Here is a 214,183-nt window from a genome sequence, read left to right as displayed (position 1 = left end):
GTCTTTTACGTGCTCCTGCTCGTGAGTCGTCATCGTACTCGCACTCGAAACTCGAAACGATCGAGTACGATGACGAGCATGAGCACGAGCACGCGGTGTGGCCTTCCGAGAGACGCTGCAGTGGACGTAAAATCCTTCGGTGCGGTGAGAAATGCTCACGAGTAAGCCCTTGAGCGCACAGTCTTTTACGTGTTCCTGCTCGTGAGTCCTCATCGTACTCGCACTCGAAACTCGAAACGATCGAGTACGATGACGACTCACGAGCACGAGCACGCGGTGTGGCCGTCCGAGAGACGCTGCAGTGGACGTAAAATCCTTCGGTGCGGTGAGAAATGCTCTCGAGTAAGCCCTTGAGCGCGTGGCGAGAGGATTTTTCACGCGAACAGCCTGTATAGTCGTGAACCTATGGAACTTCATGTGTCGCAACGTATAGCACACGTCGTTGCCGTTCGCGTGAAGAATCCGGGTTAGAAGTGGAGTTTTCATGAGCGTACTTACCCCACGGCAAATCGTCGAAGAACTCGACAAATACATCATCGGCCAGCACGAGGCGAAGCGGAAGGTCGCGATTGCATTGCGCAACCGGTGGCGCCGCCAACAACTCTCCGACGCGATGCGCGACGAAGTCACGCCGAAGAACATCATCATGATCGGGCCTACGGGCGTGGGCAAGACAGAGATCGCGCGGCGGTTGTCGAAACTTGCTGATGCGCCGTTTATCAAGGTCGAGGCGTCGAAGTTTACGGAGGTCGGCTACGTCGGCCGCGATTGTGAATCGATGATACGCGAACTCACCGAGGTCGCCGTCGGCATGGTGCGCGAGGAATTGACCCGGGAGGTCGAGACCGCGGCGAAGGCCGCTGCGGAACGTCGTCTGCTCGATTTGCTCTTGCCGCCGAAAGAACGGCCACAATACGTGTTCCGTCCGTCCGATCCCAACGCCGGCGACGAGGCCCCTGCCCCGGCGCACCCCACCGACGACGGCGAGGCGCGCACGCGCGAATTCCTGCTGAATAAAATGCGCGCGGGCGAGCTCGACGATCGCGAAATCGAACTTGACGTGCGCGAAACCGGCAAGACCTCGATGATGCAGGTCTTTTCAAACACCGGCCTCGAAGAGATGGGCCTCAACGTCCAGGAGATGTTCGGCCGCCTGATGCCGCAAAAAACCAAGCGCCGCAAAACCACCGTCGCCGAGGCGCGCCGTATCATCGAAGCGGAAGAAATCGAAAACCTGATCGACATGGACGTCGTCGTGAAGCGTGCCGTACAGCGCACGGAGAATTCCGGCATTGTCTTCCTCGACGAGATCGACAAGATTGCCGGGCGTGGCTCTAAGGGCGCCGGGCCCGATGTGTCACGAGAGGGTGTACAGCGTGACATTCTGCCGATCGTCGAAGGCAGCACCGTTATCACGAAGTACGGGCCGGTGAAGACGGATCATGTCCTGTTCATCGCCGCGGGCGCCTTCCACATGACGAAAGTCTCGGACTTGATTCCCGAGTTGCAGGGCCGCTTTCCAATCCGTGTTGAGTTACAGAGCCTGCAGGCGGAGGACTTCGTGCGCATCCTGCGCGAACCAAAAAATTCGCTCATCAAGCAATACGAAGCCATGCTTGCGACAGAGGGCGTCACAGTCGAATTCACAGATGCCGCCGTGAACTCAATGGCGCGCATTGCGCAGCAGGTCAACGAACAGACCGAGAACATCGGCGCCCGGCGTCTGCACACGGTTATGGAGTTTCTGCTCGAAGACATCTCCTTCGACGCGCCCGAAACCAAGGGCAAGACCGTCACGCTCGACGCGCATGAGGTGGAGCAACGCCTCCAGAAGATTATAGAGAGCCGCGACTTGAGCAAGTACATTCTGTAACCATGCGGCTCGCCGCTTATGTTAAGAGAGTTTCGCTTACCGAGTTCCGGGTAGCCCACGTCAAAAGGCACGCAAACGTTGATTAGGTTCGAGTCACTGGAGCGAAACGGCGCGCGCGTTGCCGCAATGTCCGATCTATTGGATGGCGACTGCCGCCTAAACGGCGACGAAGGCGCGAATTCGCGTCATGAGTTCTTCCGCGCATGCGGGATTGTCCCGGGGCATATAACTGCGGGCAAGCAGGTACATGGCGCCACCGTCGCCGTGGTCCGCGAATCCGATCGTGGACGCGGCGCAACGAGCACGCTCGACCCGTTCCCGGAGACCGACGCGCTCATAACCAACATCGCCGCCCTGCCGCTCGTGATCAGCATCGCGGATTGCGTGCCGGTATTCCTGTTCGATGCCACGAAGCGCGCGATCGGGTTGGTCCACGCCGGGCGCGTAGGCACGCAACACCGGATTGTGGCCAACGCCGTCGATGCGTTACGAACCGAATACGGTACGATTCCAGCGGACATTCATGCCGTCATTGGCCCGTCCGCAGGACCGGAAGCCTACGAGGTGTCGCACGAAATGGCGGCGGAATTCGCGAACCTCGGTCTCCCCGTTCGTGGGCGCTGCATCGACTTGTGGGAAGCGAACGCGCGTCAACTCGAATCCTGCGGCGTTCCCCGCGCGCAAATCGAGATCACCGGTATTTGCACCATTACCAGCGGGCGGTTTCACTCGCACCGCGCGCACAACAATGGCGCGCGTAACCTCGCGCTGTTTATGTTGTAGGGGGCGGTGTCGCGGCGATAAAATCCACGACCGCCTTCGCGAGTTCCTCGCCCTTGTCTTCCTGAAGGAAATGCCCTGCTCCGGTAATCGTCGTGTGCGATTGGCCCGCGCACCCGGGGACCAACTTCTGGAACGCCGTGTCACCGCCCGCCGTAATGGGATCGCCATCGCTGAACGCCGTCAGGAACGGTTTCTCCCACGATTTCAGAACGTCCCACGCCCGCCGATTGGCGGCCGCCGCGGGATCGTCCGGCGAAGCCGGCACCAACGTGGGAAACGCGCGCGCCCCCGCCTTGTACGATTCGTCAGGAAACGGCGCGTCGTACGCCGCGACGATTTCGTCCGCGACACCCTGCGCGCACCCCATTGTGATGATTCGCCCCACGTCGAACACCGGCACCGTCTGCGAGAATTCGCGCCACTGGAAGAACGCGTCCGGCAACTTCTGGTCGCCCGTGGGCAGGAACGTGTTTGCCGCGACGATACGAGCGAAACGATCAGGGTGTTCCGCCGCCACGCGCAATCCGATCAACCCGCCCCAGTCCTGGCACACCAGCGTAATGCTGGTTAAATTGAGCGTCTGAATCAGGTGCGTGACCGACTCGACGTGGAAGAGGTACGTGTACACCTCCCGCGCCATTGGTTTGTCCGATCGGCCGAAGCCGAACAAGTCCGGCGCGATGACGCGGTGCCCTACTCCTGCCACAATCGGAATCATCTTGCGGTACAGGAAGGACCACGTCGGCTCGCCGTGAAGCATCAGCACCGTGTCCGCGTTCGGGGGGCCTTCATCGACGTAGTGCATTCGCATCCTGCCGTACCGGGCATAGTGCGGTTGAAACGGATGTCCCGGCAGATTGACAAACCGTTCGTCCGGCGTGCGTAGGAATTCCATCGTTTTCCCCCTTCTCGAACCGCTCCACTACCCTCAGTATCCGACGGCGCGTTGTGCAGTGCAACTCGATGCATTCGGGGGCGGACAAGTGGCATGTCTCCAGGCGAAATGCTATAACCCGCGAAGGGCCGCTTGCCCGATCGCGGCAACGCGGCGCGGCGCATGTAAACCGATGACGAAGGAGAATAAAGTGAGAGGTTGTGTTGTATTTGGCTGGGCGCTGTTCGTCTTCGCCGGCGCGTTTTCGTGGGCGCAGGCGCCGGGCGTAACAGTCGGCGCCTATCAACAGGACGTTGCGGCGACGTACACCGGCAACGATGGTCTCCCGTCGAACAACATTTCCGCGCTCGCCGTCGCCACAAACGGCCATGTCTTTGCCGGAACGGACAAGGGCCTCGCCGAATACGACGGCAGCGCATGGAAACCGCTGACAAACGAGGCAGTATCCGCGGTAGCTGCGTACAAAGACGGAGTTGCTGTGGCATCGGGCGAGACAATCTCATTCCTGGCCCCCGGTGCGAATCCGGAAACGCTTGCGTCCTTCCCGGCTGTAAACATCAACGCCATGTCCACCGTCGGAACCGCGATCTACCTCGCGACAACGAGCGGCGTGAAATGGGTGGGCCGCGGAAACGTGTATTCGGAGGACGAACTCGACGGGATGGCCGGAAGCGCGAAAGCGTTCTATTGCGTCGCAGGCGGCACGGACTCGACGGTAGTGGCCGGGGGCGATGCGGGCCTCTTCGAAAAGGACCCTGCGAGCGGCAAGTGGAATCCGCTCTATCCAAGCGCAAGCGATGGCCGTAGTTGGGCGCCGCGGAACGTGAGGGGCGCCGCATTCGACGCGGCGGGCAAATTGTGGTTTGCCAGCACGCAGGGCGCTGCCTGCTATGACGGCGCGTGGACGTTGTACGAAGGCAAAGATGGCCTTCCGTTCAACGACTTCACCGGTATCGCCTGCGGGCCCGCGGGCGAGGTATGGTTTGCCACGACGATGGGCGCGATTCGCTTCGAGAACGGCACGTGGAACTATCGTCAGGGCCGCCGCTGGGCGCCCAGCGACACGATTCGTGCGGTAGCCGTAGATGCCAAGGGAAGCGCGTGGCTCGCTTCTCCGGAGGGCGTGGGTCTCATCGAACGTCGCCCCATGACGCTCGCCGAAAAAGCCAAGTGGTACGAGGACGAAATTGACAAGTACCACCGCCGCACCGAATACCAGTACGTGCTCGGGTGTTCGGTCGAGAAGCCCGGCGACAAGTCCGCGCACAAGAATACCGACAGCGACAACGACGGCCTCTGGACCGGCATGTATGGCGCGGGCGAATGCTTCGCGTACGCCGCTACGAAGGACCCGAAAGCCAAAGCGCGCGCGAAACAGGCGTTCGAGGCGCTGCGGTTCCTCAGCGTTGCGCCGGTCGATGGCGAAGTGAAGCAGCAGCCGGGGTTCGTCGCGCGCACGGTAATGCCAACAACCGAGCCCGATCCCAATCAGCGGCCAAACTACACGCTCGCAGGCCAACAGAAGGAACAAGAGGACGACACGCTGTGGAAGGCCTACGTGCCGCGATGGCCGCTCACCAAGGACAAGAAGTTTTGGTACAAGACCGATACAAGTTCCGACGAACTCGACGGCCACTACTTTTTCTACGCGGCGTACTACGATCTAGTCGCCGATACAGACGAAGAAAAGGAACGCGTGCGCAGGGTCGTCAAAGACATTACGGACCATTTGGTACGCAACGACTTCTGCCTTGTCGATCATGACGGGACCCCAACGCGCTGGGCGGTGTACAGTCCGAAGCAGGTCAACCGGAACCCGCTCTGGTCCGTCGAGCGCGGCTTGAACTCGCTCAGCATGCTCTCGTATCTCACGGTCGCGGAACACATGACCGGAGATGCCGCGTACACAAAGGCCATCGACACGCTGCGCAACGAGCATAGTTACGATACAAACGCGATCGTCGCCAAGCTGCAGCACGGCTTCGGCAGTGGCAACCATTCCGACGACGAAATGGCCATCATGTGTTACTACAACATCGTCAAGTACACAAAAGACGACGATCTCAAGAAGCGCATGACCTACGCGTTCTACCGCTACATGGCGACCGAATGGCCGGAGATGAATCCTTTTTTCAACTTCGCCTATGCCGCCGTCGGCCAGGGCGCGACGTTTACGAACGCGTACAACGAGTGGAGAATCGATCCGTGGGATGGCTGGCTCGAAGACGCCGTGGACACGCTAAAGCGGTTTCCGCTGGACCGGTTCAACTGGGAACACAAAAATGGACACCGGCTCGACATCATTCCGCTGCCTCGTGTGCAACGCGGCGACCCCGTCGAGCCCGCGGCGGACGTCATGCGCCAGGCGCAGGGCTACCGTGTGAACGGCAAAGTGCTGCCGGTTGATGAGCGGCATTTCGGTCACTGGAACACGAACCCGTGGTCGCTGAACTATGGGGGCGACGGTAGCCAACTGGCGGATGGCGCGGTGTTCTTGATGCCGTACTACATGGGCTTGTATCACGGGTTTATCAAGGAGTGATACACACCTGAAGGGTGAACCGAACCCCTCGAATTGGGTTTTGGCGCTCTTGCGCGTCATCGTACTCGTGGATCGATATATCGGCTTTCGACGTGTCGAATACGACGACGAACGCGCGAGGGTGAAATGCGTGCCTGGCGCTTGGTAGTGTAGATGGAGTGAAGTCCGATCGGGACAGACCACAAGGGCAGGGGGCCTGGACCTGTTATTCCCTTGCGGCGATGTGCCTGTCTGCCCCGATCGGGCTTCACTCACATTTTTTCCACGCTAACTTCCCATTAACGTCTCGTGTCTGGCGCGCCCTCTTCCCACATTCGCTTCCCAACGAAATATGTATGGAGGCGGGCGCGCGCACGGGGTTTACACGCGCCCGCTCCCCGCTCTAGCGCCTCACTGCTGGGCGGCCCACGCCTATCGGCGTTTGCCCGCCTGTCGAGCAACGGCCTATGGCCGTCGATCCCGGAGTCAGCTAGGTCTTCCGCACGCTCGCGGCGCGTCCCTTCCAGTCCAGGCCACTGTCCGGGCCGGTGTTACGCGGTCCCGGCAGCGCAGCGCGAAGCGCGTTGCGGCGGTAAAACGCCATGGGCGGGCACAAACGCATGGTCCTCCGGCACAGATGTTCCACACGCCCCGCCCACGGCGGTAAGCCAAATCACGGACACCCAACCGACGCACACAGTACAGCCCCAGGGAGAAGGCGTTACACGGGCAGCGACGGCGAAATGTGTTGAATGGCGAAGCTACGGCAAATCCAGCAATTACGTGGCTGCCGGAATTGATCTATCTATTGCTATTGCGAGAATGCGCAATTCGTCCCGCGCGCCAACGGCGCAACGCAACCCTGGCCAGGGGCATCGCCCCTGGAAAATGTCCACGCCCCTATCACCGCGCGCTGAAAGCGCACCGCTCAAGTTTTCATAATCTCAGGGGGAACTCAGTACATGACGACTCGTTCGCCGCGGCGAATCGGAATCGAGTATTTGCCTTTGTCACCCTGCAATGCCCGCGCCTGAAGCTACGCTATTTCTTGACTTGCTCTAACCAAAGCAACCTTGGAACTCTGATTCGTTTCTCGATTGGATCCGCCGTCGCTCGCCCGTGGCCGAACCCGGCCCGGCATTACGAAGTTCGTGCGTCGGTTTCGCCGGGTGCGCATGGAGCGCGATGAATACCGCCAAAAAACCGCAGGACTGCCTTCGCTCGCCTTCTTGGCCGTTTCTGTCCTTTTCGTCCTTTATCCAATCATGCTCGCGAAAGACACCTTTATGGATATGCGGCAAGCCATCGCCATTGCGGGCCAAGTCCAAAGTCCAAGATTTCTAGAATCCTGCCCGTTGCCTTGGTGGTGGCGCGTGCGTGTCGCCGACACGTTCCATCCAGGTGCGCATGTGTTCGCAAAGCGTCGAAAGGTCCGACGCATATCGCGGATCGGCGACGATATTGCTCAGCTCGTAGGGATCGGTTGCTTCATCGAACAGCGCTTCTTCGTTCGAATCGGTCATCACGTATTTCAAATCGCCCGACCGCACCATACGATGTCCCTGCCCGGCTTTGCCGCCCACACCCACGCACTCGCTGGCGACATAGCGGCAGTTCGATCGCTCCGGATACTTCAGCGCTTGCCGCAACGACGCGCCCATCAGGTGCTCCGGCAGGTTGATGCCCGCAAAGTCCAGCAAGGTCGGGTAAATGTCCAGGCTGGAAACAAGCGACCGAATCCGCGTGCCGGGCCTCCGCACCCCATACCCGTGCGCGAACATCGGCACGCGCACAGACTCCTCGTGCATCGTGATCTTGTTGCCGAGACCGTGGTTGCCAAGGTGGTAACCATTGTCCGCGAGATAGATAAATGTCGTCCGCCAGGACTCGTCCGATTTCTGCACGAAATCGAACAACTCGCCGATTTGCTCGTCGAGGTGCGAGATCGTCGCGTAGTAGGCGTGCATGAAATCGCGGACCTGCTCTTTCGTCCGCGGCGGTCCAGACGAAAGGCTCTTGTAGTTCTTTGTGAATGCCGTGTCGCGGTAATACCGTTCTCCAGGCACACCTTGGTTGTAGATGCTTTCCGCGGGCGGCGACTCGCGGAAGTTTGGATCGACGTGCAAGTTGTTTACGTCATACAAGTCCAGCCATTCCTGTGCCGGCAGCAGCGGAACGTGCGGCTGGTGCGGCGCGACCCACAATAGGTATGGTTCGTCACGACCGGTGCGTGACGCCAGAAACTCTTTCGCAAAATCGAAACTCTCGACGTCGTATACGTCGTTGTTCTCCTTGCCCTCGGTGAATCCATATGCCTTCGGGTCCCCGAGATGCGACTTGCCGCAAAACGCGGTCGCATATCCCGAATCGGCCAGGACCTGCGCAAACGTCTTGTACCGCTTCTCCTCGACGACACACTTCTGGAACCCGGTTGCGTCCAGCCCAACGGCCCCATGCTGCTGGGGGAAAAGTCCGCTCATGATGCTCGCCCGGCTCGCCACACAGATTGGGGACGCAACATAGCACTGATCGATAATTGCCCCGCCGCGCGCGATGCGATCCATGTTCGGCGTCTTTACCGAGGGATTGTTGTAGCCCACCGCGCGGTATGTGTGGTCATCGGAGAAGACGACGACGAAATTGGGCCGCCGCGATGCGCGCCCGCCCGTAGTGGCGCAGGACGCGCCTGCCGCAGCGGCAGCGCCGGTTAGCGCACGAAGCACTTCTCGCCGAGAAAGATTCTTGTTCGGCATAAATTAAGCCCCCGCAAGTTCGATCGTGATGTTTTAGTCCGGATATGCCCACGTATTCAAACCGAGACATTCGTGCAAAATGTCGCGATTTGCGCATATTTCGTGAAAATTTTCCTTTAACGATCCGGCTCCGAGTGGTACACTCTAGGTGGGAAGTGAAGCGTGACTGGGCGCGACGTACGGGCTGGGCAACCGAACGGGAGTGACGGGCCATGCACAAGATTCCCACTGCACGAGATTGCATGTCGACCTGGTTTGCGACGCTGCGGCCGGACATGGAAATCTACGAAGCCATCGACGTGCTCGAAAACAAGCGCGCAGCAGGCGCCCCGGTGCTCGACAGCGACGGCAACCTCCTTGGAATCCTGACGGAAAAGGACTGCCTGCGCGTCATCTCGAACGCCGCCTATCAAGGTCTTGCATCCGGGTGCGTGCGTGACTATATGTCCGAGCCCAAGGCCGTCGTCACAACGGATATGGACCTGTTTACCGTCGCCAAGCAGTTCCTGGACACCAACTTCGCGGTCTTGCCCGTGCTTGAAAATGGAAAGCCGGTCGGGCGCATCAGCCGTCAGGACATGCTGCGCGGCATTCAGCAATTGCAGCGCGACTTTGCGCGCGACCGTGCGCGCGAGGACGAGAAGCTGAAAATGCAGTCCAACCCCAATTCTATCGAGGAACGGCAGCGCCTCGTGGGGCGGTTCGACCCCAAGCACTTTGCCGCGGTGATGCGGGATCGGCTTCACAGCTAGACTGTGCAATCCGCCGAGGTTGCAGTTGACCCGTTAATCGGCTAGTCTGCCGAGAGGCGCCCCCTGCGGTGCGGAGTTCGTATGCGGGCGGCGCGAAATCTCTGCAAGGCAGTCACGTCATGAACGCCGATCTTTCGCAAACCATCGATTCTCTCGTGCCCGAAATCGCCTCGCTGCGGCACGAATTGCATGAACATCCCGAGATTCGATTCGAGGAAAAGTGGACCTCCGATCGCATCGCCAAATTCCTCGATACGACCGGCGTCCCCTACAAGCGCGGCTACGCAAAAGGCACCGGGATCGTCGCAACGCTCGAAGGCGCTTCGCCCGGCAAGACGGTCCTGCTCCGCGCGGACATGGACGCGCTCGAAATTCAGGAGGATACCGGCCTTCCCTACGCGTCGAAGATAACGAATCGTATGCACGCCTGCGGGCACGACGGCCACAGCGCATGCATGTGCGGCGTCGTGAAGACGCTGGCAACGCACCGCGACCGCATCAAGGGTACAGTGAAGTTCGTGTTCCAGCCGGGCGAAGAAGAAGCGGCGGGCGGGCGATTGATTGTCGAAGAGGGCGTGCTCGACGGCGTTGACGCCGCGTTTGCCTTGCACGGGTGGCCGACGCTGCCCGTGGGACACATCGGCATACGTTCCGGGCCCATGCTCGCGGGCGCCGGCGTCTTCAGGCTCGTGGTCCATGGAAAAGGGTGCCACGCGGCGGACCCCGCGGCGGGCATCGATCCCATTTCTGTCGGCGCGCACATCACGACGGCGTTCCAGACCATTGTCAGCCGCGAAACAAACCCGTGGGACGCCGGCGTTGTGAGCGTAGCAAAGTTCCACGCGGGCTCCGCGACGAACATCATTCCCGAGAGCGCCGTGCTGGAAGGCACATACCGCAGCCTGAACGACGCGCAGCACCTGCGCATCGAGGAATCGATCCGCCGCATCGCCGAACACACCGCGGCGTCGATGCGCGCGCGCGTCGACGTGCACTTCTCGGAGAACCGCTATCCGCCCTTGTACAACGATCCCGCGATGACGCAGTTCGTCATTGAAACGGGCCGCGATCTGTTTGGCGGCGAGAGCGTGACGCAATTTGATGCGCCATACATGGGCGCGGAAGACTTCGCGTATTACCTTCAGAAAACGCCCGGCGCGTTCGTGTGCGTCGGCGTGAATCCGCGCAACGACGCGCCATATCCGCCGTTGCACAGCCCTAAATACAATTTCGGCGATGGGCCGATTCCGGTAGCCATGCGGCTGATGTCGAACCTGGCCTTGCGCTTCCTCGCTGCGAAATAGCGCCCCGTGCAACTGCAGCGAAATTGGCGTGCCGACCACATCCCGGACAATACGCGCCATTGCTCCTATAGGTTGATTCAAAATGACTGACATCGCCACAACCTACCTCGATTCCGTACTCTTTCGCTTTCGCAACGCGAAATCGCTCGGCGACAAGGCCCTCGCGCAGCTCTCCGACGAGGACATCATTTGGACTCCCGGCCCCGAATCGAACAGCATCGCCGTCATCGTCCAGCATCTCCACGGCAATATGATGTCGCGCTGGACCGATTTCCTCACAAGCGACGGCGACAAACCGTGGCGCGATCGTGACGGCGAATTTGTCGAACCCGATACGGGAGATAAGCAGTCGCTGCTCCAGAAGTGGGAACAAGGCTGGGCGTGCCTGATCGGCGCAATAGAATCGCTTACGCCCGGCGATCTTATGCGCGATATCGTCATCCGCGGCGAAAAGCTCAATGCCCTCGACGCCATCAACCGCCAACTCGCGCACGTCCCGTACCACGTCGGCCAAATCGTCTATCTCGCCCGCATGCGAAAGGGCGACACATGGCAGACCCTCTCCATCGCGCGAGGGCAATCGAAGGACTATATACCGTCCAAACGCGACTGAGACTACACGCCATGCTAACCAACGAACTTCCGTACGAAAAGATCATCTTTGTTTGCACCAACCGCCGCGATCCGGGCGAACGCATCAGTTGCGCGTACGGCGGCGGATGCGATTTGCGCGACGCGCTGAAGGAAAGGGTCAAGGCGCGCGGACTAAAACCCGCCGTGCGCGTGAGCGCATCCGGTTGCATGGACAAGTGCGAGGATGGGCCTAACATCATGATCTTCCCCGACAACATTTGGCTGTCCGGCGTGGAGGAGGAGGACATCGAGCCCATCCTCGATGCAGTCGTCCGTTCGCTCGAATCCGGCAGGCCAATCGAGTCGATCGCACCGTCGGCGCGGCCGGAGACGCCCTAGGCGGTCGCGCCGCGCGCTCGCAACCGCTTGAGCACGGATGTGTAGAAGCGATGCACCGCGGCACGGCGCTCGTTCACAGCCGAAAGCAAATCACCGCTGATTCCCAACCGTTTTCCCAGCCGATTTCGTTCGTCTGCGTTTCCCGGAAGAATGCTCGTCGAGCGTCCGTGTTGGACGCGCAGACGGTTCTCGATGCGCCGAAACAGCAGATAGGTATCGCGTAGATAAGCCGCGTCCCCCGCATCGATCGCGCGCGCGTGCGATAGCGCCTCGAGCGCGTTCGACACGTCGCGCCGCGCCACCTCGGGATGCGTCGGGGCGTGCTCTAATTGCAGCAAGCGAATGCCGAATTCCAATTCGGCCATACCGCCGTCGCTCTTTTTCAAACTCAACGGCGACGACGACGCGGCCAGCCTCGTACGAATGTCTTCAATCTGGTCCAAATTCTCCCGCGTTACCGGAAGCGCATACGCGAGCGCCTTGGTCTCCGCTTCGATGCGCGCCGCAAACTCCGCATCGCCCCCGACCGCACGAACCTTCACGAGCGCCAGCCGCTCCCATGCTTGCGCGTCGTTCCGGTAGTACTCGCGCAGGCGCGCGTCGCTCACAACGAGGCTGCCTTTGCCCCCGTCCGGCCGCAGCCGCGCGTCAACGTCATACAAGTGCCCATACTTGGTCGGTTCTTTCAGCGTGCGGATGATGTGCGACGCCACTGCCGTAAAGTATTCGATCGGCGAAGCGCCGCACGCGATGGCCACACCGGACTCATATACGAAGACCAAATCGAGATCGCTGCCGTATCCCAATTCGCGGCCCGCAAACTTGCCCAATGCAAGCACGGCGAAACCCGCGCTGCATTCGCCAAACTTGTTCGCGGCCGATTCGCGTGCTCCGTCGATCGCGAAACCAAGGCACACCTCCGCAAGTTGCGTCAACTCCCGGCTGATTTCTATCACGTCCACGCCGAGCACCAAATCGCGCATGCCGATGCGAAGCGTTTCGCCGCTGTGCAAACGGTACGGCGCGGCATCGCCGTCCACCGCTCGGCGCAAACTCGCTAGTTCAGCCTCCAGCTCGTCGCGCGAAACGAAACGCTCCAACGCGCTTCTGCGGCCAACCGTATCGAACAGGCCCGGATCGCGCACCAACAGCTCCGAAAGATAGGGGCTGTCCTCGATCAATCTGACCATTTGCCCCGTCAATTCCGGGTTGAACGCAAGCATGTCGTAGATCACGCCCGGCGCGCGCAGTCCCGAGAATATCTGCGCAAGCCGCAGCAGTGTCGCATCGGGATCGTTTGCGCGTGACAATGCCTGAATCAGCATCGGCGCGACGTTCAGGAACCGTTGCCGCACGTGCAACGTGTGCGGCCGCTCGCGGCGGCCCGTGTACAGCGAAAGCAATTCTCGGCGCGCGGCCTCGACATCGCCGAAACCGAGCGCGCGCATGCCGTCTTTGCCCGCGGCGCCGTCCGAATGCGGATTCAGCAGGTCCGTCACCCACAGATTGCCGCCGCCTTCCGTCGCCAGAAATAGATCGAGAATCTCCCGCGTGGCGTTTGCGCGGTCCGAATAGTCGTTCATGAACGACGCGCCGTTCGCGTAGCCCAGCCGCCGCGCAAATGCGTCGCGCTCCACCGGATCGGAAGGCAGGCGATGGCGCTGCTGGCTGCCTTCGATCTGGAGGCGGTGTTCCACGTGACGCAAAAACACGTAGTTGCTCGATAAGGTCTGCGCATCCAACGGACTGAGCAGATGGTGCTCGCCGAGCGCGCGAATGGCGCGCAGCGTCGGCGCGACGCGCAACTCCGGTATGCGCCCCCCGTTCAGCAATTGCAGCATCTGTACCGTAAACTCGATGTCGCGGATACCGCCGCGCCCGAGCTTTACTTCGATGTCCGTCTCTCCGCGCTGCGCAATCTGCGCCTCCATCTGCTGCTTGCCGTTACGAATGTCCTCGAGTGTGTCGTCGTCGAAGAACTTGGGAAACACGAACGGCCGCGTGCGCTCGACGAAGCGCGCCCCTAACTCGAGATCGCCCGCAACCGGCCTCGCCTTGATCAACGCCTGCCGTTCCCACGCATGCCCGACGCCCTCGTAGTATCGAATCGCGCTATCCACGTCGACCACCAGCGGCCCCATGCGCCCATGCGGACGCAGCCGCATGTCCACGCGGAAGATGGCGCCTTCCGCCGTCTGTTCGGCGAGCACTTTGATCATGCGCTCGCCCAGCTTGTGGAAGTACTCGGAGTTTGCGATGGGCGGCGACGCGCCGCCTTGCGTCCTGCCGTCCTCGTCAAAGAGAAAAACAAGATCGATGTCCGAACTGAAATTGAGTTCGCGCGCCCCGAGCTTTCCCATGCCTAGCGCGACGAATGAAGCCTCGCGATCGGAATCGTCCGCCATCGGTTTTCCATATCGCGGTTCAAGTTCCAATTGCGCGCACCGAATCGCCGCCTCGCACGCGGCATCGGCAAAGTTCGAGAGATCGTCGGCGACCGCTGCTACATGACTGTGTGCCACAATGTCGCGCGCGGCAATGCGCAGGATTTCGCGCCGCCGAAACCGCCGCAACGCTTCGCACCGGGTCTCAAACGTATCGAAGGTTGAGACTATCTTTAGCGCCTCGCCGACGACGTCGGCGCGCTGCCGCGTTTGACCCAGGTCCGCTTCTTCCCAGAGCCACATCATGTATTCGGGATTACGGCATACGATGTCCGTTAGGAAATGACTTTGCCCCAGCACAATAACGACAAGACGCGCGTACGCGGGCGCGGCTTCCATAAGATCGAGATCGAGTTTGGGTGTGCGCGACGCATCGAGATAACGTCCGAGCCGTACCAGCGCGAGGTTTGCGTCGGGCGATTCCTCCAGCGCCGCGGCGAGGTTCTCGGCGAGCGGGTTGCGATTTTCACCGATCAATGCGTCCAACGTCTGCCCCGCGGCGCCCGGGTCCGTAAACGCGACGCGCGAAAACTCCGGTCTCACGCAAACCTCCGCATCGCCAGCCACAGATTCGCGATCGATTCGCCCGTCTCCGTCAGCAGTTCCTCAGCGCGTTGCATCGCTTCGCCAAGCGGCATGGGACCGTTGCATATACCAAACACGGCGTGGATGCCCTGTTCGTACACGGCGCGGTATCCCCGGCCGATCGTCCCCGCAACGGCGACAACCGGAACGCGGAACCGCCGCGCCACGCGCGCCACGCCCACCGGCGTTTTCCCCTGGGCGGTTTGCTCGTCTATGCGGCCCTCGCCGGTGATGACGAGATCGGCGTTCGATACCGCTACGTCAAGTCGCGCCGCGTCGGCGACAAGTTCGACGCCGGACTGCAATCGGCCGCCCGCGAACGCCATCAGCCCCGCGCCCAGCCCCCCCGCGGCGCCGGCGCCGGGATAGCGCGCGACGCCGTCGCGCACCTGCAATTCGACGACGCCGGCGTAGTGGCGCAATGCCGCCTCCAATTCCTCGACCATCTCCGGCGTCGCGCCCTTCTGCGGGCCGTATACATACGACGCGCCATTCGGGCCGCACAGCGGATTTGTCACGTCGCACGCGACCAACACCTCGCACTGCGCCAGGCGCGGATGCACATTCGCTTTGTCGATATGCTCCAGCCGCGCCAGCGCGGAACCGCCTGGCGGGAGTTCGTTACCCTGACCGTCGCGCAGCGAATAGCCGATTGCCTGCGCCATGCCCGCGCCCCCGTCATTCGTCGCGCTGCCCCCGATGCCGAGAATCATTCCCGTCACGCCGCGGTCGAGCGCCGCGCGCATCAGTTCGCCAGTACCCCGCGTGGATGCTACACGCGGATCGCGCTTGTCGCGCGGGACGAGCTCCAGCCCAGAGGCCGCGGCCATTTCAATCACCGCGGTGCGCCCATCGCCGAGAATGCCCCAGACGGCGTCAACCGCTTTGCCCATCGGGCCCGTCACACGCGTCGTTTGCAGCGTGCCCTTCGTCGCACTCACCAGCGCATCGACAGTCCCCTCGCCCCCATCGGCCATCGGCACGCATGTAATCTCCGCGTCCGGACAAGCCCGCCGCACGCCCGCGGCAATCGCGCTCGCCACGCGCGCGGCCGAAGCGCATTCCTTGAATGAATCGGGAGCTATCACGACACGCATCGCGCGATGATATCAAATCCGAACAGCCGACTCAGCGCACGCGTACCCCCACCTACGATCGCGGGATGCCCCAAACGTCAAACAATCCACGCAAACCTTCCCGTGCTCGTGCTCGTGCTCGTAATCGTGCTCGTAATCGTAATCGATCTTCTCGTTCTTCTCGTTACCAATCCGCCGAAGTCACGCGTTTCGCGTGATGAAAGAGGAAAAGCTCCGCTTTGCTTCCCACACATCCTCGAGCCTCCCCCGCATTCCAAAAACCCGATTCCCAACTCCCCAACCCTTCCGCAAGTTGACTTCACCCCGTCCTCCTCCCAAAATCTACACGCTTGGGTTAGCATTTTCAGCGGCCCTTCCGCGTAGCGGGCACTTAGTCTGGAGGGAATCTTCATGCGTCTTTCACGTCGTCAATTCGTTGGTCTAATTGGCGCCGCCGGCCTGTCGGGCTGCGCCCGCCTCGGGTTGGACAAGGTGGCCGACAAGGTCAAATCCGTCGACATGATGCCCGGTTCCCCGGGCAAGGTTACGTTTGCTGCGATCGGCGACATTCACGTGCTCGACGCGCGCAGCACCGGAATCGTCAATCAAGCCGCTGCGAAAATCAACGCCAATCCCGACGTTCGGTTTACCGTGGTATGCGGCGATCTGGCGACCGACGGAAACTGGCCCGAGCTGAAACTCGCGAAGAGTTCGCTCGATCGGCTGCAACGCCCGTATTTTGCCATTCCCGGCAACCACGACGTCTGTATGAAGACAAAAGACATCTACGCAAACTACCGCAAACAATTCGACGCGGCGGACTGGCGCCACGAAGACGAAGGCTGGCTCTTCATGGGCATCGACTCGACCAACGAAGATAAGTCCGATGTGGCGATCCGCCCCGACCAGATCGAGCGGATTCAGGAGCAACTCAAGCGCACGAACAACAAGCGGCCCATCGCACTGTTCTCGCATCACCCGTTCAACCCGAACACGAAAGCCTACCGCGTCCAAAATGCCGACGAGGTGATCGCCTTATTTTCCGGCCACAACCTTAAGCTTGTCGCCGCCGGCCACTTCCACGGCAACCAGGAAGAAACCCGCGACGGCATCCTCTTCACGACAACGGTCTGCTGCTCCACCACCCGCGACAACCACGACGGCACTATGTCAAAGGGCTACCGCCTCTTCCACATTGAAGGCGAAACGATTACGACGGAGTACGTCGAGGTGATGGCGTGAAGAGCGCAGGCGAATAACGTGCCCGCAAATTGCAGTCGATCCGAGCAACGAACGGATCTGCGTTTGCTCGTTCTTGTCGTGCTCGTAATCGTGCTCGTAATCGATTCCACTCGTTACGAAGTTTCCACTTCGTAACGCACTCTTGAAAAGCTCTGCTTTCGAATGGTCCCTTTTCGCCACCTCACGAGGAAATAGCCTTTTCATGAAGACTCGCAATCGCAGTCGAATCGTGTGCTTCGATGCCGCGTCAGTGCGCCACTCCGGCCAGGCTATTGCATGAACTGCATTTATGTTTCCGAATCCGAGGTTTATGCGAGTCGAGCGAGAGATTCTCGGTACGGCGTGATCTTCTTAATCGTGTGACTCAACTTTCTCTCGGCCACCTCGATACCGTGCGCCGCCTGCGCACGCAGCAAATATCCACTCGACAACCCGAAGAAGCGGCAAAGCCGCAAGTCAGTGTCCGCGGTAATCGCCCGCTTGCCCGCTACAATTTCGCCGATACGTTGCGCCGACACGCCAATTTCTTTCGCAAGACGATCTTGCGAGATGCTCATTGGAACCAAGAATTCCTCGTGGAGCAGTTCACCCGGAGTTACAGGTTTCCGTCGATGCATACTGCCATCCTCTTAATGGAAACGGAGAGGTGTTTCACTCCGTTTGTTGGCAGGCATTGCTCAAGCGCAGCCTACTCGAGATCGAAGTCCATCACAAGTGATTTCGCAGCAGGGATTTCGACGACCTCGGACCGGTAACGCATTCCGGCAAAGGCCGCGTCATCGCCGGCTGGACTCTCCGGGTAAGCCACGGCAAACGCCGTATAGGTGCCGTGCTCGACAAACATAACGTTGTACCCACCGTTCGGTTCCACTCCGTCTTGGTATGCAATCTTTTCTTTCAACTCGCGCATCCGGTCAATCGTGAGTTCACTTGCGTCAATTGCGCCCGGCACCAGCGCGACCATCGCCTTTTCGCCGGGATGAACGCCTTTCACTTTGCCGACCATGCCCCCTGCCGTAACGTCGAGCCTGACCTCGTTTTGCGGTTGATCCAAAACCTCGACCTTGAAATCCTGCGAGAACGATTCCGCGGGTGCGTCTGATCGAATGTACCGTATGACCTGCACGCCGTATATCCCAGGATGAATTCCGTCCACGACAAATCTACCGTCTCGATCCGTTTCGGCGCGGAGTTCCTCCGGCGCTGCGTCGGATCGTTGATCCCGCCGGATAAACAGTGACAAACCGGATAGCGGCACGTTGTCGGCCATGACCATGCCGGACAGGCAAGAAGTCCCGCTCGCCAGGTCAAAATCAAACCGAAGAGTTTCGCCTTCCGCAATTTCGAAGTGATGGTCAATCTCGCGCAAACCAACTTTCCCATAGCTGCTCGCGTGCCGGACCACACGCACGCCGTAGCGTCCCGGCTGGACTCCATCGAGCCGATATTCGCCCGACTCATTCGTCCACGCTGTGTAGGAACCGAAGGTTTTCGCGTCGAAATCGCGTTGAACCTCGACCTTCTGCCCGCGTAACGGCTCGCCTTTCATGGTCAGCTTTCCTTCAACGGAGCTTCCGCCATGCTGGGGCAGCCGAATCTCCAAATCTTTGATGTTCTCCTGCGGACCTACAGAAACTTTCACCGGTTGTGGATTGGGCGCGACTATCATGCCCATCGTGTACGCGTGGATCTCATATTCGCCCGCGGGCAGGCAAGGAAAATGGAACCGACCGGAGAAATTGGAACGCGTCTTAACGCCCGAGGTCATGCGCCCATCCAATTCGTGAACGCCGACCATACCTTCTGACCAGTTTGGCTCGGGAAATAAGACGGGGATCGCGGAGTTTGTTGGCACCGCGATTAGAATGGCCTGACGCATACCGTTTGGCGTTGGAGATACGACACGTCCCTCAATCGAACCAGACGGCGTCATTGTAAGCCTGATGGGTTGCGGCGAATTGGGCGCAAGAGGTCCAGCGATAGAACTGACCATATCGTTGGTGATCGCCTGAACCTGGACCGGCTCCCTATCGAAACGGTCGAGCAAAAAGTTCCCGTCGTTGTCACTTATCGATTTGGAACTGCCGCCGGGCATCCCCCAACGGTTTTGTTGTTGATACACATCGCCCTTTGTCTGCGCCACAACGCACGCACCTCGCACCGGATTGCCGGATTCATCGTTGATGTGACCCGCAACGCGCCATACCGGATCGATTGTAAAGTCTATGTCGTGGTAATCGTTTCCCGGCTCTACGCGAATCTCTTTTGCGGGCACAGCGGGAGATTGCGCAACGCCAAGCGAATAGGTACCTGCGGCAAGGCCGCGTATAGTATACGAGCCATCATCGCCGATGTGCGCGTATCGCTTGGCGAAGTTGTGTGTCTCCTTTGCGCTAACGCTGTATCTGTATATTCCAGGCGCCTGCGACACATGACCGGAGATTGACGCGCCGCGCACAACGACCACTTCAGCCGAAGAGACATCGCATGTAACAGGCACGGTTTGCGCAGGATCGCGTAGTGCAAAGTCCGATTTCTCCGGCTGTATCTTGTAGGTCCCAGCGGTGAGGTTTTGAAGTGTGAATACGCCATTGAGACCCGTAATGCTTTGCGTTTGAGCAGTCTGACCGTCAGACACGAGGGTTGCGGAAACTTGAATGCCGGCGACCCCTTGCCGCGTATCGTCCACGACTGTTCCGCTAACGGCAAAGCCTTCGCGTCGCTTCAAGATGATTTCTACGTTCTCTGTCTCGACCGGCACACCGGAGAACACCTGCTCTACAAAGTTGCTGGCCATGACGCGCAAGTCGTAGACCCCTCGCACCAGATTCTTGAATGCGAAGCGACCTGTTTCATCTGTTGTTGTGGTGTTAATTCCTCCCCAGAGGCCCCAGGACAATGGAATATCATATGTTTCACAACTGGGCATAACTTGTGCGTTTGGCAAGGGGTTTCCGCTTTCGTCGTGAACGGTTCCCGCTATCGAAAACAACTCGTATAGGGGAATTTCAATGAACTGATCGAACAGCCACGGAGAGTCATCAACTCGAAAGTTGCCGGCAAGATTGCCTTTTGACGCCGACACCTCATATGACCCGTAATACCCAGTGGCCTCTCCGCGCAGCGGAAAACCCCTGAACTCAAACTCACCGGCCGCGTTGGTGGTTGTCGTACGCGTGTAGGCGCCCTTGCTTGTGCCGGAATTGCCAGATTTCTTGTCTGTGCTCGTAAGCTCATTCGGCCATTCGCGCTGAGCAATCGTGACCGTGGCCCCCGCAAGGGCTTGACCTTGCGCATCGACCGCGATCCCACGAATGCGACCCTGCGGTATATCGCCCACCGTAGCCGAAACGTGTTCCTGCTTTGTTGACGCGGGACTCGTTTCAGAGGGCTCAGCACGGGCGTGGGCGGTGGTGTCTTCCGTGGATGGGCGCTTTCCGACGTCGGTGTTATCGCTCGGCGCTTGCGATTGTACGTTGCTGCTCCGCAACTTGCCTTTTGCGTGCAGCAGTCCCTGAAGGGTTGCGACAGCCACGAGCCCAACTATCGCGATGGATGCGAACTTCAGAATTGTCACCCCGCTAACGAGCGACGTGGCCGCCCCGGACGTCGAGTATCCAGGCACGCGCGCGCCCAGCATCCCCATCACGAGATTTGTCTCCTGCTTCCGATCGGATCTGACTCCCAGTTCGTCTCCGATAATATCGACCATGCGTTGTCCAAGAGCAACGCGTGCGCGTTGTAGACGCTTGGCTGCGGCGTCTGGAGTTACGCCGAGTAACTGTGCAATCGCGCGGGTCCGCTTACGCGAAAAGTAGTAAAGCATAAGCACTTCCCGCATCTCAGGATCGAGCTTCGAGATCTGTTCCCATAGCGTCTGATACAGTTCTTCACGCTCAAACGCAGGCGCGCTTGCCGGTTCAGTGTCCGATGCCGGCGTGCCGGACTCTCGCGTTCGCTTGCGCAGCAGGTCAAAGCAGCGGTTCTTTGCTACGGTGACGAGCCAAGCCCCCAGATTCGTCGCCACCGCCAGCTTGTCCCGCGCCTCGAATGCCCGTAGAAACGTGTCCTGCACAACGTCGTCCGCGTCGTGCGGGTTGGAAAGGTACGCCAGCGCAACGGCCCTGATGACGTGCACGTAGCGGTCGACAATGACGCGGAAACTCGCGTGGTCCCCCGCCCGCACCCGGCGAAGCACGGCGGCATCGGAATGGAATGGCCAAGAAGTAAGCATGGCGTTCTGCGCTCCTTTGCATAATAAACGCTGGAGCGCGGAAAAGTGGACAAATACCGACCTCTACAACCCGGAGTCTATTTGCGTTTCCGCCAGTAACCAGGGCGGCGGCTATGGTGAGCAACCGCAAAAATCTGAATCTGCTCGCCTGCTACCGTGTAAATGATTGAGTATGGGAAACGGCGCATATGGAGGCGACGTTTACCATAGCGCCAGGCTGAGCCGAGGTAAGGATGTCGCAGGAGCAAATCGACGGCATGCTCGAATTCCGACAGAAACCTTTGCGAGAACGCGGCGCCGGCGCGGTCCATACAAAAACTTGCCGCATCCCGAAGGTCTTCACGCGCCTCAGGATGCAGCCAGTATTTCATCGAAATTCGTTCTTTAGACTGGCAAGTGTTTCCGGACCGGAAACTAATGTTACGGAACCGCTCTCGAATTCCGCGTATCGCCGCTCCACTTCTGCGGCCCAAGCATCTTCAACCTCCGGATCCATATCCAAACTGCTTATCAGCCGCTCAATCAGGCGTGCCCGCTCTGCCGCGGGCAATCCGAGCGCTTCTGCTTCAATTGCTTCTACCGACAGAGACATCGTGTATTTCTCCTCGTGCGAAGGGCCTCTATATCGCCGAACACGATTCACAAGTTTACGTATAAATAGTATGCAATTAGCCGCCTTTTAACAAGAGGTGAACCAACGTCGCTCATTCTGATAGATTCCGGAACGCGCGAAACTTATCAAGGGAAATCGGAATGAAGCTACAACTTCCCGTGTGTGCCGGCGTACTGTTCGTAATCTGCCTGTTCTTGATGACTGGCGCACCCACGTTGGCTGACGAAGGCACTCCCACTCAAGGTGTCAACCTCTTCGACCGCTCCAATCTCGTTGCGTGGTGCATCGTCCCGTTCGACGCAAAGCAGCGCGGACCGGAGGCCCGCGCGGAAATGCTCGCGCGCATGAACCTCTTCAAATTTGCCTACGACTGGCGCGCGGAACACATCTCCACGTTCGACGAGGAACTTGAAACGCTCAAGCGCTGGAACATCGAACTCAGCGCGTTCTGGTTCCCCGGCGCGCTGAATGACGAAGCCAAAACTATCCTGGACGTGTTGAAGCGCCATGACGTCAAGACAGAACTGTGGGTATCGCAAGGTTTCGGCGACGTGCAATGCACGCCGGAGGAACACAAACAACGCATCGACGCCGCGGTGCTCGCCCTGCGTCCCATCGTCGACGCTGCCGCCGCCATCGGCTGCAAGGTCGGCCTCTACAATCACGGCGGGTGGTTTGGCGAACCGGAGAACCAAATCGAAATCATCAAGGCGCTCAACGCGCCGAACGTCGGCATCGTCTACAACCTGCACCATGGCCACGCGCACCTCGACCGCTTTCCGCAACTGCTCCAGGCGATGCTGCCGTACCTCTATTGTCTCAACCTCAACGGCATGTCGAAAGACGCCGAAGCGAAGGGCCTGAAAATCATGCCCATCGGCAACGGCGATCTCGACCTCGCGTTGCTGCGCACCATCCGCGACAGTGGCTACAAGGGTCCCATCGGCATTCTTGGCCACACGATGGACGACGCCGAACAAACGCTGCTCGACAATCTCGATGGACTCGAATGGCTCGTGCCGCAGCTCGACGGCGCGCCTCCGAAGGGGACCCGCCCGCACTTCCGCGTAGGCGCGAAAGAAGCGCGCGTCGAAATCGAAGACCCCACGCGCCGCACCGCACTACCTGAATTTCAGGTCATTCCTGCCGCCCATGCCGATTCGCTCACGCCCGCGCAACCGCTTCCCGCCAACTACTACGCGACGTGGAACCGATCGCACGGCGGCAATCACAACACGCGCTACGCGCCGCTTACGCAAATCACCAAAGCCAATGCGTCGCAACTAAAGAAAGTCTGGGAGTACCGCTCCGGCGACGGCCCGGCAAACGTCCAAAGCAACCCGATCATCGTCGATGGCGTCATGTACGCGCCGACCTCCGGACAACATGTCGCCGCCGTCGACGCCACGAACGGCAATGAGTTGTGGCGATTCAAACCCGACGGCCAACCCGCATTCCGAGGCCTTACCTTTTGGCCCGGCGCAGGCGATCTCGGCCCGCGACTGCTGTTCAGCGCCGGAAACTGGCTGTACGCGCTCGATCCGAAAACCGGCCAGCTCTGTGCGGACTTCGGCGATCACGGTAAAGTCGTGACCGGCGAAGTCCGCATCGCGCCCGCCGTTTTCAAGAACGCAATTGTCGTCGCAAACTACCTGCGCGACGTCTCGGCCTACGACCTCGCAACCGGCCAACCACTCTGGACCTTCCACACCATCCCGCACGACGGCGAATACGCGCGCGACACGTGGACCGATCCCGAGGACGGCGCGAACTGCTGGGGCGGCATCGCGCTCGACGATCAACGCGGCATCGCCTACGTCTCGACCGGTTCGCCGAAACCAAACTTCGCCGGCAACACGCATACCGGCCAGAATCTATTCGCAAACTGCGTCATCGCGCTCGACGCACTGACCGGCAAGCGCCTCTGGCATTTTCAGGAACTGCGCCACGATATCTGGGACCTTGACATCCCCGCGCCGCCGATGCTTGTCTCGTTCAATTGGCAGGGCAGGAAAGTCGACGCCGTCGCGCAGTTCACCAAGATCGGCAACACGCTCGTCCTCGATCGCGTCACGGGCGAGAGTCTCTTCCCCATTCGTTTGCGCCGCGCGCCCGTCTCCACCGTGCCCGGCGAACGCACCTGGCCTTACCAACCCGACATCGACCTTCCGCAACCCTTCGCGCGCCAACAGTTCACGCTCGACGACGTGACCGATCGCACCGAGAACGCGCACGCGCATGTTATGAAACAACTCGCCAACGCGAGCTACGGCTGGTATCAACCCATGATCGAAAACAAGCCCGTCGCGCTCTACGGGTTTCACGGCGGCGCCGAGTGGACCGGCGGCTGTTTCGATCCGAATACCGGCCGTGTGTACGTGTCGAGCAACCACGTCCCTTGGATCGTCACGCTCTTCCGCCCCGACGACGTAGTCCGCGATCCGAACGCCCCGCCGACCAAGGGCCAGCAACTTTACGAGGCGAACTGCCTGCGCTGCCACGGCCCCGATCGCTATGGCGTCGGCACGAACCCTCCCTTGCAGGGCCTCAACCGCCGCCTCAAGGACGACGACGTGCGCAACCAGATCAAGAATGGCAAGAACCTTATGCCGTCATTCGCGACACTCACCGACGAGGAAGTCAACGCGCTGATCGAGTTCCTGTTCCTCCGCGATGTACCCGAATCCGCGAAGCGTCCCGCCGCGACAGGCGGCGTCCCGCGCTTCACGCACAATGGCTATCCGCGCCTCAGCGACGACGAAGGCTACCCCGGCTGCAAACCGCCCTACGGCACGCTGAACTGCATCGACCTCGCGTCCGGCAAACTCGTGTGGCAGGTGCCTCTCGGCATCTATCCCGATCTCGCGTTCTGGGGCGACGACAACACCGGCGCGGAAAACTTTGGCGGTCCTTCCATCACCGCCGGCGGCGTGATTTTCTGCGCGGGCGCGGCCGATCTGAAATTGCGTGCGTTCGACGCCGACAACGGCGCCGTCCTGTGGGAACACGACCTTCCCTTCGGCGGATATGCGCCCCCAACCATCTATGAAGCCAACGGCAAAGAATACGTCGTTATCGCGGCCACCGGCGGCGGCAAGCTAGGCACAGAACTTGGCGACGCGTACGTCGCGTTTGCGCTGGATCAGAATTGATCCTGTCAAACTGCGTGCCGGGGGTTAGGGTGGGGCGAGGCTCCGTCCGAGCCGCCAGTCAAGTCACTTTTGTTTCGGCTCGGACGGAGCCTCGCCCCACCCCGGCGGCACGGTTCAAGCCTGTCCGTATGGCGTGACGCGATCCAGGCGCCGCTGCAATTCATTTGCATAGCGCCTGCCCAATGTTCCCTCGTGTTCGCTCGCCCATTTCGTCAACGTGATGCTACCGCGCGGTGGCGCATCGACATAGAGCAACCCCGCCATAATCGCCCCAATTTCCTCCCACGTCAGCACGATGTCGCCCGTAAGTAAACTCGCCGCACGACTCGCCGCGTATCCCATCGCAGCCGGCATAGACACAATTCGCCTGCGCACGCCAATCGCGGTTGCGACCGCTTCAACAAGTCCGCGATACGTGAACGTCTCAGGACCAATCCCATTTACAACACGGTTTTCTGTCTCCGACGCCAGCTCCACGGCAAGGTCCGCAAAATCCTCGACGTGAATCGGCTGAACCTTGTACTCCCCATCGCCAAATACACCAAAGATCGGAAAACGCCGCAGCGCCCATGCGATATTGTTAATCAGAATGTCCGCGCCGCCGAACAATACGGCAGGACGCAAGATCGCGTGCGAAAGCCCCGTTTCCCGCAACGCATCCTCCACCTGCGCCTTCCCGCGAAAATACTCGAACGGCGAGTCCCGCGAGGGATTCGTAATGCTCACGTGCACCACGCGCCCAACGCCCGCCCGTTTCGCCGCGTTGAACAAGACAGCACTGTTGTGGACCGCCTCCGCAAACGTGAAATGTTTACAGTTGAACCGCACCCAATACGTGTTGACCAACACATCCACGCCGAGCAATGACTTTTCCAACGCGCAGGTATTAGAGAAGTCGAGCGGCCACGCCGGAACGCGCCCCCCAAACGGGTTCCCTCGCGACCCCGAATTGGTCAGCGTCGCCACATCGCAACCTTTGTCCAAAAGCCGCTGCGCGATGTATCGCCCGCTATACCCGTACGCGCCCGTCACAACGCATCTACGAAATGTTCCGCCCATTGCGCGCAACCTCAACCCCCTGTAAACCGTGTCAACGCGCCGCCACGAATTTCAGAGCGCCGGTCGTTCCCGCGAGCGTGCATCGCGCTCCAGCCGCCGGATCCGGCCAGTCGCAGCCCAACCTGCTTTATGAAGGGAAAACGGTTAGAGGCGCGACCACACGACATCGAGCACCGCGAACGCTGCGTCGAGTTCAGCCTCGGTGATCGTCAGCGGCGGGCTCACGCGCAGCACTTTTCCCGCGAGCGGGCCGAGGAAGTGCACACCTTTGCCGTTTGCGCCGCGGTAGGCCTCGAGCACCGCGCTTTGCGCGGTGGCGTCGTCGGCCATTTCAATGCCGTAGACAAGGCCTTCGCCGCGCACGTCGTTGATAAACGAAAACCTATCCATTGCCTTGCGCAACTTCTCACCGATGACCTGCGCCATCGCGCGGCAATGCTCGACAACGCCTTCTTTCTCGAAGACATCGAGCGTCGCACACACCGCCGCGCACGCGTGTGGATTGCCGCTGAACGTGTCGGACGCTTCGCCGTATGTAAGCGAATCGATCAGATCGGCGCGCCCCACGACCGCCGCCGCAGGTTCGCCGTTCGCGAGTCCCTTGCCCAAGACGACAAGGTCAGGTTCGACGCAATAGCTTTGGTAGGCAAACATGTTTCCGGTTCGGCCGTGGCACGACTGCACCTCGTCGAAGATGACGGCGACATCATGCGCGCGGCACCAATCCTGCAACAGTTTGTGATACCACTGGGGCGGATGCCAGGAGCCTTTTGCGCCGAGGTAAGGTTCGGTAATCAACAGCGCGATGCGGCCGCCGCACTCGCGCGCGACCGTATCGAGTTCGTTCTCGTAGAACGACGCGGGCCGGTCGTCCTTCATCGGGAAGGAAATGAACCGGACGTTCGGATTCGGCGACGATTCGCCGCTCACGTCGCCGGCGAGGCCCTTCTTGCCGTGGAATCCGCCGCGAGTCGCCAGCATGATCGGGCAATCCGGCTTCTTGTGCAGCGCGCACCACATCGCCTTTTGGATGCCCTCGGAACCGCTTGCCGCCCACAACACCTTGCGCTGCCCGGGCATGTCCATGCAGCGCACGAGGCGTTCCGCGGCCTCGACCTCGATTTCAGTCACCATGTTGTACGACGTGCGCGGCAACTCCGCGCAATAATGGCGATAGCGCTCCTCGAACAGCGCGTGGCTATGCCCGAGGTTCGACACCAGTACGCCCGACGTGAAATCGATCAGTTCGTGGCCGTCGACCGTCCACAGGCGCGCGCCCTTCGCACTCGCGATCACCACCTGCGTCGGCGTGAAGGTACGCTGTCCGCGCCCATTTATCGCATCCAGCCGCGCGCGAATTGCATTGCCGCGCGGTTCATTTTCGTGTTCAATCGACTGCGCCATCGGCTTCCTACTGACTCCTGACTTCTATTCGCTCAAATGTAATACATACTCGATTGCGCGCGCGTCATCAGGTCTCGGACCGTGACGCGTTCGAGCACGTCCTCGATGCCTCCGGCCACTTCCTTCCACGCCCCGCGCAGATCGCGCCCGTGCGCGTCGTCCACCGGCAACGGATCGAGCACGGCGCCGTCGATCGCGCGCACGATGTTGAGCAGCGTAATGTCGTCCGGCGAACGGCCCAGCAGATATCCACCCTGTGACCCGCGCACGCTGCGCACAATGCCTGCCCGCTTGAGTTGCAGCAGAATGTGTACGAGGTACTTTTCGGGGATGCCGCGCTGCTCCGCGATGTGCTGCGACGTCACCGGCGCCGCGGTATGCTCGCGCAACGCAAGCTCCACCACGGCCCGGCACGCATATTCACAGCGAGACGAAATGTTCATTCCCGGATTCCAGCCCCAAGTTGGCGAATTATCGGCGCGGGATGCCGGGTATGTCAAAGCGGATTCGGGAATCGGGTCTTGGGTATCGCGAATTCAACCGCTCTCGACGCTGCCCTTTGTCAATTCATGCGGCTACGTTCGGAGCGGCAATTTGTATTCTTCTCATCCAAAATCCAGAATCTAACTCCAAAATCGAGGGAGGGCCAGTTCCCATGTCCTGTAATCCGTTCAATCGTGCCGCGCTGCTCATGCTCGCCGCGCTCATGGCAGTGCCGTCATACGCGAAAGTCACGTTCGAGTCGCTCCTGAAGGAGATGACCGATCTCGAAGCGCTGACGTATTTCCCCGATCCGGCGTACACGACGAAGCAGTTCTCGAGCTACGACCGGAATTCGACCGATCCCAGGGTGCTCACCGACGAGAATTGGTTCGCGAACGGTGACCGCGGAAAGTACCTGCGGGAAGAGGAACGCAATGGCGCGAAGGAATACGTCCTGATGGACGCCGACGGCCCCGGCGCCATCGTACGCTTCTGGTCCGCAAATCCGGTCGACGCCGGCATCGTGCGCATTTACCTTGACAAACAGGACAGGCCAGTTTTCGAAATGCCTCTCACGGACATGCTCGGCGGAGGCGGAATGCCGTTCATCAAACCGATCTCGATAGAAGTCTCGCGCGGCTGGAATTCGTATTTGCCGATCCCCTACGCAAAACACTGCAAGGTCACAACGAGCAAGCCGGACTTTTACTATCAGATCAATTATCGGACGTATAAGAAAGGTACCAAGATACCCACCGTTTCGATGAAGTTCCTGCAATCGCACCGAAACGAAATAGAAGAGGTGGGACGAGCACTGGCCAGTCCCGGTGAGCCGCCGTACTTTGAGTATCAGCACTCCGAACGATACAACTCCGAAATGTATCAGTCGACCCAAGTAGATATTCCGTTGCTAGTCAAGCCGGGCGAATCGGACGATCTTGTCAATACCCAAGGTCCGTCCGGTGAGCCGATACGTGGACCTCGGGCCGTTACTGGCCTGGAAATGACGCTCGATGGAAATGTCACCGACCAAACGCTCCGCAAAACGTTGATACAGATGATTGCGGACGGCCAGGAAACCGTCCTCGCTCCGTTGGGCGATTTTTTTGCCTCTGCCCCCGGATTGAATCCATATCAATCGGTATGCTGCGGCATTTTGGAAGACGGGACAATGTACAGCTACTGGGTAATTCCATTCCAAAACGAACTTGTCATACGTCTCCGAAACCTGGGTGACGCAGAAGTCCGTGGTAACGCGAAGCTCACAACCGGATCGTACAAATGGACCAAGAACTCCATGTACTTCCATGCCGGTTTCCGCTCGGAGTACCCGATCAAAACGCGCCCGCGGCAGGACTGGACATTTCTCGAAGCAACCGGCAAGGGCCGCTTTGTCGGCACGATGCTGCACGTGACGAACCCTGTGAAGGACTGGTGGGGCGAGGGAGACGAAAAAATCTATGTCGACGGCGAATCGTTTCCCAGCCACTTTGGCACGGGTAGCGAAGACTACTTCGGGTACGCGTGGTGCTGTCCTGAAAAGTTCGTGCATGCGTATCACAATCAGCCGCGCTGCGACGGACCCGGCAATTACGGCCACACCTGCGTAAACCGGTTTCACATCGTCGACAATATTCCGTTTACGAAGTCATTCAAGTTCGACATGGAAGTCTGGCATTGGGCGGAGACGGAAATCGCGATGGCGGAGACGGCGTACTGGTACGCGATGCCCGGCGGTTCCGATACCTTCGCCGAACTGACCGCCGACAATCTGAGCATCATCGCCCCGCCGCCGCCCCCCGCGCCCAAGAAGGTCCAGGGCGCGCTCGAGGGCGAGGACCTCAAAATCATCGATCGCACCGGCGGTGTGTCCGAGCGGCAAGACTTCAGCGACGCGATGAGCGGCGGCGCACACCTCTGGTGGCGCAATGGGAAGGTGGGCGACACATTGACGCTCGCCGTGCCGGTCGACCAAGCCGGCACGTACGAGGTTGTCGCGGTGTTCACCAAAGCCGTCGACTACGGCATCCACACGCTGACAATCAACGGCAAGGAAGCCGTCAAGGACATGGATTTGTTCAATAACGGTGTCATTCAAACGCCCGAACAAAACCTCGGCGCGTTCGACCTCAAACAGGGCGACAACACGATCATGGTCACTATCACCGGCGCAAACACGAAGGCCGAGAAAGGCTATATGTTCGGATTGGATTATCTACGTCTGGCGCCCGTGAAGTAATCGAGACGGTAAATGGAGCACCGGCGTCCCGCCCGTGCTCCCTTCACCGCCGGCTCCATCAATCAGTGCTTCCGTGAGAAGCCGATAAAGCTGGTCTCCGGCGGCTTCAATCCGCCCTGCGCCGCGTGCCGCGCCATTTGCCCGCGGTGGTGGGAACCGTGCGTCACAAGGTGATTGAGGATGTCGAGCACTACCGATTCCATCGCCTCGCCGTTCAGTCGCGTATAACGGAGCACCCGGTGTAGGTCGCTCTCCAACTGCTCCGCGTACCGTTCCTTCACGCGCGACGCAATCGCCTCGAGCTCCGGTTTCGTCAACGTGGAAAACACGTCGCCGCGCAGTTCCTCGCCGTAAATCCGCTGAAACCAAATCTGTTCGGCGAGGTAAATGTGCGAAATCGTCATCGTGAGGAAGTCGTCCTTCGCCGCGTGCGCGTGCACGAAGTCCAACCACGTGCGATTGGCCCAGCACGTGTACGCGACAAGCCGATCAAGATTATCCATGGTGCGCCTCCGCCGGTTTGGCCGGACAACATGCTACAGTATGCGCCCGATGTCCTCCATATACCTCATCGATGCGTACAACGTCATGTACCAATGCCCGCAGCTTCGGCCGTTGGCGCGGCGCGATTTCGAGGCGGCGCGCGACGCCCTCGTCGATCGCGTATCCCGCTACTGCGGCACCACGGGCGAACCCGCGAAGGTCATCTTCGATGGACGCGGCCGCACACCCGAACTGCACACGCCCTACCGTGGCGCACCCGGCCTCGAAGTGATTTACAGTCCCGGTCACCTCACGGCCGATGCCGTCATCGAGCGCGAAGTGTACTCCGCGCACAACCGCCGCGAGATCGTCGTGGTCTCCGGCGATCGCGGCATCCGCGATTTATGCCGCGGCCTGGGATCGCTCGTCATGGCTCCGGAACACTTCCTGAATATGATCGACGAGGTCTTGACGCGCTCGTCCGCCCACCTGCGCACATCGTACGAACGTTTCTCCACCAACCTCCTCGAAGACCGCCTGCCGGACCATGCCCGCGAGAAGCTTACGAAGCTGAAGAAAAAGTTGAAGGACAAATAGCACTGGGCTTTTGCGCAACGCGTCCGTCGCCGCCGCGGCGCCTTCCGTTCATGCGCGTCGGCCCGATGTATAACGTTAGCGTCGACTCGCATCCTGGTCCGATGCTCCGCGCGGCCGGTCCCGGAATCCGCATGCTATACTGGTGTAACCTGCAAGACACGGGAGCGCCAGCCATGACGAACGAAGACAAGCGCGGGTTTACCCGGGTCGTCACGCACATCGAGGCGGAGGTGACCGAAGATGGCGGCTCGGCGGTGGCCTGCAGCGTCGACAACGTCAGCCTGAGCGGCGTCATGATCGCCGGCGGCCACGGCATGACGGAAGGCGCGTCGTGCTCGGTGCGGCTGATTCTGCGCGGCGCGGAACCGCCGATCGCCATTGCGACGAAGGGGCTGATACTGCGCGTGCGCCCTGATCGCTGCGCAATCGAATTCCGCGAAATCGACGGCGAAAGCTTCGAGCACCTGCGCAGTCTCGTGCGACTGAATGCGGAGGACACCGGGCACGTCGAGGATGAGTTCGACGCGGGCTTCGGAATCAAAAGGCGGTAACGGACTGCGCGAGGCCGCACAATGTGGACGGTGAACAACACGCGCATCGAAGTTGTCCAGGGCGACATCACCAAGGAACATGTCGACGCGATCGTGAATGCCGCAAATTCCCGGCTTGCGGGCGGCGGAGGCGTAGACGGTGCGATTCATCGCGCGGGCGGCCCGGCGATCATGGCGGAATGCCGCAAGCTCGGTGGCTGCGACACGGGCGACGCGAAGATCACTACGGGCGGGGACCTTCCCGCGAAATACGTGATTCATGCCGTCGGCCCCGTATACCACGGCGGAGGCAAAGGCGAAGCGGAACTGCTCGCAAGCTGCTACCGTCGCAGCCTGGAAGTCGCCGCCGAGAATGGACTGAAATCGATCGCCTTTTCCGCGATCAGTTGCGGAGTCTACGGCTATCCCATTCCCGAAGCGGCGCGGATTGCGATGTCGGCAGTGAAGGGTTTTGTTGGATCATACACGCAGGTCGAGTTGGTTCGGTTTGTGCTCTTTAGCGAGGACGTGCTACAGATTTTCAAGCATGTGGCAAATGACATCCTGTAGCAGTTCGTACGGCAGTAGTCCAATTGTCTGGGCTGATCTGGAGTATAGGGCGGTGAGTGAAGCAGTCGATTCAAATGAGTTCTATTCTCCAACGTTTGGATTTAAGGTGACAAAACCCGGCCAGTGGCGTTTCATTTGCGCGGACGAGTACATGCGCCACGTTCAAACAGTTACGTCGAACGATGAAATGTTCTTAAGGTATGCAAACGTGCCACTGATGTCTGCAGCAAAGTACGAAGAACCTCACCCGGATCTGAATCCTTCCATAAAGGTCCAGGTCAAACCAAACCGCAGCGGGCCAATAAATGCAAAGGAAATGGCAGGAATTCTGCTGGATCTAATGCGTAGATTCGCGGATGATTTTGCTGCCGAAGGTCCGGACGATTGTACGGTTGGCGGCGCCGCTGCCGTGCGAACTGTTGCGACCTACACGATGGGCACAGTAGACGGTCAATCGTTTCCGGTGTACTCCGAATTATGGGTCGTACCCAGGGCTTCGCAATATTTTCTAATTGCCGTCAGTCGGCGTCAGGACGCACCTCAATCTGACGTTGAAGATTTGAGGCATCTGGTCGAATCCATCTGTTTCGAGTAAGTCAGCTTACGTCAATTCAGCGCGACGTCTTCTCGCCCGGTGCGCCGTCCCACGTGCCGCCCGGGCCAAACGAATAGCGATACGTTTCCTTCCCGGTCACGTCGGTGCGAATGTTCGCCGGCGCGGCCTCCGCTTCCGTGCGCGTCGAGAAGCGTTCACCCTGCTTGATGCGAAACGAGTACTGCACATACCCCACGTAGCCGCGTTCGCCCTGGCTGCCGCGCGAAACCGGCACCGCCTCGAGCGCCTGGTGCGACTCGTACTCCTTCACCTGCTTGTAATACTTCCCTTGCAGGCCCTGCTCGTCCTCGAACTGGATGTCGCCGTACCGGTTCTCGACATTCATCCGTTTCATCTCGGTCTTTCCGACCGCATCGAGCCGCGTCATCACGCGGTCCGAGAAGCTCTCGTACCCCTCCGGCTTTTCGCCGATGCCAAAGTCGTACTTCACCTTCTCGACCACGCTTCCGCCGCCGTCGCTCCGGCACGCGGAGGAAACCATAAGCAAAGCAACCAGGCCGGCAATTCCTGCAAAAACGCGCATAGTCATATCTATTACCCGCAATTTGAACGTGAAACCTACCGCAAGGATCGAATGATACCAAAAAACGCGGAAGCGCGGCGAATGTGCACACGCTGGATTAGCCCCACCCGGAATTGTAGTGGCCGTCGCGTTCACGTACCATCCCGCGCATGAAAACCAATCGATCGAGTGGCATTCTGTTACACCCAACCTCCTTCCCCAGTCCATACGGCATCGGCGATCTTGGCGATTCGGCCTATCGTTTCGTCGAGTGGCTCGAGCGCGCGGGGCAACGCGTCTGGCAGGTGTTGCCGTTGGGGCCGACGGGCTACGGCGATTCGCCGTACCAAAGTTTCAGCACCTTCGCGGGGAACTGGCTGCTGATCAGTCCCGAGCGCCTGGTGGCCGATGGCATCCTGCCGATGTCCGCGATCGCGGACGCGCCGGCGTTTCCAGCGGACAAGGTCGATTTCGGCTGGGTAATCGACTGGAAGCGGAAGTTGCTGCAGCAAGCGGCGGACGCCTTCTTCGACAACGTCAAGCATTCGGACCACGAAGCGTTCGATACGTTCTGCCGCGAGAACGACCGCTGGCTGAGCGATTACACGTTTTTCATGGCCGCGAAAGAAGCGCAGGGCGGTCTCCCGTGGAACCAGTGGGAAGAGGGCATTGCGAAACGCTACGGCCTTTCGCTGCACGAATGGGGCACGCGGCTGGCCGTGCCGATCCGCACGCTGAAGTTCGCGCAGTTCCAGTTTTTCAAACAATGGACCGCGCTCAAACATTTCGCGAACGAGCGCGGCGTGCGCATCCTCGGCGACATTCCCATCTACGTCGCACACGACAGCGCGGACGTGTGGGCGCACCCCGAGTTGTACGAACTCGACGACGCGGGCAACCCGACCGTCGTCGCGGGCGTGCCGCCGGATTATTTCAGCGCAACCGGCCAGCTCTGGGGCAACCCCATCTATCGCTGGGACCTGCACGCCGAGCATGGATACGACTGGTGGATCGAACGCATCCGCGCAACGCTGCGTCTCGTCGATTGGATTCGCATCGATCACTTCCGCGGCTTCGAGGCGTACTGGGAAGTCCCCGCCGGCGAGCCAACCGCCGTGAACGGGCGCTGGGTGGACGGCCCGCGCGATGCGCTGTTTCACGCCGTGCGCAACGCGCTGGGCGACGTGCCCGTCGTCGCGGAGAACCTCGGCGTGATTACGGACGAGGTCGAAGCGCTGCGCAAACGCTTCGGGTTTCCCGGCATGGCCGTGCTGCACTTCGCGTTCGGGAAAGACGCCGCGCACTCCGGCCTGCTCCCGCACAAATGGGAACGCGACACCGTCGCCTACACCGGCACCGCGGACAACGACACGACCATCGGCTGGTGGAAGGCCGAGGGCGGTTCGACACAGGACCGCAAAGCGGTGAAAGCCGCACGCGCCTACGCGAAACAGTATCTTGACACCACCGGCAAAGACATCCAATGGGTATGCATCCGCGCCGTCATGGCCTCCGTCGCGGATACGGCGATTTTCCCGTTGCAGGACGTGATGGGACTGGACACCGACGCGCGCATGAACCTGCCCGGCAGTTTCGGCGGGCATAACTGGACCTGGCGCTACACCGCCGAACAACTCACCGACGAATCGGCAGACAAACTGCGCGGCCTCGCGGAGATTTACGGTCGACTGCTGCCGGAACAATGAGCGCTTCATTGACGCTGCGGAGTTTCCGTTACCACCGCTCTTGAAAGAATTGATCGCGCGCCACCGGCTACATCGTCCGGCCTGTGAGCAGGATGCTTCCCAGCACGATGATCAATGGCGCCACAAACAACGACCACAATACGACAAGCAACACCGAAGCCGTTACAATTGCCCACCTCGGCGCGCGGAGTTTCGCGTACTTCTTGATCGCCGGCGGCAACGCGGCCATCGCCACCGCGCCGAGAATCGCAATCGTCCACACAATCGGCAGGTGCGAGCCCGACACACTCGGCTCCGCGCGCGCGCATGCGGCCGCCAAACCGAACACCACAGCGAACCGCAAACAACACTCCGGCCCCAACCGCCCCCAAATCGTACCGTGCCTCATGCGAAGTCCCTCCACCACGGAACGAACCAAGTGTAGGCCATCGACACGCAATCCCGCGACCGCGCCGCGTACGCGCCGTGTCAGGCCCCTTACGCGTTACGAAGTTTCCACTTCGTGATGCGTTCTTGAAATGGAATTACTCGTTTACTCGTTACGAAGTTTCCACTTCGTAACGCACTCTTGAAAAGCTCTGCTTTGCCTCATTCACGATTTCAGCGCACCCCACGGGGGCATGACAACGACTCGCACAACCAAGTGCCGCGGGCGCACAACGCGCCCTTCACCTCTTAGCCCAGGCCGTTGCACTCCGGACGTGAAGCCGTCTTGCAAGACGAGGGGTACACGGTTGACAAAAAGTGCGGTTGGAGAGTGATTCCTGCGAAACGACCTCTGTTTAGTTAACGAATAAATCTGCTTTCAGCAGATAGAAAGTCGATTAAATGGAAAAACAAAAATGGTTCCGTGCGCAGTCTTCTGTTAAATGGCGGAAGAGCAAAGCGGAGCTTTTCAAGAGTGCGTTCCCAACTGGAAAGTTGGGAACGAGTACGTAATGGTTCCGTGCGCAGTCTTCTGTTAAATGCCGGAAGAGCAAAGCGGAGCTTTTCAAGAGTGCGTTCCCAACTGGAAAGTTGGGAACGAGTACGTAATGGTTCCGTGCGCAGTCTTCTGTCAAGTGCCGGTAGAGCAAAGCGGAGCTTTTCAAGAGTGCGTTCCCAACTGGAAAGTTGGGAACGAGTACGTAATGGTTCCGTGCGCAGTCTTCTGCTAAATGCCGGAAGAGCAAAGCGGAGCTTTTCAAGAGTGCGTTCCCAACTGGAAAGTTGGGAACGAGTACGTAACGAGTACGTAACCATGTCTCAGGTTGGACAACTACTCGTTAGTAAGCTCTGCTTGGTACCCTCTCGAAAAGCTCCGCTTTGTCTTACCGCGCAACCCCCGGCTACCCGCGCGCATCAGCCCGGCGCATCGCTCGCCTCACCGGCGATCGCTGCGTGCGCCGCGACCCGGAACGCGAGGTCGTCGTAGTCGTTCCTCTCGACCGGCTCCTCCCGCCCGCCGTCGTCGATTCCGTTCCGGCCGATACTGTAAATGACGAACCCGCCGGCGCCGTCCGGAACGTAGCGAACAGGCCGGCCATGAGCGTAATAATCGGCTGGCGCGGCCTCCAGATACGTCGGGATCAGTTCGTCGAGTCCAATTGGCAAACGCCCCTCGGCACGCCGAAACTGCTCTACCGCGATCGCCGCCAATGCAATCTCGATCTGCATGCGTATCTGCGCGTCGGATATTTGGAAGCCGCGAAATGACGGCATCACAATGGCACTCATAGGCGCGAACAGGGACTCCACCTCCGGTGAGTCGCGGAGAATCCGCCGCCTAACGTACGTAGAAGGGGCCTCGCCCGAGTTCGAATACGCGTACAACACGGCCATGCATTCCGCAGTCGGCGAAATTGCAAGGCCCAGCGCGATCCGGGTCGGATCCACCCTACTGCGCATATATTTTTTCGTTTCCAAATCGTTTTCCCCTAGGAAATGTAATTCGTCCCAGACCGAGACCGCCATGGTACGCTCCCCACGCAGTGTGACATCCATAGCGGCACCTTCTTCCAGCGACTGAAGTGTGTGTGCAAATCCTTGCCGCAGATTATCGAGATGGTCGTCTGTCAGCGCGGCCCGATTCATCGCAATTTCGAGCGCGTCGATCGCGTTGCTCAAAATCCCGATACGAGTCCGTTGGGACATGGCCAGCGGCTCGTCTCTTAGCGAATCCTGCAGCGGGAAGAACGCAAGCACAGCGCGTTGCGCCTCCTGTGCATCGCCGTGCATGGCCCAGTGGAGGGTATCGAGCGACAGTTCACGGCCCAACCAGCGAAGTTCTCCCAGATGTTCGAGTTGCGCCCAGTAGCCATCGCTCAATTCTACTGGGTAGCGGCTAGGCTGTGGGCCGCTCTCGGCGATCGCCTTGAGCCTTGGCACGATATGAGTCGTCACGTCGTTCCAGTACGCCTCGCTCATCTGCCACACGTCGTCCGGGATCGGCCCCGAATCCGGGACTTTCGCCTTTCCAACAGCAACGATGCGGTCACTCAGTTCCTCGTGGGCATATTCGTAAAGCGCTGCGCCAGTCGGTGGATTGCGTTTACCACTTTCTCCGGTCCCATCGTCCCGGTAAATGGTGCGATAGTAGAACAAGCCACTTCTCTTCAACTGTTGGTCGTTGACCGCCAAGTACTTTAATGCGACGTTTTTGCTGTCCGGCACGGCAGCGTACGACGCGTCAAGTTCCGCCAACGTCGCAGGCCATCCCCTTCCGCGCAGATAGTCCAAGTACGTCGGTTCGCCGCGCCAGCCGAGCCATATCGCGAAGAGCGCAGTCATGCCGACCGCGATGCGCATGCGCGCAGGCCTTCGTCTCGGCCGCATGGCGTGCTGCGCCGCATCCTGCGCGTTCACCACGCCATGCCGGCGGCGCGCCACGTCGAGCGCGATCGCCGCGTACGGCAGCGGCACAAGCGACGCGTACCCAAGACACATCAACACGAGCAGCGCGTAATTGGAATATGTTTTTGCGTCGTCCGGCAGCGAATCCGGCAATGCCGCGTGCAACAGCCACGCCGCTAACACCCACGCGCAACCCCACCCGGCGACTGCGCGCAACGGTATCGTGCGCGTCCGCCACGCACGCCAGAACGCGCCGATGCACAAGAGAATGGCGCCCGAGAGCGCAATCCAAAGCGCGAAGTGGAATGTCACAGTACTTTGCCACGATTGGGGCAGATCGTGTGGGTACTCGATGATTTGCAGCTCGAGCAGCGCCACCATGATCAAAGGTGTGGACATTACGAGCGTCACCACGTAGAGGACCACGCGCGCGCCCACCGCCGCGAGTGGCCACGCGATCAGCCCGATCAGGATTCCCCTGCTCACGAGTACCCACGCGATTTCCCGCGCATTCGCCGCGCCGGAACTATACGCAAAGGGAATAACCTCGCTCAGAAAAGTTCCACCTGCGAGGGCCGCATGCAGTATTGTGATAACAATCACGGTCGGCAAGAGCATCGCGATATTTGCCAGCGTCTTCGCAGTCGCCATCTCCGCGCACGTGAGCGGCTGCACGTACTGAAACCCGGCAGTACGGTGCGTCTTCCGGAAGCCGAGCACTCTCGTTACGATGCCGTGCGCCGCCGCGGCCAGAAGCAGCGCCGGAAATGGCGCCAGCGAGGCCATCAAACGGAATTCTGACGCGCTACCGGTACCCGAAATCCAAACCGCCCCAATCGTCAAGATGATCAGTAGCGATACCACCGCCGTCCCCAACGGCAGCACCCACTTCGATTGACGTAACTCGAACCAGAACTGCGCCGCCACCGGCGACGAAAACACGCGCAGCGCGCGCGTCTTGCCAATCTCGATGCGCCGAGGCCATTCCCAGATTTCCGGCACACCCACGCGCCAACCCACTCGCGCCGCGTGTACCGCGAACACCGACACGCCGTATGCGGCGGCGAGGACCATGGCCACCAGGGCTAGGCTCGCGCCCCACGCAGGCGCCTGTACAGATCCGATGGCGTCCGCTACGTCACTCCCCCGCGCAATCAGAATCACAACCGCCGCCATCACGCCCACGACAATTGCGCTTGACAAGCCCGATATCGGGTCGCGCAGCCAATCCAACAGTTGCGCGGCGAGGTACAGGAACACGAAAAACAACACGAGCGTCGCCGTGGGCGCTCCCTCGAACACCGCGCCGGACACGACCATCAAAACAATCGCCGACAGAAATATGAACAGCGTCCGCAACGCCAGCGTGACCGCGACGGCCACGGACGTCGGAACCGGCAGCCACAGCACACGCTTCGAATATCCGCCAACCATGTGCCCCGATTGGTTTGGATTCAGAATCAGCAGCAACGCGATCAATACCGGCATGCCGAGGGAAAACGGCGCGACCATGATATCGTTCCACATCGTCCAGTTCGGCTTCGCCGCCTCCGGCCATTTGACACACGCCAAATAAACCGCGCTTAGGAATACACACCACCCCGCAATGGCCCCGCCCACGCGGCACTCTTCCCAGATCAGCGCTTTGACTTTTCTATTCATGGCGCGATGCTCCCGCTCTCAAAAGGCACCCGTGCCCGGTTCGCTCAACTCCGTCTCGACACTGCATCCCAATTCAAAAACCCAAAATCGAAAATCCAAAATCGCTACGCCACCGCCTCGGCCCGCCGTCCGCCGGTCACCCGCGCTACGAACACCGCGTCCAGCGATGGCACCGACTCCTCGACGATCTTCGCCCCCAGTGCCTCGAGCGCCCTTCGCGTGGCATCCGCGTCGCCGTGGCTGACGACCGCCCACTCGCGGCCTTCGCCCTCGACGTGGATTACGCCGAGTGCGTCCGGGAATGTGATGACTTCCTTCGCGAATTGCACCACGCGCCGCTGGTGTGTCGCCTTGATCTCGTCCATCGACATCAATACGGCGACCTTGCCTTCATGGATCATCGCGACGTCGTCCGCGACGCGCTCGACTTCGTCCAGCAAGTGCGACGAAAACACCACCGTGCGCCCCTCCTCCGCGACGGACCGCACCACGACCGCGAGAATCTCGCGCCGCGCCACGGCGTCAAGCCCCGACGACGGCTCGTCAAGAAGCAGTACCGGCGGGCGGTGCGCCAGCGCGACGAGCAGTCCCGCCTTGGCCAACTCCCCGCGCGAGAGATTGCGCACGCGCGCATTCGCATCGAGCCGGAACTGCTGCCGCATCCGTTCCGCGTACGCCTCGTCCCAGTCGTCGTAGAAGGACTGCGTGTAGCGCAGCAGTTCCTTCACGCGCATCCACCGCGGCAGGTCGCGGTCCTCGGACATGTAGCCGACCTTCGCCAGCAGCGCCGCGGGGTTCCGCGTAGGTTCGATGCCGAGCACGCGCACGCTGCCTTCCTGCGGCGTCAGCGAACCCAACAGGTGTTTCATCAGCGTGGTCTTGCCCGCGCCGTTTTCGCCGACGAGTCCGAACACGCGCCCCGGCCGTATCTCGAAACCGATCCGGTCGAGCGCGGTCTTCTTTCCAAACCGGCACGTCAGGTCCCTCACGGTGACGATCGGTTCCGTCCGTTCTTCCGTCATGGCTGCGCTCCCTCCTCGGCAAGTTGTCCCCCGCGCAAGTTCTGTTCGCACTCGCGCACCAGCTCGATGATCTGGTCTTCGTTGAATCCGAGGTGCCGGCCCTCGACCAGCAGCGCCTCGATCCGCTGCATCAGGATTCGCCGGCACTCGTCGTCCGTATACGGCGTTCCCCGCGACGACACGTAGGTCCCCTCGCCGCGCTTTTTGTAGAGCAGCCCGGCAAGCTCCAACTCCCGGTACGCGCGCACCACCGTGTTCGGATTGATGAGAAGCTGTTGCGCCAGCACGCGCACGGCAGGCAGCTCGCTGTCCGGAGTCAGCCGCCCCGTCGCGATCAGGTGCTTGATCTGCTGTACCAACTGAAGGTAGAGCGGCACCCCGTCGCCCTGATTGATGGAAAGGTGAAGCATGCCGAGTTACTCCGCGCACGCGGTGCGCCACATCATTGTATCGAAACTTTAACACAATGATACAGACTCTGTCAACCCGTCAATATAGATACGCCATAAAGTTAGATAAATAAATGATTTACATCCGTTTTCGCCAATCGCGCACCCCTCGTTTCCGGCGATTCTGCCCGGCCTGCACCCCTTGAATCGTCACGAGATCAAGCGCACCCCCCCCACCCGCCGCAGTGCAACACGCTGGCCATATGAAGTGAAGGCGCCGAACCCTCGGTGTACGGGGCGCTCCGCGTGTTATCGGCGGATGGTGAGTCCGGGACCCGAACCAGAGCCCACTCGCCGGTGAGCAGCAACGGCGCCTGTCGAAGGGTCAAATGGGAGGAAGAGCGGAATCGAGCGATTCAAAGATTTATGTAGCTGCAGGCGAGGGCGTAACTCGGTCTCGACGCGACCTACGCGATTACGATTCGCGGCGGCGAACGAGTCGTCATGAACCGAGTTCCCTGTGAGATTATGAACTCTTGATCGGTGCGCTTTCAGCGCGCGGTGATAGGGGCGTGGACATTTTCCAGGGGCGATGCCCCTGGCTAGGGTTGCGTTGCGCCTTTGGCGCGCGGGACGACTTGTGCATTTTCGGAGCAGCGCGATTACGAGATCGATTGTGGCGGCCACGTAACTGGTGTATTTGCCGTAATGGGGAGTACACCGGGGATTGTCCCCGCAACGGCCCGACCAACTACAGCAAGCGGCGCGGACCGCAAGTGTTATGAATCCCAAGTTCGTCCGAAAAGTCGAACGCCCATAGAAGTCGTGCAGGAGTTCGAACGCTCGATTACGAGCACGACAAATGGCGCGGATTTCAAACTCATGACACCGGAGCGTTTCAAGGTCGGTTGCATCGCGTGCTCGTGCTCATGCTCGTCATCGTACTCGATGTTATCGAGTATCGAGTCCGAGTACGACCCTCGTTTGCCATCCGAAGTAGCAGGGCCACGGAGGACGGGTGAAGACTCACGAGCGAGTGCAAGAAACAGACGGTGTGCTTAGCCCGGATTCTTCACGCGAGCAGCAAAGACGTGTACTATCCGTTGCGTCACATGAAGTTCCATAGGTTCCCGTCTTTACAGGGTGTTCGCGTGAAGAATCCTCCCGCCATGCGCTCAAGGGCTTACTCGTGAGCATTTCTCACCGCACCGAAGGATTCTACGTCCACTGCGACGTCGTGGGGCGGTGAGAAATGCGGGTTAGACTTGAATTGTTCTAGTGGCATACCGCCCGGCACGGAGACCGGGCGCTACAAACATCAACAAGATCGATTGACGGGAACCACTAGAAACGAATCTTCGTCCCCGGAATCCCGGTGACGCTGAGTTCGACGCCGAAGTCCCAGCCGGAGCCGCGCTCGTTGACGAGCAGCGCGCCTTCGAGGCAATTCATGACACGGCGCACCTCGTACTTCTGGCGGTACAATTCGCCGCGTTCGAGGTCGTAGCGATGTTCGAACGCGACGGACCATTTCTCGTTGATCTGGTAGCCGAGGCCGTACAGGATTTCGCGGTTGAACACTTGGTCCTGCGTCTTGGTGTACGCGTAGCCGATGCGGCCGTTGAGATTTCCGCCGAACTCCCGGTTGTCGTAGTAGAGATACGTGAGGATGCGATCGTAATCACCGTAGCGCGTGTTGTACTTGTCCGCGGTCTCCGCGTCGAACGGTTCGTCCACGACGCGCTCGTACAGTTCGATGAGCGTGCGCTGGAGCAGGTACGGTTCGTCGAGTCGAAGATCGTCTTCCTTGTCGATGCTGTGGTGTTCGCCGATGACCTCGAACCCCCACCACGACCGGGGGCGCAGGTCGAGTTCGATCTCGTAGTCGGTCGATTCGCGAATCTCGTTCCACAGATCGTTGCCCTGATACAGCGACAGCCGCGCGACCTGCCACGACTCGCCTGTCTCGGCGTCGCGGCCCATGAGGATGTTGTCGACCTTGGTCTCGATGCGGCTGCGGCCGTACACGTTGTCGTACGCGTCGAAGCGCGGCGTTTCCTCGACGCCCATGGTCGGCTCGTTGCGGTACGAGTACGTCACCGACGGCACGACAATGTGTTTGAACCCGCTGAAGCCCCACGCGCCGTCGTAGGCCTTCTGGAAGCGGGTCTGGACGGTCGTCCCGACCAACGACGAGAACCGCGCGTCGCTGTCGTCATCGTCGCTCACCCTGTCGCGCGTGTTCGAGTAATACGACGCTTCGAGTTCGAGGAACGGCGTAACGTTCAGCGCGCCGAGCTCGATGTCCGTCGATAGCCGCGCGACGTTGATGCTTCGGACCGCGTTGTCCTCCGTCGAGGCGCGCTCGTAGTATCCGTTCACGGTGTCAAACGTGAGGTAGACGTGGGGCAGCAGTTCGCGTTCGAGCAGGTGGAATGTCGCTTCCGGAAGCTTTTCGGAATCGCTCGTGAAATCGTGCGTGTCCTTGCTCGCCGTCGCCGTCGCGATGTAGCCGGGCTGCGTGTACGTTACGTTCACAAAATTGCGCGGCGCCGTGCGGTCCCTGTATTTCTCGTAATAGAAGTCCTTGTAGAAGTTTTCGTCGCCCCACTGCTCGAGGTTCAGCAGCATCACGGTGTTGGGCGAAAGCTCGTGGCGGTGGTACCACTCGTAATAGCCGCGGTCTTCCGTCGTGTACAGCGCGTGAAACTCGCCGGAACTGCGGAACAAGGGCGACGCCGGCGTCTCCATGTAGTTGTACGTTCCGTCGAATCCGAAGCCGACGCCTTCCTTGGTGGTGGGGAAGAGGCGGTACCCGAGTTGGAATTCCGGCGATATCGCGAACTGCTGGCCGACGTTGATGTAGTAACCCAACTCCGCTTTCTTTCCGCTGGTGAAATCGAAGCCTGCTGTCGGCGTTGGACCGCCACTGTAACCCCAGCGCGGCCAGAAAATGGGGGTCTTCGCGTTGCCGAGTTCAAGCTTTGCGCCCTTGCCCAGCATCGATCCGTCGCGATCGATGTTCAGCTCTTTCACGCGCACGCGGTAGTACTCGTGATCGCAGTCGCAGGTGGTCAGCCAGAGGTCCGCGCCGACGGCTTCGTTCTCGCCCTCGAGCGTCAATTCGTCGCCGCCAAAGCGGATTTGGCCGACCTGGCCCTCGAGGTCCGTCATTTGGCCAGTCCCGGAATTGAAATCGTAAATGAGGCGCTCCGCGCGCAGCCTCCGTGCAGGCTCGATGATGTCGATGTTCTTCGCATTGAGACTGCCGATCGACAGCAGTTTTTCCGTCAGTTCATCGTCCGTATCCGCCGCGCCAACCAACGGCGGCGGCGCGTCGAGCGTGGCAACCCCGGAGCGGAGCGTCGTCTCGATTTCGTCCGCGAACGCGGTCGACGGTCCTTGCACGATCTCGACGTTGCCGCTGGCAAACAATCGGCCCGTGTTGCGGTCCCACTCGATGTGGTCCGCGGCGAACTGCACGTCCGGCGCACCGACCAACGTGAAACGCACGTTGCCGTCGGCAGTCATAGCGCCATCCGCCGTTTCTTTCAACTCCTCGGCGGACACGTTCAGGAATTCGTCCGCGCTTGTCGGCGGTGTGAAACCGCCTTCCTGCGGCGGGGTACTGATGCCTTCGGCTACGGTCTGGCCGATAGACGACTCGCGCGTTACGCCGCTGTCGATCGGCGATACGTCCGGGCGCTTCGAGCGCGGCGTCACCGGCGCGGTCATATCGGGTTGAGGAACTTCACCGCCGGGGCGGATACGGCTCTTGCGCACCGGCCACGGACTCGATTTGGTTTTGCCGTTCGATTTGACCTTCGGCTTTGCTTCGCTGGTTTCTTGTTCGACTGCGGGCGCCTGCTCGGCCGGCGCCGGCGGTTGAGCATCCGTCGCAGGTGTTTCGGCGGGAGCTTCCGCTGCCGGTTCCGGCGCTGTCACGGGCTCCGGTGCGTTCTGCGCGACGATCACCGGAGCCGGTTGGGATGGCGCCGCGGCAGGCTCCTCTGACGTTACGGTTGCCGACGGTTCGGAATTCGGCGACTCGGCCGCCGGTTCCGCGCTAACCGGCGCAGGCTCTGGTTCGACTGCGGGAGCGACCGGCGATGCTTCAACGATGGCCGGTTGTTCTGCCGGTACCGCGGGCTCGGGTTCGGCAGCCGTCTCAACCGGTGGTGCGGTTGCGGGCGCCACCGGCGCCGGTTCGACCCGCGCGACGGCAGCGGGCAATTCCGGTACGCGCCCTTGCGCGGAATCGGGCAGCGAGTTGCACACCATCCACGACTTGGGATCGGAGGCCAGCAAAACGAATCCCTTCGCGGACGCGGCGACGGATCGCGCGCCGGATGCAACGGGGCTCGACGTTACGGAACCCAGAGAATCGTCATATACGTCAACCGAATTCTCATCCAGCACGAACAGCCTGTCGCCGAAACCCGCAATATCGCGCGCAACCATTTCCTTCCGCGCCGCGATTTGCGCCGATGCGGAATCCACAACCACGACGGATGACTTGGTCTGTACGGCGAACCGATTGCCGCTCAAGGCGACGACGCGCGACGGGCCATCTGGCACGGGAACGGCAGCGGTAGGGGATTGCGATCCGCCCGTGTAGAGCAACAGCGCCGCAGGCGAACGCGTCGTCACCGCGAGATACGACTCCGACGCGGCGATCCCACTGGGAACACTGGTAACGCCGCCGATCGTGACCGGTGCGTTCGCGCGGTCCGGATCGATAAGCGTGACGCTGTCCGCAAAGCTGTTCACGACGGCGAACCCGCCGCCGGGCAGCGCGGTGATATCGTTTGCGCGATCGGTCATGGCCGCCTCACCCGCGCCCGAAAAGTCGCTCAAGCGAATAAACGAGATTGTTCGGCCCGAATCGCAAATGCAGGCAAGCGTCGCGTTGTCCAACGCGATTGCACCAGGACTTTTCCCGACGGATGTACGCGCGATGACGGCGCCTGTCGCGGCGTCAATCTTCAGCACTTCGTTGGTGGAGCTTGCGGTTGCGTAGACCGTCGCGCCGGACGCGTCCATCACGGCATCGCGCAAGCTGGTGTCGGCGGTATGCTCCGCCAGTTGCGCGTAAGCGCACGGCGCGAAGGAAAGTGCAACGAGCGCGATATAAGAAGTGGTGCGCAAGACTATTTCCCTGGGATTACTGTCCAAAATGCCGCGACCGGCTTACCCTGCTGGCCCCGTTCGCGCTCTTCGGGCGCGGGCACGTGCTGCGTCGTACCCGCCGCGGCCCGCGGCGCTGGCGCCGGCTCCGGAGCAGGCTGTGTCTGCGGCTGTTCCGCCGGCGCGGTTTGCTGTGGCGCCGGTGTTGCCGGCTTTTGCTCCGGCGTCGACGGCTGGGCCGGTTGCGTTTGGCCCGGTTTCGGCAATTCTTCCTGCTGCACCTGCGGCTGCTGTGCCGCCGCGAAAATTCCCAGGAGCGCAATCATGGCCAGATGAATCATCAGAATGCCTCCACCGCTACGGGCACGCGCTCGATAAATGCGAGCGTGTCGTCCAGCGATTTGACCCCTTCGGGACCGCCCATCGTTTGCACGGTCAGCGCGCCGACCGCGTTTGCCAACTGCACGCTCCGGGACAGTTCCCAGCCCTGTGTGTAGCCGTATACGAACGCGCCGCACGCCGCGTCGCCGGCCCCTGTCGTGTCCACCACGTCGACCTTGTGCGCGGGCACGCGCATGCGCTCGATGGTGCTCTTCACGAACATACCGCCGTCGCCGAGCTTGATCACCGCAATGTCCGGCCCGCGATCGAGATAGAAATCGGCGATCGCCTCCGGCTCTTTTTTCCCCGTGTATTTGCGCGCCTCTTCGACGCTCGACATCACGACATCGAGAAACGGCAGCGCCGCCTCGATGCGCGGAAACCATACATCCAAGCCATCGTAGCACGTATCGACCGACGTAGTCAGTCCCATGCGCTTGGCCGTTTCGAGAATTCGCCCGATCGGCGGGCCATCCAGCCCCGGTGTAACCGCGGGGCCGCCCCAGTGCACGTGCTTGGCGCCGCGAAACCTTTCCGCGTCGATGTCGTTTTCCCGAAGCGTGCGGCTGCATCCGGGATGGTGAAGAAAGGTGCGTTCGCCGTCTTTGCTGACGAGGACAACCGTTGCGGGGGTGCCCTCCGTCGATGTGCGCTGCAGGAGGTCCAGATTGACGCCGAAATTCGACAGCGCCCCGGCGCAGTAGTCGCCGAATCCGTCGGTGCCAAGCTTGCCCATGAAGGCGACCGACCCGCCGAGTTTGGCAATGACGGCCGCTGCGACGGCCGCGAGCCCGCCGAGGTGAATTTCCAGCGTCGGGATCAGTTCGAGTTTGCCGCGTTCCGGGAAGGACTCGACGGGGCGGGCCATGACGTCCGCGCAGGCGAGCCCTAAACAGATGACGTCAGCGGCCATAACCCCTTTCACACGGTGCGCGCGGGCACCGCTTGAATCGTGCTAATACATTGCCTTGGAACGGGTTACGAGGAATCGCAACGCGCCCATCCTTCAATGCCACGGCCAGTATACCACCTTCACGCGTTCACCGCAACGCCGAACCGGCCAACCGGCGCTATATATTGTGGTCACAGCGGTGTCTAGCCGCACATAGCCGGTGTATCCGGGCATATCTTGTGGGCTGGAAACGCGAACCCCCGCGGCGGTACAGTCGTAGTCGGCTAACTCCAGTGCAACACGCCTTGGCCATACTGGTCTGTTTACGGCAATAAGGACTGTTTGTTATGACCGCTATTCAATCCGCCCCGGCGGTGGTCCTCGTCAGCGGGGGCCTCGATTCGTCCGTGCTTCTGCACCATGTCGTGCGGCAACTGCGCTGCGCGCCGGTTCATGCTGTCAGTTTCGATTACGGGCAGCGGCACGCGAAGGAACTTGACTGCGCGCATTGGCAGGCGGATGCGGCGGACGTCGCGGCGCAGCGCGTCATCGATGTGACGTTTCTCGGCGATCTCGTGAAAGGCGCGTCTGCGCTTGTGTCGGGTGGAAAAGTCGTGCCCGACTTGAGCGACTTGGAGACAGCGCAACTCGATCAACCTCCGACCTACGTGCCGAACCGCAACATGATCCTGTTATCGATTGCGGCGGCCTACGCTGAGACGCAGGGCATTCGCGATGTCTATTACGGCGCGCAGGCGCTCGATGAATACGGATATTGGGATTGCACGACCGAGTTCCTTGCGCGCGTAAACAACGTGTTGTCGCTGAATCGCCGCGAACCGGTTACAGTCCACGCGCCGTTCATTCACAAGAAGAAGGTCGAGTCGGTCCGTCTCGGCATCGAACTGGGCGTGAACTTTGGGTACACATGGTCGTGCTATCGCGGCGGGGAGAAGGCTTGCGGCACCTGCCCGACGTGCGTGGAGCGGTTGAAAGCCTTCGAGGAAGCGGGTGTGGCTGACCCGCTGCCGTATGCGAACAATCCCTAATCTCGTAGTCTCTTCAGTACCGGGATTCTAATCAAGCCTTGGTATGGAGTGCGGTAGCAGAGTGCGCCGCAGCCTTGCGAAGGCGGACGGCGCTACCGCTTTGGCTCACAACGCGCATTGTGCTCGAGTAAATCGACGCATCTCGTCGCACACCCGGCTCCGCCGCAAGTCAAAGCGGCAGCGCCGAAGACTCTGCTGCCGCACTCCATATTCGCACCGCGAAAAGTGATTGAAGAGGAAACAACGCAGCGCCCCTTCGTCTGCCGCGCCGTCTTTTGGTATTCTCCTCCTTTCCCGAGGGTTGTGCGATGCTTGCCAATCAAGTAGTGCTTATTACCGGGTGCTCGACCGGCATTGGCCGGGCGCTGGCGGTCGAATACGCCGCGCAGGGACATCGCGTGTTCGCGACTGCGCGTAAGCCGGAAACGTTGGGCGACATCGCGGGAACGAACATCGACACGCTTGCGCTCGATGTAACTGCCGTCGAGTCGATACGATCCGCGGTGGACGCCGTCGCTGCAAAGGCAGGCACAATCTCGATGCTCGTGAATAATGCCGGGTACGGGCAGATGGGGCCGATCCTCGATGTGACGGCGGATCAGGTGCGCGCGCAGTTCGAGACGAACATCGTGGGTGCGATCGAGATGATGAAGGCGGTCGCGCCACACATGATCGCCGCCAAACGCGGGCGCATTGTGAATATCGGCAGTGTGTCGGGAATTTTGACCACGCCGTTTGCGGGGGTGTATTGCGCGTCAAAAGCGGCTCTGCATTCGATCTCGGAAGCGGCGCGGATGGAACTGGCGCCGTTCGGAATCGACGTCGTGATTGTGCAACCGGGAGGTGTGAAGTCGCGGTTCGGCGATACGGCGGCGGAACACGTCGTCATGAAAGACGATTCGCCGTACCAGCGGTTTGCGAAAGGAATCGGCGCTCGGGCGCGCGCGTCGCAAAAGCATTCGGAGTCGGCGGAGTTCGTCGCCAAACGCATCGTGGAGAGGACCACGCGCGAGGTGGCGCCGGCGGTTATTCGCGTGGGACACGGCGGGAACCTGTACCCTGCCCTGAAGCGATTGATGCCGGCGCGGATGTTGGACAGGATGTTGATGAAGCGGTTTGGACTACTGGGAAGCTGACGGTTTGGGAGTCAAGTCATGCTTGTTGTGCATGTGCATGTCGATGTGAAGCCGGGCTGCGAAGACGCGTTCCGCGCCGCGACAGTCGAGAACGCGCGGAACAGCGTGAAAGAGCCGGGCATCGCGCGGTTCGACGTAATTCAGCAGCAGGACGATGCGTCGAAGTTTGTGCTGGTGGAGGTGTATCGCACCGCGGACGATCCGGCGCGGCATAAGGAGACGGACCACTACAAGAAGTGGCGCGACGCAGTCGAGCCGATGATGGCGGCGCCGCGGAAGAGCGTGAAGTATGGGAATTGCTATCCGGAAGATAGTGGGTGGTAAGGCATAACAGATTTTCATTTGTACGCGAGACTCCACTCGCATAGGCCGTATAGGACCTATACGACCTATTTCCCAAATAACGCGAGAGAACAGTAGAAAGGTCAGGTTTTTCCTTCATGGCGGAGCAGTTTATTTTCACGATGCTTGGGTTGAACAAGCATTACGGCCAGAAACACGTACTCAAGGACATCTATCTCAGCTTTTATCCCGGCGCGAAAATCGGCATTGTCGGCGAGAACGGGTCGGGTAAATCGACCGTATTGCGCATTATGGCGGGGATGGACGACGAGTTCATCGGGCGCGCTGAAATCACGAAGGGATTTCGCGCGGGGATCGTGCCGCAGGAGCCGGTGTTCGATCTCGAGCAGACCGTGCGCGACGTGCTCGAATCGGCGTTTGCGAACACGACGGCGCTGTTGCGCGAATACGAGGCGTTGACCGCGAAGATGGGCGAGGAGATGTCCGATGACGAGATGCAGGCGGCCATCGATCGCATGGGCGTGTTGCAGGACAAACTCGATGCGGCGGACGCGTGGAACCTCGAAACGCACATGGCCCACGCGAGCGAAGCGTTGTGCTTGCCGGACGACGACCGCGTCATTGGCACGCTGAGCGGCGGCGAGAAGCGGCGCGTGGCTCTGTGCAAGGCGCTGCTGGATAGGCCGGACCTGTTGCTGCTTGACGAGCCGACCAACCATCTCGATGCGGAAACGGTCGATTGGCTCGAACACCAACTCCGCGACTATCCGGGCACGGTGATCATCGTCACGCACGACCGCTATTTCCTCGACAACGTGACGAAGTGGATTCTCGAACTCGAGGGCGGGCACGGCATCCCCTGGGAAGGCAACTATTCGACGTGGCTCGAACAAAAATTGCTGAAGCTTTCCGCGGGCGAGAAGAAAGACTCGCGCGGGCGCGCGCTCGAGCACGAACTCGCGTGGATTCGCATGAGCAACAACGACCGGCAGGAATTGAGCCGATCGCGCCTCGCGCACTACGAACAACTGGTCGCGCGCGAGGCCGCCGCGAGCAAGCAGGACACGGCGGTGATCTCGGTCGCGCCCGGGCCGGAACTGGGCGACGACGTAATCGAATTCAAGAACGTGACGAAGCAGTTCGGCGATCAAGTGCTGTTCAAGGACGCGAGCTTCATCGTGCCGAAGGCGGCGGTGGTCGGTATTGTCGGCCCGAATGGGACCGGCAAAACAACCATGATGCGCATGATTGTCGGCAAGGAACAGGCGGACGCGGGCGAGGTGATGATCGGATCAACGGTATCGCTGTCGTACGTGGACCAGGAACGGTCTTCGTTCGAGGGCGGGAAGAGCCTGCTTGACGAAGTCAGCGGCGGCGCGGCGGAGGTCACGCTGGGCAAACAGAAGGTGCCGATCCGCCAATATCTCGCGCGATTCGGGTTCAAGGGCACGGACCAACAGAAGACGGTCGATGAGTTGTCCGGCGGCGAGCGCAACCGGTGCCACCTCGCGAAGCTGCTGAAAGAAGGCGGCAATGTCATCCTGCTCGACGAACCGACGAACGACCTTGACGTGAACACGCTTCGGCTGTTGGAAGAGGCAATCCAAAATTTCCGCGGCTGCGTGTTGCTGACGAGTCACGACCGCTTCTTTCTCGATCGCATATGCACGCACTTGATCGTCTTCGAGGGCGAGGGCAATGTGCGGTGGTTCACGGGGAATTTCAAAGAGTACGAGGACTGGCGCATGAAAGAGATGGGAACGAAGTTGTTTGAAAATCGAAGAAGCAGGTACCGGAAGCTGGTGAAGAAGTAGGTGGCCGGAACTAAGAGCAAAGCAGAGCTTTTCAAGAGTGCGTTCCCAAATGGAAATTTGGGAACGAGAAGGACAACTGCACCATGAAACGAATGATCGTGACGATATTGTTTGTGGGTTTATGTGCGCGAGCGGAGATTGACCTTTCTGGCGCAGCCGTTCGTGTTTCCGACCGCCCAGTTGGCAAACTGGAGGCCGTTTTCGCGCAGGTGCTAGTTGAAGAAATTGCGAAGCGAACCGGCCTCACACTGCCGATCGAAACTAAGGAATCCAACCGCCCAGCGATAAGGCTGCAAATTGTCTATAACGGTAAGTGGAATAGCTCAACAATTGGTTACGAAGGTTATCGAATCGAGACCTTCGCCAACAAAAACAGCGCGCCGGTAATTACGATAAGCAGTGTTTCGCAACGCGGGCTACTTTTCGGTATCGGACAGCTCCTTAGAAGTCTGGATTTCTCTGAAGGCAGCAAATTTGTTTCCGGCATCAACCTGACTTCGAAACCACGTTATTACATCCGCGGGCATCAGCTTGGCTATCGGCACGCGGCGAATTCGTGGGACGCGTGGAGCGTCGAGCAGTTCGACCAGTATATTCGCGAGTTGGCGCTGTTCGGCACGAACTGCATCGAGAACATTCCCTTCCAGGACGACCGCACGTCGCCGTTGATGAAAGTGCCGCGCGACGAGATGAACCTCGCGATGAGCGAGATTTGCGCGAAGTACGACCTAGATTATTGGGTGTGGACGCCCGCGGATTTCGATCTAAACGACGGAAAAATCCGCGCGGACCATTTGAAGAAGCATGAGGCGTTGTACAGGGCTTGTCCGCGTCTCGACGGCGTTTTTTTCCCGGGCGGCGATCCGGGCGACAACCACCCGAGCCTGGTGATGCCGTTCCTTGAGGATGTCGCGAAGCTGCTGCACAAGCACCATCCGAAAGCGGGACTGTGGATGTCGCTGCAGGGGTTCAACAAGGAGCAGGTCGATTACTTCTACGACTACATCAATCGCGAGCAGCCAAGGTGGTTCGCGGGCGTGGTTTCCGGCCCGAGCAGTCCTTCTATCGACGAGACGCGCCGCCGACTCGCACCGCAGTACAAACATCGCCACTATCCCGACATTACGCACAGCGTGCGCGCGCAGTATCCCGTGACGTGGTGGGACCCGGCGTTCGGCATGACGCTCGGGCGTGAGTGCATCAATCCGCGCCCGGTGTTCGAGGCGGCGCTGCACAATTATTACGCGCCGCACACCGACGGCTTTCTCACGTACTCCGACGGCGTGCATGACGACGTAAACAAAGCGATTTGGAGCCTGCGCGCGTGGGACCCGAATATGCCGGTGCGCGACGCGGTGCTCGAATACACTCGTCTGTTCTTCGGCGCGGACGTGGCAGAGCAGGCGGCGGACGGCATTCTCGCGCTGGAGAAGAATTGGGAAGGCCCGATCGGCGAAAACGGCGGCATAGACGCGACGCTTGCGTTGTGGGACGCGCTGGACGCAAAAGCGCCGGAGTTGCGCGACAACTGGCGCTGGCAGATGTGTCAACTGCGCGCGGTTTACGACGCGTACCAGCGGCACCGCAGCATGTATGAAGCGCAACTGGAGTCGAAAGCGAACGCGGCGATCTTGGCGCACCTCGACGACCCGGCGAAGGCGATGGAGGAGGCCACAGCGATTCTGACCCGCGCGGAGTCCAATCCGGTACGCGCCGACCTGCGCAAGCGAATCGACGCGTTGTGCGAGGCGCTCTTCCAAAGCGTCCAACTGCAAACGAGCGTGCCGAAGTACACAGCGAGCGGGACCGAACGGGGCGCCGTACTGGATATGGTGGACCGTCCGCTGAACAACCGCTGGTGGCTCGAAGACGAATTCAAGAAAGTACGCGAGCTTCCAACTGAAGAGGCGCAAGCCGCGCGGCTCAAGGAACTCGCAACCTGGGAAAACCCGGAGGGCTGCGTCTTTTACGATGACGTTGGCAACGTGAGCAAGTCGCAGCGCGTGTTACGCGGCGAGACGACCGACACCGACCCCACACGCATACGCAGTCTCAACCCCGATCATGTGTGGAAAGACAATGGCCTGTGCCGCGACCGCATTTCGTGGCTGACCTACATGGACTGGCCGGTGGGCGTGCGGTATCCGGTCGAACCGGGTGGGACATATGTCTTGCGCATGTCCGGCCAGGGCGAGGCGTTGACGAAAGTCGACGGCGAGCGCGTCGAGCCGACCAAGTACGGAAAACTGCCCGGCGAAATCAAAGAGTTTCCCGTACCCGCGAAGGCGACTGAGGATGGCGCTATTGTCGTGACGTGGGACGTGCCGAACGAGGAGCACCTCAACTGGCGTCAACGGTCGCGATTGAACGAGATTTGGCTGATCAAGAAGTAGCGCATGATTTCGATTCGCGACGAACAACCCGGCGATGCGGATGCGGTCCGCGCGGTGAACGATGCGGCGTTCGGGCAGACGACGGAAGGCTGCATTGTCGATGCGCTGCGCGTGAACTGTGATCGGCTTGTGTCGCTGGTGGCTGTCGATGGCGACGCGATTGTTGGGCATATACTGTTCAGTCCGGTGGAGCTGCGATCGGACGCTGCCGCCCCCGAAACAAGTTTCAGTACACGCTATCCGGTTGCCGGTATGGGCCTGGCGCCCTTGGCGGTAACGCCGGCGTATCAGCGTCGTGGAATTGGTTCGATGCTGGTGCGCGAAGGGCTGGCGCGGGTGCGGGCGATGGGTGCGCCGTACGTAGTCGTGTTGGGGCATGCGGACTATTACCCACGGTTCGGGTTCTGCAGCGCCTCCACTTTCGGCGTGAGGTGCCCGTGGGACGTGCGGGACGAATCGTTCATGCTGATGGAATCGCAGAAGGGCGCATTACAGCGACTGGGCGGGGTCGTCTATTACAGGCCGGAGTTCGACGCGGCGGTGTGAGGGAAATTGAATTGCCGCGACACATGCGGCACGAACGTGCAGCCGGTGTACGAGTGTTCGATTACGATTACGAGCACGAGCACGAGAATGTTTGCGCATTGGGCCGTAACCGGCGGAATTAGCCGCGGCATCTGCCGTGCTCCGCGCGGATACCTGTGGTGTCCGCGTGAATGGTACAATAGCTTCAAGTAGGTAAAGACCCATGCGCGAGCAGTTTGCAAGACTCTTGAAGCACATGCGCAAGCACATGCCGGGCGCGGACCTGGATATTGTGCGCAAGGCGTATCGCGTGGCGAATGATGCGCATTTGGGCATGGAGCGCGATTCCGGCGAACCGTACATTTCCCACCCGCTCGAGGTGGCGCGGATTCTCGCCAACCTCAATCTGGACCCGGTCACCGTTGCGGCGGGACTGTTGCATGACGTGCTCGAAGACACGCGCGTGTCGCGCACGGAACTGGTCCGCGAATTCGGCGAGGAAATCGCCGCGCTGGTCGACGGGGTCAGCAAGATCAAGTCGATGAAATGGACCGAGTCGCAGCCGACGCAGATGGAGAAGCAGGCGGAGAACCTGCGCAAGATGTTGGTCGCGACGGCGAAGGACGTGCGCGTCATTCTCATCAAGCTTGCGGACCGGCTGCACAACATGCGCACGATAGCGTATCTGCGCGATAAGAAGCGCGTCGAACGCATCTGCCGCGAGACGTTCGACATCTATGCGCCGCTTGCGCACCGTCTCGGTATCGCGGCATGGAAGTGGGAACTGGAGGACCACGCGTTCCACCACCTGAACCCGACGGAATACAAGCACATCGCCGCGCACGTGGCCATGAAACGGCACGAGCGCGAGGCGTGGCTCAAAGAGACGATCGCGTATCTCGAAGCGAGGCTGGCGGAGGCGGAAATCAGCGCGCGCGTAATTGGCCGGCCGAAGCACCTCTACAGTATCTACCGCAAGATGCTGCAACAGAACAAGCACTTTGACGAAGTGATGGACATCCTTGCCGTGCGCATCATCACGCAGACGGTCTCGGGGTGTTACAACGCGCTCGGGGTTGTACACCAATGGCCGCCCGTACCGGGCCGGTTCAAAGACTACATCGCCATGCCGAAGGCGAACATGTACCAGTCTATTCACACGGTCGTCATGCGCGAGAACGGGTTGCCGCTCGAAATCCAGATTCGCACGGAGGACATGGACCGTGTCGCGCGCGAAGGCATCGCGGCGCACTGGGTCTACAAGGACGGAAAGACCGACCCGAAATTCGATGGGCAATTGCGCTGGCTGCGGCAGATGTACGAATGGCTGCAGGACGTCCACGGGCCCGACGAAGTCATCGACACGATACGCCGCGACGTAGGCAGGCCCGACATCTATGTGTTCACGCCGAAGGGCGAAGTGAAGGAACTGGCGGAAGGCGCGACGCCACTCGACTTCGCGTACCACGTGCACTCGGATATCGGGCACCACTGCATTGGCGCGCGTGTGAACGGTAAGCTCGTGCCGTTGCGGTACAACCTGCAGACCGGCGACGTCGTCGAGATTTTGACATCACGCTCGCAGACGCCGCACCTCGACTGGCTGGATGTTGTCGTGACCGGCAAGGCGCGGACGCGCATCCGGCAGAAGCTGCGCGAACTCGGCGAACTCGAACCGCTCGAAGCGCAATTGCGGCGCGACGTAGTCCGCGTATTGCCGGAATCGCGGCCAAAGGTCAAGCACGTCGACGACGCGACCCGCGAGAAGCTCATTCGCGTCGACGGCAACAAGGGCATTCAGGTGCAGTTCGCAAAGTGCTGCACGCCGATGCCGGGCCACGCCGTGATCGGCTACGCGACGAAAACGCCGGGAATCACGATTCACCGCGCGGACTGCCCGAACTTCGCGAAGACCAAGCGCGATTCGTCGCGCATTATCGCGGCGTCGTGGGCGGGAGACGACCACATCGAGATCGGGATGCGCGTCACCACGGGGCAACGACCCAACATGCTCGCCGATATCACCAACGCCATTCGCCCGATGAATATCAGCATCACGCGCGCGCAGTTCCATCCCGGCGACAACGGCAAGAGTCTGTTCGAGTTTGTGTTCGAGGCGCCGGACCGCGATAGTGTCGCGCGCGTGGCCGCTACGCTGCGCCAGGTGCCTGGGGTCGTCGAAGTCCAGAGTGTGCCGATGTCCGCCTTCACCCTCATGAAGGTGTCATGACGCGGCGAAACGCTACCGTGGAAGCGTCATCGCGCTTCCAGCTCACCAGTGATTTCAACCCGGAGGGCGACCAGCCGCAGGCGATCGAAGAGTTGGTGCGCGGCCTCAAGGAAGGCTTGCGTCACCAGGTCCTGCTCGGCGTGACCGGTTCCGGCAAGACGTTCACGGTTGCGAACGTCGTCGCTCGGGTGAACCGGCCCGCGCTGGTCATCGCGCCGAACAAGATACTCGCCGCGCAACTTTACAGCGAGTTCAAGCAGCTCTTTCCCGAAAACGCCGTCGAGTATTTTGTGAGTTACTACGACTATTACCAGCCCGAGGCGTACGTGCCCACGACCGACACCTACATCGAAAAGGAATCGTCGATCAATGACGAGATCGACAAGATGCGCCACGCCGCTACGCGGTCGCTGATGACGCGGCGCGACGTGCTGATCGTCGCGAGCGTGTCGTGCATTTACGGCATTGGTTCTCCGGAAACGTACGGCGCGCTGCGCGTCGAAGTCGCGCCGGGCGACACCATGCCGCGCGAGGACCTCATCGCGGGCCTCATTGCGATGCAGTACGCGCGCAACGATACGGACTTTTATCGCGGGACCTTCCGTGTGCGCGGCGACACGGTGGACGTGTTTCCCGCGTACGAAGCGGAGATCGCGCTGCGCATCGAGTATTTCGGCGACGACATCGAGTCAGTATACGAGATCGATCCGTTGCGCGGGGTAGTTAAGCGCAAGTTGCGCCGCATCGCCATCTATCCCGGCTCGCATTACGCGACGACACAGGACACGTTGCAGCGCGCGATCAAAGGTATCGAGTTCGAGTTGGAAGAACGGCTCAAGGAACTAAATGCCGAGAAACGGCTGCTCGAAGCGCAGCGCCTCGCACAGCGCACGCGGTACGACATGGAGATGCTCTCGGAAGTCGGCTATTGCACCGGCATCGAGAACTATTCGCGGCATCTCGACGGGCGCATGCCCGGCGAGGCGCCCTACACATTGCTGAATTACTTTCCCGACGACTTCGTAGTGATTATCGATGAAAGCCACATCACCGTCCCGCAGTTGGAGGCGATGTTCAAGGGTGACCGTAGCCGCAAGGACAAACTCGTCGAGTATGGGTTTCGCCTGCCCTGCGCGCGCGACAACCGGCCGCTGAAGTTTGCCGAGTTCGCCGATCTCGCGGGGCAATGTATCTACGTCAGCGCGACGCCGGGCGACTACGAGCTCGAGAGAAGCGGCGGCCTGATTGTCGAGCAAGTCGTGCGCCCGACGGGCCTAATCGATCCCGAGGTCGAGGTGCGGCCCGCGTCGAACCAGGTGGACGATCTGCTTGACGAACTGCGCAACGTCGCGCAGCGCGGCGACCGAGCACTTGTGACAACGCTTACGAAGCGCATGGCGGAAGACCTGACGGATTACCTGCGCGACTTGAACGTGCGCGTCAAGTACATGCATTCCGACGTCGAGACGTTGGAGCGAATCGAACTCGTCCGCGGACTGCGCGCGGGCGACTACGACGTGCTCGTCGGAATCAACCTCTTGCGCGAAGGTCTCGACATGCCCGAAGTCACACTGGTCGCGATCCTTGACGCGGACAAGGAAGGCTATCTGCGGTCGGAAACGAGTCTGATTCAAACGTGCGGGCGCGCCGCGCGCAATGTGAACGGGCGCGTTATCATGTACGCGGACACTGTGACAGGATCGATGCGGCGCGCGCTCGACGAGATGGCCCGCCGCCGCGTGAAGCAGCTTGCGTACAACAAGCGGCATGCTATCACGCCCCGTACGGTGCAAAAGGCGATCGCGGACATTCTCGGCAGCATCCACGAACGCGACTACGTGACCGTGTCAAAAGCGGCGGAGGAGCAGGACCTGTACCTTCCGTCGTTTAATTTGAAGAAGACCATTCAAGAGCTGAAGCGCAAAATGAAAGAGGCGGCCGACCGGATGGAGTTCGAGAAGGCCGTCGAATACCGTGACCGCCTGTTGGCGCTCGAACGCAGGCAGATCGAAGAGGGACTGTGAGATTCTGGATTTTGGATTTTGGATTTTGGATTTTGGCGTGCTTCCGCGCGTCGTGGCGCGAGGCCGAAGTTGCTGTTCGCAATGCGGCGAAGTACGTCAAGGCCGATGACGAACGGCATCGAGTCAATCCAAAATCCGAAATCCGAAATCCGAAATTCCTCGCCACGTTCTACGCTGCGTCGTTTTTGCTCGCCGTATGCGGCGCGGCGCCGTGCGCGGACGCGCAACAACCCAATATCGGGCTGGCGCCGAAAGAGGCGGCGAAGGAGAAGCCCGCGGACGAAACGAAGACGGATGAGGCTGGCGCCGAGCGGTCGTTGGTGGACCGCCTGCAGGCGCTAGACGTACGCGAGCGCCTGGCGCAATTGATGCTCGTCACGTTGGAGGGGTCGCCGGGTCCGAACTCGAGCGATCGGGATTTTCTGCTGCGGTACACGCCCGGCGGTGTGATCATTCCGCGCGTACTCAAGCCGGTGACCGCGGTGGACTACATCACGCGGTTGCGCGGCATGCCACTCGAAGCGGCGACGGGAATTCCGCTGTTGATCGGCACCAATCTCTACAGCCTGCCCAAGCCAACCAACGACCTCATGCCGACCACGTTCGTGCCCATGCCGACGCTGATGGCGGTCGCGGCGGCGAACGACCCGGACGTGACGCAACGTCTTTCGGTGTTGGTGGCGGGGCACCTCAAGGCGATGGGATTCAATTTCCATCTCGGTCCCGCGCTCACGCTTGCGCCGTCGCTTCCCGAGATCAAGGGTTCGCTCGAATGTCTGGGGAGCGATCCGCGGTTCGTCGCGGAAAGTGGGACCGCGATTCTGAAGACGCTCGAGGACAATGGCATTCTCGCGCTGCCAATGGGTTTTCCAGGCGGCGGCGCCAACAAACAGGGCCAAGGCCCGCCGGTGTTGCTGACGCCTTCCGCGCAATTGGACGCGCAAGACCTGCTTCCGTACAAACGGGCGATTGAACAAGGGACGTCTATCATCCACGTCGGCAACATTCTCGTGCCGACGCTCGGCGGCGACGACGTGCCCGCGAGCATGTCGGCGGTGGTGATGCGCGATTTGCTACGCGAGCGGCTGGGGTTCGAAGGTGTCATTGTCGCCGGCCCGATGGATGCGCAGGAAATCGCGTTGAAATACGATCCGTCGGTCGCCGCTGAAACGGCGCTCGCCGCAGGCGCGGATATGCTGCTGTGGAACCAGGCGGGCCGCCGCGTGATGCGCACCGTGGACGTTATTGCGGCAGCCATTGCGGACCGCCGGATACCGCAGGAGACCGTGGATGCGGCGCTTGGCCGTGTCATGCGACTCAAGCAAGACGAAAACCTCGCAGGCCGGCCAATGCCCGTCGTGAAGGAGGCCGAAGCGCTGTCAAAGAAGCGCGACTACCCCGACGAAGTGTACGAACTGGAGCGGCGTTCGATAACGCTCGTGCAAAATCGGAACAATGTTCTCCCGCTGAACAAGGCCAAATCCATGCCCGTCGGCGTCACGGGCGTGGCGGGCGTCGATGCGCTCAAGGCCGCACTCGAGAAATACCTGAAACATGTGTCGAGCCAGGAAATCGCCACAGCCAAGCACGGTGGCGAAATATTCGACTTCGAGATCGATCGAATTACGAAGCACATCATGGGCATGCGCACGGTAGTCGTGGTGCTTACACCAAACATGCGCGTGAGCAGCCAGACGCGATTGATTTCCGCGCTGCAGGGGCGCGGCATTGCGGTTGTCGTCGTGTTGCTGGGATATCCCGACACGTTGCCAAAACTCAGCGGCGCCGAGGCGATCGTATTGTCGTACTGCAAACCGGAACAAACGGAGATCAGCATGCGGGCGGTCGCGGACGTGTTGGTCGGGCAGGCGCCGGTCGGTGTGCTGCCGATGCTGTACGAAATCAAGGCGACGGCGGGAACGCCCGCCACGTTTAGCGTGCTCGATATTGTCCGCGCGCCCGCGGGTATGTTGCCGGTGACGGTCGAGCCGCCGTACGTTGCCGGCTTGGCCGTGCCCTACGATCCGACATTTTCGCTCACGAAAACGTTTTGGGATTTCGGCGACGGCGCGAAGTCGAAAGAGTTGCGCGCGGAGCACACGTTTAACTCGCCGGGGCGTTATCCGGTTACTTTGACCGTGCAGGACAAGAAAAAACACTCGACCACACGTACGTTCTATGCGGTGGTCGAGTAACGATAGCAGTGTGCGAATCCGCTAGCAGCGCGTGGCAACAGTCCAAATACCGCAATTTGTAGCGTCCCGCTCTCTGTGGCGGGCGCGAATTTGGGCCGAACTTGGCCTCTCCGCGATTCGCCCGGCGCGGAGACCGGGCGCTACAGGATTTTTGCCACGGGCTGCTAGCCCGCGGCTCGAGTGCCCTCGAAGTATATCTCGCCGTTCGAGTGGATTTCCTCGCCCTCGAACCCGTCGCCGCTGAAGATTAGCTCGAACGTCTGTGGCTTCTCGCCGAGACTGGGAATGACAATGCTCAAGCGCAGGCGGCCCATCGAATCTCCAACTTTCCTGTAATCTACTTCGCTCGACTCGAACTTCCCGTCGGACGTTTCCACGATACCCTTCAGGCGTTCGCCGTCCGGTTCGATCGCGAGCTTTACTTTGCTTTCTTCGCCGCGCACGCTGGCCGTGACGTCCCAAGCTCCCAGTATCGGCTTTGGATCGTCGTACGGTGCGAGCACCAGCTTTGCCGTATCGATCAACTCGCCACGGATCGGAATATCTCCTAGCGGCGAGGAGATGACCCCTTCGCACTTTAGGTCAGCTATCTTCATCTGCCCGCGCACGGGTTCGCCCCCGATAAACGGCATATTGGTCGAGAACGAGAGGTTTGTCCCGTCGAACCGAACGCGGCGCACGTCGAGGGTGGCGCCCGGCATGAGAATCGCCAATCGCAGATCCTGCTCCTCATCCAGGAACAATCGCATGGTGGACTCGGTGTCTTGCCCTTCGTACGTCGTAATAATGTCCCAATCGCCGAGCATTGCCTTGATGGTCTCGGTCAATTGCCGCTCGGCCTCGGCGGTCCACTTCTTACCGGTCACTTTTCCTTCGCCAAACGGGATGGTGATAGAGCCCTCGAACGATTCGCCGGTCACCTTTACTGTGGTGCGCAGTGGCGTGTTTCCGGCCTGGCGCATGATGATTCCCCAACTCAGCGTGTCGCCTTCGAGCTGGACATCCAGCAGTTCGCGCGCCCCCGGGCCGCGCCCGCCGCCACCGCCTTGACCACGTCCGCCTCCCTGCGACCGCGCCACGCCGACCAGCGCCCCGTCCTTCAATTCGAATACCACGTCCGATTCGAGATCGCGGCCGTTGACATTGGTCACCATTTTCCACGTGCCGACGATGTCCTCGGGCCCCACCGCGTTCGCTGGCAACGGAAATGCGGCGAGCAACGCGACAATCACGGCGCCCTCGAGCGCCATGCGCGAGAAGTACTTCATGACGGAATCCCCATGTTTTGTTACACCGAAGCCAGCATCGATACTGTACCGCGCACATTGATCCGCCTTCAAGGCATCGACGGGATGCCGCGAAATTGACACGGCGGTCCTCGTCCCCTATTGTATCGGCTCTCCACCTTGGGCGGTGCAATGGACGCGGGAACGCGGGGGGATTATGGCGAAACCTTTCATCCGCAGAGCAGGTCAAAACCTGCGGACTAGAGTGGGTGCTCCACGCGCCAGCGTGGTGTGGCTGGATTGAACCCGGGCATCGCACGTTTTCAATGTTTCGCGACTTTCAAATTCGTTGGGCGCACGAGAACCTCAAGGTGCGCAAGACCCACAAACTGTCTTTCGTGCGCCAATGTGTCGCATTTCTGTTATCCAAGTCGGCACGGGAAATCCCCCACGCCGCTGGGAACGTCGAGTTCGACGTTACCCCCGTCATCGAGTACGGGGAACGCGTTATCCGGGAAATAAAATCGAGCGGCGGCAAGCTGACCCCGGAACAAATCACCAAGATGGCGGTACACAAGAACCTTTCCGCTTTCTATCTCAAGACCATCGCGCACGTCACGCATCACTTCCCGATCATCAACGGCTACCTCGAGTGGACGCCGATCCGCGACGGCGGACGTTTCCACGAGATGGAAGACATCGTCCCGCTGTTTACCGTGCATACCAAGCGCGGCGTGATGGGGCCGGTGATTCGGAACCCGCACAAGCGCACGCTGATTGACGTGGCAAACGAAATGCGGACGTTGACCCGCAAAGCCCGCCGCACCGACATGAACCAACTGTACCGTCAGATCGCCGCCGAACTGTTGAGCACCGCCGTGCGCGAATTGGACCTTTCGGGACTGCCGATGATGTGGCTCTGGCTGAAATCGATGTTGTGGCCCGCGCCCATTGACGAAGAAGTGAAAAACACGCCGGAAGAGGAAAGGCTCCAACCGAAAGACGTCATCGGTTCAACGATTACCATCGCGAATATCGGCATGTCGATCGACGGCTGGCAAACCGTGACCGTAATTCCGTCCCCGCACGTGTTCATGTGGGGCGTCGGGCTGACGCGCCTGATGCCGCGCGTCGTCAATGGCGAAATTGTCCCACGGCACGTAATGACGATTTGCGTGACGTTCGACCATCGCGCGATGGACGGCGGCCACATCTTCGATTTCGAGCGCGTGATGAACGGGTATTTCCAGCACCCCGAACGCATCTTCGAGTGGAAACCCGGGGACCCGGTTTAGCGCGCCGTTTTGGGGCTAGGCCTTTTTGACGCGCGGCCCGTCGGGCGTATCTTCCAACACCCATCCGGACGAGAGCAATTGGTCCCGAATTTCGTCCGCGCGCTTGAAATCCTTTGCGCGGCGCGCCTGCTGACGTTCGGCCACAAGCGCCGTGACGTCCGGGGGAACCTCTCCTTTCTCTTCCGCACCGAACAGCCCTGTCACGGCGTCCAACCGGTCGAGCAGTGTCAGGGCGCGGCGCGCGCCGTCCTTGCCGATGATATCGCTGTCGACCAGTTTGTTCGTCTCGCGAATGAAATCGAATACTGTGCCGATCGCGCCGGAGATATTCAGGTCGTCGTCGAGCGCCTCCCCGAATTGTTTTTCGCACGATGTATCCAGCTCGCCGAGGCCGTCGCCGGGCATGCGGACGTCCTCGAGGCGCCGCCGGAAATCGCGCACGCGCCGCAGTGATTCCGTCGCGGCCTCGAGTGCGTCGAACGTAAAATTACTCGGCTGCCTGTAATGCGTGGAAATAAGCGTCCAACGAATCGCCTTCGGGTCGTGCCCCTTCGCAAGAAGATCGCGCAACGTGTAGAAGTTGCCGAACGATTTGGACATCTTGCGCCCGTCCACAAACAGGTGCGCGCTGTGCAGCCAATACTTCACGAACGGTTTGCCCGTAGCGGCCTCCGACTGTGCAATCTCGTTTTCGTGGTGCGGAAACATGTTGTCGATGCCGCCGCAGTGAATGTCGAAGGACTCGCCAAGGTATTTCATGCTCATGCACGAACATTCGATGTGCCAGCCGGGTCTGCCCTTGCCGAGTTCGGTTTCCCAAAAGATCGCGCCGTCTTCGTCGTCGTACGCCTTCCACAACGCAAAATCGCGCGCATCCTCGGTTTCGTATTCGTCGGAGTCAACGCGGCCGCTTGCGCCCGTCTTGAGTTCGTCGAGCTTGAACTTGCTCAGTTGGCCGTACTTGGAGAACGTGCTCAGCTTGAAATAGATGCTGCCGTTGGCTTCGTAGGTGTGGCCATTGTCGCGCAGCTTCTTGATGATGTCAACCATCTCCGCGATGTGGTCCGTCGCGGCGGGATACACCTCCGCGCGTTCGACGCCAAGCGTATCGAGGTCCTCGAAGAACGCTTGCGCGAAGCGGCCCGTTAACGACTTGAGCGATTCGCCGGTTTCTCGGCACGTGCGGATGATCTTGTCTTCGACGTCGGTGAGGTTCATGACGTGGGTGAGCGCATAACCGCGGTACTTCAGGTGCCGTCGAAGCAAGTCCTCGAAGAGAAAGGTGCGCAGATTACCAATGTGCGCGAAGTTGTAGACCGTCGGCCCGCAGGTGTACAGCCCAACGCGGGGCGGGGCCAGCGGTTCGAATACTTCCTTGTTGCGCGTCATTGTGTTGAAAAAGCGGATTGGCATTACGGCGTGTCCCGTGGAATTCGCGGAATTGTATCGGTCGCGGGCGTCCGCTTCAATTGCCGGATCTGCGCTCCGTTTGCGCGGGTTTCGTCCGGCATGCATGATTCGGGAAGAAACCATAGACGGGTAGTTGCAGCGATGAATGTTATCCGGATGATTTTGCTCGTGCTGTTCTTTGGCCTTTCCGCGGCGGCCGCGCCCAAGGTCCGGGTCGAACCGGAATCGTTGGACTTCGGTACCCTTCAAGCGGGGACGAAATCGGAGAAATCGGTCACGATCCATAACGACGGGGACGCGCCGCTCATCGTACTGCGCGCCAAGGGAACGTGCACGTGCGCGACCATCGAGCCCCCAGAGGGCGAAGATGGAAGCATTCAGCCAGGCGCATCAGCGCAGGCGCCCGTACGATTCGACGCCACGGACCGTACCGGAAAGCAGTCGGCCGTTGTTGCCGTTACGACGAACGACCCGGGCCGGCCCGCGGTCACGATAAACGTCACGGCGGTTGTCGAGACCTTGGCCGTGCTGCGGCCGCCCAACGGCCTGCTGTGGCAGCAAGCCCCGCGTGGCGAAACGATTCGCCGCACGGTGGTTATCATTCCAGGCGATGCGGCACAAGACATCGAACTTGTAGACATCGCGTCAGACAACAAGCTGCTGACGCCCACGGCGGCCAAAGTGACGCGAAACGGTCACCACGCGATCGACGTGAAGTGCGCGCTTGCAAAGGACACGCCCCTCGGCGACTTTGCCGCAACCGTGACCGCACGCGTTCGGGTTGCCGGCCAAGAGACGACCATCGCCATTCCCGCGCGCGGCCTCGTCGTTGGCGACGTTATCGTCATGCCCCTCGAATTGCACTCGCCGCACAAGACGGTCAAACGCGGCGAAGCCATAGGCGAGATTCTCGTGCGCGCAAGCCGGGGAGGAGAGGCGCCGGCCATCGCTGCGCTGCAAACCGCCGGCCCCGTGACCGCGGAGTTGGAGCCCGTGCGCGGACAGGACCAGCATCGCGTCGTCGTGAGTGTCATGAAGGACGCGCCTTCAGGGCCGAACAGCGCCACGGTGTACATCATGACGTCGGGCAACGACCAGCCCGTCGCGGAGGTGCCGGTCTTCTTCAACGTAGCGCGCGGCGTTTTGATCGCCCCCGAACGCGTCGCGCTCGAATCCGGCCACGCGACGCAACGCATCGAGCTGCGCAACGACGCGGGCGCGCCGATGAAAATCTTGGGCCTGCAATTCGACACCGGAACGCTGCACGCAAAGGTTCTCGTCGATTCGCAACAGGGTGCGGACCAGCCGGCCTCAATCGAAGTATCGATTTTGAATCCCGCGTCGATTTCACTGAGCGGCACGTTATTGACGGTTGAAACCGACGTGCCCGGCGACGAGTCGATAGTAATTCCGGTGTTGATTCGACCGTAGGGGAATTGGCGGATAACGAACAGCGAATACAAGTACGATGAGTCATTCATCCCGCCGCCGATAGCCGCTCGATTTGAAACCTCCCGCGTCCGCCCCTCGGTCAGACCAGTGCAGGGGTTGAGACAATCAACCGGCGCCTGGACCAGTTTGGGAGGATGCAATGGTCCAACGAAAACCAACCGCAATGTTGATGGCTGTCGTGTTCGCGATTGCGATGACCGGATGCCCGGGCACATTCCCGCCGCCGCCGTACGACGCGACTGGTACGTACACGGGCACGTGGAAAGGAAAGAGCAACGAAGACAATCCCCAACGCGTGAAAGAATGTCCGCTACAGATTGTGTTGACGCATAACCCCGCGGCGGATTTCCCCGAAGACCATCTCGTGCAGGGTATCGTCACCATCGACTACTCGTGCATCGAATTCCCGGAATGGGCCGAAACGCCGCCATCGAGCGTCGTCGAAGTGGGCGGCGTGCTTCAGGACAACGGCACGTTGTCGCTGATATCGGGCGGCTGCACCACGGCGCTGTGCGTTGTGCTCACCCTGACGGGCGCAGGCGTTGACGAGGATGGCGACGGTCTGCTGGATTCCTACTCGGGCGCTTGGGCGTACACGATTCTTCTTGCGGGCGTGGAACCGTTCGGGTTCACTGGGAAGTTTCAGGTAAGCGTTGCCGAGTAATCGTTGGTCCGGGACAAAATAAACGGCCCCATCCCGCCTCGAGCGGAATGGGGCCGCGGAATTGTTTATGGCTACTCGAAGAGCGAGTTCAATTGCGCATGTTCCGCGGTCGCGGGGAATTCCCCGCCGAGTTTGACGAATTCCACGTGCCCGTCCATGTACAGCGTGTTGCACCCGCCGGGCACATGGTTGAAGCCCACGCCGCCATTCACGTTTGTGCTCAGTTTGTCCCACATGATCGGTAATTCGCTTTGCGCCATGGCCGATCCCGCGGGATTGTTGATGTCCGTGATCAAGAAGCGCTCGACGCCTTCCCGCAGGCGGTGAATGGTGTCGCCGCCGCCGTTGCCGTAACCAAGTCCTCCAAATCCCACGGTGCTGAGGTTGATGTCGTTATCGAGGATTCCGTCGTCGGCCGGATTTTCGTTAAACAGCACGCCGCCGTACACGAGCGCGGCGCCCACAAGTTGGGCCGGTCCCGGGAACGGCGTCGACACAAACGGGTCGCTTTGGTCGCAGCGATCCATCACGTAACCGAGGTAGTTGTAGCTTTGATCGCCGTAGGTTACGTATCCGACGTACGCACACGTGTTGCTGCCATCGTCGATCACCTGTAACGTCGGATTGTCGTCCGGTGCGTCAAGCGCATCGGACGGGCACACCAGCACGTTCACGTCTGTCAGGTATTCCGGATATATGGCCGGCATGTGCGGACTGAACGACGGCTGCGCCTGCAGCGAATCCGGGTCACAACCCGTCGCATTCGCGGCCGGGCCGAAAGCCTGGTCCCCGTGCGTGCGCGGCAGCCGTTCACCGCGGCTCTCGCCCGAGTACATTTTGTAGATGATACCCATCTGCTTGAGATTGTTCTGACACGACGCGCGCCGGGCAGCCTCTCGGGCGCGCGACAGCGCGGGCAGCAGAATGGCGGCGAGTATCGCGATAATTGCGATGACAACAAGCAACTCGATGAGCGTAAATCCGGCGCGTTTCATGAATAACACCTCGCAGTAATGACGAACTCATCAATTAAACCATCCAACCGGGAATGGCGTCAAGCGGCGGACTTCGGTATTCTGGTTCGAGGTCGTCGAGCTGTTGGGTGATAATCTGCGTTTCTGCAAGGGCTTACCGGGAGGGCCGGGATCATGGCTGCCTGTCCAGTGTGCGGAGTTGCGTTACCGGGCAACGCAAGGCAATGCCCGACGTGTAACGCGGACCTCGCCAACGCGAGCGCATTGATGAACGACATACTCGGCGCACCGCCGCCGCCTCGCGCCGCCCCGCAACAGAAGCCTGTCGAGAAGAAACCCATCCCGTATGGAAAGGTCATCGTCACCGCGCTCCTGTGGGGATGGGCCTGCGCGGCGGCGCTGGGCCTCGCGCTCGGCGCCGTGATGCAGTTTTTTGTCGGGGGAGGTCCCGGCTCCGCATCGTTCATCGCAGGATTGAATTCCGGCGGCATGTTGGGATTTCTCATTGGATCGGTGTACGGCGCGGTGACCGTCCTCAATTTGGAGATGGGAAAGGCCGCAATCGTCGGTTTGTTCATTGGCGCGGCGGACACGACGATCCACTATTTTGGCGAATCGATTCTCCTCGCGGAGCCCGATTTCGCAGCCTATCTTTACACGTTGATGGGTTGCGGCGCCGGCGCGGCGGCGGGGGCGTTGAGCGTCGTGCTGCGGAATTACCGTGAAGGCGGATGAAGGTCGGATTGCGCATGCTGTCGAATGACGAAATCGAATTCTACCGGGACGCCGGCTATCTGCGAATCCCGGCAGTGTTTACTTCAAGTGAGATGGACGAACTCGAACGCGAGCTGGACTTCATGATGGAACAGTGGGCCGTTACCGAAATCGGATGGACCGGCCCCTGGCGCAAGGAGTATATGGACGAGGAGACCGAAAAGAGGTCCCGGCTGACGTCGCTGCATGATCTCCATTTCTACTCGGAGGCATGGATGCGCGCGGTGGCGAAACCGGAACTTGTCGAGTCGATCGCCGAACTCATCGGAAGTCCAAATATCGAACTGCATCACACGACACTGCATGCCAAGCCGCCGGAGTCCGGCCATCCGTTTCCGATGCACCAGGACAATGCGTTTTACGAACACGCGGACAACCGCTATCTCGATGTGCTCGTCCATCTCGACGACACCTGCCATGCGAACGGAGAAATTCGGTTTCTGCGCGGATCGCACAAGCCGGGCGCGTTGCCGCATATTACCGTCACGCCCGAGGGCGAGCCGTGTACACCGCACCTGAACACGCGCGCGTATCGACTTGTCGATACGGAACCCGTCCCCGCGAAGCGCGGCGACGTCGTCTGCTTCAACATTTTTACGGTCCACGGCAGTTACATAAACACGACGAACAAGGTCCGCCGCCTCGTACGCGGCGGTTACCGCGATCCGTTGAACCGCCAACTGTCCGGCCAGAGCATCGGGCGGCCTAACATCATGGTGAAGGGCCGCCGTCCACGGGTTTCGGAGATCGCGCCACTCACGAACGAAGCGGTTGTGTAAGCGCCCGCACGGTCGCGTAGTTTTGACGGCCATTGCCGCGCGTCTTACAATTCGAGTCGCGCTTCCACGGCGGTCCAGGTAACGTTTATGCAACTCTATCGTCGCGCGATCACGCTTATTGAAGGGCGCGAGCCGTTCGCGCTCGCGATCGTCGTTCGCGCGTCTGGTTCAACGCCCCAGAAGGCGGGCGCCAAGGCGCTGTTCGAACGCGATGGCGCGGTGCATGGCACATTGGGCGGCGGATGCCTCGAAGCGGAGGCGCGCAAGCGCGCGCTGGATGCGCTCGACACCGGCGCGTCGTTCGTATTCGATCTGAATCTGAACGACGACCACGGTTGGGACGACGGCCTCATCTGCGGCGGAAACGTTCGCGTCTTCGTCGAGCCCGATCCCGCTCGGCACAGACACGCGATCGCCGCTGCGACAGACGCGGAAGGCCGCGGCGCGCTGCTGTTTCAAATTTATCCCGATGGTCATGCCGACGCGCACTGGGTACCGGACGCCGAGATCGAGTCGTTTTGTCCCTATCCGGGATCGGCCGCGTTATGCGACGCGCTTCGGTCCGCCGCGCCCGCCTGGCATGAGGAGAAAGACGCCACGGGCACAACCGTCGCGGAGGTATACATCGAACCGGTCGAGCCCGCGCCCGTCCTGTTGGTCGCGGGAGGGGGACATGTGGGGCAGGCGGTGGCGAAACTTGGATCGTGGCTGGGATTCCGCGTAACGGTGATCGACGACCGTGCGCCGTTCGCCGACGCGGGCCGGTATCCCGAAGGTGTGCGCACCATTTGCGGTGACATCGCAACGGAGGTCGCGGCATTCCCCATCCACGAGTCGACCTACGTCGTCATTGCCACGCGCGGCCATCGTCACGACGGCGTCGTACTGAAGCGTTGCATTCGTTCGTCCGCACCATACATCGGCATGATCGGCAGCAAGCGAAAGGCCCTTATGATTCGTAAGGGCCTGATCGACGACGGACTCGCGGACGAAGACGACTTTACGCGCGTACGCAGCCCCGTCGGCCTGAATATTGGCGCGGTCACAGTCGAGGAAATCGCGGTGAGTATCCTCTCGGAGATAATCCGCGTCCGCCGAAACCACGAGGGTGCGGCCACATCGCTCAACGTGTGCGGTCCGGCATGATTGCGGCGGTAGTGTTGGCCGCAGGCGCGTCGCTCCGCATGGGCGAACAAAAACTGCTGCTGCCGTTCGGCGACAGCACTGTGATCGGACATGTGGTCGATCAAGTCATTGCGAGCGAGATTGACCGGACCGTCGTTGTGACCGGCCATAATCGCGCGCGAATCGAGTCCGCGCTCGCCGGGCGACCGGTCGCATTGGTGCACAATGAAAACCACGCGGAGGGAATGTTGTCGTCCGTACGCTGCGGACTGGCTGCCATACCCGAAGACGTCCACGCATTCCTTATCGTCCTCGGCGATCAGCCGAATGTCACTTCCAGCACGGTCGATGCGCTGATCGAGGCGTTCCGCTCGGGGCAGCACGGCATTGTGGTTCCCGCCTGCGGTGACCGGACGGGCCATCCGCTTGTAGTTGCATCCCGCTTTCGCAATGCTATTATGTCGCGGTTCGACGCAGTTGGGCTGCGCGGACTGCTGCGCGAACATCCCGGTGAAGTGCAGCGCCTCGATGTGCCGGACAGCGGTGTGATGTTTGACATGGATACGCCCGAAGATTACGAACGAGAACGCGCGCGCAGAAATCAGAGTTGCGGGATGGCTGGCGCCAGTGAGGAGTAACGAAATGCTGCGAGTTGCTGGGTTGATGGTTTTGGCGTCGATGGTGTCCGTGGTAGCGCAGGTCGATCCGCCGCGCATACCCGAGCGAGACAACATCGAAACGTATCGCGTCTTCGGCCCCGAGCATCCCGGGTTGTACAAGCATCCCGCGTCCATTACCGAGTTGGCGAACGGCGACTTGTACATTGCGTACTATGGGGGTTCTGACGAGTACATGACCGATACGGCCGTCTACGGATCGCGGCAAAAAAAAGGCGATACGCAATGGACCGAACCGCAGGTGATCGCTGACACGCCCGATCACGCGGACGGCAATCCCGTTGTGTGGCAGGCGCCGGATGGAGTCGTCTGGCTCTTTTACAACAACATCTACGGCAAGACGTGGTCCGACGGGCGCGTTATGGCGAAGCAGTCGAAGGACGGCGCGGTGACCTGGTCCGATCCGATCGTCATCGCCTTTGAACCGGGCTCGATGGTGCGCGGCCAACCAATCGTGTTGCACGATGGCAACTATCTCGTTCCCTTGTATCACGAGACCGGATCCGATACCGAGAAGACCGCATCCGATACGTCGTCGTACTTCCTGCGTTACGACCCGAAAGAAAAGACATGGAAGGAAACAAACCGCATTATATCGCCGACCGGCAACCTTCAGGCCCAGGTCGTGCAAATCGACCCGAACTACCTGATCGCGTACATGCGCCGCGGCGGCGACTTCCTGCCGACGGACTCCGGTTATGCAATCCGCTCCGAGTCGCGCGATGGCGGGTACACGTGGAGCGAGGGGACCGTCACGCAGTTCAAAAACCCGAATTCCGCCCTCGACCTCATTAAATTGAAGAACGGCCACCTGCTGATGGTGTACAACGACAACATGAACGAGCGCACGCCGCTGACAGTCGTCATCTCGGAAGATAACGACAAGACGTGGCCGCACCGGCGCGACATCGGCGGCGGCGACAACACGTTCGCGTACCCCTACGCCATTCAGACCGGTGACGAGAAGATTCACATCATCTACACGCAAAACCGCCGCACAACCATCATGCAGGCCGTGTTTAACGAGTCCGCGATCACCGGCTGGGGAAAGTAGCCTCGGGACTATCCGCGTCCGGCCAGCGGCGGCACCGCGTGCGCCGCTGGTCCGACGTACTTGCTGAGCGGCCGGTAGATGCGGTTGTTCGCCGACTGCTCGATGAAGTGCGCGCTCCATCCGGTCACGCGCGACGCCACAAACAACGGCGTGTACAGGTCAAGCGGCAGGCCGAGCAGATAGTACGTCAACCCGCACGGATAGTCGACGTTGGGAAAAATCCGTTTCTCGTTCACCATCGGGTCCTTGATGGCGTCGTAGATATCCATCCAGACCTGCTGGTTCTTGCTCGCGGCCAGTTTTCGCAGCTCGCGCTCGAGAATCCGCGCACGATGATCGCCGTTCTTGTAGACGCGATGGCCGAACCCCATCACCTTCTTTTTGTTCGCCAGCGCGTCCTTGATCCACGCCTTTGCCTCGTCCCCGGATTTGAATTGTTTCAGCATGTCCATCGCTGCCTCGTTCGCGCCACCGTGCAGCGGTCCCTTCAGCGCGCCGATCGCGCCGACAATCGCGGACACGAGATCGGACATAGTCGAGCAGATCACACGCGCCGTAAATGTGCTCGCGTTGAATTCGTGTTCCGCGTAGAGAACGAGCGTGAGATCGAGCAGTTTGGCCGACAACGCGTCCGGTTCCGTCCCTTGCGCCTGGTACAGAATTTGCGCGGCGTGCGAAAGCCCCGGCTTTGCGGCGACCGGTTCCTGTCCGTTCAACAAACGGTAGCGCGCAGCAATGATCCCGCCGATCTGGGCGGTCAACCAAATCGCGCGCGACCTGTTGTCCTCGGGATCGGACACGGGATCGAAGTGCCCCGTCATCGAGACCGTGCTGCGGAGCACGTCCATCATTGGCACATGTTTCGGGACCAAGCGCAACGCGCTGACCACCTCCGCGGGCAGCGCACGAAACGAATCGAGTTCCTTCTTGAACGCATCCAACTGCGCGCCGTCTGGCAGGTCGTTGTTCAACAGGAGAAACGCGACTTCCTCGAACGTCGCCTTCTCCGCGAGTTCCTCGATTGGATAGCCCCGGTACAAGAGCACGCCCTGGTCCACGCACGCGATCGCGGTATCGCCGGCGATGACACCCTCGAGGCCTGGCCTGTAATTCTCCGACATTCGAAACTCCTCCTACCCCGGTCGATACTTCAGTAAATCGTACAGCGCTTCGCGCGTTTGCATCTCATTCAACAGGTCCTCTTGCGACCCACTCTCGCGAATCGCCAACAGCGCATCGTCCATTGCTTTCATGGCCACACGCTGCAGCGTCACGGGAAAAATCACAATGTTGTAACCCAACTCGCCGAACAGGTCGACGCTCAAATACGGCGTCTTACCAAACTCCGTCATGTTTGCGAGCAGGATGGTGTCCACGTCGTCCGCGAACCGCCTGAGTTCCTCCTCCGTGCTCAACGCCTCCGGAAAGATGGCGTCTGCCCCGGCCTCGAGATACGCGTGCGCGCGCCCCACGGCATCGTCGTAGCCGGTCACGCCCCGGGCGTCGGTGCGCGCGATGAGCAAAAAGTCCTCGCTCGCTTTCGCCTCCGCCGCGGCGGCAATCTTCTCGCAAAACTCTTCGACGCTGACCAGCGACTTTCCTTCGAGGTGGCCGCACCGTTTCGGGAATTCCTGGTCCTCGAGATGGATTCCGCTCACGCCTACCAGTTCCAGTGCGCGCACGGTTTGAAACGCACATTCTGCTCCACCGTACCCGGTGTCCGCGTCCGCGATAATCGGCAGAGTCGTCACCCGGGCGATGGACGCACAGTGCGCCGCGGATTCCGTCAACGTCATTAAGCCGATGTCCGGCACGCCGCCGACGCTGTTCGCAAGCACCGCGCCGGAAACATAGATGGCCTCGAACCCCCGCTGTTCGATCAGCCGCGCGCTAAGCGCGTTGATGGCGCCGGGCATGGCCACGGTGCGCGCTTCGAGCGACGCGCGCAGCCGATCAGACCTCTCCGCCGACGAGGGCGGTACCGGCGATTTCCACATGGCAGTCCCCGTTTCGCGATCCGATTTCACCGGCGCGGTTACTCGGCAGCCTCACACGAATTCCGCTCCGGACAGACTGACAGGAGATCGCGTGGGGTTTCAACTTTGGCTGTGCGCCTATTGGTTCCCGTCAATCGATTTTGTTGAAGTTTGTAGCGCCCGGTCTCCGCGCCGGGCGGTATTCCACGTGACTGGGACCGCCAAATTCAAATGACGCAGACCACTAGCTCCGGTCGTTCGACAAATCGTTGCGCTTGAGATAGTACGCCAACTCCGCCAGCCCAACGGAGATGTGCTCGTGGCGCACGAAGATGTTGGATGGCAATACGAGGCTCGTCGGCGCGAAATTCCAGATCGCGCGAATGCCCGCCTCCACGAGCCGGTCCGCTAGCGGTTGCGCCGCTTCCGCGGGCACGGTCAGCACGGCAAGATGGACGCCGTGCTCGCGCACGGTCGATTCGAGCGAGTCAATGGGCAGCACGCTCGCGCCGCCCAAATCAGTCCCCACGCGCAGCGGATCCGCATCAAACAAGGCGACGATGTCTAGGCCGTACTTGCCAAATCCGCCGTACGATGCGATCGCGCCGCCAAGCCGGCCCGCCCCCACGATAACCGACCGGTAGCGTTCGTTGAACCCCAGCGTTTCGCGGATCGAATTCATGAGCACCTGCGTGCTGAAACCCACGCGCGGCCGTCCGCGCACACCGATCGCAGCGAGGTCCTTGCGCACAAGCGTGTCGTCCATGTCGAGCAGTTCCGCGATCTGCGCGCTTGAAACGTAGCCGGATGTCTGTGTCTCGATCTGTTCGGCGACAAGGTGATAGTAATGCATGAGCCGCTCGACGACCAGTTGGTTCAGCGTATGTGACTTTGTCCGCCGTGTCATCCAACATCCTCCCCAGACACATAGTACCAGCTTGAAGGCCGGAATAGAACGCGGCCCTACGTTCTACCGTTGCGGCGCCGGCACTCCCCGCAATTTGTAGTGGCATTACACGCGCGGCTTGACTATGCTCGTCGGCAGGGAGCGCAACGCGCTAACCCCCGCGAGGCTACCGGTGACTGACGCAACGGCACAACGCGATAAGTCCACGCCATCTACTCCAACACTATCGGGCGCGTGGAACGACCGCGTTCTGCGCGCGCTCGTTATCGGCGCACCTTTTGCGATCGTCTTTTTCGCGCTCGACCTTGGCGCGTCGATGGCCCGCGGGCTTTCCGGCAGCGGTATTTCGCTTTGGTACGCCCCTGTCGGGGTCGCAATCGCCGTGCTGCTGCGCTTCGGTATTGGCTACGCCCCGATCTACTTTCTCGTGTGCGTTATCGGGAATTACTTCATCTGGCACCAGCACATGCCGTCGGTACCGCTACTCCCGGTGCTGGTCGCGGCGTTGCCGGTTATTGTGTATTCCTTTTGCGTTTGGGTCCTTCGGACCAAACTCCGTATCGACACCCAACTCACCGAGCTACGCAGCGCCGCGATGTTCGTTATCGGCGTCGCGGCCGCCAGCGCGCTTGTGGCCTTCGGATACGCCGGGCTTCTCGTCGCCGCGGACAGAGTACAGGAATCGATTTGGCATTCCGCCCTCGATTTCTGGATTGGCGACGTCGTTGCGATCCTTTCGATTGCGCCGTTCCTCCTTGCACTGATATTTCCCTGGGGCGCGGGCGTTCTGAGGTTTGTGCGCGGGGAATCGCCACACGCGGTGGCGGGCCGGGCGGTGCGGGCATTGTTGCCGCGATTCGCGTCCACCGCGGTCTGGTTCGCCGTGCTCATACCCACGATCGTCTTCTGCATCACGGAATCGGAAAGCGAAGGCCGCGCGATCTTGTATCCGTGCTTCTTACCGCTCGTTTTCGCCGCATATTGGCGCGGTATCAAGGGCGCGTCAACCGGCGTCTTCTTCGTATCCGCGTCCTTCGCCATTTTCGTCGTCCAATCAGGCGAACACGCCGGCATGCACGACATTCAACTGTTTCTCATTACGCTGTGTCTTACGACCCTCCTCCTCGGATCGGCAATTACGTCCGTGACGGCAACGTCGGAGAACCTGCGTCAACTCCACGGGTACTATCGCCAGGCCATCACGGCCGCGGACGCCGTCCCCTACGTACTCGATTATGAGCAGGGCCGGTACACGTACGTCGGCGAAAACATCGAACGAATAACGGGGTACACTTCGCGCGAATTTACGCCCAGGCTCTGGGAGGAGCGCACCAATATCGTGACGCTACACGGCGAGGCCGCCGGTATTCCCGAAGCGGACGCCATCCGCCGCACCCGCGCGGGCGAATTCCAGACGTGGTCGAGCGAAGGCAATTTCCTCACCAGGGACGGCAAAGTCCGTTGGGTCGCGGACGCGTCGGTCGAGGTCCACGGCGAGGACGGAAAGTCCATTCGCTCTATCGGCCTCATCCAGGACATTTCCCGATTGAAAGAGGCGGAGGAAGCGTTGCGGGCGAGCCGCGCGGTCCTCTACCTGTTCGTCGAGCACACGCCCGCCGCCGTCGCAATGCTGGACCGCGAACTGCGCTATCTGGTCGCCAGCAAGCGGTGGCTTCTCGATTATCGCCTGACCGAACAAGACATCATCGGAAAATGCCATTACGACGTGTTCCCGGAAATACGGAGCAACCAGGACTGGTTGGACGTTCACCAGCGCTGTCTCCGCGGGGCGATCGAGAAACGCGATGAAGACCGTTTTGTGCGGGCGGACGGCACGGAAGATTGGCTCCGGTGGGAAGTCCGCCCGTGGTACGAGGACTCCGGCGCGATCGGCGGCATCATCATGTTCACGGAGGTGATTACGGAGCGCAAGAAAGCCGAGGAGGCGCTTCGCAAAGGCGAAGAACGGCTCGAATTGGCGCTCAATGGCGCAGACCTCGGGCTGTGGGACCTCGACATCGCGGGTGCGCGCGCCACCGTCAACCAACGGTGTGCCGAGATTTTCGGCTACTCGATGGAGACCGTTCCCCAGGACGTTATGATATGGCGGTCACACGTTCATCCCGACGACTTGCCCGCCGTTTCCGACCATATGTGGGCGCACGTCGGCAGACATTGTCCCAATCTGGACATCGAGTTCAGAATTCATACCCGTATCGGACGGCCCGTGTGGATTCAAGTCCGCGGCAAGGTCGTCGAATGGGAGGCTGGCGGCACGCCTGTCCGTATTGCGGGCACAGTCATGGACATCACGGCGCGCAAAGCAGCCGATGAGGAACGGCGCGCGTTCGAGGAACAAATGCAACAGACCCAAAAGCTGGAAAGTCTCGGCGTTCTCGCGGGTGGCATCGCGCACGACTTCAACAATTTACTGGTCGGCATCCTCGGCAACGCCGACTTGGCGCTGGCTGAAACGCCGTCGAATTCCTCGCTCCATGACAGTCTCGACGCAATCGTCCGTTCTTCCGAACGCGCCGCCGAACTGTGCCGCCAGATGCTCGCCTACTCCGGTCGCGGCCGGTTTGTCGTTGTGCCCGTGTCGCTCAACGATATGGTCGAAGAGATGGGCCATCTGCTTACCGTGACGGTGTCGAGGCGCGTCACACTCACGTTCGACCCCGATCCGAATCTGCCCTTGGTCCAGGCGGATGCGACCCAACTCCGGCAGATCATCATGAACCTAATCACGAACGCATCCGAAGCCATAGGCGATTCCGAAGGCGCCATTCGTATGTCGACCGGTAGGCTCGTTTGGGGCGGCGATGACGGCGGCCAGCACATTCTCGGCGGCGAACTGCGGGAAAGCCAGGCCTATGCATACGTGCGCGTGACCGACAACGGAGTCGGGATGGACAACGCGACGCTTCAGCGCATCTTCGACCCGTTCTTCACAACAAAGTTTACCGGCCGCGGACTTGGGCTCGCGGCCGTGCTCGGCATCGTGCGCGGCCACCGCGGCGCAATCCGCGTCGAGTCCGCCGTAGGGCGTGGCACGACGTTCACCGTCTACCTGCCCGCGCTCGGGGACGCAAACGCCGGAACGTCGGACGAAGAGCAAACCGTCCCGGCCACGCGAGGCGAAGGCGTAGTCCTTGTTGTCGACGACGAAGAATCGGTGCTGGGAATCGCTAAGATGATGCTCGAGCGGCGGGGTTTTGAAGTACTGACCGCGCTGGACGGGGCCGCCGCGTTGCGCCTGTTCGACGAGCGGAAGGACGCGATTATCCTCGCGATCGTGGACCTTACGATGCCGCGCATGGCGGGCGGGGAACTCATCCACGCCCTTCACGAAATCAAACCGGGCCTTCGCGTTGTCCTCTCGAGCGGATACAACGAACAGGAAGCGATTGCGCAGTCGCACGGCGAGACCATGGCGGGCTTTATCCAGAAGCCGTACCGCACGCGCGAGTTCTACCGCGTGATCGAATCCGCGCTGAACCGTGGCGGCCGCACGGTTTAACGGTGGCTGCTTCCCTTCTGCTTGTAGGACTCGTACTGCGGCTTCTCCCCGAAGGGCTTCGTGCGCGCGAGTAGCGCCGTAACCTCGGACGCGTCCAGTTGCCGAAACGATCTCGCCACCGCAAGGTTCTGCTCGAACTTCGCGTATGAATTCATACCCGACACCACGACCGATACCGGCATGCTCATCGCATACAGCAGCGCCTCTTGTGCATTTACTGCGCCGGTCTTCAGCACGCCACCACCCGCAAGCGACTTCATTCCGATTACACCCAGGTTATACTGCTGCGCGACCGGGATCACGGTCTTGACGAAACTTGCGCGGTGCGGATCGAGGCAGTTTACCGGCATCTGAACGGTATCCCATTCGAACCCGCCCTCGATTACGGCGACGTGAATTTCGGGGCTGACGTGACCCGAAAACCCGACATACCGGACCTTGCCTTCGTCCTTCGCTTTCATCGCCACATCGAGCACGCCCTTCGAGTACACCTTGTCCTTGTCGCCCGGCTCAAACGTGCCCACGGAATGCACCTGCCATAGATCGATGTGGTCCACGCTCAACCGCCGCAGGCTCGCCTCCAGTTGTTTCCGCGCATTCTCGGCGTCGCGCGCAATGACTTTGGTCATCAGGAACACCTTCTCCCGATATCCATCCTGCAATGCGCGGCCCATACGCTCTTCGCTCCGCCCGCCGTTGTATTCCCACGCGTTGTCGAAAAAATTGATGCCCTCGTCCACCGCGGTCCGCATAATCTTAATGGCCTCGCCATCGGACAATTCCTTGTTGCCAATGTGGCTTCCGCCCACGCCCAACAGCGATACGTCCTCGTGCGTTCTGCCAAGGCCGCGGTACGGAATGCCGTTCACGATCTTGGCCGTCGCCGGCACGGGCAGTGCGGCCGTTGCTGCCGCAAGCGCAGCACATCTCAAGAATTCGCGTCGGCCAACCTGCATGATAGTCTCCATGTTTTCGTTTTCCCGGATACGACCGTCTCACGATACGACCCGGCGCGTTGGCCCGCAACTTGTCCGGTTAGGCCCACGCCGTTTGCGCGGTGTCCACATACAGGCGTATAGTGTTTTCTTTCCGCTTGGGCGGGTCAACGTACGGGGCCGCACGGCGCGGGGTGCGCGCGTGCTTCTATCCTGATCGGGAGGAGTCTGAATCATGAGTGAAATGTCGCTGAGCCGGCGGGCGTTCCTTGCCGCCACGACGACGAGTGCCGTCATGACGTTTACCGGGGCCGCCGCCGCGCCAAACACGGCGAAGGTCGTGCCGCGGAGATTGTCGCCAAACGAAAAGCTGAACGTGGCCGCCATCGGCGCGGGCGGCAAGGGTGCAGGCGATATCATGGGTTTCCAAAACCTTGGCGAAAACGTCGTCGCGCTGTGCGATGTCGACTGGGACCGGGCGGCAAAACTCTTCGCGCAAGAGTCCATGAAGAACGTGCCGAAGTACAAAGACTTCCGGAACATGCTCGAAAAGCACCCGGAGATCGATGCCGTCAACGTCTCGACGCCGGACCACATGCACGCGCCCGCCGCGTATTACGCAATGAAGATGGGCAAGCACGTATACGTGCAGAAACCGCTCACGCACACCGTCGCCGAGGCGCGCTTGCTCACCCTCACCGCGCGCGATGCCGGCGTCGTCACGCAGATGGGCAATCAGGGCCACTCGGGCAACGGCTGCCGCGAACTCTGCGAAATGATTTGGGGCGGCGCAATCGGCAAGGTGAAAGAAGCCCACGTGTGGACGCACCGCCCCGTGTGGAAAAACCAGGGCCGCGGCGAACCGTTCGAGCCGCAGATCACGCCGGAGAACCTCGACTGGGACCGCTGGCTCGGTCCCGCGCCGTGGCGTCCCTACAACAAAGCTTACGTGCCGCATGACTGGCGCGCGTGGCAGGACTTCGGCGCGGGTTCGCTCGGCGACATGGCGTGCCACATTATGGACCCGGTGTACATGTGCCTGAAGCTGAACGAGCGTCCGTGGTTCACGGTTGAAGTCGTCATGCAAAAGGGCCGCAACGAACAAACCTTCCCGCTGACCTCGACGATCAAGTACCACTTCGCCGAAGGTGCGGACATGCCCGCGGTCGACGTGTATTGGTATGACGGTCACTGGCCCGACCCCAAAGACCCAAGCAAGGAAATCTACAACCGTCCCGAGCGGCCCGAAGGCATCCCGGACAGTTGCGTGCTCGGCGACGACAACGCAAACGGTTCGTTCCTTATCGGAGAATCCGGCATCGTCACGCAGGGCGAATACGGCGGCAACCCCCGCCTCGTACCCGACGAGAAGATGAAGGATTACAAGAAGCCCGTTCCGACGCTGCCGCGTATTCCGAACGAAGACCACTTCTTGAACTTCCTGTCGTCGTGCAAATCCGGCGAGCAGGCCTGCTCGAACTTCGATTACGCGGGACCGTTCACGGAAATGGTGCAATTCGGCAACCTCGTCGTAAAATCCGGCAAAAAGCTCCGCTGGGACAACGTCAAGGGCGAGGTCACCAACGTGCGCAACGCGAAAGAAATCGTAAGCAAGGAATACCGCAAGGGCTGGGAATTGCCCTGCTAAAAGCGACACTTCTTACGCGAATCGTTTGGAAAGGCCCGCGCGCGCGGGCCTTTCCGTTTTCGCCGCGTAAGACTGCCGATCGCGCCTCGGTCGATAAACCAATTCCGCGTTGGCATAATCGAACTGAGTGGGGAAAGGTGCACATTGCGGCCGAAACCTCATGATCGTGCACGCCCTGAGAGGGGGACACCTCATGGCAACGCAAAGGAAAGCCAAGCGAAGCGCATGGCGGATACTCTTGCGCCTTCTCGTATTCGTCGCTGTCGCCTACCTGGCCTGGTATTTCTGGCCTGTTCATGTACGGATTGCGATGGACGGCCCGACCGCGACGTGGCCGGACTATGGCAACGACAAGGGCGGTTCGCGCTATTCGCCGTTGACGCAGATTACACCCGCGAACGTAAAATACCTGCAAAAGGCCTGGGAATATCACACCGGCGACGTCTCGGATGGCAAGGGAGCCATCAAAGCGACGTCCGCGTTCGAAGCGACACCCATTCTCAATGACGGCCGCCTCTATTTTCCAAGTCCGTTCAACAAAATTATTGCGCTCGATCCGGAAACCGGCAAGGAGATTTGGAAGTACGATCCGAAGATCGATTTGAGCGTCCGTTACAGCAATCAACTCACGAGCCGCGGTGTCACCTATTGGGAGGACGCATCGGGCGTGGACCCGCATCCGAAACGTATCTTCGCCGCGACGTGCGACGGAAGGCTTATCGCGTTGGACGCTGTCGATGGCACGCCCTGCAAGGACTTCGGCTCACATGGCGCAGTCGATCTCAAGCGTGGCGTTGGCGAGGAACGTTGGATCGGCGAGTACCAGATGACCTCGCCACCCGCGGTTGCCGGCGACCATGTCATTTTGGGCTCCGCGGTTTCCGACAATCAGCGCGTGGACGCGCCCAGCGGCGTCGTGCGTGCGTACAACGCGCGTACCGGCGCACTCGCCTGGACATGGGACCTCGCGCCTCCGCCCGACAAATACACCGGTCCCGCACAACCCAAAACGGAAGAAGGATACACGCTGGGAACGCCAAACGTCTGGGCGCAGTTTTCGGTCGATGAAGAACGCGATCTGGTATTTATGCCGACCGGAAATCCCGCGCCGGATTTTTACGGCGGGGAGCGATACGGTTCCGACTACTACGGCAGTTCCGTTGTCGCGGTCAGAGCATCAACCGGCGAAGTGGTCTGGCATTTTCAAACCGTGCATCACGACCTGTGGGACTACGACGTGCCATGCCAGCCGACGTTGGCTACGATCATGCGTGATGGCAGAGAAGTCCCTGTCGTAATTCAGGCCACAAAAATGGGCCTCATCTTCGTGTTGAACCGCGAGACTGGCGAGCCCGTCTTCCCCGTCGAAGAACGGCCTGTTCCGCAGTCCAACGTGTCCGGCGAGCAGACTTCGCCAACACAGCCGTTCCCCGTGAAGCCGGCGCCGCTCATCCCGCATACGTTGTCGCCGGACGAAGGGTGGGGGCTCACCAGTTCGGGCAAGAAAGAGTCGCACGACAGAATCGCCGCGCTGCATTATGAAGGCATCTACACGCCGCCGCGCGTGAACGAACCGATCCTGATGTTCCCCGGCAATGCGGGCGGCACGAACTGGGGCGGCGTAGCGGTCGACCCCGTGCGCCAAACACTTGTTGTGAACGCGTCGGTGCTGGGTTTCATTGTGACGCTGATTCCGCGCGCGGAATTTGACGAGATCAAGAAGAACAACCCGGACGCGGAAATCCAGCGGCAGGACGGCACGCCGTATGGCATGCGCCGGGACTATCTCCTCGGCTCGTCGGGTTTGCCCTGTAACCCGCCGCCGTGGGGCACGCTCGCGGCGATCGATTTGAACACAGGTGATATCGCGTGGCAAGTGCCGTTCGGCACCGTCCGCGACATCGCGCCCGTGCCGATTCCGATCAACTATGGCGTACCAAACCTCGGCGGGCCGCTCGTCACCGCAAGCGGTCTAATCTTCATCGGCGCCGCAATGGACGACTACATCCGCGCATACGACATCGAAACGGGCAAGGAACTGTGGAAGGGCCGCCTACCCGCGGGCGGACAGGCCACGCCGATGACCTATCGCCTGCGCAAGGACAGCAAACAGTACGTTGTGATCGCGGCCGGCGGACATGGCCGCGCGGGGACCAAACTCGGCGACTCGGTTATCGCATACGCATTGCCGTAACAGTAACTGACGCCCTTTGATTTCGGCGCCGCCGGTATTCACAATCCCCGCGGTGCCGCAATCATTCCAAAGGAGTCGCCGCATGCGCGCATGGTTGGTTCACGAGTTCGGCCACTACAAGACGGCGCTGCGATTCAGCGTTGCCGACCCGCCGATGGCTGAAGCCGAGTCCGCCGTCATTAACGTGAGGGCCGCGGGCGTGATGTATGCGGACCTGCTGAACATCTCGGGTCAGTATCAGATGAGAGCGCCACTGCCGTTTGTGCCGGGTAGCGAAGCCGCGGGCGAAGTCGTCGAAGCGGGGACCGGCAGCAAGTTCTCGGCCGGCGATCGCGTTGTTACCGTCAATCTCATGGGCGCCTTCGCGGAAAAAATGCTCGCGCTCGATCAAGTCTCGTTTGCCATACCGGACGAGATGTCGTTTGCGGACGCGGCGGCGTTCACAATCAACTACCAGACCTCGTACTTCGGCCTCGTATATCGTGGGCGGGTACAACCCGGCGAGTGGGTGCTCGTTCACGGCGGCGCCGGCGGTGTGGGCACGGCGTCCATTCAGCTCGCAAAGGCGCTCGGCGCGAAAGTCATCGCCACCGCGGGTGGCCCCGAAAAAGTCGCGCTGTGCAAACAGTGTGGCGCGGACCATGCTATCGACTACCGCGCCGGCGGCTTCCTGAACGCCGTCAAGGACATCACGGAAGGCAACGGCGCGGACGTCGTAATCGATCCCGTCGGCGGCGATGTGTTCGACGCGACGACCAAATGCGTCGCATTTGGAGGACGCATCGTCATCGTCGGCTTTGCCGCCGGACGTATCCCGACCATCGCCGCGAACCGGCTCCTGTTGAAAAACTGCAGTGCGGTCGGCCTCTTCTGGGGCGCATACCAAACGCGCGATCCCGAACTCGTCGCAAAGACACAACAACTGCTGTACGACATGTACGGAGACGGAAAGATTAAGCCGGTTATCCACCGCGAATACGCGATCGAATCCCTGCCTGACGCACTCGAATCGATCGAATTACGCACGTGTCTCGGAAAGCCGGTGTTGATCCTTTAGAAGCCTGCTGACATCCGCTTGCGCCTCAAGCGCCGACCACCGCGGAATCGACGTACCACACGGGATCGCACACTTTGGCGGAAGGAAGCTCGCCGGTCTGCACACATTTGAAGGCATTCGCCTTGTCGGCGCCGGACGCCAAAAACCACCGTTCGCGCGCCGCGTTGATCAACGGAAATGTCATCGTCACGCGCGTGGTATTCAGTTGAGGCACGGCATTGCGAACGACGAGCCGCTCGCGCTCTTCAAGCGCCGCAGTACCAGGAAAGAGCGACGCGGTATGCCCGTCCGCGCCCATACCCAACAAAATCAAATCAAGTTGTGGAATTGACAACATCGGTCGAACTTCAATTTGTTCGGCCCCTCCCGCATTGCGTGTTGTCTGCGAAGCGCGTTGGGCCGCCTCTCGCACATGCCGACGAATCAGCGACTCGTAATCATCCGCCGCGCCGTCGCGTTCCGCTTCCATCCTGTTGGATTTCAAATCTGGAATTTGAGATAGAAGTTCCTCCGCGAGCATCCTCCAATTCGACTGCGGATCGTCCGGCGGCACGCAGCGCTCGTCCACCTGCCAAATCGTGACACGGTCCCACCGCACCGCCCCGCGATACTCGGCCGCAAGAATTCGAAACAGCGCCCTCGGCGTCGATCCCCCCGAAACTGCAATGTGCGCATCAGGCACGCAGTTCAGAAATTCGACCAAGTCTTTCGCAAGCCGGCGTGCAGGACTCGAATCTACAATCGCCCTCATAACTCGTTATGCCACCCCATGAAAATGAAGCCCTTCGTATTCAATCCAAAGTTGCATGCACCTTCCCACGATTATCCGATGATCCACAACCACGCCCCCGCGATCCCCAACGTCGCAGCCGTCACCGGCAGGCCGATCCGTGCATGTTCCTGCCACGAAATCTTGATTCCGAATTGCGCGGCCTGCTCCACTACAATAATATTCGCGATGCTCCCGACGATAAACAGATTGCCTGCCAGCGTGCTTGACAGCGCGAGGACCGCGCCAGCACTTGGGTGCGTCGCCGAAGGGAGGAGCAGCATCGTCGCAGGGACGTTTGACACCAGGTTGGACAGCACGACCGTGACACCGAACAACCACGCGGGTTGCGCAATGTCGATCCGCTGCTCGCGAAGCCATGCCGCGATCGCATCCAACGCGCCGGTCGATTGAAACGCGTGGTTCACAATAAACAATCCCATGAACAGGAGCAGCAAATGCCAGTCAACCAAACCCATAATTGCGCGCGACGCCATCTTGCGGCTCATCAGCAGGAGTCCCGCCGCGGCGAGCGCCACGATATCGCGCGGCCATGGCAGGAATAGGAACACGGTGATGAGCGCCACGACCGCCGCGATGCCTTTTCCGGATTGCCACGGATTGAACATGGGCGCGCCGTATTCGGGTAGCGGCGTCTCCGCGCGCCATCGCCCGCGCGTGTGTACGACGATTACGCCCCACGCCACAGCCAAACCGAGTACACTCGGAACGAGTGCGTCCGCAAGATAGCCTGCAAACGACAAATTCAGCGCCTGGCCGATCAGCATGTTCTGCGGATTTCCGATCAGCGTCGCCGCCGACCCGATGTTCGCAGCGCAAGCAAGCCCGAGCAGGTAGGGGATTGGATTCAGGCTTCGCCGCGCGCAGCCCTCGATCAGCACGGGCGTAACCGCAAGACATATCACGTCATTCGTCAGCACAGCGGACAATCCGGCCATACTCGCAATGACCAATCCCAGCAGCATCGGCGGCGAAACCGACGCGGCCGCAATCCTGCGCGTGGCGAACGTGTAAAACCCGCCAAGACGCAACTGCGACGAGACCACCATCATTCCAAGCAACAGCACGATAGTGGGAACGTCGATCGCGTCCCACGCTTCGCGTTCGCCCACGCGCCCCGCCACGATGAGCACTATCGCGCCCAGCAGCGCCATGCCAGTGCGGTCCATGGCAAGACCCGGATACTTCCCGAAGATCATCCCCACATAAACGAGGGCAAAAACGACGATGGCGAGACGGTCCATGCGCGCGGATGGTACACGACCGCGCCGCCACGCGCCAGCCGAGCTATGAACCTAAAAACGGCAGTTGAACGGGACTGACACCGTCTTTCGCGCAGGCTTTGCGGCTTGTCCTCCATAGCTCTAGCGAAGGAGGAAGCGAAACACGGTGTCCCTCACTCAGATGGTGACGGTCACGTTTAACGCAATCCACAGGTTGGCGGTTCAACTGCCGTTTTTAGGATGAATCGCGAACGCGCGCAAAGAGAAACTGGTCGATGACCTCGCCGTCCTTCATGACCGCCTTGCGCATGCGCGCTTCGAGCGCAAATCCGCATTTCTCGAGCACACGCATGGATGCCGGGTTCCACTCGAATACCGTAGCCTCGATTCGGTGAATGTCCGGAAAGCTCGCGAAGGCGTAGTCACGTAGCAGCGAAAACGCTTCCGTCGCGATACCGCGGCCCCAGAACGGCTCGCCGAGCCAGTACCCCGCGCGTGCGACTATCCGATGAATGTCGGAGAGTACGTCGAATCCTGTCGCGCCGATTGCCTCGTCGCCAACCGTAATGCAGAAGTTGGCGTACGGCGGTGTGTCGTTCGCGCGCAATTCGATCCACTCACGTGCCACGTCGAGCGTATAGGGGTGCGGAAACCGGTCGCTTAGGTTCCGCCAAATTTTGCGATTGCTCGCGTAGCGCACCAGCGCATCTTCGTCGCCCCGCCGCCACCGGCGTAGCGCGCACCGACTGCCCTGCAATTTCATAGTTGTGTGCCCCCCTTTATCTCCATCGGGGCCATGCGCACCCGCGTTAGGTCAACAGCCGCTGCGCGTTGCCTGACGCAATGGCGTCGCGCAGTTCGGCGTCAAGTGTCGATTCGTCTAGTTTCAGTACCGCACTCTCGGGGTAAAACAGGGGCGCGTGCGAGCCGAACAAGACCCGATTCGAAGGTACCCGTTCGATTAGATTCGAGATTCCCGCCACGCCTTCCAGCGACGCGATATCGACATACACCTCGCCCGCGCCAACGATTTTGGGAAGCAGCGGAAACGGTACCGTTCGCGTCGCGTTCAGCAGCACGATGCGCGCGCCGGGGACCTCTGGCAACACGGTTTCTAGAGGCGTGACATCGACGGCTTTCACCTGCATGAGTGGGTGCATCATGCGCTCGTCTTCCATCGCGGTGACGAGTTGGACAACGAGGGTGCGTTCCGTCGCAAGCGTGAGTAAGCGCGCGAACACCGGGTCGTCCAATGTGTACCCGTGGTAATTCGGATAAAGCCGGACGCCCTTCATCCCGAACGATTCGGCGCACCGGCGCACGTCTTCCTCCCAGTCAGGAAGTTTGGGATTTACGACGCCAAACGGCAGCAAAACCCCGTTGCCATGGCGCGCACACTCTTCGGCAAGGCGGCCGTTCGCGCCCGCGATGTCCTTGTGCAGCAGCCCATCGAACGTGCCTGACCACGCCTGCGTAACACCGCGCGCCTGCAATGCGTCCACAAGCGCGGACGTTTCATCGAGCGGAAGACGTCGAAACGGCCACCGCGACAGCGTCACATGGACGTCCGTAATCGGCGCACTCACAATTTCACGCCCTTCGATTCGAGGATCGGCGTGAGCAACCGTTTCAAGTTGCCGCCGAGGATCAGGCGTTTGTCCTCGTCGGAAATGCGCGCGCCGTAGACCTTCGCAAGCTGCGACGCGAAACTGCGCCCACCCGCGTCGCTCCCGTAGAGCACACGCTCCACGCCCAGCTCGCGCACGGCCATCTCCGTGAACCCCGCCGTCGGATCGCCCCCCGCGAGATCGGCGTAAATGTTCTTGTGCGGACGGATCGCGCGGATACCCTGTTCCCAATCGCCGCCGCTGTGCCCGCATACAAGGATCGCGTCGGGATGCCGCGCGGCGAGTTCGGCGAGTTCCATGGGCGTTGATTCACCCGGCAGATTGCCCGTGATCTTGATCCACGTGTGTTGAAATACGATCGCCTTGTGCTCTGCCGCGCGCGCGACTATCGGGTCAAGACTCGCTGCATTACAGTGTTCCGCCACCCACAGCTTGATCCCCACCATCGGCCCATCAACAGCACACCGGTCGAACTCGTCCAACGACTCCTGCGTGAACTTGGGGTTCAGATACACAAACCCCATCGCGCGATCATGGTAATGACTCAGCGCCTGCAGGACTTCATCATTGTCCTTGCGAGACTTTTCCGGCGTGGGTTCATACGCGAATTCCATCCCCATGAACACGATGAATCGGCTAATCCCCATCCGATCGGCAAACTCTTTCAACCGCGCCATTCGCTCGTCTGGCGTCCGCCCCGGCACGCCATTGAGGTGCGTATGCAGGTCCCAGATTTCCGCCGGTGGGTTTAACATCACATTGATTCAACCACAAAATGCTCAGACAATCGTTGGAGAACTCGACTGGCGTTTCTTAACATTTGTGTCATTCGTACGACTCATATTCGGAGTTGTGAAAGCTTGTCGCAATTTCCGAGCGCCAAGACGGCGAAACGATAGACCCGACAGACCCGACAGACCCGATATACCCGACTCCCTGTTCTCCGCGGAACCCGGTACCCGGTACCCGTTGATTTTTGGTCGTAGCTCCGCCGTATTGTGCAATCCGCGGTTGGTCTCGCAGACTATCTCCCCTCCAACACCGGCCGGTTATGCGGCAATTCCGCGCGGAAGTCGCCGAGACTCGACCAATACAGGCGTTCGTTCAGATCGACTTCGGCGACACAAATCGTGCCCCACTCCTCCGCCCGGGCGATGACCTGTCCCTCGCGATCGTACACGCCCGTGATCATCCAGTTCGCTTTCTTGTCGGTGTAGCTGCTGCTCACGACGTACACGTGGTTCTCGCAGGCCCGCGCCGCCGCGAGCATCGGGTTGCATCCTGCGACGGGAAACGCAATGACCTCCGCGCCGTTGTTGCTCAACTTCCGCGCAACTTCGGGGAAAAAACCGTCGTAACAGATCATCATCCCCACCTTGCCGAATCGCGTGTCGAACACCGGATACTCGTCCCCGGGAACCACGCCCCAATCCACTTCCGGCCGCGGCAACGTCACCTTGCGATACTTGCCCACGACTTCACCATCCGGTCCAATCAAGGCGGACGTGTTGTACACCAGATGTCCATCACGTTCGACAAGCCCCGCGACGATGTACAAGTTGTGCTTCTTCGCGAATTCGCCAAAATACTGCGTCGACGGACCGGGAATCGGCTCCGCGGCGGCGGCGTATTCAAGCCCGTTGCCCGTGGCAGTGATTGCCTCCGGCAGTACAACAAGGTCAGCCTTCTGCTGCGCCGCTTGCTCGATGAACGGCGCGAGCTGTCTGCAACTGTCCTCGGCGGTCTTTCCCCCGTTTGGCACATAATGCACCGCCGCGAGCCGCGCGATGCGCCGCTTTGGCGGCTCGCACTCGTCGAACGCAACATCGCTCCACTCACACCGCGCCTTCGCCGCCCAGCGAAAATGCAGTTCGATTTGCGCTTTCACCGCCTTCTCCGGCGCGCGGTACACGCCCGACACTTCGGTCCATCCCTCGGCGCTCGTCCCGTGCGACTCGGGATACTCCGGCTCCGATACCGGCGGCTTGCCACCCGCGTACGTGTCCGCCCCCGGCGCATCGCGCAGCGCGTGATTACCCGCTTCGTCCTTCCAAATGAACCGCGCGCTCACGGCGCGGCGCGGCACGTCCACGTTGTGCACGCGATACAACGCATGGAAGCGATACCACTTGCCACCGCTCACCGGCACCGTCGTCACCCAGCGCCCATCCTGGCCTTCGCGTGCGTCCGTCGTGACAGTAAGCGCACCGTTCCCGTCCGCGCCGCCCTTCGCGTCGAATGCGAACGCCGGGCGCACCTCGTCCCGCGTGGACTCCTGTGTCCACCCTTCCGCAAGCGAAAGCGCCGCGTGCGCCGCGTACGAGAACAGCGCGAGTGTGCCGACGAGAAACGTCCGCTTCATGTCAATTCCTCCGGTCACGTTTTTGACAGGCCCCGTGAAGTGGCTGCAAAAAGCGTCTTCAAGGCAAAATCGTTCTTGCACGCCGCGTTTGACGCTGCAATCACGCCGCGCACGGCCCGCCGCGAAATCTTCACCTCGTCACCCGAGGCAAAAAACGGATTCGCGTGGATCTTTCGCAGCGTAAGCACCGCCATGCCAATCGCCCACAGGCAGAACTTCCGTATGCCCGGTTCGCTCTTGGGAATCAATAATGTGTAGGCCAACGCGTTCTCGAGATGGCCGCGCGCCACGCCAATCAACTCAATCAGCCCGTCGCGAAATCCCGGATCGTTTTTGCGCGTGCCCAATTCCCGCAGATCAAACCCGTGCGCATCAAACACGCTTCGCGGCAGCCACACGACGTTGCGTGCCTTGTCGTCCCAGATGTCCTTCAGGATGTTCGTCATCTGCAAACCCTGCCCGAACGACACCGCCAGAGCCGCGAGTTTCTCGCGGTTCTTCGCAACCTCCGGCGAATACGCGCAGAACAGGTCGCACAACATCTCGCCGACCACGCCCGCCACGTGATAGCAATACGCGTCCAGATGCGGGATATCGCGCAGGCCGTCGGTGAACTTTCCTTCCTGAAACTCTTCCATCCCGCCCGTCATGATGCGCACGCAGCGCGACAAGGCCGCGCGCTCCGGCGGCGAGAAGCTGTGCGTCAGCCGGATCACGCGCTCGGTGTTCCGGACGAGATCGCGTTCCGCATCCAGGCTCCCGTGCGTCATGCATTCCGCCAATTCGACGCCGAAGCGGTCCACCGCCCGGGCGCCCTCGACGATTGCCGCGAACGCCTCGCTGAACGCCAGCTTCTGCTCAATCGAAAGCGCCGGCGAATCCTCGATCGTATCCGCGATCCGGCACAGGAGGTACGCATTGCCCACGACCGTCCGCAACCGCTCCGGCAACTGCGGTATCGTCAGCGCAAACGTGCGCGACACGTCGCGGAGCATCTCCTCCTGGAACTCGATGTCATCGGAGAACGGCTCACGCAAGTGCGCATTTGCAGTAGGTTCTTCGGTTGTCGCCTGAACGTTCACGGTAATCACTCTAGCCCGTGGCGAAGCATAGCACCGGAGCGGCGTGTCCCTGAAATGCGCTATCATGGACACTTTCCTTAGCGCCTATCGACGGAGGGCAACCTATGTTCACTCGCCGCGGATTCCTGAAAGGGCTCGGCTTTTTTGCTGTCGGCTCTGTGCTCGACACCGCCCTCCGTACCCAACGCGTCCTCGCATCCCAGCACGACATCAAGATCACCGCCGTCGAACCCTATGTCCTCAAAGGCGGCAAATGCTGGGTTATCGTCCGCACCTCCGAAGGCGTCACCGGAATCGGCGAAGTGAGCCCGATGAACGCGGCCGCGGCGGCCTTGCTGATTCGCGACGCGTTCGCGCCCCTGCTCACCGGCATGAACCCGCTCGACATCGACCGCTGCTGGGACCGCGTCTTCTACCGCACCTACAAACAGGGCGTGATGGGCCTGCAAACCGAAGCGCTCGCCGGCGTGGACATCGCGCTCTGGGATATCCTTGGCAGGGTCGCCGGCATGCCCATCCACCGCCTGCTCGGCGGCAAGCGGCGCGACTCCGTGCGCGTGTACGCGAGCATCGGCGGCGCGGCGGAGGCCTCGCCGGAATCCGTGGCAAAGCGCGCGGAAGCGGCCGTGAAGGACGGCTTCACCGCGGTCAAAATCCGGCAGGACTACGGCCCTCTCGTTCCCGATCGCAACGTGAAAAAAGACCTCGCCGTGCTCGACGCCGTGCGTAGAGCCATCGGCGACGACGTCGAACTCAAGTACGACGTAAACAACGGCTATTCTTTACAAACCGCAATCAACGTCGGCAAAGAATTCGAGCGCTTCAACGTAATCCACTACGAAGAACCGCTCGCGCAAACCAACTACGCGGGCTATGCGAAATTGGTCGACGCTATCGACGTGCCCGTCGCCGCCGGCGAACACGAATACACGCGCTGGCAGTTCCGCGACCTTATCGAACAGGCGAATGTCGATATCGTCCAGCCCGACCTCGTCAAGTGCGCGGGCATCTCCGAAGCCGTCAAGATCGCCGCCCTCGCCTCCGCGCGCCACAAGTCACTTTGCCCCCACCAGACCCAACCCACCATCGGCCAGGCCGCGACACTCCATTACACCAGCGTATTCGTCGACAACGACATGGCCCAGGAACTCACGGAGAACGGACACAAGAGCCCCCTCCACGACCTCTTCATAACTCCCCTCGAATGCAAAGACGGCCGCCTCACCGTCCCCGACACCCCCGGCCTCGGACTCGAACTGGACGAAAGCAAACTCAAGAACGTCATCGCATAGACCCCATTATTCCTGCAATCACAAGCGCGTCGTTCCCCGTCCATTTCGTCCATGCGTGTCCATTCCGTCCGTTCCGTCCATCCACGTCGCCCATCAAAACCAAACGACCCTCCTCGCCGCCGACTGCCAAGGCGGTATCGCTGCTGGCCAGTTCTGGCAGCGCCCTCCATCTGGACAGCAGGTAATGAACCCATTATTCAATTGCTCCAATCACAGTTGTCGGCATTTTGCCACTGCTGACGGGTATGGACAGACCGATTCGCCCAGGCGATAGTGCGAACGATAACTACAAGTACGTATGATATTGAAACTAATTATGTTACAAATATTTAGTCAATTGTTAACCCCTCGTTTCGAAAAATCGCCTCTCGCCCACATGAACACCAAAGACTGCAACACCGTGGGCAATTGGTATGAGAGACGATATACATTGACGTGAGCTTGGGGTGTTTGGAGCAAACATTGACAAGCGTCGATCGAAAATACCTGCAACTGCTCGACGAGAATCCAGGTCTCGCTTCCGAACAGTGTCGCGGGTTCCTCATCGCCGTATGGGACAACCTTGCCGTCCGGGTGCAGCGCGAACACCCGGAACTCGGCGGACGGCGGCTCGCGCTTGCTGTTGCGCGGCGTTTGTATGCCTCGGATCTGTGCACGCAAGCGTTATTGGACAAGGTAAACCTTGACGATGCCCGCTGACTTGCGCGAGACGGACTTGCGCCTGACGTCCGCGTTGCACGAATCGCCAGCGTGGATTGCGTGCCGGACCGCTGCGCGAGTTCGCCAAGTAACTCAACTTGTCCGATGAACTGGATCGGTTGTTTCGCCGTGTGGATAAGGGTTGACTCACTCTTCCAGCGCGGCCGGCCACGGCAGCGACAGTGCGCCGGCGCGGGGTTCAATGGGGCCCTTGGGCAAGGACTCGTGCCACGCGAGGAGTTTCCTGGACATTTCCTCGACGATGGCAGGGTTATCGCTCGCGGTGTTGTCCACTTCAACGGGGTCGTTGGGGATGTCGTAGAGCTCGATGCGCGACCGGTCGGGGTTCATGAGCAGCTTCCACCTGCCCTCGCGAATCGCCATCATCGGGCTCATGTGCATCGGATCGCCGATGACGATGAAGCGCCTCTCCCAATAGAGCGCCTTCGACCGGTCGCGCGGCGAGCCGGTGAGCGCGGCGGACATGTCCTCGCCGGCGAACGGCACATTGTCCGGCGCCTTCGCGCCGCATAGCGTGGCGATGGACTGGAGGAAATCCACGCCGCTGAGAACGGTCCTTTCGTCGACGACGTTCGCGGGGGTGCGCGCCGGCCAGCGCACGATGAACGGAGTGCGGACGCCGCCTTCGTAGAGGCTGCGCTTGCGCCCGCGGAACGGCCCCGCGCTGCCGATGCCGCTGTGCGCAGTGGTGAGTACGTGTATGTCTTCGGGGCCGTTGTCGCTGGAGAATACGACGATGGTGTTGTCCGCGATGCCAAGTTCGTCCAGTTTCTGGAGAATGCGGCCGATATTGCGATCAAGTTCGGCGAGGGCCGCGTGATAGACCTCGTGCGGGGTGGTGAACTTACCCGTAAGGCGGTCCGAGCGTCGCGCATCGTGGAACGGCGCCATTTGTTCCTCGCTCGGGTCGAGCGGCGCGTGCGTCGCGTGGCTCCACACGTTTATGTAGAACGGCCCCTCGCGGTGCTTCTCGATGAACCGGATCGCCTCGTCGGCGATGAGTTCGCTGGAGCGCCGCCAAAACGACCTGTCTTCGCCCCAATCGGATTTGCCGCCGAGGTTGTACACCCTGCGCTCGTCGAACCCATACTCCGACGGCGGCACATCGCCAAGGTGCCATTTGCCAAAATGGCCCGTGGCATACCCCGTGGCCTTCAGCGTGTCCGCGAGCGTCGGTGTGGCGGGATCGAGCGCCTGCGGCATGCCGCGCTTCTCGTTCTGTTCGGCTGTCGCGAAATGCGCGTGAATCCCCAACTCGGACGGAAACCGGCCGGTCATGAACGCGGCGCGCGTCGGCGAACATACCGGGTTGTTCACGTAGAAGTTGGCGAAGCGTATTCCTCCGCGCGCGACCCCGTCGAGGTTCGGCGTCTGTGACACCGTACTGCCGTAACACCGCAAGTCGCCCCAGCCCAGATCGTCCGCGAGAATGAAGATGACGTTGGGCGGCCTGGCGGACGCCGCGTACGTGTGGTTCGACGCGGCCATCGCGAGCCCAGCCGCGGATGCACTGCGAAGAAATTGACGGCGTGTCAGCACGGGATGGGTTCTCCTGTGTGTTAGTCGATAAACATGAACTCGTTGCTGTTGAAAAGGATGCGGCAGGCGCTGGCGAGCCCGTTCACATCCGCGTGAGACGCCAGCGCTTGTCGTTCCCTTTCCGACGGTTCGCGGCCAAGCGCGGCACGGAACGCTGCAACAACCTGGGCATTAGGATCGGAAGTTGCCGCTTGTACGCGCTCGGCCAAGTACTCGGATTGTTTGACGACAAACGGATTATTGAATACGGCCAGAGCCTGCAACGCGGTGATGGTCGTATTGCGCGCCGGGACGTTCTGCGACGGGTCGGCGCAGTCGAGCGTTTCCATGAATGGATCGGGGACACTGCGCACAACGAACCGATACACCGATCGCCGGAACGATTTCGGATCGGCAACGTCAAATTTGTCGTAGTAGTACCCGGGGGAGTGATCGTCCTTGAACGCGAATAAATCGTAGCCGGGCCCTCCCATGGTCAGGTCGAGCTTGCCGCTGACGGCGAGGACGGCGTCGCGCAACGATTCGGCGTCGAGTTGTCGGCGGTTCATGCGCCAGAGGAGTTGGTTGCCGGCGTCGGCGCGTTCGCCCGCGTCGTTAGTATCCGACACTTGGCGGTAGGTTGCACTGGTGACGATCAGTTTATGCAGCCACTTGAGCGACTGGCCGTGCGAGAGGAATTCGTCGGCCAGCCAGTCGAGCAGTTCGGGGTGCGTGGGGTACGCGCCCATGTGTCCGAAGTCACTCGGCGTTTCGACGATGCCGCGCCCGAAATGATAGTGCCACACGCGGTTCACAATACTGCGCCACGTAAGCGTGTTCTTGGGGTCCGCGAGCCAATTTGCGAGCGCGGCGCGGCGCTGGCCCTCGTTGTCCGGGTCTGAAATCGCTAACTGCGCGTCCAGTGGCTTCACGACTGCCAGCGCCGAGGGAGTCGCGAGTTCGCCCTCCAACTTCACGTCGCCGCGCTGAAGTATGTGAACGGGACGCGGCTTGCCCGCGGGTGTGAACGTGCCCTCGGGTCGAAAGTCGTTTGCCGCGGCGTAGGTCATCTGCGGCTCGGGCAACGCATCGAGCGCAGTAACGATCTCCTTCAACCGCGCGCGGACGGCGTCGCGCTCGTCGCTCAACGCGGAATCAACGAGTGCGTTCACACGTTCATCGCGCCGCGATTGAAGTTCGCCAATTCGCGCGTCCAGCGCCTGCGTGCCTTCATTTGCGCCAACGGACTTGACGATGGCCCGGCGGCTGCTGAATCCATCGACCAGCCCCTTCTTGCTCCAGCGTCCGCCTTCGATTGAATCGAGCGCGGTAACATTCGCGTCAAGCGCGATGTCTTTTCCACCCGACTGCACGCGCAACTCCGCGAGCGCGAACGCGAAGTCGGAAGTGCGCTCCCACAGCTTCGTCGCGGTCACGCGCACGTACCTTGCCGTCCCACCGACACTATCGACACGATACGGCGTGTCCGCGGCATTCGGAAAATCGGCCTTGGTTTCGTCTACAACGATGTGCGCGGATTGAAACGCCGCGTCGTCGGACGTTTCGATCTTGAAGCGCACGGGAAAACCAAAGCCCGGTGTATCGGGAAAGTCCGTCGGCATGGCGGGAATGAGATGGATCGAGTCGATCTTCTGCGACGATCCCAGATCGACCTGGACCCATTTCGTGACGTCTCGCATGCGTTCGATGGCGCTGTGATATCCATTGGTAGGACTTTCGCCCAGCTTCTTCAGTTCTGCGCGCGCGCCTGCAAGTTGTTCGTCAATCTTCGCCAATTCGTCGTCCGTGACGGCGGCGAAAGCCGTCTCAATCTCCTTTGCGCGCGCATCGAGCTTACGCCGCTCCGCAGTCAATGCAATACGTTGAGCGTAAATGGCCGGGTCCTTGTCGACAGGCCGATCCGCACGATCGACGCCCGCGAATACCGCCTGCAGGCCGTAGTATTCGCGCTGCGAAATGGGATCGAACTTGTGATCGTGGCAGCGCGCGCAGTGTACGGTCATGCTGGCGAACGTCGCCATCGTGTTCACGACCATGTCGTCGCGATCGAGCGCGCGGGTGATGTTCTTGTCGACCGTGCCCTCGCGAAGCTCCGCGTGGCCGACGAAGTCCCACGGTCCCGCGGCGATGAAACCGGTAGCGATGACACCGTTTGAGTCGTTTGGGGAAAGCACATCGCCCGCAATTTGTTGCTTGATGAATTGGCCATACGGTTTGTCGTCGTTCAGCGACTGAATGACGTAGTCGCGGTAGGGCCAGGCGTTAGGCCGGCGCTTGTCTTTGTCGTAACCGTGCGTGTCGCCGTAGTGGACCACGTCAAGCCAGTGGCGTCCCCAGCGTTCGCCATAACGCGGCGACGCGAGCAACCGATCGACGAGATTCTCGTACGCGTTCGGATTGGAATCGTTGATAAACTCGTCCACTTCCTCCGGCGACGGCGGCAACCCGATGAGGTCGAACGACAGCCGACGTATCAGTGTTCGCCGGTTCGCTTCCGGCGACGGCGCCAATCCTTCCCGTTCGAGACGCGCAAGGACAAATCGATCGATCACGTTTCGCGCCCATGCTGCATCGTGTACCTCGGGCGGCGCAGCCTTGCGTAACGGCTGGAACGCCCAATGTTCCTCGTAGGCCGCGCCGGAATCGATCCAGCGGCCGATTGTCCCGATTTCCTCCGGAGTCAGTGACTTGCCGGAATCGGCGGGCGGCATGTGATCGTCTGCGAACGGGCTTGCGGCGATGACGTTCCACAGCCGGCTCGCAGAACGGTCGCCGCGAACCACGGGGGTAGCGCCCGAAGCGATCGGTCTGTAGAGTGCAGAATCGTTGTCGAGGCGGAAATCCGCCTTGCGCTTCGCGGCGTCCGCGCCGTGGCATGCGAAACAGTTCTTTACGAAGATCGGTAGTACGTCGCGATTGAACCGCACGGCGGCCGGCTCGGCTGAGGCAGCGACGGCGAGAACGCAAGCCGCGACAAGGGAGGCCGCCCGGAATTTTGATTGCCTGCGCATACTCGGCATTATAGTCACCGGGCTGCATTGGTGAAACTGCACGGGGAGACGTTCGCATGCTCCGCACTGTCGCGCGTTTATCGGTATGGGTAGCGCTCCTTGTCGCGAGTAGCGCGCTTGTCGTTGGGGCGGATTCGCAGAGTATGACCATCGAGGTGGACGCGCGCGACCTGCCTCGAAAACTGCTTCACGCGCGGATCACCGTGCCAGTGCCCCCCGGCGAACAGCGGTTCGCCTATCCCAAGTGGATGCCGGGGACCCACGCGGGCTCAGGCCCGGTGCAAAACGTGGGCGGCCTGCGCTTTCTGACGAAAGACGGCAAGGCCCTCGATTGGAAGAGGGACGACGTCGAATTTTGGCAGTTCGTGTGTGTTGTTCCGCCGGGCATTTCCGAGTTGACGATCGAAGTCGATTACATCTGCAGCCAGCCCGACGCCAATAGCCGAGGCGTGGACAGTTTCGGCAACTCCCTGATTGGCGTCATTAACTGGAATACGTGCCTCGTATATCCGTTCGCGTGGAAGCCCACCGATGTTTCGCCAACGCTGTCCCTTCAATTGCCGGAGGGATGGAAGTATGCGACAGCGTTGGAGGCACACGAAGAACACGGCGGTATTGTGTCGTTCAAGCCGGAGCCGTTGGACGAACTGATTGACAGTCCCCTGATCTGCGGCGAACACCTGCGCACGATTCCTTTGGAGCAGGATTTCGCGCCCGCGTTGCTGCATCTCGTTTCAGAATCCGAAAGCGCGACAAACCTGAAACCGGAATTGATCGCGAAGTACGCGAACGTTGTCGCGGAAGCCGGAGATATCTTCAAGTCCGCGCCATACGACACATATCACTTCCTCGTCACGTGCAGCAACGACATACCCGCGAACGGATTGGAGCACCGGCGGTCAAGCCTCAATGGCGTCGGCGAGCGCGACCTAATCGAGGAGGAGCCGATCAAGGGCTGGGTCGGTTATCTATTGCCGCATGAGTTCGTTCACGCGTGGTGCGGCAAATATCGGCGTCCCGCAGCGATGGTCACCGGCGACTTCCACACGCCGCAGCACACCGAGCTGCTGTGGGTTTACGAAGGGCTGACGCAATACCTCGGCGAAGTGCTCAACGTGCGCGCCAGCATTTGGGAGCTCGACCATTACAGGCGGCACCTCGCAAACGACATCAGCTTTCTCAAGAGCCAAACCGGGCGCCAATGGCGCCCGCTTGAAGACACCGCGGTGGCGTCGGGCCAACTGCGCGAACGCAGCACCTACTGGGGCGGCCTGCGGCGGAACCAGGACTATTACGTCGAGGGAAAGCTGCTGTGGCTGGAGATCGACGGAAAGATTCGCGAGGCGACAAGCGGGTCAAAGTCGCTTGACGATTTTCTGGGCGCGTTCTTCGCGGTAGACAACTCTAAGCTGCCGGTTTCACCGTTCACATTCGACGAACTCTGCGGTGCGCTCGAGGCGGTTGCGCCGCTCGGCTGGAAGCAGTTCATCGAATCGCGCGTCGCCGAGACGCAGGAAAGCCTTCCGCTCGATGTCGTCGGCCTCCTCGGCTACCGCTTGCAGTATGCGACGGAAGCGCCGGAGTACGTGAAGGACCGCGAGAAGGAGCGCAAGTACGTAGCAACACTCGATGCGATCGGTGCGGACGTCGGCGACGGAGGCGAAGTCCGCTCGAACATCGTTCCCGGATCGCCGATCGATGTGGCCAATCTTGGGCCCGGCACAACGATTATCGGCGTGAACGGCCGCAAGTTCTCGAATGACCGCCTCAAGGACGCCGTCAAGGACAGCGTCATGCGCGGAAACATCGAGTTGCTGGTGCTGACCGGCGACACCTACCGGACCGTAACGTTGGACTACAAGGACGGCGCCAAGTATCTCGAGCTTGTGCGCGATGACGCCAAGCCCGATTATCTTACGGCAATCTGCGCGCCGCGGAAGAGGTCATAGCTGTGCAGCCGGATTCTGCACGACGCTTGACGAAGATCGTTTTCGTAGCGCCGGCGCTCCTCTTGTTTTCGACTGCCGTGGAGAGCGAAATCCTTGCGGAACGGTTTCGCGCATCGCTTACCGTGCACACTCCGGTAAATGTCGTCGCGGGAATCGTCGATGGGCAGACGGTGTTTTGTGTGCAAGGCGATGCTGTTCGTGGCGGCAAGCGTATTGCCGCAGTGGACGTTGTAGGCGCGAACGGCGTATTGATCCGAACACTTGACGAACCAGGGACTACGGGCGGCTCGCAGTCCGGCGCTTACCTGCACTGGATCGACGACAATGCGGGGCCAATGGTGCTGTTCTCCTGGGTGCCGGACCGGGATGACATACCCGGCGGCGCGAATCTTGTGCGCGTAACAGATGGAACCGTAGTTGCGCGGATTCGGAACAGGACACGCTTTGGAAACAACAACTCGATTGTCGCGGACATCGATGGCAATGGCCGCGTCGACGTGCTGTATGCGGACCAGCAATCGTTGTCGCTGCTTACGCTGCCGAACCTGGAAGCACAATGGCGTGTCGACACGGGCATCAATTTTTGCTGGAGTCTTCCCGCGTTTGTGGACGTGACCGGCGACGGCCGCCCGGAGGCGGTCTACGGCAGCGAGTACAACAATCCCGACGGAACGTCGTCGTTCATTGCGCTCGACAATTCAGGCAAACCGGTGTGGCGCACAGACGGTCATGCCGAAGACCTCGGATCGACGCCGGTGTTTGTCGTGGATGTGGACGGTGACGGCACGGACGAACTGGTCAAAGTGGGGCTCGATCTGGAACACCGAAACAAGCAGGAATGGAACCACGCCCACGTCTTCGATCGCAGCGGCAGGCTGGTGTCTCGCGCCGCGCTGGGCTTTACCGGCATTGCGATCGCGAATCTCGACGACGACCCCGCGCTTGAGGGCGTTGGGATCACCAATACGCGCGACGGCGGATCGAACGGTGTGCGCGCAATTCGCTGCGTCGAGTTGTCCACGGGCAAGACCGAATGGACGACACCCGTCGAACGCACGTATCTTGACGACAACTCGCCCGTAGCCGGAGATTTTGACGGTGATGACAACTTGGAGATTGTCGTTGGTACGGGCAATCCGTGGGGCTATGCCCGCTTGCCGAACAGCGAGCCGTGGGGCGACCAATACGTGGTGTCGGCGAAGGGCGAGATTCTTCAGCGAATGACGCTACCGGGCCGGCCGACGAATTCACTTTTGATCGATCTAGATGGTGACGGCGCTGGAGAGGTTGTGACGGTGCTGGACGGCCAGCCGGGGTGGCTTGCCGTGTACGACACGCGCGCGAAGACATCGCGCCGGGAATGGCACACCCCATTCGGCTCGCCGTTACGCGATGGGACTATGGCGCCGTAGCTCTTCGGCCGTGGAAAGGGCGAGGATGAATTTCACTGTTCGTACCATTGGCATGGTCTACAATTCGAGGAAGGACGTTGTGGACGATGGTTGGGCGATGATTCCTTCGCAGATACGGCTTAACGACGAACTGCCTGATGAAAGCCTGAACGGTATCGAGGAATTCTCGCACATCGAGATCGTCTACATTTTCCACAAGGCGCTGGAATCGAACCCTGTCCTGGGCGCGGAGCATCCGCGTGAAAACGCGAACTGGCCGAAAGTGGGCATTTACGCGCAGCGAAAGAAGGCACGGCCCAATTTTATCGGGTGCACCATCGCGAAATTGATTCGGCGCGAGGGACGAAACTTGTTTGTTGAGCGCTTGGACGCGATCGATGGAACGCCGGTACTCGACATCAAGCCTGTCATGCGGGAGTTTCTACCGGATGGCGAGGTGCGTCAGCCGCAGTGGGCAGAAGAACTGATGCGGAATTATTGGTAAGCCGATGGAAAGGTTCGTCCGGATAAGCGCGGCACTGGGTATTGCGGGTGCGCTTCTTCTTTCCGCCGCCAACGCCGAACTGACACGTGAGGATGGGGCGAAAAGCGTGCGGCAAAAACGCATGCACTGCGGTGTCGCGGCGATGGAAACGATTTTGCGATTCTGCGGCGAAACCAGTTCCGATTTTGCGCAAGACCGCCTTGGTCTTCGGCATAATGCGCGCATTGCGGAGTACAAGCTGCGGTATCCGCAACAGAACTTCGTCGAGCAGAACTATCCCGCATACGAAAGTTCGGAACAGCCGATCATGATGGAGATGCTAATCGACGACGGGTTCTGCGTGATTTCGACGCGAAGCTCGCTCAACAAAGACGGGTCGGAAGTGTTGCCGCAGGTAGCGGCGCTGATGGAAGACCAGCTTCGCGCACAGCATTGGATGGTCATTCATGTGGAAGCGCATTACGTGGCAATATCCGCGTTTGACGAAAAGACGCGGGAAGTGATGGTGAACGATCCGAACAATCCGGTATTTCGAAACACGCTTCCGCTGGAGACCGTGGCCGACCCCAACGGTAAGTGGATTGTCAACTCCCGATTGCAGGTGCGCAAGGGATGGAACGGCCGGTTTCTTGCGTTCTGGCGCCCGAAGGACGATGCGGAGAAACAGTGGAACGCGGTGGACACGTGTCCCGTGTGCCGCGAGGTCACAGCCGGGCAAACGCACCAGGTGTGCGCGAAGTGCCGCGTGTACATCGACCGGAGAAAGGACCGCAGTGTGCAGCGCGGCTTGGACGCGATCGCGCGCGCCGCTGGGCCGAAGTATCAGTGGGACGTTAGCCTCGGTCTGCTGCGGCGATTCCGGGTGGGCGATCCGGAGGTCAAAGACATATCGGAAGACGCGTGGCGCCAGGCGCTGGTTTGTTACCCGCTCTACACCAAAGAAAAAGAAAAGATCGAAACGCTCGCGCGTTATGCGAGCCGCGCCGGCTTGGACTTGTCTGCGTTGAAGACCAAGGAACTTGAGCAAGTCGTCACATCCGGAAACCGATGGTACGGGATGCTGATGCGTTACATGGAGCAGTATTGACGGGCCGAGATTGCACGAGAAAATCGAAGGGAGAAGAAAACGATGACCGCATGTAGACGCTGGGGAGCAGTCGTATCCGTACTGGTGTGGGCCGCGCTCGCAAGCCAGGCAGAGCCACTGCACGTGTATCTGACGTACTCGGGCGCGCCGGAGACGTCGATCGACATCAACGTGCTGGAGCGCGAAAAGGTCGCCGCGCCGGTGGACGTGTATTACGACACGGAACCGCGCGGCGGCGACGCGAAGGCGTATACGAACAAGATCACGGCGGGGTATGTCCAATCGACGATGGAGTTGAGCGATCGCCGCGCGTTGTATGTCGCGCCGTTGAAGGACCTGAAGCCCGGCACGACGTATTACTTCGTCGGCGGCGAGGCCAAGTACGGCATGTCGACGGAACGGAAGTTCCGTACCTTACCGGGTGGGGACGCGCCGTTCCGGTTTGTAAACGGCGGGGACATGGGCGCAGACGGGTTGGTGATTCCGCTGTTGACCCTTGCGGGAAAAGAGAATCCCGACTTCGGGATCGTCGGGGGCGACATTGCGTACGTGAACGGGTTGCTGGGCGGGTTCGCGACGTGGGACAAGTGGCTCGACAACTGGGACCAGTTGATGGTGACGACGGACGGGCGGATGATCCCGATTGTAACGGCGATCGGGAACCATGAGGTGAACCGGTACGAATCGACCGAGTTCTCGATGACGTCGCCGTGGTACATGGGGCTGTTCGGGCGTCAGGGCCGGAACGTGTTTCACACAAAAAAGGTGGGCGACAACGCGGTGTTTTTCCTGCTCGACTCGGGCCACCTCGAACCGCACGATGGCAAGCAGACGGCGTGGTTGAAGCAGGAACTCGAGCAACACAAGGACGTGAAATACAAGTTCGCGGCGTACCACGTGCCGCTGTATCCCGCGCACCGGCCGTACGATGGCGGAGGGTCGAAATTGGGTCGTGAACATTGGGGACCGCTGTTCGACGAATACAATCTTACGCTGGGGATGGAGCACCACGATCACGTATTCAAGCGCAGCAAGCCGCTCAAAGACGGCAAGGTGGTCAAGAAAGGTACGGTCTACATCGGCGACGGGTGCTTCGGACGGGAAGCGCGCGTGATCGACCCGCAGGTACGGTGGTACAACAGGGTCGAGAAGTCCGCTGCGCATTTCTGGGTGGTGGATGTGTCGAAGAGGGGGCTGAAGCTCAGGGCGATTGACGATAAGGGCGCGGAGATCGACCGGTTTTCGTTGCCGTAAACAGGCCTTGAGTTCCGGTATAACTTGAGTTATACTGGGGGTATGAAAACAGCAGTTTCGCTACCCGATGATTTGTTCGAAAACGCCGAACGCTTGTCAAAAACGCTCGGCGTGAGCCGGAGCGAGCTGTATCGACGCGCGCTTTCTCGATACATCGAACAGTACGACGAGCAGGCGCTGATCGATGCGATCAATGCCGTCTGTGACGCAGATCCTGAAGCGACGAAACCCGACTCAGCGCTTGAACGAATGCAATTCTCAAGGTTGCCAAGAGAAGAATGGTAGTTCGTCGAGCGGAGATTTGGTGGGCGGATCTCCCCGAACCGCGCGGGTCGGAACCAGGCTACCGCCGCCCCGTCCTCATTGTTCAGTGCAACGTTCTCAATTCCAGCCGGATCGCCACAGTCTTAGTCGCAGCAATTACATCGAATTTGCGACTCGCCAACTTGCCTGGCAATGTGCGGGTGTCACGCAAAGATAGTGGCCTCGCTCACGAATCCGTCGTGAATGTCTCGCAACTGTATACCCTCGATCGCGATTACCTTATCGATCGCATCGAAACCTTGTCTCCAAAAACAATGGAGATCATTGATAACGGCTTGAGATTCGTGTTGGGTTTACAAACACCTCGCCGCGAATGGGCAGGTGGAGAATCTCGTTAGGACTCCTAGACCTAGCGACTCGCGAGGAGCGACGATACACCGCAGTCGTTGGCCCTGCTGTGTTACACTGAACCAGCTGTAAGGCGCAATGCCTTTTTTATCTTTAGGGCGTGAGGTACAGGGCAATGAACCGAGTTCTGCTTGGTGCGCTGGTGTGTGGCTTGGGCGCCTGGGTTTCCCCCGTCGTTATGGCGCAGGGGACGCTGGATTTCGAGCGGCCCTGGCAGACGGGTCTGGCGCCGGGGCAAAGCGTGACGCTTTCCACTCCACCGTGTGAGTCCAGTTCGACCTACTCGTTTGACGCGGGCTTGTTGACGTCGGGCCTTGCGGCGGGCGAGCGCGTCCGGGTAGAGGTGACGGCACCCGGGACGGAGGCGATCGCGAAAGACCTCCACGCGGGAGACCCGGGCTTCTATTTGCCGTTTCGCGCGGGTTCGGCAGAACAATCCGGCGCCGCGACGATAACAATCAGCCGGAACGATCAGGGCGCGGCGCGCCCGCTGGATGTTTTGGCGCGGTTGGTGAAGTTGGGCGGGCCGGAGGCGGAGACCGCTTTCGAAGCGGAACCAAACGATTCGCCCGCACAAGCGAACCGATTGGAAATCGGGCGGACTGTCGAGGGCAGCGCGGACGACGTTGATTATCTCGACAATGTGGACGAGAGCAAGCGCGGGCTTGATTGGTTCCGCATCGACATCGCGGACGAACGGCCGGTGCTCGTCATTTTCGAGTTGGACATTCCGGATCGCGACGTGTCGGTGAACATGCGGTGTTACACGATCGATCCCGCCGACTCGTCGAAAGCCGTGCCGTATCTCGAGGGCAAGGACCCGATGGAGATCGTCCACGATCGCGAGCGCGAACGGTATTCGAAATCGATCTCGCGCGTGTTCACGAAGGGCACGTATTACCTCGAAGTAAATGCGAACCATCCGCGCTACCAGCTTCGCTCGTACAAGTATCCCGTGCCGCCCTACGACGATCCGAAGCTCGCCGTCGAAGTGGGGCTGCGGTACATCATGGACGTCGGCGACGCATGGTTCGCGCAGATTCCGCGCGAGGGCAACATCTACAAGCGCGTTCAGAACATGCACGAAACGGCGATGCGCTGCACGGCGTGCCATCCGTCGGTGTTTTCGACGGAGCCGCAGTTTGTCGCGCACCAAAACGGGTACCCAATCCAGTCGAAATCGAATTTCCGCTACGTGGTTGAGCGCATTTACAACTCGATCACGCCGTTCTACGGCGAGGACGGGTTGTGGTGGCAGCGGTTCATCGCGATTCCGCTGCAATCGCAGGGCATGCAGGGGAACGTGCTGATCAATTTCGAGAGACAGATCAGCGGGCGCGAAACGCCAATCGTCGAACGGTTTGGGCCCTTGATGCGGTCGGCGTGGTCGGGACGGAACGTCATGCCGGAAGACGAACAGAACGGCGTGGTGCCACTGGACAGCGAATTCGGCTATGCGTGGCGCAACTGGCTGGTGATGCGCGAACTGTACCGGCGGACGGGCGTCGAGTCGTATGCGCGGGCGGCGGACAATTTACAGGCAATCTACGTCGCGCCGGAGACCGAGGCGCGGGTGGCGTCGCTGCACGATCGGATTCATTTTGTGCAGGGCCTTTCGCAAATGGATCGGGAGAAGTACCGCGCGACGATCGACAAGCACGCTCAGCAGATACTCGCGGTCCACAACACCGACGGGGGCTGGGACGAGGAAGGGCGGGTAGACGGAACGAGCGCGGTGTACGCGACGGGGCACGTCGTGCAGGCGCTGATGCAGGCGGGCATTCGTCCGGAACAGGAGCCGAAATTGCAGGCGGCCCTGAAGTTCCTGATGTCGCAGCAGCAACCGTTCGGCGGATGGTTTCAGACGGACACGCACGAGAATTTCAAAACGCCGATGCGCGAGTCGCGTTATGCGTTGATCGCGCTGGCGATGGCGTATCCAAAAGGCGAAGCGCTGAAGGGCATGGGTAACTACGACGGCGGACCCGCAGTCGTGCCCGCGACGGATGCGCCCGCAGTGGACGCCATCGCGGCGCTGGAGAACATCTGGGAGATTACGCCGGAGCAGCAGGCGACGATTGGCGAACTGGTGTTTCCGTTGTTGAAGCGGCCCGAAGCGCCGGTGCGCGCGGCGGCAGCGGCGGTGTTGGGCCGCGTGGGTGGCGCGGAAAGCACGGCGCCGCTCCTGTCGATGCTGGACGATTCGTCGAAGATGGTGTGGCGCGAGGCGGCGTGGGCGTTGCGTCAACTGGGCAATCGAGGGTACGCAGCGGACGCGTTGAAGTTCGCGTTGCAGAGCGCGGACCCCTTGACCCGCCGGAGCGCGGCGCGCGCATTTGCATACCAGTTCCAGGAGATGGATGCCCGGCAGGACATTGCACGTGAATTCGTGAAGCTCATCGACGATCCGGATGAACTGATCCGATTGCAGGCCCTGCGAACCCTGCGGCAGTGGTTCTATCGAAGCAACGATCCGGAATTCAAGAAGCTTGTGATTCAAACCGTCATCGATCGCATGGGCGTCGAGGGCGAGACGCCGGCGATGCGCGTAAACCTCGCGCAAAACATGTACATCCTGCTCGACGAAAACCAGAGCGGCGGCGTGAGCATGCAACGCAACATTCGCGACGTGCCGAAGGACGTGGCGGACCGTGTGCTCGGCGGGCGCGTGAAGGTTGAGCAGAGCATCCTGCTCGAGCCCGTGTTAACGGCGATGGCGAACGGCAACGCGCTGCAACGCGAGGCGCTGCTCGAGAGTTTTGACGGTTCGTTCTTCAAGGGGCGCTACTACGCGCAAATCCCGAGGAACATGATTGACGTGGGCAACGACCGCGAATTCAGTTTCATGTTCACTCCGGCGCAGTCATATCTTGACGAAACGCTCGGCAAAACGCTGCTGACGGAAACGCGCCCGGCGCAGCAGTCCCGCGCGATCCAGTTGGCGACGTTTTTCGAGATGCCGCAGCAGGGCACAAGCGCGCCGTTCCAACTCGCGCTGCTTTCCGCGACACAGGCGGACGACGCGACGCTCCGCGCGACGGCGCGCGATTCGGTGAAGCGGTTCTTGCAGGTGCGCCAGGACGCGGAGAACGCCGCGTCGTCGAAGGTGGCGGAGTTGTTGATGGAGGGCGACGCCGAATTGCAGGCGGTGCTGGTCGCATCGGTCGCGCGAAGTCCGGAAGCATTGGCGAACGATTCAGTCAAGGCGGCCGTCCGCGAACTTGCGGAGGCGCGCATCACCGCCGACGAACCCAATTCGGACCTGCTGCCCCTTCTGTTGACGGCGATGCTTGACGACCGTCAAGCGATGGCCGTGCTCGAGATGTCGTGGAAGGCGGTGCAGGACAAACCGGCGGCCGAGCGCATACCCGTCATTCAGGCGCTGGCGAACCGTCCCGCGTTGGTGGGCGCGCAGGCCGCGGGCGACGCATCGGCGGGACCGAGCCGGCGCGCGGTGCGCATCCTGAAACAGGCGGCGACCGACCGCGACGTCGCGGTGCGCGAAAGGGTGTTCGAGTTGATGGGCTCGCTCGAATTGCTGCGCAAGAGCAGCCAGGCGGCGCCGATTCTGTACGCTGGTCTATCGGACGACAGCCCCGCGATTCGCGTGAAATCGCTGGCGCTTGCGCGTGAAAACGAAAACGTGTGGAAGGAAGAAGACGTTCACGAGTACATGTTGAAGCTGCTCGTGTCGTCCGATCCCAAAATCCGCAAGGCGGCCTTGGAGACTGTCCAGCAGCGCAACTTGGTCGCCGGCGTCCCGCGCTACGCGCCGCGCGTGCGCGCGGTCATGGACGGCGACGCGGAGTTGAAGGGCGCCGCCGAGCAGGTGCTGCTCACGGCAAACGTCGATCTCGCCGCCGTAACGGCCGACGCCAAGATTGCAGCGGAGCGCACGCCGGACGTTCTGTTCTTCCGAGACCACGTCAACCCGTATTTCTACGAGAAAGGCGCGGACAAGAATGCCTGCGCGGACTGTCACGCAACGCACACCATTCTTGGGTTGGCGGAGCCGAAGAAAGACGGCTCGGAACTGACGGACAGCGACGTAATTAACAACTACCGATCGCTCCTGAAAGTAATTAACATTTCCGATCCGGAGCAGAGCCTCGTGTTGAGGAAGCCGCGCAGTCCGTTTGGAACGGGCGCGTCGAGCGAGGAAAGCCCGACAGGGGTGACGCACGTCGGCGGCACGCGCTGGGACGACGGGACGGCGAACGAGGCGTACCAGGCGATCCTCGCGTTTGTGCGGTCCGCGCGCGACGAAACCGCGCCGCAAACGCTCACGGCCTCGGCGGACAGCTATTCGCCGGAGTATCCGCCGTCCGCTGCCGTGGACGGCAACCCGGCGACGTCGTGGCATACGGAATTCGTCGGGGCGATGCCCGGGTATCCGCATGAAATCGTCATTGCGCTGGAATCGCCGAGGGAAATCGCGGGGCTGACCTATTATCCGCGGCAGGACAGCGCGAACGGGCGCGTGAAAGAGTTCGAGATATATGTGAGCGCCGATGGCAAGGATTGGGGCAACGCGGTCGGAAAAGGCGTTTGGGAAAACGACGCGCTGCCGAAGACGGCGTTTGTGCCGCGCACAACGGCGGCATTTGTCAAACTGCGCGGTTTAAGCGAGGTGACCGGCCAGCCCTTCATGAGCGCGGCGGAGGTAGAAGTGTTGGTGCCTCAGCACGGCACGAAAGTGGCGCAAGCGAAATAAGGAACGAGCGGCCGTCGCAGCAACGAGCAGATTCGATTCACATGCGCCCGTTGCGGGAGCAGTCCAAGTGGCGGCGATGCCGTCAGCGTGTCTTCAAATTGATTCGCGGTGTCAGTGTTTAATTCAGGAGTAAGCAACGTGCGCTCTACGACATTTTTCAATTGCGTATTCCTTGCGTCGTCGTTGTGCGGATACGCGGCCGAACCGGCTCTGGCGAAGAAGGCTGAAGTGTTCCACGCGGACATGCATCGGCGCTTCGTCATTGACGGCCAGCTCGCGCCGAAATTGCGGCTCGTCAATCCGGTGGACGGCGTGCGTTCGTACAACATGCCGGACAACGCGTACATGACGGGCATTTATACCGGCATTCTCGCGATGAAATACGCGGTCACAAAGGACGCGGAAACGCGAAAGCAGGGAGGACAGGCGCTCGACGCCTTGCACCTGCTTTGCACGGCAAGCGGGATACCGGGCTTGCTTGCTCGTGCGGTCGTGCCCCCGGAGATGGCGAAGCTGGACGATGGCGACTGGCAGCCGGCGGCGGACGGGAAGCGCGTATGGCGCACGGACGTGAGCAGCGACCAGATGGACGGCGTATTCTATGGGTTCTCGATCGCGTTCGACACCTTCGCGGACGATGCGCAGAAGAAAGCGATTGCAAAGGACGCCGCCGCGCTGATGGATCGGTTGATGGCGGACGGGTACCGGATCATCGATTACAGCGGCAAACCGACGGAATGGGGCAACTACACGGAAGAGTACGTCACAAAGACGGAACCACTCAACGCGCTCATTCTGCTGCAGCATTTGAAAGTGGCGCATCACGTGACGGGCGATGAGAAGTACGCGCGCGAATATGAGCGGTTTGCGCGCGAGAAGAAGTACGCAGACGTGGCCGTTCACGCGTATCAATGGCGTGGCGAACGTCACAATTTCTCGGACGACGTGCTCATTTGGCTGGCGCTCGAACCGCTGTTGCGTCTCGAAAAGAACAAGTCGTTGCGCGATCAATACAAGGCAAGCCTCGCGCGCGCGTGGATTGGCGTGGGGACCGGGACGGGGATTAAGGACCAGGCCAATCCGCTGTTCGCGTTTCTCGCCGCAGAATACCTGGATGACAAGCGCGGAGTCCCGGATGCGATACAGACGCTGGAATGGTTTCCCTTGGAAATGAAGTGGAACCAGGCGACCGTCGATTCGTACGCGCGGGAGTTCGGATTCGCGTACGATCCGGCGCCGCGCAGCCCCGAACCGCGGCCCGGGACCGCGGTCCCGATCGACCGCCGGGAGAAGCTGTGGTCGGCCTGGGTGCATACCCCGTTCAAGGCGGGAAATAATGACGCGGAAATTCCCGGGGAGTTCAACGGCCACGATTACCTTTTCGCGTATTGGTTGGGCAGGCATTATGGATTCATAGGCGGGGAGTAGTTTGACGCGGCGCGTACGGGTCGCGGGAGGCTGCATTCATGCGAATCTTTTCGGCCATGTTGCTGGCTTTTGTTTGTTCGGTCACGGCATGCGCCGGCGCGTTGGGCGACAACGGCCCAAGCCCATTTACACGAGAGCAAATCGAACGGTTGCCATTTCGAATTCCTTCCGCTGCGGAGGATGCGCAGGCAGTACTTGCGGGCGCAAACACAACCTGGGAAGACATTCGCGCGTACGTCGAGTATCAGCGCGATACCGCACCACGCTATCACGTTCGCAACGAAACGTTTCGATTCTTCGTTCCCGCCGTCGATGGCTCCGGCTACGTGTCAAACGGCGATGTGGAGTTGCGCGACAAGACCCTTGTCGTGGCCATACTTGGATCGTGGAGCCAGCGATCCATCGAGTTTGTCCCGATACTCAACGACATCGCGGCCCGGGCGTTTCGGGACAAGGTGCGCGTGTTGGGGATCGCCATCGAACCCGGGCCGCCGGAATCGCACATGCAACTCCTCCAACAGTTCCAGGCCGACCGCGGCGTGACGTTCCCCCTGTTGTACGGCGGGCCCGTTGACGATGTGGAGAAAACGTTTCCGGACTTGCTCAACTTCACGACGCTACCCAAGACGTTCGTTATTGCGCCAAACGGTCGCGTCGCCTGGGTCGAGAACGGTGTGCGCCCCGATTCAGCGAACAGCCTTGCCAACGCGATCGGCAGAGCGGGCGAGATGACAGGCGTTCCGGAGCCCCACCCAAGTCAGCGTTCGAAGCGCGGTATTGGCGTGCTGATAGGCCGCGTCGAACCTGGCGGCCTCATGGTCATCATCGAAGTTCTGCCCCAAACACCCGCGGAGGAAGTCGGGCTGACGGCCGGAGACGTCATCGTCGAAGTGGATGGCACGAAGGTGGCCGGAAAAGAGTTGGGCGACGTCGCCAGTCTTATTCGAGGCGATACCCTTCGAGCGATTGACTTGAAGGTGGCGCGCGAAGGCGTCGCGACACTTACCGCATACACCATCGTGCGGCGCGAACTATCGTTGGAGTGATGAGTAATACTATTCTCGGCGCAGGGGAACTCAGTCGGTTTGCGCCGCAGCCAGCTTGTACCACTGCCGGTTCGCCTTGAACACGACAGGCCCCGCCAGGCCAAACACGCCGCTCAGTTGCTTGTCTTGTTCCAACAGGGTCTTCGCAGAAGCCGAATTCCGGTCGATCGCATTTGTAGGTTCGGCATTGTAACCGTCTTCGAACCAGACGCCATCGCGAAATGTGAACGCGCGCGCGCCAATCTGCCGCTTGCCCGAATCGTCCTTTCCTACTTTTGCCATCTTGCCGGACGGGGCCGATGGTGCAACCATGGCTTTGCGGCCTGTTGTCTCGCTCCGATTCTCCAAAGAACCCTCGAGCGGTGGCGACGCGGGCGCAGGCGCGGGCGCGGCCACAGCGGTTTCCTCGGACGTTGCGGCGGGCGGCGCGAGCTGAACCTCGGTTCCGGCGGCGATCATTTCGTCTGCAACGATGCCGTTGTCAGAATCGAGTTCGGCAGGCATGTCTTTCGCCGGTGGTGGCGCCGGTGCAGGCGCCGACTCCAATTTCATCGCCCGCCGCGGTTGCTCTTCTCGCGTGTCCGAGACGCCGTTGTTTGCGGCGTCCAATTCCTGACGAAGCGAGGCGATCCGATCTACGTCTTCAGCTTTCTCCTCTGCTTCACGCTGCCGGACGCCTGCCGCCGCGTCGGCAGGCATGGCTTGTTGTGCCGCCACGGGATCGGGCGCAGCGGTCGCAGGCGCAGCGGTCGCAGGCGCCGCAGCGCTGGTGTAACCCAGCGCCTCCAAGCGTTCCTCTTCCGGCATAGCGGGCGCGGACGCCGCCGCGGGCGCATCGCGAAACGAGGGCGACGGCTTAGCAGTTTCCTTGACTGCCATGTCGTAGTTCGCGGCAAGCTGGCTGGGCGCGGCGTGCCGGGACACGTTGAACAAGACTGTACCCGCGGCAACGACAAGCACCGCAGCCGCGGCCAGGCCGGCTGTCCAATACCGGCGCGGCTTCGCACGATGCGGCGGTGCTGCTGCCGCCGCGGCGACCATGCGCGGGTGAGTCCGTTCGCGCACGGCATCTTCGAAGCCGTCCGGCGCGTTCTCTGCCGGCAATGCGCGGAACAAGTCGTCTACGCGCTTGAACGAATCCAACTCGCGCAGCAACTCTGCGTCGTCGGACAGCGCGGCCTCGACCGCCGCACGTTCTTCCGGCGAGAGTTCGCCATCGAGCAGTGGCGAAAACTGGTCGCGTATGTCGTCCCTGTTTTTCATTTCGTGTCAATTCGACTGACGCGCCCGACAAGCCTGCCTCGGCGGGATTTGCGTTCAACGCTAAAGTACAGACAATTCCTTCAACCGATCGCGGAGCATTTGCCGCGCCTGATTGAGGCGCGATTTGACGGTGCCGACGGGGCACCCCATGATCTCGGCGATCTCTTCGTAGCTCAAGTCCTCGACGGTACGCAGCACGAACGCAATGCGATAGTGCTCGGGCAATTCGCCGAGGCTCTGCTGTAAGAGCGCCTGCGTTTCGTCCGTAATCGCATTATCGCGCGGCGTAATCTGCTGCCCCATCGAGTCCGCCAACCCCGGCGCGGATTCGTTCAGCAGTTCGAGCGACGTACCCATGTTTCTACCCAACCGGCCCGAATCGCGCAGGCGGTTCCGGGCCAGGTTCGCGGCAATACTGTACAGCCACGTGTAGACTTTGGCGTTTCCGCGAAACCCTTCGATACCGCGGTAGGCGCGCACAAACACTTCCTGGCTCACATCGAGCGCGTCCTCGCGGTTGCCGAGGAACCGGTACACCACGTTGTAGACGCGGTCCTTGTAACGGCGCACCAACTCGTCGAACGCGGCCGAGTCGCCTTTGCGGCATTCCTCGACCAGTCCGACATCGGAATGGGCGCGCGCTTCTCGAAGCAGTACCACGGCGGTGTTGCGTCCACCTTGCTTTGTTTGACACCAGATGCCCGGCCAGGTTCACGGGGCAGGGCGAATGCATTTTACCATGTGTCGCGTCCAGATGGTGCGAAAGGCGAGCGCCCAGGGCCGTACGGGTGCGCCCGGACTATGGTAAAATTGGGGGGCGGATCGGTCAATGCGTGTGTTCGAGTAGCGTTACAGCTCGGTAGCAGTAGGTGATTCGAGTTGGATCGAACGATGCGACATCTCCCTCCGATTCTTGTGCTCGGTATTCTCCCAGCCGTCGCCGGGTGCGCCACAACCCTCGAACGTGAAAAACCGTTTTCCAAGGCATGGGCCGGCGAAGTGCGCCACAACGAAGAGCTTCGCCAGCGCATCGAACGGATGAAGCAGGGCGAACTCGTGCTCTTCGGGCGCAGCGGGGCTTCGCGCGCGGCGATCGTTATGGACGACCGAGGCAAAGCCAAACTCAATGTTGGAAAACTGGACGGGCTTAGCATGGACGTGAAACTGGACACCGACGAAGCGTCGTTCCTCCTGAAGTACAAGCATGGCTGGAAACCGGGCGAGAAGAGCGACAACCCGATTGAACCGAACGCGCCGATATTCACCCGTCACCATGATTCCGCACCGCGCAGAATGGAGGCGGCGGAGAGCCAGCCACGCAAGTCGAGCCGCGCGCGGGACGCGGGCGGGTGATTGACTGACGCCTTCTGGGCACGATACGCGCTGCCGGCAACGATCGGATTGCGCCGCATCGCGAATCTCGCCGCCGCGCTACACCGCCACAGCAGAAGCAGATGCACCGGCGAGTGCGCCTTTGATAGGGTAACGTGGCATTGTTCGTGAAGGGGCCACGCGGCCCGCAGGGGATCGACGCAAACGTGGAGTATTCGTGTGGCGCTGCAGGTAGACGATAGCGAGGTGCCAACCATCCGGCGGCGGACCGGCCCGGGCGCCATGCCAGGCACAATCGAGATCGATCCGGACGCGCCCAAGTCCAGAATCAGCGTGATGGCGTTCGGCCCCGAGGGCCTTGTCGAACAGCAGCTCGGTGCCCCCTACGAGGTCGCCGCGTTCATTCAGCAGTGGCCAGTCGTCTGGATCAACGTCGACGGACTTGGAGACAAAGACGTCATCCAACAACTTGGCACGATGTTCGAGCTGCACCGGCTCGCGCTCGAAGACGTCGTCAACGTACATCAGCGGCCGAAAGTCGAGGAATACGACGAACACGTCTTCTTTGTCGCGCGAATGGTGTATCAAAACGAGACCATCGAGACGGAACAACTGAGTCTCTTTCTCGGCGACAGTTTTGTGTTGACGTTTCAGGAACGCCCGGGCGGCGATTGCTTCTCGCCCGTGCGCGACCGCATCCGCAAGTCCGCGGGGCGAATCCGGACGCACGGCGCCGATTTCCTGGCGTACTGCCTCATCGATGCGCTGGTCGATGCATACTTCCCCGTGCTCGAGGTTTACAGCGATCAGTTGGAGGAATTGGAGGACGAAGTCCTCGAAAAACCGTCGCCGCGCACCGTGCACCAAATCCACCAGGTACGGCGCGACCTGCTGCTGCTACGGCGCGCGGTATGGCCGTTGCGCGAGGCCATCAATGGGATGATGCGCAACGAGTGCCCGGTGTTCACGGGCGATACGCGCCTTTACATGCGGGACTGCTACGATCACACGATCCAAATTCTCGATCTTGTCGAAGCATACCGCGAATTGGTGTCCGACCTGATGGACGTGTATCTGTCTTCCATCAGCACAAAGCTGAATGAGGTGATGCGGGTGCTCACGGTGTTTTCGACGATCTTCATGCCTATGACGTTTGTAGCCAGTATTTATGGGATGAATTTTCACAACATGCCGGAGTTGGACTGGAAGTTTGGGTATTATCTTGTATTGCTCGTCATGGCTGGAATTTTTGTCGGGCAGCTTGTGTACTTCCGGCGGAAGGGCTGGCTGGGCAGTTCGCTCGACGATAAGGCGGAGCCGCGCGACTCCGATAAGAAGCGCCGCTAGCGATCCGTCAGCAGGCCGTAGCGCACGACGAGCGCCTCGACAAACCGCTGAAGATCGTCGCGCGTGTCCAGCGGCATTCCCATCTCCGCGGCCAGCGGGCCTGCAACCCTGTTCATAATTGCAAGTTCGTGCGGGGCCGAATCGTACCCCTCGAATGGCCCCGCCAACGGTTCCGCGCACACAGCGGCGACGATTTCGACCAGGTATTCGGACATGCGCTTCATCTTCTCGTAATTGAGTTTCTCGGGAGTATCGCTGGGGAGATGCAGGTGCTCCCATTGTCCGCACGAAAAGAACAGGTAGGGACGTTGATGGATGCGAAACACGTGGTGATCGCTCATGTCGCCGATGTAATGGTTCGGCACGGCGGCCACGCGCAATGAATCAGGCGGCTGGGTCTTTTGGATAACGTTGGCGAGGTCCCTGTCGCTCTCCATGCCGAGTGCGAACAATGCGTCTTCATACCCGGGAATCGGCACATCGTGGCCCATCAGGTCCAACACGACTGCGCAGTGAATCGGTTCGTCGCGCTGGTGCTCGTAGTAGTACGTCGAACCCATCGTGGGCGTGAGAAAGTGCGGCGGCTCCTCCGCGTCGAAGAACGCGAAGATGACGTCTCGATGTAGCGCCCGCTCACGCAACGGCCCGACCATGGCGAACGCGATCGCGATCGCGCTCGCGTTGTCATCGGCCCCGGGCAGCGGGCCGCAGGTGTCGTAGTGCGCGGCAAGGAGTACGGGCGGCAGACTGCGCCGGACGCCCGGCAACCGCGCCAGCACGTTGATTAGTTTTATCTCGCCCGCGGCGTATGCGAACTCGAAGCTGCCGCGGGCATAGGGTTCCAACGCAAGTTCCTGGATGCGCCGCAGCACGTAGGCGCGCGCCTCTGCGTGGCCGCGGCTTCCCACCATGCGACCGTGCGGCAATGCCAGACTGTCCACGTCAGCGCGCATCTGCTTGGTCATGTAGTTCCCTCCGCGCGAACCAAGTACAAATTGTAGGCAGGTCGCAGGCACGCGGTAAAGTTTGCATTCAGAGCGTTTTACCGCTCAATCCAATCTCGACGCCCGATATCCGATAATTCGCACTAATTCGACGCGTTACGGCATGATTCCCAAGTATGTGGGAACGTTTTACCAAGCAGGCGCGGAATGTAATTGATTCCGCGAGAGAAACTGCGTCGCGGCTGGGCAGCAAATATGTCCAAACTGAGCACATTTTATTGGGGTTGTGCCAGGAACCGGATGGAATTGGCGGCCGCGTTCTGAAGAATCTGGGAGTTAATGTTGGGACGATGTCGGCAAATCTTGAGCGCTCGATTCGCAAAGGCGGCGATAAACCCAAGATTTTGATACCACCATCGGATATTGCATTCACGCCACGCGCCAAGAATGCTTTGGGAATGGCCGTCGAATCTGCCCGCGAATTGAATCATAATTATATTGGCACCGAGCATATCTTGCTGGGCTTGTTAAAAGAAGGTGGAGGTTATGCGGCGATAGTTCTTGACTACCTAGAGATTAGTTTAGAGAATACTCGAGCCGAGGTAGTCCGCGTACTTGGCGATCAGGACAACCCACGCGCGTAGAGAATACGTAACACTCGCCCAACCGATTTCATAGAATGTCACACCGTCGCAGCACGAATTGAGGAATTTCTCTGTGTCTATTGACTTGCCCCCGGTTCCGCCCCCGCCAATGCCCCGGCCCAAGCTGAATAAGCCCACTACCTTGCTGATTGGATGCGGGTTGGGGATCGGCGCGATAATGGTTATTGTTGTCGCAATAGGTGTGCTGGCGCTCGTCGTGTTGCCGAAACGTATTTTGCCAAAGGCGCGTGTCTTTGTGGACGGCGTCTACGCAAAAGCGGAGGAAAACAAGAACTTGACGAAAGAACAGCTTGCCGTGTACGGGGAGTTGGCGACGTTTGTCAGCGCGCCTGAGTCATCGGTGTTTGCCGTGAACATCGGTGGAGCTACGCTGTATGACCACCTTAAAGACGGCACTTTGTCCGAAGAGGAAATCAAGGAAGCGGAGGCGGTGCGGGATATACTGGCTAAGGACCCCGCCGGGGGCGTGATTTCGATGCTGACGTACGTGCAAGCGCACCCGGAGATGCAGAAACGGATCAACACGTTCACGCGCGATCTGACACTCGCGATGGCGGAGACGAAGTAGATGATGCGACTATCCCTGTGCCATCGCCCGGACCAACGCGGGCAGCGTCTCGCCCGACAGCCCCTCGACAAACGCGTCAGTTATCTCGTCAGTGAAGTCTGTGCGTTCGGTGTTGCACTCAATAATGAATGCGCCGTTCGATTTCGCGGTGAACGGCAGTTGCGCAGCGGGGTAGACCTGCGCTGACGTGCCAACGACGAGCATCGCGTCGCATTTCTCCGATAGCGCGTGCGCCTCGAACATGGCATGGCGCGGGATGTCCTCTCCAAACATCACTACGTCCGGCTTCATCAGACCAGTGCAGATCGGGCAATGCGGCGCAAGGTCGCCGAGGTTATTGACGTCGATCCCCATGCGTTTGCGGCACTCGAGGCAGACCAGTCGCCGCGCGTTTCCGTGAAACTCGATCACGCGGGTGTTGCCCGCGGCCTGGTGCAGATTGTCTACGTTCTGCGTGATGACCGCACGGAGCAGCCCCATACGTTCCAGCTCGGCGAGCGCGTTGTGGCCCGCATTCGGCGCGCACCCCTTGACGAGATCGGCTAGTTCGCGCCAGAATCGCCACACCTTGTTCGGATCGCGGCGGTACGCGGCAATCGAGGCATATTCGTCCGGCGGATATCTCTCCCATATCCCGCCCTCACCGCGAAACGTCGGGATGCCGCTTTCCGCGGAGACTCCCGCGCCCGTCACTGCCACGGCGAATTTTGCGTTGCGCAGCGCCGCTGCTGCCAGGGCGATTGCTTCGCTCATGGCGCAGGAACGATGCGTTCCAGATCGTCCATATAGGAGCGCAGCGCGGTGGGTATGACCACCGAACCATCGGCCTGCTGCCCATTTTCGAGAATGGCTACGACGGTTCGCCCAACGGCAAGCCCTGAACCATTCAGCGTATGGACGAATTCGGGCTTCTTGCCGCGGCGGAAGCGGATGTTCGCGCGGCGCGCCTGGAAGTCCGTGAAGTTCGAGCACGAGCTGATCTCGCGATAGGCGTTTTGCCCAGGCAGCCACACCTCGATGTCGTAGGTCTTTGCCGCGCTAAATCCCATGTCGCCCGTGCACAGTGTCACAACGCGGTATGGCAGTTCGAGCAATTGAAGCATCCGCTCGGCGTTCGCTGTAAGCGACTCTAACTCGTCGAACGATGTCTCCGGCGTCGTAAACTTCACCAGCTCGACTTTATTGAACTGGTGTTGCCGGATCATGCCGCGCGTGTCTTTTCCGTACGAACCGGCTTCGCTGCGAAAGCACGGAGTGTACGCCGTGTACCGAATCGGCAGGTCGTCCTCGTTGAGAATCTCGTCGCGGTGAATGTTTGTGACCGGCACTTCCGCCGTCGGTATCAGGTACAGGTCCTTTCCTTCATTGCCAATAACGAACTGATCGTCTTTGAATTTAGGCAGTTGCCCGGTGCCGACGAACGAGGCGCTGTTTGCCATGAACGGAGGTAGCACTTCGGTGTACCCGTGCTCGCGCGTGTGAATGTCGAGAAAGAAATTGATCAGCGCGCGTTCAAGGCGCGCGCCCGCGCCGCGCGAGAGGCAGAACCGGGCGCCGGCGATCTTCGCGGCCCGTTCGAAATCGAGAATGCCGAGCGCGGCGCCTAAATCGACGTGGTCCTTCGGTTCGAAATCGAACTTGCGCGGTGTCCCCCAGCGCCGCTCTTCGCGGTTCGATTTCTCGTCCGCGCCGACCGGCACTGACGCGTCGGGCATGTTCGGAATGACCAGCATGCGCTGCTGTAAGTCCCCGTCGAGCGCGCGCACCTTCTCGTCCAGTTCCTTCACGCGCGCGCTGAGCGACTTCATCGCGTCGAGCTGTAGCGACGCATCCTGTTTCTCACGCTTGAGTTTGGCGATCTCTTCGCTGGCGCGGTTCTGCTCCGCGCGGAGTTGTTCCATCTCGTGCAGGGTCGAGCGGCGCACGGCGTCAACTTCAAGAATCGAGTCTAAATCCAGCAGCGCACCCCGGTTCGCGAGCGCGGCTTTCAAAACGTCGATATTCTCGCGCAAAAACTTGATGTCGATCATGAAAAAGGCTTTCTATCGGTTGCTTTTGAGGCGGTCAAGAATGCGGTCAAAATCGTCGAGCGAGTAGTAATCGATGACGATCTTGCCTTTCGACACGTCTTTGCCCGCGGTCGTCACGCTCACGCGCGTGCCGAGCGCGCGGCGCAGATCGTCTTCGATCGCCGCGATGTTGGGGTTCTTCGGCGCGGCGTGTCTCGCCTGTTTGGGCTCGGCGGGCGACGTCATGCGCTCGACCTGGCGAACGGACAGTCCCTTCTCGACAATCGCCTTGCACGCCGCTGACTGCGATTTTGGGCTCGGCAGTGCGAGTAGCGCTCGGGCGTGACCCATCGTGATCGCGCCGTCGATGACCGCTTGCTGCACGTCTTCGGGGAGATTGAGCAATCGCAGCGTGTTCGTTATGGTGACGCGTTTCTTGCCCACTTCCTCGGCGCACTGTTCCTGCGTCCACCCGAACTCACGCATGAGCATTTCGTATCCGCGCGCCAGTTCGATGGCGTTGAGGTCTTCGCGCTGAATGTTTTCGATCAGCCCAAACTTGAGCATGTCCGCGTCGTTGACATCGCGCACGATCGCGGGCACGCTCGCGACGCCCGCGAGAATACTGGCGCGCACGCGCCGTTCGCCGCTGACAAGCTGATACTCGCCATTGACGCGCCGCACGATGATTGGCTCGACTACGCCGTCACGCGCGATCGAGTCGGCGAGCTCCCGCAACGCCTCCTCGTTGAAATGTGAACGCGGCTGCCTGGGGTTGGGCTTGATGGTGTGCGGGTCAAGTTCGAGCACGCGGTCGCCCAAACCGTGCGATTCGGCGAGCGGCGCCGTTGGCGTCTGGGCCATGGGCGTCTCGATCGGATCGTCCGCGACATCGCGGCCGGGAATTAGCGCGCCAAGGCCCCTGCCCAATCCGCCTTTCTTGAACTTAGACACGCGCGAGCACCTCTTTGGCCAGCGCCTCGTAAGCCTGCGCGCCCGCCGATCGCGCATCGTACAGCATGGCGGGCTTGCCAAAACTGGGCGCTTCGCTCAATGTTACATTGCGCGGGATGACGGTTTGAAAAACCTTCGGGCCAAGGTGCTCGCGCACGTCGTCGACGACTTGCCTCGACAGGTTGGTGTGCGTGTGCATGGTCAACAGCACCCCTTCGACGCGCAACGCCGCGTTCAAATTGTCGCGCACGAGTTTGATCGTCTGAAGCAGTTCGCTAAGGCCTTCAAGGGCGTAGTACTCGCACTGTAACGTGACCAACACGCCGCTCGCGGCAACGAGCCCGTTCACTGTGAGCAGGCTGAGCGACGGCGGGCAATCGATGATGACGAAGTCATACGCGTCAGCCAAGTGCCCCAGGGCGCGTTTCAACCGGTATTCGCGCGCGTCAATCGAAACGAACTCGATCTCCGCGCCAACAAGCTGACGGTTCGACGGAACGAGGTGCAGCCTCTCGATCGCCGTCTGCTGCGCCACCGCGCTCATGGAGACCGCGTCAGTCAGCACGTCGTACAGCGTGTGGGCAAGCTGGTTCTTGTTCACGCCCAGTCCGCTCGTCGCATTTCCTTGCGGATCGAGATCGATGAGCAGGACCTTTTGGCCTTCCAACGCAAGCGCCGTGGACAGGTTCACGGCAGTGGTCGTTTTGCCCACGCCGCCCTTTTGGTTCGCTATCGCTATGATTCGGCCCATTGCGCAGAATTCGCCCCGTGACTGGCCCCTGGAAACGCGTATGATACGGAGCGTTTTGCAGGCAAGTCAAAGGATGGCCAGGAACAATCAGCCATGCCGATCGCGGTGCGAGGCAAGTGCGAATTTCACTTTCGACTGGGCGCGGTTTCGTCGATCAAGCTCCCGGCGTACCGCGCGCGCGGACCGTATGCGGCAAGCAGTTCCGGCCACTGGACGTAAAAGCGATCGGCGACTCGATACGCGATGCGGCCCGTGACCGACGGCGTTGTAAACTGCGCTCCGCATTCGATGTAGATGAATGGTACGCGACGCATCTTCGCGACCAGCATAACCGGAATGGCAATCTCGGCGCCGGTGGATACGACGAGACCGGGGCGTTCCCAATTGAAGTGCCGCCACACACGGACGACGTTCGCGGCAAACGCAAGCGGGCTGTACGGCTTGTTGGGGACGAGCTCTGCATTCGGCAGTCGCCGTGTCGTGTCCGCGTCATAACAGAAGTAAGAAATATCGTGACCGTCGAACGCTTCGTGAAGCTGAAACATTTCCGAAAGATGTCCACCGTGGGAACAAACGAGAAGGATGCGAAGACGGGACTCGGGTTTCGCGTTTCGCGTCTCGGGACGATTCGGTAACGGGCGATGAGCGCCTGCCGGAACCGTACTGAGGAGTCCCTCGAGAATTCCGTACGCGTACGGCCAGATGAGAATCCACCGCGCCAGCCATCGCGGCAGCGCCACGGTCAGGCTGCGGAACCGCGCGGCCAGAAAACACAACGTGATGGCGAGCGGCAGCGCGGCCACCGCGATCCCGAGCCGTGCGTTGACCAGGCATAAGAGAATTCCCAGCAGGAACATTGCCGCGATCGCGGGAATCGCGAGCGTGTAGCGCCATAGCCCGCCGCGAAAATCGCACGCGCGCATCATGACGGTGATGTCCTTCCCCATCATCCGCGCTTTGCGCATGAGTCCGTAGAACCGCGTTTCATAATTGTGTTGGACGGCCGCGCCTTCCTCGAACCAGATGCGTTGTCCCGCTCGTTGCAGCGCGAGCGCGATATACACGTCTTCCGCGGCGCTGTGTCGCGGCAGGTTGAGCCAACCGCCGGCGGCGCGCAGCGCCTCCGTGCGAAAATAGCTGTTTCCGCCTATGATGCCCTGTGTGTAACCCGTGCGCTCGGTCTCCACGATGAACCACATGTGGTGCAGCCACGCGGCGAAATTGCGTACGCCCACGGGCGGGTGCCGTCCCGTGCCCGCGGCCACGTCCGGCTTCTCGTCTAGCACGCGCTTGGCCCGTTCGACCCACTCCGGGACGAGTATGCAGTCCGCGTCAGTAAACGCGAGGTAGTCGGTGGTACACGCGTCGAGCACGGCGTTGCGCGCTTCGTAAAGGCCGGTTGCATTGCTCGCGATGACCCGCGCGCCGTACGCGCGCGCAACCTCCGCAGTCGGATCGGACAAATCGTCGAGCGCGACGATGACCTCGTCGGGCGCAACGGTCTGCCGCCGAACGCTGTCCAGGCACGCGCCGATAATGTGTTGCGCGTTGCGTGCGCATATCGCGACGGTAATCGTTGGCATGAGGGACGCAGTATACCGGCGTGAATTCAAAGACAAAAACGGCGCGGGCCGGAACTGCGATCCGGCACGCGCCGCGTCTACCCAGTCTCGCTACGATTAGCCGCCGAGCAACTGTAGCGCGGTTTGCGGAATGACATTGGACTGCGCCAGGACCGACGTGCCTGCGCTGACCAGAATTTGATTGCGCGTGAACGCGATTGTTTCGCGGGCGATGTCCGCGTCGCGCAAGGCGCTGTCCGACGCCGTCGAGTTCTCTTCCTGAATCGTTAGCGTCGTAATCGTGAATTCGAGCCGGTTTTGGAATGCGCCGAGCGAACTGCGCAGCGACGTCACGCTGCGCAACGCGCGGTCGATGGTGCTCAACGCGGAGACGGCCGTCGCGACCGACGAGATGTTCAGCGTGTTCACGCTGATGTCATTTGTCTTGGCGCCGTTTACGGCGATCACCAAGGTCTGTCCGGGTTGCGCGCCCGCTTGCAGCGTAACGCTTTGGGCCGAACTCAGCACGCGCAGACCGTTGAACTCGGTGTCCGTCGCGATGTCGTCAATTTGCTGGAGCAACTGCTGCACTTCCGCGTCAAGCGACAGGCGATTTTCCGTGCTGTAGGTGCCGTTCGCCGCCTGTACGGCAAGTTCGCGGATGCGTTGCAGCATGTTGGTCGTGGTCTCGAGCGCGCCTTCCGCGGTTTGTAGAAGGCTGATGCCGTCCTGCGCGTTGCGCTGGGCGACTTGGCTGCCGCGAATCACCGTTCGGAAGTTCTCCGAAATGGCGAGACCCGCCGCGTCATCGGCCGCTCGATTGATGCGCAGACCGCTGGCGAGCCGTTCGAGACTACCGTTGAGGGAGTTTGTGGATCGCCGCAGAATTCGGCTGGTGGTGAGCGCGGCGACGTTGGTATTGATACGCAGACCCATGACAAGAATCCTCCGTGATGACTACTGACCTCGGCATCCGTGCGTCGGTCGAGGCCGCCGCGTTTCTGCGGCCCTCGAAGAAGATTATCGGCATGCGGGAGAAATTCTTTAGGGCGCCAGCGTGAGGTGCGGCCGGACCTTTTGCAGATTGCTGATCGCACCGGGATGTGTTGGATCGCCGGCAAGGCATTGCTCAAACGCTTCCTTCGCCTCAACGAACCGCCGCTGCTTGTACAGCACGACGCCAAGGTTGTTGTATGCGGCGGGCAGTCCGGCTTGCGCGGCGAGCAAGAAGTACTTCTTGGAGTCCTCGAACAGGTTGTCGTAGAAGAACAGTTCCGCCAGCGCGTTGAACACGTCGGCACTTTTCGCGCCGCGGTCAATCAGGCCGAGCAGCACGGTTCGCGCCGCCGGCCGAAGTCCCAGGCGCAGCATTTGGTGAATATAAAGTTTCAGGCTCTCACCGTCGGTTGGGTTCTGCTCGAGGCCCGCGCGCGATTCGGCCGCCGCCTCCTCCAACCGGCCCGCACCCTCTATCGCCACACTGAGATATCGGTGCGCGTCAGGCCACTTGGGATCGAGCGCGAGCGCCTTGCGGAAACAGTCGATTGCCGCATCCCATTGTTTTTCTTCTGCGAGCACAACGCCCAGATTGCGCCACGCGGCAGGCTGTTTCGGGTCGATCTCGATCGAGAGGCGCAATGCCTGCTTGGCTTCGTCCGGCCGCTTGAGCATGTGCAACGCGCCGCCCAAGTCGCGTAGCGCCACCGCGTTCCTGCCGTCGAGCTTCAGCGCCTGACGATACGAGGCCGCCGCGTTCGACCAGTCTCCTACGTCGGCGTACTGTGCGCCAAGCTCGATAAACGCATTCGGATCGTTCGGGTTCGCCGCGGCCTTTTGATGCCCAAGCTTAAGGTAATGTTCCTGCTTTTCGCGAAGGCGGTCCGCTTTTTTCAACAGATTGTAGTGGTGTATCGGAACCGGGCAATCGAGCACGCGGATGCCCTGCTGCTCGAGTGACTGATTGACGAGTTCGTGGACCTTGCCCTGAAACTTCGCGTTGCGACGGTTCGGAAAGAAGCGGACCTTCACGCTCGGAAACCAGCCGGTAAACCCCTTCGCGTTCGGATCACCCGGCTCGCAGGGCTGAAAATCCGCGACGGCGGTGTTGTTCGTATAGTTCCGCGTCGTAAACCGGTAACAGCAATCGTGCGCGCCCTTGGCAAGCGCTTTTAACCGCGGCAGGTCGTCCTTCGCCACCCGCTCGTCGGCGTCAAGGACGAATATCCAGTCCGACGTACAGATGCGCAGCGATTCGTTGCGCATCGCGGAGAAATCGTCCGACCAAAGAAACAGGCCAATTTTGGCATTAAACGATCGGGCGACTTCGAGGGTGTAATCGGTGGAGCCGGTATCGACGATGCAGATTTCGTTAACAATATCTTTGACGCTGGCGAGACAATCCGCGAGTTGATCTTCCTCGTTCTTTACGATCATCGCCAGCGCGATGCTTGACGCCACGCGCTAGGACTCCATGCCGCCATCCAATACCGAGAGTACTCGCACTTTTGGGCCCTCCTTCGGGGCCTCCGGGACATAGTCGGGATCGGGCTCGATGGCCCCGGCGGCAATAAGGGCATCGTAGGTCTCGCGATCCACCATTTCCCCGCTGGTGACCAAGCGGACCACGCCGTCGACGTAAACGCCGAACTGCCGAATCGGAACACCACCCCGCTCGGAAACGGTGCCCTTGAGCATCCGCTCGAACGGGACAGTAAACTGTTTCTTGAAAATCGCGTACCGAGGGGGCGCGGTGGGGTCGCAGTCCTCGAACTGCCGACGATTGAACGATTTTCGGAAGAGCACGGTCGCTGTCCTCACCACATCGCGTCAATAGTTATTCCTAAGTCTACCATACCCCCCGGTTTTCCACAATTGCGGCGTCCCCACACGGGGCAGGCGGCTACGATGCGCCCGCCGCGGCCGGGGTCGACGCGAGCTTCTCCTCCACTTTCTTGACCGCGTAGGCGGCTTCTTCCTTCAACGGGGCCGGATTATCGCCGTTGGCGCATTGCCGGAGCGGCTCCAGACATCCCGGCTCGGCAATCCTGCCCAGTCCACCTGTCGCAACGCGTCGTGTGAACTCCGGCAGCGACGCGTCGTTCGCCGCCGCCCCGAAGACCCGAATATCGCTCGAAACCGGTGTTATCGCCAAAGACTGGACGATGCGGTCCCGATGCTCCGGCGGCAACCCGTCTGTAAAGTAATAATCCTGAAGTGCGGCGCGCATCTCGGCGTCGCCGTTCTCGGAGAACATCATGATTGCCGCCATCCTCACGCGCCTCTCGGGGTCGTTGGTCAGTTCGCGCAATCGGGCGATGACGGCCGGATCCGTGGCGGTCTTGAGCATGACGACGGTCCCGGTCCGAATTACGGGGTCAACATCGGATTTGGTCAGATCGAGGAGGCGCGGGTATACCTCGGGAGTCTGCGCCACCTCCAAGCTGATGAAAATCAGGTTGCGCGTCTGCGCGTTGGTCGCGGGATCGACCAGGAGATCGATCATTTTCCCGACGTATTCCGGGGCGCGGTCTCGCAGCGCGAGCGCCAGTTCGACGTGCGTCATGCTGGCGCCCAGCGCTTCGGGTTTCGATACGACCTGCTTCCATTGCTCGAACATCGCCGCGGGGTCCGTGGGCATCGCCGCCGGAAACGCGGGCATTACCGGCGCGGGCGCTTGGCTCGTTTCGGGAGGATTGCAGCCCGCAACCAGAACCGCGGTCGTTACGAACACTAATGCTATGGAACACTTCGGCATAAACTCCGCACCTTTCTATCGCCGCGGCCTTGCGCGCAATCGCCCCAATTGTACGTGCCAACCGGCCAGGCAGGCAAGGAAAGATGCCGTAGTGCTGGGCGGAGAAACGCGGGTGCGGCGCGACCCGAGGAGGGCCGCGCCGCGCGGGGTAAGGGTGCAAAGCTTGGACCATCGGGCCTATTCGCCGGAGAATTCGTGCCAATACTTATCCGCCGCGGCGATGTTCTTGGGCTCGTCCTTATTCCAGTCGCTTATCGCGTTGGAAATGAAGTTCTTGTAGAACAGAAACAAACGGCCATCGGTGATCTTGTAGTTTTCCGGGCTGATCTCGACCTTCTTGCCCAAGGCCATCGCGGTTGCGCACCAGCCGCCGTAGGCCGGGAGGTACTTCCGCGGCGCCGCAAGGAATGCGTCGCGGTTCTTGGCGTCAGCGAAGTAATAGGTCACGCCCGCGTGCGAAGTCGCGATGTCCTTCTTGCCCGGCGCCGGTTTACCGCTGAAGTAAGAGACGGGATCGTACCCCTGCAAGGCTAGGCCGCCGCTGCCGAGATTGTACTGGCCGGCTGCCGCTGGGCGCGTGAGTTCAGCCATCTTTTCGGCGAATTTCTCGAAGGGGAACCGATCCATCGTGCCTTTACCTACGTACCGAAATACCTCTTTGCCGTCCGGACCGAGCAGCACCAACGCGGGATAGTGGACCGTTTCGCCGTGAAACGCGTAGCCGTTCGGGATATTGAACTCGTCCGCAAGCTTCGCATCCGGATCGCGGTAGATGGTAGGCGCCTTCGCTCTTTCCTCGGGCGATAGTTTTTTCGCCCACTCGATTGTTGCTTCGTCTGAATCGGGCTTGATGAACACCTGAACCACGTTGGGAAACGCCGTCGTCTTCGATGCATAGGTCTGCGTGTGGCGCAGGCAGATCGGACATTCCGTTTTCAGCAGAAAATGCAGCGCCACGTACTTGCCCTTCGCGTCCGCGAGCGAGAATGTCTTGCCGCCGCCCGCCTCCTTCAGCGTGAAGTCCGTTGTCGAGGCTATCGCCGCGAACGGAACGGCGGCGTTCAACGCGACGAGCGCGGCGATTTCCAGCGTAAACCGATTTCTCAAAATCCATTTCATTTCGTCAACCTCCAATACTGCATTTCGTGTCGAACTATGCGCCGAGAATGTCATGGTGAATCCTCAATGCTTCACCGACGGACCATGCCTGGAACGGACACCCGCGCGGCATATGCGGGGGTTCGGCGTCGGCGATTTCGCAAATATGTCCGAGACCCGCGGCGTTTAGGTGACTCAGCAGCGGCGCGAGAAACTTCGTGCGCGCCTCCTGCTTCGCCATGTCCGTGCCGCCCCGCACGCCCACCCACGCGTCCACAAACGCGCCCATCAGCCACGGCCATACGGTGCCCTGGTGGTACGCCCCGTCGCGATCGCCAACGCCGCCTTCGTAGCGTCCGCGGTAGTCCGCGTCGTCTCGATCGAGAGTGCGAAGGCCGATGGGCGTCCACAGTTTCGCCTCGATGGCGTCGACAATCCGCCACGCTCGTTCACCCTCGATCAATCGAAACGGCAAACCGCCCACGGCGAAAACTTGGTTCGGACGAAACGATTCGTCCATCGCGCCATCCCGGTGGTCGCAATCGATCACGTCGTAGAGAAAACCATGACTCTCGTTCCAGAAGCGCGACTCGAACGATGCGAGCGCGTGTTTGTAGACCGCGTCCCACTTGTCCGCGAACTGACTGGCGATGCGCAGCGCATTAATCCACAGCGCCTGAATCTCGACGGGCTTTCCGATGCGCGGCGTAACGACCCAGTCGCCGACTTTCGCGTCCATCCACGTGAGCTGCACGCCCGGTTCGCCGGCGGCGAGCAGTCCGTCCGCGTCCATCTGGATGCGATAGCGCGTGCCCTTTGCGTATCCCGTGACAATCGCGTCGATTGCTTCCCGCAACGTCGCGGCGTCGACGGCCGCGGTGTTCTTGCCTGTCGTCCGTTGCAGGTAGTCGTGAACGGCGATAACGTACCAGAGCGGGGCGTCGACGGTGTTGTACTCCGGAGCGGCGCCGCTGTCGGTGAAGAAGTTCGGCAACATGCCTTCGGAAACAGCGCCCGCCCATTCAATAAGAATGTTATGCGCCTCTTCGATACGCCCGGTCGACAGGCAAAGTCCGCGCAGCGCGATAAAGGTGTCCCGGCCCCAATCGGTAAACCACGGGTAGCCCGCGACGATCGTGTTTCCTTCGCCGCGCTTGACGATATACGCGTCCGCGGCTCTGTGTAGCGGATGCGCAAACTTCGCCCGCCGGTTCGATTCCGCATGGCGAAGGCCTTCGGCGATGGATTCCGCCGGCGCATGCGGCGCGCCGAGGACGTGTTCGTAGCCTTGTGCCGCGAAAATCAGTGCAGCGGGGCCCTCGGCGAGGTTCCACCGAAACGCGCCGGGCGATGCAAGGTCCTCGACGTAGTTCAGCCCACGCGCGCGCTCTTCTTCGTAGATGAAATTCCGGTACCACTGCGGCTCGTGAATGTACTCCCCATTGCTCAACGCGTGAATACCCGGAAGGTCCGCGTAGGGGCGCCACGACACCTTGCCGCCGTTCAATGTGGGGTCGAAATGAAACGCCGCGGACTCGGCGTGCATGCTGTGGTAGTCGCGGCCGGAGAAAAACGGCCGAACGGACAACGAACATTCCGCAGCGTCGCCTATGGCGCGCCACGTCAACACGACGGCGGAACTGCCGTGCGGCACGAACAATTCGTGTTCGATTTGCAGGCCATCGGCGACGGTATAGCGCCATTTCGGCCACGGCTCGGACGTGAACGACTCGATCCGTTCCCACCCGTTGGGCGAGACGACACCAGGTTCGTAGACCTGCGACGTAAGCGGATAATTGCCGCGCGGCGTCGTGATCCACGCATCGAATCCGTTAATCAGCACGACCCGGCCGGTTGGCGGCGTGCGCGCTGTCAACAGCAGCGCGTGGTAGCGTCGCGTGCGGATGGCGCTCACGGTGCCCGAGGCGAAACCGCCAAGTCCATCGGGTTCGAGCCATTCGTCGTGCGTGTTCAGCCGGACCGCCATGTCGCCGCTCCTTCGCGTTTGGGTATGCGCGGTCATGCTACAGCTTTGCCCCGATCACGGGGATTTCCCTGCGCCGGATGAACAACACCACCGCGCTTCCCACGAACACGAGGAGTGCAAGCCCGAACAGCAGACCGCCGTCGTCTTGCACCACTATACCAAGTTTGGTCACGTGGCTGAGGATGGCGCCGGTGATTACGCCCAACGAAAGCAGCGCGCCAATTGTGCTGGTTGCCGGAACAAGCAAGAGCACGCACGCGATCAACTCAGCGACGCCGGAGCCAATGCGGCCCCACGGTTCCATGCCAAGTTTGGTGAAGATGTAGACGGATTCCTCCGAGCCGGTAAACTTGAAGAACAGCGTCTGAAACAAGATCGCCGCGACCGCGACTTGCAGAACCCAGCTCGTGACAAGTTGTTTCTGTGTGAGACCCATTTCTACACCCTTGCGCGGCGTCTGCCGCCGTTCGTCGTGTACATTCGCGGAATGCCCAGGTTCATGTCAGCCACGTCAGTGCCCTCCCACGCCACCAACAAATCGGATACGCCTGACCTTTCTTTACAGCCCCACCGAATATACGTGCGTCAAAACGACCACCTTGAGGGAACGAACCATGGCCGACTTACAGTGGATTCAATCGCAATGGCCCGAGGCCGTGCTGCCGGCGTGTCCGGTCCAAAAGTTGCTCAAAGGACAAAAGGCGTTGGTGACCGGTGCGTCGTCGGGAATCGGTAAAGCCGTGGCCATCGCGCTGGGCCACGCGGGCGCCGACGTCGTCGTCAACTATGTCACCGGCGACGACAAGGCACAGGCCGTCGCGGACGAGATCACGCGCTGCGGGAGCAATTCCTACGTTCACAAGGCAGACGTCTCGAAAGAAGACCAAGTCGTTGAGATGTTCCGCAAGATGATCGCCGACTGGGGCACGATCGATATTCTCGTCAATAACGCGGGCCTGCAAAAGGATGCGCCATTCGATCAAATGACGCTTGATCAATGGAACCTTGTGCTCGGCGTAAACCTGACGGGCCAATTCCTCTGCGCGCGCGAAGCGGTGCGCGAATTCAAGCGCCGCGGGGTGCGCAAGGAGGTGTCTTGCGCGGCCGGCAAGATCATCTGCATCAGTTCCGTGCATGAGGTTATCCCGTGGGCGGGCCACGTAAACTATGCAACGTCCAAGGGTGGCGTCATGCTGATGATGAAAAGTATCGCGCAGGAGGTCGCACCGTACCGCATTCGCGTGAACAGCATCGGCCCCGGCGCCGTCCGTACGCCGATCAACATGGAAGCGTGGGACACACCGCAGGCATACCACGACCTGTTAAAACTAATTCCCTACAAACGCATCGGCGAACCCGAGGACATCGGCCAAGCCGCGGTATGGCTCGCCTCCGATCATTCCGACTACGTCCACGGCGTGACCCTTTTCGTCGACGGCGGAATGACACTCTACCCGGGCTTCGAAACCGGTGGGTGAACCAAGACGTGGACTGCGCCGGACCGGACTATCGCCGCTCGACAAGGAACCGGTGGGAAGAATCAGACCGATGTCGAACGGCGGCCGTCTCGGGCACGGCATTTGAGCCACATGTCGCCCTGCGGGTATTTCGGGAAGACTCGCTAGTTTCGCGCGCCGACAGCGGCGGGTTTCTTGTCGAGTTGTTTCAGGAAGACAATCTCGGACTCGTCGGCTTCCAGATTATCGAAGCTGCTGACGCGCACAAAGCCGAGCGACTCACACAGACGTTGCATGTCCGTATTGCCCGTGCTTGTGGACGTGAACAGCTTGTCGGTTGGCGCGTGCGCTTCGGCGTAGTCCACCAGTGCTGACGCGACTCCCGCGCGACGGTGGCCTGGGTGGGTGATCATGAATGAAATGAACGAGTGACCGTAAAGCCCGGTTTCGAGGACCATAAAGCCTACGGGTTCGCCGCCCAACACCGCCTTGTAGCACCGGCGGGCGGCAATTGCGCTGGAAAGGAAACTGCGCCGTTCGCTACTGCCTATCACGAGCCGGTCGATGGCGCAGAGGTCATTTAGGTCTGCCTCGACCGCTTCCTCAACTTGTACCATAGCTCCATTCTAAACCGAAGTGCGAAAACTTTCCAGATCAATTGTCAGAGCCTTCGTGTTCTCGGACGAAGGCGTCCAAGGCGGTTTCGCCCGCCCTTGGACTGTCCACCCAATCCAGCAGGTTTCGCCGGATGAGCGCCCCGGCCAGCCCGGCCAGCGGCAGAAGAACAGCCACCGTCACCCACTTCGATTCCGGCCCGAACAGGGTAACCGACCGTGACGCGCTGACCGCTGTCAGCACCGCGGCGAAAAGCGCCGCCCCACCTACAACGTGGCCGAAACGCCGGGACCGAAGTCCGTAGACGGTCAGCAGCGTCGCCGCCACGCCACATAGCGCCGTCAGCGCAAGCACTGCCGGTTCGGCCAACGGAAGAATCGGTGTGACAGCCATGTCGTACGCCTGAAGGAACCGCGCCTTGCCACTCTTGGAGCCGCTGCCAAACATGATCGCCAGCCCGAACAGGGAGAGCACGCCGATGGCAATCATCTCCAGCGCTCCCGAACCGATTCCCGCGGCAATCACCCGTGAAGGGGGCTCACATATGGACTTGGCTAGGCGCGTAACAAGCACCACGCCGATCGTCGCCGCAATGCCCTGCCACAGACCGAGGACGGCGCTCTGCACCCAGAGAAACGCCAGGTAGGGCATGGCATCTTCAAGCGCGAACCGCGCGGCGATATCGATCGCAATTGCACCGATGAACCACACGACCCGCGCAGCCAGGAACATGGCCGCGCCCAACGCGACGAACCGGAACCCGCTTCCCCGGCGGACCGCAATTCCCACCGCAACCAGCGGCAACATGATGAGCAACGCCGCGGACACGTACATCCACTTCAACGCGGACGTAGCCGGGAGCGCTACAACGCGCGCGCGCCAATCGCCCCGCGCATCCTCGACGCTCACGACCATCGAGTATGTGCCCGGGGCCGTAACGGCAAGCGGCGCCCGCTCTTGACTCAGCATCGTTCCCCAAAGGTGCTGGTATATCTGCGTTCCAGCAGGGTCTAACACACGCAGTAACCCGTCTCCCGATTCGAGGATCGCCGTTACACTAATACCGTATTCGCGTTGCACGTCCTTGATTACGAACGGAAACGTTTCAGTGGTCTCGGTTGACTCGGTGTGCCCGCCGCTGTACTCCGCGACAACGCTCGCATGCACGGCCCTCGGGAATACGTGCGACGCGGAGAAAACCAAAATGACCCAGAGACTAACGCGCGCAAGTGGGGCGAGGCGCCTTTCGAGCCGATCGAATGATTGATTGCGAGCGCGAGCATTGCCGCCGCAAAGCCATTCAACCATTTCTGTCAACGCTCGAAGTCGCATGTGCGCAATCCTACCAGACCCCATTCATTGCGCGTGCACGCTCCGCACCGTATACTCTCTCCGGCGCACTAGGAACCGTCTTTGGGGTACGCGACGAGACTCAGGGTCTCCGCCGCCTTAGTCGTCGTGACTTGATGCGAAACAGGCTGCGACGCGCCTTGCGGAGCTACCTTGGGCAATTGGCCAACCGTACCATCGCCCAACCCCGAACAGGTTGCGGCACGAATGGTTATGACACCGATCGGAAGGAGTACTTGTTCATGAAATCGTCAAAAATCGGCGGCATTTTCCCGGCCCTGTTGACGCCGTTCACGAAGGGTGGCGAAAAAGTCGACTATGACCGCGCATGTGGCCTCGCTGATTTCCTCGCGAAGAAGGGCGTGCACGGCCTCTTCGTCTGCGGCACGACCGGCGAAGGTCCGCTCATGACGCTCAACGAGCGCAAGAAAGTGCTCGAGGAAGTGGTCGCCGCGGTCGGCAAGAAAGTGACCGTCATCGCCCACACCGGCTGCTTTGACACCGCCTCCACCATCGAACTCACGCGCCATGCACAAAAGGCCGGCGCCGCCGCGGCTGGCGTCGTCACTCCCGGCTTCTACACCTTCGACGACGAATGCCTGTACCGCCACTTCAAATCCGTCGCGGATTCGGCCAAAGGATTTCCGATTCTTCTCTACAACATCCCCGGTTGCGTGAAAAATGTCATCAAACCGTCACTCGTGCACCGCCTCGCGAAAGACGTGAAGAACATTATCGGAATGAAGGATAGCGGAGGGAGCATAACCGCGTTCAACGAGATGATTATGGGTGTGCCCAAGGGCTTCGTTGCGATCAACGGTGTTGATGAATATTCGATGCAGGCGCTTGCCGTTGGCGGCGCCGGCTGCGTGTCCAGCACGGCCAACGTGGTCCCCGAGCTGTTCATCGCCATTTACAGGAGCATGAAGAAGGGCAACCTCGATAAAGCGTGGGACAGCCAACAAAAGCTCTGCAAGGCCTGCGCCACCTTCCACTACGGCGCACTCGTCGCGCGCTACAAGGAAGGCGTCCGCCTGCGCGGGTTCGATCCCGGCTACGTCCGCGCACCCCAACGCGAACTCACCAAGGACGAGCGCAAAGAACTTGCCAAAAACATGAAAACAGCGGGCCTTCTCTAGGCGGCAGCAGGCCGAGAATTTGCATCGTCTCGCCGTCGTTTTGTAGACTATTCGGCGCACAATTCCGCGATAGCTCAGTCGGTAGAGCGGGTGGCTGTTAACCACTAGGTCGTAGGTTCGAGTCCTACTCGCGGAGCCAGTTACCGATCTCCAGCGAAATATCGCTTTCGCGGTTAACGCTGGGGTTACTAGATAGTCGCCCTGTCTCGGTCGGACGATCGTACAGGGCGATCTTTATTTCCTCGGGCGTCCAGATGATCCGGGCTATCATCAACTGGAGCAGGAACTTCTTCTCCTCCTCCTGAGCCTCGTCAAAAAGGTCTCGAAACCTAGCTAGGGAGTCCCGCATAATCTCGGCGTCAAGAATCTTCTTCTTGAGTTCCCCTTCCTGGAGACCCAGCTCCATCAATCCTTGTTCAAGTTCCTTCCGCCGCTTCTCGCCCTCTCCAATCCGCTCCAGCAACGTCGTGACTGCGCCAGTTTTCTTGGCCGTGCCGTTGCCGATTAGGTCTAACCAATTGTTGATCGTCTGCTTCACTTCGGCGAGTTGCCTGCTCAGCAGCTTTCGTTTCCTCGCGATTTCGTCTCGCTCGGTTTTCGACGTTTCGTTTGCCTCTTGGACAATTTCATCGAGCAAGTTGTCGTCGGTTGCGATTTCCTTTATACGCTCAGACACGAGGCGTTCAAGTGGTTCTGCAGGCACGTACTTCATCTTGCATCCATCTTTCCCCCGATGGTCATTTCGAGAGCATTGGTAGTAGAAATAACGCTTCTTATTCTGACCATGGGCGAATTTTGGAGTCATTGCGGCGCCACACCAACCACATTCGACAAGCCCCTCCAAGAGGAAGACGTGCATTCGGTGTCGCCGGCTGCCATTCCGCTTAGGACCGTACAGCCTAATGCATTCTTGCACCTCTTCCCACAAAGGAAGTGGAATTATTCCTTCGTGTTTTCCCTCATAGATCACACCGTTGTGTGTGACCTTGCCAACGTACACTGGATTTCGAAGGACATGTCCGATAGTGGTGTCCTGGAAATTATTCCCACCACGAAGGTTTCCCCGCCGTGAGTGAAATTGCTTTGAGCGAATTCCCTTCTCGTTGATGACCTTTGCCGTCTTTAAGTATGAGTGAGTCTCTAGATACGTGTTGAAAATGAGCTGTACAATCTGGGATTCTTCCGCGTTTACTTTCAGAGTGCCGTGATCATCAGGGTCGACGTCGTAACCCAGTACCTGGCCACCGTTCCAGAGTCCTTGTTGGGCACGCCACTCCATTTTGTCTTTTGTGCGCTTTGATGTCTGCTCTCGCTCGAGTTCGGCGAAAACGAGTGCGATCTTTAGCATCGCACGACCGGCAGGCGTCGAAGTGTCGAAGTTCTCTTCAAGCGTGACAAAATCTACGTCCTTCGCTTGAAATTGCTCGTATGCCTTGTAGAAATCCAAAAGCGAGCGAGAAAACCGGTCTAGTTTTGTACACAGGACGACGTTTATTCGGCCGCTCTGAGCGTCGTGAAGTAGCCGCGTGTACTGTGGTCGAGTATCATCCGCTCCGGAGCGGCCCTCTTCACGATACACCTCGGTGACCTGCCAGCTCTCCTTCGACGAATCCCGGAGCTTGACATAAGCGCGAAGTTTGTCTTCTTGTGTGTCGAGTGAGCCATCTCTTACCTGCGCCTGCATGTCTGTGGAGACACGCACATACAAGCCGCACGATTTCACGATTCATCCCTCCGTTGCTCCCGGGCGAGCAGGGTTCGCACTCGGGAGTATAATTCGCGACTCACAATTGGCTGGAAGACTGCACGCCTGAAATCTAACTTGGTCGCAAGTTCCTTACGTTTGGTTTTGGGAAGCCAGCCCCTGTAAATCGGGTTTGAAAGCACAGAGTAAAGGAGTTCTCTGTTCCATGGAGAGTGTTCCGCAGGAAACATGGATCGAGTGTTTAGGAATTGCAGAACCGTGTGTATGTCGCCCGACAAGGCGTAAACGTCGTAGACGAAGCGGACCAGCCTCGCCTCATCCGGAACCAAATGAATTTGGTTTTTAACGATTGCATACCCGAGAGGGCCGCGTCGACAGGGATTCACGACGTTTACAGGTTCGCCTCGTCTAATTCGTGGACGTGGAGCAGAATGTGATCGCGCGAAATCGTCAAGATCGGAATCGGTGAAGAGGATTCGCCTCGACTTCCGTTTATGTCCCAACATCCCGTTGGCAACCCAGTAATATACTGTGGGTTCTGCCACGCCGAGGCGCTCGGCTACTTCCCGAACGGTGAAGGTCTGGAGTTCCATACGTTTTATGATAACCAAGGTCAGATAAATTAAGCAACATTCTGGTCGCGTATGGTACCAGCCCAAGCAACAGATAGACCTTTTGGGCAGACAGAGTTCTCGCATAGAGTCACACACGGCTCCCTATCCCGACCATATGCGAGAACTGGACAAGTTCATTCGTCTTCCTCAGCAAGCCCAAAGAAGATAGTGACTTACAAACCGATTCTGAACCAGCATTTCATCCAATCCATCTCGCCATAGAGTTCAAAAAACTCATCGAGCAAGAACTGGTGAACAACTACGCCGACATCGCCAAACGGTACGCCATGAGCCGCGCACGTGTCACCCAAATCATGAATCTGCTCGCGTTGCCGGTCGAAGTACAAACCTACCTTTTGGGTTTAGAAGACAAGAAATCAATCAGGCGGTTGTCTGAGCGTAGGCTACGAGAACTCTCCCAATTGCGGACGACTCAGCGATGCGCGGATGTGTTCTGGAGATTGGCGGGGCGCCCAAATGTGGCGTGTAAGTCCGAAGATCAGCAGTAGCGGGTGGGTCAGGCTCTGACGAAGAAGGCGTCACGTACGCCAGAGTCACGTACGCCGGTCCTTGCGGAAGTCTTCTATCGGGCGCACATTTTAGGTTGTTGCGTCCTTCCATTCTTGAGCTTTTGGGATTCGAGCCCCCATCACGCCGACTTGAGTCTATTGAAGATACACCAAGGGAAAGCAGCCAAATTAGGCTGGCGGAAATGCGTCACCAGGGCCAGGCGAGAATCGATCGCGCGGATCCGAAAGAAAAGCGTCGCCCCGGGACGGCCGAAAAGCATCGCCAGGGCCACGAATAAACCCATCATGTGGATCTGGGGCAAAACCGTCATGCGGGTCCGGTAGAAAACCATCGCCGGAATTCGGCTGGAAAGCGTCGCACAGTCCGGCCCGGAATTGGTCGCCAAGCCCCGGCATAAATTCATCACGGGAAGACAGTAGGAAACGGTCACCTGAATCCGGATGAAATCTGGTGTCTAGGCTTGGGTCGAAACGTCTGCCGACCTCGTCAAGGAATCCGTCATCCAAGACGGCGCCACGAGTCAACCTAAGCGGAGGCTCGGACTCTCCTACATGCTCTGGCGGCGTTCGATCATCAAGCATCTTATTCGACTCCGGTAGATTCGACCTCCGCGCTGAATGAGCGGCGGAAGACGACAATAGGTTTCAGGGATTACAAACCCTCGGCGATTGGCTCGACGCCATTTGAGGATGGGATGATTTCGGCACCATTCTGGGTAGCGTGGGCTTAACCGATGACAGCCTGCTTTGGGCCGTTGATTTGTCTTCGATCCGGCATGCGCGCGGAAATGAGTAAATGCGAACAAAGGAAGAGACGGGCGGAAACAGAGCTATCTGGAGCGCCGAGCCGTCCTTGGCACTGTTCGCGATTGTTCAAACTGCTCAACTTCTTCGACAAGAAAGCGGACGATGCCGTTCTTTCCTTCGCCGAGGCACACTCGAGTGAATTCGTGTCGTGCCGTAACACGATCGACTGTGGAGCGAGAACAACACCACCGCGCGGCCAATTGCTTGGGGGAAATATATGGCGAGTCGGAACTCGAAGGGGCTTTCTTCGTGTGTGTCAATTCAAGTATCAGCAGCAGGTCGTTGGCTTGTGTAAATTACCGTGATCGAAGAGGTTAAGGTTGGCGCAACCTTTGGGTTATGAGAGTCTTAACCCAAGTCTCCGCAAGTACTTACAAAATCTATAACTTACGACAACTGAGCGAGATACGCTCGCTCCTCACCACCTTCCCATCTTAACCATTTTCACCATGGTCGTCAATTCGTAAGTATCAAATTAAGTATCACCTCTGGGGGCAGGAAATCTTGTTCACTACGTCGTTCTTGACACCTACACAGACTCAGGTGGCATTGTGTAATCACCACCACGAGTCCACCTTCTCGTCAAGCACGGAGTAAGGGCTCACGCAGAGTGGGTCAAGGCGATCAGCCTGCTGAAGCGCCCAGTCTATCCATTCCGTCACCGGAAGGTCTCCGTATGCAAACGTCTCTTTGTCGGCCCGCTCCTGGACGGCGGCAACATACGCTCTAATCACTTGGCTATGCTTCCACAATTCGGCGTGCTTCTCCAGGTTCTCGAGTCGTGTACGTTCAATCTGCTGCAGTCGCCGCAACTCTTCATTCCGCCGCTGTCTCTCAAGTCGCTTCGCTTCGTCAATTTCCCGCTGTATCCGGTCCGAACGAGTGGTGACCGCAGAATTATACAACGCACAGACGAACTTGTTTAGAAGGTTTTCGATCCGCTGCACCTTTCCATCTGACCAGTTCTGGCGTCCGTAGCCCGTCCGCCCTTCCTTAATGCTGAGAACAAATAGACCGTTCGGATGATACGTGTATTCTTGCCTGCTATACATCCACGGACGTCGCTCCTTCTCTTTCTTCTGCTGGGGCGTTAGTTCCTTTTCCCGCCGATCCGCCTTTTCCTCAAGGCCTATCCCAAATGTCTCTCCTAAGACGACGACCCGCGTCGGAATGTCTTGCTCTCCTGTAAGCTCGACGGAAATTCCTCGGGCTTCAAGCGCTTTGATCAGTGCATCCACAATCCGTAATGCACGAGGCAAGGCTTCCTTCGACACACGAATATCAAGGCAATTCTGTGCGGACGGAATTAAAAGTTGTCGCTCGTTCGTACTCGCATTTCGAAGGCTCCGTTCCGCCCTCACAACCAATGGATGAGCGTCCGTCAATTCATTGGGCACGACGATGCGTTTTTCTGGACTCGATTCATTTGCGAGCAAGTCCTCGGCTTGCTGCTTTTGCTGCTCGTCGTACGGACGTTCATCCGGCACGTAAAGATTCAGTACGATTTCCTCTTTGCCGGGAAGTGGTTCCAATGGCGGCTTGCGAACTGACTTTCCATGTTGGACCTTCATCCAGTATCCCATCGGCGGTTGAGGAATCTTGTAGTCCCCAATTATGTCCAGCATCTGGCCGTGCCAGATCCCAAGCTCTTTTTCCAGGACCTTCAATGGCTTGCTCCATAGCTGCGCGTAGAATTCTTGACGAGTCATTCGCCATTCTCTGGTTTTCATTTACCGAGTTCCTCCAGTCAGATTCTTTCAAGTGTATTGGGCCGAAGCGAGAGCTTAGGCCACTTCATATAGCTGCTGACAGTCATGAGTCCAGCCCCAATTCGCCACTTGTCCATTCAAAGACCTGTCCAAACCTTGGCTGGCTCGGGCACTCCTTGCGATCTCTTGGAATCTCCATCCTTTACAGCACTATCGAGAGGTGTATGTCGTGAGGAGCACTGGACCCGATTGCTCGGAAGGAAAATGAACCATGGCCCAGCGAGGGGCTCAATCTCGTCACGATACTAGGACGGAAATTTTTGCCGATGCGCGCCGAATCGGTGTAAAGTGATGAAACCGCCTAGGTAGAAGCAATATGGAGAAGGTCAAGTCAAGAAGGAAGGAGACGCTGGTGCGGGCGCCACTGCCTTTCCTCCGGATCTCCACCGGATAGTATGGCGCTCTGTCGGAAGAAAAAGGTATCTCTAGCATGGGTAATGAGGGAGACGGCGGGAAGGCACGTGCAGATTGAAAGGCGCTAAGATCATTCTCGGTATTCACGGCTTTGGCAATTTGTACGACCCCATTCGCGTTACCGAGCAGACTTGATATCTGTGGGGAACTAAGCGGCAACGATTACATGTGTTCCAGATTCTGCCCTACACGCGGTTGAGAGCGATAATTTCTGCTGTCAAGATCTCGGTAGCCGCGTGTTAGCCGAAGGTGGAGCATTGTAACAATGCGTAGCTCATGGGCCTTGCGCTCCGTACGCAGATGAAAATGGGCGGCGCGCGCTTGAATATCTTCGCGAGTGAGTATTCCAGAGCCTTAGCAGTCTTCTGATAAGCGGAGCTCGAAAGGAGTTGGTATGTCCACTGACATGCCCAAATTGTTAGGAGAGACGACTGTGGCAGTTTGCGCTGCACTGCAGAGAATCCTGCCTCCACTCGAGCAAAACTGGTGGCAGCGTTGCGTTGTGAGCAAACTGTCGTTTCAGCAGCAACAACAAGTGCAAAGGCGAGGTATCACTCAACTGGATCAACTTGACCTCGCTGCTCTTCTCCGAATCATTGACCAGAATTGGTTCGAGTTATCGAATGCCCATAACTGGCCGAAAGAAGGTCGAAACTTCGTCAAGGAAATGCAAACGGTCAGGAACCGGTGGGCCCACGCCCAGGCGGCCAGCCCGCTGCGAGAAGATGTTTACCGCGATCTGGATACGTTGCATCGTTTTCTCCAATTACTGTGCCCGAATTCCCAACTCGTAGATTCCGTAGCTCGGGAGCTAGCGACGTTTTTGGAAAATCCGAATCGAAATGTAGCAGATTCCAATGCGGCAGGAGCTACGCCACCGACTATACCCAGTTCAAAGTTTCAAGTTGGCGACGTAGTACGGCTCCAAGCGAATCCCTCAATTTCTGGTGCTGTGGTGGCGGTCCATGTCAGTGATCGCGAAACCCGATATCAAGTTTTCCATGACGGGAAAAGAGCGTCATATTACGAAAGCCAACTCGTTCCAATGGAGGCATCCGAGGACGGCGTCTGTGCGGTATCCCTAGCTGAGTTCCATGCCCGCCTCACCGCCCTGCAACTCTTGCACCCCGGCATGTCAAACCTGTATTCGCTCCATGCCGCTCGTATCGAGCTGATTCCTTACCAGTTTCGCCCCGTGCTGAAGTTCATCCGCTCCGACCGGCCACGTTTGCTTATTGCGGATAGCGTCGGCGTCGGGAAAACGATCGAGGCCGGGTTGATTCTTCGCGAACTCCAGGCGCGCCGCGATATCAGGCGTGTGCTAATTGTGTGTCCCCGACCTCTCGTTACTGAGGAGAAATGGCGTAGGGAAATGAAACGCTTCGATGAGCGCTTCGAACATCTAGACGGCCCCAAACTTCGGCATTGTATTTCCGAAATGGACCTCGACGGCGAATGGCCCCAGCGATATGAAAAGGCCATCATCCCATTCTCGCTCCTTACCGATGAAATTCTGCACGGGAACGGTAGACGTCAGAAGGGTCTGCTCCAACTTGATCCGCCACCTCAATTCGACCTTGTGATTGTCGACGAGGCCCATCACATCCGGAATACAAACACCCAGCGCCATCAAGCCATTCGATTCTTCTGCGAGAACGCTGAGGCTGTTGTCTTTCTCACAGCCACGCCGATTCAAATGAGTGATCGCGACCTGTTTGTGCTGCTCAACACGCTGCGACCGGACATTATAATCGACGAGGCCAGTTACGGAGCCATTACTGAACCGAACGTCTTCATAAACAGCGCAGCCCTCTCCGCACGCAGGGGCGATCCCGACTGGGCAGACGAAGCGCGTAAGGCCCTGATGGAGGCTGCCGGAACGCTCTGGGGGCAATCGGTGCTCCGGAATGATCCCCGTTTCCAGGAAGTCTTCGATTTTCTCGCTGGCGCCGGGGATGATAGAGCCGACCGCATCCAGGCCATCCGCGGCATCGAGCAGTTGCATACCTTGTCCGGCCTAATGAACCGCACCCTGCGCCGAGATATCGGCGAATTCACGCAACGCAAGCCCCAAACAGTGACGGTTGAGTTCACCCCCGAGCAGAAGGGCCTGCACGATGCTGTAATTGCCGCCCAGGCCGCCGTTTATGCGGCTCTGCATGGCAATCAGTCGGTCCGATTTCTACTCACGACCATCCGTCGCCAGACAGCGAGTTGCATTCACGCCCTAGCGCCGTTCCTCAAGGAGATTCTCTCACGCCGATATGACGAACTCGATTTTCTGGGCGTCGAGGAGGGTGAGGACGAGGGGTTTGAACTCGACATTGATCACGCAGCACCCACGGTTCGTCAACTCATTGAAGACGCTCTGCGGCGGGCCGAAGCTCTGCCATGCGATCCAAGCACCGATCCCAAGCTTCTCGCATTGGAACACATCCTGAAAGAGAAGCAGTCGCTGCCAAACAACAAAGTCATGCTGTTCAGCAGCTTCCGCCATACGCTTGCCTATCTCCACAAGGCGCTACTGAACAGCGGTTTCCGGGTCGGTCTGATTCACGGCGGGGTAGGCGACGACGACCGTATTGCTCTTCGGGCGCGCTTCGAGAAGCATCGCGACGACGGCGAAGCCCTCGATGTGCTCCTCTTTTCCGAAGTCGGTTGCGAGGGTCTGGATTATCAGTTCTGCGACTGCATGGTGAACTATGATCTTCCCTGGAACCCTATGCGCATCGATCAGCGCATCGGCCGAATTGACCGCTGGGGGCAGACCAGCGAGGCTGTGGCGATCTACAACCTGATTACCCCGGACACTATCGACGCCGAAATCTACGAACGCTGCCTCCTGCGTATCGGCGTCTTCGAACGTGCCCTCGGCGCCAACGAGGCGATCCTTGGCGAAGTGACCCGCGAAATCACCGGTGTTGCCGAGAACCTCTCTCTCTCGCCAGCTGAACGCCAGGCAAAACTGGAACAACTCGCCGACAACAGCATCCGGCTCTTCAAGGAGCAGCAGGACTTGGAGTCTCGCCAGACCGAACTGTTCGGGCTGCGTATGCCCGGCGACCAATTCAAGCAGGATGTTAAAGATGCCTCGAGCTACTGGCTGTCCGGCCCCTCGCTTGAGCGCTTGGTCGTGGAATACCTACGCGCTCGCGCCGGGAAAGAGGAATCCCCCCTGACCGGCGACGGAGCAAAGAAGCGCCTGCTCCTCGCCCGTGATGCCCGCGAATCGCTGCTGAAAGACTTCGTTTCCATTGAGAACAGAACCTCACCCATCGCCCGTGAATGGGAAAACTGGCTTAAGGGTAACGACCCAAATCTGGCCGTCACCTTCGATTCCGCCTGCGCCGTCGAAGATCGAACAATCTGCCTGATAACGCCCATTCACCCGCTGGCGGTGCAAGCTGCCCGAGCCATTGGTGGCGCGAGCGAAGGCACGCCTATTGTCGGTATACGGGTCAAAACTGATGCGGTCGCCCCCGGCGACTACCCCTTCGCCATCTATCAGTGGCAGTACCACGGCATCCGTAACGACGTTGAATTCCGCCCCGTCACGACCGAACCCGCCCTTACCAGTGCTTTCCTAAGGCTGATGGCCGACGCGGAAGGTTTTGCGGTCGCGCCGGACGCCATCACCGAAGAAGTGAGAAAGACGCTAGAGAATCATCACTATGCAGCTTGGTCCGATGCCCGAGCAGGACATATCGAGAATACACAGCGCATCGCTGAATTCCGCCGTTCGAGTCTCGAAACCAGCCACTCGGCCCGCATGGCGCTCCTTGACGCCCAACTTGCCGATGCTGACAACGACAAAATTCGCACCATGAAGGCTCGGCAAAAAGAAAACGCTCAGGCTGACTTCGATCGGCACGTCCGCGAGATTGAGGAGGCCAGCCAGAAAGTGGACATCACGACTCAGTCGGTGGGCTGGGGGATACTGCGGGTCATGGAGTAGGCAATGCCAAGCGACTATGAGAAAATCACAAACGACAACATCCGCCGAAGAGGCGAGGACTTTGCAGACATTGGACATTTCCTGGCAGAGCGGCTCTATGGCGACAGATCACATTTCATTTATGAGTTACTTCAGAATGCTGAGGATGCATTGGCACGGCGCCGTCAGGAGGAGCCTCACGGCGACTTTCGAGGCGAGATTGAGTTTAGGCTCCACGCGGATCGCTTAGAGGTTAGTCACTTCGGCAAGTTGTTTGATGAAGAAGACGTGCGAGCGATCTGTGACGTTCTCCATGGTACCAAGAATGAGCGTCTTGACCAGATTGGAACGTTCGGTATCGGGTTCAAGTCAGTCTATGCTCTTACTACCTCACCAGAAATTCACTCCGGCGATGAGCATTTCGTCATTGAGCAGTTCATCCGGCCTCGTGCTGTCGCGCCACGCGCTCTTATCGACAATTTACAGACGCTTTTCTACTTCCCATTCAATCATCCAGAGTTCGGCGCTGAAGAAGCGTTTAATCTTATCCAAGGTAAGTTGCTCTCCCTCGGGCCTCGTTCCTTACTTTTCCTTAATCACATTCAATGCCTGCAATGGTTCATTGCGGGAGTTGGCGAAGGCTGCTACCTGCGTGACGCTCATCCTTCTGACAAGGGGGGATCCATCGTTCAGATCATTGGGGAAGGTGCTGGACAGGAAAGCAGTGAGGAGGATTGGCTCGTCATGCAGAAAGAGGTGCTGCACCCGACACGAGCTGAGAATCTGCCTGTCAAAATAGCCTACAGTCTCAAGAGCGTCGGAGAAGGCCGCTCCGTCCAGCCTTTACCACGGTCACCGCTTACGGCGTACTTTCCTACGGCAAGGGGAACAGGGCTCGCGTTTCTGATTCACGGGCCATTCGCGTCAACGCCGGCGCGCGACAATATTGAGAGCGACAGCCCATGGAACGACAGATTGCTCTCCGAGATCGCATCATTGATCGCCGAGAGTCTTGAAGTCTGCAAGAAACACGGATTTCTGACAGCAGATTTCCTATCGCTTCTTCCCATCGACAACGAGACTTTCCCGACTGGCTCTACATTTCGGCCCATCTACGATGCAGTATTGACTGCTCTTACGGAACGCCCCCTGATTCCTACAGCCGATGGAGGCCACGCACCAGCCACTGCCGTCGTGCTGGGCCGTTCGCAGGAGTTGCGCGATTTACTCCCAGAGGAAATCCTCCAAGAGCTACTCGGGATCGATTCCGGGAAGTATGCCTGGGTCGACGGGGGAATAACAGAGAATCGACTTCCTAAAGTTTGGCAGTATTTACGCGATGAGTGCGAAATTAGTGTCATCGACGGCGAGACGTTTGCGCGTCATGTGTCATCGAGTTTCCTTGACGCTCGCACCAAAGAGTGGATGGTGAGGTTCTATTCGTTCCTTACCGGGCAGGAATCCCTATGGAGGGCTAAAGGAACGTACAACTACCCACCCGAAGGACCTCTCCGGAAGAAAGCCATCATTCGCTGTGACGACAGTGTCCACCGAACACCCTTCGACGACTTCGGTCGCCCGTCGGTCTTCCTCCCGGTCACCTCGGATATGGACTGCCATATGGTCAGCCGTGAGATCTACCGTGATGAAAAGGCCGCTGGATTCTTCCAGCGGCTCGGTCTAGTGGTTCCCGACATCTGTACACGGGTGATAAACAGCATTCTGCCACTCTACACAGACGACACGGTGATTGAGGACGACGACCACAACAGACACCTCGCCATGATCTGCGACGCAATGCATCTCAAAGATTCGCCCCGATACACGGAAATGGTCCATGCCCTGAGGCGCACGACATGGGTTCTGGCTCGAAATGCGGACAGTGGAGAAGAATTCTATACTGAGCCAACGAAACTGTTCATTCCATCATCCAACCTGCAACTGTTTTTTCATGGAAACGCGGAAGCTTGGTTTCTCGCGGAAGAATGCGAAGATATTGACTGGCAGGCGCTTGGTGTTCGTAATCAGCCGGTCGTGAACTGTCGAGGCCTGAATGCCAAGAACCTCGGTTACGTAACGCTGTATTCGAGCCACGGTTGGCACAAGCGAGGCTTCGACGGTTTTGATCCCAACACCAGTATTGACGGGCTGAAACACGCTCTTGAGACTATCACGCTGGAGAAGGCTACCTTCATTTGGAATGAGTTGTTGCCACCGCTTGTTCGTTTCCTTCACGGCCGCTACCAGACTGCCACCCACCAGAACTACGACAATGCCACCACGCTCGAAGAAGACTCGGACCTGTGCAAGATGTTAAGGTCTCACCCATGGATTCCCATAGGCGAGGACGACTACAAGCGACCTAGCGAATGCACGGTTGCCGACATGGCGGGCGAACTGCGCCGCAACAGCACTCTGATCCGTGTTTTAGGCATCCAACCTGACCCGCAAGAAGTTGCCCAAGGTAAAGCTGAGGATCAGGAAACACTAATCGCCCAGGCTGGTTTTCCTCCCGAGGTCGCGGCACTCCTCGTGAGAAACCGTGACGCCTTTACAGCAGAAAGCATCGCCGAATTCGTGGCTACACACGCCCAGGTAGCAGCATCAGCGCCTGAGTTCCCGGAACGACGGGTTCCCAACTTGGAGCGGCGCACGACTGGAGTAAGGAATCGAACTCGCCGGGCCGACCCAAAGACATACGACGAGAAGAGACGTTCCGTACGGGTGTCGCGCCCCCAAGTCTCACCTAAGGTCTGGCTCCGAGAGATGTACACAAATGAACAGAATGTCATGGTCTGCCAGATCTGCTGCAGGGCGATGCCCTTCAAAATCCCGACAACGGGGGAGTATTACTTCGAGGCTGTGCAGGTAGCCGACAACTTTTCTAAAGAAGATCACAGTCTCTACTTAGCCCTCTGTCCTCTTTGCTCGGCCAAGTATAGCGTCTTGGTGAAGGGAAACGAGAAGCTACTGTCCGATTTTATCTGGGCAGTAGAGCAGGCGGATACCGACAGTCTTGCCGTTCCGGCTCAGATTGGCGACACATCTGGCCAAGTACGATTCGTCGAATCTCATCTCCACGATTTGCGGATCGCCCTTGATGAATGTCTCTCAACCGGGGAAGCTGATGACTCACGTAATGTCTGTTAGTGCATGTTAAGGACGAGATGGATTAGGGCCTTCGAGATCTTATAAACAGCGACTGCTAATTGATTTGCCGGATCTGCGATGACAAGATGACCTTCCGCAAGTAATAAGTAACGCGGGGAACGCTATTTTGAGAAAAGTCGATGTCTTCGAATTGCCACGCGAAGTCAACGCCAATTACTTTGCGCTCTGCCCCGTGTGCGCGGCTAAGTGCCACGAGTTCGTATTCCACCGTCCCGACAATGCGCGAGACAAACTACGGCAACTATTCGAGAAGATTGGCGATGCCTCGGAATTGCCCGTCACTCTCGGGAAGGAGGCCGCCACGATTCGCTTCGTCGAAATCGACGCCTTCGACCTGCGCGAGGCAATCAAAGCTACAACATAGGAAAAGCGCAATACAAAGGACGTCACCTGAAGATAGGAATCAAGCTCGAGAAGGGGCAAACCCATGCCAAGCGACTATAAGGTGATCACACGTCAGAATGTCTCTGAACTGGGCACCAAGACGTCGACTCGGAAGACACAGATATGCATGTACTCCGATCTGACCCACTTCGTTTACGAGCTTCTCCAGAACGCGGACGACTATGGGGCTACGGAGGTGCAATTCAAGCTGACGGCTACTGATGTGACAGTTGAGCACAATGGCACACCCTTTACGCCCGAAAACGTCTTCGCAATCACATCATTCGGTGAAAGCACGAGTCGGGACGACATGTTGAAGACCGGACGTTTCGGGGTCGGTTTCAAGTCAGTCTTCGCCTTTACCGCAACACCGATCATCGTGTCTGGCGACGAGCACTTTATGATTCATGGGCTCTACAGGGTCTCCGAGTATCCATATCCGGAAGACTTCCCGCGCGGGCGAACTCGAATCGTTTTGCCGTTCAACCACCAAATCGAGAAGCCAGACTACGTTGAAGACCTTATGTCGGCGGAGGAAGCATACGAGAAGATATCTGCCCGCCTGACTGGACTCAACATGCATACACTTCTCTTCACAAAGAGTATTCGCGAAATCCGCTGGGAAATCGATGGCGCTTCAGGACACTACCTTCGTGAGGACATGGTGAAGGGCGGCTCTCGGCACACCACGATTACTGACGGCCAGATGCTCAACAAGTACCTCGTCTTCTCCCGTACACCGACATGGCGAGGGCAAGCTTTCAAGGATGTTGAGATTGCCTTCGGTCTTGATCGCAAAGACCAAATCACATCGATCCAAGACTTCCTTTACGTTCTTTTCTGCACTACACAGGAAACACATCTGCAATTCATTCTCAACGGTCCGTACAAAACTAATCCTTCTCGGGAAACCATTTCGGAGGAGGACTCCTTCAATCGCCATCTGATGAAAGAGACTTGTCAGCTGCTGGCTGATATACTCCCGCATCTTCGTGACAAAGGTCTTCTCAATACTCAGTTTCTTGGAGTGCTCCCAAACGAAACGGATGGCCTAAGACCTTTCTATGCCCCGTTGCTTGCAACAGTAGTTGAGCGTTTTCAGGTAGACGAGCTTGTCCCGACAGACGATGACCGTTACGCAGCCGCACGACAGGTCTTCCAGGGACCCGCGGCGCTAAGGGAAATCATCACACCGACAGAACTCGCGTTCCTTGGCCAGGCAAAGATGGCTTCGTGGGCGAAGGGAGTTGTCCAGTATACCCGCCCGGACAACTTCCTAAAGGCTCTAAGTATCAAACAGTGGGGGTACCAGGAACTTCAGAATGCTCTTGAAGCCAAGTACGGGGGTCGCAACTACTATCTGTCCTACATACCGGATGCCGCGGATGTAAAGTGGCTTGAGGACCGCCCCGATGACTGGCTCCAAAAGCTCTATATGCTTCTTGGCGACGCATTGGGAAAAGAGGAATGTGACGAGTGGACCATCCAACATTGCCGGATCGTCCGTGTGGTTGAGAATAAGGCCGTTAACCACGTCGCCGGGTCTAAAGCATACTTCCCAAAGGGCAAATCCTACCGGGACCTGCCACAGATCAAGTCCGCCATTCTTCGCGGGAAGACGAAGCAGCAGAACAAAAAAATTGAAGACAGTCTCATTGCCTTGGGCGTAAAGCAGATCGGCGAAGAAGAACGTATCGATCTTGTTCTGGAGACCTACTACGGCGAAGACAGTGCACAGGTTTCACGCCAGCAACATCTTGACCATATGCGCCTCTTCATCAAGTGGTGGAAGAAAGAGCGATCCACAACTAAATTCCGGGGGAAACCAATCTTCCGCATTGCAGGAAGTGAAGAAATGCAGTCCCCGGATTCCTGTTATCTAGACACGCCCCTGAAGTCAACGGGGCTGGGAGTAATCTATCGGCAAGCTCGCCAAGGGATATCTCAGAAACACAAACTCTGGAGTCGCTATCGCGAAATCAACAGCGAAGGGCTTTGCGATTTCGCTGTAGCCTGCGGTGTTGCTGCAAGTTTGCAGATCGAGCGGCAATCTTGTTACCACCACCCAAAGCAAGACGTCCTACGCCAAGACTACAACCGTTACGGCACTCGTTTCACGAATACTGGAATCGACGTCGACTTCAACATCCCCGGACTAAAGGCATTGCTTCGCCTTCAGGAAATCGAAATCAATGCACTTGTATGGGATACGCTGCGAAAAGCAGATCCGAAGGTTTTGGAGGCGCAATACCGCCCCAACAGGACCTATGCTACACAAAACGCGAAGTCATCGCTCGTCCTCACTCTTGCGGCCGCGGCATGGATTCCGGACGTCGGCAATGTGTTCCGCAAACCTGCTGACATTACACGCGAGTCACTACACCCGTCATTCTCCTACGACGATCGGAACGGATGGCTAACTGCGATAGGCTTCGCCGAGAAGGCACGAAGAGCCACAGCGGAGTACCGTCAGAAACAGGAGTTCGCGAGATCTCTGGGTCTTGATATGGAGCTTGTGGATCTTCTGAACGGTCTACCGCCCGAAGAACAGAATGAATCTCTCGCTCAGATCACGGCCATGCTCAGGCGCCGCGCACGGGCAAAAGCACAGGCCCTCAGCAATCAACAGACATCAATTCCATTTCACGAAGCCCTCAGTGATACCTTCACGCAAGGCAACGGTCACATGTCATCCGGTTCGATGACAGAAACCAGCGGAACAGCCCGAAATCCAGATCGCCGTCAGGCCAAACTGGAAGCAGAAGTCTCCCAAGACATCGAGAACGAACCATCTCCCGATACGCGATTTACCTTCGGTGTCTGCAAGAAGTGGAAAGGAAAGAATGATGTTGTTCGGCATAATCTCATTCACTGGTATGAGGGGAAATGCCAGATCTGCGAGAGGACTTTCTTGCAGCGAAACAGCGAACCCTACGTCGAGGGTCTTTATCTCGTCCCTTACACAAAGGCGGAATGGATAGATCGCCCCGGGAACGTCCTGTGCCTCTGCCCTTGGCACAGCGCTATGCTTCAATTTGGGACGAAAGCGGTTGACACGGACATCCTGTCCAACATCGAGGCATATGTCCCTAGTTCCAAAGGCGGTTCAGCAAGGCCTGCCATCACTCTAACTCTTTGCGGCGAAAGCGCAACCATCGTCTTCCATGAAGATCACTTCCTTGAACTTCAGGTTATGATTCGAGAATCTCGGAAGGCTAGCCGACGCTGATTGGAGCGCGTTCACATTCAATCAAGCACGTTCCGGCGCGGACAGCAACCACTCGTACGCAGGTTGCGCGTTCACATTTGTGTCGCGGAGATGCACGAGCGCGTCTCGATCTAGGACGAGGAGCCGTGCGGTGGCATGCCGATGCACTTTCGCCGCCGCTTGAAGCGAACGCAACTCGCGAGCACGAGTCTCCGGCGCCGACAAATCGGTACAGACCTGTATCAATTCCTGTCCACCCGTGGGGTAGCGCGCAAGAAAATCGACCTCAAAGCCTTCCTCGGTCTTCACGTAGGCAAACTCAGCGCTGCGGCGCTCCAACTCGTTTAACACGGCGGTTTCAAGCGCGTGGCCTATGTTGGCACGACCGCTCGAATCGAAAGCACGAATGAACCCCGGATCCGCCGGGTAAAGCTTACGAGGGTTCGAGTTGCGTTTTCGCTCGGATTCGGTGGCTAGGGAAACGGCGGTAAACAGGAACGCGTCCATCAAATAGCCGAGCAGTGCATGAACGACGTCTTTGGAGACTCCGTGCCCCTGCGACTTCAGATCTTGGTGCAATCGATGCGCGCTGAAACTCCCAGCGGGATTTCGAAGGCAGAATCGCATGAGCCAGCGTAGTGCTGCCGCCTGCGAAACTTCGTAACGTTCAATGACATCGCGGAACAGGACGGTGTCCACATATCCCTGCAACAATTCGATGCGCGAGACTGGCAGCAGCTCTTGTGTTTCTGGAAAGCCGCCTTCGACGAGAAACTCGCGGAACCGTTTCTCCAAGAGGGAACGCTCCGGCGCGGTCCAACGCTGCGGCTCCTTGACAGGTTCCTCTCCCCGATGGCGTAGGAACTCCCGATAGCTAAACGGGCGGATGACGGTCGCCATGCCGCGCCCACGTAACGAAGTGTGGACTTCCCGCGAAAGCATGCGCGCGGACGATCCCGAAACCACGATCTCGGACTTCTCGGTATCCATGACGCGGCGGACAAACCGCTCCCATCCGGGCACGAGCTGGATTTCATCGAGGTACCAGTGAATGGTCTTGTCGCCGCGCAGAGCCGGATAGCGCCGATAGTATTCCTCGAGGAGGAAATCCAATTGGTTGAGTTCGATTCCTGCGAGACGGTCGTCATCGAAGCTCAAGTATATCGCTCGTTCTGGCGGCGCAGATTTACGCTGTTCGGCCTGCAACTGCCGTAGAAACGTCGTCTTGCCCGCTCTACGCATACCGATAACCGCGTGGACTTTCCCGGGTACCGAGGGAAGTGCCGCGTCCCGAAGGGTTAAAGTTGGTGGGATATCCTCCGCACACGCGCCACTCAGTTTCTCGGCAAGTATCGGATGAAGGTTCATGGATACATGATTACACAAAGGTGTCCTTTTTTCAAGGACGCCTAACGGGGCATCTGTCCGACAGCCAGAACCACATCAGGAAGATTCGTTGGGTTCGTCACCCAACAAGTCACTTGCTTGCATCGGCAAGACAGGTCCAAACAAGATAGCAGTAAGTGTCAGACGCGACTATCTGTGAGCTACGAATGCAGTGTCGAAATGATTGTGTCGGCGACGAAGTCCACATTATCTTCTGTATGAAACGGATTGAAGACGACCCGGGCGGTGTCCAACCCCAGAGGCATTGTAGGAAAGCTGGAAACTCGAAGAAAAATACCGCTTCGCTGAAGTAGATCTTCGAACTGTGCTGGGCGAGCGCGCTTTCCTATGCGCACCCCAGAAACATGTCGCTCCCCCAAGACAACTATCTCTGACGCTCGAAATCTACTCCTAAAACGATCTCCCAAAGCTTGAATTCTTTCACGCTCGGCCTGCATAGCGGTTACAATGGGCCACAAGGCATTGTTGACTTGCCATACGATTGGGGGGAGGGGAGTCGAAAAGATCCACGGTGATGCGTGAGCAATAATTGCATTGATGATCTCGGAACTGCCTACGACAGCGGCCCCCACAGTTCCATAAGCCTTACTCAACCCAAGAATCCGAATGTCCGGCCGAACATCAATCGGCAGTTCATAGCCGTGAACTCCACAAGCGCCAAATGTGTGGCACTCATCTTGAATTAATAACAGCCTCTTTCTGGGAATAGATGAGAGACTAGGGCACACCACTTCTCCCGATATTCCTTCAAGTGCAGGGTAGAATACAGCCACTTTTGATTCTTCATCATTTACTATCCTGTGCGTCGCGTCACGATTCGTAATATCGCTGACAGCAACAGGAGTCGACTTTCGAAGTCCTCGAATTGTGGAATTGTGGGAGCGAATGTCCGAGAGTACTTGGAAACCCATACGCGAAATAGCCTCTGCAACCCCATAGCAGGCGGCCCAGCCGCTATTGAAAGCTAGGCATGCTTCTTGACCACACGCGCTTCGCAGAGTCTCTTCAAAACTTAGCCGCGAAGGATGAGTGCCACCGATATATTGACTTCCAAGGGATCCGAAATTTATCGGGTCCAAGTCTAGAACGCATTCTCGAATCGCTGATCGAGCGTCGTCTCGCCAAAGTAGCCCCAGATATTGTGTACCACAACATTGAAGCAACATCCGACCACTCAAATCTTCTACTTGGGTTGCGGATATTTGTCTCAGTGGAGCAAATGTCCTCTCTTGCCACCTCGCGGAACTATGCACAGTGATCTTCCCTCAGGTAGCCTTCGCATCCAAACACACAACCCGTCCCCCCATAATCTCATAAATGGTGTCGAACGACTCCCGCATCGACCAGAAGTCATGGTCGACCCAGATAACCGTAGATGGATTGTTTCCACTCTTGCGGTACTCGCCAAGATAGTAAAGAAGCTGCTCCCTTCTGACGCGATCAATTCCACGTGAGGGCTCGTCAAGCAAAAGAATATCCGGTCCTGCAACAAGCGCCTGCGCAATGGCCACACGCTGGCGCTCTCCACCACTCAGGCGCGAATCGGCCTTCCTTCTAAGTAACTTGGCATCCAAACCAAGAATCGTACATACTCGGGCAAGATCACTCATCGCATTAGAGAAGAGTTCGATATTTTGACCGACGGTAAGTTGCGACAAAAGTTCCACATCCTGTGGCAAGAGATAAATCTTCTTATCGGACAGGTTCACCCTACAAACGCCCCGACACTTCGCTGTTCCGGCCAGCAAGTTCAGTAAAGTGGTTTTGCCGGCACCGGACCTTCCAATTATCAACGACCAAGACTTCCAGGGAAGCAGCACGCTTCCAGGCCGCAATGCACCGTTAATCTCTCGCTCTAATTCAATCCCAATATGCTCACGATCCTCTAGAACAGCGTTCGGGGCTGTTTTAACGAAAATGGATTGAATGTACGGCACACTTGAGCATTGTGCAACCTCATCATAGGCTGCAAATGTCGCCAACTTTGAGTACACCTCAACTGTTTTCTCGTCGCCGCGAAACTGAGATGCAGCTTCTCTATAACTGTCACCCACAGCGAATTCGTCAATCTTAACATCCCCATTCAATTCGAATCCCACTTTACGCGCAAGTGAAATGTGTGAAAAAGACCGATGTTTGCCGGATTCATGGTTCCATATTATCGGCTGCCCACCGTGTTGCCGCCTTACTAACAGTGCCTCCGCTGTTCCTTCCATCCCACGTCTTACGGATAGATCTGCTATAAACACAGCACCGCCATCACCTAACAGCGAAAACGCAGTCTTCCAGAAAGTGCACTGCTCGTCGGCACTCAGCAGATAGTAGGCATCGCGGCAAAGCAGCAGGTCAAAGCTAGGCACTTTAGAGCTGCTCAACAGACCCGAAAGACCTTCGAGACCTGCAGCAATCCAATTCAGTTTTGTACCGATTTTATGCGTACCCTCTAACTGTCTTGTACGTTTTTCGCACGCTTCGATGGCGCTAGGCGCGATGTCGATTCCGACTCCGACTTCCAGGCTCGGTAAGCGCTTTGCTAGGTGCAATAAGAGGTCTCCTTTGCCGCAGGCAAAATCGATCACACGAAGCCCTCGAGTCAAATGGAGAATTGAGCACCTTTCCAGCAGAAACTCTACCGTCTCATGCGTATTCTGCTCAACCGCTGATGCAAAATCGTGACTTGACTGCTTCCAAATTCCAAAGTGAATATCTGGAGTCCAGTTTGGCTGGTTATGTTTCCGCGTCCAATACTCAATCCGCGGTGAGTCTGACACAAGATTGTCCCTCAGTGATGGGCTTTCTGTCCTCATAATACCGTGTTGCCCCAATAAAGACACAAGACAGTGATCTGTACAAACAAAGTAAAGCGAAATGCTGTCTCAAACACGTGTGGATATGGATAGAGGTTCGCATCCAGCTTAGTGAATCGTTCACCGGTCAGTATGGAAATCAACACATGTCTAAAGCTTGTAAAAGGACCGCTCGGTTCCTTAACCTTTTTCAAACATAAGGAAACGCAAACACAATTGACGACTAAATAAATAGCCGTATACGCAACCATCAATCCAAGAGGTTTCCTGTAATTAACGCCGAAGCCTGTGAACCAGTCCATTATGAATCCGAGTATTGGCGACCGAGCGTTTAGCTCGTTCTTTTTCAATTCGTACGAAATCTCGTTCCTCAGTGGCTCGCCGGATGGGTTCATATAGCCTTTGCCACCCAACAACTGCAGAAAGTCGCGTGTTCTGTTCGGATCTTGTTTTGATAACTGTACAATCTTAAAAACAAGCGTAGCTGGCACGTTAATACGATTTGCAATCTCAACCCCCTGTAGTTCATTGAATTCCCATTGTGATGTTATTCCGTTTGGAACGCGCTCCGCTAGTGAAAGGTTGTAAAGTCCGATATTGTGCAAGAAAAGTCTGTCGAACGCTGCTGCCTCCAACTCTATTTCGCCACGGGCAAGACTCCCGTTCGATGTTGTTGTAGAGACAGATATAGCGAGGCGTTCGGCGCTCACATGCAATCTGTCAGTTAAGGCCAAGTTTTCGAGTCTCAAGTCAGCATTCATGTTTGACGGAAACTTTATTGATGATCTACCAGATATAACGCAATCCCTGACCGAGCACACGGCCAGCGCTCCTGACTGTGCGGGAACAGTGACATCAAGCTCGAGTTGGCGCATATCGAGGTTATGAAACTCAATGCTTGGCGCCCCTCTAGTAGGGATTGGGCTCTCAAGACAAAAGTCACGGATCTGAACACGCACAGGCGGTACGGGATTCGCCGAATTGCCGTCGACGTCGAGGCGTTCAGCTTTTGCGCCCATTATGGCAATGTCGCAATCCCCCTGACCTGGAAGTTGGCGCAAATTAATACACGCTTCTCCAAATTGTACATCGCGGGCAGAAAAGCGATGCACAGAAGCCGCTCCCCCAAACAAAAGCTGGACTCGCACCTTGGCCGATGCGCCATCGATTTCAAGTTCATCGATAGCCAGATTCTCAATACTGAGTGTGAGTTGCGTTGGAACATCATATGCAAGTTTAACTGAGCCTATCTTAAGGAGCCCAATGCTCATTGGACTATCTGCCGCAAGAACTAATTCTGCCGATCCTGAAACGTTGAGGTCTATCGCGGTTAGGGCCAGGACAGGTGAGGATTTCTTTAGGGTCAGTCGTGATGACATCTTTGAATTCAGGACGATTCGATATGCAGCATTTGAACCTTCTGGCGTTAGGTTTATAGATCGGGTTCCCTCGCTAAATGAAATGTCCTTTGCAGCAGAAACCGTGCCAATATCGGCCGTCGTTGCGATTAGAGTACTCGAAGTCGCCGCAGCGAAGGCGTTGCAGGAAAGAGTAACAGCAAAGAACGCTGTCGCAGACATTAGGACTAGTAGGCGGAGTAAGGAGCGTAATCTCCCCCATCCCACAAAGGCGCTGATAGGCCAACGAACACGAAGTTGCTGCGTTCTCATTAAGACAATCTTACGGATTGCCCAAAAAAGGAAGAGCCATACTATTGCGCTCAAGACAAGTCCGACAAACGTCGATGTCGGCCATGTTGTATCGTGGGTGTACATGAAAGAACTTAGCGACTTGTAGTTCGCATCAAAGCCTTTTTGCAGTCCTTCTTCCGACCAAATGATGTAAGCGACTACTATCGCCATGGGAAATAGACTCATAAGTTCAGACTTCAAAAAAACACTAAAATAAGGACCTGGGGATAAGCGCAGCAATCGCGCATTGAGGAGAGCTTGATGGCGTCTTACGAAAATCGTGTTATATCCTAGGAATAGAAAGGTCGAAAGTGAAAGCACACCTATCGAAAACATCAGCAAAATTGTTTTGGTCCCTGAATTCAAGAAGGGAAGAAATAGCGAGGCATAGACTCCTGGAGGTGTTAACGCGAAGAGGGTAATAATGTATATGGGGTATTTTTTCCGCCGGATGTTGCGGGCACTGCGAATCGTGGCTGCTAAAATTGCCAAAAGACACACTACGAATGCAGTGCTTGTTCCGGGAGAGAATATGGAAGATGGTATGTCGACTAGTTGAGATGCCTTGATTGCATGAAAGCCAGTGACCAATCCGTATATGATTATAATTAGCACGGTAGCCATCGCCGTAATTAGGAAGACTGTGGACGCGGACAAACAGCAACATTGTATGTAGTGGACAACATTTCCGATAGACGTCTTGATGACGCGAGAACTCTTCGTTGCACCATGTAATGTGCGTGGTTTGAGTGTGGCAAGATGTCCAAACAAGTACGTTATGAACGCAGAAAGGAAATATAGAGTACCAATATACAATGCTATAGAAATAAAGACGATTGCTCCTGTGTATTGCCGCTCAAAAGCGGTTGTGGTCTTCTTCATCAATGCCAAGATGTCGCTGAGGGGGGTATCGTGTTTCACGAAGAACGGGCTCGCGAGCATGAGGTTTTGCAGGAGGTACACTAGCCCAATCGTGACAAGAATGGGTTGACAGAGTTTAATTGCTGAGACTGCTATGCGAATATGGCGTGGTGAGGACGCGAGGTTGAATAGCAGATTCCGGAGGCCGGCTCTTCGTGTAGTCCAACCGAAGACCCGTTCTAGAATGCATACGGCTATCGCTGTGTGAAACAGATAACCAAAGATAGCTAGCACCACGGGTGATTGTTGGTAGTCCCGGAACCATAAAGGGGCCGATTCTACGAGTCGATAAAGAAATGCTGCTACAACGACTGGAGCAACTATTAGTGGCAAGAAGTGTATTAGCCATACCAACACCCACACCCACCTGTGTAATGCGGTCAGATGAGCGCGATTGAGGCCAATGACATCCAACATAGCAGTAGCGGTTACGGTTGCAATTATTGATGAAATCGCAAGCGCTGGAGCGCAGGATAGCAAGTAGTTCCATGTTGGACCAAGAGTATCCATGCTTCACGATCTTATTGTTTGCTTCGCCAAAGTCTCCATCGGTCGGCGATCCATGTGTAGTTCTCACTCCAGAAGCGGTCATCAAGCGAGATTGCTTCCGGGTTCTTCTGGCTTCCTGCTGTCAAATAATGAGATGCGGCCCTATCGTTGTTCGGCAATGCGTCGACTACAGGGACCAAATAACCTTGTTTCTTGGAAAAGTTGGCGGCGCTTGGTACGCGATCTTTTTGAAACAGGCTAACAAGAATTTTTTCGGCTGCAGCGGCATGTGGTGCATTCTTAGGGATTACCCACCAGTCCGTACTGACGAGTGCTTCTGCTGAAGAAAGACGAAGTACACAATCCTCTGGGTCTTTACTTGGATCAGGACAAAGTTCCGTATGGGCGGAGTACACTCTGCCAGACCATGCGCCTGCTAACGCCATACGCCCGCTCGTCAACCCGCGTTGCAGTTCGTCTCCTTGCTTCCACCAGACAATATTTCTAATGGTCAGCAATTGATCTAGACGTGCAAACGCCTCCTCGACTGCCGATTGAACGTCAGCCGGGCGAAGATCGGACTGATACAATGAGCTTTCTGGTGACTTACCCAAAGACAAAAGTGCCACCTCAATGTTTCCAATCGGGAAATCCCTCAGGCCACACGATCCTGGGTACTTTTCCGAATCCCAGAGGGCTGGCCATGCGAGCTTCGCACCTTTGCTAGCTGGTATTTGGTCTTCTCGATAGGCGAGTACGTATCCATATTGAAGCACGGGTATTGCGTAGCCATCTTGAAGCGTAGCTTTGACTGCGCCAGATAATTCTGGCTCAATGCTCTCGAGTCTTTGATATGCGAAATTCAGTTTATGGAAGAGCTTGGAGCGGTCTATATCCACGACGAACTGGGACTCTACGTGTACAATGTCCCAAGAATTCACTCCTTGTTCAATCCTAGCCTTTAGGGCACCGTAATCGCCGTCCCAAGACTCCGATTCGACGTCGACCTTAACGGCTTTTGCTGACGGTAGAACCCACGATTCCATCAAGTCTTGCTGAAATTGTCCTCCCCATGAGACCACTCGAACCGGCCCCGCGGCTTCCGTACTGTGACCGCCCTCATTGCCACACCCAGACGCAAAAACGATCGCTGTGCAAACGAAAGCGATGATAATCTTTAGATTGTGAAGTAGTTTGGGCAACTCGGAAGGAAATCCTGTCGGGGGTCTAGCTTGTGCGCACATAATAGAAACCTCCATCCTCGGATCACCATGCCGCTACTGGAGCATACCAACTCATCATTTTTAGCATTTTAGTCCTTGCTCTTTCAAACTGTGTTCGAGGCCGAGTGAAATTGGAGTCCTTTATGCGCCTTTGAAGAAGTGTGGTACATGGGACGCGATTGCTCATCTGTTGGGACGTATGATTGGGTTATGACCCCAACGAGCGAAGCAAGCTGAGGCGTTGTGTGGAAGGAGCGTTCAACGCTCCCGTGGTCCCCCTGTTACTCAAGTTGATACTCGCCGTCTTCGCCTTCGGGCCACTTTGCGCGACCTGTTGGGTGCTACCAAAAGTCGTGGTCCGAAAAGGAAACTGGCTTAAAGGATGGACAATCGAGCCGTCCGCAGGAGCGTATCTTAGCTGCCCGGCCTGAGCAAGCGCTGTGCCTTCGCAAGACGATCTCTCAGGCTGTCTTGAAACGCCGACTCCTTCGTCTTGCTCTCAATATGCTCGTTGATCGCTGTCCGGATCACTTCCGACAGGGGCAAGGACTCCACGCTGGCCACAATTTCCAACGCCTCGGCCTGCTCCACGGAGAGCCGGATGCTCATGGTTTTCACTGGCTTCATAATCAGATTATGCACCAAGTAACCGCGCTTGTCAAGAGCGGAGGTTCTGTGGTATATTGGTATCAAGAAACCAAAGGAGGCTTGCCAATGAGCAACGCAGAAGGTACCAAACCAGGCCATCCCGGGGGTCCGCCGCCAGGTCACGAGTACCACATCCAGATTGATCGAGTGCACTACAAGGTGACGGACGAGACCATGACCGGTTTGCAGCTCCGGCAGGTGCCACCGGCACAGATCGGCCCCGACCGCGACTTGTTCGAGGTCGTGCCTGGAGGCACAGACCGAAAGATCGGTGACGCTGACGTGGTAGAGATTCGAGATGGAAAGCGATTCTTTACCGCACCGGCGCAGATCAACCCGGGGAAGTAGGCGTGCTGCCGGCGAATGATGCGACAGGCCTGACTGAGCGGGGAATCACGTACACTGTCTCGACGGAGGCGAATATGACGTGTGTCGTATTGTCGGGGTACCGGCTGCCTCCGGGCTATGACCGCGAGCAGGCAGACCTACTTCTTCGGTTGAACCCCGGCTTCCCGGATGTCCAACCGGACATGTGGTGGTTCGATCCGGCAATCCGACTCAAGGATGGTCGCGCAGTGAAAGCCACCGATGTGACGGAGCACCATCTCGGTCGAACTTGGCAGCGATGGTCGCGGCATTTCGACGCCGGACAATGGCGCAGTGGGACAGACTCGCTGGAGAGTTACTTGGCACTAATCGGCAGGGAGCTTGAGCGTTGCGTGCAGCATCCCAACTAGCCACTCTAGTTTTACCTCAATCGCTCGCGTACGAGCTGGACACGGCGGCGCGCCTACCAGTCGAAACGGCGGGTCTCCTGTTCGCGAGCGTCGTGTGCTCCAAAACTGGTGCCGTGCGAGTGTTGGGACGTGGCATCCGTTGGATTGACGAGTCGTACTACGCCCGACGTGGCGTGGACCACATGACGATCGCATCAGAGGGCTACGTGCGCTTTCTTGGGGAGGCCGAAAGACTCGGGGCAGTGCCGATCTGGGTGCACACACATCCGGGCGAAGACTCGTGGCCCAAAGCGAGTCGATGGGATAATGAAGTGGACAAGCAAATAGCCGATCTGTTCAGGCTTCGATCAGGCACCGAATACTACAGCATGCTAATCGTGTCGCCGCGGCCACGATGCTTCACATTCACGGGCTATTTGCAATCGGAGAGCGGAAACCCGGTTCCATTCGGGCGGGCGTGGATTGTCGGTGATCGAATTGCGTCCGTTCGTGCTTTCGATTTTCCGGCTCCCCCTCTACACGCGGCGTTCGATCGAAACGTCCGTGCCTTCGGCGGTGGCATTCAACAAACTCTTGCAGACCTCTGCGTGGGTATCGTCGGCTGCGGGGGAACCGGCTCTGCTGTCGCGGAGCAGCTCGTACGCCTCGGAGTTAGGGATTTCGTGCTCTGCGATCCGGACCAACTCTCCGCAAGTAACGTGACACGTGTCTTCGGATCATTTCCGACCGATATCGGCAGGGACAAGGTCGACGTCGTGGCAGCACAGCTCGCACGGATCGCACCGGAAGCAGAAATCCGGGCGAACAAATCGATGATTACTTCAGAAGAAACGGCCCGAGAATTGTGCGAGTGCGACATCGTCTTTGGCTGTACAGATGATAACGCAGGCCGTCTGGTGTTATCTCGGCTGGCAACATATTTCCTGACACCGGTTATCGATTGCGGAGTGCTACTGTCGAGTGGTGCCGGTGGGCAATTGTTAGGAATCGATGGGCGCGTGACAACGCTAGTGCCCGGGCAGGCTTGCCTCGTATGTCGCGGCAGGATTGACACCAAGAGGGCTGGCACGGAATTGATGACGCCGGGAGAACGGAAACGGCTGGAGGAGGAGGGCTACGCGCCAGCGCTGGGCAGAGTTGAACCGGCCGTAGTGACATTCACTACCTTGGTGGCAGCAACGGCGGTCAGCGAGCTCTTGGAGCGATTAGTGGGATACGGGCCGGAGCCACGTCCGAGCGAGATACTGTTGCGATGCCATGACCGCGAGATTTCAACGAACCTACAGGAGCCGGGACCTCGACACTACTGTCACCCCGACTCGGGGAAGCTCGGGCTGGGCGTAACCACACCATTCCTGGAGCAAACATGGCCGCAGTGAACCGAATCCGATGGTGGGAATGGTGGATTCCCTTTCGCCCCTGGCGGATCGTGGCTGTTGTGGAAGCCGCGGACGAGATTCCCTCAAAATTGCCCACCAGAGGAGCCATTTTTGTGGGAACAAGCGAACGGCCAAAATGGATCGCTTTTGATTGTCCCTGCAAGAGCGGTCATCGGATTATGATTACACTCGATCCCGGTCACCGACCGCATTGGAGTATCGTACCAGGCGACCGGTTGACGCTTTCGCCGAGCGTGGACTACCACGGTAACGGGCGGCGATGTCACTATTTCGTTCGTCACGGGTCGGTGGAATGGGTGAAAGACAGTTACGGAGGCCATCATGGAAAATGGCGTTGAACATGAAGGCGACACTATGGCAATTCAAACGGAGGATGTAACTCTGTCGCCGCTCAAGACACCGATGTACAAGGCGATGCACGCCGAACGCTATCAGCGGCAGGCTCAGATCGGCCAACTTCAGAAGGAATCCGGAAGTCACCTTATCTGCTACGTTTCTAGCGGTGCACGCATTACACGTGATGACACGCTGGGAGTAGTGGAGCTTCTCCACAACATCAAACCGAACAGCGATATTGATTTCCTGTTGCACACTGGTGGTGGCGACATCGATGCCGCCGAAAAGCTGATGTCTATTGTGCGAAACACGGTGGGCACCGGGCGACTCCGCGTCATTGTTCCGGACTTCGCGAAGAGTGCCGGGACACTGATGGCGTTGGCGGCTGACACTATCGTGATGAGCGACTCCTCGGAACTCGGTCCCATAGATCCACAAATCACGCTCGGGGATGGGCGTGGGAACGCGATTCAACACTCAGTGATGAGCTACCTGGACGCATACGAGGCGCATTCGGACGCACTGCGCAAAGATCCAAACGATGTCGTGGCCCAGGTCATGTTGAACAAGCTAGATCCTGCAACGGTCAAAGTGTTCCAGGCTGCACGGAATCGGGCACAGAAACTTGCCAATGAGCATCTTAATCGGTGGATGTTCCACGAGAAAAAAGCCGACTATACGAAGATTGCTTCCGCACTGATGGACAACACTCGATGGCTTGCCCACGGGCAAATGATTGGATACCAAACGGCGCAAGAACTGGAATTGGTTGTGGAGTACTTGCCCCCGGACAATCCGACTTGGCGCGGCTACTGGCAGCTCTATTGCCACCAACGCTTGGCGATCAAAGACGGGCAAAAGCTCTTTGAGTCTGACTACGCCAGCCTATGTATGTGAGAACGATCGCGGCCTGAAGCTCACGGTCATCAGGTCTTGCCCAGCTGGGCGTCGGCGAAGAAAACGCACATATGGTCTGATCCGAAAAACCTAGCGGAAGGGTTACTTACAATGTCCTTCACAAACAAGCTCTTGTGAGTTCGCTTTTGAGTTTACTTGTGCTGAGGTTCACGGTGATGTTTCGTCGCAATGCGCTGGCACCACGTGTCGAACATATGAACAAATAGAGGGTTCTTGCAGCTTCGCATTATGGCTTCGGCTATCTCGATTCTCGCACGCCTCCGTGCTCCTTCCGCGCAGAGGACGCAAAGCAGGTTCCTATAGGCGGTAGGAAGCCCAGAAGATTCCGCTACTTTCAGTAGATTGTCCACGGATGCTTCGCTTGAAGTCACGAGGTCCATTTGTGAGGACAATTCTTGGAATACGCGATCGGATTCATTTTTGGGCAGTCGTAAGTCGTCAGTATTCTTTTCGTTAGTACCTGCAGGGACCGACTGAATGGAATTCGCATCGTGTTCGTAAACGTGCAGACTGTCACTAATCTGGTGATAGGAGGCTACGTCAATTCCCAGCCATCCAGCGACAACCTCTTGCAGGGAAGTAAACTGGATTAGGTTGTGCGGCAATCCGAGAAACATGTCGTTGCTTCGAATAATCTGGGTCCACTCCAACCGACCGGAACGAATTTTTAGCAGAGATACAATGTTGCACGGAATATCCATATCCGCAGGCTCACCGGAGTCCTGCGGTAGGTCTATGGCACCATCCCAGACTTCAAGGACTACCTGTCGGTTCTCTGGGTTTGCCTGCAATGCGCGATAAGCTCGGTCCAATTGATCGATCCCTTTATGTTTTCTCAGGCGATGTCCATACGCCCCGTGATACGTCTGACCACAACCCGCGTACTTCGCGTACTGGGAGTTGAAGTAGTTTATCGGTGCGGAATCATTTCTTCCCGATAGAATCCAAATGACCTCCGCAATGGCAAAAGCAGGGTTGAGTGCGGGTAGTCTTGACGACATCCAGCGCTGCCGTGGGGCGGAAAGGGATATGGCCGCGTGCAAAATCTCCTGCGTATTGCCGTAGCGGCTTGCTTGTGTTTGAGACTCGCCACGTTGAAAAGTTTCGACTAACTGTCCCCAAAGATCATTGGCCGTCTCGGCGTTAAATGTCGTGAACATCATGCCCCCCGCGCTGAACCTTTTCATTCAATTCCCATTTTGGGGGGTACCAAAACTGAAGTGGCTCCGTGTTCTCGCGATACACTTGCTTAATTCTTGTGCGCCCGGAGATCCCGTGAATGTCCGGATGTTTCACCCGGGCGTATTTATCCACTTCGCAAAACAGGTTCTGACAGTCAATGAGCTGAAGTGGACGTCCCCAAAGGGACTGAAATCCAAGTCCAAGCCGCTCAAATTCTTGCTGCTGCCGGTCGGCGACGGCCCGTATGATTTCATTTTCTGTGAGTCCGCCAAGGCTGCTGAAACACTTCCTTATGCCGTCTCGCGCTCCTGGGCCGGCGACGACGAATTCCATTTCGCTGAAGTTAGTGACGGTACTGTAATTGACATCGGTTACGAATTGATAGGCGAGAAAGTCTCCAATGCTTGGATAGCTGCGAAGAAGGTCGAACGCTTTACCCATCGAGGGTGCATCCCGCAATTGCGTGGGAAGTTCGTCTGCAATCATTTTTTCGATCAACCGTAAGTGCATGCGATGTTTTTTGCTCTCCCGATTCGTGCTTGTACCTGATGGCATTATGTACGCTGCGGAATAGATTCTCTGGCCTCGAGACATCGCGGCGGTCAAGAGCTCTTCAAGTCGATCGTAAGCGTACGTCTCAAGGGAGACTGTGCCGAGATTCTTAGTGAGTAGTTCCCAGGTTTCAATCTTGTTAAATATCTTGAAGAGCAGAATCCGGAAGACGACATCGTCTGGTGCGGGGTCACCTTCATAGATGACGTGTCTTATCAAATATTGGCTAACACGGTCGGACGCACGATATGCGTTTGTAAATTTGTGCTGCTGAAGGATGGTGTCATCGGTCCAAGGACGCGAGGCTCCACGGAGTCGGCGGAAGAAGATTGCTTGCCTTTCGCACGCGAACTTCCAGTATGTATCGTACACAGGCGTTGGTTTCGCTGGCGCCAGAGGCAAGTAAACGTGCGGCACCCTCAAGATCTTACCGTCTGGTACAGGAGCATCATTGGAGCGGGTTCTTTGCCGATGCCTCTGACAGAATCCGTGGTCTGTTAATATCCCTGTCAATTGAAGCTGGGGATGCTCGATCGTGTCGTCATTACGGACCATATGTACTGGGTACTCAGAAGCCTCTTGCGCAGCTAGCGACTGGTACTCGCGCACAAGACCCTCCCAGAAAGACGATTTCTCATCTCGAAGCGGACTCGAGCGTTGAATCAGAAATGTAGCATTTGGCTTCAGTTTTTCCAGATAAAGCTTCTCAAGGGAAATCATCAATTCAAGAGCTTCGGCAGAAACGCCATTCGCCCGACCATATACCCAAGTTGACCACCAGAAACGGTCCAAGATCACTACGCGACCCTGTGAGAGTGCAGGACGAATGCGTGTCTCAATGGCGTCAATGTGTGCAGCTATGTGCAGGGTCTGGAGGCTGACCGGATTAATCTGCGCGATTCCAAATGATGATGGCGTGTAGTGGAGTTCGTAAACGTGTTTTCCAAGGGTACCCGCTTCGCGACCAGGAAAGGACAGAAGGTCACACTGTTCGCCTCTAGCTCGTAGATGCTCCGCAGCCCAAGCTGCAAGGGTACTCTTTCCAACGCCATCTGGCCCTTCGAAGACCAGCAGAGCACCGCGCGATCTCGACCTATTCATGAGATCTGCCCTCGCACCACATCGGATTGAGCGGCAACCTCCGGCAATGGCTCAAGTGTGCAATCCTTGACGACGGCGGCCAGATTGCGAAGACCGTGCTTCGTAATGTCGCTACCGATTTCGGGCTGTCCGACATAACAAGTCAGACGACGCAGCTTCAGTCCCATTTCATGGGCCATGAATTTACCCAAGTGACACAGCCCCAGGTAGTTTCCGTACGCCCTGTCGAATATATACTGGGTGGGGTAGTAGGCATTGACGGCGAGGCCATCTTCGTCGTCGTAAGAAAAACTAACCTGTTGTAGACACGGGAAACCTGCGAGCGCGGATCCAGTAAGATCCTTTATTGGGTCCCAGCAGGCAATTTGAAGTGCGGAACGTCGCGTTCGACGGTTCTTCGAACGATCCCTCATCCATACCTGGATAATGTGCTCCAACTGGTTCTTGGGTTTCGGCACGTAGCCATTACCTTCTTTCTTGGAGCCTTGATAGGCGATCATTCTCTCAAAATACGTTCCGTGGCTGTTTCGAGAATCACGTGCCTTGAGCCGAGGGAGGACCTGGGTCATGTACGCTTTGTAGAAACTGTCCCGGTCCGTGAATTTGTTCATTGCCCATAGTCGATGGGGAAAAATCGTGAATGCCGTGACATCACAGGCGAATTTTCCATGTGACTTCAGGGTATGATCGAGCTCTTCGCGAATGCGAGTAGTCTCTACGGGTGTACCTTCATTGAATTCGCTTATGGAGACGATGAGCGGCGCTAATTGTCTCGGGCTCCTGCTCATGACGTGGAGGAATGCGCGCCCCCAGGCAGTCGAGAGATTGGCTGCTTCAATCACGATCGGAACATCAGTCGACATCGGAATCCTCCAAATGTCGGTAAATGCTTCGGCCGCAGAACTCTCGGCGTGAAATCCGCACAAACGCGGACCATGTGCCATCAGCCGTCGCAATGCGCGTAATCCCTGGATTCAGTGCCTCCAAAAGGACCTCGGAATCCAGTGCAGTCACCACCGCAAGTTGTGCGCAATCGGAAGTGATTGGACCTGGCACTAGCACCTTCTCTCCGACTTGAAGGTCAATCGGGACTGTATTCCATGCTCTATCTGCAATGATCAGGTGGTCGGGGGTATCCGTTCCGATGGTCGCTCGTCGAATCTGTTTTGGCGTCTTCTTCATCAGCGCTTCGGCTTGCGCCTTGGAGATCAAATGCAATGTCCGCCACATGTGGCGAAGGATGGTCTCATAACCTACGCCCAATTGGCATGCGAGGATATAGGCTTGGTGCACGGCCAGGTGGTGAGCATCCCATTCTCGCTGACTGAGAGCTGCAATCACTGCCCACTTCGGCATGAGCAAATGCGACGCGAAGAGATCCGCTAATTGCTCTTCGCGAGGGCTATTGCAGTCGGCTTCTCCAACGGTCAATTCATCGATCCTGTCGCCATGCCCGAAATACCAGTGACCGAGCTCGTGGGCGCATGTAAATGCGCGGCGTCCTGGTGGCCTCAACGACGGAACCAAAATGGTGTTTGACGTCTTGGCAAACATGCCCCCAAGGGAATTCACCGCGACAAACTTGACCTCGACACCCAAGGATTCGGCCAAGTCGTAGACACATACCGGATTTGAGACGGCGACATCGCCCTTCCGGCGCACGTCGAGGGCAGCCCGAAGCGCTTCTCTTCCTAGAGCTATCGTCTCGTTCATCATGTGCCTCGGTCTGACTTCCGCAAGGTGCGTAGAAGTTGGAGAACTCGATCCAAGTCCTCTTTCTTAAGCTTCGTGAGTTCGCGGGCGGCGAGTTCAACGGCCGGGTCGGGTACCTCGGATTCGTTCTTCGCCAGCCAAGAAACGCTCACGTCGTAGATCGTGGAGAACTGAGCCAGCTCGTCTACCGAGACCTTACGTCGTCCGGCTTCGATTTCGGAGATTGACGGTCTCTGTAGACCGAGGATTTTTGCGACCTGGCCTTGCGATAAACCAGCTTGCTCGCGGGCAAGCCGAAGTCGCTGGGCGAGCGTGGATTGCGTTGATTCCTCATTAGGCATGTGATTTTTCCTGCTGCCTCACTAATATCTGGAAAAGGCAGGTTACGATCTCACCGACGCACCGCACTCGAGGCGGTGGACCGTCGTCAACGAACGGATTCAGATTCGTTGGGATGTTGAATTTGAGTTTGTCGCAGATGGTCGCTGCGATCAGTACGCCGTCTAGGCTATCCAGGCCTAAATGAACAACGGGGTCGGTTTGGTCCGTAATCGGCGTATTGGCATTGTCAGTCAGCATCTCGCGAACCGATTCAACGACGCAGTCACGAATATCTTGCTTAGTTAGGCTCATCTTTCCGATCTCCATCTTACTTCCGGTAAGAAAAACTTACCATATCCAAGGCTGTCTGTCAAGGGGGCAGCGCAGTAAGTCGCGCGCACGCCAGCAAGAACTATTCTGTCGGCCAACTTGCCGACAGAAGTGAGAGGCTCTTGACAGCCTTCGTCAAATGTAGTAGACTTTTGTGTCGGCAAACTTGCCGACGAATATTTGGAGATATTAAGTCAATGTCAGTAACTACTCTGATCCCACCCGGCGTGGACGTTGCCGCAGCGACGGCGGCCGGTTTCCGTTTTGGAGAAAAAGGAACGCACGCTACGCGCACGATGATGTTGGAGGAACTCCAACTCGTATTGTCTGCAGTTCCCGCTTCCGCAGATCGCAACGAATACGCGAGCGCGATCATCGATGACAATTACGCTGCGAAGCAGACAGTCTCTACTCGAAGGCACACAAACCAGCGCCTCGGCGAGCTCTACGCGCTTGACCCGGCTGTCGCACTTTTCCGTGTCCTGCGGCGGCTATGGGAGCAGGATGCGAGCGCTAGGCCATTGTTGGCGCTCCTCTCTTCTCTGGCCCGTGACCCGCTCTTCGCCGCAACGGTCGAGGCAATCGTTCCATTGGATCCGGGAGCCGAATTCCTCCGGGAGCCGATGCGCGCGGCTATTCGCGCGCTAGCCGGCGATCGGCTTAATGACAGCACGCTCGACAAGGTCGTTCGTAACGCCGCCAGTTCCTGGACGCAGAGCGGGCATCTTGAAGGCAGGGCGTTGAAGCGGCGCCGCCGGGTGAATGCTACCCCCGCTAGTGTGGTATTTGCCCTGTATCTTGCCTATAAGATCGGATTCCGAGGAATGGATCTATTCTCATCGGGTTGGGTAGCAACGCTCGATTGCAGTGCCGCATTGGCCCAAAAGCTTGCACTCGAAGCTAAACGCTTCGGGCTTATCGATATTCGCATGGCGGCGGACGTAGTCGAAATCAGTTTCGACAGGCTTGAGCAGCCTCTGTAGGGAGATAGCTAATGTCGCGCATCGAGGAATTGGCTGAGCATTACGCGAAGCACATTGCCACGCCGTGGCAACGGACCGTGGCCGGCGCCCAACGCGTCATCATGATTGTCTACGACAAGGAACTCGAACGGACACTTCGTGCGAGGAAGATGGCCTTCGAGACGGCGACTCGTCAGGCCGGCCACGAATGGATTGAGATCGACGTATCCAACGCCTTCTCCCAATGGATGGCCGATGATGATTACCGCGATGCGTATTTCGAGTCCCCAGACGATTTACAGATCAAGCTCGATGCAGAGTTTCCTGAATTCCTTGCCAAATCTCTACGTAAGACACTTTCGCGACCTGAAGCGAACGAGCGCTCCGTAGTCGCGGTCTTCGGCCTCGGCGCGCTCTTCGGGTTCACGCGCGTCTCCGAAGTACTCAAGCTCATCGAAGGCGATATCCGTGGTCGTCTCGTCCTGTTCTTCCCTGGCCAACTGGACGGCAACAACTACCGCCTACTCGATGCTCGCGACGGATGGAACTACCTGGCCGTGCCGATTAGCCAGCATGGAGAAGGAGCATGGATATGAAGATTAAGGATGTCCTGCAGCGCGACCCGGCGGCACATGGACTGGTCAACCAAGGTCAGGCTCGCATTGTCGATGCCCGCAACGAACGCGCTATGGACGAACTGCGGGGTGAGCTTTCGACATTTGTCTGCGAGGGGCAATACGCCGACGGCATCCAACGGATTATCCGCTCCTACTTAGACGATCTCACCCGCACTAGCCAAAAAGGCGCGTGGGTCAGCGGCTTCTTCGGCAGCGGCAAATCGCACGTTCTAAAGATGCTCTGTCATCTCTGGCAGGACACCGTGTTTTCGGATGGCGCCACGGCGCGAAGTCTGGTACCCGTTATGCCGGACGATTTGAAAGCGCTGCTCCGAGAACTCGACACGGCCGGTAAGCGCGCGGGCGGCCTACTTGCAGCTGCTGGCGCTCTTCCGAGTGGCACAACAGAGAACGTGAGATTGACCATTCTCGGAATTCTGCTCCAGGCAATCGGTCTTCCCGCGCAGTATCCCCAGGCCCAGTTCTGCCTTTGGCTTCACGCACAGGGCTACTACAAGCGCGTCAAAGCCGACGTCGAAGCCGCCGGGAAAGTCTTCGAAAGCGAACTCAACAATCTCTACGTGAGCCCATTTATCGCGAAGGCGGTCGTCGCCTGCGACGCGAACTTCGCCAGCAATGAGGCCGAGGCGCGCAAGACACTGAGGGCCCAGTTCCCGCCACAGCCCACGGATATCAGTACAGAAGAGTTCTTGCGCGTCGCGAAAGCTGCATTATTGCTTGCCGGCCGCGATGGACGCATGCCGTGCACTGTCCTTGTCCTCGACGAGGTACAACAATTCATCGGCGACTCCACCGACCGGTCCGTGCTGGTCACGGAAATGGCCGAGGCCGTGTCGAAACAACTCGACAGTCACGTGATGGTTGTGGCCGCGGGTCAGAGCGCACTCACGGACCAGGTCCTGCTCCAAAAAATGTTAGATCGTTTCACTATCCGGGTCCCGCTTTCTGACGCCGAAGTCGAGACGGTTACGCGCAAGGTGTTGCTTCAGAAGAAGCCTTCCGCCTTGACGGATGTCCGAAAAGTGCTCGACGACCATGCTGGCGAGGTGTCGCGCCAGCTCCAGGGAACACGCATCGCCGAACGTACTGAGGACCACAAAGTCATCGTCGAAGACTACCCGCTGCTCCCCGTTCGTCGCCGTTTCTGGGAACAGTGCTTCCGGCAAATCGACGCTGCAGGTACGCACAGCCAACTTCGCTCACAGCTTCGCATCATCCACGACGCCGTTGCGAAGTTGTCGGACAAACCTCTCGGTTCCGTGGTACCAGCAGATGAGCTCTATGAAGCCCTCGCGCCAGAAATGATCAACACCGGCGTGCTTCTGCGCGAAATAAACGAGCGCATCATCCAATTGGGCGAGACCGATGGCAAACTGGCGCGGCGGGTATGTGGCCTTGTCTTTCTAGTCGGTAAAGTGCGCCGTGAAGACGCGGCGGACATTGGCGTGCGCGCATCGAAAGAGCACATTGCGGACTTGCTCGTCGAGGACCTTACTGCGGATAACGGAAAGCTGCGCGCGGACGTTGAACACATTCTTGAGAAGCTGGCTGCTGACGGCGCGCTGCTTAAGGTCGGCGACGAATTTCGCCTCCAAACACGCGAAGGCAGCGAATGGGACCAGGAATTCCGCAATCGGCAGACCAAACTGCGCAATGACACGGCATCGATTCAGTTCAAGCACGATCAATTGCTTTATGCCGAACTCGACAAGGCCGTTCGTTCCATCAAACTGCTCCAGGGTGACGCCAAGGAAGCGCGCACACTAGCCGTGCATCGCGATCAGACCCCGCCCCCTGGCGACGGCCAGACTATCCCAGTCTGGATTCGCGATGGGTGGTCCGCGAAAGAGAAGGAACACGTGGACGCCGCCCGGACCGCGGGCGCGGACAGCCCAACCATATTCGTCTTCGTGCCGAGACAGTCCGCAGACGACCTGCGGCGCCTTATCGTCGAGGCGGCCACCGCACAGGAAACACTCGACGCCAAAGGCAGTCCCACTTCCGATGAGGGCCAGGAAGCACGCCAGAGCATGGAGAGCCGCCGGGCCCGCGCTGTTGCGGAGCGCGACCGGCTCATTCAAGCAGTGGTTGCTAACGCGAAAGTGTTCCAAGGCGGCGGCAACGAAGTCTTCAGCGTCGAACTGGTGGATAAACTGCGCGATGCTGCCAATTCTAGCTTGATTCGTCTCTTTCCCCGCTTCAAGGAGGCCGACTCAAAAGCGTGGGCCTCGGTCATTAAGCGTGCGCGAGACGGCGCGGAGCACCCGTTCCAGCCGACCGGCCACACCGATGCCACGGAAAAACATCCGGTCTGTCAGCAAGTCCTCGCAGCGATCGGATCGGGGAGCATTGGAAGTGACATTCGCAAGCAGTTGAGGTGCAGTCCTTATGGCTGGCCGCAGGACGCCATCGACGCGGCACTCATCGCGCTCCACCGCGCCCAACATCTCAATGCCGTGTTGAACGGCGCGCCCGTACCGCCGGGGCAGTTGGATCAGAACAAAATCTCAAAGGCAGAGTTCCGCGTCGAGCAAGCGACCTTGTCCGTGCAGGATCGCCTAGTACTGCGCAAGCTTTATCAGTTGGCCGGTATCGCATGCAAGAGCGGTGAGGAGGCCGCAAAGGCGTCGGAGTTCTTGAAGCAGCTCATCAAACTCGCCGCGGACGCCGGAGGCGAACCGCCTCTCCCACCGATAACTGGCCTGGCAGAGCTAGAGGATTTGGAGCGCCTCGTCGGCAACGAGCAGCTCGTCGCAATTAAGGACAAGCACGCTCACTTCGAACAACGCATCAAAGAGTGGACAGCGTTGCGCAACCTGGCGGAGCAGCGACTACCATCCTGGCGGCTTACGGTAGCTCTTACTGCTCATGCCATTTCTGTGGAGGGTGCAAAGCCTGTACTGGACCAACTGGAAGCGTTTTTGTTGCAGCGTTTGTTACTCGACAGCACAGATCATCTCTCCCCGATAAGGAAACAACTGGCCGATCTATTGCGCGCCGAAGTGAATCGTCTTTTCGAGATCAATGCCAAATCGTATGAGCAAGGTATTGCCTCCCTGAATTCAAGCGCAACGTGGACACAGCTCGCAGAATCCGAGCGCGACTCCATCCTCTCCGATGTCGGCTTGACAGCACCCATTCAACCGACGGTAGGCACGGACGAAGACCTAAGTAAAGACCTGATGTCTTCAATACTCCCGGCAAGGCGAGCCGCGATCGATGCCATACCCGGGCGAGTGAGTCAGGCCTTACAGCGCGCGGCCAAACTTGTGGAGCCCCAGGTTCAAACGGTCCGCGTTGATCGAATCACACTGCGCACTGAGGAAGACGTAGATGGCTGGTGCAAAAAGCAAAAGCATCGAATAATCGAGGCTCTGACAAAAGGTCCGGTATTGATCGACTGAGGAATTCGGAATGTTCGGCTTCATGAATAGCAATCTTGCGCGATTCGCAGACTGGGCTTTCCCTCTTGTCATGCGCGGTGACGTGCTTGTCCGGATTGTCGAAGCGGATATTCAGATTCCCAAGTCGGTCAAGGATGCTTTCAAGACTTGGGCGGTATCATCACGCACGTGCTACGAAGAAATCCGCCATCAAGTCCAGACCGAGTATGGACTCCCCGAATTGGAGGCGCTTCGCGTCGAATCGTGCGCCAACATCATTCAGGGGCACTGGCAGAGTGCCGTATGCCTTACCAACATCTTGCTCGAAGCGTTTCTCAAGCTCGCGCTCATCTATTCGAACACCGATGACCCAGACGAAAAGGCGCAGCCCTTAAGCCGTCTCGTCGGCAGCTTATCAGCCCCTGTCGAGAAGTACATGCAGATGGACCTTAACGGCACCATCAATGCAGCGAGAAAAGTAGGCCTTATCGACAAGCGCACCAAGAAGGATTTGCACACATTTCGTGAAAGGTTTCGCAACGCCTTCTTTCACGCCGATATGCAGGCAATGTTCGGCGATGAAACAACGCCCGTAACGGGTCTTGATTTCGGGACACAGGACATCGAGCACAGTGATGTGGCAATCCGTGCCCTCCCGCTGTTACTGGGTGAGGCGCTTTGGCAGACTGCGGAAGCAAATGCGATCACCTATTTCAAAATCGTAGACGCGCTCATTCGCGAGACCTTGCCAAAAGTCTTTCCGCATCTGAACGCTGAGCAACCGGAAGCCCCGGGCGTAGAAGGAGAGTAAGGGCCCCTATGGCAAGTTTGGACAGAACACTTCGGCGGCAACTGGAAAACACAGTGAAGCAGGCACGTCGCGTGGCCGAGGCGGGGGCCCGGAAGGCCATCGAGTCGCTCGCGGTGCATCATCATGAGCCGCATTCGAGCATGACATCCACGCAGCGGACGTTGCGAAACCGCTTGCGCGCGCACGGCCGGCAACTGGGCGACCACCGGGATGAGCGACGGGGTACGCAGTCCATCGACCGATCGGTCGGCGAGTGCGCGTATGAACATTGGCACCGCATGCTGTTCGCCCGCTTTCTTGCGGAGAACGATTTGCTCATCGAGCCTGAGCATGGTGTGCCCATTTCGTTGGACGATTGCCGGGAACTTGCGCGCGAACAAAGACGAGACTGGCTTGAACTGGCCAGCGCCTATGCGGTCCGAATGCTGCCGCAAATTTTCCGGCCCGACGATCCAGTGCTCGAAGTCAACTTGCCGCCTGAGACTCGATCGGAACTCGAGGATCTGCTGAAGGCATTGCCGCGAGATGTCTTTCTCGCCGATGACAGTCTCGGATGGGTCTATCAATTTTGGCAGGCGGAACAGAAGGACGCGGTCAACAAATCGGAAAAGAAAATTGGTGCCGACGAATTGCCTGCCGTTACGCAACTCTTCACCGAAGACTATATGGTCGAGTTTCTGCTGCACAACACGCTTGGCGCGTGGTGGGCAGGCAAGGTGCTAGCGGCGAATCCGGACCTGGCGAAAACCGCCAAGGATGAAGACGAACTTCGTGCTGCCTGTGCCGTCGGCGATATCACGTGGACGTATCTCCGCTTCGTTCGTGAGGATGGAAAGCCCTGGCGACCAGCCGCGGGTGTGTTTCCTCACTGGCCCAAGACGGCGGCGGAACTTCGCGTTCTCGATCCCTGCTGCGGTTCGGGCCATTTCCTTGTCTTCGCCCTTCCGATTCTTGTCGCGATGCGCATGGAGGAAGGGAACCTCTCACTGCGCGACGCCTGCGACGCTGTGCTTCGCGTGAACCTCTTCGGACTGGAACTGGATTCCCGCTGTACGCAGATTGCCGCATTCAATCTGGCCCTTGCTGCATGGAAGGCTACTGGATATCACTCTTTGCCGCCGCTCCAAATTGCCTGTTCAGGTCTCTCCGTCGGCGCGAGCAAGGAGGCCTGGCTGAAGCTTGCCAAGGGATCGCCCAAAGCTGAAGGAGGACTCAGTCGCCTCTATGAAACCTTTCGGCAGGCGCCCGCTCTCGGGAGCCTCATTGAACCACGCGCAGGGGACGTAGAGGCGGGTTTGTTCGAAGCAACCTATGATGAGTTACGGCCGTTGCTCGACGAGGCGCTGGCCAACGCAGGAATGAATGATGAAATACGAGAGGCGGGCGTGGCAGCGCAAGGACTCATGGATGCCGTTCGGCTCTTGGCGACCTCTTACACTCTCGTTATAACTAATGTCCCATTCCTTGGATTTCGGGAGATGGCGATCCGACTGGTCGAGTTTGTAAGCAAGTTCTACCCATCAGAAAAGGGCGATCTTGGATACTGCCTGTGGGCTCGGTCACTCCAGTTCCCGTCGCCCGGTGGCAGCGTAGCTGTGATTACACTCCAGCATTGGCTATCTCTCAAGTCATATTCTCGGTTCAGGCTTAGGCTCTTATCCGAAAACTCGCTCCCTCTAGTTGCGCACCTCGGTACAGGAGCTTTTGAAACGATCTCCGGGGCAAAAGTGAATGTCACGCTATCTGTGACGTCAACAACGGGGGACGGTTCGGAATCCGTGATGACACTGATCGATGCGGCAAACGCCGCATCAATTGAAGAAAAACGAGCGCACCTGATATCTGCGAAGGGCTTACAAATAAACCAGGCTGATCAATTAGCCAATCCAGACCATGTGATCTCCTTTGCAATAACGGAAGCGAATCGGCGCCTGTCCGAATACGCAAAAACTCTCGCCGGAATCATGAACGGAGATTCCCCTCGCTTTATCCGCAATTGGTGGGAAATCTGCATTGAAAGTTCAGACTGGGTATATCTTCAGTCGACTGGCTCCGCAAGCTCCCCAATTAGCGGGCTACATAGTGCAATATTCTTCGATGAGAAGAACGGTCACCTTCGTGAGGAAAAGGATATACGGCGGATCAAACTGCACAACGCGGACGAGCGAGGCAATCTGGTGTGGGGAAGGGAAGGCGTTGCGGTCAGTCAAATGGACGCTATCTTCCCGACGCGGTATTTTGGAAACAAGTACGATTCAAATATAGCAACGCTAGTACCCAACGACCCCAAGCAAGTATCAGCGCTCTGGGCTTATTGCGCTTCAGGCGAGCTTGGTGCTGCTGTTCGAGCAATAGATAGAAAGGTGAATGTTACCAACGCCACTTTCGGAAAAGTTCCCTTCGACCTCGATTATTGGCAGCGCGTGGTAACCGCGCAGTACCCCTACGGCCTTCCAGAACCCTACTCCGACGATCCGACGCAGTGGGTATTCCACGGTCACCCCAGCGGCAGCGTGATCTGGAACGAGTTGATTAAACGTCTGGAAATTGCATCGATGCCACGCGCAGACACGACCGTGTTTCAGGTGGCGGTGGCGCGATTACTAGGTTACCGGTGGCCGGCGGAACTGGACACCGAAATGCGTTTGTCGGACGAGTCGCATACGGTGATGGCGCGTTGCGCGGAGTTGCACCGCTTCGCGGACACAGACGGAATCGTTTGTATGAGTCCCATCCACAAGGAGCCGCCCGCCGCGCAGCGGCTGACCGAACTTCTCGCGGCCGCCTACGGAGAGCACTGGTCCGCTGCGCGCCTGAACGAACTCTTGGCCGCCGCTGACTGCAAAGGCAAGACCCTCGACGATTGGATGCGGGACAAGTTCTTCGACCAACACTGCACCTTGTTCCATCAACGCCCCTTCATCTGGCACATGTCGGACGGCATGCGAGACGGCTTCAATGCACTCGTGAATTATCACAAACTCGCTGCACCAAACGGCGAGGGCCGCCGTACGCTGGAAAAACTCATCTACACCTACGTTGGCGACTGGATTACGCAACAGCGCCGGGAACAGCATGCCGGTGCGGAAGGGGCCGACGCCCGCCTCGCCGCCGCGATGCATCTGCAGGATGAACTCAAGAAGATCCTCGAAGGCGAGCCGCCCTACGACCTCTTCGTCCGCTGGAAGCCGTTGCACGAACAACCCATCGGCTGGGACCCGGACATCAACGACGGCGTCCGGCTGAATATCCGCCCCTTCATGACCGCGCGCCCATTGAATGCCCGCGCGAAGAACGCTTGCATCCTCCGCGCGACCCCAAAAATCAAATGGGACAAAGACCGCGGCAAAGAACCTGAACGCCCGAAAGACGACTACCCCTGGTTCTGGGGCTGGGACGAAAAGACCCAAGACTTTGTCGGTAAACCAGGGATGAAGGAACCCGACGGCAACCGCTGGAACGATTTGCACTACACCAACGCCTTCAAGAGGGCCGCGCGCGAGCGGAAGTCACAAGGGACATCGTCATGAGTGAGCAGCAAAGCCAGAATGAGAAGTCAGTTCATACGGATTTGCCTGAGAATCTGAGGCCTGTTTACGACGATTTATTGCTCGATTTCCGAGTCGCGTGCCATAGGAATCAAGGCCTCGCTTTAGCCTGCGACGCTATCGTGGCCGACTTAGTAAGAGCTGGATGGCGATGCGTCGATCGTTCGGACAAATCTTGGGAGAAGGAAAGAGAGTTTCAGAAGTCACTGTGGGATCTGGATGGGATCCCAAAGGACCTTGATGAGCTTTTTTACGAAATGGAGCCATGGGAGAAAGTAGCCTCCGGATATCGTCGTGCGGCGGAAATTCTCTGCGATGCGCTCGCCGGAAGTCGGCCTCGGAGCACGGTCCTCCTCTTTCCAACGCTATTCTGCTACCGCCATTTCCTCGAATTAAGCATAAAGGGCCTACTTCAATTGAACGCGCAGCTACCTGCGACCAATCGTGTCAAGCCTCCGATGGGCCACATTCTTGAAAACCTTAGGTCGACTTTGGAGGCCGAGCTTTCTGCAGACGTGAAATCCACAACCGTCTGGGAGAACGCGAAGGTTGTGGACGGAGTACAGGTTGCAGGGAAACAGGTAGGGAATGTGAACGATGACTTGCTTCTCTTGAAGGATTGGTGCGATCGATTTGCCAGTGCTGATCGGGAATCGGATCGTTTCAGGTATCCGGTAGACAAAGATCACGCCCCATACGACTTCCCGCATTTGCAGCAATTGTTGGGCTGTAAAGATGTCGATGAACTGAAGTCCGGGATGGCGAAGCTCAGTAAAGCGATACATAACATTTCGATGGCGATTGCCGGGGAAATCGAATTCGGATGAGCACGGAGTTAATTGTCAATCAAGGAACGATATTCGACGGCGTGCGTCAGAGCGACGCCCCCTACACCGAGACCGTCAAACTAGCCGGCGACGAGTGGAAGGGTAGCGTATGAGTACGAGCGATACCGCACAGCTGAGCCTGCTCGCGCCGCCCGAGATGAGAAAGGAAATTCGGGAACGGATTACCGATCTGGTTTCGCGGTACGTCCAACCAACGGCCAGTGAGTTGCTGCTACGCCTTGAGAAGGAATTGGGGTGGTCCGTTCGCTGGGAGTTGGAGGCGGCACTAAGGGAAATCGAAATCGACAAGTCCCTTTCGCGCGCGGTGCGCGAATATGTCTATGGGCTTATCGAAAGCGGCGAGGTTGAGGAGGCGATTCGAGGAGGCAATTTGCCTGACCGCGAAACAGCCACTGGGATAGATGCGCTGGTTCACGCCAGTAACGCCTACCGAAGTTCCGAGGCCTTCTCCGAAATGATTACGTTTATGGCCGGCTTCCGGGAGTATGCGCCTTACAACAACATGCTCGTGAAGGTACAGAATCCAAGTTGTGGTTTCTACGCTCGCGAAAAGGACTGGCGAGAGCGTTTTGATCGATATCTGAAGGAAGACGCGCGACCGATGCTCATCTTGGCTCCGATGCACCCGGTCCTGCTCGTCTACGACGTCGATCAAACGGACGGCGCGCCATTGCCAAAGCACTTGACTGACTTTGCGAAATTCGAGGGCGAGTTCGATTCTTCCTGGCTCAGCCGCATGACGAAGAATGCTGGCAGTTATGGGATACGTGTCGACGTCAAGACGTTGTCATCATCCAACGCTGGCTTTGCCACCACTGCCCATGGGTCGGGAGATTGGAAGATGCGCATCGCGTTGCACGACGGGCTCGACGCGCCGAGCCGTCTGGGCGTCCTGTGTCATGAACTGGCCCACATTTTACTGGGGCACTTGGGGACCGACCGAGATTTGTGGTGGCCCTGTCGAACCAATCTCACGCGACAAACAGTAGAGATTGAGGCGGAATCCGTCGCTTACATCGTTACGACTCGATTGGGCCTAGAAGGTTCGAGCGCGGCTTATGTGTCCGGCCACCTCAGAGGTGGACCGTTACCGGACTCCGTATCGCTCGACCTCATCGCCAAGGTAGCCGGGGCGATCGAGAAGATGGCACGCGAGAACGTGCCGCCGAAAAAACCTCGACCGGAACCGAAGCGCAGGAGAAATCAATGAGTTCGAAGACAGTAAGCGGCCGAGAAACGCTCGTCGAAGCGATAAAGGCATCAGTGGAAGCGGCGCTACGCGTTCCGGAAGGCGTCGCGGAGCCTGTGGCGCTGTTGTGGACCGACGCGGATGGTCAATGGCGGCCGATTATCCAGGCCTTGCAGGTGGCGCTGCCGCAGCTCTATGTCTTCGGCGAATACGATCCGGAGAAGCGCACGGGGCCGGTGATTTGGCTGCGATGCATCGTCGATCGGACACTTCCCGATCTGGCGCCGCCGGAAGGCGCCACCCCGATTCTGTATCTGCCAGGCGTAAGCCGACAGCAACTCCGGGCCGGCGGGGATTGTCCCCGGCAGTTGCAGCCGCTCATCGAACTGCAATACCGAGGGGCCGTGTGGCATCAGCGCAACGGCCGGGACTGGACCGTGGAAGCCTTTCTCACGTCCATCGACACGCTCGACCTGGACATGGCGACGGATCAACGAACAAAAGAAGCGATGATGCGCGCCTTGCCGTTGCTCGCGAATGAGCCGATAGGGGCGTTGTATGGACGACGGCTCGAAGCAGAGGACTTTGACCGCCTCGCTGTGGGCGATTCTATCCGGGACGTGCTCTTGTGGATGAGCGACGATACCGGATTTCGAAAGCGATGCGACGGGGCACGCTGGGAAGCGTTTCGCAGCGTTTGCGGCCGGGAATTCCTGTTCGATCCCGACCAGTCGGGTCCAATGCAGGCAGGCGAGCGGTTGCTTGAAGGGCGTGGGAATTGGGAGAAGGCGTGGCAGCGGTTTTGCGAAGCGCCGCAGCTGTATACCGGCATTGCGAACGTATTGCGGAATACAACGCCGCGGGATCTGCTGAGCGATCCCGCGCGGCAACCTGCGCGCAATGCAGACGAAGAATCAACACTTCGGACAGCGCTTACGAACGTCGCGGCTCTTCCACACACGGAGGCGTGCAGTCGAATCCTTGCGTTGGAAAAGGACCATGGCCAGCGCCGACAGTGGGTATGGGCGCAAATTGGCGAGAGTTCGCTGGCGATGCTGCTGGATCCTCTCTCCAAACTTGCAAGCCTCGCACGAAAGCCGTTGGGTGGAACGACACTTGAGGCGATCTCGAGTGCCTATGCGGCCGAGGGATGGCGTTGTGACGCCGCGGCTATGGAAGCATTGGCCCAGGCGAATTCCGGCGCAGACAAAGCACTCGTCCATGGTGTGATCAATACCGTGTACAAACCGTGGCTGGACGAGTCGGCGCGGCACTTTCAGAACATCGTCGGCAAGCAACTGGACGAACTTCGGAAAGGTGCGCTCGGCGTACTGCCCCAGTCGGAGACATGCATTGTTTTTGCTGACGGGCTACGGTTCGACGTGGCGGGACGACTTCAGGAGCAACTCGAAGTGCGCGGATACCGTGTGCGTCTGTCGCACAGGTTGGTGCCGGTACCATCGGTAACGGCCACTGCAAAACCTGTTGCCTCACCCGCGCACATGGCCTGTGAAGAGACTGCCGAGTATGGCGAGTTCGCGCCCACGCTTGGGGTTGGCAATAAACCGTCGAGCGCACAGCGGCTACGAGACGAAATGGCGCGGCAGGGAATCGAAGTGATGGACGACGGAGAGATCATCATCCCCTCCGGTTCGCAGCAAGGTGGTTGGACAGAGACCGGCCGGCTCGATTCGCGTGGGCATGCACTTGGGGCCGGACTGGCGCAGCAGATTTCCGCAGAGATCGACAGCATTCTTGAGCGGGTATCGGCGCTGCTCTCGGGCGGATGGTCAAAGGTCCGCATTGTGACGGACCACGGCTGGTTGTTGCTGCCGGGAGGCCTTCCAAAGGTGGAGTTGCCCAAATATCTAACGGAAACGAAGTGGGCGCGTTGCGCGGTTGCTCAAGGAAAGACGCCGGACGGCTTCCCGGTTTTCCCATGGCATTGGAACCCGCATGTACAGATTGTTTCGCCGCCCGGAATCGGGAGCTTCTTTGCCAGCGTCGAATATGCCCACGGCGGAATCAGCCCACAGGAATGCGTCGTGCCAGACATGATCGTTGAGCGAGGCACGGAGGCTACGCGCGCAAAAATTACCGGGGTTTCCTGGCGCGGCATGCGATGCCGGGTCACGGTCGATACCAACGCATCCGGGGTGACAGTGGACCTGCGACTTCACCCCAGGAAGAGCGATACAAGCATTGTGGTGTCTGCGAAAGTTGTCGACAAAAACGGCGAAGTGAGCCTCGCGGTCGCGGATGATCGCCACGAGGGCGCCGCAGCCGTGGTCGTGCTGCTGGACAGTGCAGAAAACATCTTGGATCAGAAGCCGACTCAGGTTGGAGAAAACTAAATGTCACTGGAACTTGATCAACTGGACAAACTTGCTGCGTCGGCCTTCGATGGGTACCTGGTCCGCAAGGATCTGGTACGAAAGTACGCGCGGCAATATCCCGTGCCGACGTATGTTGTGGAGTTTCTCCTTGGGCGCTATTGCGCCACTGTCAACGAAAGCGAGATTCTTGAAGGCATAGGAATCGTCGAGAGACAACTCAAGGATCGTACAGTTCGCACGGGTGAAGAAGAGCTATTCAAGGCCCGCGCAAAGGAGAAGGGTTCTGTCCGCATCATTGACATTATCAAAGCGCGGCTCGACGCCAAGAACGATTGCTACATCGCGGAGTTGCCAAGCCTTGCGCTGAGAGACGTGCGAATCGCGGACGACCTGGTGCGCGAGAACGAGCGCATGCTCACGGACGGTTTCTACGCAGAGGTGGAACTCGACTACGACGCGATCATCGCGCAGCAGAATTCCGGCAGGCCATTTGGAGTCCGGGGACTACGACCAATCCAGCTATCGAAGGCAGACGCCTTGGACGTTTTCGCGAAGGGACGGCAAGCCTTCACGACCCAAGAATGGATTGACCTGCTTCTGCGGTCGATCGGTCTGGAGCCTGCGGCCTTTGATGAGCGTGCGAAGAGAGTAACGTTGCTGCGGATGGTGCCGTTCGTGGAGCGGAACTACAACTTTGTGGAACTGGGGCCACGAGGAACCGGTAAGAGCCATCTCTTCCAGCAAATATCCCCTTACGCTCATCTCATATCGGGCGGTAAAGCAACCGTGGCGAAAATGTTCGTGAACATGGCGAATGGTCAGCGGGGACTGGTCTGCCAATACGACGTTGTCTGCTTTGATGAGGTGGCCGGTATTTCCTTCGACCAGAAAGATGGCGTGAACATCATGAAGGGATACATGGCCTCCGGTCAGTTCAGTCGCGGCAAGGACAATATTCGCGCGGACGGCAGCCTTGTCATGGTTGGCAACTTCGATGTGGATGTCGCGCAGCAGCAGAAGATTGGTCATCTGTTGAGCCCGATGCCCAAGGAGATGCGCGACGATACGGCATTCATGGATCGGCTCCATGCGTTCTCACCTGGTTGGGATTTCCCGAAAGTCAGCGCGGACCAACACCTCACCAACCATTTTGGTCTTGTCAGCGATTTCCTGAGCGAGTGCTGGAGTCGATTGCGGTCAGGAAACCGTCTTGCTGCTCTTCAGGGTCGCGTATACCTGGGCGGCGCGCTCAGCGGACGCGATATTGAGGCCGTAAACAAGACCGTTAGCGGTCTGATCAAATTGCTCTTTCCAGATCCCAGCTTGCCGATATCCGACGAGGACCTCGAATGGATCGTGCGACTTGCCCTGGAGTCCCGTCGGCGCGTGAAGGAGCAGCAGAAGCGTGTTTTCAAGAGTGAATTTCGTAACACCCACTTCAGCTACATGTTGGGAGCGGACGGAATTGAGCAGTTCGTATCGACACCAGAACTGCACAGTGATGAGGCGATTGAGACCGATCCGCTTCCGCCTGGCCAAGTATGGGCGGTGAGCCCCGGCGCGCCTGAGGCGGGACCCGGCCTGTATCGGATCGAAGTAACGTGTGGGCCTGGCGGCGGGGTCAGGGTTCTGAATCAACCAACTCCTCCGGCATTCCGCGAAAGCGTAAAGGTTGGTGAGCAGAATCTGTACGGGCGTGCAAAGGAACTCGTCGGCGATCGCAATCCGCGCGAAGAGGAGTTCTCGATTCAAATGCGGCCGATGGACGCCGACAAATCGGGAGTCGGCCTCGGACTGCCGGTTCTCGTTGCTTTCTGTGGAAGCCTGCTCGGACGCAATACCCGGGGCGGAACAATCATTGTCGGTGCTCTCAATCTGGGTGGCTCAATCGAGATGATTCCAAACGCGGTCCAAGTAGCCGAACTCGCCGTCGACAAACAGGCACAAACGTTATTGATGCCCGTGTCCGCACGCCGGCAATTAAATGATCTCCCCGACGACCTATGGACAAAGATCAAGATCGAGTTCTACAAAGACGCACCCGACGCGGTATTCAAGGCGCTGGAGGACTGAGTTTGGAGTTCACCGAGCTAAAAAGGCATTGCGCGTTTCGTGCACGTAACGACAACGAGGGTTCTGATTGCGAAAACATCGAAAGATCGAGATTGTGTAGTTTAAGTATTCGGTGCGTGCATTGAGGGCCACGGCGCTTGATCACTGCCGAACGAATATACGCGACTTTTCAGACCCGATACAAGGATAGCGAGAACAATGATCGAGCAACATCTGGAATACACCGAATGCTACGTTGCCTTTCTCGACATTCTTGGCTTCGAGCAAATCGTGAGAGAAAGTGAGCGAAATCCCGACGTACTTCGCCGTCTGGTTTTGATGCTCAACGAGGCCGCAAATATCGCCCCTCCTGAGAAGTGGGTCCGAGATCTAGGAACTGGCGAGAGCAAACAATGGCGGATGCAGGTGCGTTCCTTCTCGGACAGTATTGTGCTTTTCGTGCCGACCGAATCTCAAATGATAGCCTCTGTCTTGGAGACCGTTCGTTTCTTGTATGACTGCCTATTGGAGATGGACTGCTGTCTCCGCGGCGCCGTGACGATTGGCAACATGTACTGGCATGACATGTGGAGTGCCGATGCCGGCCGTGATAGCACCAAAGCATCGGCAGACGCCGTTGGGGAAAGAGTAGTGTACGAGAGGTTCAGCAAGTCGGACCTACCTATTACCCTTGGGCCAGGACTGGTAGAAGCCTATCGCCTCGAAAGCTGTCGTGCGAAACATCCGCGAATCATAGTCAGCAACGCACTCTACGAACACATTAAGCGGGTCGAGCGGGAAGATCCCGTCAAGAGGGTGCCAGCCTCTCCGCTCTGCTCGCCAGATCCCCACAACTCAGATCTCTGGATTACCGACTTCCTCCGCGAGGACTCCGATAGTTTGAGATTCCTTGACATCCTGCATCCACGATTAGATCGCCACTACGTCATTCGTCAGACGATTTCGCGCACAGACGATGGGAAGACGATACGACGGAATGTGTTCAACAATCAGTCGCGTGAAGAGTGGCTCAGTTCTCTTCGAGAATTCATCGCGCGGCATCTTGGGTCGTCAAGTGACGTGCCCATAAGAGGGAAGTACCTATGGTTTGCCGGATATCTGAATGCTTGCCTTGCAGCAGAGAACGTGAAATTGGCGGGCTTGCAGCCAATCTCATTGGGTTTGCCAGCAGAGTGAGCAAATAGCCCGTCGATGGCCACGGAGGGAAGAAAAGTAATGCGTGTTCGACACTTGCGAATCTCCGGTTTTCGTGGCATCCAAGAACTTGACTGGATGCCAGATGCTTCCTTTCTGTGCCTGATCGGGCCAGGCGATTCAGGGAAATCGACCGTCCTCGAAGCGCTCGAGTTAGTGCTCAGCCCAAGATGGAATCCGAGTTTCGACGATGCTGACTTCAGCAACGGAGACTCGACAAAGGTCATTGAGATTACGGCGACTCTTGGCGGCGTACCAGATGAGCTGCTCCTTGAGGGCAAGTTTGGCTTGGAAGCACGTGGATGGGACGCCACACAGAAGAAAATCCACGATGAACCCCAGGAGGGCGACGAACTGGTGCTCTCTATCCGGTTGCGTGTTGACACTTCTCTTGAGCCAGTATGGACTGTCGTCAATGATCGACACCCGGAGGGAAAGCCCATCAGCGCAAAGAACCGAGAAAGGTTGGGAGTGGCACAACTGGGTTCCTATGTTGACTGGCACTTGACGTGGGGAAAGGGTACAGTGCTTTCGCGCTTTACCGGAAAGACGGGCGACATGTCAGCTATTCTGGCTGATGTTAGCCGCACCGCACGGAAAGCGCTTGAAGGTACGAGCCTTGCCTCCCTTGATGAAGCAGCTAACCGTGCCCAGAACATTGTAAAGGGTGTCGGAGTTGTGCCTGCCCGTGGTTATCACGCTCAGTTGGACGTTCAGGCGGTGACGATAGGGCAAGGTGGCTTCTCGCTTCACGATGGAGATGTCCCGGTAAGGCGTGCCGGCCTCGGTACGCGCAGACTGCTCTCTTTAGCCCTCCAACGCGAATTGGTCAAGCAGGGCGGCATCGCACTGTTAGATGAGATCGAGTTCGGGCTGGAACCGCATCGAATCCGCCGTCTGCTTCGAGTCTTGAGACAGGACGGCGATGTCACCGAAGGCAAGTCTTCGGAACCGTTCGGTCAAGTCTTGATGACAACGCATTCGCCGGTTGTGATTCAAGAGATTCAGGCGTCCGAACTCAGAATAGTCCGCCAGACCGGCGGGAAGGTTGAGGTGATTGTAGTACCCCAGGATTTGCAGGACGTCGTTCGTAGGGAGCCTGAAGCATTTCTTGGCGCACGTGTCCTCGTCTGCGAAGGGAAGACCGAAGTGGGTTTTTGTCGAGCACTCGATACTCTTTGGTGTCGGGATGGCGGTCGTACTCCCCTCGCCTCTCATGGCATTGTTCCCGTCAACGGAAACGGATCGCAGGCGCCTCAGACCACCCTTGCGTTCCACAGGCTGGGATACGAAGTTGTGTACTGGGGAGATTCAGATGTGCAAGTCAGCCCGACGCCGGACGAATTAGTCAAACACGGCGTGACGACGGTCGTATGGGCTGACAATCTCGCTACGGAGGAGCGCATTGCCCAGGATCTGCCGTGGGAAGGAGTTGTAGAAATGCTGCAACTTGCCGTGGGCGAACATGGGGAAGAAAGTATCCTCGCCAGTGTGAAGAATCAGCTGTCAGGTACAGATTTTTCGGGACAAATCAGCGCCGATCCAAACAGTTGGGAGGACTCACCCGCCCTTCGGGCAACAATCGGCAAAACGGCTAAGTCCAAGGGGTGGTTCAAGCGGATAGGTCTTGGGGAGAGACTCGGTGACCTTATCGTGGAGTATCTGAATCGGATTCCTAAGACTGACCTTGCCCAGAAGCTGATAGATCTGCGGAAGTGGGTCCATGGAAGCTGAAGATGCCAAGAGGCTTTCGGAGGCAAAACGTGCCGCACTTACCGCTCCTGCTGGTTGTGGTAAGACACATCTGATCGCCACGGCCGTCGCGAAGTATGCGCGCGGACGGGAACTGATCCTTACTCATACTCACGCTGGAGTTGATGCGCTCCGTCGTAAGCTGCGCGACGTCGGTGCCTCATGCTCTGCGTATCATGTGGACACAATTGCAGGCTTCGCATTACGTTACGCGGCGGCATTTCCTGTAACGTCCTGCCTCGCAACTCCCCGGCCCACCGGTAACGAGTGGAACGGAGTATATTCGGCAGCCGCAAGGCTTTTTCGCAATTCACCAGTCCGTGACATTGTGCAAATGTCATACTCGGGACTTTATGTTGACGAGTATCAAGATTGTATCCTGGAACAGCACGATCTGGTTTTGGCGCTTGCTGAAACCTTGCCATGCCGGATCTTGGGTGATCCTTTGCAGGGCATCTTTGATTTCGGGAAGAACAAGATCGTTGATTGGGCTAACCATATTGAAGGAAGTTTCGATTCTTTGCCCGCACTGCGAGAACCTTGGCGCTGGGCGAACACCAATCCTGAATTAGGTTCTTGGTTCCAGGGAGTGCGTGACTGCCTCATGAACTCTTCCCCTGTTGATCTCCGCGGGACTCCTGTCTGCCATGTGAGAAAGAGTGGACGTGCGCAAGCTATGATCCAGGCGCAAACAAACCTGTGTTTCCAGGCCACTCGGGATGGAGGAAGCGTGGTGGCTATACACCAGTGGCCGGCCCAATGCCACAAAGTGGCGCAACGCCTCAAAGGTCTCTATCAATGCATCGAGCCTATCGACTGCAGGGAACTAATCGAGGCATCAGAGGCGATCTTCAGTGCGTCGGGGCCTGCACGAGCTGCGGCCGTCATTGACTTCGCCAAACTCTGCTTGACAACCGTTGGTACGGATTTGAGTTCCGCTTACGCAGCGTTTGGTCAGGGACGGTTGCCCACAGTAAGCCGGAGGACAAAACATGTCTCCGTTGTTCAGGCCTTGACCGAAGTGGCCCAGGACGCCTCGCTTGGGCCAGTCGTGGCGGCCATAAAGGCCATGCGAAAGATTCCTAAAGCGGTGCTGTACAGAGGCGACCTCTATCGCGAGATGTTACGGGCTTTGGGCGAGTTCCAGACCGGCGCGTACGAGAATCTTCGAGAAGCCGCCTGGGCGACGCGGAATCGCACAAGTCACGCCGGCCGCAGGCTATCGCCCTGTACTGTCGGGAGGACAGTCCTCGTCAAAGGTCTCGAGTTCGATCATGCCGTGCTTCTGGATACGACGGGAATGACTGCAAAAAACCTTTATGTTGCCCTCACGAGAGGTGCCCGTACATTGACTATGGTCTCGCCAGATCTAGTCTTACCAGCAATCAACATGAAAGCTGCAGGGAGGAAGCGAAGTACGTAACCGTATTGGGCATCCCAGGTAAAAAGACGGAATCGCTGTGCCAAAGTAGATACCCTGGAACCAAATTCGCTCAGCCGGTCAATCTCAAGCTTGCATCTTGAACACGGCGAACCTTTGGTGCGAGCGCCCAACTGTCGCCGTGTGTTACGCTGCGTACATTGATTGATTCAAGCAACTTAGGGCTTCAAAGTGCAAGCGTCCCAGTCGTCGAATTTTGACAGCTCGGAGAGAATCTTAGCTATCCAGCCCGTGTAAGATGATTTTTTTGGCCATTTCACACCGTATAGCTCATCCGACTCTCTCTGGGCAATCTCTATCCATTTGATCTCATTCTTTGGGTCCTTTATCTTGAAACGAAAACCTCTGCTGTCGAGGCCGACGACTTTCCAGCCATTGGACGATAGGATATCCGTCCATCCGTCGCTCTCCCGTTGGCAGAATTCGATCTTCCCAGTCGAATTCCATCCGGCACTCACTCGTTCCAGGAATGTACGATAGATAAACACGGCGTGTTCATTTGTCTTGAGCGCTTCTAGGGATTCCGCCTCGTTCTCAAATTCTCGGACATTCCATTTGTCATCCACCAAGAAGTACTCCGTCCGGGTCTCGCCATCAGCTGTCATTGCCATTTTCCTCCAACTGCCACCACTCCTGCGCTGAACGAAGTGACACGCGCGGATTGATTCTACCACGATCTTCACGGGGTACCGGAACCACCTTTCGAGGCCTTCTCTAGGTAGGATATCTAAACCGTCTTCAATGTCGGTTGGACAGGAAGTCTGGACGACATGCCCAACGGTCGCATTCTGAAACACCTCCCATTCCTCAACCGCTTCACGGGTAAGTGGCTGCATAACACCGCCCGAGGAGCGTCAAAAAATGCGCATAGATAGCCGGCTTCTGGACCTTCTGATGGACATGGCTGAGTACCGGGTACTATCGGCATCCCAAGTAACCCACCTGCGCTTCAGCCGGCTTCGGTCTGCCCGACGCCGAATGCAGCAGTTGTGCGGCAGGCGATTCGTCAAGTTGTTGCCCGGACAGTCCGGTGGAGGACGACCGGAAAACGTCTATGGTCTCGCCAAGGGAGGATACGAACTTCTCGTGAGCCAGGGGCGCATCTCGGGCGATGGTTCGTACGACAAGTTCGGTGGCGAATCGTTACTCAATCAACTGTCCCACCACCTGCTTCTGAATTGGACTCGCGTACATCTCGTCGAGGCGTGCCGACAGAACTCCCGCCTCGAGAGCTTTCTTCTCGCGAGTAAGTCGCCCCTTGTCGGACGATCGGCGGACGGCAGCTCCCTTGTGGCTGACAAAGTGACTCTCGTAACGGGCGAGGAACCCGTAGGTCTCGCACCTGACGCCGTCTTCATCATGAAGCACAAGCGCTCGACCGAGGCTACGCTTTTCTTTCTTGAGATTGATATGGGGACGGAGCCTGGTCGGCGCACTGATCGCGGGGTGTCAAGTATCGAGGACAAGGTCAAGCGCTATAAGGCGTACTTCCGCAGCGGACAGTACAAGACAAAATACGAAGCACAATGGCACGTCCCGCTGCGTGGCTTTCGAACGCTCTTTATGACCAGCACGCCACAAGGTGCACGGAGCATCTCTGATTTGCTGCGTCAGATGAAACCCTCCGGATTCTGTTGGGTGACATCCCGGGAGCAGATGGTTGCCCAAGGCATCAGCGGCAACATCTGGCAGGTCGGTGGACAGCCGGACTCATCGGCTGATTCCATTTTCGACGCGTATGCTTTTTCATGTCCTTTGCCCAGCATTCCCGAATAGCGTTCGTCCCGCCCTGCGTCCAGAATCGAATGATGTCGGCTACCGATATGCCTATTCCGTGTCCGAAAGTCCCCGGACAGTCGTCGGAAACTGTTCCGAAACCACGGTTTTCATGTACCGAAACCCTTTCAGTTTGGCCGAAAATGCGTCCGTTTCGGTACACCTCAAATCGACCACAATTGGTTTCGGCGCATTAGCTTACCGCTGTGTCCGAAACGCGATTAAAAAGAAGTAGGGTATTGTGTCTCCATTAGTTGTGGTCAGTACTTCGCTAAGGCAAATTCTGGTTCATCTTCTTCCACTTACCGGTAGAGTCGTCGTTGCGGGCGGAAGTACCCAACACGTGCGGATGGCCGAGATGTTCGATGCATACCCGAATTGTTTCCTCCGTGGTAGTTTCCTTGGGCGGGAGTTTTCGGTGGTTTATCTGGTCCGAAGTAGACTCGGTGGAGGAGATGGTTGGGCCAGTCGTCGTGGAGGGTCCAGGGATAGACGGGGAGGATCTCGATGGCGTTTCGGTGGTAGAGAGTGAGCTTTTTCCGAGTGCGTTCGTCGTAGTCTTTGTTTCCGACTCGTCCAAAGTATTCGACAACCAGGTCTTGGTTGGGAAGGTAGAAATCTGGACGTAGCCGTCTGAGTCTTCCGTTGTCGTCGACGCGGATCGTGGCCTCATAGAGGTAAGGTATTCCGTACGTATCGAGCGTTTCTGCGATTTGTCTTTCCCCTGCCGATTTGAGTCTGAGGTGATCTGACTTCAGCCGTCCTTCGAGATCGTGGTTTGTCTCCATGATTTTTCCGGTAGGACATCTTCGCTTTTAAGTCTTTCTATTTTGGACACCCTCTGGGGTTGTTCTGCACCTTGCTCCTTTTGCCTTGCGAAGGAGAGAAGTCTAGAAGTCTTGCCCTTAGGTTTTCTCTGGCACGTCGCTTTTCTTATATGGAACTGATTCTTGGCTCCTCGACGTGGCCGGGCCAGGATTTACCCGGCGGGGCGGGGTAAATCCCTGGAGGCGAACCATGAACGAAACGGAACTGAAATTGGAAAGGTCGGCCGAGAGCATACGTAGCGAAGAAGGCTGGTACCTCTGTCCCCGCTGCCCCCGTTGTCTTACCATTGCGGGCCATTGGCGTGGTATCCGCCTGCGTAAAAGGCGGGGGCCAGTCCATCGCAGGTGTTGCACTCGGTGTACTCGCTGGTTCTATGCCGAGTTGGAGTCCGAGCGGCCGTTGGCTCTTGATGTTGAGGACTGTTCCGATGTGATGTCCGCTGTTTGTTCCGCTGAGGCTGGCGGCAGCGATTCCGTCCGCGGGGACGTACGACCGAAGCCATGACGAGCAACACAACCGAAGTCGATATAAAGCGGCTTTGCTTGCGGTGCTGGAAGAGGTTCCGTGAGCGGGGTGACGGACAGCCGGTCTGCTTTCCTTGTCAGGAGCAGACCCGTCTGTCTGAGTTTGCTCAAGTAGGCCCAAGTGGTCGGAGGTAACAACCATGGAAAAGGAAAAAGAAAAACCCGTACAGAAGTTCAGAGTAGGTTCAGTTGCGGCGTCGATATGGAAGCGTAGCAACAAGGCTCCGGACGGAAAGCAATTTGTGACATACCAAGTGAGCCTGGACCGGACATGGCTCGACAAAGAGGGGAACTACCATAGCAGCAACAGCTTTGGCATCAACGAAGTCCCCAAGGCCATTCTGGCAATGGAACAGGCGTATGAGTTCATCGCAACCAAAGCGTCGTCAGAAGGAAACGGGGTGAGCAAGGAGTAGGAGGAGGCAATATTCCTCCTTTTCTCTTAGCAAAGGTGAATGCTGGATGCGCCAGTGCACCAGTGACCCCCCCGGGATTTACCTCGACTAGCGAAGTAAATCCCGGAGGTGGGAAACATGACAAAGTACATCAACACACAACAAAAAGGACCAATCAGCAGGGCGCGGTATGGCCGATTCGACGTAAGCATCTGGCAATGGAGAAAGGTCGTCAGCGCCCCGCCTGAACAGCGTGACTTCAAACCAGAGCGTGAGTACATCGTCAACAGAGCATGCATTCGGCATTGCCGGTGGGAAAACACCGTCAACGCCTGGGACGAGCAAATAATCTGGTGCGATGTACATGAGCTTGACAATTTGAAGATCGCTCTGGAGCGTCTTCAGGAGAAGCAGCAATCGTGAGCACGCTCGTGCTCACTTTTATTGTGTCCGATAGTCACTCGGCAATGACACCATACCTTTATATAGATAGCCGCATTTCGCTCTTCGTATGGAATTCCTGACACGAGTCTGGGCCACCTACCCTTGGGCGGTAGACTTCTGCCTCTACGCGTTCTTGTTCGGCGCAGCAGCGCGCGTCTCATTCGCAAAAATCTACCCCGGCCACGAAGGAAAGACCCTCGCCGTTTCCGTCGGCGTCGTACTCGCCGCCGGACTCACCATCGCCCAGCGCCGTATCGGGTTTTCGCTGGAATCCCTGGGCCCAATCGCCGCGGTTCTACTTTGCCTTGTCGTGTTTATCGTCGCCTATCGGCTACTGAAACACTCCGACCTTCCTCCATGGGTCACCATCTCCTTCTCTGTTTTCTTTGCTATCGGGCTTCTCAGGATTGCCTTGCCAGCCTATACCGCACGTCTCGTCCGGGAGAATCCCGGCGCCGTGTTTCTCGTTCTTGCCGCGGTCGCCTTCTGGATGTGGCAATCGGCGTCCGCCGGCGTCGAACACTTCCGGCGCAAACTCCCTGGTTACGCATTGGAACGTTTTCAATTGGCGCCTGGAGAGCGGGTGCTCTCTCAAGAACGCCAGGTAGCCAAGAAGCGGCTTCGCCATGAAACCAAAGAGGACATACACGAAGAGAAGAAGGTGAGGTCTACGTTGAGCGAAGCCACCCAGTTACTGGAGCGCGAGGGGCTCACGCCCTCGTCAATGCCCCGTTTACAGCAGCTACTAGACAAGGCGTTGGCCTCGTCCGCACGGATGGAGCAACACAGCGCACGCGTGCGCCAGGTTGATGAGGCATTGCAACGATTTGACTGGAAGTGGTTTCAACGAATGCGGAACGTGAGCTTGGGACAGCTCACTCCCGCACAGCAGGACATTCTAAGACGGAATATCCTGGAGGAGCGCCGCAGATTGAATGTAGAGCAAGAAATGAAAAAGCTTGAGACTGAGGCCGGGCATCGGCTTCGCGCTTTGGAAGGTCATGTTAATAATGCGCGCGCAAGCATTCGGGCATCCAACGCCGCGGCGGCATTAGGCTGGCTTAACGAAGCGCAAAAAGAAGAGCAGCACATACGTGAACTGGAAGAGCAGTTGCTAGGCTGGGAAAAACGTTTGCTCCAACTTGTTTCTCGTCAGCGGAAAGAACTTCTAGCCGCTTAAGAATTTTCGTCGGTTTCTGATTTGTTCTGTGTTGTTCCCAGCGGATACGCTCCGATTTCCTCTTCGGTTCTTTTGAATCCACGGAGTAGGATTCAAAAGAACCGAGGTGAGACGATGAGCATGAAACGAGAAGCGCGGCTAAGGAGGGGTGACTTGGCAGTGACGTTCTTTCGGGGAGAGTCGGACGGGAAACGCATGGTGTCGTTCGACAAAGTAACGAACCATGGACCCAGACTTGGACCCTTGTTTACGGACAGTGAGTTGCTTTCATTGCTCAATATGCTCGTCCAAGATGCGCAGGCACAATTGCGGGTCCCAAGTCGGACAAGCGAGATGCTGGCATTTGCGCTCGCACGGCAAGACCCCGGCGAGGCAAGGTGGGCAATCCAAAAAGCAATCGAGGAGGTCCGGAACAGTCCGGCTGAGGTAATTCAGGTCCGGCGTTCAGAGGTAAAGATTACGGTTGTCAGCCCGATGCCCAAATTCCGCTGGGCGCACACGTGCCGAAAGTGCGGATGCCACATCGCCTCCACATTGAGCATGTATGGCGTGTCTTTGAAGCTTTGTCCCAACTGCCAATACGTTAACGCCGCGAGCCCCGGGGCGTAATTCACGCTACGTACTCAATGATTAATTGTAACGCCGGCAGCGCCCATGCGCATTCCGGCGAAATTGATCAGTCGTTCCGAAGGAAAGCGATCGGTTGTTCCGGGGCAATCCGATCGCGTGTTTTGTGTCGGAGCGTAGCGACGCGGGGGTTTCAACTGTACTTGGACTTTATCGGTTGTCTTCTGTCTTGTTCAAGTCGTTTTTCTTTTTCCGCATGGATTCTCCTTTGAGGGTGATGGTGTAGGCGTTGTGCACGAGTCTGTCCAGGATGGCGTCGGCGAGTGTGGGATCGCCGATTGTGTCGTGCCAATGTTTGACGGGCAGTTGGGCTGCGAGCAGAGTGGCGCGGCGGCCGTAGCGGTCCTCGGCAATCTCGAATAGATCTTTTCGTTGTTCGTCCGTCAGGAGCGCCGTTGCCCAGTCGTCGAGGATGAGGAGATCGGTCTTGGCGAGGGCTGTGAGCAGCTTTGAGTAGCGTCCGTCGCCTTTGGCGATGGCGAGTTCGCTGAACAGCCTGGGGACGCGATGGTATTGGACGGTGAATCCGTCGCGGCAGGCTTTGTTTCCGAGCGCGCAGGCGAGGTAAGTCTTGCCGGCGCCAGTGGGCCCGGTGACGATGACGTTGTGATGTTGGCGTATCCAATCGCAGTTGGCGAGCGAAAGCATTTCGCGTTTGTCGAGCCCTCGTTGAGCGCGGTAGTCAATGTCCTCGATGGTGGCGCTCAGACGCAGCCTGGCGTTGCGCAGCCGGGTCTGGAGACGGCGGTTGTGACGTTCGGTGTGTTCACGGTCGACGATGAAGCCGAAGCGTTCGTCGAAGGTGAGGCCGTCGTAGCCCTGGCCTTGCAGTTGTTCGCGGTAGGCGTGCTGCATACCGGAGAGCCGGAGTTCGTCTAGTTTCTCGATGGTGGCATTGGTGAGCATGGGATGGATTCTCCTTTCGTTCAGTTGTGTCCATGATAGTATTCGGGTCCGCGCACGTTGGGATGCTCGAGCGCGAGTTGTTGCTGTGTCTGTTCGGGCAAGGGGCGTTGATCGAGTCCGTTTTTGAGGATGGCCTCGACACTTTTGTAGCTGTAGCTTTGGATGAACAGCGCGCGTTTGCAGGCCGCCTCGAGCCGTGCTTCGCTGTAGTGTTTGGCAAGCCGCATGATGCCCAAACACGAGCGGAAACCCTGTTGGGGATGAGCGCGCGATTCCAGGATTTTCTAGATGAGCGAAGCGGTATGTTCGCCGGTTTTTTCGGCCCACCGAACCAAGCGCTGAGGCGTCCATTCGGCATACTCGCGATGGCTCTTGGGCATGTGCTCGGGCAGCGTGGTGAAGCGGCCGGGATGCGGACTGCGTTTGTGGCTGGCCACGCGCTTGTCGTTGAAGAAAATCTCGACGGTGCTCTGGGTGCTGCGCACGTCGACTTTCTTCCCGACGAGTTGGTAGGGCGCACTGTAGCGGTGCTTGTCGGCCTCGACGTGGTAATCGATGTGCACGGTGGCGCATTTCCACTGCGCCAGTTCGTAGCGCGTTTGCAGCAACGGCCGGAGGGCGGGCTTGTCCAATTCCAGGAACAGCGACTTGCGCGAGCCCTCGAGCTTTTGGAACGGACGGTTGTTGTACGCATCGAGCTGTTCACGCAACGCCTGGTTCAGTTCGTTGAGCGAGAAAAACGTGCGATGGCGAAGCGGCGCCATGACCCAGCGCTCGACGCCCTGCACGGCATTTTCCACTTTGGCTTTGTCCCGTGGCTTGAGGGCGCGCGCTGGAATGACGGCGCAGCCGGTGTGCCGTGCCCAATCCGCGTACGTCGGGTTGACGTCGGGTTCGTAACGGTGCGCCGAGGTGATGGCAGCCTTTGTATTGTCCGGGACGACAATCTCGTTAACACCGCCGAAAAATTCCATCGCGCGTATATGCGCACCGATCCAGTCGCGCAGATCCTCAGTAAACGTGGCCTCGGCGTACGTGTAATTGCTTGCCCCTTGCGCCGCCACAAAAACGTAGACTTCGGTGACCTCGCCCGTTTGGGGATTGACGACCGCCATCCGCACACCGACGTAATCCACATAGAGCTTCTCACCCGCTTTGTGTTCGAAGCGCATCGTAACGTCGAGCGTACCGGCAAACGCGCGGTACAACTCGCAATACCGGCTGTACCCGTAGCCCTCCGGATGGACCGAGCGATACTCCTGCCACAACAACTGGAGCGTCACCCCTTTCTTACCCAACTCCCGGTGGACCGCCGGCCAATCCAAAATTCCGCGTACCGCTTCCCCCGGCCGCGGCGGCGGCGGAAACAGCAACGCATCGAGTGCCGCGTCGTCCGTCTCCTCGGGCAATGGCCAGGAAAGCCCCGCCGCCTGGGCGCGCAGGACATAGTCCCGGGCCGAGGTGACCCCAATACCGCAACTTTGAGCAATGGCCCGGTGGCTCAGGCCGTGTTCGAAACGTAACCGAAGAACTTCCTTGATCTTACGCATGGATAACCGCTCCCTGGACATGCTCGACTCCTCAGCTCATACTTCCGCCAAAAAGCCAAGAGCATACCCCTGTCGCTATGGGTTATCCCGCGACGCCAAGCCCCTCCTCACACGTGATCGGATTGACCGGAATGGGTGATCGGATTGAATCGGAATCCATGATCGCTTTGAATCGGAACGAGCGATCGCTTTCCATCGGAATCCATGATCGGATTCCATCGGAATGACTGATCGGATTCAGCCGTAATACGCAGCCCACGAAGGCGCTCTCTTCCGCCGTCACTACGCATCCTCGCTCGGGGAGTATCGATTGCCGGTCATTCGGTGCGCCGAAGTCTTGCGCGGGTATTGTTTTTCTATTTCGGATGTTTACACCTCCGCGATTTTCATCGTAGTGACCACGGGAACAGGGATTCATTGAGATTTCCCCCTAACGGGGCTAAAGGCTTTGCGAAATCTCATGACCCGTTCCCTCTAACCGGGTCACATGAAAATCGTTTTACGGAGGTGTAAACGAAAATGAAAACAAACAAAACCCGCGAAGAAGAATTGGCGCACCGAATGCCCGAAGACCTTTGGCTCGATGACAGCATCGAGCCAGAGGACCTCATCCGGCTCGACCCATGCAAGGAGGTGACCGACTTGTTGAAACTGGCCGGTTTCGTCACCCTCCTTGATGAGTTCGTCGCCGGACTCCCCGAGCGAGGATGGACGCAGCGGCAAGAGGAACTTTGGCTAAAGACCCTCAAGCCGCAAAATGGCGGAAGAGAGACGCCGGAAGAGTTTATGAAAAGAATCGGGGTTTGACCCCGATTCTTTTTTTATGGGCGCTGAAGCGAGCATTGGATTCTGCGGGAATCCAAGCGCACTGACCGGTTTTCCGCGTTGCCGCGGAAAACCGATGGCAAATTGCCGCTTCGCGGAGTCTGTGCATATCCGTGATCGCGTCTTGTAAAATTTGCCTTATCACCATCCATGCTTGATGACGATGCCAAACGTACGCTTTTGTCCCTTGATAGCTGCGGGACAAAAGCGTTCCCCGGATAGGTGACTCCAATGCCAAGACCACGATATGAAGATGCAGAATTCAGAATAACAACCATCTTGCCTCGTGATGATTGTCCAAAATGTGGATGTCGTCGCAGTCGATTTGTCAGCGAACGAATCAGTTGGCGTTATAGGGTAATCATCGTACGTCGACGTTGCAGTAAGTGTGCGCATGTCTTTGTCGGTGAGCGAGCGTATGGAAAGCTAGTTTGGTGGCCCAAAGATTGGTCTCCTAATTGATGTGCGTTGGCGTCTATGCGTTGTCGTTTGTTCGTATCGAGTTCCCAGGACCTCTGTCCAACAGGAAGGACAGAGGTCCTGGAGGAATAGAAAATGAACACATCGAAAAATCAAAGCAGGAGCATTGATGAAGCACTTGCACCGTTGAACCAGTTTCTATTCAATTTGGAGTTTCTCGTCCGTTCCCGAGAGTGCGAGGAGGCGCTTATGCCAAGTGATGGATGGGGCACAGATGCAGAAGCTATCGTGCTAAATGAGCTGTATAAGCTTCAGGAGACCATTTTCCCTACCAGGGAGGAGTTGGGGGCATTGCCTTCGTGGAAGAAGATTCTGAAGGGCAGCTCCATCAAGAGCGATGCACGGACATTGTGACTTTGGACCACACTGAACCGTAAGTCTCTTTCACGTGATTTTGCCATTGCGGTTTACAACTCTTGTGAGAGCCGGTACATCTGCTACACGGATTCATTCTGTTGAAGACGGACCGCGCAATCCTGCGCGCGTACCCTTGAGTTAGCCGCTGGCGCAAACGTTTTCGGCTACCTCAACCGTGGCGATCTCGGACGCCAGGAATTCCGCGAGGCTCATGACCGGTGGTTCTCTTTGCGCCAGGCCAGCAACCAACCGACGCAAGTTCGCAGCAATTTCCGGCGTGGGCGCGATTATCAAGACTTCTTCGTAACCGGCGGCAAGCGTTCTTTTCAGGTTACGGGAGATATTGCTCTTCCCCGTTTCGACCAGAACTGCCATCAGCCGCTGCTTCGATTCCGCGTGAATATCAACGACAAGGTCGTCAGCGACCCTATATTCCGTCCTTGCTTTCCAGCCAGTTTCTCGCAGGCGGTTTGCCGCGCGGTTAACCATGAATCTGTGCACAACACCGCCTTCGGAGCGTGGAGGAGGCGTGCCAAGGTTTAGGCCGTCGCATAGCCGAGACCCGTCTTCAGTGAGGTCGAACAGCTTCAGCAACGCTGTCCCGTTATAGATGAATGTCGGCTTTATAAACCCGTGTTCTTCCAGGGTACGGAGCACTGCTGTTGCTTTACGTCGGCTGAATCCCAAACGCCTGATACGGTCGACCACCCCACTGAACGGTTGCGTGAGCAGGTCCTGGAGCATCAAGCGTTCCAGGTCTGTAGGTTTTGAATTGGTTTCAACAGACTGTATGTCTGGGGTGGTGGGCGGGGGTGATGCTGTCGATACGTCTCGGGCAGTATCCTGCGGGCTGGCCGATTCCATGGAGATCGAGTCTCTATTGTCCGGGGGCGGAATACCTGGAATTAGGCTTGGATTCGCCGGCGGAGCCTGGAACATGTACATATCGCTGGAACTCCAGACCATTGCCATGTGCTGAGCGAGATGTGTGTCTGTTACCGTTCCCTTGGCGATTGGACGGTAATCTACGGATATTTGCAGGGGCTCGAAGCATCTAGGCAATCTTATGATTGCATCGCCTACCGGCAATCTGCCCAGTTCATCTTTGGCGTCGTCCTTCAGTAGCATCGCTTGGGCCGTGCTCATTACATCGCGCTGATGCTTGGTATGGAAGGCGATGGTGGTCGCCTGATTGCCAAATACGGGTGGCGGCACAGCGGCTGCGTCTTGGGTTGCAAGGCATACACCAATGCCAAGTTCGCGGACGAGTCTAAGCATACTGTGTATTACTGGTTCAGACCCATCACCGAGGCCCGGTGGACTGCGCAGCAAATGGTGAGCCTCCTCAATGAACAGCATAAAAGCCAATGCTTCCCTGTTCCGATTGTTTTGCATGTGATGCTGTAGGACAAAGACCAGCACGGCTTCGCTCAACAACGTGGCCTCCGCGACACTCAGGAGTTCGATTTCGCAGATCATTGATCTGTCAAGTAGCTTGACCAGGTCTACGGGGCGCTCTGAGCAAAACACTTCAGCGGCATTGCCCGTCGTCAGGCTTTGCATTGCTCTGCGTGCCGAGTCCATCCAAAGCGATCGGCGACCTCTTGCGGGCATATCTTCCAGAATTGTGTATACATCCTTGAACGTGGGCCAACGCCCGTGTTTTGCTCCGTCTGAGTAGGCTTCCTGGATGGCCGTAACAAGAAGGCTCTCGCTTCCGGCGCCTTGACAATAGGCATGACTAATCACCCCAGTCATCTTCTTGGACCATACGTCCGTGCTCGTTCCCGGCGGCGGTATCAAGGGATTGAACGCGAAGGGCGCCGTCTGCGAATCGCCTGCGGTGAATACCAAGAGATTCTCGTAACCCGGCGAGCGCACCAACGACCTAAAAGTGCGTTTGTAATCAACGAGCCACCAATGAATTCCAAGCTTCGTTAAGCCATCTAAGATCAGCGCAAGGCCGTTGCTCTTTCCGGCGCCACTGCTGCCGTAGATTCCGACGTGTCGCAAGAGCTCGTTTTTTCGGAGGCCTACTTCGTAAAGAAGTTTTCCGCCGTACTTGACGCGGCCCAAGGGAATTTCGCCGGCGCATACGTCGCGGGGCGGAGGTGGAAACAGGCCTGCGGGCGGAGCAACTGGAGTGTCGTTAAGAACGTCCATCGCGTAGACGGAAATGCACTGTTCGAGTTCCTGGCGTTCCTTGTAATCGCTCATGAGATAGGCCCGGTACCAGCGGTCCACTTTCTGTTGGCCCACAATGGGGGCGAGACGCCTTAGAAGTTCGCGAAAATCGGTTGTCATTGTTGAATAATGCGGCGTCGCCGCATCTCTTGCCGGTATTCCGCAAGGAGTTCCCGTAATTCTTTGCGCAGAGAGCCGATATCAGACCAGCTTGCGACGTCTTCGCGTCGGCGTTCCTTCTGCAACGCGGCGAGTTCGGACTCGATGGCAGCCCTTCGGCGCGGGTCTCCCACGGTGAATACAGCCGTGCCGTGAGGTGCGGCCTGAAAGAGCCTTTCCTTCTGTATCAGTTCATCCTTGTCTATTGCTTCAACTACTTCACCGTGCAAGCGCTCTCGTTCGGCAATCTCGTCGACTACCTGGCGTATGGTCGCCTCAATAATGCGAAGCCTGTCCGCTACAAAATCCGAGACTGGGTCGCCTGTAGAAGTCTCTGTGAGCCGTCCTGAAATCGGTTCACACGAGGCGAGCTTCGAGTTCTCTTCGTTCCGCGGCAAGTTGTAGTTCGGGTAAAGCGGGACATAATAGGGCTGTGATGTTTCTTTCGGCATGTTGTTCGGCGAGTGTGGGTGTCCAGAACTGCACGTAGCGTTTCGGCTGTTGCACCGGTCGATAAAGGTCTGCGGCGACGTACTTCAGTGTGAAGTACATGTCGGTTTGGTATGTGCGCTCTTTGAACACTTTCTTGACCTCCTGTTATCACCGATAAGTGGTCCTCCTTTATATATTTTGTCCTTTGTCAGGGATAACGCCGACAAGATGAAGGCCACGGTTGAGTTGAGGACCGTTTGTCTTTACTGCGGAGTAGGGGCGGAACCAAAAGATATAAATATATCGAGACGATTCCGGGTTCTTATGGACACCGACCAAGAAATCCGAAAACTAATCCGCGCACGAAAGCAAATCGAACGCAGACTTCACGAACTCGACCAAAAGGTCGAGCATCTCATCTACGGTCTCAAAGAAGACCGCCGATGCTTTGGCAAGAAATGCGCCTTTGAAGATATCGAGCAACAGATGGCGAAATACTGGCGTTAAGGGCGCTCGTCGCGTGGCGGACAGAGTCCGTACAGAGAGAATCACGATTTTCGCGCTTCGTCACCCAGGTAAACCTCTGCAAGGTCCGCCTGATGGTAGCGTATTAGGGCACGGATGATGCCGGATTTCGACGCCTTCCAATGGCCTTGCCGCCGTAGCGCAAGCACAGCGTCATCAAGGGCCAGGAGCAAATCGATGTCAAAACCGACAGGAACGAATCTTACGGGTTGCCTCTCAAGGGCCTTCTCTGTGGCTCTGGGTGGCGCTTGCTCAAGAGGGCGACTCAGTATTTGCTCTGGCGTTTGCGGAGACGAATCACTTGATTTACGCACGTTCTCCTTTTGACTGGTATCGCTTTCAGAAGCGCTCGCTGCTTGTCCGAACAAATCCAGATTTAGCTTTGGCATTTCCGGATGACCTCTTCCGCCAATTTTCGGTACTGTTCCGTGGCTCGACAATTGGGAGCGTATAAGCAAAGTGGGAGGCCAAAACTAGGTGCTTCCTCCGCTTTTACATCACGTGCGATAACTTCGCGAAAAATGTGGACTGTGTCTTTCAGTCCACGCATGCACTCCAGAACCTCCTGATTTGCCTTTGAGAGGATATAGTACTTTGTGGCGACCACTCCGAGCAGGTTCAGGCGAGGATTGAGCCGGTCCCTAACGAGATCCAGGAACGGGAGAATCTGTTTAATCGCCCTAAGTGAAAGGAAAGTACACTCGCTGGGGACAACGACGTAATCCGCCGCGGCCATCGCATTCAGGGTCAATATGCCAAGACTCGGTGGACAATCTATAAAGACGTAGTCAAACGATGTGCGGACCGATTGCATTTGCTCCCGAAGGACAAACTCTCGGCGCATTGCACTGTACAATTTTATGTCGGCCTCAGAAAGGGTCAAGTCAGCCGGCGCCACTAGCAGACCGGGTAGTGAAGTTCGCATCAATATGTGCGAGAGGGCAACGCTATCGGCCGCGTCACGCAAAAGTACGTGCTTCATCGTCACGCGTTCATTTTCGAAGTCTTTTCCGATCAGTGCCCTTGTAGCGTTAGCCTGCGGATCCATATCGACGACCAGAACCTTTTGCTTATGGTCGTGAACGAAGCTGGCAGCGAGGTTAACCGCGGTGCAGGTCTTTCCGACCCCGCCTTTCAAATTGAATATCGCGATGCAGATTGCTTTTTCCATGTTTAAGTGGCGGTGCTATTGGACGTGTGATTGCACCGGGGCGCACGCGCACGTACGTACCATCGTTTGCCGAGGGTTAAAAAGCTTTCGCAAGTCTTAAGAAGGCAAATCATTCATACGTCTTTATGACTGCGAATTCATTAAGATTCACGGACGAAATTGTCAAGGCCGATCAACGAGCGCAAGCTCGCGACCACCATCTATTGCTTCTGGGCTTCGAAGGCCTTCATTGGATCGAACGCTGGCGCGTCGAGCGGCACTGGCGTAGCCTTCATCAGAATCGAATGGACGCAATATCGAAAACTATATAAATCACCGGACATTACCCGCGATCGGATGGGATTCCCGCCGGAAAAAGAAGCAGCGAAGTCAACCTTGTTGCTGATCGCAATGCTTCTAGGCGGCTGCATCCCATCTCACTCTTTTGCCGGGCCAGGGACACGGAGCAGTCCTGCGATGCAAGGCATCGACGACTGGATCGAGCACAACCCGTGCGGGGTGCTCCACTTCACCGAGCAGGTCGTCAATATCACGGGACGCATAGTTGTCGGGCAGACGCTGTCGCCGGGCGTCACTCTTTTCATCGCACCGAATATGACGGAGGAGGGCGCCCGGTACGTCCTGAACCACTGCCGCTTTATCATGCGGCAACGACTCCTGTGGAAAGGCCAGTTCTCACTAAATGAGTTGCCTGTTGGCCAGTATTTCCTGGCGGCCGATACCGACAATGCTTCGGGCGTTGTTATTAAGAGCCTGATAATTCACCGAACCACCGATACGTCTTTTGAGATCGCTTGGACCCGTCGATTAGGCGAGTACGAGGTAATGGCGTTTCGAATCACGCACAATGAAATCGACACAAATGAATTCGGTAGTTGGTCCTCTTAGGAGGCGCTTGTTGCAGGACATCGAGAACCTTCTGGTTGCGGTGGACCGCTTCACGCAAGCCGCGAAGCATTTCTACTTTGACGTCCTGTTCTCCAGCCACCCTTGTCCCAGATGCCAGGGGCGCATCAAACTTGGCGCAGACGATCATGCGGTTTGTGCTCAATGTCGTTACGACCTGGACCCAACCGTGGAGTTCGAGCGGAGTAGCTGCTGCGGGAAGCCGATGGCGAAGAAGCGATGTCACTACGCTTGTACCGCGTGCGGACGAATCGCCCCTTCCAGATTTCTCTTTGAGGAAAAGGTGTTCGACGCTGAATATTTTCGTGACCATGTCGACACGTGCCGTAAAAGGAAACGACGTGCCGAGCAGGAGCTTCGTGAAATGCTGCTCGATAGCCGTGCACCGAATCTCATTCTTTTGGAAGTTCCAGCGATAACCGAGTTGCCCGGTCTATCGGAAACACTTGATGAACTGATCTGTATTCGTCCACGACAGGATTGTGTCGACGGGGCTAGTACGGCCGAGTTCAGGATCGAGGAGTACCGAGAACATATTCTTTCCAGGATTCAGGGCTGCATCGTTCATTTCGACGCGTTTCCACCGATCGCATCCGACGTCCGTGAGGACCGGGCAAGGCGTTTCATCTCGCTTGTCTTTATGGAACACGATCACGAGGTGCGCCTGACCCAACATGGGCAAAATGTCTTGGTGAGCCAGCATGAAACTGACACAGAAGGATAAGACTTTCCTCGATACGTTGGCACGGCTCATCGAGGAGAAACAATTGCGAATTGACGTCCGAAATGACGGGATCAGCCGGTTCATCCTGCGACAGAACTACGGGGACAAGATCGAGCAGGCATTCGGAATGACGCGACAGGGCGTCCGATGGCGATTTCAGCGGCTTTTCAACCATATCTACGTCGAAGCATACGAACGCATCCTCTGGATGGAGTCTAGTTTTGGCCGAGAACTGCGGGAACACGCGGTTGCAATTGCCCAAGAGCGCGCAGCGATACGACGTCGAATCCTGGAGCAGGAACGCCGATGCATTCCTTTACACCGAGGTAAGAGCAAGCATGACGAGCACTAAGATTGACCTGAACTGCAGTAAGATTGCTCGGATTCGCGATCTCGACGAATTGGCGGCGGTTCTGTTTCCAGGCAACAAGTCACATCAGAAGACGTTTTTGGCCATCTTCGTGGAACTCAAGTGGTCGGACGGTCAGTTCCTGCGCGCACTGGAACCGGTCGGCATCAAACACGGGATAACACCCAGAACCATGGAGACGGTACGCGCCAAGATGCGCCGGCTTGGTTTCATTGACCACGTGAGCCGATTCAATAAGCGTTACGGCTACCGCGAAGGTTGGGTATTCTCCAATCGATTCGACTCGGCACTTTACCGTCTGGCGGAGACTGCCGGCCTTCTTCGTGAACAGAGAAGTCCTTTGCAAGAGCGCAAGGATCGTGATGCATTGAAATACTTGCCGAATTAGTCGATTGGCATGCGTGGATGTAAAAAGCGAAATTCACTCGGGGTACGCATTTGCAGGTGTAGCCACCCCTGTAGGTTTTCTCTTAATTTTGCTCTTAGTTCCATTTGACGACGAAGAAAGCACTGTACCATCGCCGGAAATTGGCACCCTCAATTGTAAAGGTTTTTACACTCCTGAATTTCCCTGACGCACGGGCAGATCAGCCGACGAAAGACACCTTCTCTTGCGCAAATCCACTTAGAAGGGACGCCACCTGCGCACGAATCGTACGGATTCGCGCGGTTTTCGGTGGCAGATGATTTGGCGGATTTAGAGCGTTTCGGCACCGGCGAGATTTTAACAGCGCCCAGATCGCTGATTGGCCATTTTGACAGTCAGTTTGTGTCTGAAGGCCGGCCCTGACGACGCAAGGTTGGCAATCAACGGAGAATCTTGTGAACAACCTGCTCGGATAGGGCAGAGGACAGCTCCCGCGTCTTGCCGTATCGGCCCTTGGAAATGGCCCGGGCGTTTATCAGACCGTATAGGTCCAGAAAGCTCACCATGTCGGAGAACCGGCGTTGCGTCAAAGCGCGAGTGCCTTCTCTTTCGCATACTCCCTGATACCACACGAACGCACTCCCGGTGGACAACCGCTTCCGCTCTTTTGTCAACCCCGCGTAACATCCCTTCAACGCCAATCGTTGTTGCACGGCCAGCGCGCCGATCAACTCTTCTGTTTTGTCGATTTCCAGGCTGTGCTCCGCAACGTCCACCTCACGTTCCGTCAGGCGCCCAGACGTCTCTTCCGCAACCTTTACCGCTTTGGCGAGTAGTTCCACGGCTTTTCGAGCGTCCCCCGTTTCACGCGAAGCATAAGCCGCGATCTTTCTGACGGCCCCATCCTCCACTCGCGCGGGATCCAGCGCCTTCTCGACACGCAGACGAAGAATCTCCATCAGGTCGAGAGCGTCGTAGGGTTCGAAGATCATGTCCTGCTTTTTGAGCACGGAGAGGAGACGTGGGTCCAGATTTTTGTCCCAAGAGAGCCGGTTCGTGAGGAATACAAAGCATAGTCCTGGCGGGACACGCTTGGGCAAGGTCTTGACGAGAAATGTAAGAAACACATCCGCGTCGAACGTGATGTTGTCTATCTCGTCAATGAGGACGCATACGGTGCCCTCGAACTCGGCGAGCGCGGTGATGATGGTTTCCTGTATGTGTTCAAGCGCAATACCTTTCCGGTAACGCCTGACCGAGCCATCCAGGGCGATCGCCAACTCGTTGAGAGCGCCAAAACACGTTTTCGGAGTGGTAAGGTCGAGGTAGAAGTAGCGGAAGCGCACGCTTTGGGAATCGCATAGCGCCGCGAGCGAGGAGAGAAAGTGCAGGCACGTGACCGATTTCCCCGTTCCGGTCGGTCCGTAGATGAGAATGTTCGGGGGAAGCGCGCCTGCCAGAATCGAGGACATCGCGTTCGCCAGTCGCTCAAGCTGCTTTAGCCGTATGTTCCGGTTGAACACCTCACGGAGCGCGTGAACTCGTTCCGCCTCCGGCAGTTTCTCGTCGTCCAGAAACTGTGGTCTGAGTACGATACGGCGCACATCGCGGGAAGCCAGTGCCTGGCGAATTAACAGCTCTGTGCCAGCCGTGTCCAAAGGTCCACAGGAAACTTTCTGCGTCATCTTCGAAATGAAGACTGGCTTACCTTGATAAACCTTTCCCACTACTCCCCGATGGCGTACTGAAGCTGGGTGTAGGTTTCTCATGGAACAAGACCTGCGGCATGTTGCTTTTTTCTTCTCTTCTCTTTTCTTTGCAATATGGAAAGGAAGGAAGGAAGGAAGCGAACCAAGTGAGCGAGCGCTCGAGCAGCGGATGTCCACAGGAAACTTTCTCTCAGTCCGCGCTTTTTTGTGAAAAATCCTTGATCGTTCAGGGACGGACTGAAATTACCTCAGCCCGTCTGCCGCTACACATGGTGTGACACCCGGGATGCCGTATTAAAGGAGACGCACCATGATTGAAAAGATGCGAAAAACCACTTCTCAGCTCGAGCTTCCGTTCAATGGGGTGGATTCCAGTGATACTGGGTTTGCTTCGGCAGGCATGATGGGCAATGCGCCCAACGCCCACGCGATGGGAACTTCTGCGTCGGCACGCACGAGAACTTCGCCAACGAAAGGCGAGCGATACGCTGACTTCCCTGCCCGCAAACAGTCCGATTCGACTGAGTAAGCGCGTCAGTGGTTTCACTATTCGTTCTTCGACCGCGCTACGGCTACTTCGGCTAAACTGCAGGAGGATACATGCGCGTGCGTGCGCGTGAGAACCCCGATCAGCTCTTGCTGCCGTTCTGCGACGACCCTGCAAGACTGGCGGACGGAGTCGATTTCATCGAAGGGCGCTGCACGCGCAGTCGCAAAGGCCGCACTTTTTACATCATCGCGGAAAGGATAGACGTCGCAACGAACCACGTGTTGGCCAGGATTAACGATTTCGAGCTGCCCGACGTCGTGCACGTGTTGCTTGGACAAGCGGTGAGGCCAGACCGCGCGCCCTCGAAACTTCGAGTTGCATCGGGCAAAGCCCTCTGGTTCAACACAGGAAAGTGGCCTTCCTGTCCATACTGCCGGGCGAGGACGCTTTATTGCACCGGATGCAGTCGCATCCTATGCGCCACGCATATTCACGAGGTATCCGGCTGGACCTACGATCAGGAACGTCACCGGGTCGAATTCTGCCACCTTTGTCCCTAAGCCGAGTAGCGCGATGCAGGCGCCTCGACCGATGGGCAGAACGCGGTACCATCGTATTGCCGGATGGACGTCTCATGGTGTGACCGTACGTTCATCGGTTCGTCGCATCGCAAAGTTTATATATCTCCTATTCACCACCTACCTGTAACTACAAAAATCGTGGTTTTGAGGCATCGGCAAAGCAGCGCATTCGCGCTCATGCCCCTGTTTCATGACGACGAACCAACCGGGCTATCGCAGCCAAGTCACCCGCAAGGGAAGAACGGCTGACGCCCACATCTCACCGAAGAAAGGAGGTCGAGTAAACACCCGAGGCCCTAACTGGTCTCCGACGGAGAACTCCGTCGCAAGCAATCTTACGAGAGCTTCAGCTCTCGCTGATTCTTACCGCATACAACATACAAGTAACCGAAACGAATGAAAGGAAGACAACTATGGTTATTCGGACCAAGTGCAACAAATGTAGCGTCACCATCAGGCTCGATTTCGGCAGCCTCTCCAAAGAGGAGGCGATCGACGTCGGCCAACGGATGGATGGCACACCGCGGGAGTGTCCCGGCCGGCACGTGGAACTCTCGGGCTGGTGGACACTCTATGGCCTGGAGGACGCAATCCACCGGGCCTATGATCTCGGTGAAGGCGAAGAGCCTGAACCGGTCATGACAGACAAAGAATACGTAGAAAAGCTCCTCGGCGAGGGTAAAGATATCCTCGACGGAGGGTGCAACACGGTTCCGGAGTTCAATCTGCCCAGCATTCACGATTTCCGCGACCTCGAGCACGTCGGGTTCGGCAATTTCAAGAGTGCTGCCCACCTGTTCCTTCGCCTGGACAGCCCAAGGTCAACCCGCTATTACGAGCGTGTGCCCTTGAAGTCCGTTCAACCCGCCACACTCTCCGCTTAAGTCTCACCACCCATCGCAAGAACTCCCGCCGCCGTACCGACCCGTCTATTTCCGCGTTCTACAACCCACAACCGAGGAAAGTTGCCCGGTCGTCCGAAGGTACGTCCGTATGACGAGCCGAACGGATGATCGCATCACGCAATCCATTACAGCCCGACAGGAAGAGCCATGCCCTGCCGGGCCCACACCAAGGAGATGAGCCATGACCAACAGCGAATGTTTCTCCGACACGTGCCCGGACTGCGGTGCACGGATTTCATCGGAGATAACCTCGGTCCCGGTTCGGGGCCGAATCCGCGCGAAGCGCGAGTATAGCTGTGGGCGGCGTCTACGGTTTTCCTACGAAATCGCGGACGTACACCTCACAGCGAAGTGCGCCGGTCCAAACCAGCCCAACGCGACTGGACAAATGGAGCCTGGCGCTTGAAACAATGCGAGCTCCCGATCTTCGTTTGATTTCACGCCACCCCACACAAGGCTGCCCACCGTGATTCGAGCAGCACGCTAACCCATCGCGTGCCGTCGTACGACCGTCCATTGGTTCGTACTTACGGGCGCACTTTCACACGCCCATACCGCCAAAACATACGTCGGCCCGACAGGAACAAGCATGCCCTGTCGGGCCTCAACTACGGAGGTGAATTTGAAATGAAATTCCATGGAAAACATACGGAAGACGTGGCTAAACGTATCGTGAACGCGTTCCGCAATCCGGAATGTCTTCCGTTCCCAGCAGGAAATGGAGCTGGCACAACCAACTACTTGTTGTTCTTTGCGGCACAAATGATGCCCGCGGCATCAAGCAATGGAACGCTGTCGGCAGAAAGATCCGTACAGGCAGCAAAGCGCTCTGGATTCTGGCCCCCTGCCTCAAAGCCGTCGTCGAGAAAAACGACGCAGGCGAAGAGTCGAAGCGCCAGATTCTTTACGGCTTTCGCTCGGTACCAGTGTTTGCAGTCGAAGATACCGAAGGTGATCCGTTGCCCCAAGGCGACGACCACTACGACACTTGGATCAAAGAGTTGCCCTTGGTCGAAGTTGCGGAAAGCTGGGGCATGAACCTCGGGTCGTACAGCAATGGCGGCCATGCGCCGCTCGGCTACTACCGTTTCGGGCAGACCGGCGAAGCCATCATGCTCGGCGTCGAAAACCTGAGCACGTGGTCACACGAGCTCATCCATGCGGCAGACCACAAGCTGGGCGCGCTCAAAGAAGCCAAGTGGCACCGAGAGATCGTTGCCGAACTCGGCGGCGCGGTCCTGCTCGAGTGTCTCGGCATGAAACATGACTCGGACCTCGGTGGCGCCTATCAGTACATCGAGTCGTACGCCAAAGACGCGAACAAAGACACAGTCAAGGCCTGTATCGAAGTCCTCGACCGCGTCTGCAAGTGTGTGACCCTAATCTTAGACACCGCGGAATCGTTGCAACCCGCAACCCTTGCCGCTAGCGCCTAACCGGCCCCTTTCCACAAGAAACCTACTGAACATCAACCATGGCCCGGCCAGGGAAAAGGAACCCTGCCGGGCCACAACTGTTTACGGAGGAAATGAACCATGAGTACAAAGGAGAAAGTACAGTTTTCACTCGGCCAAATCCTGGCCACACCCGGCGCACTCGAAGCCTTGCAGCGGAACAACACGACGGGCCTCGAGTACTTCCAACGCCACGCGTCTGGCGACTGGGGCATTGTCTGTGAAGAGGACAAACAAGCCAACCAGGAAGCGCTTCAGATCGGCACACGAATCTTGAGCGCTTACTTGCTCAGTGATGAGACTAAGATCTGGATCATCACCGAAGCCGCCGACCAGAACGGGCATCGCGCCGCAACCACGCTGCTGCTCCCGGACGAGTACTGAGGGAGACGCAGCCATGAAGACCATTGAACAAGTCGTTACTCATCGCGTCCACCAGTCGGAGATACTGGCGGACGTACGGTCGACCGAACCGTCGCTCGCCCGCGTCATCGCGTGGGCGGACGATCATCCCACCGTATGGCGCATCGTGACCGGCCACCGAAGCAAGGCCTTCGGGCTCGGATCGTGCGTCTACATCGGCTGGGCCCAGCGCAGCATGGCGCCCGAGGCTATCCTCGAACGCGCCAGGCATCTGATGGAGTTGATGGAGGAGCCAGGGCACTGGAGCCATGTCAATTCCATCTTTACGTGGCGGGCCAAGTTCACGATCGACCACTACCAGGACAAGGGTTTCACCGGCGGTTTTTTCCAGCAGCACGATGCGAACTATCCGCGGAGTTGTCTCACGCTGGACTACACCCCGGAAACGTTCGAGGAAGTATTGGAAAAGTTCTGCCAGTGGATGGACCGCTATTACGACACTGTCCGCGTGACGGTGGACAAGCGCACGGTCCGCGTCTTCCAGGACGGGAGGATGAGCCAATGTCAGCTTCTCGATGCCTGAAAGATACCCGCGCGTTCATGCGTGGTTCAGAAGGACGCGCCTGGGTGGAAGGCGTCCAGGAACACCTGCGAGGCCGAACCATCCAACGCGTGAGGTTTACCGCGACGGACAACGGGATCGCGACAACCCTTCACTTGGACAACAAAGAAACCTACCAATTCATGGACGAGGAACTGTTGCTGGACACGCTGTACGACCAACACAGCGCGTTTTTCTGGCAACTCGATAATGCGTTCTGAGGGAAAAACAGTTCAGAAAGGAGAACCCAATGAGCAACCGAGCTTACCTCAACCGAACGAAGTTCGAGGCAGAGCACGACGGTATCGGCTGGGGATGGCGTCTAGGAGACGACTACTTCCGCAGCTACACCGACGCTTGCTCCGAACACGAAGTGCCCACAGAACCGCTCGAACTCCTGGCCAAGGCAATCGCCGAAGCCTCCGAAGACGAGCGAACACTTTTCGAAAGCCTTCTCAAAGACGAAAAAGGCATCTCCATCAACGGCTCGTGGCACGAGTTCGAGGAAATTGCCCCGGTCTTGAGGAAGGCGCTTTACGAGGAGGACTGAACCATGGGAGATGCATGCAATATGGCCGATATCGAACGCTTCATGCGCTCGAAGGCCGGAAAGAAGCATCTGCGGGAAATCCGCAAGATGCTCAAGGGACACACCGTCGTGGACGTGTCCTTTTCGAACGAAGTCTGCTGTATCGCCACGACCATTCATCTGGACGACGGCGAAAGCTTTGTCGTGTTCCAGCCTTCGTTAGAAGTAGATGCTCTTCGGGACGAGTTTAGTGACGTGCTCCAGGAGGAGTACTACCGTGACTTTCCCGAGCGGCGTCCAAAGGAGGGAACATGAGCGAGCAGAATCCGCATGACTGCTTCGAATGCACTGGTCGTGGCTGGCTGGTAATGCTGAACACGGATACGCGCGCGCTGGAACTTCAGCGCTGTGACGCCTGCTCCCGGTTCGATTCGGATGCTGACGCTCAGAAATACGTTGCATCCGACGATTCTGCAGTCGCCGCGGTACTGTCCGAGTTCTGCAACGCAATTCTTGCTGAATCGGAGCGCATGCTCGCTAACAAGAAGCCGAGTTGTGTAGCGCTGATCCGTGCGTTGACAATGATCCGCGATTCGCTGAGAAACGCAATGGCGCTGCACCCCAATCACTCAACCGGGTTGGAATCAAGCCCTCGGTTCGACCAGACGGGACTCGACGCAACTGGGTCCGTGAAAAGGCCCTATCTCGTCGGCGTCCGGGAAGTACACGTACGGCACTACAAGGTCGAAGCCGCGAATCCCGAGGACGCGAAGTCGTTGGTTAACCAACGCGCGCCGGAGGTCGAGGATGTCGAGTT

The 214,183-nt window shown here is 58.5% G+C and carries 171 protein-coding genes, 1 tRNA gene and 2 pseudogenes (1 of these 174 only partly in view); 97 read left to right on the top strand and 77 right to left on the bottom strand.

Going from position 1 to position 214,183, the window contains the following annotated elements; all coding sequences use genetic code 11:
* Positions 1-484: 484 nt before the first annotated feature.
* Positions 485-1,873: an ATP-dependent protease ATPase subunit HslU gene (hslU, locus tag HUU46_08385; protein NUM53646.1), complete on the top strand. Its 1,389-nt coding sequence runs from the start codon at positions 485-487 to the stop codon at positions 1,871-1,873.
* A gap of 126 nt (positions 1,874-1,999) precedes the next feature.
* Positions 2,000-2,656 (top strand): laccase domain-containing protein, encoded by a 657-nt coding sequence (locus tag HUU46_08380; GenBank protein ID NUM53645.1) that lies wholly within the window; start codon positions 2,000-2,002, stop codon positions 2,654-2,656.
* On the opposite strand, the gene HUU46_08375 is transcribed toward HUU46_08380, so the two are convergent.
* Entirely contained in the window at positions 2,646-3,551 is a 906-nt protein-coding gene (locus HUU46_08375) for a haloalkane dehalogenase (protein NUM53644.1), read from the bottom strand. The genes HUU46_08380 and HUU46_08375 overlap by 11 nt on opposite strands.
* Before the next feature lie 190 nt (positions 3,552-3,741).
* Here HUU46_08375 and HUU46_08370 point away from each other — a divergent pair, with 190 nt between their 5' ends.
* Positions 3,742-6,093: a hypothetical protein gene (locus HUU46_08370; protein ID NUM53643.1), complete on the top strand. Its 2,352-nt coding sequence runs from the start codon at positions 3,742-3,744 to the stop codon at positions 6,091-6,093.
* Between the two features lie 1,319 nt (positions 6,094-7,412).
* Here the strand turns inward: HUU46_08370 and HUU46_08365 are convergent.
* Positions 7,413-8,825, bottom strand: a complete 1,413-nt coding sequence (locus tag HUU46_08365; GenBank protein ID NUM53642.1) for a sulfatase-like hydrolase/transferase — start codon at positions 8,823-8,825, stop codon at positions 7,413-7,415.
* 242 nt (positions 8,826-9,067) lie between these two features.
* Between HUU46_08365 and HUU46_08360 the strand changes: the two genes are divergently transcribed.
* From HUU46_08360 to HUU46_08345, 4 genes are all read left to right on the top strand, one after another.
* A complete protein-coding gene (locus HUU46_08360) occupies positions 9,068-9,577 on the top strand; it encodes a CBS domain-containing protein (protein NUM53641.1) in 510 nt (169 codons plus the stop codon).
* A 119-nt stretch (positions 9,578-9,696) separates the two neighbouring features.
* The gene (locus tag HUU46_08355) at positions 9,697-10,881 is read left to right on the top strand and encodes an amidohydrolase (protein NUM53640.1); all 1,185 of its coding nucleotides are present in this window, start codon (positions 9,697-9,699) and stop codon (positions 10,879-10,881) included.
* 82 nt (positions 10,882-10,963) lie between these two features.
* Positions 10,964-11,494, top strand: coding sequence for a DUF1572 family protein (locus HUU46_08350; protein NUM53639.1), 531 nt, complete (start codon positions 10,964-10,966; stop codon positions 11,492-11,494).
* A gap of 11 nt (positions 11,495-11,505) precedes the next feature.
* A complete protein-coding gene (locus tag HUU46_08345; GenBank protein NUM53638.1) occupies positions 11,506-11,853 on the top strand; it encodes a (2Fe-2S) ferredoxin domain-containing protein in 348 nt (115 codons plus the stop codon).
* Here HUU46_08345 and glnE read toward each other — a convergent pair.
* Together glnE and HUU46_08335 are read right to left on the bottom strand one after the other, a co-directional pair.
* Positions 11,850-14,840 (bottom strand): bifunctional [glutamate--ammonia ligase]-adenylyl-L-tyrosine phosphorylase/[glutamate--ammonia-ligase] adenylyltransferase, encoded by a 2,991-nt coding sequence (glnE, locus tag HUU46_08340; GenBank protein ID NUM53637.1) that lies wholly within the window; start codon positions 14,838-14,840, stop codon positions 11,850-11,852. The two genes, HUU46_08345 and glnE, sit on opposite strands and share 4 nt — an antisense overlap.
* On the bottom strand, positions 14,837-15,979 hold the full coding sequence (locus tag HUU46_08335) for a glycerate kinase (GenBank protein NUM53636.1): 1,143 nt from the start codon (positions 15,977-15,979) through the stop codon (positions 14,837-14,839). The genes glnE and HUU46_08335 overlap by 4 nt, the downstream gene beginning before the upstream one ends.
* Positions 15,980-16,369: 390 nt before the next feature.
* Between HUU46_08335 and HUU46_08330 the strand changes: the two genes are divergently transcribed.
* Positions 16,370-17,200, top strand: a complete 831-nt coding sequence (locus tag HUU46_08330; GenBank protein ID NUM53635.1) for a metallophosphoesterase — start codon at positions 16,370-16,372, stop codon at positions 17,198-17,200.
* 308 nt (positions 17,201-17,508) lie between these two features.
* Here HUU46_08330 and HUU46_08325 read toward each other — a convergent pair whose 3' ends face one another.
* The 4 genes from HUU46_08325 to HUU46_08310 form a co-directional block, all read right to left on the bottom strand.
* Positions 17,509-17,817 (bottom strand): HigA family addiction module antidote protein, encoded by a 309-nt coding sequence (locus HUU46_08325; protein NUM53634.1) that lies wholly within the window; start codon positions 17,815-17,817, stop codon positions 17,509-17,511.
* Between the two features lie 71 nt (positions 17,818-17,888).
* Positions 17,889-21,434, bottom strand: a complete 3,546-nt coding sequence (locus HUU46_08320) for a sigma-70 family RNA polymerase sigma factor (protein NUM53633.1) — start codon at positions 21,432-21,434, stop codon at positions 17,889-17,891.
* Between the two features lie 77 nt (positions 21,435-21,511).
* Complete coding sequence (locus HUU46_08315; protein NUM53632.1) at positions 21,512-21,805, bottom strand: type II toxin-antitoxin system RelE/ParE family toxin; 294 nt, start codon at positions 21,803-21,805, stop codon at positions 21,512-21,514.
* Positions 21,802-22,026, bottom strand: coding sequence for an addiction module protein (locus HUU46_08310; GenBank protein NUM53631.1), 225 nt, complete (start codon positions 22,024-22,026; stop codon positions 21,802-21,804). The genes HUU46_08315 and HUU46_08310 overlap by 4 nt, the downstream gene beginning before the upstream one ends.
* A 161-nt stretch (positions 22,027-22,187) precedes the next feature.
* Between HUU46_08310 and HUU46_08305 the strand changes: the two genes are divergently transcribed.
* Positions 22,188-25,199 (top strand): PQQ-binding-like beta-propeller repeat protein, encoded by a 3,012-nt coding sequence (locus tag HUU46_08305; protein NUM53630.1) that lies wholly within the window; start codon positions 22,188-22,190, stop codon positions 25,197-25,199.
* A gap of 114 nt (positions 25,200-25,313) precedes the next feature.
* On the opposite strand, the gene HUU46_08300 is transcribed toward HUU46_08305, so the two are convergent.
* From HUU46_08300 to HUU46_08290, 3 genes are all read right to left on the bottom strand, one after another.
* On the bottom strand, positions 25,314-26,258 hold the full coding sequence (locus tag HUU46_08300; protein NUM53629.1) for an NAD(P)H-binding protein: 945 nt from the start codon (positions 26,256-26,258) through the stop codon (positions 25,314-25,316).
* A 144-nt stretch (positions 26,259-26,402) separates the two neighbouring features.
* Positions 26,403-27,662 carry an aspartate aminotransferase family protein gene (locus HUU46_08295; protein NUM53628.1) on the bottom strand — a complete coding sequence of 420 codons (1,260 nt, stop codon included), beginning with the start codon at positions 27,660-27,662 and terminating at the stop codon, positions 26,403-26,405.
* Between the two features lie 32 nt (positions 27,663-27,694).
* Positions 27,695-28,105: an Rrf2 family transcriptional regulator gene (locus HUU46_08290; GenBank protein ID NUM53627.1), complete on the bottom strand. Its 411-nt coding sequence runs from the start codon at positions 28,103-28,105 to the stop codon at positions 27,695-27,697.
* Between the two features lie 212 nt (positions 28,106-28,317).
* Here HUU46_08290 and HUU46_08285 point away from each other — a divergent pair, with 212 nt between their 5' ends.
* A complete protein-coding gene (locus HUU46_08285) occupies positions 28,318-30,384 on the top strand; it encodes a DUF2961 domain-containing protein (protein NUM53626.1) in 2,067 nt (688 codons plus the stop codon).
* A gap of 62 nt (positions 30,385-30,446) precedes the next feature.
* Here the strand turns inward: HUU46_08285 and HUU46_08280 are convergent, their stop codons facing one another.
* A complete protein-coding gene (locus HUU46_08280) occupies positions 30,447-30,887 on the bottom strand; it encodes a hypothetical protein (protein ID NUM53625.1) in 441 nt (146 codons plus the stop codon).
* A 49-nt stretch (positions 30,888-30,936) separates the two neighbouring features.
* On the opposite strand from HUU46_08280, the gene HUU46_08275 reads away from it, so the two are divergent.
* The 4 genes from HUU46_08275 (at position 30,937) to HUU46_08260 (ending at position 33,159) form a co-directional block, all read left to right on the top strand.
* Positions 30,937-31,464 (top strand): NYN domain-containing protein, encoded by a 528-nt coding sequence (locus HUU46_08275; protein NUM53624.1) that lies wholly within the window; start codon positions 30,937-30,939, stop codon positions 31,462-31,464.
* Between the two features lie 173 nt (positions 31,465-31,637).
* Positions 31,638-32,015, top strand: a complete 378-nt coding sequence (locus tag HUU46_08270) for a PilZ domain-containing protein (protein ID NUM53623.1) — start codon at positions 31,638-31,640, stop codon at positions 32,013-32,015.
* 21 nt (positions 32,016-32,036) lie between these two features.
* Entirely contained in the window at positions 32,037-32,564 is a 528-nt protein-coding gene (locus HUU46_08265; GenBank protein NUM53622.1) for an O-acetyl-ADP-ribose deacetylase, read from the top strand.
* Between the two features lie 52 nt (positions 32,565-32,616).
* Positions 32,617-33,159, top strand: a complete 543-nt coding sequence (locus tag HUU46_08260) for a hypothetical protein (GenBank protein ID NUM53621.1) — start codon at positions 32,617-32,619, stop codon at positions 33,157-33,159.
* A gap of 16 nt (positions 33,160-33,175) precedes the next feature.
* On the opposite strand, the gene HUU46_08255 is transcribed toward HUU46_08260, so the two are convergent.
* On the bottom strand, positions 33,176-33,709 hold the full coding sequence (locus tag HUU46_08255) for a hypothetical protein (GenBank protein ID NUM53620.1): 534 nt from the start codon (positions 33,707-33,709) through the stop codon (positions 33,176-33,178).
* 143 nt (positions 33,710-33,852) lie between these two features.
* Here HUU46_08255 and malQ point away from each other — a divergent pair, with 143 nt between their 5' ends.
* Positions 33,853-35,388: a 4-alpha-glucanotransferase gene (malQ, locus tag HUU46_08250; GenBank protein NUM53619.1), complete on the top strand. Its 1,536-nt coding sequence runs from the start codon at positions 33,853-33,855 to the stop codon at positions 35,386-35,388.
* 67 nt (positions 35,389-35,455) lie between these two features.
* Here the strand turns inward: malQ and HUU46_08245 are convergent, their stop codons facing one another.
* The 7 genes from HUU46_08245 to HUU46_08215 form a co-directional block, all read right to left on the bottom strand.
* The gene (locus tag HUU46_08245) at positions 35,456-35,776 is read right to left on the bottom strand and encodes a hypothetical protein (GenBank protein NUM53618.1); all 321 of its coding nucleotides are present in this window, start codon (positions 35,774-35,776) and stop codon (positions 35,456-35,458) included.
* 953 nt (positions 35,777-36,729) lie between these two features.
* Positions 36,730-39,882, bottom strand: coding sequence for a hypothetical protein (locus tag HUU46_08240; GenBank protein NUM53617.1), 3,153 nt, complete (start codon positions 39,880-39,882; stop codon positions 36,730-36,732).
* A 104-nt stretch (positions 39,883-39,986) separates the two neighbouring features.
* A complete protein-coding gene (locus tag HUU46_08235) occupies positions 39,987-40,904 on the bottom strand; it encodes an ABC transporter ATP-binding protein (GenBank protein ID NUM53616.1) in 918 nt (305 codons plus the stop codon).
* The gene (locus HUU46_08230; protein ID NUM53615.1) at positions 40,901-41,314 is read right to left on the bottom strand and encodes a GntR family transcriptional regulator; all 414 of its coding nucleotides are present in this window, start codon (positions 41,312-41,314) and stop codon (positions 40,901-40,903) included. Before HUU46_08230 ends, HUU46_08235 begins: the two co-directional genes overlap by 4 nt.
* 1,323 nt (positions 41,315-42,637) lie before the next feature.
* The gene (locus HUU46_08225; protein ID NUM53614.1) at positions 42,638-46,441 is read right to left on the bottom strand and encodes a hypothetical protein; all 3,804 of its coding nucleotides are present in this window, start codon (positions 46,439-46,441) and stop codon (positions 42,638-42,640) included.
* Positions 46,442-46,443: 2 nt separating this feature from the next.
* A complete protein-coding gene (locus tag HUU46_08220) occupies positions 46,444-46,761 on the bottom strand; it encodes a hypothetical protein (GenBank protein ID NUM53613.1) in 318 nt (105 codons plus the stop codon).
* The gene (locus tag HUU46_08215; GenBank protein ID NUM53612.1) at positions 46,761-47,714 is read right to left on the bottom strand and encodes a carbohydrate kinase family protein; all 954 of its coding nucleotides are present in this window, start codon (positions 47,712-47,714) and stop codon (positions 46,761-46,763) included. Before HUU46_08215 ends, HUU46_08220 begins: the two co-directional genes overlap by 1 nt.
* A 326-nt stretch (positions 47,715-48,040) precedes the next feature.
* Here HUU46_08215 and queC point away from each other — a divergent pair, with 326 nt between their 5' ends.
* From queC to HUU46_08185, 6 genes are all read left to right on the top strand, one after another.
* Positions 48,041-48,742, top strand: a complete 702-nt coding sequence (gene queC / locus HUU46_08210; GenBank protein ID NUM53611.1) for a 7-cyano-7-deazaguanine synthase QueC — start codon at positions 48,041-48,043, stop codon at positions 48,740-48,742.
* A gap of 308 nt (positions 48,743-49,050) precedes the next feature.
* The gene (locus HUU46_08205; protein ID NUM53610.1) at positions 49,051-49,878 is read left to right on the top strand and encodes an SDR family NAD(P)-dependent oxidoreductase; all 828 of its coding nucleotides are present in this window, start codon (positions 49,051-49,053) and stop codon (positions 49,876-49,878) included.
* Positions 49,879-49,896: 18 nt separating this feature from the next.
* On the top strand, positions 49,897-50,202 hold the full coding sequence (locus tag HUU46_08200) for an antibiotic biosynthesis monooxygenase (protein NUM53609.1): 306 nt from the start codon (positions 49,897-49,899) through the stop codon (positions 50,200-50,202).
* A gap of 116 nt (positions 50,203-50,318) precedes the next feature.
* The gene (gene ettA, locus HUU46_08195) at positions 50,319-51,995 is read left to right on the top strand and encodes an energy-dependent translational throttle protein EttA (GenBank protein ID NUM53608.1); all 1,677 of its coding nucleotides are present in this window, start codon (positions 50,319-50,321) and stop codon (positions 51,993-51,995) included.
* Positions 51,996-52,078: 83 nt separating this feature from the next.
* Positions 52,079-54,388: a hypothetical protein gene (locus HUU46_08190; GenBank protein ID NUM53607.1), complete on the top strand. Its 2,310-nt coding sequence runs from the start codon at positions 52,079-52,081 to the stop codon at positions 54,386-54,388.
* Between the two features lie 6 nt (positions 54,389-54,394).
* Positions 54,395-54,934 carry an N-acetyltransferase gene (locus HUU46_08185; GenBank protein NUM53606.1) on the top strand — a complete coding sequence of 180 codons (540 nt, stop codon included), beginning with the start codon at positions 54,395-54,397 and terminating at the stop codon, positions 54,932-54,934.
* Here the strand turns inward: HUU46_08185 and HUU46_08180 are convergent.
* Positions 54,904-55,065, bottom strand: coding sequence for a hypothetical protein (locus HUU46_08180; protein NUM53605.1), 162 nt, complete (start codon positions 55,063-55,065; stop codon positions 54,904-54,906). The two genes, HUU46_08185 and HUU46_08180, sit on opposite strands and share 31 nt — an antisense overlap.
* 71 nt (positions 55,066-55,136) lie before the next feature.
* Between HUU46_08180 and HUU46_08175 the strand changes: the two genes are divergently transcribed.
* From HUU46_08175 to HUU46_08165, 3 genes are read left to right on the top strand one after another with little or no spacing between them, the layout of a single operon-like run.
* Positions 55,137-57,143, top strand: coding sequence for a bifunctional (p)ppGpp synthetase/guanosine-3',5'-bis(diphosphate) 3'-pyrophosphohydrolase (locus HUU46_08175; GenBank protein NUM53604.1), 2,007 nt, complete (start codon positions 55,137-55,139; stop codon positions 57,141-57,143).
* Positions 57,140-59,167 (top strand): excinuclease ABC subunit UvrB, encoded by a 2,028-nt coding sequence (uvrB, locus tag HUU46_08170; protein NUM53603.1) that lies wholly within the window; start codon positions 57,140-57,142, stop codon positions 59,165-59,167. Before HUU46_08175 ends, uvrB begins: the two co-directional genes overlap by 4 nt.
* The gene (locus HUU46_08165; GenBank protein ID NUM53602.1) at positions 59,164-61,362 is read left to right on the top strand and encodes a PKD domain-containing protein; all 2,199 of its coding nucleotides are present in this window, start codon (positions 59,164-59,166) and stop codon (positions 61,360-61,362) included. Before uvrB ends, HUU46_08165 begins: the two co-directional genes overlap by 4 nt.
* Positions 61,363-61,526: 164 nt before the next feature.
* On the opposite strand, the gene HUU46_08160 is transcribed toward HUU46_08165, so the two are convergent.
* On the bottom strand, positions 61,527-62,630 hold the full coding sequence (locus tag HUU46_08160) for a hypothetical protein (protein NUM53601.1): 1,104 nt from the start codon (positions 62,628-62,630) through the stop codon (positions 61,527-61,529).
* A 329-nt stretch (positions 62,631-62,959) separates the two neighbouring features.
* Here HUU46_08160 and HUU46_08155 point away from each other — a divergent pair, with 329 nt between their 5' ends.
* Positions 62,960-63,883, top strand: a complete 924-nt coding sequence (locus HUU46_08155; protein ID NUM53600.1) for a 2-oxo acid dehydrogenase subunit E2 — start codon at positions 62,960-62,962, stop codon at positions 63,881-63,883.
* Between the two features lie 15 nt (positions 63,884-63,898).
* Here the strand turns inward: HUU46_08155 and HUU46_08150 are convergent, their stop codons facing one another.
* Complete coding sequence (locus tag HUU46_08150) at positions 63,899-65,296, bottom strand: cysteine--tRNA ligase (GenBank protein NUM53599.1); 1,398 nt, start codon at positions 65,294-65,296, stop codon at positions 63,899-63,901.
* 138 nt (positions 65,297-65,434) lie between these two features.
* Between HUU46_08150 and HUU46_08145 the strand changes: the two genes are divergently transcribed.
* Positions 65,435-66,724, top strand: coding sequence for a DUF1573 domain-containing protein (locus HUU46_08145; protein NUM53598.1), 1,290 nt, complete (start codon positions 65,435-65,437; stop codon positions 66,722-66,724).
* Between the two features lie 160 nt (positions 66,725-66,884).
* On the top strand, positions 66,885-67,409 hold the full coding sequence (locus HUU46_08140; GenBank protein ID NUM53597.1) for a hypothetical protein: 525 nt from the start codon (positions 66,885-66,887) through the stop codon (positions 67,407-67,409).
* Positions 67,410-67,480: 71 nt separating this feature from the next.
* Here HUU46_08140 and HUU46_08135 read toward each other — a convergent pair whose 3' ends face one another.
* Positions 67,481-68,404, bottom strand: coding sequence for a DUF1559 domain-containing protein (locus tag HUU46_08135; GenBank protein NUM53596.1), 924 nt, complete (start codon positions 68,402-68,404; stop codon positions 67,481-67,483).
* A gap of 153 nt (positions 68,405-68,557) precedes the next feature.
* Here HUU46_08135 and HUU46_08130 point away from each other — a divergent pair, with 153 nt between their 5' ends.
* The 5 genes from HUU46_08130 to HUU46_08110 all read left to right on the top strand — a co-directional run bounded on the left by HUU46_08130 (position 68,558) and on the right by HUU46_08110 (position 72,792).
* A complete protein-coding gene (locus HUU46_08130; GenBank protein ID NUM53595.1) occupies positions 68,558-69,118 on the top strand; it encodes a hypothetical protein in 561 nt (186 codons plus the stop codon).
* Positions 69,119-69,132: 14 nt separating this feature from the next.
* Complete coding sequence (locus HUU46_08125; protein ID NUM53594.1) at positions 69,133-69,936, top strand: phytanoyl-CoA dioxygenase family protein; 804 nt, start codon at positions 69,133-69,135, stop codon at positions 69,934-69,936.
* 87 nt (positions 69,937-70,023) lie between these two features.
* Positions 70,024-71,082, top strand: coding sequence for an XdhC family protein (locus HUU46_08120; GenBank protein NUM53593.1), 1,059 nt, complete (start codon positions 70,024-70,026; stop codon positions 71,080-71,082).
* Positions 71,079-71,699 carry a nucleotidyltransferase family protein gene (locus HUU46_08115; GenBank protein NUM53592.1) on the top strand — a complete coding sequence of 207 codons (621 nt, stop codon included), beginning with the start codon at positions 71,079-71,081 and terminating at the stop codon, positions 71,697-71,699. The genes HUU46_08120 and HUU46_08115 overlap by 4 nt, the downstream gene beginning before the upstream one ends.
* Before the next feature lie 40 nt (positions 71,700-71,739).
* Positions 71,740-72,792, top strand: coding sequence for an exo-alpha-sialidase (locus HUU46_08110; protein NUM53591.1), 1,053 nt, complete (start codon positions 71,740-71,742; stop codon positions 72,790-72,792).
* Between the two features lie 8 nt (positions 72,793-72,800).
* On the opposite strand, the gene HUU46_08105 is transcribed toward HUU46_08110, so the two are convergent.
* The 3 genes from HUU46_08105 to HUU46_08095 all read right to left on the bottom strand — a co-directional run bounded on the left by HUU46_08105 (position 72,801) and on the right by HUU46_08095 (position 75,675).
* A complete protein-coding gene (locus HUU46_08105) occupies positions 72,801-73,913 on the bottom strand; it encodes a bifunctional 2-methylcitrate synthase/citrate synthase (GenBank protein NUM53590.1) in 1,113 nt (370 codons plus the stop codon).
* A gap of 12 nt (positions 73,914-73,925) precedes the next feature.
* Positions 73,926-74,789, bottom strand: a complete 864-nt coding sequence (gene prpB, locus HUU46_08100; GenBank protein NUM53589.1) for a methylisocitrate lyase — start codon at positions 74,787-74,789, stop codon at positions 73,926-73,928.
* 223 nt (positions 74,790-75,012) lie between these two features.
* Positions 75,013-75,675, bottom strand: a complete 663-nt coding sequence (locus tag HUU46_08095) for a redox-sensing transcriptional repressor Rex (protein NUM53588.1) — start codon at positions 75,673-75,675, stop codon at positions 75,013-75,015.
* Positions 75,676-75,847: 172 nt separating this feature from the next.
* Between HUU46_08095 and HUU46_08090 the strand changes: the two genes are divergently transcribed.
* The gene (locus tag HUU46_08090; protein NUM53587.1) at positions 75,848-79,195 is read left to right on the top strand and encodes a PAS domain S-box protein; all 3,348 of its coding nucleotides are present in this window, start codon (positions 75,848-75,850) and stop codon (positions 79,193-79,195) included.
* Here the strand turns inward: HUU46_08090 and HUU46_08085 are convergent.
* Positions 79,192-80,151, bottom strand: a complete 960-nt coding sequence (locus HUU46_08085; protein ID NUM53586.1) for an aldo/keto reductase — start codon at positions 80,149-80,151, stop codon at positions 79,192-79,194. The two genes, HUU46_08090 and HUU46_08085, sit on opposite strands and share 4 nt — an antisense overlap.
* 214 nt (positions 80,152-80,365) lie before the next feature.
* Between HUU46_08085 and HUU46_08080 the strand changes: the two genes are divergently transcribed.
* The 3 genes from HUU46_08080 to HUU46_08070 all read left to right on the top strand — a co-directional run bounded on the left by HUU46_08080 (position 80,366) and on the right by HUU46_08070 (position 85,029).
* Complete coding sequence (locus HUU46_08080) at positions 80,366-81,778, top strand: Gfo/Idh/MocA family oxidoreductase (GenBank protein NUM53585.1); 1,413 nt, start codon at positions 80,366-80,368, stop codon at positions 81,776-81,778.
* 193 nt (positions 81,779-81,971) lie between these two features.
* Positions 81,972-83,972, top strand: a complete 2,001-nt coding sequence (locus HUU46_08075) for a pyrroloquinoline quinone-dependent dehydrogenase (protein NUM53584.1) — start codon at positions 81,972-81,974, stop codon at positions 83,970-83,972.
* A gap of 82 nt (positions 83,973-84,054) precedes the next feature.
* Positions 84,055-85,029 carry an NADPH:quinone oxidoreductase family protein gene (locus HUU46_08070; protein ID NUM53583.1) on the top strand — a complete coding sequence of 325 codons (975 nt, stop codon included), beginning with the start codon at positions 84,055-84,057 and terminating at the stop codon, positions 85,027-85,029.
* A gap of 25 nt (positions 85,030-85,054) precedes the next feature.
* Here the strand turns inward: HUU46_08070 and pgl are convergent, their stop codons facing one another.
* From pgl to HUU46_08035, 7 genes are all read right to left on the bottom strand, one after another.
* Positions 85,055-85,780, bottom strand: coding sequence for a 6-phosphogluconolactonase (pgl, locus tag HUU46_08065; GenBank protein NUM53582.1), 726 nt, complete (start codon positions 85,778-85,780; stop codon positions 85,055-85,057).
* A 71-nt stretch (positions 85,781-85,851) separates the two neighbouring features.
* On the bottom strand, positions 85,852-87,063 hold the full coding sequence (locus HUU46_08060) for an anion transporter (GenBank protein NUM53581.1): 1,212 nt from the start codon (positions 87,061-87,063) through the stop codon (positions 85,852-85,854).
* A 214-nt stretch (positions 87,064-87,277) separates the two neighbouring features.
* Positions 87,278-87,805, bottom strand: a complete 528-nt coding sequence (locus tag HUU46_08055) for a GNAT family N-acetyltransferase (protein NUM53580.1) — start codon at positions 87,803-87,805, stop codon at positions 87,278-87,280.
* 46 nt (positions 87,806-87,851) lie between these two features.
* Positions 87,852-88,628, bottom strand: a complete 777-nt coding sequence (locus HUU46_08050; GenBank protein ID NUM53579.1) for an amidohydrolase family protein — start codon at positions 88,626-88,628, stop codon at positions 87,852-87,854.
* The gene (locus tag HUU46_08045; protein NUM53578.1) at positions 88,625-89,425 is read right to left on the bottom strand and encodes an amidohydrolase family protein; all 801 of its coding nucleotides are present in this window, start codon (positions 89,423-89,425) and stop codon (positions 88,625-88,627) included. The genes HUU46_08050 and HUU46_08045 overlap by 4 nt, the downstream gene beginning before the upstream one ends.
* Before the next feature lie 269 nt (positions 89,426-89,694).
* Positions 89,695-91,032, bottom strand: coding sequence for a carbon-nitrogen hydrolase family protein (locus tag HUU46_08040; protein ID NUM53577.1), 1,338 nt, complete (start codon positions 91,030-91,032; stop codon positions 89,695-89,697).
* A 14-nt stretch (positions 91,033-91,046) separates the two neighbouring features.
* Positions 91,047-92,180 (bottom strand): phytoene/squalene synthase family protein, encoded by a 1,134-nt coding sequence (locus HUU46_08035; protein ID NUM53576.1) that lies wholly within the window; start codon positions 92,178-92,180, stop codon positions 91,047-91,049.
* A 38-nt stretch (positions 92,181-92,218) separates the two neighbouring features.
* Between HUU46_08035 and HUU46_08030 the strand changes: the two genes are divergently transcribed.
* Positions 92,219-93,406, top strand: coding sequence for a mandelate racemase/muconate lactonizing enzyme family protein (locus HUU46_08030; GenBank protein NUM53575.1), 1,188 nt, complete (start codon positions 92,219-92,221; stop codon positions 93,404-93,406).
* 462 nt (positions 93,407-93,868) lie between these two features.
* Positions 93,869-94,105 (top strand): hypothetical protein, encoded by a 237-nt coding sequence (locus HUU46_08025; protein NUM53574.1) that lies wholly within the window; start codon positions 93,869-93,871, stop codon positions 94,103-94,105.
* A gap of 147 nt (positions 94,106-94,252) precedes the next feature.
* Here HUU46_08025 and HUU46_08020 read toward each other — a convergent pair whose 3' ends face one another.
* The gene (locus tag HUU46_08020; GenBank protein NUM53573.1) at positions 94,253-95,665 is read right to left on the bottom strand and encodes a sulfatase-like hydrolase/transferase; all 1,413 of its coding nucleotides are present in this window, start codon (positions 95,663-95,665) and stop codon (positions 94,253-94,255) included.
* A 20-nt stretch (positions 95,666-95,685) separates the two neighbouring features.
* Positions 95,686-98,592, bottom strand: coding sequence for a DUF1553 domain-containing protein (locus HUU46_08015; protein NUM53572.1), 2,907 nt, complete (start codon positions 98,590-98,592; stop codon positions 95,686-95,688).
* A 140-nt stretch (positions 98,593-98,732) separates the two neighbouring features.
* Here HUU46_08015 and HUU46_08010 point away from each other — a divergent pair, with 140 nt between their 5' ends.
* The 10 genes from HUU46_08010 (at position 98,733) to HUU46_07965 (ending at position 112,722) form a co-directional block, all read left to right on the top strand.
* Positions 98,733-100,625: a M61 family metallopeptidase gene (locus tag HUU46_08010; GenBank protein NUM53571.1), complete on the top strand. Its 1,893-nt coding sequence runs from the start codon at positions 98,733-98,735 to the stop codon at positions 100,623-100,625.
* A gap of 26 nt (positions 100,626-100,651) precedes the next feature.
* Positions 100,652-102,037, top strand: a complete 1,386-nt coding sequence (locus HUU46_08005; protein NUM53570.1) for a VCBS repeat-containing protein — start codon at positions 100,652-100,654, stop codon at positions 102,035-102,037.
* Positions 102,038-102,062: 25 nt separating this feature from the next.
* Complete coding sequence (locus HUU46_08000) at positions 102,063-102,521, top strand: SAM-dependent methyltransferase (protein NUM53569.1); 459 nt, start codon at positions 102,063-102,065, stop codon at positions 102,519-102,521.
* 4 nt (positions 102,522-102,525) lie between these two features.
* Entirely contained in the window at positions 102,526-103,608 is a 1,083-nt protein-coding gene (locus HUU46_07995; GenBank protein ID NUM53568.1) for a hypothetical protein, read from the top strand.
* Between the two features lie 42 nt (positions 103,609-103,650).
* Positions 103,651-104,862: a metallophosphoesterase family protein gene (locus HUU46_07990; GenBank protein NUM53567.1), complete on the top strand. Its 1,212-nt coding sequence runs from the start codon at positions 103,651-103,653 to the stop codon at positions 104,860-104,862.
* 42 nt (positions 104,863-104,904) lie between these two features.
* Positions 104,905-105,147 carry a ribbon-helix-helix protein, CopG family gene (locus tag HUU46_07985; GenBank protein ID NUM53566.1) on the top strand — a complete coding sequence of 81 codons (243 nt, stop codon included), beginning with the start codon at positions 104,905-104,907 and terminating at the stop codon, positions 105,145-105,147.
* Positions 105,141-105,524: a type II toxin-antitoxin system PemK/MazF family toxin gene (locus HUU46_07980; protein NUM53565.1), complete on the top strand. Its 384-nt coding sequence runs from the start codon at positions 105,141-105,143 to the stop codon at positions 105,522-105,524. The genes HUU46_07985 and HUU46_07980 overlap by 7 nt, the downstream gene beginning before the upstream one ends.
* Positions 105,525-105,649: 125 nt before the next feature.
* Positions 105,650-110,248 carry a discoidin domain-containing protein gene (locus HUU46_07975; GenBank protein ID NUM53564.1) on the top strand — a complete coding sequence of 1,533 codons (4,599 nt, stop codon included), beginning with the start codon at positions 105,650-105,652 and terminating at the stop codon, positions 110,246-110,248.
* Between the two features lie 138 nt (positions 110,249-110,386).
* Positions 110,387-111,676 carry a hypothetical protein gene (locus HUU46_07970; protein ID NUM53563.1) on the top strand — a complete coding sequence of 430 codons (1,290 nt, stop codon included), beginning with the start codon at positions 110,387-110,389 and terminating at the stop codon, positions 111,674-111,676.
* Positions 111,677-111,714: 38 nt separating this feature from the next.
* Positions 111,715-112,722, top strand: coding sequence for a PDZ domain-containing protein (locus tag HUU46_07965; protein NUM53562.1), 1,008 nt, complete (start codon positions 111,715-111,717; stop codon positions 112,720-112,722).
* Between the two features lie 30 nt (positions 112,723-112,752).
* Here HUU46_07965 and HUU46_07960 read toward each other — a convergent pair whose 3' ends face one another.
* On the bottom strand, positions 112,753-113,985 hold the full coding sequence (locus HUU46_07960; protein ID NUM53561.1) for a zf-HC2 domain-containing protein: 1,233 nt from the start codon (positions 113,983-113,985) through the stop codon (positions 112,753-112,755).
* 60 nt (positions 113,986-114,045) lie between these two features.
* A complete protein-coding gene (locus tag HUU46_07955) occupies positions 114,046-114,645 on the bottom strand; it encodes a sigma-70 family RNA polymerase sigma factor (GenBank protein NUM53560.1) in 600 nt (199 codons plus the stop codon).
* A gap of 231 nt (positions 114,646-114,876) precedes the next feature.
* Between HUU46_07955 and HUU46_07950 the strand changes: the two genes are divergently transcribed.
* Together HUU46_07950 and corA are read left to right on the top strand one after the other, a co-directional pair.
* Positions 114,877-115,338 (top strand): hypothetical protein, encoded by a 462-nt coding sequence (locus tag HUU46_07950; protein NUM53559.1) that lies wholly within the window; start codon positions 114,877-114,879, stop codon positions 115,336-115,338.
* A 261-nt stretch (positions 115,339-115,599) separates the two neighbouring features.
* Positions 115,600-116,664: a magnesium/cobalt transporter CorA gene (corA, locus tag HUU46_07945; protein NUM53558.1), complete on the top strand. Its 1,065-nt coding sequence runs from the start codon at positions 115,600-115,602 to the stop codon at positions 116,662-116,664.
* Here the strand turns inward: corA and HUU46_07940 are convergent.
* Positions 116,661-117,629: a M28 family peptidase gene (locus HUU46_07940; GenBank protein ID NUM53557.1), complete on the bottom strand. Its 969-nt coding sequence runs from the start codon at positions 117,627-117,629 to the stop codon at positions 116,661-116,663. The genes corA and HUU46_07940 overlap by 4 nt on opposite strands.
* Positions 117,630-117,784: 155 nt before the next feature.
* Between HUU46_07940 and HUU46_07935 the strand changes: the two genes are divergently transcribed.
* Entirely contained in the window at positions 117,785-118,252 is a 468-nt protein-coding gene (locus HUU46_07935) for a hypothetical protein (protein ID NUM53556.1), read from the top strand.
* A gap of 178 nt (positions 118,253-118,430) precedes the next feature.
* Positions 118,431-118,841, top strand: coding sequence for a hypothetical protein (locus tag HUU46_07930; protein NUM53555.1), 411 nt, complete (start codon positions 118,431-118,433; stop codon positions 118,839-118,841).
* Positions 118,842-118,850: 9 nt separating this feature from the next.
* Here the strand turns inward: HUU46_07930 and HUU46_07925 are convergent, their stop codons facing one another.
* The 12 genes from HUU46_07925 to HUU46_07870 all read right to left on the bottom strand — a co-directional run bounded on the left by HUU46_07925 (position 118,851) and on the right by HUU46_07870 (position 131,392).
* Complete coding sequence (locus tag HUU46_07925) at positions 118,851-119,594, bottom strand: NAD-dependent deacylase (protein ID NUM53554.1); 744 nt, start codon at positions 119,592-119,594, stop codon at positions 118,851-118,853.
* Positions 119,591-120,871 (bottom strand): serine--tRNA ligase, encoded by a 1,281-nt coding sequence (gene serS / locus HUU46_07920; GenBank protein NUM53553.1) that lies wholly within the window; start codon positions 120,869-120,871, stop codon positions 119,591-119,593. The genes HUU46_07925 and serS overlap by 4 nt, the downstream gene beginning before the upstream one ends.
* 12 nt (positions 120,872-120,883) lie before the next feature.
* Positions 120,884-121,804, bottom strand: a complete 921-nt coding sequence (locus tag HUU46_07915; protein ID NUM53552.1) for a ParB/RepB/Spo0J family partition protein — start codon at positions 121,802-121,804, stop codon at positions 120,884-120,886.
* Positions 121,797-122,555, bottom strand: a complete 759-nt coding sequence (locus tag HUU46_07910; GenBank protein ID NUM53551.1) for a ParA family protein — start codon at positions 122,553-122,555, stop codon at positions 121,797-121,799. Before HUU46_07910 ends, HUU46_07915 begins: the two co-directional genes overlap by 8 nt.
* A 125-nt stretch (positions 122,556-122,680) precedes the next feature.
* Positions 122,681-124,138: a glycosyltransferase gene (locus tag HUU46_07905; GenBank protein ID NUM53550.1), complete on the bottom strand. Its 1,458-nt coding sequence runs from the start codon at positions 124,136-124,138 to the stop codon at positions 122,681-122,683.
* Positions 124,139-124,234: 96 nt separating this feature from the next.
* Positions 124,235-125,053, bottom strand: a complete 819-nt coding sequence (locus tag HUU46_07900) for a flagellin FliC (GenBank protein ID NUM53549.1) — start codon at positions 125,051-125,053, stop codon at positions 124,235-124,237.
* A 108-nt stretch (positions 125,054-125,161) separates the two neighbouring features.
* On the bottom strand, positions 125,162-126,574 hold the full coding sequence (locus tag HUU46_07895; GenBank protein ID NUM53548.1) for a tetratricopeptide repeat protein: 1,413 nt from the start codon (positions 126,572-126,574) through the stop codon (positions 125,162-125,164).
* Between the two features lie 3 nt (positions 126,575-126,577).
* Positions 126,578-126,919: a hypothetical protein gene (locus tag HUU46_07890; protein ID NUM53547.1), complete on the bottom strand. Its 342-nt coding sequence runs from the start codon at positions 126,917-126,919 to the stop codon at positions 126,578-126,580.
* Positions 126,920-127,016: 97 nt separating this feature from the next.
* On the bottom strand, positions 127,017-127,871 hold the full coding sequence (locus HUU46_07885) for a HEAT repeat domain-containing protein (protein NUM53546.1): 855 nt from the start codon (positions 127,869-127,871) through the stop codon (positions 127,017-127,019).
* A gap of 177 nt (positions 127,872-128,048) precedes the next feature.
* Positions 128,049-128,990: a redoxin domain-containing protein gene (locus HUU46_07880; protein NUM53545.1), complete on the bottom strand. Its 942-nt coding sequence runs from the start codon at positions 128,988-128,990 to the stop codon at positions 128,049-128,051.
* 34 nt (positions 128,991-129,024) lie between these two features.
* Entirely contained in the window at positions 129,025-130,956 is a 1,932-nt protein-coding gene (locus HUU46_07875; GenBank protein NUM53544.1) for a glycogen debranching enzyme N-terminal domain-containing protein, read from the bottom strand.
* Positions 130,957-130,993: 37 nt separating this feature from the next.
* Complete coding sequence (locus HUU46_07870; GenBank protein NUM53543.1) at positions 130,994-131,392, bottom strand: DoxX family protein; 399 nt, start codon at positions 131,390-131,392, stop codon at positions 130,994-130,996.
* A 178-nt stretch (positions 131,393-131,570) separates the two neighbouring features.
* Between HUU46_07870 and HUU46_07865 the strand changes: the two genes are divergently transcribed.
* Positions 131,571-132,434, top strand: coding sequence for an SDR family oxidoreductase (locus HUU46_07865; protein ID NUM53542.1), 864 nt, complete (start codon positions 131,571-131,573; stop codon positions 132,432-132,434).
* A gap of 143 nt (positions 132,435-132,577) precedes the next feature.
* Here HUU46_07865 and HUU46_07860 read toward each other — a convergent pair whose 3' ends face one another.
* Both HUU46_07860 and HUU46_07855 read right to left on the bottom strand, forming a co-directional pair.
* The gene (locus tag HUU46_07860; protein NUM53541.1) at positions 132,578-133,030 is read right to left on the bottom strand and encodes a GNAT family N-acetyltransferase; all 453 of its coding nucleotides are present in this window, start codon (positions 133,028-133,030) and stop codon (positions 132,578-132,580) included.
* Between the two features lie 37 nt (positions 133,031-133,067).
* Positions 133,068-134,195: a hypothetical protein gene (locus HUU46_07855; GenBank protein NUM53540.1), complete on the bottom strand. Its 1,128-nt coding sequence runs from the start codon at positions 134,193-134,195 to the stop codon at positions 133,068-133,070.
* 425 nt (positions 134,196-134,620) lie between these two features.
* Here HUU46_07855 and HUU46_07850 point away from each other — a divergent pair, with 425 nt between their 5' ends.
* Both HUU46_07850 and HUU46_07845 read left to right on the top strand, forming a co-directional pair.
* Entirely contained in the window at positions 134,621-135,517 is an 897-nt protein-coding gene (locus HUU46_07850) for a dihydrodipicolinate synthase family protein (GenBank protein NUM53539.1), read from the top strand.
* A gap of 63 nt (positions 135,518-135,580) precedes the next feature.
* A tRNA-Asn gene (locus HUU46_07845) sits at positions 135,581-135,656 on the top strand.
* Here HUU46_07845 and HUU46_07840 read toward each other — a convergent pair.
* The 4 genes from HUU46_07840 to HUU46_07825 form a co-directional block, all read right to left on the bottom strand.
* Entirely contained in the window at positions 135,642-137,240 is a 1,599-nt protein-coding gene (locus HUU46_07840; GenBank protein NUM53538.1) for a recombinase family protein, read from the bottom strand. The two genes, HUU46_07845 and HUU46_07840, sit on opposite strands and share 15 nt — an antisense overlap.
* On the bottom strand, positions 137,237-137,815 hold the full coding sequence (locus HUU46_07835) for a helix-turn-helix domain-containing protein (GenBank protein ID NUM53537.1): 579 nt from the start codon (positions 137,813-137,815) through the stop codon (positions 137,237-137,239). Before HUU46_07835 ends, HUU46_07840 begins: the two co-directional genes overlap by 4 nt.
* A 670-nt stretch (positions 137,816-138,485) precedes the next feature.
* The gene (locus tag HUU46_07830; GenBank protein NUM53536.1) at positions 138,486-138,797 is read right to left on the bottom strand and encodes a hypothetical protein; all 312 of its coding nucleotides are present in this window, start codon (positions 138,795-138,797) and stop codon (positions 138,486-138,488) included.
* A gap of 933 nt (positions 138,798-139,730) precedes the next feature.
* On the bottom strand, positions 139,731-140,903 hold the full coding sequence (locus tag HUU46_07825; protein NUM53535.1) for a hypothetical protein: 1,173 nt from the start codon (positions 140,901-140,903) through the stop codon (positions 139,731-139,733).
* Positions 140,904-141,750: 847 nt separating this feature from the next.
* On the opposite strand from HUU46_07825, the pseudogene HUU46_07820 reads away from it, so the two are divergent.
* From HUU46_07820 to HUU46_07800, 5 genes and pseudogenes are all read left to right on the top strand, one after another.
* Positions 141,751-142,122: pseudogene (locus tag HUU46_07820) on the top strand (helicase).
* On the top strand, positions 142,024-145,311 hold the full coding sequence (locus HUU46_07815) for a DEAD/DEAH box helicase family protein (GenBank protein ID NUM53534.1): 3,288 nt from the start codon (positions 142,024-142,026) through the stop codon (positions 145,309-145,311). Before HUU46_07820 ends, HUU46_07815 begins: the two are co-directional and overlap by 99 nt.
* Before the next feature lie 3 nt (positions 145,312-145,314).
* On the top strand, positions 145,315-148,440 hold the full coding sequence (locus HUU46_07810; GenBank protein ID NUM53533.1) for a hypothetical protein: 3,126 nt from the start codon (positions 145,315-145,317) through the stop codon (positions 148,438-148,440).
* Positions 148,441-148,567: 127 nt separating this feature from the next.
* Positions 148,568-148,825 carry a hypothetical protein gene (locus tag HUU46_07805; protein NUM53532.1) on the top strand — a complete coding sequence of 86 codons (258 nt, stop codon included), beginning with the start codon at positions 148,568-148,570 and terminating at the stop codon, positions 148,823-148,825.
* A gap of 63 nt (positions 148,826-148,888) precedes the next feature.
* Positions 148,889-152,074, top strand: a complete 3,186-nt coding sequence (locus tag HUU46_07800) for a hypothetical protein (GenBank protein ID NUM53531.1) — start codon at positions 148,889-148,891, stop codon at positions 152,072-152,074.
* Between the two features lie 21 nt (positions 152,075-152,095).
* Here the strand turns inward: HUU46_07800 and HUU46_07795 are convergent, their stop codons facing one another.
* From HUU46_07795 to HUU46_07770, 6 genes are all read right to left on the bottom strand, one after another.
* A complete protein-coding gene (locus tag HUU46_07795; GenBank protein ID NUM53530.1) occupies positions 152,096-153,295 on the bottom strand; it encodes an ATP-binding protein in 1,200 nt (399 codons plus the stop codon).
* A 305-nt stretch (positions 153,296-153,600) separates the two neighbouring features.
* The gene (locus tag HUU46_07790; protein ID NUM53529.1) at positions 153,601-154,371 is read right to left on the bottom strand and encodes a pyridoxal phosphate-dependent aminotransferase family protein; all 771 of its coding nucleotides are present in this window, start codon (positions 154,369-154,371) and stop codon (positions 153,601-153,603) included.
* 354 nt (positions 154,372-154,725) lie between these two features.
* Positions 154,726-156,039, bottom strand: coding sequence for an ATP-binding cassette domain-containing protein (locus HUU46_07785; protein ID NUM53528.1), 1,314 nt, complete (start codon positions 156,037-156,039; stop codon positions 154,726-154,728).
* A 224-nt stretch (positions 156,040-156,263) separates the two neighbouring features.
* On the bottom strand, positions 156,264-158,450 hold the full coding sequence (locus HUU46_07780) for a hypothetical protein (protein ID NUM53527.1): 2,187 nt from the start codon (positions 158,448-158,450) through the stop codon (positions 156,264-156,266).
* A 950-nt stretch (positions 158,451-159,400) separates the two neighbouring features.
* A complete protein-coding gene (locus HUU46_07775; GenBank protein ID NUM53526.1) occupies positions 159,401-160,414 on the bottom strand; it encodes an extracellular solute-binding protein in 1,014 nt (337 codons plus the stop codon).
* A gap of 591 nt (positions 160,415-161,005) precedes the next feature.
* Complete coding sequence (locus tag HUU46_07770; protein NUM53525.1) at positions 161,006-161,200, bottom strand: hypothetical protein; 195 nt, start codon at positions 161,198-161,200, stop codon at positions 161,006-161,008.
* A 105-nt stretch (positions 161,201-161,305) separates the two neighbouring features.
* Between HUU46_07770 and HUU46_07765 the strand changes: the two genes are divergently transcribed.
* The 4 genes from HUU46_07765 (at position 161,306) to HUU46_07750 (ending at position 164,609) form a co-directional block, all read left to right on the top strand.
* Complete coding sequence (locus HUU46_07765) at positions 161,306-161,587, top strand: multiubiquitin domain-containing protein (GenBank protein ID NUM53524.1); 282 nt, start codon at positions 161,306-161,308, stop codon at positions 161,585-161,587.
* Between the two features lie 2 nt (positions 161,588-161,589).
* Positions 161,590-161,976: a hypothetical protein gene (locus HUU46_07760; protein NUM53523.1), complete on the top strand. Its 387-nt coding sequence runs from the start codon at positions 161,590-161,592 to the stop codon at positions 161,974-161,976.
* Positions 161,977-162,158: 182 nt separating this feature from the next.
* Positions 162,159-163,355 (top strand): ThiF family adenylyltransferase, encoded by a 1,197-nt coding sequence (locus HUU46_07755; GenBank protein ID NUM53522.1) that lies wholly within the window; start codon positions 162,159-162,161, stop codon positions 163,353-163,355.
* A gap of 342 nt (positions 163,356-163,697) precedes the next feature.
* Positions 163,698-164,609, top strand: coding sequence for a hypothetical protein (locus HUU46_07750; protein NUM53521.1), 912 nt, complete (start codon positions 163,698-163,700; stop codon positions 164,607-164,609).
* Between the two features lie 152 nt (positions 164,610-164,761).
* Here the strand turns inward: HUU46_07750 and HUU46_07745 are convergent, their stop codons facing one another.
* From HUU46_07745 to HUU46_07720, 6 genes are read right to left on the bottom strand one after another with little or no spacing between them, the layout of a single operon-like run.
* The gene (locus tag HUU46_07745) at positions 164,762-165,817 is read right to left on the bottom strand and encodes a thymidylate synthase (protein NUM53520.1); all 1,056 of its coding nucleotides are present in this window, start codon (positions 165,815-165,817) and stop codon (positions 164,762-164,764) included.
* Entirely contained in the window at positions 165,774-167,465 is a 1,692-nt protein-coding gene (locus HUU46_07740; protein ID NUM53519.1) for a hypothetical protein, read from the bottom strand. Before HUU46_07740 ends, HUU46_07745 begins: the two co-directional genes overlap by 44 nt.
* Positions 167,462-168,328, bottom strand: coding sequence for a thymidylate synthase (locus HUU46_07735; protein ID NUM53518.1), 867 nt, complete (start codon positions 168,326-168,328; stop codon positions 167,462-167,464). The genes HUU46_07740 and HUU46_07735 overlap by 4 nt, the downstream gene beginning before the upstream one ends.
* Entirely contained in the window at positions 168,318-169,181 is an 864-nt protein-coding gene (locus HUU46_07730; protein NUM53517.1) for an ImmA/IrrE family metallo-endopeptidase, read from the bottom strand. The genes HUU46_07735 and HUU46_07730 overlap by 11 nt, the downstream gene beginning before the upstream one ends.
* The gene (locus HUU46_07725) at positions 169,178-169,519 is read right to left on the bottom strand and encodes a helix-turn-helix transcriptional regulator (GenBank protein ID NUM53516.1); all 342 of its coding nucleotides are present in this window, start codon (positions 169,517-169,519) and stop codon (positions 169,178-169,180) included. The genes HUU46_07730 and HUU46_07725 overlap by 4 nt, the downstream gene beginning before the upstream one ends.
* On the bottom strand, positions 169,512-169,811 hold the full coding sequence (locus HUU46_07720) for a hypothetical protein (GenBank protein NUM53515.1): 300 nt from the start codon (positions 169,809-169,811) through the stop codon (positions 169,512-169,514). The genes HUU46_07725 and HUU46_07720 overlap by 8 nt, the downstream gene beginning before the upstream one ends.
* 317 nt (positions 169,812-170,128) lie before the next feature.
* Between HUU46_07720 and HUU46_07715 the strand changes: the two genes are divergently transcribed.
* The 12 genes from HUU46_07715 to HUU46_07660 all read left to right on the top strand — a co-directional run bounded on the left by HUU46_07715 (position 170,129) and on the right by HUU46_07660 (position 189,986).
* On the top strand, positions 170,129-170,812 hold the full coding sequence (locus HUU46_07715) for a hypothetical protein (protein NUM53514.1): 684 nt from the start codon (positions 170,129-170,131) through the stop codon (positions 170,810-170,812).
* 11 nt (positions 170,813-170,823) lie between these two features.
* The gene (locus tag HUU46_07710; GenBank protein NUM53513.1) at positions 170,824-171,387 is read left to right on the top strand and encodes a DUF1788 domain-containing protein; all 564 of its coding nucleotides are present in this window, start codon (positions 170,824-170,826) and stop codon (positions 171,385-171,387) included.
* The gene (gene brxC / locus HUU46_07705) at positions 171,384-174,833 is read left to right on the top strand and encodes a BREX system P-loop protein BrxC (GenBank protein ID NUM53512.1); all 3,450 of its coding nucleotides are present in this window, start codon (positions 171,384-171,386) and stop codon (positions 174,831-174,833) included. Before HUU46_07710 ends, brxC begins: the two co-directional genes overlap by 4 nt.
* A gap of 10 nt (positions 174,834-174,843) precedes the next feature.
* Entirely contained in the window at positions 174,844-175,623 is a 780-nt protein-coding gene (locus tag HUU46_07700) for a hypothetical protein (protein NUM53511.1), read from the top strand.
* A gap of 8 nt (positions 175,624-175,631) precedes the next feature.
* Positions 175,632-179,153 (top strand): SAM-dependent methyltransferase, encoded by a 3,522-nt coding sequence (locus HUU46_07695; protein ID NUM53510.1) that lies wholly within the window; start codon positions 175,632-175,634, stop codon positions 179,151-179,153.
* Positions 179,150-179,998 (top strand): hypothetical protein, encoded by an 849-nt coding sequence (locus HUU46_07690; protein NUM53509.1) that lies wholly within the window; start codon positions 179,150-179,152, stop codon positions 179,996-179,998. Before HUU46_07695 ends, HUU46_07690 begins: the two co-directional genes overlap by 4 nt.
* 109 nt (positions 179,999-180,107) lie before the next feature.
* Positions 180,108-181,229, top strand: coding sequence for a hypothetical protein (locus HUU46_07685; GenBank protein NUM53508.1), 1,122 nt, complete (start codon positions 180,108-180,110; stop codon positions 181,227-181,229).
* On the top strand, positions 181,226-183,562 hold the full coding sequence (gene pglZ, locus HUU46_07680) for a BREX-1 system phosphatase PglZ type B (GenBank protein NUM53507.1): 2,337 nt from the start codon (positions 181,226-181,228) through the stop codon (positions 183,560-183,562). The genes HUU46_07685 and pglZ overlap by 4 nt, the downstream gene beginning before the upstream one ends.
* A complete protein-coding gene (gene brxL, locus HUU46_07675) occupies positions 183,563-185,617 on the top strand; it encodes a BREX system Lon protease-like protein BrxL (protein ID NUM53506.1) in 2,055 nt (684 codons plus the stop codon).
* A gap of 198 nt (positions 185,618-185,815) precedes the next feature.
* Complete coding sequence (locus HUU46_07670; protein ID NUM53505.1) at positions 185,816-186,793, top strand: hypothetical protein; 978 nt, start codon at positions 185,816-185,818, stop codon at positions 186,791-186,793.
* Positions 186,794-186,808: 15 nt separating this feature from the next.
* Complete coding sequence (locus HUU46_07665) at positions 186,809-188,545, top strand: AAA family ATPase (GenBank protein ID NUM53504.1); 1,737 nt, start codon at positions 186,809-186,811, stop codon at positions 188,543-188,545.
* Positions 188,535-189,986: an AAA family ATPase gene (locus tag HUU46_07660; GenBank protein ID NUM53503.1), complete on the top strand. Its 1,452-nt coding sequence runs from the start codon at positions 188,535-188,537 to the stop codon at positions 189,984-189,986. The genes HUU46_07665 and HUU46_07660 overlap by 11 nt, the downstream gene beginning before the upstream one ends.
* A gap of 176 nt (positions 189,987-190,162) precedes the next feature.
* Here the strand turns inward: HUU46_07660 and HUU46_07655 are convergent, their stop codons facing one another.
* Positions 190,163-190,840 carry a hypothetical protein gene (locus tag HUU46_07655; GenBank protein NUM53502.1) on the bottom strand — a complete coding sequence of 226 codons (678 nt, stop codon included), beginning with the start codon at positions 190,838-190,840 and terminating at the stop codon, positions 190,163-190,165.
* Between the two features lie 25 nt (positions 190,841-190,865).
* Here HUU46_07655 and HUU46_07650 point away from each other — a divergent pair, with 25 nt between their 5' ends.
* From HUU46_07650 to HUU46_07635, 4 genes are all read left to right on the top strand, one after another.
* Positions 190,866-191,780 (top strand): replication-relaxation family protein, encoded by a 915-nt coding sequence (locus HUU46_07650; GenBank protein ID NUM53501.1) that lies wholly within the window; start codon positions 190,866-190,868, stop codon positions 191,778-191,780.
* A 1,492-nt stretch (positions 191,781-193,272) separates the two neighbouring features.
* A complete protein-coding gene (locus HUU46_07645) occupies positions 193,273-193,548 on the top strand; it encodes a hypothetical protein (GenBank protein NUM53500.1) in 276 nt (91 codons plus the stop codon).
* Positions 193,549-193,665: 117 nt separating this feature from the next.
* Positions 193,666-193,950, top strand: a complete 285-nt coding sequence (locus tag HUU46_07640) for a hypothetical protein (protein ID NUM53499.1) — start codon at positions 193,666-193,668, stop codon at positions 193,948-193,950.
* Positions 193,951-194,038: 88 nt separating this feature from the next.
* Positions 194,039-195,151 carry a hypothetical protein gene (locus HUU46_07635; protein NUM53498.1) on the top strand — a complete coding sequence of 371 codons (1,113 nt, stop codon included), beginning with the start codon at positions 194,039-194,041 and terminating at the stop codon, positions 195,149-195,151.
* A gap of 777 nt (positions 195,152-195,928) precedes the next feature.
* Here HUU46_07635 and HUU46_07630 read toward each other — a convergent pair.
* Both HUU46_07630 and HUU46_07625 read right to left on the bottom strand, forming a co-directional pair.
* On the bottom strand, positions 195,929-196,684 hold the full coding sequence (locus HUU46_07630) for an ATP-binding protein (GenBank protein NUM53497.1): 756 nt from the start codon (positions 196,682-196,684) through the stop codon (positions 195,929-195,931).
* A gap of 20 nt (positions 196,685-196,704) precedes the next feature.
* Positions 196,705-198,234 (bottom strand): annotated as a pseudogene (locus tag HUU46_07625) (IS21 family transposase).
* Between the two features lie 519 nt (positions 198,235-198,753).
* Here HUU46_07625 and HUU46_07620 point away from each other — a divergent pair.
* Entirely contained in the window at positions 198,754-199,041 is a 288-nt protein-coding gene (locus tag HUU46_07620) for a hypothetical protein (protein NUM53496.1), read from the top strand.
* 573 nt (positions 199,042-199,614) lie between these two features.
* Complete coding sequence (locus tag HUU46_07615) at positions 199,615-199,893, top strand: hypothetical protein (GenBank protein ID NUM53495.1); 279 nt, start codon at positions 199,615-199,617, stop codon at positions 199,891-199,893.
* 141 nt (positions 199,894-200,034) lie between these two features.
* Here HUU46_07615 and HUU46_07610 read toward each other — a convergent pair whose 3' ends face one another.
* Positions 200,035-202,113 carry an ATP-binding protein gene (locus HUU46_07610; GenBank protein NUM53494.1) on the bottom strand — a complete coding sequence of 693 codons (2,079 nt, stop codon included), beginning with the start codon at positions 202,111-202,113 and terminating at the stop codon, positions 200,035-200,037.
* A gap of 83 nt (positions 202,114-202,196) precedes the next feature.
* Positions 202,197-202,691 carry a hypothetical protein gene (locus tag HUU46_07605; protein ID NUM53493.1) on the bottom strand — a complete coding sequence of 165 codons (495 nt, stop codon included), beginning with the start codon at positions 202,689-202,691 and terminating at the stop codon, positions 202,197-202,199.
* A gap of 304 nt (positions 202,692-202,995) precedes the next feature.
* Here HUU46_07605 and HUU46_07600 point away from each other — a divergent pair, with 304 nt between their 5' ends.
* Positions 202,996-203,178, top strand: coding sequence for a hypothetical protein (locus tag HUU46_07600; protein ID NUM53492.1), 183 nt, complete (start codon positions 202,996-202,998; stop codon positions 203,176-203,178).
* Between the two features lie 394 nt (positions 203,179-203,572).
* Here the strand turns inward: HUU46_07600 and HUU46_07595 are convergent, their stop codons facing one another.
* Entirely contained in the window at positions 203,573-204,367 is a 795-nt protein-coding gene (locus HUU46_07595; GenBank protein ID NUM53491.1) for a ParA family protein, read from the bottom strand.
* Between the two features lie 159 nt (positions 204,368-204,526).
* Between HUU46_07595 and HUU46_07590 the strand changes: the two genes are divergently transcribed.
* Genes HUU46_07590 through HUU46_07575 form a run of 4 tightly spaced genes read left to right on the top strand, consistent with a single transcriptional unit; the run spans position 204,527 to position 206,755 of the window.
* Positions 204,527-205,255 carry a hypothetical protein gene (locus HUU46_07590; GenBank protein ID NUM53490.1) on the top strand — a complete coding sequence of 243 codons (729 nt, stop codon included), beginning with the start codon at positions 204,527-204,529 and terminating at the stop codon, positions 205,253-205,255.
* Positions 205,256-205,265: 10 nt separating this feature from the next.
* Positions 205,266-205,997, top strand: coding sequence for a hypothetical protein (locus HUU46_07585; GenBank protein NUM53489.1), 732 nt, complete (start codon positions 205,266-205,268; stop codon positions 205,995-205,997).
* Complete coding sequence (locus HUU46_07580) at positions 205,975-206,349, top strand: hypothetical protein (protein ID NUM53488.1); 375 nt, start codon at positions 205,975-205,977, stop codon at positions 206,347-206,349. The genes HUU46_07585 and HUU46_07580 overlap by 23 nt, the downstream gene beginning before the upstream one ends.
* Positions 206,336-206,755 (top strand): hypothetical protein, encoded by a 420-nt coding sequence (locus HUU46_07575; protein NUM53487.1) that lies wholly within the window; start codon positions 206,336-206,338, stop codon positions 206,753-206,755. The genes HUU46_07580 and HUU46_07575 overlap by 14 nt, the downstream gene beginning before the upstream one ends.
* A gap of 419 nt (positions 206,756-207,174) precedes the next feature.
* On the opposite strand, the gene HUU46_07570 is transcribed toward HUU46_07575, so the two are convergent.
* Positions 207,175-208,338, bottom strand: coding sequence for an AAA family ATPase (locus HUU46_07570; protein ID NUM53486.1), 1,164 nt, complete (start codon positions 208,336-208,338; stop codon positions 207,175-207,177).
* Positions 208,339-208,753: 415 nt separating this feature from the next.
* On the opposite strand from HUU46_07570, the gene HUU46_07565 reads away from it, so the two are divergent.
* From HUU46_07565 to HUU46_07520, 10 genes are all read left to right on the top strand, one after another.
* Complete coding sequence (locus tag HUU46_07565) at positions 208,754-208,972, top strand: hypothetical protein (GenBank protein ID NUM53485.1); 219 nt, start codon at positions 208,754-208,756, stop codon at positions 208,970-208,972.
* A 71-nt stretch (positions 208,973-209,043) separates the two neighbouring features.
* The gene (locus tag HUU46_07560) at positions 209,044-209,493 is read left to right on the top strand and encodes a hypothetical protein (protein ID NUM53484.1); all 450 of its coding nucleotides are present in this window, start codon (positions 209,044-209,046) and stop codon (positions 209,491-209,493) included.
* 434 nt (positions 209,494-209,927) lie between these two features.
* Positions 209,928-210,398 carry a hypothetical protein gene (locus tag HUU46_07555; protein ID NUM53483.1) on the top strand — a complete coding sequence of 157 codons (471 nt, stop codon included), beginning with the start codon at positions 209,928-209,930 and terminating at the stop codon, positions 210,396-210,398.
* A 716-nt stretch (positions 210,399-211,114) separates the two neighbouring features.
* Positions 211,115-211,855, top strand: coding sequence for a hypothetical protein (locus tag HUU46_07550; protein NUM53482.1), 741 nt, complete (start codon positions 211,115-211,117; stop codon positions 211,853-211,855).
* Between the two features lie 99 nt (positions 211,856-211,954).
* Positions 211,955-212,257, top strand: coding sequence for a hypothetical protein (locus HUU46_07545; protein ID NUM53481.1), 303 nt, complete (start codon positions 211,955-211,957; stop codon positions 212,255-212,257).
* Between the two features lie 13 nt (positions 212,258-212,270).
* A complete protein-coding gene (locus HUU46_07540) occupies positions 212,271-212,819 on the top strand; it encodes a hypothetical protein (GenBank protein NUM53480.1) in 549 nt (182 codons plus the stop codon).
* Positions 212,798-213,058, top strand: a complete 261-nt coding sequence (locus HUU46_07535; protein NUM53479.1) for a hypothetical protein — start codon at positions 212,798-212,800, stop codon at positions 213,056-213,058. The genes HUU46_07540 and HUU46_07535 overlap by 22 nt, the downstream gene beginning before the upstream one ends.
* A gap of 29 nt (positions 213,059-213,087) precedes the next feature.
* Positions 213,088-213,387, top strand: a complete 300-nt coding sequence (locus tag HUU46_07530; protein ID NUM53478.1) for a hypothetical protein — start codon at positions 213,088-213,090, stop codon at positions 213,385-213,387.
* Positions 213,388-213,390: 3 nt separating this feature from the next.
* The gene (locus tag HUU46_07525) at positions 213,391-213,681 is read left to right on the top strand and encodes a hypothetical protein (protein ID NUM53477.1); all 291 of its coding nucleotides are present in this window, start codon (positions 213,391-213,393) and stop codon (positions 213,679-213,681) included.
* On the top strand, positions 213,678-214,183 hold the 5' portion of the coding sequence (locus tag HUU46_07520) for a hypothetical protein (GenBank protein NUM53476.1). 64 nt of this gene lie beyond the right edge of the window; the window shows 506 of its 570 coding nt (coding positions 1-506); the start codon lies at positions 213,678-213,680; its stop codon lies beyond the right edge, outside the window. Before HUU46_07525 ends, HUU46_07520 begins: the two co-directional genes overlap by 4 nt.

The organism is Candidatus Hydrogenedentota bacterium, assembly GCA_013359265.1.
Lineage (GTDB): Bacteria > Hydrogenedentota > Hydrogenedentia > Hydrogenedentales > SLHB01 > JABWCD01.
The sequence above is the reverse complement of the archived record's forward strand: the minus strand, read 5'-3'. Positions and strand labels throughout refer to the sequence as shown.

Bases quoted from the DNA above. Each gene is read 5' to 3' on its own strand.
- hslU (NUM53646.1), top strand. From the start codon at position 485: ATGAGCGTACTTACCCCACGGCAAATCGTCGAAGAACTCGACAAATAC.
- HUU46_08380 (NUM53645.1), top strand. From the start codon at position 2,000: ATGTCCGATCTATTGGATGGCGACTGCCGCCTAAACGGCGACGAAGGC.
- HUU46_08375 (NUM53644.1), bottom strand. From the start codon at position 3,551: ATGGAATTCCTACGCACGCCGGACGAACGGTTTGTCAATCTGCCGGGA.
- HUU46_08365 (NUM53642.1), bottom strand. From the start codon at position 8,825: ATGCCGAACAAGAATCTTTCTCGGCGAGAAGTGCTTCGTGCGCTAACC.
- HUU46_08360 (NUM53641.1), top strand. From the start codon at position 9,068: ATGTCGACCTGGTTTGCGACGCTGCGGCCGGACATGGAAATCTACGAA.
- HUU46_08355 (NUM53640.1), top strand. From the start codon at position 9,697: ATGAACGCCGATCTTTCGCAAACCATCGATTCTCTCGTGCCCGAAATC.
- HUU46_08350 (NUM53639.1), top strand. From the start codon at position 10,964: ATGACTGACATCGCCACAACCTACCTCGATTCCGTACTCTTTCGCTTT.
- HUU46_08345 (NUM53638.1), top strand. From the start codon at position 11,506: ATGCTAACCAACGAACTTCCGTACGAAAAGATCATCTTTGTTTGCACC.
- HUU46_08335 (NUM53636.1), bottom strand. From the start codon at position 15,979: ATGCGTGTCGTGATAGCTCCCGATTCATTCAAGGAATGCGCTTCGGCC.
- HUU46_08330 (NUM53635.1), top strand. From the start codon at position 16,370: ATGCGTCTTTCACGTCGTCAATTCGTTGGTCTAATTGGCGCCGCCGGC.
- HUU46_08325 (NUM53634.1), bottom strand. From the start codon at position 17,817: ATGCATCGACGGAAACCTGTAACTCCGGGTGAACTGCTCCACGAGGAA.
- HUU46_08320 (NUM53633.1), bottom strand. From the start codon at position 21,434: ATGCTTACTTCTTGGCCATTCCATTCCGATGCCGCCGTGCTTCGCCGG.
- HUU46_08315 (NUM53632.1), bottom strand. From the start codon at position 21,805: ATGAAATACTGGCTGCATCCTGAGGCGCGTGAAGACCTTCGGGATGCG.
- HUU46_08310 (NUM53631.1), bottom strand. From the start codon at position 22,026: ATGTCTCTGTCGGTAGAAGCAATTGAAGCAGAAGCGCTCGGATTGCCC.
- HUU46_08305 (NUM53630.1), top strand. From the start codon at position 22,188: ATGAAGCTACAACTTCCCGTGTGTGCCGGCGTACTGTTCGTAATCTGC.
- HUU46_08300 (NUM53629.1), bottom strand. From the start codon at position 26,258: ATGGGCGGAACATTTCGTAGATGCGTTGTGACGGGCGCGTACGGGTAT.
- HUU46_08295 (NUM53628.1), bottom strand. From the start codon at position 27,662: ATGGCGCAGTCGATTGAACACGAAAATGAACCGCGCGGCAATGCAATT.
- HUU46_08290 (NUM53627.1), bottom strand. From the start codon at position 28,105: ATGAACATTTCGTCTCGCTGTGAATATGCGTGCCGGGCCGTGGTGGAG.
- HUU46_08285 (NUM53626.1), top strand. From the start codon at position 28,318: ATGTCCTGTAATCCGTTCAATCGTGCCGCGCTGCTCATGCTCGCCGCG.
- HUU46_08280 (NUM53625.1), bottom strand. From the start codon at position 30,887: ATGGATAATCTTGATCGGCTTGTCGCGTACACGTGCTGGGCCAATCGC.
- HUU46_08275 (NUM53624.1), top strand. From the start codon at position 30,937: ATGTCCTCCATATACCTCATCGATGCGTACAACGTCATGTACCAATGC.
- HUU46_08270 (NUM53623.1), top strand. From the start codon at position 31,638: ATGACGAACGAAGACAAGCGCGGGTTTACCCGGGTCGTCACGCACATC.
- HUU46_08265 (NUM53622.1), top strand. From the start codon at position 32,037: ATGTGGACGGTGAACAACACGCGCATCGAAGTTGTCCAGGGCGACATC.
- HUU46_08255 (NUM53620.1), bottom strand. From the start codon at position 33,709: ATGACTATGCGCGTTTTTGCAGGAATTGCCGGCCTGGTTGCTTTGCTT.
- malQ (NUM53619.1), top strand. From the start codon at position 33,853: ATGAAAACCAATCGATCGAGTGGCATTCTGTTACACCCAACCTCCTTC.
- HUU46_08245 (NUM53618.1), bottom strand. From the start codon at position 35,776: ATGAGGCACGGTACGATTTGGGGGCGGTTGGGGCCGGAGTGTTGTTTG.
- HUU46_08240 (NUM53617.1), bottom strand. From the start codon at position 39,882: ATGAATAGAAAAGTCAAAGCGCTGATCTGGGAAGAGTGCCGCGTGGGC.
- HUU46_08235 (NUM53616.1), bottom strand. From the start codon at position 40,904: ATGACGGAAGAACGGACGGAACCGATCGTCACCGTGAGGGACCTGACG.
- HUU46_08230 (NUM53615.1), bottom strand. From the start codon at position 41,314: ATGCTTCACCTTTCCATCAATCAGGGCGACGGGGTGCCGCTCTACCTT.
- HUU46_08220 (NUM53613.1), bottom strand. From the start codon at position 46,761: ATGATTCATCTGGCCATGATTGCGCTCCTGGGAATTTTCGCGGCGGCA.
- HUU46_08215 (NUM53612.1), bottom strand. From the start codon at position 47,714: ATGGCCGCTGACGTCATCTGTTTAGGGCTCGCCTGCGCGGACGTCATG.
- queC (NUM53611.1), top strand. From the start codon at position 48,041: ATGACCGCTATTCAATCCGCCCCGGCGGTGGTCCTCGTCAGCGGGGGC.
- HUU46_08205 (NUM53610.1), top strand. From the start codon at position 49,051: ATGCTTGCCAATCAAGTAGTGCTTATTACCGGGTGCTCGACCGGCATT.
- HUU46_08200 (NUM53609.1), top strand. From the start codon at position 49,897: ATGCTTGTTGTGCATGTGCATGTCGATGTGAAGCCGGGCTGCGAAGAC.
- ettA (NUM53608.1), top strand. From the start codon at position 50,319: ATGGCGGAGCAGTTTATTTTCACGATGCTTGGGTTGAACAAGCATTAC.
- HUU46_08190 (NUM53607.1), top strand. From the start codon at position 52,079: ATGAAACGAATGATCGTGACGATATTGTTTGTGGGTTTATGTGCGCGA.
- HUU46_08180 (NUM53605.1), bottom strand. From the start codon at position 55,065: ATGCCGCGGCTAATTCCGCCGGTTACGGCCCAATGCGCAAACATTCTC.
- HUU46_08175 (NUM53604.1), top strand. From the start codon at position 55,137: ATGCGCGAGCAGTTTGCAAGACTCTTGAAGCACATGCGCAAGCACATG.
- uvrB (NUM53603.1), top strand. From the start codon at position 57,140: ATGACGCGGCGAAACGCTACCGTGGAAGCGTCATCGCGCTTCCAGCTC.
- HUU46_08160 (NUM53601.1), bottom strand. From the start codon at position 62,630: ATGAAGTACTTCTCGCGCATGGCGCTCGAGGGCGCCGTGATTGTCGCG.
- HUU46_08150 (NUM53599.1), bottom strand. From the start codon at position 65,296: ATGCCAATCCGCTTTTTCAACACAATGACGCGCAACAAGGAAGTATTC.
- HUU46_08145 (NUM53598.1), top strand. From the start codon at position 65,435: ATGAATGTTATCCGGATGATTTTGCTCGTGCTGTTCTTTGGCCTTTCC.
- HUU46_08140 (NUM53597.1), top strand. From the start codon at position 66,885: ATGGTCCAACGAAAACCAACCGCAATGTTGATGGCTGTCGTGTTCGCG.
- HUU46_08135 (NUM53596.1), bottom strand. From the start codon at position 68,404: ATGAAACGCGCCGGATTTACGCTCATCGAGTTGCTTGTTGTCATCGCA.
- HUU46_08130 (NUM53595.1), top strand. From the start codon at position 68,558: ATGGCTGCCTGTCCAGTGTGCGGAGTTGCGTTACCGGGCAACGCAAGG.
- HUU46_08125 (NUM53594.1), top strand. From the start codon at position 69,133: ATGCTGTCGAATGACGAAATCGAATTCTACCGGGACGCCGGCTATCTG.
- HUU46_08120 (NUM53593.1), top strand. From the start codon at position 70,024: ATGCAACTCTATCGTCGCGCGATCACGCTTATTGAAGGGCGCGAGCCG.
- HUU46_08115 (NUM53592.1), top strand. From the start codon at position 71,079: ATGATTGCGGCGGTAGTGTTGGCCGCAGGCGCGTCGCTCCGCATGGGC.
- HUU46_08110 (NUM53591.1), top strand. From the start codon at position 71,740: ATGGTGTCCGTGGTAGCGCAGGTCGATCCGCCGCGCATACCCGAGCGA.
- HUU46_08105 (NUM53590.1), bottom strand. From the start codon at position 73,913: ATGTCGGAGAATTACAGGCCAGGCCTCGAGGGTGTCATCGCCGGCGAT.
- prpB (NUM53589.1), bottom strand. From the start codon at position 74,789: ATGTGGAAATCGCCGGTACCGCCCTCGTCGGCGGAGAGGTCTGATCGG.
- HUU46_08095 (NUM53588.1), bottom strand. From the start codon at position 75,675: ATGACACGGCGGACAAAGTCACATACGCTGAACCAACTGGTCGTCGAG.
- HUU46_08085 (NUM53586.1), bottom strand. From the start codon at position 80,151: ATGCAGGTTGGCCGACGCGAATTCTTGAGATGTGCTGCGCTTGCGGCA.
- HUU46_08080 (NUM53585.1), top strand. From the start codon at position 80,366: ATGAGTGAAATGTCGCTGAGCCGGCGGGCGTTCCTTGCCGCCACGACG.
- HUU46_08075 (NUM53584.1), top strand. From the start codon at position 81,972: ATGGCAACGCAAAGGAAAGCCAAGCGAAGCGCATGGCGGATACTCTTG.
- HUU46_08070 (NUM53583.1), top strand. From the start codon at position 84,055: ATGCGCGCATGGTTGGTTCACGAGTTCGGCCACTACAAGACGGCGCTG.
- pgl (NUM53582.1), bottom strand. From the start codon at position 85,780: ATGAGGGCGATTGTAGATTCGAGTCCTGCACGCCGGCTTGCGAAAGAC.
- HUU46_08060 (NUM53581.1), bottom strand. From the start codon at position 87,063: ATGGACCGTCTCGCCATCGTCGTTTTTGCCCTCGTTTATGTGGGGATG.
- HUU46_08055 (NUM53580.1), bottom strand. From the start codon at position 87,805: ATGAAATTGCAGGGCAGTCGGTGCGCGCTACGCCGGTGGCGGCGGGGC.
- HUU46_08045 (NUM53578.1), bottom strand. From the start codon at position 89,425: ATGTTAAACCCACCGGCGGAAATCTGGGACCTGCATACGCACCTCAAT.
- HUU46_08040 (NUM53577.1), bottom strand. From the start codon at position 91,032: ATGAAGCGGACGTTTCTCGTCGGCACACTCGCGCTGTTCTCGTACGCG.
- HUU46_08035 (NUM53576.1), bottom strand. From the start codon at position 92,180: ATGATAGCGCATTTCAGGGACACGCCGCTCCGGTGCTATGCTTCGCCA.
- HUU46_08030 (NUM53575.1), top strand. From the start codon at position 92,219: ATGTTCACTCGCCGCGGATTCCTGAAAGGGCTCGGCTTTTTTGCTGTC.
- HUU46_08010 (NUM53571.1), top strand. From the start codon at position 98,733: ATGCTCCGCACTGTCGCGCGTTTATCGGTATGGGTAGCGCTCCTTGTC.
- HUU46_08000 (NUM53569.1), top strand. From the start codon at position 102,063: ATGAATTTCACTGTTCGTACCATTGGCATGGTCTACAATTCGAGGAAG.
- HUU46_07995 (NUM53568.1), top strand. From the start codon at position 102,526: ATGGAAAGGTTCGTCCGGATAAGCGCGGCACTGGGTATTGCGGGTGCG.
- HUU46_07990 (NUM53567.1), top strand. From the start codon at position 103,651: ATGACCGCATGTAGACGCTGGGGAGCAGTCGTATCCGTACTGGTGTGG.
- HUU46_07985 (NUM53566.1), top strand. From the start codon at position 104,905: ATGAAAACAGCAGTTTCGCTACCCGATGATTTGTTCGAAAACGCCGAA.
- HUU46_07980 (NUM53565.1), top strand. From the start codon at position 105,141: ATGGTAGTTCGTCGAGCGGAGATTTGGTGGGCGGATCTCCCCGAACCG.
- HUU46_07975 (NUM53564.1), top strand. From the start codon at position 105,650: ATGAACCGAGTTCTGCTTGGTGCGCTGGTGTGTGGCTTGGGCGCCTGG.
- HUU46_07965 (NUM53562.1), top strand. From the start codon at position 111,715: ATGCGAATCTTTTCGGCCATGTTGCTGGCTTTTGTTTGTTCGGTCACG.
- HUU46_07960 (NUM53561.1), bottom strand. From the start codon at position 113,985: ATGAAAAACAGGGACGACATACGCGACCAGTTTTCGCCACTGCTCGAT.
- HUU46_07950 (NUM53559.1), top strand. From the start codon at position 114,877: ATGCGACATCTCCCTCCGATTCTTGTGCTCGGTATTCTCCCAGCCGTC.
- corA (NUM53558.1), top strand. From the start codon at position 115,600: ATGCCAGGCACAATCGAGATCGATCCGGACGCGCCCAAGTCCAGAATC.
- HUU46_07940 (NUM53557.1), bottom strand. From the start codon at position 117,629: ATGACCAAGCAGATGCGCGCTGACGTGGACAGTCTGGCATTGCCGCAC.
- HUU46_07935 (NUM53556.1), top strand. From the start codon at position 117,785: ATGTGGGAACGTTTTACCAAGCAGGCGCGGAATGTAATTGATTCCGCG.
- HUU46_07930 (NUM53555.1), top strand. From the start codon at position 118,431: ATGGTTATTGTTGTCGCAATAGGTGTGCTGGCGCTCGTCGTGTTGCCG.
- HUU46_07925 (NUM53554.1), bottom strand. From the start codon at position 119,594: ATGAGCGAAGCAATCGCCCTGGCAGCAGCGGCGCTGCGCAACGCAAAA.
- serS (NUM53553.1), bottom strand. From the start codon at position 120,871: ATGATCGACATCAAGTTTTTGCGCGAGAATATCGACGTTTTGAAAGCC.
- HUU46_07910 (NUM53551.1), bottom strand. From the start codon at position 122,555: ATGGGCCGAATCATAGCGATAGCGAACCAAAAGGGCGGCGTGGGCAAA.
- HUU46_07905 (NUM53550.1), bottom strand. From the start codon at position 124,138: ATGCCAACGATTACCGTCGCGATATGCGCACGCAACGCGCAACACATT.
- HUU46_07900 (NUM53549.1), bottom strand. From the start codon at position 125,053: ATGGGTCTGCGTATCAATACCAACGTCGCCGCGCTCACCACCAGCCGA.
- HUU46_07885 (NUM53546.1), bottom strand. From the start codon at position 127,871: ATGCCGAAGTGTTCCATAGCATTAGTGTTCGTAACGACCGCGGTTCTG.
- HUU46_07880 (NUM53545.1), bottom strand. From the start codon at position 128,990: ATGAAATGGATTTTGAGAAATCGGTTTACGCTGGAAATCGCCGCGCTC.
- HUU46_07875 (NUM53544.1), bottom strand. From the start codon at position 130,956: ATGGCGGTCCGGCTGAACACGCACGACGAATGGCTCGAACCCGATGGA.
- HUU46_07870 (NUM53543.1), bottom strand. From the start codon at position 131,392: ATGGGTCTCACACAGAAACAACTTGTCACGAGCTGGGTTCTGCAAGTC.
- HUU46_07865 (NUM53542.1), top strand. From the start codon at position 131,571: ATGGCCGACTTACAGTGGATTCAATCGCAATGGCCCGAGGCCGTGCTG.
- HUU46_07860 (NUM53541.1), bottom strand. From the start codon at position 133,030: ATGGTACAAGTTGAGGAAGCGGTCGAGGCAGACCTAAATGACCTCTGC.
- HUU46_07850 (NUM53539.1), top strand. From the start codon at position 134,621: ATGAAATCGTCAAAAATCGGCGGCATTTTCCCGGCCCTGTTGACGCCG.
- HUU46_07835 (NUM53537.1), bottom strand. From the start codon at position 137,815: ATGGAACTCCAGACCTTCACCGTTCGGGAAGTAGCCGAGCGCCTCGGC.
- HUU46_07825 (NUM53535.1), bottom strand. From the start codon at position 140,903: ATGAAAACCAGAGAATGGCGAATGACTCGTCAAGAATTCTACGCGCAG.
- HUU46_07815 (NUM53534.1), top strand. From the start codon at position 142,024: ATGCAAACGGTCAGGAACCGGTGGGCCCACGCCCAGGCGGCCAGCCCG.
- HUU46_07810 (NUM53533.1), top strand. From the start codon at position 145,315: ATGCCAAGCGACTATGAGAAAATCACAAACGACAACATCCGCCGAAGA.
- HUU46_07800 (NUM53531.1), top strand. From the start codon at position 148,889: ATGCCAAGCGACTATAAGGTGATCACACGTCAGAATGTCTCTGAACTG.
- HUU46_07795 (NUM53530.1), bottom strand. From the start codon at position 153,295: ATGCGTAGAGCGGGCAAGACGACGTTTCTACGGCAGTTGCAGGCCGAA.
- HUU46_07790 (NUM53529.1), bottom strand. From the start codon at position 154,371: ATGGGTTTCCAAGTACTCTCGGACATTCGCTCCCACAATTCCACAATT.
- HUU46_07775 (NUM53526.1), bottom strand. From the start codon at position 160,414: ATGGAATCGTGGGTTCTACCGTCAGCAAAAGCCGTTAAGGTCGACGTC.
- HUU46_07770 (NUM53525.1), bottom strand. From the start codon at position 161,200: ATGAGCATCCGGCTCTCCGTGGAGCAGGCCGAGGCGTTGGAAATTGTG.
- HUU46_07765 (NUM53524.1), top strand. From the start codon at position 161,306: ATGAGCAACGCAGAAGGTACCAAACCAGGCCATCCCGGGGGTCCGCCG.
- HUU46_07755 (NUM53522.1), top strand. From the start codon at position 162,159: ATGACGATCGCATCAGAGGGCTACGTGCGCTTTCTTGGGGAGGCCGAA.
- HUU46_07750 (NUM53521.1), top strand. From the start codon at position 163,698: ATGGAAAATGGCGTTGAACATGAAGGCGACACTATGGCAATTCAAACG.
- HUU46_07745 (NUM53520.1), bottom strand. From the start codon at position 165,817: ATGAAAAGGTTCAGCGCGGGGGGCATGATGTTCACGACATTTAACGCC.
- HUU46_07740 (NUM53519.1), bottom strand. From the start codon at position 167,465: ATGAATAGGTCGAGATCGCGCGGTGCTCTGCTGGTCTTCGAAGGGCCA.
- HUU46_07735 (NUM53518.1), bottom strand. From the start codon at position 168,328: ATGTCGACTGATGTTCCGATCGTGATTGAAGCAGCCAATCTCTCGACT.
- HUU46_07730 (NUM53517.1), bottom strand. From the start codon at position 169,181: ATGATGAACGAGACGATAGCTCTAGGAAGAGAAGCGCTTCGGGCTGCC.
- HUU46_07725 (NUM53516.1), bottom strand. From the start codon at position 169,519: ATGCCTAATGAGGAATCAACGCAATCCACGCTCGCCCAGCGACTTCGG.
- HUU46_07720 (NUM53515.1), bottom strand. From the start codon at position 169,811: ATGAGCCTAACTAAGCAAGATATTCGTGACTGCGTCGTTGAATCGGTT.
- HUU46_07715 (NUM53514.1), top strand. From the start codon at position 170,129: ATGTTGGAGGAACTCCAACTCGTATTGTCTGCAGTTCCCGCTTCCGCA.
- HUU46_07710 (NUM53513.1), top strand. From the start codon at position 170,824: ATGTCGCGCATCGAGGAATTGGCTGAGCATTACGCGAAGCACATTGCC.
- brxC (NUM53512.1), top strand. From the start codon at position 171,384: ATGAAGATTAAGGATGTCCTGCAGCGCGACCCGGCGGCACATGGACTG.
- HUU46_07700 (NUM53511.1), top strand. From the start codon at position 174,844: ATGTTCGGCTTCATGAATAGCAATCTTGCGCGATTCGCAGACTGGGCT.
- HUU46_07695 (NUM53510.1), top strand. From the start codon at position 175,632: ATGGCAAGTTTGGACAGAACACTTCGGCGGCAACTGGAAAACACAGTG.
- HUU46_07690 (NUM53509.1), top strand. From the start codon at position 179,150: ATGAGTGAGCAGCAAAGCCAGAATGAGAAGTCAGTTCATACGGATTTG.
- HUU46_07685 (NUM53508.1), top strand. From the start codon at position 180,108: ATGAGTACGAGCGATACCGCACAGCTGAGCCTGCTCGCGCCGCCCGAG.
- pglZ (NUM53507.1), top strand. From the start codon at position 181,226: ATGAGTTCGAAGACAGTAAGCGGCCGAGAAACGCTCGTCGAAGCGATA.
- brxL (NUM53506.1), top strand. From the start codon at position 183,563: ATGTCACTGGAACTTGATCAACTGGACAAACTTGCTGCGTCGGCCTTC.
- HUU46_07670 (NUM53505.1), top strand. From the start codon at position 185,816: ATGATCGAGCAACATCTGGAATACACCGAATGCTACGTTGCCTTTCTC.
- HUU46_07665 (NUM53504.1), top strand. From the start codon at position 186,809: ATGGCCACGGAGGGAAGAAAAGTAATGCGTGTTCGACACTTGCGAATC.
- HUU46_07660 (NUM53503.1), top strand. From the start codon at position 188,535: ATGGAAGCTGAAGATGCCAAGAGGCTTTCGGAGGCAAAACGTGCCGCA.
- HUU46_07655 (NUM53502.1), bottom strand. From the start codon at position 190,840: ATGCAGCCACTTACCCGTGAAGCGGTTGAGGAATGGGAGGTGTTTCAG.
- HUU46_07650 (NUM53501.1), top strand. From the start codon at position 190,866: ATGCGCATAGATAGCCGGCTTCTGGACCTTCTGATGGACATGGCTGAG.
- HUU46_07645 (NUM53500.1), top strand. From the start codon at position 193,273: ATGGAAAAGGAAAAAGAAAAACCCGTACAGAAGTTCAGAGTAGGTTCA.
- HUU46_07640 (NUM53499.1), top strand. From the start codon at position 193,666: ATGACAAAGTACATCAACACACAACAAAAAGGACCAATCAGCAGGGCG.
- HUU46_07635 (NUM53498.1), top strand. From the start codon at position 194,039: ATGGAATTCCTGACACGAGTCTGGGCCACCTACCCTTGGGCGGTAGAC.
- HUU46_07630 (NUM53497.1), bottom strand. From the start codon at position 196,684: ATGCTCACCAATGCCACCATCGAGAAACTAGACGAACTCCGGCTCTCC.
- HUU46_07620 (NUM53496.1), top strand. From the start codon at position 198,754: ATGAAAACAAACAAAACCCGCGAAGAAGAATTGGCGCACCGAATGCCC.
- HUU46_07615 (NUM53495.1), top strand. From the start codon at position 199,615: ATGAACACATCGAAAAATCAAAGCAGGAGCATTGATGAAGCACTTGCA.
- HUU46_07610 (NUM53494.1), bottom strand. From the start codon at position 202,113: ATGAGCGATTACAAGGAACGCCAGGAACTCGAACAGTGCATTTCCGTC.
- HUU46_07605 (NUM53493.1), bottom strand. From the start codon at position 202,691: ATGCCGAAAGAAACATCACAGCCCTATTATGTCCCGCTTTACCCGAAC.
- HUU46_07600 (NUM53492.1), top strand. From the start codon at position 202,996: ATGGACACCGACCAAGAAATCCGAAAACTAATCCGCGCACGAAAGCAA.
- HUU46_07595 (NUM53491.1), bottom strand. From the start codon at position 204,367: ATGGAAAAAGCAATCTGCATCGCGATATTCAATTTGAAAGGCGGGGTC.
- HUU46_07580 (NUM53488.1), top strand. From the start codon at position 205,975: ATGAAACTGACACAGAAGGATAAGACTTTCCTCGATACGTTGGCACGG.
- HUU46_07575 (NUM53487.1), top strand. From the start codon at position 206,336: ATGACGAGCACTAAGATTGACCTGAACTGCAGTAAGATTGCTCGGATT.
- HUU46_07565 (NUM53485.1), top strand. From the start codon at position 208,754: ATGATTGAAAAGATGCGAAAAACCACTTCTCAGCTCGAGCTTCCGTTC.
- HUU46_07560 (NUM53484.1), top strand. From the start codon at position 209,044: ATGCGCGTGCGTGCGCGTGAGAACCCCGATCAGCTCTTGCTGCCGTTC.
- HUU46_07555 (NUM53483.1), top strand. From the start codon at position 209,928: ATGGTTATTCGGACCAAGTGCAACAAATGTAGCGTCACCATCAGGCTC.
- HUU46_07550 (NUM53482.1), top strand. From the start codon at position 211,115: ATGTCTTCCGTTCCCAGCAGGAAATGGAGCTGGCACAACCAACTACTT.
- HUU46_07545 (NUM53481.1), top strand. From the start codon at position 211,955: ATGAGTACAAAGGAGAAAGTACAGTTTTCACTCGGCCAAATCCTGGCC.
- HUU46_07540 (NUM53480.1), top strand. From the start codon at position 212,271: ATGAAGACCATTGAACAAGTCGTTACTCATCGCGTCCACCAGTCGGAG.
- HUU46_07535 (NUM53479.1), top strand. From the start codon at position 212,798: ATGTCAGCTTCTCGATGCCTGAAAGATACCCGCGCGTTCATGCGTGGT.
- HUU46_07530 (NUM53478.1), top strand. From the start codon at position 213,088: ATGAGCAACCGAGCTTACCTCAACCGAACGAAGTTCGAGGCAGAGCAC.
- HUU46_07525 (NUM53477.1), top strand. From the start codon at position 213,391: ATGGGAGATGCATGCAATATGGCCGATATCGAACGCTTCATGCGCTCG.